Source organism: Borrelia tillae (assembly GCF_055693965.1).
The window spans coordinates 1-169,577 of the sequence record NZ_JBTGSB010000002.1; the positions used below are offsets into that span (position 1 = coordinate 1).

Below are 169,577 nucleotides of genomic sequence, written 5' to 3' on the forward strand. Positions count from 1 at the left end.
AAATTTATTCTCATATTTGCTAAAATAGGTATTTACTTTTAAGATAAATTGTATTATTAATTAAACTAAGATTTATAAATACTTATATTAGGAGTAAACAGTGGAAATCAAAAGTATAAACGGAAAGACCAATAGATATCAATACAATTTAATTGTATTGATATCTACACTTAATTTTATGAACTTAAAATTAAAACAATATACACAAAAAAATATTTTATATTTCTTCAATAGCAACCTAAAGAGAAACGATCAAAAAACTATCAAGATAAAAACCTTACAAAATTATTTATACGCACTTGAAAAAAAGTTTAGAATCACAATCAATTACTGTAAACATTTAGGAAAGCAATGTGGAAGTGAAGTTTATTATACTCTGCAATACTCAAAAAGGGAATGTCATTCAAGAATAAACTCATATTTCAGGAACATCAAAGAAGAGCAAACAAACAAATTTAAAGCAAGAGTTGAGGCATATAAAAAAGCTTATAGAAAAGAAAAGGGGAGTCTAAAATGGGAGTGTATTAATAGTATTAATAATAACAGAGAAGAGAAAGAAAAACAGATCTTGTCAAAATACATAGACAAATGCAAATTCAAGATTGATCTTCCCTTCGCATTATTAGATTCAAAGATAAATAGGGGAAAAAAAATAGAGCTAATAAAGGGAATAAAGCGATATGAAAGTCATCTACACACACTTTCAAGTAAAGACTTAAACTTAATCAAAGAAGGGCTCAAAAAGGACAAAATAGGATGTATCAAAAGCTTTTTAGAAAAACAAGGTTACTTAAATCAAAATCCAAACAAATATGAAAGTAAAAGGGAAAGCAAGGCAAGAAGACTCAAAGAAATACTTGATTTAAAGAAGTTAGAATTTGATACACAACATTACGATGAAAAAGCAGTAGGTTTGGAAATAAACAAAATATACGAAACTTACAAGAATAAGCCCCATTTCATCATAGAACAAAATAAATACGGAGATTTAAATCATCTGGTTAAAAGAATAAAAATAAACACAAAGATTCATAGAAAACAAGAAAGCACAAAGAATGATGTAAAAAACAATGTTTTTAGTATATTATTAGAACAGTTGAGGAATAAGGTAGATGTTGGCGTATTAATACCTGTTTTAAAGGAATTTATTAACGCTAAAGAAGAATTAAAGTATAGCAAAGCATTTGACAATACGTATTATTATGAATTGCTTAAAACAATAAGGTTAATAAACTAAAGTTATACTTAAGGAAAAGGAAGGATGGTGGCTTTACTAGAGTTATTGAAGCAAAAGAAAAAAGAAATAGATCCCAAAAATCAAAGAAAGGGAAAGAGTAATATTTTCTCGAAAATAGAAGATATTAATAACCGCAAGATATACCATACTAAGATATTTAATGATTTTTATACATTTGGAATAAGTAAAAATGAACCCACTAAATTTTTTATATCTCTTAGGGGAATTTTCAATATAGAGAATATAAGCATGTTTCATTTGTTTTCTATAAGAGATAATGATGAGTTTTTGGGTATTTATTATGGAATTAAAAAATTAGATAAAGCATTTTTAGTAAAGAATTTCAATAAAAGGGAGACCTATACTTTAAGAAAATGCGAGTATATAGAATTTAGATTTAAAAAAGGTGGTGTTTTTTGTTATTTAAGTGGATTACACAATTTATTAAAAAAAGATAAGATTGGAAGTTCCTATTATCAGACTTTACTCAGTATACTCCTAGAACTAGAAAGGGAACTTTATGCATTTTATGGAAAGAAATTACCGGAAGGGGGTATTATTCCAAGATGGGTAAACAGAAGACAAAAATAATTACAATTGCATCAATTAAGGGCGGGGTAGGCAAAAGCACTACTAGTTTAATATTTGCGACGCTTTTATCCCAGTCTTCTAAGGTATTAATTATTGATATAGATACACAAGCATCGACTACCAGTTATTATTTTAGAATAATAAAAGAAAAGGACATAGATTTGTTTAATTGCAACATATATGAAGTTTTAATATCAAATCTGCATATTGACAGTGCTATTGTAAATATTAATGATAACTTAGATTTAATACCAAGTTATTTAACTTTGCATAAATTTAATTCAGAAAGCATTCCATACAAAGAGTTTAGGTTAAAAGAACAGCTTAAGTTATTGGGTTTTGATTATGACTATATAATACTTGATACCAATCCTAGCTTAGATTTTACTCTGACTAATGCTTTGGTATGTAGTGATTATATTATAGTTCCAATTACAGCAGAGAAATGGGCAGTTGAGAGTTTGGATTTATTTAATTTCTTCATAGAAAAATTATTAATAAAAGCTCCTATTTACTTACTTAATACTAAATTTAAGCGAAATAATACACATAAGGAGTTATTAAATATTCTAAAGGAAAATGATAATTTCTTGGGTACAATTTCTGAGAGGGAAGATTTAAATAGAAAGATTGCCAGGAACGATGTTTTTGATTTAAGTAAAGATTATATAAAAGAATACCAAAACACGCTTTTAACTTTGATGAATAAGATTGAAGATATTATTGCTTAAGCTAGAATTATAATTTACGTACACTTAGTGTACGTAAAGAGAAAGGAGGGTTAAAATGGGAATCGAGGTTAATAAGAGAAATTTAACCAAAGAGCTTACACAAAAAGAACAGATATCTATTTATTATAATAAGCTTAAGGAGAGGTTAAAAATTAATTTCCAAAAAGAAATATTTTGTAAAATTGAGGCAATGAAAGTTTTAAAAGAGATTAAAGATAATGAGTATTATAAGCTTGATAATTATACCAGTTTTGATGATTTTGCTAAAGATTATAGACTTGCAAGAACTCAAACTTATAAGTATTTAAAAATAGCAACTGCTATTGAAGAAGGTATTGTGGAAGAGAAGTATGTCATTAATAATGGGATTAATGGTACTATGTTTTTGCTACGAAGTAAAGAAGGTGTTAATATAAAGCAATCTAAGCAGAATCCTTTAAGTCCTTTAAGATTTCAGCTTAAATGTCCTGAAGCTTATGCGTTTTATAAGCGAAATGCCAAACTTACAAGTTTTCTTTTGGAGAAGGTTTTTGCAGAGGAAAAAGAATTTTTAGCAAAAATAGTTTCACAGTTTGAGACTTTAAAGAAAAGAAAGAAATGAGATATCAAATATAAATATTTATAAGGTTGGATTCATTCTTAAAAATTTTGAACTTCCGTTCAAAATTTTTAAGAATAAACCTAGCATGGAAAGGATAAAGATTTTAACATTTTATGCAATTTTTTAAGTTTTGTCAAAAAATATTGCAAATACATTAAGATAAAAATAGTTTTTTGTTATCTTAATTAAAGATTGGATTTAAGTTTGGCTATAGAGCATAAAATCATGACCAAATTTTACATTTTTTGGTGTTTGCTATTATTTAATTTTTAATTTTTTCAAAAAAAAATTAAAAAAAATTTGCAAAATGTTTAATATTGTTGTATATTATATTTAGTACAGATTGACATGCAATGTGTCACTCTTAATATAAGGACCTGTTACCTTAAAGGGTTTATTAGGGATTTTGAGATCAGAGGCTCTAATAAACCCTTTAGTTATAATAGATAATAAATAGTATTTTTATTTTGTAAATTCATGGTATTTGAGTGCAAAATAATTATTTTTTTGTTGAAAATTAGGTTTTAAAACATAAATTTTGTTTATGTGTTGAAATTTTTATTTCATTTTGTTTATTTTTAATTTATATTTATGTTACTATTATAATAGTAACTTCAAGTAAAAATGTTACCAGATGTACTAATTGATAAAGAGGATTTGAAATAATTTTTTATTATCATATTTTAAATAATACTTTTCTCCTTTTTTAGATATTGGATCAACCAATATCTATTTTATAATTAACGATTAATTTGAACAAGCTAATATATTTTTTTGATTTGACTTTTTTAAAGTTAAATCAAAAGTTATGGTTTTTATAAATTTGAATTTGTTAAATCTTGTTTTTTTATAGGAACTTGTTTACAATTTATTTAAATGGTATTTAAAAATAGTAGAGACAAAGAATTAAAATATAGTATTTTATTTAAATCAAATTTGAGTACAGCTGATATTGCAAAGGTTTTGGATATTAGTGAGTCTATTGTTATAAAGTCTAGACTTAAGGTTTTAGATGGACTTTCAGGTAATCTGGATGAAGCTGTTGATACTGTTTCTTGTGATGATGTTGATTTAGATAAACTTGCAAAAAGTGCAACTTATGAGGCATATAAACTTGAAGAGGAGCGAGATCGATTTTATAATTCTTTTTATAAAATCGCAAATTCTTACATAAATTCTCATTTTAAATATAAAGACCTTACTCTACGATCTGTTTTAAAGAAATTAATAGATGTCGATGAAGAGATTTTAGATTTAGAGAGCAAGATCAATAATACTGATGATGAGAATTTATGTAAAAAACTTAAATTGGATTTAAAGTATAAGATCTATAAGAAAAATAAGATTTCTAGGGAGCTTACTTTAAGTGATATGAGGCAAGATTATGATTGTTTGATCAAGTTAAAGGATATTTTTAAGTCTAAAAGTTTTAAATTGGGGTAATTTTGAAATTAAATGGTTTGTCAGGTTTTATTAAACTGCAAAGAAGATTTAAACAAAAATTTAATATTGATATTGCTACATTTTTACAGAATAAAAATAATGAAATTGATTTTAATTTGTTTGAGAATAGATATTTAAATCCAAAGCAGAGAGAAGTATTGTCAAATATAGAGAACAATTTTTGTTCTAAAATAATTTTTAATGGTGGGATATCTAGCGGTAAAACTTTTTTGGCATCATATTTACTTATTAAGTTTTTAATTCGAAATAGATCTTATTATCATGAGGATACTAATAATTTTATTGTAGGCAGTTCAATTGGTGCATTGATTACCAATACATTAAAGCAGATAGAAAAAATATGTAATCTTTTAAATGTGGAATACCTTTTAAAGGTTTCCAGAACTGTTTCATGTACCATTGCAGGACTTAAACTTAATATTTATGGTGGAAAGAATAGTGATGCTTTTTTTAAGATTAGAGGTAGTAATTCTGCTCTTGTTTATGTAAATGAAGCAACTTTGATTCATAAAGAGACTTTGCTTGAAATAATGAAAAGACTTAGACAAAAACCAGCTATTATTATTTTTGATACAAATCCTGACCATCCTGAACATTTCTTTAAACGTGATTATATTGATAGGGATGATATATATAGGACATATAACTTTAGTATTTATGATAACCCTTTGAATTTACAAGATTTTGTTAAAACCCAAGAAATAATTTACAAAAATTTATCTGCCTACAAAGCACGAGTACTTTTGGGAGAGTGGACTGCTAGTGTTGATGCGTGTTTTAATGAGGTTATTTTAAATAACGAATATATATTTACAAGTCCAATAATGTATATTGATCCTGCTTTTTCTGTTGGTATGGATAATACCGCTATTTGTGTGTTAGAGAGAATGGGTGATAAATATTATTCATATATTTATCAAGAACAAAAGCCCATAAGTGATGAATCAATTCTTAATGCGATTAGTGTTTTAGCAGAAAATTTTAATATAAATACTCTTTATATTGAGGACCGAGACAATACTGATGGCCATGGATTTTTAACAAAAATTATGATTTCTCTTAGGTTAAATATTAATCATTATTTTAAAATATCAGCTGTTAAACCTTTAAGTAATAAATTTGTACGAATATGCACATTAATACCTTTATTTAATTCTCGTAGAATAGAGTTTTTAAAAATTACGGAAAGAAGTGTTATAGATGATATCTATAGTTATAGTGGTAATTATAAGGGCAGGGATGACTGTCTTGATGCCTTAAGTGCTTGTTATTTACTTTTAAGTCTTGAATACAAGGATAAATGTAAACATTTTGCTAGAAGTAGATATATTTAAAACTTTTTTAATGATCTAGATATAATCTGTTTAGATATTTAGATATGGTTTAAATGTGAAGCTACAGCGTAAGCTGCAGCTTATGTAATTCTTCAAGCCCACTTTTGCATGGACAATCATTATAAACATTGTTGATAAAAAGCATAGTGCAATTTTTTTTATATACAGGGATTTTTCTTAAAAAATCATTTAAAATTAAGCATTTATTTTTAAACATTCGATTTTGAAGAATAAATTTTTATTTTTTATTTTATAAGACAAGAAAATAAAATAAAATACGCCACATCCGTAGCGTATTTATTATATCTGAAGTCTATATGATAGTCTTTCTTTGTAGAGTTTATGAAAAACTTACAATATGTAAAGAATATTTAAGACGATAATTATGATGATAACGTATCAGTAAATGTTTTTAGTGCCTTTTGATAACTGCCATCAACCTTGTCGCCACCCGCTGCATACTTTAAGTATGATAAGAAGTTTGGAAATTCTTCTTCAATTTTAACTTTATTAGCATCTTTGTGTTCCATAGCCGAGTTTAATAGGGCTCTTGCCTTTAAAGCTTTTAAGAATTTAGTTTCCTCATCTTCGTTACCAAGAGCAGTAAATGCATCTGTAAGTTTATCAGATTTATATGACTTGCCTGCTTCTGCTGGAGGTAAAAGCTTTACAATTTCTTCGTAGTTTTTGGCAAACTTTTCTATTTTGGTGAAATCAAGAACACGTGTGTATTTGTCACCCTCTCCTGTACCAGGTTCTTGGTTACAGCTTAATAAAGCGAATAGTACTACCATAGCGCATGAAATAATTTTTTTCATTAAACATTCTCCTTCTACTGTGTGTAAATAACACAGTAATAAAATTTATTCTATGACTATGCTATCATTTTTGATTCAAAAGTACAAGACTATTATTTATTGATAAGTATTATTAACAAATAATTAATTCTAATAAGATTTTATCTTATATAGATTTCAATATATTTTTAAACTCTAATATGTATACATATATATAAGAGATATATGAGAGCTTAAATTATTTTTAAGTAATACTTGTGCTATTTAAATATTGACATATAATTGATTATTAATAACAAATAAGACTTGTGCAACAACTAAAAAATGTATAAATGTTAGTTTTGTTTAGCTTTGTTGCTACTTCCTTTTTTCATAAAATATGAAAAAAGACACTTAAGTACCCAAAAAGGTGATGGCTTGATTTGCAATAGTGGTGGTTTAAGCAGAATGCTTGGGCTGCCATTTAAATGTGCAAGTCTTGTTTTTTAATTTTAATATTTGTCAAACTAAAGCTGATAATTTTGTCAATATTTTAGTATTGATTCTAATACAAGCTTTTAATAAATATAACAGCAAAATTCTTTAAATATCATTTTACTGTTATGTTTATTATATATAAAGCACTTCAATAGCACTTTTGTTTAAGTCTTAAGCTTAAATTATGATTGATTACGATTGCTTTTTTTGTCTTTTTGGGATTTATATGTATGAAAACTAGGACAGATCTCTTTAAGTTCTGGATATTTGACAAGTGTCTCTTCTATTAATTGAGTCAAATAAGTAGTGTCAAGTAGGATGGTATGTGTAGTGGTGCCCCCCTTATGTTTACCATGCTGAACTTTTATTTCAGCTTCTATGTAGGTACTATGTGTAAGTGCAGGTATTGTTTTGGCATTTTCATATATTACCCAAAAAGAGGCTGCCAGCTTATATCCTTTTTCTTCTGAATTCTCAGGCGCTGTCATAGGATATCCCCAAACTTTTCTATAGTTGAAGTCTAAGTTATTAGGATTGTGTATTAATTTAAAGCTTGTAACTTCTATATCTCCAGCCTGATCGGTTGTTTCAAATAGTACAATAGGCATAACTTTTGCACTAAAAGCTTTTCCCTCTTTAATAGGGGATACTGAATAAGAATATCTGATTCTGTCTTTAAGTTCAGGTATAGGTTTGTTGTCTGTACCCCTAATAGGTATAGCTTTGATTTTTCTCCATCTTACCATTGCTTTATAAAACCAAGTTTTGTTAACTAATTTTACGTCTTCCAGTACCACATAAGGCTCTTTATCTTTAGTATTTATTGGAGGTATTTTTTTATGATCGGAAGATCGTGACTCTAAGCTCTTCTTACGTTGTATTGCACTTTGTCTGATTGCCGCACTTTGATCATCTAAATTTCCGTCTGCTCTACACTGTATACAGAACATAGCAGTAGACATGAATAATGATGATATTTTTATATTCATAAATATTTCTCCTTAAACTTATTTCTAAGTTACTTCATATCATCTATTTTTAATAGATTTATTATTCTTACATTTTTAATTGTTGTTTTGCATGAGCTTTTACCATTTCTCTTAGGTTTAAGATTGTATCATCTTAAATAAATAATTTCATACTAATTTTAATATTTTTAGTGATTAATTTCATTAATTTTGCTTTACTTGGTTTTAGTATTAGTGTATTGGCTTTTAAAGATTTATTTAATTAAATATTTTGATTCTTGTAAAACATTTAATAATCACTTATAATTTAACCCATAAGTATTATGACCTTTCAAGTTTTTTTTGTATCAGTAATAATGTTGATATCATTTTTAGGTTTTCATTTAAGCTTTACACAAGGCTTGTCAGAAGAAATTCAAGTTGCACATGATGTTAATAGGGGTACAATCCATGTGTCTTCGATTTTAAGACATCATTCAGATTTTATTCGTTTAACTTGTCATTATGGTGGTGGTAAGAGTACCAATAAGCAAATTATTCTTGATTTTAATATTAAAACTGAAAAACCCCTTACCCTTTTAAAGGTTTCTTTAAATGGTGTTCCAGTTGACCATAAATATTTGAATTTAAATGACAATAAGCAGTTGGGCTTGAATTGGACTCAATATCCTTTACCTTTTGATGATTCAATTTCTCTTACAGGGTTTAAGATTTGCTTGAATACTGATTTGGGTGAACATTTAGAATTGGTAAAATTTGCAAAAACTGAAGGTTTAAAGTTTGATATTGAGTGTGTTGAGAGAAGTATTTTTTTGGAGTTTAGTGTTGATGATACGAAGAAATTTTTTGATTTCTTTGATGAGCTTTAAACTCATTGTGCATAATATTTATTTGCTTAAAGCCGTGTTTGATTTGAATAAAATAATATATGTGGTAATGTGGTAAGAATATATGGGTAAGATTAGGCCTCTTGTATTTAAAGTATATGTTTTTTTGCTTATATGTTTTTTTATATTTTTAGTAGCTTCTTTTGCCTTTTTTTTAAAACAGTTCTTCTCATCAGTGGTATGATTCATATACACATACATATACATATTGTCACCCTCTAAAAAATGAGAGTTTTTACAAGGAGTATTTTGATAGCAGTAGTAACATAAGTTTTCTTTTTTTTAAGGTAGAGTATCTTGATTTTGATAAAATTATGTCAAATTGTAAAAACTTGAGTATAAAGGATAAAGAGTTTCTTGAAGCTAATAAACATCAACCTCCATCCTTTAGTTTATATCTCAAGGTGGTTGATGGTGGACGCATGATGGATTTTAAAAATATAATCTTTGGTGGAGTTGATGCTGTTCTTTATGATGGCGAAACCAGTCAAGCATTTATCTCATCCAACATACCATATTTTCAAATTTCTCGTGGTAATGATGTTTTAGATGAGAAATATTTAAGGAAGTATTCAGTTAGAGTTGTTAATGAGATGATAGTTATACTTAATGAGGCTTTATTTAGGATATTGCGCAAACAGAAAACATTTAAAATAACTTTAGTATCTCATGATGATAAAGTATATAGTGTTGAGATTGAAAATTTCTTATCTGCTGATGCTTTTAATATTCCAAGTCGAGATTAACGTCAGATAAGTTAAAATTGGTTTTAGGTCAAATTTAAATAATCTTCAAATGATTTTAAATATCAAATTAGATTATATATACATATATATATATGTATACGTATATATGAATTGTAAATTGAAATTTGTCAATTTTGAGATATTTAATTTTAAAATAGTCAATGATATTTAAATTTATAATAATTTAAGGAGGTAATATAAAACTTTTATGAAAAAATTTAGTTTTGTTTTTGTATCTTTAAGTATGTTGATGCTTATGAGTTGTGAACTCATATCTAGGCTTGAATCAGAGATGTTAGAGGTTTTGGATGAAGCTAAAAATCGAAGATCATCAGGTGACAGTCAATTAACAGAAGGTATTTTTGATTCAGGCATAGAAAATGTTGATTTGCCAATTGTGGATGGTCAGCCTATTTTAGATGTAGAAGGACATGTTCTTCCAGGAGCAAGAGGTGTTGAAAGTCAAGGTATTGGCAATCAAGGTGCAGAATCAATAGTTGTGTCTGAGCAACAAAATACAAAAGTATCTATAGAAGTATCTACAAATCAAGGTTCAGGAGAAGTTGTTGTTGAAAAGAGAACCACATCTTCTGGTGATTTGAAAAGAGATGAAGCTAAGACAATTGCTAAGGCGGTGACTACTACTGTAGCAGCAAAGCCAGCAGCAGCAGCAAAAAAGCCAGTAGCAACAAGGCCAGTAGCAACAAGGCCAGTAGCAACAAAGCCAACAAAGCCAGCAAAGCCAGCAAAGCCAGCATCACCAAAGCCAGCAACAACAAGAGAATCATGGTGGAATTTTTTGCTTGTTGATTGGAATCATGGGTGGTAATTCTTGAAAGTTAAGAGATCATTGGAATGCTGATGATATTTTAAACCAATCTATTTTTTATGATTAAGGATCATATTTAATATAATGTTAATTTAATATTAATGTGCCCTAGAGCTTTAAGTTCTAGGGCACATTTTTGTATGGTTGTAGACTTGACTTAACAGTTAGTAATTAGTAATTTAAGATTTGTTTTTAGGAACAATTCAAATGATTTTAAATATCAAATTAGATTATATATACATATATATATATGTATACGTATATATGAATTGTAAATTGAAATTTGTCAATTTTGAGATATTTAATTTTAAATAGTCAATCATATTTAAATTTATAATAATTTAAGGAGGGAATGTAAAACTTTTATGAGAAAATTTAGTTTTATTTTTGTATCTTTAAGTATGTTGATGCTTATGAGTTGTAAGTTTTTAGGTGCTTTTGATCCAGAAGCTTTAGAAAGTACTAAGGGGGCTGCTAATAAGCAAAATATCAGTGATCAAGCTCAAGAAGGATTATTGTCTGCGATTGATCAATTTGCGGGAAATGTTATTGGTGCAGTAGCAGAGGGTTTAAATGCTATTGATGGTGGTGACGAGCAAAATCCAGGATTGTTGTCTTCTATTGGTCAATTAATAGAAAATGCAGTAGTTGATGGCTTGGGTGGTATAGAATCAGGTAAGAATGTTGACTCAGAAAACGGAATAAATGAGGCTGTTTCAAAAAATGAGGCTGTTTCAAAGAATGAGGCTGTTTCAAACTTAAAAGTTCAGACTACCCCAGAAACAACTGTAAGAGGTGAGGACACTGATACAAAAGGTAATTCTATTTCAGGCATTGCTTCTGATTATGGCAAATCTCTTTCAGGTTTAGAAGGTGATTCTGTTTCAGGATTAAGAGGTGCTGGTGTTCAAGGCTTGAATAGTCAAATTGTGGAATCAAATTTAGTTGAACTTGAGATGCAAGGTGTTGACAATCAAGGCTTGAATAGTCAAATTGTGGAATCAAATTTAGTTGAATTTGGGATGCAAAGTGCAGAATCAACAGTTGTGTCTGGGCAACAAAATTCAGGAGTATCTATAAGCCAAGGTTCAGGAGAAGTTGTTATTGAAGAGAGAACCACATCTTCTGGTGATTTGAAAAGAGATGAAATTAAAGATAATAGTACTGAAGTTAAGACAACTGCTAAAGCGGTGACTACTACTGCAACAACAAAGCCAGCAGCGGTAAAGCCAGCAGCAGTAAAGCCAGCAACAAAGTCAGCACCAAAACCAAAAGCAGCAAAACCAAAAGTAGCAAAGCCAGCAGCAACAAAGCCATGGTGGAATTGTTTCTTTGTTAATTGGGATTATGGGTGGTAATTCTTGAAAGTTAAGAGATCGTTGATATAGTTGATTATATCTTGATCAAACCATTTTTTTAAGAATTAGAGCTGTGATTTAATTTATTTTAATTATTTGACATGTTTTAGAGCTTAATTTATGCTTTAGAGCATGTTTTTGCATATTTAAAATTAAGAAAATTAAGATAAGAATTATTTTCAAATATAAGGACGCTTAAGCGTTTTTCTGTAAATTAGACTTTATTGCTGTATAATTACCTAAGATTAAAATCTGATATTTTATATTTGTGGAGTTTGTAATAAGGAGGAAGGAAGGAGGGAAAAGGCTTATATGAAAGATTTTTCTTTTGGTATTTTTACTGTATTTGTAAGTATCTTTAGTGTCTTTATGCTGAGTTGCGAAATTTATAGCACTGCAAATACAGATCGTGCAATGTTAAAAAATGAAAATGAATTACTTCAAGATGCAAAAGATTTTCTCTCTGATAGTTTATTAAATCTCACAAGTGAATTAAAGGAACGAAATGATGGAGACTCGAGTGAGGGCGAGAATGGGGTAACAGGCGTTACGGGAAATAATTTGGTAAGTGTTGTTTCAAAATCTTCAAAATCAGGGGATGGGCAAGAAGTCTTAGCTGTGACCGATGTGGCTATAAGTGGAGTTGGAGATAAAGTTAATATTGTTGATGATAAGGATGATAAAGATAGAGCAGAAGTTGTAATTAAAGAAGAAGTTTTTTCATCTGATGAGGGGGGAGAAGTTGTTGTAAGAACAACGGCATCAGAAACTGTAGGTGCAACCTTAGCAGGTGATATTAGAGATGTGGAGTCAGTTGTAGCTCAAGGAGCAAACAGTGTTATTGTAGAGGTAGTAGCATTATCTGAGGATGCTAATGGTACTATCTCTGCTGATATTCATGTTAATTCTGATGATGCTATTGTTGCTAATAAGACTTCTATTAGAACTCGTGATACTGGAACTGTTGGTAATGAAACACAAATTTTTAAAAAGCAAATAACTAAGTCTGATGAGTCTAATGTTGGTAAGCAAAAATCAGTAGGCAAAACTGTGGGCAGGAGTAGGAATAATAATGGCAATGTTGTTAATAGCATTGATACTATTCAAGGTGCAGGCAGTTTAGAGGTGAATACTATTCAGGGAATTGGATCTGGTGTATTTGCTGGGAGTGAATTGGGGGTTGATTCTGCTGTTTTAAACTCAGAGACAAGTAAAAAGAATGACATGACTTTAAATTTAAGTTCTGATGATCTTCAGGCAATTGATCGCTTAGAAAGTCATCTTGCAAGTGCTATTAAGTCTAATAATAAAGAAAATGAGAAGCATATTAAACTAGAGAATGGACATAAGAAATTTTTTAAATGGTTAAAAACAAATGATACTGATGGTTCTAAGAGGCGAGAGTTAGCACAAGGTCTCAAAAAGGTGTATAAGTTAATAAGAGAAAAAGATTCTGTAGGGATTAAAATTTGGTTAGATCGTATTACTTTGGAAGAAAAAAGAGATGCTAAGACATCAGAAGAGGGTGGTGAGATTAGTACTGTTGAGTCGAAGTTGAATAGTGATAATGATGCGGGAATAGATTTGCTAATAGAGTCTACTCTTACCAAGGTTGAGCATAGTAATGCATTTATAAGTTTATTATTCCAAGCATTTGCAAATACTCTTTATGATATTGATAAGGATTCTGATAAGTCGTGTGATCAAATATTTTTAGATCTAAAAGAAGTCTTTTCTAATGATTTTAGGAAAGGAGATCAGTTTGGGGATTCTAAAATTAAAATTTAAATTTGTTTTTAGATTTTTTATCTAATTTTTTTAGATATAAGAGTTAAGAGTAATTCTTTGGTGAAATATTTAAAGCACTATTTCATATGTTTTGAATTGGCAGTTTAGGAATTTTTTTAAAGATTTTTGTTTGAAAGATATTAATGAATATTTCTTTTGAATATAGATTTTGTATGTTGGATTATGTATACTTATGTTAATATTTATTGATTATAATTTTTTGGTAGAGTGTTTGACTTATGATAGTAAATAAATTCTTTTTTAAATTATTATTTATAATCAATCTATTTATGTCTTATGATATATTTGCCAAAGGAGCGCAAGAACTTGTAATATATTATGAAGGTGATAAAAGTAATGCAGGACGTGTTTTGTTGAATTTGACTAGTAATAATGATAATTTTTTTTCGATTGGCTATGATAGTTATGCAGATCATATAAGTGCACACTTTAAATTCAAAAGTGATCGTTCAATTCAAGTAAAGGCTATAAAATTAAACGGAAATGATGTTTATCTTGATACAGAGAGTGGTATGGATATGCCACTTAGTATGTTTAATAGAGATAAAAAATGGGTTGGTAGTGTTGAGATTGACTTTAAGCGTGGCAAATCAGAATGGCAGAAGCTTATACGAGAAGTTAAGGGGGGTGACTTAGAATTTTGTGTTGTGTGTATTGAATCAGGAACTAAGGTTGAGAGAGAATATTTTTTTAAAGTTAGTTCGGCAAATTTAAACAGTTTAATTGATATTTTAGAGTTATTAGCGTAAAGCTTAATTTTTAGATTTCTTTGTGCGCGGTGCGAGAGGGAGTATGATAAATTCTAGATTTATTGTTATATTTTATTATTTATTTTCATTTTACGTGTTTGGAGTATTTTCTCTTATAGCAGCAGATGTTGGATCGTATTGTGAGTATGATTATTTTTGTTATAAAGAGTACACAGAAGAATTTAAATCTGGTAGTATAAGTCAAATTTCTTTCCAAGAACAGGATTTATCACCAGTTGCTAGGAAGCAAGTCAATGTAGATTCATATGAAGAAAAACATAGACAGTCAATTTTAGAAGGATATCCAGCTTATTTTTTAAAGTTTACAATACCAGGTGAGTATAGAGCAATTGATATTAGAAGTATAGTATTTGATGGTGTAGATGCTGATGTGTCAGTATTTAATCTTGATGAGCCTAGTGTGCAACTTGCAACAATTAAAGATTTTCAGATGGGAGCTCCTAAGAATAATGATAAATTTTTAAGAGTTATTTTTCCGATTCCTGTGTATAATACTTATACTATTAGTCTTAGACGTAAGTTTATTGATAGCCTTAAAAGGTTAGATAAGATTAAAGTTACGCTAACTTCTCATTATGGCAAAGAATTCGTTTTAGAGACCGATAATTTTATAAAAAAAAGAGGACTTTAATAATTTATGTTCATTATTTTAGATGAATCATCCAATTAGTCATTTTTGAATCATTTTAAATCATTTTAAATTTTTTTATTCAAGCAATTTATATTGTTCATATTTCATTTATGAGTTTTATTCAATTTATTTTAACTTTTTTATAAGGGTTAGTTTTTCTATTATGATTTTTTGCAAAAAGTATTTGTTATGTGGTGAGGGGTAATAAGAAAATCAATTGTTGGTGATGTTCATAAGAAGAGGAGACTTACACATAGATGGAGTAGATTTTAAAATAATCAGTATTATTAATTCATATTTAGTTTACTAATTTAAATATTGGTGATATAATAAATTTATGATATTTAAAAAAGGTACGAATGATTTTGAAAGCATATTATTTAAAAAATCAGTTGATCCATTAAAACTTTACAAATATTCATTATTTTTTAGGAATTACATAGAAAACTCGGCAGAGGATGCATTAAGACCTGGAATTAAATTAGAATTTTTAAATCCGTCTATATTTGACTTGGGTAATTTGCGAACCTTAAGTTTAGAGCTCAAAGAAGCACTTCTAGAAGCTATGATAAGTTACAGATTTAATGGTGCTGGATATATTTTGATCAAGCCTAAAGTTTTAGATGAGGACTTGAGTAAGAGCATCAATGATGAATTACCTGTTGGATTTAAGTATTTAGATTATAAGCGGATAAGAGATGATCGAAGTAGTGATTACTTAGAATATTGCCGAGATGATGGTAAGTCTATTGTTTTGCACAAGAGTCGAGTTATAATTCATGAAAATTTTGACTATATATTAGGAGAGCATATTCCAGTCTATACTCAGAGTTTGCTTTTAAGTATTTGTCTTTTAGAACAGATATATTCTGAGATTGAAAAGCGTATTGGTCAATATAATTTTTTATTCTACAAGGATGAACAATTGGCAGAGCTTGTAGAAGCTTTACAGGATGCTAAGAATCAGGTTAGTCATTTTAGTACTAGGGGTAAGGGATTATTTTCTACGTTTTTTAAAAGAGATGATAATTTAAATCAAAACTTAGGCACAATTAAATTTGAGCTTGATCGTGTTCTTGAGAGACTAAAGGGTGGTCTTTGTAATGATGGAATATTTTATAGTGCATGTGAGAGTGCAAGCTTGCAAGTTGTTAAGTATGATTTGTCCTTTTTAAAGGATGCATTTGAACTTGTAAGGGCAAAGATAGGAGCTGATAGCAAAGAGCCGTTAACTAGAAATTTTAATGAACAGGTAAAGGGTTTGGGAAATGATGGTAAGGGTGATCGGATGAATTATATAGATTTTTTATATACCGTTCAAGAATCAGCATTAGTTTCAGTTAATTTAAAACTTAATAAACACTACAGACTTAACATGCGTTTTAATGATCTTATAGTTTTAAGCGATGAACAAAAAATAGAAAGAGATATGAAATTACTTGACATGTATTCTAAATATCAGAAGGTTATAAGAGAAAATTCTTTAAATAATGATGAGATAGCTAGCTTAAATAGTAAGTTGCATTTTGATTTTAAATTTTGATTAATTTTTAAATTTTAAGCTTTAAGCAAAGGGAGTTTTTAATAATGAATAGTGAAGAGCGAACCAATAGTGCAAATATTTCAATTGAACTTCAAAATGATACCAATTCTGAACAGAATTTAAGTAGCAGTAATTCTAATAATAAAAATAATGATAATGTTAATGTTACTAATTCTGATTTTAACACTAATACTAATTTTAATTCTAATAGTAATACTATTGATAATGAGTTATTAACCAGAGCTGTTTGGGTTATCAGACTTGCTGATGATAATTTAAGTTCAAATTATAATACAAAAGATCTTTTAAGCTCTGGACATGGGTTAAGTGAAGTTTTAGACATTCAGGCATGTGAGCTTATAAAAAAGTACGTTGATGAGAGACAAATATTAGCAGTTGCGGGTAGTCTTGATATTAGAAATTTGAGTACTAGTGCTAAAGACATACTCTTAAGACTTGCAAGCGCAAATATCGATTCATCTAAGAATATGAATAATTCATATGGTTTAATGACTTTTAATAAGAATGGGGAGGAAGTTTTAAGTTTACGAAATAATGGTGGTCATTCAATAAAGAATTATAAAGACTTAAGACAAGCAATGTTTAATGAGTGGATGCAGCTTAAACAAGAATTTTATGATGCATGAGCTTTTAAGTTATTTATATTTTTATATTTAATATATATTTAAGTAATTTTAAATTTAAAAAATTTTTTTAAGGAGAGTATTTATGGCAGCAGACGATGGAAACAAGTCGGATCCACTTGTAGCTAATTTGATTCAAGAAAAAAGTGAACTTGAGAGAGAACTTATGGCTTTCAAGGCAGGTACGCAAGCAGCGGTTTTAGAACAACTTAAAAGTTATAGCATCAATCCATCTGTTTTTGATAAGAGCAGTAATTTTGGGATATCTGATATCTGTTTTGCTCACAGAGGGGGATTGCAATATTCAGTAGCAGATAAGCTTGAAAATTATCGGGCTATTGATTTTTGTTATAAGCGTGGTGTTAAGTTGATGACTGATGATAGTCTTTTGCCAAAGGTGGCACGTGGTGGTGGGAGTGAGCTTTATGGGGTTTGCATAGATTATGATGATTTTACCAAAACAGCTACGGTTATATCAATTGCTAGTAGTTTTAAGTGTATTTTACTTGCAGATTCTAATGTGAAGCTTGGGGATAAGTTAGTTTTTGATAATACGGGAGTGCTGACAAAGATTAAAGATGATACTACTTATATGCATGCAGTAGCCTTAAGTTATGCTTTAGAATTTAAAGATAAGCCTGGAACTTATGGCGTAAGGGCTATGCTTATTAGCAAGCTTGTTGCATAGGGCTGTTTAGATTTGTTCGGATTGTATCAAGATTATATAAAATCAGTTATTTATTTTGTTTATTTAAACAATATTACTTCAAAATTGAATTAAAAAAAATTAGTTAAAAATTTAAGGAGAGATCAACATTGAGTGAAAATCTATTTAATAACGAAGAATTTATAAATACTATCAGAGATTCTTTATCTCTTGATAAACCGATACCTGAATATTATCATTTTTTTGATAATGACCAAATAGAGAGTAGTGATATATCACTTGCCAGTGAAAAGATCATAAAATGGAATTCAAGTATAGTAGACCTGCCAACGCTTAGAGTTAATGATTTTAGTACTGTTGCGACCATAAAGTTTAAAAGGCAAGTGGTTCTTGTTAATTACTTACCATTTCAATATGCTTTTACGTATTATGCTCCTGATGGAAAGTTAGATATTCAGGCAGTTAATAATATTAATATGAGAGAAGGACTTAAGCATTCATTATCTGAGATACATAAGCTTATAAGTTCACATTATCTAAGGGGTGGCCTATCTTTTCCAAGTGAAACAAACAAAAGAACCCTTCTTGTTGATGGTGCTAATCGAGAGACCATGTACGGCTTGCTTAATCTTCCAGGACAAATAGATAGGACCGTAAAGGTTATAGGAGCTTCAGATTTAGTAAAGGCTTTAAATACCGAGATAGATAATATTAATTTAGAGGATGAGAGAAGTGTTCCTTTTAAGGTTTTAACAACTCCCAAGATCAAAGCAACCTTGCTTGAGAGATTACGTAATAATAACTATTCATATAAAGATATGTTATTTGATTATTTAAGAGCTATCAATAATGATGCTGATATTCAGCTGGAGACTACGAATTTACTCAATAATGAGATACTAATTTATCCACGAAGTTCTAAGCTTTTGGTATTAAAGGATGGTCATCCTCCAATTTTAAATGCATATACACAGATGTCAAGTAGTAATTTTAGGACTAGTTTTCTAGATTTTTCTATTGGAACCATTCTTGCCAGTGAAAAATCAATACTTAGATTTAAGGTAAGCTGGGCTTAAATTAATGGACAAGCAGTTAAATAATTTGGATAGTATAGATAATATTTATGCTAAGGTTCTAGATTTATTGATGTTAAGTTCAAGTGAGCTTAGTTTAAAGGAATTTAATATATATGTAGAATTACTTGAGAATATTTTACTTAGCAAAGGTTTAGGACTTGAGAGTTTAAGCGCAAGTAAGATATTTTTACTTACTTATTACTTTTTAGGGTGTGAACTTAAGAAGAGAGGTAAGCTTGTAAATTTTGATTTTAACAGAGTGAAATCAGAGAGATTTAATGAGATAGGAATAGAATACTCAGATTACGTCTTGAGAGAAGAGGCTAAGTTGAAAGATTTTTGTGTTGCTTTTAATGATCTTATAAAGAGAATTAAGAATGATAGACGTGTATTAGTAGGAGTTGTATGATGACTGGTTTTGATCTTGATCTAGGGTTGGGTTTAGATTTAGCTATAACTGATACCATCAATAGGTATTCTAAGGAAATGTTTATTGCTCAAAGGGATTTATCAAGACATAGGAATAATGCATCTTATGAAAAAAAGGTGGATAAGGCAAATACTACTGCGTTTAATGGAGTCTTTTTAGTAAAGAAAGAGGAAGATATTAATCTTTTTGATTCAAACGTAATTTCAAAAGTAATTTACTCTAAGGTATATACACTTTCATCTATTGATTTTCAATTAGCAGATCAGGTGCTTGTAAGTGAGGTGTGGCATGAAATTATTGGTACCAATGGTTATGTGCAAGGAAATATAAGGTATAGTGTGTTGATGTTAAGGTCATTGGATTAATATTAATGTTAATTAATTTAAATAGGGCACAAATTTTTCTAATAAAAATATTTCTTGAGTTTAAAAACTACTTAAAAGTACGAGAGATTAAGATAGAGATTATAAATTCTTATAATCAGATATATTTAGATGAACTTAAAAATATCCATGCGGATCTTGTGGTGATCAAACCATTAGAATTTGATTGTATTGAGCCTAGAAAGTATGTGAGTGGAAGTTTTTATGATAATGTGAATGAGTTTGGACTAAAGTTTATGGTTTATTTTTTGGGATTTGTGCGGGATGTAGGCAAATTTAGAGCATATAATAATGTGCATGAAATTTATAGATGTTTTCTTGAATTCTTGCATGAAAATTCTTATAAGTTTGAATTTATAAAGCGATTAAACGATGAATATAGACTTATTTTAAATTATTACATGAAACCTACAGGCGATTTGAAGAATAGAGGGTTTATTGATATTTCTTGTAAGAATAGAGTTTCAGTTTTAGGATTAAGTCAGGCTTACAGGATCAATATACAAGCTGTTGAGGTTCAAAATTAGTAAATTCAATAAAGATAAAAATAAAAGAAATTAATCAAGATAAAAAGTAAATTTAAAAATAGGAGACAATATGCCACAAGATACGATTAATGTCAATTTAATTGGAGATACAGTTAAATTTGAGAGCATAGGGTACTATAATCCTTTGCTTATTTATAGGAGCGATGTTTTAAAGGACAAACATTTGGTATTAAATGTTTCAAATTTTGATGATGACATAGGGAATCTTCAAATTAGAGATGAATTTTTAGCAGGTGTAGATAAATTACCAGATAAAGATAATATTGCAGAAGCATCTAGGCAACGTGCATTTTTAGTAAAGGCATGTAGTGATTTTTTTAATGAAGATGGCCTTAAGTCATGCAATATGTATATTTATGAAGATATAGATATGGTAGCTCAATATTTAAAGAAGAATATACATTCATTTATTGTGTTTACTGAGGTAGTGCGTGAGGTAGATAATATGGAATATCTTGCATTTAAAAAGCTTGTAAAGTTTATGATATTTTCAACTAAATTCGATAAGCTACCTGAATTTATGGAAGCTATGCCTTTAAGCCAGCGAGGTGGAATTATTTGTATGTACGATAGTGGTGATGATAATTTACATCTTAAGTTTACGGCTAAATATTTACATGAAGCCACTATTTTTCATGCTACCAATCCTTATGGCATGATATTAAGGGCGAAGCCACTTTATGATGCAACTTTAATTAATACACTTAGGAAATCTAATATTAATTTTTATACGCTTCTTAATGAGACTGGTAGAGATGGAATTTTAGCATTTAAGGAAGGGGTTGAGTGTTCAGGCGCTCCAATTGATGAAGAATTTACGTATTACCTTATAAAGAATGAGGCAACTCGAGAATTGATACGTATATGGAACAAGAATAATAGGCAAAATAGTAAGCTAAGTCAGTTAAAACTTGCAGATGGTAGACCTAATGCATATACAGCAGGTCTTGAATGTTTATTTAAGGAATTTAAGGAGAGAGGACTTATAGTGTCTTTTGGTGACATTAAGTTTATATTAAGGGCAGATAATGAGTTGGGTTTAAGTTTAAGCATAAGGATTAAATATAATGACAGTTTTAAGAGTGTTGTATTAAACATAAATAGTGATGATATTAATGATTATTTGAGACAGGAGGGTTAGTGATGGAGGATTACTATTCATTAGAGTTAGTATTTTTTAGTTTTGCAGATATTTTAATAGATAGAGGGAAATTGCAATATTCAACCTTTCCAAATACCATGGCAACTACCAGTGCTGAGGAAAGGAATATTCCAATTCCAAGTTTCAGAGATCCAAGGACGATTGTACATGTATTTAGTTTAGAGATTGTCAAAGGTGCATTTGATTATAAGATTTTAACTAAACTTAGTAATGAGCAATTTTATTTTTCTCAATCGAAGAGAGACAAGCTTAGATCATTAGTATTCAATGATCAGATGGGACTTAAGATTATTTCTAATCATGCATTCTTTTCAGAAATACCACGTCGTAATTATGCAAATAATAGTGATGGTGTGAATTTTGTAATACATGCAATTGATTGTGAAGTTGAGAGGCTTTAATTTATGAGGTATAAACTAAAAATTTTAACTAAGAATAATACATATGAATATGTATTACGGGATATTCCTATGTATGATTGGGATTTAATTTTAGGATTTGATGCAAGCCAAGAGGTTTTAAAAGAAAAACTTAATAGCATACCTGTTTTAAAACGAATAAGTGGATTAATGATATCTATGGCTTTTTTTGATGAATTTTATGACATTATTAGTAATAATAGAGAGCATTCATTTTTATATAAATATTCACTTCCTACTATTTTTTTTGCTGTTCAGTATTCGTTAGTAGAAAAAATAACGGGATTTAAGGAACCCAGTTTGGTTTATATTGAAAGTTTTCAGGATGCTGGTGGAACTTTTGTTAAGTATCCATATATTAATAATAGATGGAATTATGAGAAATTGATTGTTTAAGAGGATAATTTATGAATCGTAGTGTAGTTTTGAGTGAGTATTTAGAGTATTTGCAGTATTTAAGAAGCGAGGATTGTAAATATTATTTTCCCGTTTTAATGGGAGTTTGTACCTTTGATGAGGTTAAGCGACTTAAATATCGTGAGCTTTTAGAGATGAACAAAATAGCTAATTTTAAGCTTAAAAGGGAAGTATATGAAAACCTATTTGCATTAAAGGTATAGAGGGGATTTGTGTATGAGGTTAAATCCACATAGTGCAAGACAGGATTTATTATTTTCTGATCAAGTAAATTTTAATTTGGGTATCAATTCAGGTATTGATTTCGATAAATTAGATAGGTATTTAAAGTTTATGAATAGTAGTAATTTTCTAGAGGAACAGATGAAAACCGTTATTGATTCTGAGGTAGTTAATAATTTGTTGAATGGTACTTTAAATGATAGTTTAAATAATAATTTAATGAGTAATAAATTTTTAGTTGAGATGCCAAGTATTGATTTTGCTTTAGATGCAATACCAGTTTTTAAAAATTTGAGTCAAGTTTCAAACTTTAGAGAAAGTGGTATGAGCATAGAAGATGATTTAGATAAATCTATGTCTTCATTTATATCTTCGAATTTAATATCAAATTTATTTACAAGGCCTTCTGATGCATTGGCTTTATCTGTTAATAATTCAAATAATGATTTAGATACTAATATAGATAGTAATTTAAAATTGATTTCAAGTTTAAGATCAGAGTTGAATCCATATTTAGCACATTTAGGTTCACTTTTGAATTCAAATACCAATACTTTAAGTTCAGATGTTTTTAAGCAACCTTTAGGCAATTTGAGTTTAGATTCTTTTGAGCTTCCAAGAATTACTGATAATTGTAAATTTAAGAGTGAGGATGAAGTTAAAAGTAAAAGTAAAAGTAATGCTAATGGTGTTAATAATGGTATTGGTAGCAGAATTGATGAGGTGACTTATAATAATTTTGAACTTGGAGAAATTGAAAATATACTTGCAAGTACAGGTAAATTTGATACTCAAGTAGACATGAATGATTTTATTCGTCAAACTTGTGGATTTAAGTCTTTATTGAATACCCAAAAGTCTGATACTTCTGATGTGCTTTTTGATGCAGTTAAACTTGCAAGTCATTTAAAGGAAAGTGTGCCTTTGCAGGGTAATGATGATGCTGTATCTGTTATTTATAAATTGTTTGAAGGAGATAGTGAGAACTTATCTTTTCGTGCTGATGAATTTAAGCTTTTAAAAGAAAACCTTTCTGAGTTTTTAGGAAATACAGGTATGAATTTTGATTTAGGACTAAAGCAGCGTTTGAATGCCCTTGACTTGGATTTAAGTTCAGATCTGATTAATTCAAGTTCAAATTCAGATTCAAATTCAAGATTGACTTGGTTTAAAGGTGAAGATAAAGTTGGTAAGTTTAGTCCAGACAATACGAATTTATTGAGTGGTATTAATGATATACGTATTCTTTTAGAGAATGTTAAGGAGCTTTTAAGTTGGACTCATGGAATGGATTTAGAGAAGAGCATTATTCAGCCTCTTAGTACTTATTTTATCAGTATAGAGAGTGCTATTAATGCTTTAAGTGGTGTTTTGATGTTAGGTAGGCAAAGTTCTTCTTTAAAAAATAATATGAATGATTATAAGATGCGCAGTGAAATTTCGGGAATTCCTTAAAGATAGATTTGGAGACAGAGTTTAATATTTTGAAGTTAAGAGGATATTTAATATGGTAGAGGATATAACATTATTTATTCAGGGCATTGTAAATAGTATTTTGGGTTTTACAAGACCATTTAATTTTATTGCACTTTTTCCCCGGCCTGATCTTAAGGGTTTTGCATATTTACCACAAGTATTTTTTATATTTCCAAAATTGAAATCTATTGAAGAATCTTTAACTGTTTCTACTTCTCAACAAACTGTTGTTAATCCTAACACTAAAAACAGTGAATCTATAAATTATAATTCTACGGCTAATCCTGAGATAATTGAGTTACATGGCGCTATTTTATCTGTTGTTCATGATAAAGTTTTAATTGAAAGTTTCAGGATGACTCCTTTTGCAAATAGCGTTTTAGAGTTTAATACTAATTTTGTAAAGCTACAATTTAGAGAAAGGTTTAATAGTGGGACTTATTATACTATTTATGGCCCATCAATAGGATTTCACGAGATTGCTGTTATTGAGTCTTTAAGAATGAGCAATACTGTTTTTATTGATGAACTTGAAATTAGTTTAACAATTAAAATATTAAAAACTTTTAATTTTTTCACATATAAAGGTTAGAATATAATTAGGTATTATATTTTTTTAATTAGGAGAAGTGTATGGTTAAAATTAAATATATTATATTTTTGTTTTTATTTTTATTATTTAATAATCTTGGTGCGGCTCTAGGTAGGCCTTTTGATTTTGCAAGTTGGAATTTTGCTAAAGAGATTGAGGAGGCTTATGAGGCTAGTTATGATATTGTAGATGGTGTTTTGGTGAATGTTGATGATCCAAATAAGAATGAAAAAGCAAAAAGGATTTTACAAAGAATAGCCGAACTTGAAAGTTATTATAAATGTCTTGTCAGTATCATACAGGATGAAATTTTTTTGCAGGTAGAGGATGAGTTCTTAAGGGAATATGGTCAGTATTTTGATGATGATGTATTTACAGAGACTGACAATAGATTTCAACAATTAGTAGAGATTCCTATGGAACATTCATTTGGTATGGATAGACATAGGGTTTTAAGTTTTAGTAATAAGACTTGGATTAAAAATCCTGATTATACCAAGTTATTCATTAGGTTGCAGCTTAAAGAGATTGATTTTGTAGAAAATTATGTTGACCAAAAATTTGGTATTAAAGTAGCTATTACAGGTAAAAATAATGGTGATCAAAAACAGCCTTCAATGCAGCCTGCAAGACAATCTTCAAGACAGCCTGCAAGACAAATGAGTCGAAGGGGGCAAAGTTTAAGTAGTCGACCTTCTAAGAAAAGACCTAGTGTGAGGAATTATGATGAGAGAGGAGTACAGGAGCAGGAGCAACCGATGGAAAACGATGAGAGTGATATAGGCAGTTTGCAAAGATCCAAGATTAGACAACAAAGTAATGAGGGTGCAAGGAGGCCTAGGTTTAGAAGGCAAAGTGATGGTGGTGATTTGGAATTTAGACAAGAGAATGCAAAAGAGGTCATGCAAAGACAGGGGGGACAGAAAGGCTTAAAACCAAGTAGCCTCAAGAGAGGCAATTTAAGACCAAGTAGTACCAGACCAGGTCGCAAAAGACCAGGCAGTGACATAAGACCAACTTTTATAAGACCTGTTGTTAGACCACTTGGGGAAAAACCTGTTAATTTTAAATCATCATACACAAATGATGGTAGTGTTGATGGTAATTAATATTAATTTTTAAATTATTGATTCTAAGATTTATTATTGACCTAGATATTGACAAGATATTTAAGAGTGATATTTGTGAATATTGACTTCTATAGGGCAATTAAGGCTTATGAGGGATTTTATGTTATTATTTCAATATGATTTTAAAATAGAATTTTATGATGCGAGTAGCGATATTAAAAGTCACCCCCCTAAATTGGTAATAGAGACAAAAAATGGTGCACCTGAGGTTGAGATTAAAATTGAAAGTGAGCATTCTTTTGTAAGCACTGTTCAATATAAGAAAGCAAGTTTAAGGCTATACAATATGCCTTTGCATTTTAATAAATCTGTACATCGTGGGGATGTTGTTAGAATATACTATAAAAAATTTGCTGATGATGGTGATTTAGATTATAGATTTATTATTGCTGGGTATTTGGGTGCACCTATTGATATTGATTATGAGGTTGGAGACTTTGAGTGTAAGTATGATATTTATTTACTGTCTTATGATACTTTTTTTAATAAAAAACTTGATGTTAAGGATTACAGTGGTAAATCTTTACAGGATGCAATAAATCTGGCCTTGCCAGATCAAGCCATTATTTATATGAGTTATCAGGATCAAAATCGAATTATAAGTGAAAGTTTTTATGCGACTACTCTAAGGGAATTTTTAGAAAAACTTATTGAAAAATATGTTCATTTAATTTTTGTGGATATTGGTGATTTAGAATTTAAGGTTGATACTAAATTTGTTTTTATTAATTTTGATGGACTGTTTGGGCGAAAGGTTTATAAGAATTTAGAAGATTTTGCCCTTTTATTTGTACCGCAAAGAGAAGTGAGATTTGTGGATAAATCCACCATTCTTTTTTGGAATGTCACACTTCTCTTTACAGATAAAATTAAGTTGGGAGATAGTGTGCAATTCATAGATAGATATGGCGGCCTTGTTAAAGCTTTCGTGCAAGAGACAGGTGCTGATTTAAGCAATGTGAATGATTGTACATTAAAGTTAAGGCTTTATGATGAATCTAATGTTTTACAGGTAGGGTAAATTTATGAAGGATAAGGATAACTATGAAATCTCAAGGAGACTTGGGACTTTAAGTAATGATATTGTATTACAAGATGCTAAAAAGTATTTGCGTGATAACGTATTTATTTGTCGGATTGGAGTTATTAAGGAATTTAATATGAATACTCAAGAAGGAATTGTCTTAATTGAAGAGTATGAGGAGCTGGAGATTATTAGTCGCAATATTTCAAGTCTAAGGCTTGAACTGAAGGAAGGTGATAAGGTAGTTTTGCTTCAAAGTAGTATAAATATTTTTAATGAAAAAGATAATAATTATTTTGATAAACATTATTTCTACATTTTAAATGCGGTAGAGTTAGAGTCTGCAGGTATTGAGGTTAGTAAGTTTAGTTTTAGTTCAAAAGAGCTTGATATTACTAGTGATGATGTTACTTGTAGTACGAAGAATGTTATGTGCACGGGTGATGATACTAATATTTCTATGAAATCTTTGGTTATTGAGGCAGACAGCATTCAATTTAAAGGTAATGTATATATTAATGGTAAGTTATTTGAAAGTCATACTCATGGTGTTGGTAGTATAACTTATGTTAATTCTGCTGGTGTTCCTACTCTTGCTACGGGAAATACTTCTGGAGTTTTTTGAATATTTTTTTAATATTTTTTGAATTTAAATTTTGATTTGTATGTATTCTAACTTGATTTTGTTTTTGTAAGTTTGCTCAATTATTTTTTAATTATTAATTTTGTTTTTCATTTTATTCTTTTTATATTTCAAGTTTTATTTTAAAGTGTTTCTTGTTTAATCTGTTAGTTTGAAAGGTTTTTATTTCAGTCTGATAAGTTGTTATTTGATTGTGCTTTGATAACGAGAGTTATTGTTGCAATTTTTAATTAAATTAATGAGATATCTTTTTCATTAAAAGGAGATTTAAATTATGAGAGGTGCATTATTTTATAGAATATTAATTTTAACCATAATTCTATTTTGTTGTTGTAAAAATAAGGAAAATGCAAATACTTTTGATTTAAATGGTAATTTTGATGCTCTTATGAGTCTTAATGTTGATATTGGTCTTAATTTTGATCGTTCTTCTTTAGAAGATTTAATTTCGGATTTTAAATTTTTAAATGAAGAGAAGATAGCAGTTCGGTTTTTAAGAAGCTCATTAACAGATCCTACAATTGCAACAGATGTTTTGAATTTACGTACTTATAGCGATGATGAATTTTATGAATTTTTAGTTGTTCTTGGCGCTTTTAAAGTTAAAGAAGCAATTGCTGATGTGGTTGTGACTTTAAGAGTGCGAGATGAAATATTAGATATTATATATGAGCTTCCAAATGCACATCCTCAGAAAAATAAGTTTGAATTAAAGCTTAATGCTAAAGAGCGTGAATACTTAAGGGTTTTAAAAATTATTTGTGGTGTTTATGATAATTATAAGGAAACATATTTAGCACTTAAATCTTCAGATTGTTCACAAATTTTTATATCACTTAAAAAGCAAGTATATGATGCTTTACATAATTATTAAATTGGAATGTTAAATTAGAATATTAAATGGACATTAGATTGGTGACAATTATTAGAGCAATAATTGTATTTCTTTAGCTAATAGAGAGTTAATCAGATTAAAAGCTATTTTAAAAGCTACTTCTAAATTTTAGATTTTGGATTAGATTTTGGAGTTTAGAAGTAGCAATTTATTTAAATTAAAATTTACTTATTAATTACTTATTAATTGATTACTTAAATATTATTCAATAGGTGCTCTGAGTTGATAGTTTGTTGCTCCCTTGAGTTTTGGATGGATTTCTAGAACTTTTTTTATGAAGTCATTAAAAAATTGACTGTCTAAAAGTATTTTACGGGTATCAGATTTTTTAGTTATTGTGTTATAAGTAGTTATGTTAGCTACCAGAAATCCCCAACTATTATCGTCTTTTTTGTAAAGTTTTCTAAAGGCATCTGTTATTTTTCTCCCCCCATCTGGATTGTGTAGGTTTAGTGAAGCATAAGCGTATGCGGATGAGTACCCCCGTTTTCTAGCCTCTTCTGCTATTTTGTCACATATTTCTCCTCTAGTACCCCTTTCAATAATTGATCCTTCTCTGAGATTTAAATTTAGATCAGGATTACTTGCTAATTTAAAAGAAGTTACTTGAATGTAGTCGACTAAGCTTGAAAATATTATTAAAGGCATAGCAAATCTGCTGTATGCTAGATTATTTTTAATTGGAGCTACTGCATATGAGTATTGAAGTTTTCCTTGAAAAAATGATGATGGTTTCATGTTTGTTTCGATGATGTCTAGTTCTTTGCTTGATGCCCAACTAATTGTGCAGGTGGTATGTTTGGTAAAGTGACCCCATTCAGGATTAACACATACAATTAAGATTCCCTCAGATGGTTTAAGTGGTTCTGTGTAAAACACACCTTTTTCTGTATGCTCGCCTGGTACCAGCAGCGGTTTTGGCATAACATATCTTTTAATTTCTTCTTTTTTATTGTGTAATGTATCCTCTTGTACGACATTACATGTCATAAAAATGGGGAATAAAAGCATTATTTTCTTCATCTTTAACCTCCTAAGTTTCAGAAAATATTTGAAACTTGTTTTACAGACTAATATTATAATACAAATTATTTTTTTTAATAAATTAAAAACAATTTATATTCATTTATTTTTTTAAATTCAAATATTTCTTAAAAAATCTTTGAAAAATTAAAATGATTTGTGTGGTACAAAAAAAATATACACTTACTACTTAAGATTTTATGTAAGTGTATTTTTTTTATTGTTCTAAAGAACTTGATTTAGTCCTTAAGTAGCAAGTGTATTTAACTTAAGTGATTTGATTTTACACTTAAGTATTTAAATTTTATCTATCATTACTATCGTTAATTGGAACTCTAAATTTAGTATTTGCAGTTGTGGTTCCTTGATGTTTAGATATAACTTCTTTTATAAATTCGTTAAATAATTTACTACTTAGTAGTATCTTATGTGTTGTTTCTTGATTATTATTGTTTTTGTCTTTAACTATGATTTCTGCTTCCATAGGACTCCATTTGCCATTTGTGTAAAGAGCAGCAACAGCAGATATCAATTCTTCTCCACCAGTTGGGGTTACGTTGAGTATGCCATAAGGATATACGTTTTTATATCCCTCTTCAGATGACTTTTCAACTTTAGGTATGCCTGTTATCAGTCCACCTAAGAGATTTTTCTTATTGAAGTCTAAGTTTGGATGTTTTATGAGTTTAAATGAAGTTACTTCAATATTGTCATCTAAGCTTTCAAATAATATTAAAGGCATTACGTATTTATTATATTGATCATTATATTTGATAGGTGATACTGAATATGAGTATCTAAGTCTACCATTTAAAGCATCAAGTGGTTTTTTATTGTCTCCAATAATCTCTTTGGCTTTAATTTTCATCCAAGTAATTTGACATTTTGATCTGCCACATCCACACCACCATGTGCATAATGGGCACATACATTTTTCTGTCGTACCTTCAAGTACTTCAAATGCAACCTGCTCTTCTGTAGATATATCATTAGTTGGCTCATCATCTACTACTAATTTTTCTTCATCTTGATCTTGCGTTGGTTGTTTTTGTATTTTAAATTGATTATTGAAAATATCGTTAACATCTTTAACCAAATCACAACATATCACGAATAATGATAGTAACATAATAATTAGTTTGTGCAATTTGAACCTCCCTCTCCAAACAATAAAAGTTTATCACGAAAAACATATTTGTCATGTGTACATGTGTATTTTTTATATTTATTTTTTTTATTAAGTTGCAACTTTAGTATCTTTTAAGTTCACGGATTTGCAAAAAATGTCTGTTTAATATTGAATAGTTTTATGCTACTATTTACTTTAGTTCTAATTTTGGCTGTTATTAATTGTTAATGTGTGATTTTATGTGATTTTAAGTTTTAATAATTAATAAAATAAATGTTCAGTATAAAGATAAATTATTGATATAGTAAATATTTTTAGAACAAGGTAAAATGTTGGAACTATAATATTATAGATATTTTGATGGCATATATAACAATTCATATCTAGATTTATAATCTATGTAGTTATGAGGCTAGTATTTATAAAAATATCTATTTGAACAATTTTAAATAAATGGCAGGATAATTTTATGCATGAGCATATAGAGGCGGCAGAAGAAATATTAGATAAGGAATATAAAGTATTAGATAAAGGATTTATAAGGCTTGTTGATTATATGGGCAGTGATGATCGAATAGTTCAGGCCGCTAGGGTATCTTATAGGGATTTGAAGGCCAAAAGAGATAATGCTGGTCTTATTGATTATTTAATAAGGAATGAACATACAAGTCCTTTAGAGCAAGTAGTTTTTACATTTCATATTAAAGCACCAATATTTGTTGCAAGGCAATGGATGAGACATAGAACTGCAAGAATTAATGAGGTATCTGGTAGATATAGCCTAATGAGAGAAGAGTTTTATGTACCCTTAAAGGAAGATATTAAGACGCAAAGTGTTATTAATAAGCAGGGTAGGTCTGAAGTTGAGGTTGAACATGATGTTGCCCTATCATTTTTAGATGGACTGAATGAGAGTTATAAGAGTACTTATAAGATTTATGATGATATGATCAAGAATGATGTTTCACGTGAACTTGCAAGGATAACTTTACCTTTGAGTTTATATACTGAATGGTATTGGCAAATTGATTTAAATAATTTATTTCGTTTTATTAGACTCAGGGCATCAGAGCATGCACAAAAAGAGATCAGAGAATATGCTAATATACTATTAGACATTGTAAGTTTGGTGGTGCCTTTGGCAACTGTTAGCTTTAAGAATCATATTTTGGGGGGGGGGTTATGCTTTCAAGTGAGGAGGCACGTGAGATTTGCAAAGTATTGGATTTAACTAAAGTTAATTTATCAGGTAAAAATTTAGATCGTTTAAGAGAAAAACTTAATTTATAATTTTTGTAATTGGTTATAATAAAAAAGGGACAGGAGAGAGTTTGGTTGTATATGCTTCAAAGACAGGCAATATAAAACGTTTTATTGCTAAAACGGGACTTCAAGATATTTTTTGTATAGTTACTGGTTGTGAGATCGTGGATAGACCTTATGTATTGCTTACATATACGTTTGCATTCGGTAAGATTCCACCGGAGGTAGAAAAATTTTTGGAAAATAATTTCAAGCTTATGATAGGTGTTGCTGGGAGTGGTAATAGGAATTGGGGTGACACGTTTTGCAATGCTGTTAATTTAATAAGAAATAAATATAATGTTAAAGAAATATTAAAATTTGAACTATCAGGAACATCTCATGATGTTGATAAGTTCGTAGGAAGGATTAGGAATGAGACACTTAGAGTTAAATAATGAAATTATGGTTTTAAAAGATGGATTTTACAGATTAGAAAAAGATCTTGAAGCTTTAAGTGTTTTCTTAGAAGAGGTAGAAGGTAAGACTTTAAGATTTCGTGATCCAAATGAAAGGATGCATTATCTTATTGATAATAATTTTTATGATGATTTTTATAAACATTATTCTGAAGAGCAAATACTTGAAATATATAAACTTGTGAAGCATGAAAATTTTACGTTTAAGTCTTATATGAGTGCTTCTAAGTTTTATAAAGATTATGCGCTTAAGATGAATGATGGAAATATTTATTTAGAATCTTATGAGGATCGAATAATTGCAGTTAGTCTTTTTCTTGCAAGTGGACAGTTTGATTTTGCGAGGTCTCTTGCCTTGGAGATGATAAAACAAAGATATCAGCCTGCAACACCTACATTTTTAAATGCTGGTAAGCGGGTTAGAGGTGAACTTGTATCATGTTTTCTATTGGAAATAGGAGATTCACTAAATAGTATTACCTTTAATATTTCGTCTGCCATGCAACTTTCCAAAATTGGTGGAGGTGTGGCTTTAAATCTTTCAAATCTTAGAGCTCGGGGAGAAGAGATACGGGGAATTCATAATATTGCCAAAGGTATTATTCCTGTTATGAAGCTTTTAGAAGATGGATTTAGTTATGCAGATCAGATGGGACAGAGAAAGGGTGCTGGTGCTGTATATTTAAATATTTTTCATTATGATATAGAAGATTTTTTGGATACTAAGAAGATTAATGCTGATGAGAAGAGTCGTGTTCAAACATTATCATTGGGAGTAATAATTCCAAATAAATTTTTTGATATTGCAAAAATGGGACAAAATTATTATGCTTTTGCGCCTTATTCACTTTATAAGGCTATTGGAAGGATGATGAACGAGATTGATTTCGATAAGGAGTATGATATTCTTGCAAGTAATCCCAATATTATAAAAAAAGAAATCTCAGCTCGAGACATGTTGGTTCGTATTGCTAGACTTCAATTTGAATCCGGATATCCTTATATAATGTATCAAACCGCATCTAATTTACAAAATCCTTTAAAAGGGCTTGGTAAGATTAAAATGTCTAATCTTTGTACAGAGATTTTTCAAATTCAAACGCCATCAGTTATTGGCGATTATGGTGAGGAAGATTTAATTGGATATGATATCAGTTGTATTTTGGGATCTTTAAACATTGCAAATGTGGTTAATAGTGACTTAGAGTATACTATTGATATTGCAATGAGAGCCTTGACATCTGTCGTTGATAAGGCCAGCATTAAAAATGCCCCAAGTATCAAAAAGGCAAATGAGGATTATCATGCCATAGGTCTTGGTGTTATGAATTTGCATGGATTTTTAATTAAAAATAAGATTCCTTATGAAAGTGAAGAGGCTTTGGATTTTGTTCGTACCTTTTTTATGTTATTAAATTTTTATTCTTTAAAGAGTAGTATGAATATTGCAAAAACTAGGGGCATAACTTTTAAAGATTTTGAAAAGAGTGAGTATTGCAGTGGTAATTATTTTGATATGTATTTAAATGAGGATTTTTCCCCTAAGACATTAAAAGTAAAACAGATATTTAGTGACTTAAAACTACCAGATAAACTTGACTGGGAAAATCTTAAAGGTGATGTTAAAGTATATGGACTCTACCATTCTTATCGTTTAGCCGTAGCACCAACTCAAAGTATATCTTATATTCAAAATGCAACAACATCTATTATGCCTATTGTAGAGCCTGTTGAGGCTAGAGTTTATGGCAATTCGACAACTTATTATCCAATGCCATATCTTAGCAGAGAAAATATTACGCTTTTTAAGTCAGCATATTATATGGACATGAAAAAATTAATTGATCTTATAAGTGAGGCTCAGCGGCATGTTGATCAGGGAATTAGTACTTTGCTTTATGTTACAAATGAAACTAGTACTAGAGAACTTGTGAAACTTTATATTTATGCTAAAAATAAAGGACTTAAGAGTCTTTACTATACACGCAATAAAAATTTATCAGTTGATGAATGTATTCTTTGTGCCATATAGTGAATATATGGTAACTTATAGTAAGTGGGAGTCTTTAGATGAAAAATCGAGAAGCTATAAATTGGAATAGATTAAATAATGGTTACACTAAGATGTTTTGGGATCAAAATATAAGACAATTTTGGGTAGATGAGGAGATTCCAATCTCTGATGACAAGTTAGTCTGGCAAACCTTAGATGTTGAAGAGCGGGATGTTTATGAAAAGGTTTTGGGTGGTCTTACCCTGTTGGATACGGAGCAAGGGTCTGTTGGCATGCCACGTATAGCTTTAGCAATAGATAATTTAGATTATAAACCAGTTCTTGGATTTATGGGTGCTATGGAGCATATGCATGCTAAGAGTTATAGTAGCATATTTTCAAGTCTTTCAAACGTAGACAGGATAGATTATATATTTGATTGGGTTAAGACTTATAGCAATTTTCATGATAAATTAAATTTGATCTTAGGCAAGTATAATGGTATACATGATAGGATGAGTCTGTATAAGGCTTTATGTACTTCTGTATTTCTTGAAACTTTTTTGTTTTATTCTGGATTTTTTTATCCATTGTATCTTGCAGGTCAAGGTAAGATGATTAATAGTGGTGAGATCATTAACTTGATCTTAAGGGATGAATCCGTTCATGGAGTATTTGTTGGTCTTTTGGCTCAAGAAGAGTTTGGCAAGATGCCTTTTGAGGAACAAGTATTTGCTCAAAAAGAGACCAGGTTGATTTTAGAAAAACTTTATGATCTTGAAAGCCAGTATACTAAGGATTTATATTCATCTATTGGACTTAAAGATTCCGTTGATGTTTTTGTAAGATATAATGCTGATAAGGCCTTGATGAATTTAGGATTTGAGCCTATGTTTAACGTGCAAGATATTGAAGTTAATCCTTTGGTTTTAAATGGTCTTAGAACGAATACTAAGACTCATGATTTTTTTTCTACTAAGGGTAATGGTTATATCAAGCCTATGAAGGTTGAGCCTTTAAGAGATGATGACTTTGAGTAAATTATTAATTAATTATTAATTATTGCAAAATAAGACAAAATATTATTTTAAAATTTTTCTAAAATAGTATTGATTTATAAATGTAATTTTATTATAATAACAAATATGTAGCGTGTACTGCATCTTTATTTATATGGTGGTATGGTATGTCACTTTAAAGGAGAGTGTTGTTTGAAGAAGAGAATATTGATAATATTTTATATGTCATTTGTTGCATTTATTATGACCTTGGTGACTTATAATTTGAGATTGATACACGTAGACATTGAATCAAAAGATGTAAGAGAGTCTTATGATGTGCTTAATGAAACATCAGAATTACAAGAAAATGAACTTCAGCAGAAGGGTAATTATAAACTTAATATTTTTGTTAATGAATCTAAATCAATTTTGGGAAAAAATAAAACAATTAAAATTAAAAAAAATAAAACAATTAAAAAACCGGTTAATGAAATCCTAAGTGAACGCCATTTAAGTGATGTTAATCTGAGTAGTGTTGTTGATGGTATTATTAATATCATTGTTAACGGTATTCCTGATGATGAAAATTTAAATATTCGTTTAATAGAAAAAAGATCTAGGGGGATTTCAAAGTCAGTTAATAATGTTGATAGCAAGAGGGTTTATTACTCTTGAGTGTTTTATTAAGTTCTTTTAAACACAAACAAATGTGGTTTAAAGTACTTTGTCCTTTACTTTGTTGTTCTCCTTTAGTTTAGTATATGCCTAAAAGTATGCTAAGATTCGTATCTTTTAGGTATTTTTTATTAATTTTTTATAAAAGCGATGACAATTGGTTATTTTGGTAAATTTTATTAATCCGATTAAATATTATGGAAATTTGTATTAATGTAAATTAATTATAAATGTATAAGAGATTTGATTTTATGTATTGCTATAGCAACTAACGATAAGTAGTGTACGCACTATTTTAATTAAAGAGGGTAATATGCGAAATTTTAATAGCTTAATTTTTATTTTCAGTTTATTGTTGTTAGGTTTGGTTATTATGACTTGTAAGTCATCGGTAAATGGTTATGCGATAGATAGGGGATTTAATGGAGATGATCAAGATTTACAGATTGATAAAGGTGAGTTGTTTGAAGAATTGATTGATATGGAGAGTCAAAGAACTGTAATTGTTGAAAAGGGTTTGGATGATATTATCGTAAAAGATACTTTATTATTATGTTCAGGGGAAACAGTTACATCTATTTTAAGGGATTTATCAGGTGATGAACAGAGAGAGCGAGACAATGCTTACTTGCAACTTGAAAAAGATATAAAAACGTCTAAGGAACAACTTGTAAATGCTAATAAGCAATTTAATGCATATGTTGCTGAGATTAATAAAAAAATTCAAGAGGCTGGAAGCAAAGAAGTATTCGATATGCAAGGGAAGCTATTAGAAGGTCTGTTGCCACATAGTTGTTTTTTTGAACCAGATTATGAATTTGAAAATCCAGTTGTTGTTCAAAATATTTATGCTTCTCTTGGATATAATATAAAGGCTATTAACAAGTTAGAGAGAATAATTGGTGAATTAGATTTAAGTTATGTGCCAAATACATCTGATGATTTACTTAAAGAGAATTTAAAGAATATATTATTTTCTTTAAATGTTATTACAGATTTAGCCATTAAGCTTATAAATGAAGATTTGAGTGATGATAGTTTAGGGAAGCTTGCAAGCAGTAAATTTACACAAAGGCTTATAGGTCTAAATGCACATCTTAGTGAATTTATGCAAAGAAGGATTGAGTTTATATCTCAGATTGAAAATGAGATTTTAAAATTTGATATGGATAAAAAAAGTATGTCTGATGCTTTTAAGACAATGTTAGATACCGAAGGAGTTATTACTTTAGCATTGAAATTTATGAGATCAAAGAAAAAGTTAATGAAATGTGAGATTAATAATTTAATTAAGATAGTTTGATAATATAATTTAATTAAATTTGAATTTATAGTTAATTTTTAATAAAATTATATTTACCATATTTAAAAAATGTATTTTTTGTATAAACTAATGCACTAAAAAATAGATAAAAGTATAAATTAAATTATTATTACAATTTAAGCATTTGTTTACTTTTTGTTATTTTGACAATCTTTATTAAGATTAAATTTTATATAAATTAGTATTTTTAATTAAAAAAATTGATTAATTTGATTATTGTAATACATTTTTAATTATTAAAATTACTTTTATATTTAAATCAATTAGTTTAATTCTTAAATTTTCAACAAAGGAGATTATTTAATGAAAAAATTTCAGTTTAAATTGATGTATGTTATTTTGTTTATTGTAGCCATGATGGCTTGCAAACAGACAGGGGGATTGAAATCCAAGGGGGAGCAGTACGATGGATATGAAATGGATGGTTTCGTATCGATATCCTCGCTTCCCAGTATTGAGGGTCAACCTATTATTGATATAACGTCTGATGTAGTTTTAAATGGGAATTTCCCTCAAGTGTCTGATATATCATCTATGTTAGGAAACTTCAAAAATGAGATGAATAGCAGACGAAATGAGCTTAAAATAGCAGCTAGTCGGGAAAAGATAATAAATGTTTTTAGATTTTCTTTTAATAAACTAAGCAAAGATTTGGATCATATAGGGACATACTATAATTTTTTTAAATCGTTGCAATACCAAGCAGAGCCTTTGCATGCGGTGATAAAAATATTAAATGGATTAAACTTGGACGTTGGTGAAGATAGTCCTGGTTATCTTCGTTATGTAGGGCTTGCAAATAATTTTTTATCTCTTTTAGTTCAGATGTCAGAGCTGACCACAGAAATTTTGGAGAAAGATTTTAATGAAGTAATTTTGGAAGAAATTAGGCTTTATGGGGATCAAAATTTTGTTAAAGAAGTTTATGAAAACTTGCAGTCTTTTATACAGATGAGGAAATTTTTTGTAAGCTCAGTTACAGAGGAAGTTTTGAAGGTTACTAAAAATTTCAATGCATCTGCTGATTTGGCATCTAACTTGCAATTTTATGAAGGAGAAGTATTAGGCATGTTAGAGGGTGCTTGCAATACAGAAGGAAGGATTTATAGGTCTTTTGAATCTATGAAAATTAGTGCAAATCTTATTAAGACACTTTTAAGGCCTTATCTCCGTCTTTTGAAAAAGGATGAGCAATCTATTTGATTAGTGGGACATAAGATGGGGGAAGGAGTTTATGCCCTTGTCTTGATGCAGTCTTTATAAAATGTACGACTGTCTTCAGGCGGTCGTACAAAATTATTACTTAAGTTAAGAGTATTGATAAGAGCAGTTGAAATAAGGAGCATATATATAATGAGAAGTATTTTAAGTTGCGATTTAATAAATTTTAATATTTATATTTTAATGCAAAAGGTGAAGGAGGTGTTTATCTTATTAAATTGAGATTATATATATATGTTTTTTAATTTAAAAAATGATTATTAAGGAGTTTATTTATAATTTTAATTATTAAATATTAAAGGAGAGTGAGTGATATTGATATGCAATTCTTGATTTTTAAACAAAGGAGATAAACTTGAAAAGTTATGTATGTATTGTTTTATTGATTGTGACGATGATTGCCTGTAAGCAATCATCACAAGTCAAAACTAAAGGAGATTATAAACAACAGGGACAACAGGGTGAATCTAAAGTCAAGAGGGGTTTGTTTTTAGCGTCTGTTCCTGCAAATGTTCCTGTGAGTACTATGTCTAAGAGTTCTATTTCTGAACATTCCACTCTTTTAAGTTCTATTTCGTCGATTCCTGTTGCTGATTCTATACGCAGCTCTTTTAGTGCTCGCGCTGAAGATTTGCCTGAGATTTCTGGAATAATATCTATATTAGAGGATTATACAAGTGCTATTATAAATGACAGGGGAGCATTGCATAGAATATTTGGTATATCAAAAGATTCCCTTCGATTTCCTTTTTATAAACTGAGATTGGTAGTGGATAGTTTAGCTACATACGAGAATATTCTTGCATCACTGGAATATAAGGAAGGACCTTTGTATGGTCTGATGAGGATACTAAATAATTTAGACTTGGATAATTTTAATTCCCCGGACTTGAAGGTTGCAAGTGAATTTGTATCCTATTTAGACAGGATGTCAAATCTTACCACAAAGGTTGTGTATGAAGACTTTAGGAGATCGGTTTTAGAGAAAATTAAACACTCTAAAAATAAAGAGCTTCTTAGTAAAGTTTATTCGCACTTATCAAGTATTATGCAGGCAAGGAAATTATTTATAAGTTCAGCAACGGTTAATGTATATACCGCCGCAAAGGAGTTGGAACTATATAAATCACAATTAAAAGACAAAGATAGTGTACTAAATGCATTGGGGGCAGCTGTTAGTTTAGACGGGGCACTTCCTAGACTTTTAGGGGATATGGAGAGTGCTGCAGCAGTTTTAAGTACATTGCTCAAAGCTTTTTAAGCTTTTGAGCTTAATTACTTATTTAAATAAATGTTAATAAGGAGGTAAAGCCAAAAATCTTTACCTCTAATTTAAATGATTTTATATTTTATTTTTGGATTTTATAAGTTAAAACTTTAAACAAAGTTGATATAATAAACATTATTATTTAAATATAGTTACTTAAAAAGATAAATTATAATATATAATACATATATGTATCATATATTATATCATTATAGACTATTTATAAGTTGTGATTTTAAGTTTTTTGAAAATCCTGTAAAAGTCTAAATGAAAATATTGTATTGTGTAGTTATTTAACATAATACAATAAAAAGGGGAATGTGTGAAAGATTTTGGTATGATGTTATTATGTGCGGCATGCATATTATTGATGATAGTTGTAATATTTCCTTTTTTTTGGAATCAGGACAGAAAATATTACTCAAAACTGCAAGAAAGTGAAGCAGAAAAGGTTCAAACAATACGAAAACCTGGGAGGGTTGGAGGAGGATGGGACAAAAAAAAGATACCATTAGAAAATCAGACTACAGTTACAGCAAGTACTCAGTTGAATTTATCGGATGCGAGTGATAATAATTTTAATATAAAAGAGCTTGCAATAGATTTGCCAGAGGTAATTGATTCAAAAGAAAATGTTTATAGTGAACTTGAATCTTTGGTAAAAACAACTAAGAATAAATTTTTAGATGAAAGTTTACAATTTGCTCAAGGCAAGCATCAGTTTAATCTTCCTTTTTTTGAGCGATTTGCAAAATTTGAAGGTGATGATAAAAAGGATATAGTTTATGCATCTTTAGGGTATGATAATAGAGTTATTAAGAAATTAGAAGTCTTGATAAATAAAGTAGATCCCAACATCCCTTCTTATTTGAGTGGATTAGATAGGGGAATTGCGACTGGCATATTAAATATCTTATATAATGTTACTTATTATACAAGAGAAGTAGTGTTAAATAATTATCTAAATTTTTTTAATTTAGAGAAAATCAAGATTAATGATGCAATAACATCAGAAAAGATTGTTACTATTAAGATTTATCTAGAAGCATTACTTAATTTAAGGAAGGACTTGATATTGAAATTGCATAGACAGATAGTATTAGCTGAATCAAAAACTAATAAAACCGCTATGGAGAATGAACTTAAAAAAATTACCGATCAGGACGGGGAGATTAGTGTAGCAATTGGAAATATGTTATTTATAACAAGGACAATTGAAGATTTGATTAATGTAAGGTTGACAGCTTCTCATTAAAATAAATCTTTACTTTGTTTAAGCAAGAGCCCAAATAGCCTTTGTAGGTAGGTTATTTGGGTTTAATTTATATATCTATATATAATAAAAAGTATAAATTATATTATAATTAATTTAGTTATAATTTATAATAATTATAGAATTAATAACATTAAGAATCACATAATGTGTATTATTATGGTATGTTCCAAAGGAAGGAGAAATATATGACATGCAAAGAACGGGGTTTTGGGGAACTTAAGAAAACTTTAATTGAGTTTAGAGAAGAGCTTGAAGATGAACGCACTACGTTTATTGCCAGAGGCAATAAGTTAAATATTAGTTTTAAAGGGTCATTAGAAGATATTATTCATTATCAATCAGATCGAGATAAGATTTATACTATGTTAGGGTATGATTTGGAAGTTATTAGTAAGTTAGGCGTACTATTTGAAAAGTTGGAATTTAAACGTTTGGGTCATAGGGATACAAAAATTGTTACTAATGTATTAAACGGTTTAATACGAATTGCATGTCTAATTCAGACGATATTTAAGGATGTTTTCAATCAAACAAAATTAGAGATGCTTAAAGTTAGAGATGAGAATGCCCTTGAAAAAATCACTGTATATTTGATTCAATTTATAGATCTGGTAAGAGATATGATGTCTCATATTAAGGCTGTTGTTATATCTGCTGCATCAAAGTCTAATGAAAATGACATATTAAAGGAGATGAGTAGGATTGTCGCAGGTCCAGATGCAAAGCTCAATAGAAGTATGCGTGGTATTTATTATATTTTTATTGATATCATAGAAATGGTTGATCTTATGTAAGAAATTAATTAATTATAGATAACAAATTTAAATAATTATAATATTTAAATATATTTAATGTTTAATTAATGTTTAATTATGGTGGTAATGGTAATGTTTTTGCAGCTTAGGTGGTGCGAATAAATAAAAAAAGGAGAAAATCTGTGAATGAAACAAGCTCAGCTTTTGATGAGTTTAATAAAGTATTAAAGGGGTTTAAAAGGCAAGTTGAAGACGGTCGGATTGCATTTGCTCCCAAAGAGATACAACTTAATATTCGTTTTAGAGGGGTATTAGACGACATTTATTATCCATCAGATCTAGAAGAAGTCTATGAGATATTAGGGTATGATTTAGATGCCATTCGTAATTTGAGCAAGGTACTTAATAATTTGAATTTCAGGCATTTTGGTGATAGAGATACAAAAATTGTTACCAATATATTAAACGGTTTGATGCATATTTCCAATTTAATTCAATCTTTGTTTGAAGATATTTTCAGTAAGATAAAATTAGAAATGCTTGCACTGAAGGATACGGGTGATATTAAAAAGCTTACTGAATATTTAGTTCAGTTTATTAATATGATAAAAGATCTAATACCTCAGGTTAAGGCTGTTATTATGTCTGCTGCATCAAAGATTACTGAAGATGATATATTAAATGAACTGGGTAAGATTACCGCAGATTCAGATGCAAGGCTTAATATAGGCGTACGCAGTATTTATTATATTTTTGTTGATATTATAGAGATGGCCGATCTTATGTAAGAAATTAATTAATTAATTGTAGATAATTGATAATTAATTATAATATTTAATTAAGGTTTAATTATGATGGTAATGGTAATGTTTTTGCAGCTTAGGTAGTGTGAATAAATAATAAAAGGAGAAATATATGAATGAAATAAATTCAGCTTTTGATAAATTTAATAAAGTATTAATGGGATTTAAGAGAGAAATTGAAGATATGCGGGCTGTTTTTACTTCTAAAAATATACAGTTTAATATTCGTTTTAGGGGAGTATTGGATGATTTTTATGATTCATCAGACCTAGAAGAAATTTACGGGGCATTAGGGTATGATTTAGAAGTTATTCGTAATTTGAGCAAGGTACTTGATAATTTGAATTTCAGGCATTTTGGTGATAGAGATACGAAAATTGTTACCAATATATTAAACGGTTTGATGCATATTTCCAATTTAATTCAATCTTTGTTTGAAGATATTTTTAGAAGGATGAAGTTAGAGATGCTTAAATTGAGAAGTGAGAGCGATCTTAATAAGATTGCTGAGTATTTAGTTCAATTTATGAATGCAATAAAAGAACTGATGTCTCCTATTAAGGCTGTTATTATGTCTGCTGCATCAAAGACTACTGAAGATGACATATTAAATGAGTTGGGTAGAATTATTTCAGGTCCAGATGCAAAGCTTAATAGAGGTATGCGCAATATTAGTTATATAGCCTTTAATATCATGGAAATAGTTGATCTCCTATAAAGAATTTTTTAAGTTTTTTATTGTTTTTAGTGTATATCCTTATTTAAAAGATTCATACTCTTTTGATAAGTATTAGTGTTAAGCATTTTCAGTCATAGTATGAATATAGTGTAATCGTGTTAGTTGATTTAAACTTAAAAGTTTTTTATCTCAAAGATAATCGTGCATTATGTGTATAATGACTTATTATTATATAATATTTAATATTAAATAATAATAGTTATTGTGTGGTAGTAAATATATTAATGAAATGAAGTGATATATAGAAAAAATTATACGGAAAAGGAGAGGCGGTATGTTTAATCTTATTATAAGGTTGTGTAGATTAGGTCTCATGATAGGTGTAATGCTAGGGTGTGCTTTGAAAGTTCATCATGCAGACGCTGATGTGCCTTTGGATTCAGTACCGGTAACTATGCTGGTATCAGGATTACCAGATACTATAAGTGAGGCTTATAATGATTTTTTGTCAATAGTGAATTATTTTAAAGAGCAACTCACAAATGAACATAAAGTTGATGGCTCAAATTTAAGTCAAGTTCCCCTTTTAATTGATGATCATAATTATTTGATTGATCCAAAATTATCGCATTATAGTTACAAAGGTCTTATGAGGCAACGGTTATGGGTAATGCAGAAAGCTGAGGATGAGGAATATGATAAGTATGTTCAAGGTATCAAGGAAGACGTTAATGACGCTAGACATTATGTTTATGTGGCTTTAGGGCATGATAAGAATGCTATGACAAATCTGAGAACCATAATTTCTCAATTTGATCTTTATGATTTTGAATTTGATTTTTCTCAATTTGGTGCGCCAAGTTCTACTGTTGAGATGCAAGGTAAAAATGATGGCATAGGTAATTTAATTGACTTGATATTGTCAAGAATTGATCCTAAGCTAAAAACACTTGAGTTGAAGAAAATAGAAGATGATGTCAAAGCTGTTGCTGCATTGCTTTTTGCTTTAAGACTTATTGCACATGATATTTATTCTGTAGAGTGGCTCTTGAATGATGAAAATTTAGAGAAAATACAAGTAAGCTTTAGAGCTACGATTGATGATATTGTTCAGATGACCGCTTGTTTAGCGAAATTTATGCAGACAAGAGACGAGTTGAGAGATGATCTTAAACTTATTATAAATAAAACACTATTAGAAATGGCTACAAATAAATCAGTAGCAAACAATAAAAGACTCATAAAAGCTAGATTTGAACAAATTATTAGTAACGGGGAAATTAAGAGAAAAAGGGATGCGCTTAGTGAATTATCAAAAGACATGCAAGATTTAGTTATGCAAGCTATAAAGTAATGAATTTAGGTTTAGATTATAGGCAAAGATTTGTCATATAAGGAGAAGTTTATGAGCAAGATTAGTATGATATTATATGTACTTATCTTCCTTGCCTGTGGGCAAGAAAATTTGGAATCAGAAAAAACTACAAACTTAGAATCGGCAGAAAAGGCACTTTCATGTGTAACCCCATTCATAAAGGAACATCCAAGCCATTTTGATTCTCGGCATTTAGCTCTTTATAAACTTTCCAGACTCATAAAACGCTATAGAACCCTTTTTGATCGACAAGAGGCCAAATTATCTGCTGATGGGAAAAAAAATCTTATATTGACATTTCCTGTAGCACAAATATTTCCATCCTATAGTGAGGTAGACTTTATTTATGAAGCTTTAGAGTATAATTTGAATACCGTTAGGAGTTTAAATGATATATTAAATAAATTGAACTTAAGTCCTACTATTATAAATGAAGATTTAAATATAGTTTATGAACTTTTGGATCGTTTATTCGATATTGCAAAATTGAAAAGATTTATAATTGGGGAGTTTTCTGAGGCAGTTTTAAATCGACTTAAAGTTACTAAAACTGATAGACAGTGTACTTATATTTATTTTTATTTAGAATGTGCTATGCGGGCTTATGCGCTCTTAATAGAGCGACTAAAAGAGTCAATATCGACCATAAACTACAATAATGTCGAGCGTAAGGATGTCTTAATGGGAATTGTAATTAATATTATTGGGGTAAATCGTGGTCTTAGACGTGGTCGTTATCTGACTGGAAGTATTATTAAAATTCCTCCAGAAGTCCAAGATCGATATGAACACTTTAATACAGCTTATTTTTATATGAAAGAATCCATGGAAGCAATTAAGTGTTTGATAAAATGATTAAGTAATCCTTTTAAAAAACATCATTTGCTAAATATTCGTTATTATGTAATAATGAATATTATATTGTATTTAATATGAATTAAATATTGAATAATGATGAATTTAACGCTTAAGTTAAATTCAGATAATAGGAGAAGCATATGAAAATATTAGGTTTGATATTTTATCTATTATGTGTGTTTGGTATGGGTTCTTGTAAAAATTGGGCTTCAGAAGATGCTCGCAGAATGAGGGCAGACATACCAGATCAGATCCGTGGTTTAAAACATGTGATCGATGTGGTTCAGGGAGGAGTAAGAGAGTTGGCATTTCTTGGTGATGGCAATGGAATAAAAGATAGCAATGAAGAGCTGTTAGGGATAGATGATGAAGGTAAGCAAGATCAAGAAAATGGTAAAGGCCCAAACAAAGATTTAAATAAAGATGTAGATAAAGATAAGGCCATGGGGGTAGATGACAATAATGGAGAGCAATATAAGGATAGTGTGAATGGGGAGGATGGTAAAAAAATAGAATACGAGTTCAAAGGAGAAGGGAAAGACGATAAGAGAGATATTGATACTATGGATGGTATTGGTAACGAACTTGATTTTGTTCAAAGTGATAGTGAGAGAGTAAATGATGGTATTCAGCTAGGAGATACTCCTTATAATAGACTGTTAAATACATTACAGACTTACAGAGAAGGACTTGCAAGTCAACTTGATCGATCTGATTTAGCAAATTTATTATCTCATATTCCTTTTGATAAAATCTCACAAGAATTTAGTTCTGAGAATAAGCAGGTTGAAGTTTTTGCAGGTTTAGATTTTGATGCTAAGTTTATTGAGGTCTTAGGTGATGTGTTAAATAAATTGCCCTTAATTAAATCTTTTGATTCTAGTGGGACTAGTAAGACTAGTAAGGCTTTGGAAGTATCTAAGGGTGTATTATCAGCTATAAGTGAGTTATCGCATAATTTGCAAAATGTCATGAGTTATTTTAGCGAGGATGTTGTGGAGAAACTAAAGGATCAAAAAAGTGAGAGTGATACTAAGCACATTGCTGATCTTTTAGTGGATATCATATCTATTAAAAATGATTTGAGAGATAAGATTAAGAGTAGTATAAAAGCAGTAAGTTCAGTAACCGAGGAAGTGGCAATAATAGATATGTTAGACAAAGATTTTTGCAAGCCGGGGGATATTAAGCGTAAAATTAGTGCTTTAAAAGAACTTAATAGGGGACTTGTTAAGTTAATTAAGAAGTAATGCAACATTAAATAATGATCCACCAATAATTAAACTTTAAGATAGGCCTGTGGTGTATCTTAAAGTTTTTATAATATTTATATACATGTTATTATGTATTATCATGTAATGATATGTTAATTTTAAAATATTTTTTGATTATCATTTTTCGTTAAATTTGATTGAAAGCATATATATCAATATATATGCGATATGCCTGTCATATACATATTTATTAATTATAATAAATTATTAATTATTATTAATTATAATAAAATATTAACAATATAATAGGAGAATTTAAGTATATGAAAATATTTGGTTTGATTATGGGTATAATATCTTCTGATATAGAAGATATGTCAACTGATCAATCAGTGGATCAATCAGTTGAAAAGTTATTGAGAGCAGGAGAGTATTTAGGTAATGACATGTTATCTGAAAATTCATTTGGTATAACTGATAAGGAGAGAGTTTATTATGCATTAAAGATGCAAATAATGTCTTATAGAGAAGAATTTAAAGATTCGTGTCGTTGTTTTGGTATGGAAAAATTTTTATTTAATATTCCTTTCAAAGGAATATCACAAGAATTTACATCCCCAGAAAAACAGAATAAGGTTTATGCTTGTTTGGAGTATGATATTGAAGTTGTTAAGCAATTGGAAAGCGTGTTGTATAAATTAGAATTTGCTAGTTTTGATTTTTTTAACGTTGATGTAGAAGTTGCCGCTAATTTATTTGTGCTCCTAAGTAATATTACAGATTGTGCTACGATGCTTTTATATCATTATTTAAGTGATGCAAAATTAGTTCAAATCAAAGAGAGTAATGATGAGGCAAAGATTAATGAAATTTATTCTTATTTAAGAGAATTTATTGATATCAGAAAGGATTGTATATCTAAAATTAAATCAAAGATAGCATTATCAGATTCAAAGATTACTAGAGAATCTGTCTTGGCTGAGCTTAAGATCATTGTTGATTCTAAAGGCGAGGTTAGCCAGGCGGTTAAATTAATGAGTACGATTGCGGTTACAATTTGGAGTCTTGTTTAAAAGATATAAATAAAAATGTTTGCATCAAGAGTCAATATCTTAACCAATAAAATTAGAAATAATAGAAATATTATGTATGTATATTAAATAATTTAAGATAATATATTATTTTATTTGAAACAATCTATTAATTATTAAACATATTAACAAATATTCAAGACATAAAAATCAAATAATTAAAAATTTTTGTAATTTGACTAGTTAAATTTATGTATATATTTTATTATAATATTATATTATTCTTATAATAGAATATATATTATGTTATAATGATTCATGTATCTAAGTATAGATACAATTAAAGATGTAAATCTTAAATAAAAAAGGAGAGTATATGATAAGAATTAAGTTGATATTTATTTTATGTATAATGATTTTAGTGTCTTGTGAACAAGGTAGTTTGTCACGTTCACATCAGGGAGATGGAAGAGTCAATCGTTTCAAGCGTATGTTAAATTTTTCCTATCAGGAGCCTAAAGCGGAGTCTAAAGCTAATCAAGGCAAATTAACAAATGGAAAAGAAACAGAAGAAAAATCTTTAGAAGAACAAGAGAGTGGTCCTAGGGATATGATAAACAATCCCATAGCCAATCCCATAAACAATGTGGTAGATGGTAGTATGAAGGATGACAAGGTTGGTCAAGAAGGTGAGATACAAAGAGAGACTAGGGGTCTGGTAAATGGTAAAGTAGAAGTTGAAATAGGTGATAGTGGTGGCGGTACTAATGAACAGGCTTATGCTACGCTTGAGAACACTATGGCTAAGTATAGAGCAGAATTTTTTGAAGAGCGCAATGAATATGAGCTAGGCAAGCGTTCACTACGTGTATCTTTAGGGGATGTAGACTTAAGATATGGAGAGCTATCTATGGAAATGAATATTTACACTTCCTTAGGATATGATGTTGAGGGCATTAAAAAATTATCAGCGGTATTAGATAAGTTAAGTTTAAAACGGGATACCAATTTTAATAGTGATGATCAGAAATTAGCTGATAACTTATTGTATCTTTTAGAGCAAGCTGGTAGGTTTACTGATAAGGTTATAAATAATCATTTAAGTTCGGATGCTCTTAATCGAATTAAAGCTCATAAGGGTGTAAAAGATATTACAGAGATTCATGATCGTTTAAAGAGTTTTATTCAGGCAAGAAAAGATGCGATAAAGACAATAAAAGAACAGTTAACATTATTGGCATCAAAGAATAAAGAAGAGATGGTAATCTTATTAAGAAAAACTGTTGGATTAAATGGTGATGATGCTAAGATTCAGAAAACATCTTACAATATCGTAAACTTAGAGGATTTAATAAAAGTGTTGGTAGGTTAACTTAATTTGTTAATTTTATAATTATAATTATATTAAGTATTTTAGTTTAGGAGTTAATGTTTAACTCCTAATTTTTTGTATTACGGTGTATTATCGTAATTGAGATAATACATAAATTTATTAAATAAGTTCATATAATTTTTTAGTTTTTCTTGAATTGTATATATATTATTTTTTCACGTTATTTTCTCAAATTTTGGCTTGGAAATTTTTTGGAGATTTATTTAGATTTTTGTATTTATTGTTAAATTTTTTATACTTTTATATAAATATCTAGTAAGTTGCATTGTATTGAGTTATGTTTAATGTTAAGTAGCGATGGGTGTGATTTTTGAAGAAAAGAGGAATCTATGCGAAATTTGGTTATTATATTTTTATGTTTTCTTGTGTTGATGTCTTGCAAGCCAAGTAAATTACTCCCAGAATTGTTTATAGAGTCCCCAAGTATGCACCAGTTTAATGATCTTTTAAATAAAGATTTAAGTAATGCAAGTTTAGATAGTATAGAAAATATAGAAAACAGTTTTTTAAGTTTAAAAGATAAGCCAGTAAATTCAAAAAATTCAGTAAATTTGGTGGAAGTATTTGCAAATTTGGATAAGAAATTAGATGAATCTAATAATGAATTTTCTGTTGTAGATGGGTTAGAAGGTAATTCAAAGGGTAAGGATGTAAATAGAGATTTTAAAGGTGAGAAGAAGATTGAATATGAGGTAATTAAAAAGGAGACAGTTAAGGATAAGATAGTTAAGGTAGAAATTAAAAAAGAAATTAAAAAAGAGACAAATATTTTAAAGCCTAAAATTAAGGATAATAAGGCAGAGGATAAGGTACAAACACAGTTACCAGCTTTAAAAAAGACAGTGCAACAAGTTTGTGCTGAGCTTGAAAATAAGCTTATAAATTATAAATTGCGACTTGCAAATGAAAGTAGTGGGTTTAATCTAAAATTTTATTCCTCACATATTCCTTTCAATAAGGTATCACCAATCATGCATGATCCAACCTATCAGGTAGACGTTTATGCTGCTTTGGGTCATGATGTATCAACTATTTTAAAGTTGGGCAATATACTTGATAGACTAGATTTAAAAGAACCCGCTTTATATGCTTATGGTGATACTAAGGTTGCTGATCATTTGTTTGATCTGTTGATAAAGATTTCTGATTACACTAAGAGACTGATAAATGTTCATTTGAGTAGTGCTAATCTTGACAAAATTAAGACAAGTAAAAGAGTCGAGGATATTGTTGCAATTTATGAGTTGTTGGAAAAATTTATTAGTGAAAGGGATAATGCAGTGAAGACAATTCAAGATCAGATAACATTATTATCATCGAAAGACAAAAATGAGATGCTAGATGGACTTAAAAAGACTATTGGTATAAAGGGAGGTTCTTCCAGAGAGATTCAACATGCATCTTATTCTATTATAAAAATGGTAGCTAATATTGCGTATTTGGTTAATTAGTTTATTTAAGGGTCTTATTTGGCCTTATTTTTTATTATTTAGAAATATTAATTTAATGAATAATTAATATTTTATTTGGCATAATACTCAAAAATTTAAAATTTAAATATAATTAAAAAGGTTTGTTTTTGGATCTTAAAGACTAATATTATTATTTATCTGAAAATTTTAAAACTTAATAAAGTAATTTATTATCAATTTATTGTAAAGCCATAATTATGCAATATACTGGTTAATATTAAAAAATGTTAATTATTGTATGGTTTTGAGCATTATTGTAAGCTAAGAATTAGCATGATGTTATTTTCAATGAGTGTATTGTATATTTTGTTTGTGATAGGTTTTTTGCCTTGTAAAGGAAAAGCAATTAATCAATCAGATCAAATAGAATATATGAAGTGTTTGGGAATAATCAGTCAAAATGGGACACTGTTTACATCAGTTCAAAAATATGATGAATTATTGGGACCGTTTGTGTCTAATAGTGATTAACGATAAGAGTGCGAAAAAGTAGTTAATGATCAATTAAACAGAGCTTAATTTAAGTTCTGCTTTTTTATACTTCTGATAAGTTGCTTAATGGGCTATTAAGTGTAATATATGAAGCTTTTTAACTGTAAATAATAATTATTATATTATATAATAATTATTATTGATTAATAATACATCTAATAATGAATTTACATCTTTGTATTTTTATGTAATATTAAAGAGAATGTCTAGTTAAAATAGGCGTAGAAAAGGAGAATATTAATGGTTGATTTAATTAAAAGGATATTTATGCAAACATGTATGTTTGGTCTTTTAAGTATGGTAATTTTTGGCTGTAAGCCAGATAGAAATGTTCAAGCAAATCCTAGCAATACTAAAAAAGGTGACACAAGGAATGAGAGAAGTGTTGTTAGTCATGTTGATAATGGAAATGGTTTTGTTAGTGGTGGCAGCTTAGGAGGTAGTGGCATCAAAACAGTAGATCAAACACTACAATACCAAAAAAAAGAGCCAAAACCAGAAGAAGTACAAGCCCAGCAGGATTTTAACGAAGCTTATCAAGCGTTATTAAACAGTATGGTTGCGCTTAAAGAGTCATATAATTTTACAGACGATGATTTTAATTCAAAGAGGGTGAATTTTGATCTTCAGATTGATTTTGAAAAGAAAGAAGCACAAACTATCAAGGCTTCCGAAAACCATCAGTACCTTAAATCGGAGTCTGACAGAGACAATTTTTATAGAGGTCTTAAGCGTAATATTAATGCTGTTGAAAACTTTATAAAAATGGATAAGTATAGTCAAAGGGAGAACCCCCTGGGGGGTCAATTTTTAGGTAATAAGGCAAAAAGAGAGCATGGTATTTCGCTTATAATGGTGGCTATACGCAATATTGCAACTTATACTGATTATATTGTTGGAAATAAAGATTATTTGTGTGATTTTGAATTGAAAAAAATTCAGGAAAGTGGTGATTTGCAAGGCGTAAAAGATCTTAGAGAGCTGCTTGATCAGATGCTTACGCTTCGTGAAGCAGCATCAAGCCATGTTACTCAAGCGTTAGCAGAGATAGCAGAAGATATTAAGGAGCTTGAAGATAAGCATGAAGAGAATCTTGACAAGGTGAACCAAATTGAACAGAAAATTCATAAGCTAATAGAAAGAAATGAAGAATTAAGTATGAAAGTTTATGGAGCATCAGACAAGAGTTATAAAAACTTATCAGATTCTGAGCGTAAGAAGCACATGTCTTTTTTGCAAAAGACAATATATGAGAAAGCAAAAGAAGTGTCTGAAAAAAAACCAAAGGTTGCTCCGCCAGTACCGGATGTACCGGCGCCTTCGGTTAGTTCAGAGACAGGCAAATAAGATTTGCAATAAATATTGATTCATTTTGATTAAATGTTTATTCTTAAAACAGCTTGCAAAAGACTTGCAAGCTGTTTATGTTTAAATTTTAGAATATATATTGAATACAAATAAATGGTTTTTAAAAAGTTTTTATTTTAAGCACTTATGACTTGAACTTAGTAAAAATTAACCAATTATATTAATTGATCAATTTAATAATTAATAGTATAATTAATACTTTCAAATAAAAACTATATTGCATATTATATATTCATATTTAATGTGTTGTTTACGGTGCAATAGTGTACGGTAAGTTAAACAATAGGAGTTGATTTAATGAAAAGTATGTTTGTGGCAATGTATATTTTAGTTTTCTTAGGCTTGAGTTTGGGGTGTCAGCATAATTTGAGGGAAAGAGATGCTGATTTTGATAAAAAAAGGAGAAGCTATTATACTTCATCAAAAAAGATTAAAGAAAGGAGAGTAAAAGATGGGGAGCAAAAAAGTAAATCATTATCTGATGAGGTTTATCATGAATTGCTAGATAGCATTTCTAATCTTAGGAGTTCATTAGAGTTTACACTTGGGGAGTTTGATGAGTCTGAATTTAATGATATATTTCAGGTTTGGGTCAATCCTAAATTTAATCTTACGAGTGAGAATGAAAGTGTTCTTAAGAAAGATAAGGATAAAATTTATATTAGCTTAAAGGGAAACGTTACTAATTTGCGGCATTTAATGGATGTGATAAAGCTTTTAGCAAGCTTTGGGAAGTCTTCTGTGCATTGGCTTATTGCTGCTGATATATTGAATAATTTAAAGTACAGTGTGGAATATATAGTGGAAGTGGTAGATGGTGAAGATGGGCTTTTAAATAAGGATAATTTAGCTAAAATTAAAGCCAGCGAAGATGTAGAAGGGATTAATGAACTTAAAAGTATGTTAGATAATGTGTTGTTGAAACGTAATAATTTATTATTGAGAATTGGTGTGTTGTTACAAACTTCAGCGGGACTGGCGGCAATAGAGTCAAAACAAAATGCTAATGTTCAAATGTTGTTTTTGCATCTTGATAGGATACGTTTAAAGGATGCAAGTATTTACAAGATGATCTTTTCTACAACTGGAATCAGTTTAGGGTTGCAAGGTTGGAGAAATTTAATTAGGGGTCAAGTTAATAAATTAATCAATTAATATGTGAATTAATATGTGCAGTAAATTCAATTGCAGATTTGATGTTATTTAAGTATAATGAATGTTACAGGTTAAGCCACCACCTGAGCAGCTTGCGTGCTTTAAAACGTCAGTTAAAGACGTAAGCTGTCTTTTTTCTATAATAAAAACTAAAATTAGTAAGGGAGCTATTAATTGGAGTAATGTTGTTATATACTATACTTAGTATTTAAGATTTATGTCTGTATTTATACCGCTGTAGATTTTTGCATAGATTAATACAAAATTAATATTTGCCGTTTATTTTAAAAATGTGAGAGATAATATAAGGGTAAGGAGAATATTATGATAAGAATATGTGGGCTAATATTTATATTTAGTATTTTGGCATTGATAATTCTAGGCTGTGTAGCAGATAGACGATCTTTTGATAATGATGCCATTAATGTCAGATTAGCCAACAATGATCATATAACTAACTTAAATGCAGATAGCTTAGTTATATCTCACCAGCAGCAATTTGAGACAACATATCAAGATGATTTATCGACGCTACTTACACCTTATGAAGCATTACTTGAAAATTTAAAACTACTCAAGTCGTCTGTTGCCAAACCTGAAGGATTTAATCAGGGTGTATTTAATGATATGTTTTATGGTTTTAGGAAATGTTTTCCAAATAATGATTTTTATTCGAAGAATGCCGTTTATGCTGCTTTAGAGTATGATGTTATGTATATTGGTAACTTTAGGCAAGTTATAAAGAAATTAGAGGCCACTAACACGCATGATGATAAAGCAATTGCTGAAGACTTATTGGTAACATTAAGAGATAGTTGTATTTATATTGGTGATATTGTAGAAGAGGATGGTCAGATTTTAAGCAGTAATAATTTAGATAAGCTTAAGCGAAGTAATAACTTAAGAATAATTAGTTCTATTAAGTTTGAGTTAGATAAGTTCTTGAAGCAAAAGAAGCATATAATGGAACTAATTAAGAATCAAATAAGTGCTATTGTTCCTTTAGGAGAGATTACGAAAATTAGAGGTGCAGTAAGATCGATTGTTGATAAAGAAGGGATAATTTACAAGAAAATTGATAAGGATGGTGATAGTTTACAGGCCATTCAAGGTAAAATCAAAGGTTATATTGATGATTTTAATAGTGCTAATAGCAAATCAGGACAGCGAAAGAAATCTGATTCAAAATCAGTAATAGAAGATTTGGACGCGATTTGGGATCCTGAAAAAGAAATTCTAGAAAAAGGATCCCTTTGATCCAAAAATAAATGTTATTTATATATTAATTCCCTTAATTAACCCCTTGCTTAAATAATAATTTGTAGAAGTATGGTATAAGAAGTCAGGAGAAATCAAAGAGAGGGGTATTAATTAAAAATATATTAAAGCATTTTATATTAGACCGTTTAAATTAAATTATTAATTTAAAACTAATTTAATATTGATATTAATTACGATTCAGTTGCAAATCTTTTACTATTTAAGTATAATAAACATTACAGGTTAAGCCACCACCTGATTCAGTTTACGTATTTTAAAATTTCATTTAAAGGCGTAGGCTGGTTTTTATTATTCCTAAGTATTATGTTAAATATATATAACAAATATATAAAAGTTTTAATTATTATTCATATTAATTATGAATAATAATAATTCATATATTATAATAAATATAAAGATGTATTGTAAATTATATTGATAATCAATATTTTGAGTAATGCACATTTGTTAAATGTTTGTTTGTAAGATGTTGAGTAGTTGAGTGTAAGATGAAGGTTGTTAATGATAATATCGGTATCTTTTCTTATAAGATAATGGTCTGGATCAGGTGGTGGCTTAATTTTATAAGTTCAAATTTGTTTTCACTTAAGATATTAATGAAATGAGGAGTTTTTTTATGATAAAAGTATGTGTGTATGTATTTTTAGTACTTTTAGTGGGATTTTTAATAATGAAATGTCCATCATCAGGGTTTAATTCTTATAGCAATTCTTATAGTGATAATGCAACTTATCAAATTAAAGAAAGCGATAGGCAATACACGGAATAAAAAATAAAAAACGAGAAAATAAAAAATGAACCAAGATTTGTGATTTTGATTTCTTAAATCAAAGGAGTCTTTATTATGCAGATTAATTGTACATATCCAAGAGGTAATAAAAAATATATAAACATGTTGTGATAAAAATTTAGAAAAAGGTTAAGCCACCACCATCAGCTTAAGTAATTAAACTGATATTTAAATAATTTTTGTTGTAAATGGACGAAACAAAAATTTTAACCTTTTCAAGGTTATGTATTATACTATTATATATAATAAGTATTATAATGTATTATGTATTATATAAGATTAATTATTATTTGTATAGTAAAAAAACTTATAAATATTATTATTTTTATAAAAAAATTAACAGCAAATGTTAAATATAAGATATATATAATAATATATTGGTAATATCCAAGATTTAAGATAATTAAGCTTAATGATTATTATCATTAAAATATATATATAATATATAATGAGTTTATTAGTTTTTTTGATTTTAAAAAAAAAGGAGAAATATGGGTAAAAAAGTTTGTATAATATTTTGTGTTTTATTTTCTATAAGCGTGATGGCTTGTGAGAAAAAAGGAGATCGAGTATCAGTAGAAAAGGCTTACGATAAATTGGTAAGCAAAATAAATGTGTATAAAGGGGAACTTGAAAAATCAAAATTTGCATTTATAAAAAGTCAGCATTCATTTAAAATTCCTTTTCAAGACTTTTCATCATACTTTGGTAGTTCTTATGTACAGGAAAATGTATATGCAAGTTTGGGGTATAACTTAGAAGTTATTAAACAATTAGAAACAATAACAAATGAGTTAGATTTAGGTGTTCCTAATAAAAATGCAGATGTAAAAGATACGGAAGATATGAGTGCTATTAAATCCCTGATGTATTTTTTATATGATATTACAGATGCAGCTTATACAACCGTAGAACATCATTTGGATGATACAAATTTAGCTAAGCTTGAGGCTGGTGCTAGCCTTGAGACTATTAATGAAATTATTGCTCGTTTTGATGAGTTTATTCAAAAAAGAAAAGATGTTATGTCGATTGTGCAAGAACAGATAAAATTATTGGAATCAAAGATCTCAGATAAGCCAGATATGTTGAATATATTGAAAGAGTCTCTTGATGAAGATGGGGTTATTAAGGTTGCATTCGATTCTATGAAAAGGGTAGAATTCTTAATTGAAGACTTGGTTCAAATGTGACGAATGATTTATGTAATGGTTATATAGTTTGTTGCTGTTTGAGTTCATAGTCTTTGAATTATTTTTATTTTTATAAATAAATCTTAAGGGGAAAAGTTAGTCTGTCTCTCCTTAAGATTTAAGCTATCTTTGTGTAAGGTTTTTACCTTTTTAAAATATTGATAAAAAATTTTCTTAACTTTTAAATGATTGTCTACTCTTGGAATTTATGTTTTTTCATTTGCCTTACTTAAAATCATTGTATTCACACAAGAGTATTTATTATTAACTAATGCACAATATTGTATTATATAACATGTTGCATGAATTTGAAAACTCAATAGTGATATTAATTGTGGTATTTTTTATAAGCATTCCTTAGATTTTAGCACTTAAGTTAAAATTTATTTTGTATAGAATTGTGTAAAGATGTATAAAAAGGCAAAAAAGGAAGGAATATGTCAATACTCCTTCCTAAGGCTTGAATTTATCGTGTAAATTCTTGATTTTTAATTTTTATTTTAAAATTCTTATTTTAAAATGCCTGTAATTTTTTGAGATATTCCTGTAATTTCAAGAATATCAGTTCTAAATATTGTTCCATGTTGAAGGTTTACGTAACTTATCAATTCTTGAGCATTATTTTTTATATCCTTAGTATCGCCATCATATTCAGTAATGAGTTTAGTGATAGTATCATTCCACTTTTTTTGTAAGTTAGAAGTTGTATCAAGATTATTTTTAATTGTCTTTAATTCATCAAGCGTTAAGGATTTAAGATTGTCTTTTTTGTCATTGACTTTCTTAATTGTAGCTTCAAATTTATGTTGAAGAATTGTCCCTGCTGTTATGATTGTTGATGTCAATTTTGTTTTATTATGATCATTGTGTGATATCTGATTAAGAATTGTACCAAGTTTGTTGATTTTGCTTTCGTCCCATTTTAAAGATGAATATAGGTACTTTCTTGTTTGTGTATTAATGTCAGAATTTATTGTTTTGCCATTGCTTGAATTGATTGTAAATTTGAATGCTGTCCATTTCATTCCGTATTGCTCTCCATCTTCAACATTATTACTGTATTGATTGATTAAAGTCATACCATCTTGAGCTTTTTGTTTAATCTGAGCTATTAATTTTTCTTTTTCCTTATCTTCTTGTGCTGCTTCTTTTATGTTATCATTTGCTTTACCTTTGACAGGTTGTGCTTTCACGTTTTTTATTGCATCTTCTTTTGAGTCTTGAATAATGTAATCATAAAGAGCTGCATCATCTGCTGCATATTCTGCTGTGTTTTCAAATGTAGTTGGATTTGTTATTGTAGTTGGTGCATCACTTGCTTTTTCTGGGGTTTTGGCTGCGCGATTATTAAGATCACAGCTTGCAACTGTAAAAAGGCTTATTAAAGTAAAAGTAGTAAAAATCTTGTTTGGAATATTATGTCTCATAATTATTTTCTTTCCTTAAAATTAATTTATTATTGATTATTATCAAACAATGATATTAAACAATAATCATTCTTATATAGTATTATATATCATATAATTTAAAAACCAATATAATTTAAGAAAAATACAAAAAAAATATAATATTTTTTTATACTGAGACTTTAAAAAGCTTTAAGGAATGTAATGTGCCTTGAATACTGATTTTAGTTTTTTAAACCAAGTTTTGGTAATAGCAAAACAATAAGACAATAAACATAAAAAACACAAAAAAAGAAGAGAAGATAATCTTCTCTTCTAGGTTTAATAATTAAATTAGATTTTAGATTTATGTTTTTATTTTAGAGTATCCAAGGTTTTTGTAATAGCATCACTTGTATGCTTAATAACATCGTACTTAGGTTTAACCTCAGTATTATATTCTGTTTGTGTGTGTGTTATTAGCTTTCCAGCATTAGTTTTAATTTCACCTGTATCAGCACCATGAGCTGTAATAAGATTAGCTACGAAACTTGTCCAATTCTTTTTTGAGTCAATTAGTACTAAAACATTAGTGAGAAGTGTTTCTAAAGTCTCATTGCTTAAAGTATTAAGTTTATCTTTTTTTGCCTCTACTGCTGTTATTGCTTTATCAAGTGTTTCTTGAATTGTGTGACCTGTGTCTATTAAAGTTTTGGCTAGCGTACCTTTTGCTTTATTTTCTTCGTCGAATATTTGAGCAGCAATTCCCCCAAATTTTGTAATTGTTTCTTTACCCTCAGACAAGGAAGCATATAAATTTTTTCTTATAGATGATTTAGTGGCATCACTGTAAAATTTGGTATCTGTGTCTTTTATTTTGTCAAATAACTTAGTTTTTAAGTCATGTTGAGTACTCTTTTCATCTGTTTTGTTCTTTACTGAGTCTTTTTCTTTATTTATTTTGTCTTCAAGTTCTTTTGTTATATCTTCTGGCTTTCGTACTGCACCAGCATCTTCAGGAAGTTTTGCTAGAGCTTGATTGTCAACAGCTGGATCATCTGCTGCATATTCTGCTGTGTTTTCAAGTGTAGTTGGATTTGTTATTGTAGTTGGTGCATCACTTGCTTTTTCTGGGGTTTTGGCTGCGCGATGATTCAAATCACAGCTTGCAAGTGTAAAAACGCCTATTAAAGTAAAAGTAGTAAAAATTTTGTTTGGAATATTATATCTCATAATTATTCTCCTTTTTTAAAGTTAATTTATTATTGATTATTATCAAATAACGATACTAAATAATAATCATTCTTATATAATATTGTATATCATATAATTTAAAAACCAATATAATTTAAGAAAAAATACAAAAAATATGATATTTTTTTATACTGAGACTTTAAAAAGCTTTAAGGAATGTAATGTGCCTTGAATACTGATTTTAGTTTTTTAAACTAAATTTTGGTAATAGCAAAACAATAAGACAATAAACATAAAAAACACAAAAAAAGAAGAGAAGATAATCTTCTCTTCTAGGTTTAATAATTAAATTAGATTTTAGATTTATGTTTTTATTTTAGAGTATCCAAGGTTTTTGTAATAGCATCACTTGTATGCTTAATAACACCGTATTTAGGTTTAACCTCAGTATTATATTCTGTTTGTGTGTGTGTTATTAGCTTTACAGCATTAGTTTTAATTTCACCTGTATCAGCACCATGAGCTGTAATAAGATTAGCTACGAAACTTGTCCAATTCTTTTTTGAATCAATTAGTACTAAAACATTAGTGAGAAGTGTTTCTAAAGTCTCATTGCTTAAAGTATTAAGTTTATCTTTTTTTGCCTCTACTGCTGTTATTGCTTTATCAAGTGTTTCTTGAATTGTGTGACCTGTGTCTATTAAAGTTTTAGCTAGCGTACCTTTTGTTTTATCTTCTTCTTCGAATATTTGAGCAGCAATTCCCCCAAATTTTGTAATTGTTTCTTTACCCTCAGACAAGGAAGCATATAAATTTTTTCTTATAGATGATTTAGTGACATCACTGTAAAATTTGGTATCTGTGTCTTTTATTTTATCAAATAACTTAGTTTTTAAGTCATGTTGAGTACTCTTTTCATCTGTTTTGTTCTTTACTGAGTCTTTTTCTTTATTTATTTTGTCTTCAAGTTCTTTTGTTATATCTTCTGGTTTGCGTACAGCAGCATCTTCAGGAAGTTTTGCTAGAACTTGATTGTCAACAGCTGCATCATCTGCTGCATTTTCAAGTGTAGTTGGACTTGTTATTGTAGTTGGTGCATCACTTGCTGCTTTTGGGGTTTTGGCTGCGCGATGATTCAAATCACAGCTTGCAAGTGTAAAAACGCCTATTAAAGTAAAAATAGTAAAAATTTTGTTTGGAATATTATATCTCATAATTATTCTCCTTTTTTGAAGTTAATTTATTATTGATTATTATAAAGTAACGATACTAAATAATAATCATTCTTATATAATATTGTATAGCATATAATTTAAAAACCAATATAATTTAAGAAAAAATACAAAAAATATAATATTTTTTTATACTGAGACTTTAAAAAGCTTTAAGGAATGTAATGTGCCTTGAATATTGGTTTTAGTTTTTTAAACTAAATTTTGGTAATAGCAAAACAATAAGACAATAAACATAAAAAACACAAAAAAAGAAGAGAAGATAATCTTCTCTTCTAGGTTTAATAATTAAATTAGATTTTAGATTTATGTTTTTATTTTAGAGTATCCAAGGTTTTTGTAATAGCATCACTTGTATGCTCAATAACACCGTATTTAGGTTTAACCTCAGTATTATATTGTGTATTTACGTGTGTTATTAGCTTTAGAGCATTAGTTTTAATTTCACCTGTATCAGCACCATGAGCTGTAATAAGATTAGCTACGAAACTTGTCCAATTCTTTTTTGAATCAATTAGTACTAAAACATTAGTGAGAAGTGTTTCTAAAGTCTCATTGCTTAAAGTATTAAGTTTATCTTTTTTTGCCTCTACTGCTGTTATTGCTTTATCAAGTGTTTCTTGAATTGTGTGACCTGTGTCTATTAAAGTTTTGGCTAGCGTACCTTGTGTTTTATTTTCTTCGTCGAATATTTGAGCAGCAATTCCCCCAAATTTTGTAATTGTTTCTTTACCCTCAGACAAGGAAGCATATAAATTTTTTCTTATAGGTAATTTAGTGACATCACTGTAAAATTTGGTATCTGTGTCTTTTATTTTATCAAATAACTTAGTTTTTAAGTCATGTTGAGTACTCTTTTCATCTGTTTTGTTCTTTACTGAGTCTTTTTCTTTATTTATTTTGTCTTCAAGTTCTTTTGTTATATCTTCTGGTTTGCGTACAGCAGCATCTTCAGGAAGTTTTGCTAGAACTTGATTGTCAACAGCTGCATCATCTGCTGCATTTTCAAGTGTAGTTGGACTTGTTATTGTAGTTGGTGCATCACTTGCTTTTTTTGGGGTTTTGGCTGCGCGATGATTCAGATCACAGCTTGCAAGTGTAAAAACGCCTATTAAAGTAAAAGTAGTAAAAATTTTGTTTGGAATATTATATCTCATAATTATTCTCCTTTTTTGAAGTTAATTTATTATTGATTATTATAAAGTAACGATACTAAATAATAATCATTCTTATATAATATTGTATAGCATATAATTTAAAAACCAATATAATTTAAGAAAAAATACAAAAAATATAATATTTTTTTATACTGAGACTTTAAAAAGCTTTAAGGAATGTAATGTGCCTTGAATATTGGTTTTAGTTTTTTAAACTAAATTTTGGTAATAGCAAAACAATAAGACAATAAACATAAAAAACACAAAAAAAGAAGAGAAGATAATCTTCTCTTCTAGGTTTAATAATTAAATTAGATTTATGTTTTTATTTTACAGCATCTAATTTGGTTTTAAGAGCATCACTTGTAGCTTTAAGAGTAGTATATGTAGTTTTAATATTAGTGTCATATTCTGTTTGTGTGTGTGTTATTAGCTTTAGAGCATTAGTTTTAATTTCACCTGTATCAGCATCATGAGCTTTAATAAGATTAGCTATGAAAGTTGTCCAACTATTCTTTAATGTAAAGAGTTTATTCATATCATCATTAAGTTTTGTTAGAGCTTCAAGATTTAAATCTTTAAATTTATCTTTTTTTGCCTCTACTGCTGTTATTGCTTTATCAAGTGTTTCTTGAATTGTGTGACCTGTGTCTATTAAAGTTTTGGCTAGCGTACCTTGTGTTTTATTTTCTTCTTCGAATATTTGAGCAGCAATTCCCCCAAATTTTGTAATTGTTTCTTTACCCTCAGACAAGGAAGCATATAAATTTTTTCTTATAGATGATTTAGTGACATCACTGTAAAATTTGGCATCTGTGTCTTTTATTTTGTCAAATAACTTAGTTTTTAAGTCATGTTGAGTACTCTTTTCATCTGTTTTGTTCTTTACTGACTCTTTTTCTTTATTTATTTTGTCTTCAAGTTCTTTTGTTATATCTGCTGAATTTGGCACTACACCAGCACCCCCAGGAAGCTTTGCTAGAACTTGATTGTCAACAGCTGCATCATCTGCTGCATTTTCAAGTGTAGTTGGACTTGTTATTGTAGTTGGTGCATCACTTGCTGCTTTTGGGGTTTTGGCTGCGCGATGATTCAAATCACAGCTTGCAAGTGTAAAAACGCCTATTAAAGTAAAAATAGTAAAAATTTTGTTTGGAATATTATATCTCATAATTATTCTCCTTTTTTGAAGTTAATTTATTATTGATTATTATCAAATAATGATATTAAACAATAATCATTCTTAAATAAGAATATATCTATTTAGTTTAAATGTCAAGTTGATTCTGAGTAATGTATAAAAAACATTGAAAAATTCTAATTGTGCAAATTCTGATTGTTTTTTATTTTGTGTAGTTTATTATATTGTTTTACGTGTTGCTTTATATATGCCAAAAGGCTTTTTGGCCTTTTGGGAATATTTGAGCTTGTTCGAAGTAATTATTTTTGAATGAGATCTCAATTTTTTAAATTAGGAGAATCTTGTTAACTTAAAGTACGAAAGTACTTTAAGTTAAAATTTAATGAATATGCTTTTTAATATAAAATCTATATTTCATTGTCTTTAAAATTTTTTTAGTCCGCATGACCACATCTTTGAGACTATGAACTCCATCTTGTATTGTTTTGTATTGAGTATTTAGGTGTTCGATTAATTTTATTTTATTCATTCTAATATCTGTATTATTGTTGTAATCGTTGATTATCTTGTCTATAAATGTTATCCAAGTATTTCTTAAGTTTTTTATTGTATTTAGATTATTTAAGATATCTTCTAATTGTTTATGATTTAAAAGAAGTAATTTATCTTTTTCGTTATTTATTTTGTTTATTAGTTCTTTAAATGGCTTTTGAATGTATTCTATTCCTGCTTGTGTAATTGTTGTACATATTTCGTTGCCTTGTTTAGTATTTGTAGATTTGATTTGTTCAAGAATTGATATTATCCATTGTAGTCGTTTTGAATTATGGTTTAAAGATGCATTAAATAGCTTTATTTTGTTTGAATCTATGATGGTTGTTTGTGGTATTGCATTAGTCATGGCTTTTTGCTGTGTATTTGCTAAAATAAGGGTAGCTTCAGATTTATTTATTATTGTTTGTGCTAGTTTTTCTTTTGCGTTGGCAGTATTTATTGCCATTGTTAGTTCACGGATTATGGCCGCATCTTTTGAAGAAATATTTGGTTTATTATCAGAGTTTGTATTGCAAGTAATCAAGGCTAATAATGGCAAAATTAACTTAAGTGAGACACTAAAAACGTACTTCAAAATATTCTCCTTGTTTTTAGAAAGCAATTCCTAATTAACATTATATTAGTTTTACTCTAAAAAGCAAGATAAATATCTTTTTTAATAAAAGATATGACAATAATTATGGGTTTGTAGGGAAGATGTTTGTATTTTTATAAGGTTGTGCAATGAAGTTTTGTGACGCAATTTTGAATTAATTTGAATTTTGAAAAAAAGGAGCAAAAAATTATACCCCATGCTCCTTATAGAGTTATTAAAGTTGTTGAAAACGTATAGCGCTTTTACTTTAAAGGTTAAATTAGCAATATTGTAACTTTAAAAAATCAATAGGTCATAAAAAATAAAAATACAAAGATAAAAATTGGATTTAAAGATAATTTTAAACACTATTTTAAGTGTGATTTTATGCAGGTGGAGCATAGGTGTTAATTATTTATTTAGGGGTTTTTATCTAGATCTAAGATTTGTTTAATTTCATCAACTAGTCCTTTAGTAGCGCTAAATGCTCCCCGCAACGTCTCTTTGAAAATAGAGGTATTGAATAAATACGTCTCTAATTGTGCGATGTCACCGGTTCGGATTTTGTCCACATCATTATTAAAGTCTGTTTGAATTTTATCTATACGTTCTTTAATAGTTGTTCTTTCTCCTTTAAGCTTTATCAATTTTTTTTGAAGTTCCTCTAGTTTTTCAAGAGGTAAATTAAAAATATTGTTCTTTTGATTGAATAGAGTCTTAATTCCAACTTCAAAATAGAGCTCAGAGTGATTAATCATTGTGTTTACAACATCTGTCAGCCAGGCTTTATATTTGTCTTTTTTTGCTTGGTTGATTTTCTCTTGCTCTTTTTCTTGAGAGGTGATTATTGTGTTATCTATTAATGGCATAGGTTGGGTGGTAACTTTTGCTAATTTATTGAGAATGTATCCAAAATTTTTGATGTTGTTTGCTTTATATTCAAATGTTAAGTAGAATTTTCTTCTTAGATGCTTGTTATTATGGGCGCTGTATTGTTCATTGTTGCAAACTACATCAAATGTTTTGTTATGGTTAAGATTATCATGCATTTCAAATTGATTATGACTTTCTAACCAATTGGGATTAGAGTGGTTGTCTAGCAATGATTGTGTTGCGCTATTTATGAATTGTGACTTGAGTTCCTCTTTTATTTGAATGCTCATTTGAGCTTTTTCTATAGTCTTTAATTTTTGTTTCTTTTTTGCTATTAATTTTTCAAGAATTTGTTTATCTTTTGTTGTTTGTTTTATTATCAATTTTTTTATTCTTGTCGTTTTTTTTGCGTTTTTTAGTTCTGTTTTTGCTTTTTTTAGAAGTTTTTCTGTTTCTTTTAGTGCTTGTTCTAACATTGTATATTTTTTACTAGGAGCTATTTTGCAATTAAGGATTATGCAAATTATAATAATAAACAACTTGTATTTCAAAATATTCTCCTTAAACTTTATTAATAATGCTATTATCAATAGTACTAAATTATTTTGCGTTATTTTAATGTCAATTAATTAACTACCATTAACTAATCATATCAACTATCATCAATTGTCATCATTTATTGTTCATAAATTTATGGATTAAATTTTGAATACCTTTCAAATCTTTTTTTACTTGTTTTATTGTTTGCTCTGCTTTGAGTTTTTGTATTTCTGAAATTTCTGCTCTTCTTGTTATCTCTTCTGCTTCTCTTTTTGCATTTTCTGCTTCTTTTACTAGTCTTTCTGTTTCTTTTAGTGCTTGTTCTAACTCTTTAGTCTTACTAAGATCTGATTTACAGTTGATTGTTAAGGTTATTAAGGCGAATGTGATAGATATAGATAATGCACGATTCAAAATATTCTCCTGTCTTGAATATAACTAATAAATAACGGCTTATACTTATAAATTTAATTTTAGTTATTAAATTAAAATTTTATCTTGAAGAAGATTTTTTGTCAAGATAGAATATTAGTTTAAAGCTAAGCCTCAGTAGTATTATTTTTCCATGTTTTATTTACATCACTGGCACTAACTGATTCATTATTATATGTTGCTTGAAGTTTGGAAAATTCGGTTCTAATAGTAGCTTTTAGGTCTTTTACGTTTGATATATTCATAATTTTTGAAGGTCATTTAACAGGTTTTGATTATATTCAAAGGCTAAATATACTTCACGTCTGGCTGTCTTTGCAGTATCGTTGATGTCGTTGTAAAATATAGCATTTGTATCGCCATTAACAGTAGCATCAGCAGAAATATGATTGGTTACATGACTAGTTACATCAAATATTAAAAAAAAATATAGGAAACAAGATAGAAAAAATATAGGAGAAGAAAAAAATGTTCTTCTCCTGTTTAAAAATATTATCCAATATTTATTAAGATTAGTATTTTTTTATTTTGTTAAATCTTGGTTAAGATGTTTTGAATATTGCTCAAGGTTTGAATATTAGTATTTGCATTGTCTTTTATTAGCTGATCAATTGGCTCTAGTTTAGTTTTTAGGTAGTCTGATACCTCATCAACTGTGACAGTATCATCTTTCCAGTTTTTACCTGTTGTGCCAAGTGGACCATTACTGTCATATTCGTTTTTAAGATCTTTCGCTACTTGTAAAAGTGTTTCTTTTTTAGCTTGAATAGCTTTTAACTCGGTTTGTAAAATTTTTAGATCTTCTATTGACAAGCTTGCAAGATTATTTTGTTTTGTCTGAAGCTCATTAAACACGGTGTAGTAATTTGAAGCAATAGTTCTCATTGTAGTTAGCGCTACTTCTAGTTTTCCCCGAAGGCGGTTCATCTTCCCATGTTCATCTGCTTTTGATGCTGAATTAGCTTTTGTTACTCGTATAAACTCTGTAATTTTGCTTACAATGTTTTGAAAAGCAGTTATCAATGCTGGATCATATTCAAGCGCTAAGTATACGTTTTTTCGAGCCATTGTTGCATCAGCAGCAGCAGCTCTGTAAAGCACTATAGTAGAAGCCTCTGCTTTAAAATTAGCCACATCAAACACTTTGTTCTTAGTATCATTAGCAGCATTATCGGGGCTCATCAGGATAGCATCAAGAGCAGAATCGTCTCGAGCAGTATCATTTAATTTGGCTAATACCGGTGCTTCTGCTTGAAGATATCCAGTTATTGTGTCTATTAGTTGTTCTGCTTCGGTTGAAGGTGTTGAAGGCTCATCAGGTTTTGTGTCACTTTTTTGGTCACAAGAAACCAAGATAATATTTACCATACTTATTAAAATAATAGTTATAACAAAAATTTTTTGTTTCAAAATATTCTCCTTATCAATATAAATTAAGTATCATTTAATATTGTTTACTTAATCGTATTATATCCTTATTTAGATATTTTTATCAAGTTTTTTATCAAGATATTAAATTTTTATTGATTGAGAATGGTTTTTAATTAATATTTATATTAATGTTTATTATTTTATTTTTTGATTCATTTGTAATTGTATATAAATATGTGTAATTGTAGCAATTATGTAAAGTCATTATCTAATTTATTATTTGATTGGAGTTATGTACTCATATTTAATATAGTTAATGTAGATTTTATATATTTTTTATACATTTTATTGAATCTTCCCTAAGATTTCTTTAATCTTAATGGCTTTATTTGTTAATATTCTTTTTTGTAGCGTATATTCTAATGCTTTTTTTCTTAAATAACTGTGTATGTCCTGGGCGTCAGTAGTATCGCTCTTCCATGTCTTAGTTGTGTCCTGATTGATTGGTTTGTCATTATCATAATCTTTTTTGAGATTTAAAAGTTCAATTTTCAATAATTGCTTTATATTTTGTATATCTTTTAAGTTGATTTGTAAAGTTTTTAGTTCCGATATTGGTAAATGCGTAAGCTTATCTTGTTTTGTCTGAAGATTCTTAAATATTTCTTTGTAGTAAGTTACAGCATACTGCCTTATTTCAGTTAACATTTGCTCTATGTTTTGCTGCATTAATTCCAATGCTTGCGTTGCATTAGAAGTTTTTTTAGATACATCTATAAAAGTTATTATTTTGCTCATGATTGTTTGAAGAGCCTTTAACAGATCTGCATCATATTCAAATGCTAGATATACTTCATTTCGAGCATTTCTTGCCCTATCATTGCTAGTATCTCTGTAGAGTATGGCAGGAGTAGTAGACGAGTCAAAATTAGCTACATCAAATAGTTTTCTCCTATTGGCAATAGGACTCATCAAAATATCATCAAGTCCAGACTCGTTCCAAGAGTTAGGATCATTTAACTTGTTTAGTACAGGCTCCTCTGCTTTAAGATATTCTTTTATTGTGCTTATGAGTTGTTCTTTTTGTTGTTGTTCATTTTGAGAGGGCTCTGTAGTAGCATCCCCCTGATTATTTTTATTATTGTGGCTACAGGAAATTAAAGCAATGCTAATCATGCTGACTAAAATAAAAAAATATATAATAAGAATTTTTTGTTTCAACATACTTTCCTACCTTTTTATAAATCAATAATTAATATCATTTAATACTAATTATTCGTTTATATTGTATCCTTATTTAGATATTTTTATCAAGATATTGAATTTTATTGAATCTTTATTAAATCTTGTTTAAGATTGCTTGAGTAGCATTGACTTTGCTACCTATTGTTCCTATTCGACTTAAAAAATATCCTGCTTGATTGCTTAGGTAATTGTATATGTCATTGAGTTCAGTAGTATTACTTTTCCATGTTTTATTTGCATCATTGGTACTAACCGATTCATCCTTATCGTATGATTCTTTAAGATCCAAAAATTTGTTTTTAATGCTTATCTTTGTATTTTGTGCGTTTTTTAAGATGGTTCTTAGAATTGTTAGATCTGCTACTGAGAGATTTTTAAGGTTATTATTTTTGGTTTGTAGAGCGTTAAATATCTTTATGTAATAATTTTGAGCATATCTTCTTATTGCACTTAACACCTTGTTTAGATTATTTCGCATTGTATTCATAGTTGATATCTCGGGTTGTGTTGTTGTTCCTTGTGGCTGTTGAGCTTGAGATGGAATATTTTGTTTATTTTTTATTTCTGATATGAACTCTGTAATTTTACTCATCATGTTTTGAAGAGCATTTAGCAGATCTGCATCATATTCAAATGCTAGGTATACTTCACTTCGAGCATTTTTTGCAGCATCAGTGTCATCGTTGTAGAGTGTAATAGATTTGTTATTGAAAGTAGTTACATCAAATAGTTTATTCTTAATACCATTGGCAGCACGATCAGGGCTCATCAGGAGATTATCTAATGGAGCATCGTTCCGGTTGTTATTATTTAGTTTAGTTAATATCTCTTCTTCTGCTTTAAGATATTCTTTTATTGTGCTTATGAGTTGTTCTTTTTGTTGTTGTTCATTTTGAGGGGGCTCTGTAGTAGCGTCCCCCTGATTATTTTTATTATTTTGGTCACAAGAAATCAAAAAGGTGCCTATTATGTTTATGAGAATGAGAGACATAATAAAGATTTTTTGTTTCAAAATATTCTCCTTATCAATACAACTTAAGTATTATTTAATATTGTTTACTTATTTATATTGTATCTTTATTTAAATCACTTTCTCAAGGCGTTAGATTTCTTTTTTAAGAATTATTTTTTATTTTATTTAATCTTATTTAAGATATTAATAATAGTTCCCGAGCTTGCTAAATAAGTGAGATATTTTGTATTTATTTTTTCTCGAGTTGGTGCAAGTTTGGCTGTCAAATATTCTTTTATGTCACTAGCTGTGATATTGTTACTTTTCCAAGTCTTATTCCCAATTCCAAGTGATTTGTCACTATCATATTCATCCTTAAGATCTGTAAATACTTTTCGAAATTCAGCTTTTGTATTTCGTATATTTTGTAAATTAGTTTGTAGAGTTTTTAGATCTCCTGTTGATAAGCTTTTAAGTTTATTTTGTTTTGTCTGAAGATCCTTAAATATTCCTTTATAGTAAACTTTAGCATACTCCGCTAGTATTTTTAATGTCTTCTGGAGTTCTCCCTGAAAAAGATTTTTATCTTCATCATAGATGCTAGTATCATTTTTTATAAAGTATGTAAGTTTGCCCACAATATTTTGAAAAGCAGCCAACATCTCTGCATCATATTCAAATGCTAGGTATATGTCTTTTCTAGCTTCTTGTACAGGAGTAGTATTAGAGCTGTATTTTGCAAGAGGAGAAAACCCAATTACATCAAATAGTTTATCTTTAGTATTATCGGCAGCATTGTCAGGACTTATAAAGATAGCATCAAATGCAGACTCGTCCCAAGAGTTGGGATTATTTAACTTGTCTAGTACAGGCTCCTCTGCTTTAAGATACTCTTTTATTGTGCCTATGAGTTGTTGTGATGAATTAGCATCCTCTTCATTGTTATTATTTTGGCTACAAGAAATTAAAGCACTACTTATTAAAATAAAAAATATAAAAAATTTTTTTTGTTTCAAAATATCCTCCTTATTTTAAAAATCTTATTTAATAATTTTTATTGTGTTACATTATATCTTTATTTAAATATTTTTATCAATATGTTATGCTTCTTTTTTAATAATTATTTTATATTTCTATTCGATATTATTTAATATTATTTTAAAAATGGTAATTTTTTATTTTTTAGTATTTTAGAATATGGCTTAAATATGTTTTTAAATGATGATTAAAAATCATCCCAAGATGCTTTTAAAGGTATTTTTAGAGTGATTTTAGAATTTTTGAAATATTGCCAGTTTTTATCCTGCTTCTTCGAATCCCAATTTCAAATATATTTTTATAGTTGCGTGTTATATAAGATGCTAATTTAGTCTTGTTGGTTTGAATATCATTTTTATTATTCATATAATCATTAATAATATTCTTGATAGTTAATTTCCAATTGTCGTATATCATGTCAAGCTGATCAAAATTGTCTTTAAGGAATTTTAGATTATTGAAACTTAAAGATCCCAGTTGTTCTTTCTTATTGATGAGTAGGGTATATGCAATTTTAAAGTAATACTCAGCATGTGTTGTTGCTGCACGTGCTATTGTTCTAAGCATATTTTTGCCTTTTGAAGGATTTTCTGTTATTTTATTAAGAATTGTGGCGAAAGCTTTGATTATTTGTTCATTATATTCTAATGATAAGTAAAATTTTCTTCTGATAGGTTTATTGATATCATGACTGATCTTTTGACTACCTTCTGCGGATACAAGCTCATTAAAAACCTTACCATTTCCTTTCATTCCGAATTGATCAATATCTTCATTCCAAGCACTATTGTTGTGTAGCTCTAATAAAGGTTTAATATTAAGGACTTTTTTCTCAAGTTCATTTATTAAGGATTTTCTTATTGATTCTATTGCTTTTGGCTCTAAACCGTCAAGAAATCCACGCAAACCTACTATCCCTGTGTCTGGAAATAAACTAAGATCTGAATTGCAACTAGTTAGTACCAATATTATTATAAAAATAGCGGATTTCAAAATATTCTCCTCAAGTTTAAAAGTTTAATAAATTATTATTGATTATTATTTGCTTTTAAAGCTTATGTTCCATTATACATATATATTTGTAAAATATTGCCATTATAATAATATTTAAAAATATTATTATTGTATTGTTTGTTGTATTTTTAAGTATTGGAATGAGATTTAAATGAGTTTTTGGGGTTTTAATTGTACTTAATTGTATTTTAGTGATTTAAGCGAGAAGAGATTTTTAGTAGAGATGCAAAATAACAATTAATATTAATTAATATTAATTGTTATTTGATGAGTGTTTTTAAAGCTTTGTTAATATCACTGGCAATGATTCCGATTTTGGGGATTTTATGTTGAATTATTTTACCGTATTTTTCTTTTAGATGTTCAATTAATTTTTTGCTATCAGTTTTAATTCCGTATTTATCATCATCATAATCTTTAATGATATTATCTACAGTAGTATTCCATAGTAGTTTTAGTTTAATGATTGCATCAAGTTTAATCTTAATTATTCTTAAGTCTTTAAGAGGTAAAGAATCCAATTTGTCTTGAATTTCTTTTATTTTGTTTATTACTCTTTCAAATAAAAATTGAGAATAAGCTCTTCCTGCATTTGCGATATCTATGTGCAATTGTCCTCTGTACACACTATCAGCTGCTATTTGATTGAAAATAATACCAAATTGTCTAATTTTATCTTCATTGTAATTTAAAGATGAATAAAATTGCCTTCTATTACTTTGACTGTCAGGATCATTATAAACTTTCTTACTAGGATTACCTGTAATGATTTTAAATACTCCGTTTTTCATGCCAAATTGATCAGCAGGTTCATTTTTTTCAATATTTTCTTTATCTCTTTCTATTAAAGTTATGGTGTTTTGGACTTGTTCTTTTAAAGAATCTATCAGTATTTGTTTTTCTTTTTTTCAATTTTTTCTTTGCATTCTTCTCGATTATTTTTGCATCTGCTCTGTATTTGTATGAAAGTCATATCATCGCTTTGTATTGATTGTGGTCGTTCTGTTTGTTCTATGCTATTAAATCTGTTTGTTCTTTGTTCGCTAAGGTCTGATTTGCAAGCGGTTATGGTAAAAATTATTAGGAAAGATGGGATCAAACAATAGTTTTTCAAAACATTCTCCTTGCCTGAAAATTTCACAAATATTAATTCATTTTTAAATTATATTGTGTATAATTTGATATTATATATCATTTCATTTAAATATCAAGATAGTAAAAGCAATAAATAAGGCAATAGTTATAATTGATAGGCGTTTAACTAAGGCTACCAAGACCAATATAATAAAAAAATTATATTTCGTCAATCTTATTTTTCCTTTTATTAGACGATTTTTAATGTTTTAAGTATAATATAAACACTGTATTGGATATATATTTGGCGTATAGTTGCAATAGTAATAACTTTAATATTAATGTTTATTTAAATTATTTAATTCATAAACTTTTATATAAATCTTTTTTTAAATTGAAATAGATAAATTTTGAAGTAATAATTAATTATCGAATACTTTGATTTTTCAAAAAGAAAATTGTTTGCTCACAATGTTTTATACATTTTTTTAAAGTCCCCTTTGCAGAGGGGTTTTTTACATATTTAAAGACATAGATGTTAATATTGTAACTTAATATTTATTTATAATATAATAATCAAATATATTATAAATAAAGTGCTTCATTAATGATCAATTTACATAATTGTTCATGGTTTTTATAAAAAATAATATCAAAAAATTAGTACAAACAGTAAATCTAGCAGTAGACTTAATAAGTTAAAAAAATTATCAAGGTATTATCTTATTTATATGTAAGATAATGAAATGAGAAGTAAAAAAGGAATTTGGGTATGAAGGTAGATAGGGCTAAGTTATTATTGTTACTGTTGTTAAATAGTTGTGTATTGTTTACAGATAGTTCTATGAAAAATGATGAGGAGCGTTATTCAATTCTTTATAAAAATTTCGAGCTAACGATTAAAGAAAGATCGGCTATAAAGTTTTTAAAGGAGATCTTCATACACTTCAGTCCTTGTATACTAAGTGTATATAGCAATAATTACAAAATGTATACTAGTGACGAATTTTTTGAGTTGTTAAATAGCTTTGGCAAAGCAGGTACTAGGAATATTGCTGAAAGCATTTTATTAGTTATAAAGGCACACGATGAGGCTTATGAAGTTATTGGCAAGATACAAGATGTAGCTGAACGGGAGTTTTTTGAAGAGTTTGAGGTAGATCTTGATTGGTATAGAAGAGTGTTAAAATTTTCTTGTAGTAATTCTTTCAATATATATAACAAAATTATAGAACAGAATGTGAAGGTAAAGGATGTATTTGAAAAAGGACTTAAAAGAAGTGCAAAGTGGGCCGCTACAATATATGATACTTTTAATTTAGATCGCTATGAAAAAAGAGCTGTTAGATCTCTTTTGATCTTTTCACTTCGTATTAATAACTATGATGATACTGCACTAATAGTAAATCCGTATACTAAATATGTTCTTTATGAACTACTAGTTTCTCCTACTTTTGGTGTTGTTAATATTAAAAATGTTTTAAGAGTGATGAAAGGTGTTATGAAGCAATTATATCGTGCTAAAGATGCTATTGATAGAATAAAAAATGAAATTGATAAAGAGCTCTTGGAAAAGCAATTTAATTTTCAAAAGGATTTGTATGATCAGTATTTGAAATCCGCAGTAGAAGACCTTGGACAATTATATGTTAAGCTTACCAGTAATGAATTTGCCGTTTTAAATCGTAATTCTGAAATTAAGTTCATCAAAATTAGTAAAGAGGCAAATGCTAAGTACACAGTTATATAATTAAGTAACATACTTTAATTATTATGTTATCTTTTGTAAGCTTTTATTTATATATTTTTTATATATAATTTGTATTATACATAAAAAAAAGTAAAATGTAGATGTAATCTCCCCTGAGAAGGAGAATTAGTATAAGGATTAAATAATTATTATTTTTGTAGTAGAGTTGTGGTTTGGCTACGGACAAAGGTTAAAGAAAATTGTTCAACTATTTATGAGAATTTAAGTCAACAAACAAGGAAAAGAGTTTTATAAGTTACTATAATATTACAAAGATATATTGGTGGATTTTAAGTAATTTATATCTGTTATTTAAAGATTCTGTCTAAGTCTATGGCAAGAACTTTACTGACAAATGATAGTACGGCTTTTGAAACATGTTTAGAGAAATTGAGCCATAAACAAACAGTTAAGTTATCAAAAGAGGATAAATTTTAATAAAGCTTAAATATAAGTAATAACTTTGAGGTTATTGCTAGTGTTTATTATACTTTTGTATTTTAATTAAGAGGAGAATATTCATGCAGTTCAATGGGAGTAAAATATTACTAGTAGTATTATTAATTAGTTGTAGTGCCGATGAAAGGGGCACTATATTGGGTTCAATAAGTGGAAATGGGATTAATTCAAGAAGTGACAGTGCATACAATAATATTGTTGAACATAATAATGTTATATTAAATGACTTATTTGCTAAGTTTGGCCTAACTAATGATCAGATAAATGCTATTTTGTATTTGAGAAGTGCCTTAACAGATGATAAGATCGTTGTACGTGATTCGGATGGGATAAAGATTGCGGCTTATAGCGAGAGTGAGTTTTATAAGTTGCTATCTGATACTTTTGGTGCTATTCGCACGAAGGCGGTTTCTGAGAATATTGTGGCCGCTTTGTATGAAAAATCCAAAATTGAAAAGACTATTGCTGAGTTACAAGATAAAACTTTAAAAGGTGAATTGAATTCGCAGATTGTGAATACCAATGATGACTATAAAAAATCGTTAAAGATTGTATGTAATACCCCTAAAAATTTTATTAGTGATCAATTAATTCAATTGAGTGCAAATATAAAGGTTAAGTTTAAAGCAATTGAAGTTGTAATGGAAACTAAAGGAATATTTAAAAAATTGGATCTAAGCACTGACGAGATAAATATTCTTTATTATCTAAGAGATGTTATAAATAGTTCTAAGCTTGCTGTGATTGATGCTAAATCTGAGGAAGGGAAAGAATTGTTTGGCGTTAGGGTTTCAGAAGATAAAACTGATCGTAAGTATAAATCTAAGAATGCTTTTGTTTATTTAATGTCTGTATTGGTGAATTCTCATAGACTGAAAAAAGTTATTAAAAATATTGCAGAAACTCTTAATGCGAAGTCTAAAGCTAAGGAGGCTCTTGATGCAAAATCTAAGGTTGATGTGTCTATGAATATCGTACCCGATAAATTGGGATTGTATGTATTAAGTATGCGGTATTTAGAAGTTGATAGTGAATATCAAGAAAAGTTAAGACTTGCATGTTATGAAATTGAATACGCATTTAATAGATTGATCAAATTAAATTATGCAGATAAGTTTAAAGCAATTACTAGAGAAGTAAAAGTATTGTAATTTGTAACTTTAATAGTGAAATATAAAAACAATACATAAATTAAAGCCTTCAATAACTAAAGTCTTTAATTTATGTTTATGTATTAAGTGATCTTAAGATTTAGTAGATTGTTAAACTTTCGATTATCATTGCAAAAAATTGGTCTGCATTGAAAACCCCATTGGTATAAAGATAATAGTGCGCATATAATTCACCTTTGATGAATTTTATTGCTCTTTCTTGCTTTTGCTCTTTGGTTGTAAGATCATTGAAGTTTGTTGAGTTTTCAAAAATGCTAAGAGAATACTCTTTAATAGCTTTATGCATTAAATGTAATTTTTGAAGAAATTGTTTAATCTTGTCTTTTCCAAGATCATTTAATAATTTGTTTAATTGACTTTCATCATACTTAAAGTATGACTCTTTTGTTCTAGAACTTTCTTTTTTTCCTATTTCAGATATTAAATCTTCTTGTTGGTTTTTTCCCAAAATATCCAAGTGCTTTTTATCTTTAATTGTGTCTTTAAAGAAAGCAAGTGCTTGTTTTTGATTAGAATCAAGAGTAAGATTTGTATTATCTAGTAAATTATTTACACCTTCTATTTTATTTAATAAACCACAATTCATAAGATTTAATAAAAAAATTGAAAGTAAACATTTTTGAATTAATTTCATTTTTTGCTCCTTTAAAGCAAATATAGCGCAATTCTCTTAATAAAAGATTAATGTCTATTGATTAACAGAATCGATCAGCTTTTTTAAATGGCCCCTTTGCTTCTTGTAGCATTTGATCTAAATCTGATATTGACAAGCCTGGTAGTTTTTTGTTCTTTGCTAAATTTATTTAGTTTTTCTTTTACAGCTTGTTTGAGTTCTTGATCAAAACGACCATCTACTATAAATCTACTATAATAGTATATTAAGTTGTCATATCAGTAGCATCTTTTTTGAATTTTTAGTTATCTTAAGAACACAGAATCGACACTCCATTTTCTATTTTTTCTAGATGATAAAAAAATAATTTAAGCTTATACTGCAAAAATAAAGATAGGCTTTAAGCCTATCTTACATATTTAAAACCAATTATATTTATTTATATTAGTTGTTTATTGTTAATTATTCCTATTTAAGTCTTGTACCAGTGCTTGCTTTGCATCTTCTAAAGCTTTTTTTAAATCTGTTATTGAGTTGGATCCTGATAACTGTGAGTAAAGAGAAGAGAGCGTACGTGAATTTGAATCTGAATTGGTAGTCTCAAATATTGCACCTTTTAATTTCCAATCTTCTGCTCTTTGTAACTTACTGCGAGCATCCATTAATCTTTTTTTGCCTCACTTACATAGTTAGAATACTCCAAAGAGCGCTCTAGAGCATCTAGAGTAGCATCTATGCTGCTTAAAAGATTTTCAAGATTGTCTTTTAACTGTTCACGTGTATATTCTTTTAACTTTTCTTTGGATATAGCTTTATCGGCATTATCATGTCGAGTAGAATATGCCATAGTACTGTGATAGTCAACTTGATTTTTGTCTTCAATGATTTGTTCAGCTAACTTTAAAGCCGCTTCAACATTATTCTTAGCATTTTGTGTTGCAAAGGGAGTGAATGAATCAAAAGTGAAATCTGGAATATCACTAGAATAAACGTAAGATTCATCGCTTTCACCACTTAAACCACTAAGACTATGTTTGTTAGTTCCCCCGATACTATTATAACTGTCATAACTGTGCCCAGATGTGTGAGAAGTGAAAGTTTGAGCAGATGTGTTAACATCTTTGCTTATTGAATAAGGACTTTCAATAACGAAATCATCAAAATCATAATTTGAAGTATGACCATTGCCTGTGCTAATAGATGATTGTGGTATTAAAACTTCTATGTCGTCCATGTCAGTGTCAGTGTCGCCAATTTCGCTTAAATTATTTAAATTATTAGTAGGAACTGTATTGGTAGAAAGGGCACTGCCATCAATATTATCAGAAGTAGGACTTTGTGGTAATTCATTATTTACATTATCTATGCTTCTTTCATTTTTTTTACGTCGTCTTCTAATTTTGTTTTTAGTTTTTTTAACTTTCATTTTTTCTTGTTTGTATTTATGGAATTCCTCATTGTCTAATAGAGGGTTAACCATTTTATCAAACAACTGAACAGACTGTTCTTGCATCTCTTTGTCAAAGAATAATTCACAACTAATAAAACCTATGAACATAAATATAAATAAAGATTGTTTTATTAATTTCATTCATACCTCCTAAATTAACTAAACATATAGCAACAAATATATAGCAATAGTATAAAAAGTACAAAGTAGTGAAAAAAGTATTGTAAATTATTGATATTAAAATTTTAACTGACTTGCGAAGAAAGTATTAAATTTTTATGAAAATCTAATAAAGGATATAATAAGTCTTCATGTTCAGATACAACTTCACTTAAAATTCTAAATATAGGCTCTGTTTTTGAACCTCGCATCCATAAACTTGCAATTATATCTTGTTTATTATTTTTAAATAAAACTTTAAATCCCCCTGAGGAACTGCCGGTTCTAATACTGGTTTGTGTAATACCTTCATAGTTGACAATCTCATAGTTATGTATTGGTAATTTATGTAATATGTTATTTTGATTACCAAATTCTTTTTCTAATAATTTTTCATAATTAGTTTTAAGCATTTCTTGATTTTGTAAACTTAGTTTAAGCATAGCTTTTTCTGATGATACATCTACATTACTATAGAAATTAATTGTTTTTAATATATCATCAAGAGTATAGTGTTCACTATATAAGTTATTTGATAATTTACACCATATTTGATAAAGATTTGTGATCTTAAGAAGTTTTATGATACTAAAAAGGGTTGACAGGGGGTCTCTTACTTTTGAAGGGTATGTAATATTGCCTCCATTTGAACCTTCACCAAGAATTTTAACAGTTAATCCTTTAGCTCTTAAGATATCAGCCATTTCTGTTAAATTAGCTTCACCAACTTCAACTCTGTAAACTTTTGTGTTAAAAAACTTGGCTATCTTTTCTATATTGAGTGATGTTGCATCGTTAACTACGACAGCCAAATTGTTCTTTATACCTGTATGATGAAGATAACTAAGCTCTGAAAGTACTGAAAGTGCAAATATTTTTTGAGGAGCAATAATTGTAACAAGTCCTTGTTTTTGAACTGCAACTAAGTTGCCCCTATCCCCGTCACAATCAGGTACATACCCTAATTGAAATGAGGGATCCTGTTTAAATTTTTGTTCTAGTATGTGTTTACACATATTTAAGGCATTCCCTTCTGGAGTCATATCATGCTTAAATACACCAATTTCAGTATTATATAATTCTAACTTAATGTTTAAAGATTCAATTATATCTCTATCAATAGAATTGATCCGAGCGCTACCATTCATTTCACCTATAATTCCCAAAGGTTTTTCCTTAATATTTTCTTTTAAGATGTTAATATTGGCTTTGTAGTCTGTATCTGATGCATCCGAGAAAATTATCTGCTGCATTAAAGATTTATATGAGTTATAAGCTTGTAATTTATATTTATTTTTTGTGCTCACAATTGATTTGTATGTATTTAAATATGAAGAATTGGAATTAAAATTTTGTAATTCTTTTAATAAATTATGTACTAAAGTTTCATTTTCAATGTTTAAGTTTATTTGGGTTATTATTGCTTTTATCTGATGTGCATTTAATACACCCCCATCGTCTAGACCAGTTTTAATACCATTATATCCTTCTGGATTATGACTTGCAGAGATGTATATAAAACCTTTTGAATTTTTATTTAGACGCGTATAAGCTAAAATTTCTGGTATTGGAAGTATTCCAAGAAAATTGACATTGTCATTTTGTAGTATAAGAGTTTTAAGCACTATTTCTGATAGGATGTCACCCGTTGCTCTTGAATCTAGGCCCACGTTTATATAATCTTTAGGTTTGTCTTTAAAGTAATGTGATAGCGTTAGAGTTATAATTGCAACGAGTACTTTATCATCGTCATTTATATCTCTATCATTTGAGTTTTCATTCTTTGATTTTGCAAATATTTTTCTAAACCCAGAAGGGGAGAGTATCATATCATTAATAGCATGCTTTAAATTAATCATGTTTAGAATATATTGTTTTAACATAGTGACCTTTTCATTAATATTACTATATTACTATAATTATAGTAATATAGTAATATATAAATATATTGAATTATTATTAAATAGCATTAATCATATAATGAGATTTTAAGTGTGTGAAGTGGTAGATAAGATCTTTTCTAAAGCGATACTGGATATGCTTAATCAGCATAAACTTAAAACTTTAAATGTGTCTTTTAAAGAATTTCCCAGTGTAAATCATAATAATATCTTAAATCTTACAAATGATTTTTTTAAATTAAAGTTAAAAAAAAAACTTGTTGAGAATAATTTAAAAAATTATATAAATAATTTTGCAAAATTCAAATTTTCATCAGAAGATGATCTTTATGTTTTTAATTGCAATGAACTTGAGGAGATAGGTCTAGCGATTTATCCTTATGTTTCATTTGGTATTTTTAATGGGGGCTCTGCAACTAGTTACTTTGATATATTAAAAAATAGTGATTTTAATGAAAAATTGTATCTTTTATATGAAAGTAAAATACTAGAAGCTAAAGAATCTTTTAAAGATTTGCCTAAAGGAATAACCCCCGCATATGTTAATAGAGATGGTAGCTATGGGCATTCATTTTTATCACTTAAAATAAGACATCTTTTAATGCTTTCTAGAAAATATTATGAAATCTATGGTGAACATATTAAACCTTCCATTTTTCAAATGACAAGTTGCAAGACTTATAAATTAATTTATAATTTTTTAGGTAATATTTTTGATGATGATTTGATTAAGACTGTCAATTACTGTGATCTGCAAAGATCAGATATTTTAACAGCTATCCAATCATTAGTGTATTGCTATAAAAAAGCAAATAATGAAGAGTATGAGTATTTCAATTATGATGATTGTGGCAATCGAACTCTTTTAGCGTTGCCCGCAGGCCATGGAGAAAATTTTAAAGTATTAAAAGATATCTATGTAAAACTTTATAATTCTGGAAAAAGGTATGTGTATATAGGAAATGTTGATAATATTGCATACACAGTTAACTTAAAGACGTTAGGAATAATGGCAATAACAAATAATGCTGCAGGATTTGAATTTAGTGTTAAAGAATCGTTAGATACAAAGGGGGGGGGGGGTTTTAATCTTAGATAATGACAATCATTTAACGTGTGTTGATATAGGTAGTGCTATTTCTAAAGAAAATGTACTTAAAGCGGAGCGTAGAGGAGAAAAGATTTTGTTCAATTGTGCCACAGGTCTCTTTAATTTAAAGTATTTAATAGAGAATATAGATAGAATAATAATGGATATGCCTATTAGGATCGTTGAACAGGAGAAAGAATTTGGCAAGTATACAGCAGTTGAACAAATAACTTGGGAAGTTATAAGATTGATAGATAATCCATTAATTTTTAATGTTAATAGAGAAGAAAGGTTTTTGCCCGCAAAACTATTTATTAATACACTTATTATGAGTGATTATATGAGAGAAAGGCTAGAAGATAATTGTGATACTGATATATTGAAATCTTTAAAAGAAGCGCTTCATCATTTATTGATAAATAAATATGATTTATTAATAAAAGGAGATAGATGGGATGTTTAGAATTGTGTTATTAATATTTTTGTGTTGTGTGGGCTTAGTTAAAGCTGAAGTTATTCCTGAGATAGAGTATGATTATTTTGAGAATGATAAATCTGATCTTGTGGACATTGATGAGTTTTTAGGGAAAACCAATTATCAAAATATATTAAATGGACGACGTATATTTATAGGTATTAGGAATGTTAGAGCACCTAGAGAGGTACAAACACTTAAAGAGGGTGTAATTGAAAAATTAAAAGAGACAAATCCAATAGGGGTTATTTTATTTAAAGAAAATTTTAAGGACGCAAAACAAACGAAAGAGTTAATAATGGAATTAAGGAAGCATCTTGGATCTGATATTTTTATAGCAGTTGACGAGGAAGGGGGTATAGTTAGTAGAACAGGAGAGAATAAAGAATTAGGGGTTTATCATTTTCCTGAAATGGAGTTAATAGGTAAAAGTGGAGATGAACATCTCGCCTATAAAATAGGTGAAATGTTGGGCAAACAACTTAGACGACTTGGCATTAATGTAAATATGGCACCAGTAGCAGATACTAAGTTTGCACCTGACAGCCCTTTGGGTAGTAGGACTTTTGGATATTCAACATATGATATCGGCCTTATGGTGGAGGCGTTTATTGACGGTATACAAAGGGAAGGTGTTTATGCTGTAGTTAAACATTTCCCCGGACTTGGAGGAACAAAAACAGATACGCATAAAGACTTGGCTATATTGCCATACAGTAGAAATTTTTTAATGGTAAATAATTTTATACCATTTCTTTTTGGCAAAGAAGCTAGGTTTATTATGCTTGGACATGTACTTGCACCCAAGATATCCAGTGATGTAAGTAGTATGTCAAGGGATGTTGTGGATATTATAAGACATGATTTGAATATTTTGAGTTTGATTATTACAGATGCGTATGATATGGGAGCAATTATTAATAATTTTAGTTTGGATAGTGCTGTTAAGAAAGCATTGGATTCGGGAGTTGATATTGTGCTTATTCCCAACAACTTTAAGTAGTGGTGTTAATTCTAGTATGACTTTTAGTATGACTTTAAATGAAGAATTTTTACTTCAAACAGCCAGGACAATAGAATCTGAGAAATAAATTAAGATTGCATTAACTTTGCAAAGTTAAAACATAAATCCACAAAACAAATTTAAGCTTCCAAGGACTAATCTTTGAAAGCTTAATTATTTAAATATCTAAAATATTGTTTATTATTACAATAAATTCAAAGCTCGTTTTCTAATCTTATTAAGGGTATTCTCAATATCAAGAAAACTAGCAACACTTGCATTTGCATACACCTGTTTAGGATCTGCAAAATTGAATATCAGGTGTAATCTATTTTTATATTCATCTTCTTGCTTACGCACATCTTTTCTCAATTCTTCTTTTAAAGCAACATCTTTAACAGTTTCAATAGCATTTAAAGTATCCCTTTTTAATATCAAAACACCCGAAACTCGAGCTATAACTTCCTCAAGCTTATCTAGACTCAATAGATACAACATACCTATTATAGAATTAAAACTATAATCGGTCTTAATGTCATAAATTTTATGATAAGCCTCATCAGGCTCACTAACCTCATCAATATCAGCATCGGTGATCAAAAAACTTCGTATATCATCAACAATTCTCCTCTGATATTCAAAAAGCTTTGAGTATGCATCTTGAAAATTACTAAAACCTAAGACAACATTCTTTAGAAGGAGAAAATAACTTTCATACTTATCTATCATAATTGCACTATAAAACCTACTGATATCCCCTCTAACATAGCTATTAGATAAATTTTGCTTTAAATGAAATGGATAGTCATTTTCATACTTATTAAATAAAATTTTCAAGTTTTTTTTAAAATTTTCATTATCAACATTGTTAATACCTCGTAAAGCTTCAGCTTTAGAATTAAACACTAATTCCACACGTTTTGCAAAATCTTCAATTTTATTCTCACCTAAGTCCTCAAGTAAACGTACAAACTCATCTTCAGTATAAGTGAATTCAATTTGACTATTAACAATCTTGGAATCAGTTAATACATTTTTTGCATAAATAATATATTGCCTTTGCTGCTCAGGTAATTTAAATTTATTAAACAGTTTATGAAACTTGCCATCTACATTATCTTCTTGATTTAGAAGCATTGCATTTGGATTTATCCTTTCAGGATTCATTTCACTCAAACTCATATTATTAAAGTCACTAGAATGTCTACCCTGCAACGTAGAAGTTGTTGAAGGTTTTACACTACAATGCATTACCACTAATGATAATATCAATAATAAGCTATAAATCTTTGTTTTTGCCATTAAATATCTCCTTTTTCAGATCTGGACTTTTGAAGTTCAACTTCCTCAAAATTAAGATTACATTATCAAAGTATTTACTAAACTATTATGATTATTTGTTAATGGACGTTTATACAATAAGTATAAATAATAAATATATACATTTTTATATTTAGAATTTAATATATATCTTATCATCTATAATGATAGCTTATTTGGTAAATAAATTCAATTTCTAAATTGATCCTAATGGTTATTTGGGATATACCATATTGTAAAATTTTAAACGAATAGCAGCATAATTACTCTTATATAATCTAGAACGAATTTCATGAGGTTCTGTAGTACTAAATATATATTTCAATGATTCTACATACATCCTATCTATTTCATCAAATTTAAATACAAGACTTGTATCTTTTTCAATCATGTTAATTGCCTTTTCTCGTATGTCATACATAGCAAAACAAACTCGTAATAATTCCTTAAAATGCTTATCACTCAACTTCTTATACCGACCCAACATACATTTAAAACTATCTGAAGTCTTAAAGCTATTAATTATATCAAAAGCAGCAGCATAATCATGAACTTCATCAAAATCAAAACCAGTTACTACCATAGACTTTATCCCATTGAGTGTTCGTCGTTCCTTCTCTGACAATGCCTTATATATTTCATCAAATTCATTAATTCCCAAAGCTTGGTCTGAATAAAACCTGAAAAAATATTGATCATCAAAATAATTGTGAATAATATCATAAACCAAAACTTGAATATCCTGACTTTTACTTTTATAGTCACTAGTAAAAAGCTCTTTTATACGAGATGGATTTTGCTGTTTGTAGTCGTCAAAGCAAATCTTTAAACTTTTTTTAAAATTTTCACTCCTAACATTTTCAATATCACTTAAAGTTTTTTTATCTTCTTGATGATATGAATTTATCTCCCTTATAAGGGCATTAACGCTAGTACTAATTTTATTCAAAATAATATAAAAATGATTATCATCATCTACACTATAATTTCCATTTTTACTTGGAAATGTTAAATTTCGTATACCGTCAATTACGTCCTTATCATCCTTTTCAAGATTATCGTATACATATTTACCTCTTTCAATTTCAATTTTCAAATCATCACTTAAAAATACACCTTGTTGTATCTCTATTCCACCACTACCTTCTATCTTTGAAATTTGAACTTCTGGTATATAAATTTTTAAAGCCTGATCATCTTCTCTATTAAATAATCGATTCGTGAATGCTCTTTTGCTCCTTAAATCCCTAAATTGATTTTCTTTGGCATGAAAAGCTTTTCCAAACGTGTCTTTAAGTCTTAAATCACACCCCGCCACTACTACTATTACTAATAGTAATAACATTAATAAAAAATAATTCTTTTTTAATTTTATCATTAAATACTCTCCCTCACTCGCTACAGTATATACCCTAATTCAATCATTAAGCAAGTTAAGTTTTCTTTTACCTCCTTTAACTTTACCAAAAGCTCAAAATACTACGATCTATTACAACGCTAAAACTATGTCTTTAAGTTCCATAATATCAATAAAAGCTGATGTATTTATATATGATTTATCAGAATCCATGATCATCTCATATATCTTCTGAAAATTTACTGAATCAAAAGAATTAAACAAATTAAACAAATCATCATTGACACTAAATGATTCTTTTAGATATATTGAATAATCATTCTTAAGTTCATTATACCTAACAGTCAAATCTTGTTTGATTGTCTCATCTTGAACCTTATCAATAGCTACCTTAATTTCATCTATAACTCTAAGTTTATCTAAGACATTGCGAAGACTTGCCGCACCCAAACCCCTAAGCAAGAAATGAAACTCCTCGTTACTATAAGTACGATAACCTTGATCTCGAGCAATACTCGAATCAGTTGCTACACTTAACATATAATCAATCACTTTTAAATCATCATTTGATAAACTTGAGTACATCCTTTCAAACTCCACAATATGTTGAGCATTGTCTCTAATCTTAGTAAAAAAACCCTTAAAACTACTATCATTATCAAAATGGCCAAGATGTACAACCAAATAATCAATGGGCACATTGGGATTATGATTGCAGAAAACCTCTTTTAATTTTAATTTGTATTCATCAGATCTTTGATTTAAAACAGTTTGGAAGTCTTTCTTAATACTTTCATCTTCAATATCATTAACAAAACTTTCAGCATCTCTTTGTTTGGCAAGAACAGACATAATATGATCTGCAATTTTATTAATAGTATCGGATTTGTTGCTTAAACGAATATGAACATCATCTGGCTCTCTAAGTAAATCATAAAAATCCTTAAAAGAATATACCTTACAGATATCATCACTACTAAGACTAACATTAGTTAATACATCTTTTAAATAATTTATACTATCTCTTCTTATATTGGTTAAATTAAATTCACTTAATAGATTTTGAATCTTAAAATTCATACTATCAGTCCCTTCATCCAAATCATCTGAGTCTACCACATTTTTAGAATCAAAATCGCTTCCTAAAAATCCTGTACGTCCTTGCAAATCATTATCATTTTTTTCTACCAGTCCTTTTTTTCAACATCGATGATTTCAACTGGCTTTACAAGATCCTTTCCTCCATTTAAATCTTTGCTCCCAAGCTTTCCAACAAATAACGTTTCAGTTGGACCATTACTACTTCTGGTAAAATTAGTAGCTGAGAAATCTTGAGTTCCAGAAGGTATTTGGGATTCAGAATTACAACTAATTAATAACAATAAAAATAATAAGCTATGATTTTTTATTTCTACCATTTAATATCTCCTTTTATGGTTTATGTTTAAACTTTAAAAGTCCAAACTTTGATTAAAATCAGAATTAAAATCGAGATTAAATTATCAAGCTTAAATGAATTTGCTAAATTATTGATTATAAATTTTTTTTAAAAATTTAATTACATCTTTAATATACATATTATTGTTATTATTTGTCTACATGATTATATAATTATATAATCATTACTAATTTATAATATTTTGTGTACACAACATTCTATCTTAATAGATCGCTAACTGCCTTACTTCTACTTTATCAACCTCTAGGCATCATTTTCTATTCTTCTAAAACCAGATTCAGAAAGCCTTTCGCATACTCCCATCTTTTTCTAAAAGAAGTAAAACATTATTTTTAAGATCTACAATTTGCTTAAAATAAGAAGACTCATAAAACTTGCCTGAATCAAAATAAGACTCTAAAATCAAATCATAAAGTTTATTAACACTATTATATGTATAATCAAAAGTGTTAAATATATTTTTTAAATAAACTTCATTCTCCTCACTATAAAATTTTAAATCTTTATGCAAGGTACTTATCATTTTTTTATCTCTAAGCTGATAAATAATAAAGCTAGTTTGATCTATTACTTTCAGCCTATCCACAATTGTCTGAAGTCTAGAGGTATCTAAAATTTTCAATGCGTCTACAAATTTATTTATGTCATAATTACCTACATTATTAACAGGATCAATTAGCAAATTTTTTAAATAAATAATAACCTTAACATCATCAGCAGAAAATTCTGATTTTATCCATTCTTCAAAATTTGCAATATAAAAAGCAGAGTCTCTAATCTCAAGAAACCAACCTTTAAATGAATTATAACCAGTAAGATTACTAATTATAAAAAACAAATCACCAACCCTCATATTAACACTATATAAGCTAAATGCTCTCTTTATCTCCAACTTCAATTCTCGAGACTTAAGCTCTAACCTAGTTTTTAATTCCTGTTTTTTATCTAAATCTTTAATAGAATCAACCAATATTTGAGCTTTGATTTGTTCTTCTAAAGTAGATATAATATCTTTTGTAATTCTATCAACAATAGAGGCTTTAAAGGCTAAAGTAGCATGGGGCTTGTCTGATTGATTCAAAAAATCATATAAGTCTTCAAGCGAATATGTCCTATAACCCTTATCACTACCAATCGAAAAATCAGTTAAAATTTCACTTAAATAAAACAAGACGCATTGTTTTTGTCTTGCTGATAAATTAAATTTATTTAAAAGACCCCGAATTTTATGCACTACACCTATCTCAAGAGTATCAAAACTATCTTGCTTGATTGTTTCTATTACTTCTAAATGCTTTCCTTTAAATTCTTGACTTTCTAACTTAAACAGCTCTTTTACAAATAAATTCTCATCAAAGATAGTCTTTCCAAGCAGATTATCTTTAAATAAATCTCTTTTAATAAGATTTTTAGATAAGAACGCTCGCAATATAAACTCTGGGGATTTTAAACTACAATTCATTATTACTACCAGTAATAACAATAATAAGATACAACTATTTGCTTTCAATTAAATATCTCCCTTGTTAAAATCTTAAAACCTTTCAAATTAATCAAATTAATTTACTAAAACCTACTAAGATGCCTTAAAACGCTTAAGATAAGTGATGTATGTTACCACTATTGTACGCAATTTATCTATACTTTCATTTAGATACGTAACAAATACTCCACATACATAAATTTTTTGATAACAACACTACTTTAACACTTATATAACATAAATTTATGTCTAATAAATATTAAAGAATTCAAAATCATGATTGTCCTTTTATATCAAAATCCTTTGCTTTTGCTCTAATAATTTGATTCCTAATACCAAATTTAATACCCTTTTCTTTAATTTTGTCAAAATCCTCTTTAAAAACCTCTAAACGAATAAAAGCTGTTTTGTTTATCGCCTCTTGGTATGCTAAATCAGAAGATGATTCATTAAATATGCGATACAAATAATCATGATATTTATTGTCTTGAATCGCAAACTCACGCATCAAATCTTCTTTCAGCATCTCCTTAATAGCCTCATAAGCTTCCTTTCGTGCTCTTAAAACACCTAAATTAAAATTTATAATTTTTCTTAAAATTTCAGTATCTTTTAAGTTACCAAACAAAATACCTATTTTAGAATCAAAACCATCAACACTCCGAATAGAATAAGCTTCAAAATAAGCTTTTTGAAATTCTCTTTCATAAATATCATTATAATCACTATCATAAAAAAAATGGGGCACAGAACCTCTTAAAACTTTTCTTATATAATCAAGTGCTTCTCTTTCATATTTCAAAAGTCTTCCATATACTACCCTGTATTCATTTATACCTACAGCTCTTTTTGCAATATCACCAAAAACCTTTTCATAATAATCGTATTCAATAAATGAATTATAAATTTCATCTAAGTTGTGAAGCTCATGCCCATTAGAAAAATGATTCTTTAAGTGAAATGGGTATTCATTTTGTTCATATTCATACCATACACGTTTTAAGTTTTTCCTAAAATTTTCTCTACCCGCAATACCAACCATGCTGAATAAAGCTTTAATTTTTGCGTCAATCGCTAATCCTATATGCTCTCCAATGCCCCTTACTCTATCAGCACCAAATGCCTCAAGTAAATTTACAAATTCATCTTCAGTATAAGTATAAGGACGATAGCCTTTATCATTACCAAGATTATGATCAGACAATATAAAATTCATATGACGAATAGCCCCAAATTGATCCTCCGATAATTTAAATTGATCCATCCAACTTAGCAACTTTTCCAAACTTTCTACTTCTATATCAGAAAAAATACCAACAACATCAAATTCATACTCACCATTACTATCAAGACCATCAACTTCAAGATTATCAATAATACTATTATTATCTAATACCACACCACCTCTTATTAACATTACTCTTGCAATTTGATTAAGTCCCAAATTATTATAAGTCATCACCATAACTGCTAATATCATTAATATTAATAGCAATACACCTATAATGAATTTACCTACTAATTTATGTATTATGCTTATCATTAAACACCTCCTCTTAAAAATTTAAGTCTTTAAATCTTTCCTTAGATTTTAGTTAAACTAAAAAATTTAATTAAATTAAGAAAATTAAAATTGTTAAACCTGTGGAATCAGAAATTAAATTAATTAATTATAGATTATTATTGATGATTAAGCTATAATTTACTATAAATTTATATACAAAACTACTAATATAATTAACTAAAAATCAAATTCTTAAAGCTAAAAGAATTTCAACACTTTTAATATTCCTCTACCCCTTCTCTGTTGTGGCCTGGGCTTTAATTCTGCTAAATTCATCCCCTATGATCTTTAAATAAACAATTGTTGTCTTATCTGTTATAAACTCGTATACCTTACTAGCAGATGTCTTATCCAATATGAAGCGCAAATAAGATGTCAAAACCTTATCTTGGTGTTCAAGTGCATGTTGCAAACTTGTCTTTAATGCATTGTCTTCCATATTTTCAACAACATCAAAAGCCTCTCTTTGTAATTTCAAAACATCTAAATTAAGATTTATAAATTTTTTTAAAATTTTAACATCTTTTAAAGCGCCAAACAAAACACCTATTTTAGAATCAAAATTATCAACGGTCGTAAAATCATCAGTATAATACGAATCATTAAAAAGATATTTCACTATCAAATATTTTATATAATCAAGGGATTCCTTTTCATCATTTGAAAGCCTTGCATATATTTGTTCATAATTATTAATACCTATTACTTTATCTGAAATAGCGTTCAATGCATCTACAGTATAATAATCAACAACTGAAGGAAATGTGCTATATGCATGATCAAGATCTCGTGAGAGCAGCCCATCTTTACCAGAAAAAGCAAATCTTATCCTAACTAAACTACCTCTATTGTATTGATCAAACCTACGTTTTAAGTATTTTTTAAAATCTTCCTTATCACCCTTAAGACTATTAATAGCTGATAAAGCTCGGTCGCTTCTGTTAAGTACTATGCCCACAATATCTGCAACAACCTGTGTTCTTTTGGCACCAAGTTCTTCAAGAAACTGTAAAAATCTAACACTATAAGTATAAAGACGATGGTTGTCATACTTAAGATCAGGATGAGTCAATATAAACCTTAAATACAGAATGCTTCTAATCTGCTTACCAGATAATTTAAATTTGCTCAAAAGATCCTCAAGCTTTGCTTTACTTCTAGATTCTATTTCACCAAATTCACTAAAATCAACAGCAATATTATCCGTCTTTGCTACCCCTATATCATTATTTAGCTCTACTTCTGCATTTTGTTTAATTCCAAAGCTATACATTGCTATTAGTACTATTAACACTAATAGCAATATACCTACAACAAATTTATGTCTTACACCCATAACAAATATCTCCTCTTATAATTTAAACTTTTAAGTATTCATTTCAAAATATTCTTGCTAACCTTGCCTGCTACAGCCTGTGCTTTAATCTTGCCAAACTCATCTTCAAGAATATTTCGTTTAAAAATAGCATTTTCTTTAGTTACTTCTTCATATACCTCATCAGCAGATGACTTATAAAATAAATCCCTGAAATACCGTTCATATCTCCAACCTTGTCCACTAAGCTCAGTTTGTAAATTTTTCTTTAATGTAGTGTCACTAACTTCCTTAACAGCATCCAAAGCTTCTCTTCGTGCATTTAAAAGATCTGAACTGAGACTAAGAACCTTTCTTAAAAGTTCAGTATCATGCTCTTTACGAAATAATCTACCTATTCTAGCATCAAAACTATCGGCACTCCGCATAATATCTTCACAGTGAGCTCCCATAAGATTAATTTTATTTTCATCATCAAAGTTACTATTATCAGTTACTAAAGAACTTTTAATATAATCAAGTGTCTCCTTTTCGTCCTTTGAAAGCCTTGCATATACTTTGTTATAGCTATTAAAACCTAAGACTTGCTCTGAAATAGAACTAAAATCTAGCTTTACAACATAATGCTCATACTTAGTAAAGAAATTATAGGCTATACCAACCTTTTGCGGATCTTGTCCACTAGATAAAAGGCCCTTTAAATCAGATAGATAAAGCCTATTGTACCTATCAAAAAGACATCTTAATCTTTTCTTTAAATGCGCCGCCTTATCAATTGGAATACTATTAATATCTTCTAAAGCTTTATCGCGAACCTTAAACACTAAATTTGCAGTATTCACAACAATTCGTGTCCTCTCAGAACCAAGTGCCTCAAATAATCTTAAAAATTTATCTTCATCATAAGCATGTGGGATGCCATTTCTAGCACCTCCAAAATCAAGACTGGTGAATACATACCTTAAATAAAGAATATTCCTAATCTGCTCACTAGATAACTTAAATTTACTAATCAAATCTTGAAGCTTTGTTTTACTTTTAGGTTCTATTTCACCAAATTCATTAAAATCAACAGCAACCGTCTCCATGACCGCATTAACCTTATCTAAGCCTAATTTTAATACTCTCCTACCAATTACTGCTATTACTACCACTATTAACACTAACGACACACTAATAAAATACTTACTCTTTATGTTCATTAATACCTCCTTCAAAAATATCGTTATTCAACTTTATTACTAAACTTCTCTCTTTAAGGCTTGAGTTTTGATTTCGATAAATTCATCTTCTGCTGTCTTTAAATAAACAAGATTCGACTGTTTTGTTACTACCTCATATGGCGATTCAAAATACAACCTATGAAATACACGATTCAAATAATTTCTATATTTACCATTTTGGGCATAAAATTTAAACTTTAAGTCCTTATTTAACGTATCTCCGGCCCCCTCAATAACATCATAAGATTCCCTTTGTGCTTCTAAAACACCTAAGTTAAGATTTATAATTTGTCTTAAAACTTCAGTATCATCAGGCTGAATGAAATCAAAACCTATTGTAGAATCAAAACCATCAACAGTCTGAATAGAATAAGCTTCAAAATGAGCTTTATGAAAATCAGACTCACCTCCATAAGGAATGTCACCGTACTTCATCGTTACCAAATGTTTTATATAGTCAAGTGCCTCTTTTTCTTTATCTGTAAGCCTTACATATACGTCGTTATAATTATTAATACCTAAAACTCTTCTTGAAATAGAGCCAAAACCCCTCTCAGCATCAAAATGCTCATATTTATAAAATGAATTATAAACTGCATCAACTTTTTGCGAATCATGTCCATTAGAAAGATAATCCCTCAACTCAGATAAATACTTATCATTATTAAATACATCAAACACAAATTTTAAGTTCTTCTTAAATTCCTTCCTACTATCACCCTTAATACTATTAATAGCTGATAAAGCTTTATCACGAGCCTTAAGAACTACACTTACACTATCTACAATAACCTTAGTTCTCTTAGCACCAAGTGCCTCAAGGAAGTTTAAAAATTCATTTTCAGTATAAGTGTAAGGTTTGTAAACAATTCCAATATCAGGACTAGTCAAAACAGACATTAAATATCGGGTACTTTTAATTTGCAGATCAGATAATTTAAACTTATCCATCAGGTCTTCAAATTTTACTATTCCCTCAGTATCCACTATTTCTTCTGGTGCTATTCTTTCAACATCACCAGCAATATCAACGCCACTAAGAATAGCATTTTTAACAGTAAAATCATCAGCAGCCGCGTCTGATTTTACTGTTAAAGTATCAGTAACACTATTATCCAAGTCCGTGCTATTCTTCTCTAGATGTAGTCTCGCAATTTGCTTAGGTTTTGAATTATACGTGACGATTACTATTATTAAGAGTATTATTAATACTAATAACAATACAACAATAACATACTTATTCTGTGTCTTCATTAAATATCTCCTCTTCAAATTCAAGCCTTTACTCTAAACTTAAATTAAAAATTAAACTTAAACTTATTAAAGCTAAATCAAGTTTTTTATAAATATCTAAATTATAGCTTTAGTTTTAATGTCACTAAACCCATCTTCAATAGTCTTTAAACGAGCAATAATTGCTTTATCCGTTGCCAGAGTATATGTTGCATAAGCAGATGGCCTATCTAATATGTAGCGTAAATAAATTATGTATTCATTATCGTGGTCTTTGACCTTAAGTCCTAAAGATTCTTTTAATGCAGTGTCCCCAATCTCCTCTATAGCATCAGAGACTTCTCTTCGCATCTTTATAACACCTAAATTGAGATTTATGATCTTTTTTAAAATTAAAGTATCATTAAGGTTGCTAAAATTACGGCCTATTATAGCATCAAAGCCATCACTAGTCTGAATAGAATAAATTTCAAAATAAGCTTTCTGAAAATCAGGATCATCTTCATCAGGAGTGTCGATGTAGTCAACTGTTACCAAATGTTTTATGCAGTCAAGCGCTTTCCTTTCTTCACTTGAAAGCCTTGCGTATAATTTTTTGTAACTATTAAAATCTGCAACTCTTCTTGAAATAGAACTAAAACCGCTCTTAGCATCAAAATGCTCATATTCAAAAAACAATTCACAAACTTTATCAATCTTGTGCGGATCATATCCATCAGAAAGATGGCTCTTTAACTCAGATAGATATACATCATTATTGTATCTATTAAACATACATTGCAAATTTTTCTTAAAGCGCTCCCTATCAATTGGAATACTATTAATATCTGTTAAAGCTTCATCTCTCTTGTCAAACACTACACTTACACGATCTCCAATCACCCGCATTCTATCAGAACCAAGTCTCTCAATCAACATTAAAAATTCATCATCAGTATAAGTATGTGGACAATAATCTTTATCATTGCCAATATCAGGATTAGTTAAGACATATCTTAAATACAAAATACTTCTAATCTGCTCACCTGATAATTTAAATTTATTAAGTAACTCATAAAGCTTTATAAAACTTATTGGGTCTATTTCACCAACATCACCAATAACATCAACGGCAATGTCACCAGCAACAATTCTTAAATTATCAATAACACTATTATTTCTGTCCTTATCTAAATTGTCTCTTGCAATGTGCTTAAGCTTTAAATTGTACACTACTATTAGTATTACCATTAATATTACGATTACTAGCAATACACCTATAATAAATTTATGATCTATTCTCAATTAAATATCTCCTCTTAAAATTCAAACCTTTGATTTAAACTTAAATTAAAACTTGCAAACTTACTGAAAGTTATTAAATTTAAATTTGAAGTTTAGATTAATTTAATAATTAAATTAATGCATATTATTATTACATGTTAATTATATATTGATATACAGTTTATGCTTACATTAACGATTTGTCTATATGATGAATATATTTATGACTCAATTTTTAATATCTTGCTCTGAAAAAAGTTAAAGACTATTATCAGATTATTGTAGCCAATTTTTATATCCCAAAGCCTGCTCTTTAATTCTTCTAAGTTCATTTGCAATGGACTTTAAATGCGCAATAGTTAACTGATATTTCGCTCCCTTTAAACCAATAGATAACTGATCTAATATGTAGCGCAAATAAGTTACACATTTCTTATCTTGCCCCTTAAGCTTTAGTATCAATTCTTCTTTTAAGATATAATCTTTAGTCCTTATCACAGCATCAAAAGCTTCTTTTCTTACCTTAAAAAAAACATCTAAATTAAAATGCAAAATTTTTTTAAAACTTGAACAGCATCAGGTTTGCGAAATAACTTACCCAGCGTGGCATCAAAACCATTGCTAGTACGAATAGAATAAGTTTCAAAATAAGCTTTCTGAAAGTCAGATTCACCACCATGAAAAACATCACCATACCCAACTGTTATCAAATGTTTAATACAGTCAAGCAACTCTTTCTCTTCACCTGAAAGCTTTGCATATACTTCTTTGTAACTTTTAAATCCTAAAACCCTTTCTGAAAGCGACTTAAAAACCTTAACATAATAATTATGTCCAGAATCACGTAAAAAAAATGAATTATAAAGTTTATCAATCTTTTTAAGATCATATTCCTTAAAGATATGATTCTTTAAATGAAACGGATATTCATCATTATTGTATTTATAAAATATACATTTCAAATTTCTCTTAAAACTGTCTACATCTACACTATTAATATCAACTAAAGCTTTATCTCGTGTCTTCAGTACTAGATTTATATGGGACCCAATCACCCGAGTTCTTTTAGCACCAAGCCTCTCAAGTAAATTTACAAATTCATCTTTACTATAAGTATGAAAACTTTGGCCTTTACAATTACCAATATTAGGATTAGTTAAAACATATCTTAAATATTGGGCACCTTTAAATTGTACACGTGATAATTTAAACTTATCCAACAGATCGTCAAGACTTACCTTTGTCTCTAAATCTCTTTTACCAATATCATTAGTGCCCTCTCCAGATATTTTTAAATGACTAATATTATTTGCACTATTATTTTTACTCTTTTTTAAAATGCCTCTTGCAATTTGATCAAATCCAACAAATCTGTAAACCATTATTGCCATTACTACTATTAACACCAGCAGCACTACACCAATAACATGTTTATTCTTCACCCTCAATTAAATATCTCCTCTTCAAATTTAAGATTTTAAGCATAAATTAAATAATTATAGGTATTAATTATAAAACTACTATAATCATTTAATATAACTATTATAAGCTTAAATCTCCAATCCAGAGATATTCTAAAATATTATTAATAAACATAGTTACTAAAATTTAACCTTTAATTTGTCTTCTCATGTACCTGTAAATCAATCTGTAAGGCATTTGCATTTAAAGCTAGAGTCTTGATTTTGCTAAATTCATCTTCAAGGGTCTTTAAACGAGAAATATTTGACTCCTTAATTGCTTTATTATATATCCCAGCAATAGAGCAATTATTAGTAAATACGTGATGCAACTGGATGATCAATTTTTCATATGGTACCTTAAACTCAGATCTTAAGTTTTCTTTTAATGTAGTGTCTTTGACTTTATCAACAGCATCAAAAGCTTCCTTGTAAACTTTCAGAACACCTAAATTATAATTTAGAATTTTTTTTAAAATTTCAATATCATCAAGCTTGTAAAATAACTCACCTATTGTAGCCTTAAAACCATTGTTAGTCTGCGTAGAATCAATTTTAAAAGAAGCTCTACGAAACTCTGTCTCCTCATCATCACCATAATAATAGTAATTTATAAGCAAATATTTTATATAATCAAGTGTTTCCCTTTCTTCACTTGAAAGCCTCTCATATATTTGATCATAACTTTTAAATCCTAAAGCCTTCAATGAAATAAATCCAAAAATTATAGCATAATCAAAGGGTGCAGACTCTCCATTACGAAACACAACATCTTTCAAAAGATCACATTCTTTAAATAAATATAACTTCAAATCAGATGGATGCCTTTTGTCATTATGCTCATCAAACACACGTTTTAAGTTCTTCTTAAAATTATCAATATCAAGACTATTAATATCTGCTAAAGCCTTATCTCGAGCATTAAGCGCTAAACTTACACGATTTATACTATACCAAACTCTACCATAATCACTAAGCTTCTTAAGAAACCTTAAAAATTCATCTTCAGTATAAGTATAAAGTTGATAGCCATTATAATGCTCAATATTAAAATCCATTAATACGAGCTTCATATACAGTATACTTCTAAGCTGATCATCTGATAATTTGATTCCGCCCAAAAGCTTCTCAAGCTTTACCCTGTCTTGTGGATCTATTTTTTCAACATCACTAAAATTATCAACAGAAACTCTCTTAAATCCTACTAAACCATATAGTGCTGCTAATATTAGCATCAACAACACTACGCCTATAATGAATTTATTATCTACTTTCATTCAAATATCCTCTTAGAAATATCGTTTTAAATATCATTAAGTACCATCCAATCTTTAATTTGTCTTCTCATTTACATGTAAATCAATTTGTAAGTCATTTGCCTTTAAGGCTAGAGTCTTAATTTTGCTAAATTCATCTTCAAGGGTCTTTAAACGAGCAATATTCCATTTCGCTGTCATTCTCTCGTATATGATGTTAGCAGGGTTCCTATTGTAAAATAGATGAAAAAAATAAGACCTCGATTTCTTATATTGCTCCTTAAGCTTTAGTATTAAAGCTTCTTTTGATGTAGTGTCTTTGATTTTATCAACAGCATCAAAAGCTTCCTTGTAAACTTTCAGAACACCTAAAGTGAAATTTAGAATTTTTTTTAAAATTTCAGTATCATCAGGAAGGTAAAATTCAATACCTATTGTAGCCTTAAAACCATTGCTAGGCAATGTAGGACCAATCCTTAAATCAGCTAAATCATCCTGATTAAACTCCTTGCTATCATAATAAATTTCCAAAACACGTTTTATAGAATCAAGTGTTTCTCTTTCTTCACTTGAAAGCCTCTCATATATTTGATCATAACTCTTAAATCCTAAAACCTTATCTGAAATAAACCCAAAAATTTTCGAATAATCAAAGAGTGCGGACTCTCCATCAATAAACACAACATCTTTCAAAAGATCACATTCTTTAAATAAATATAACTTCAAATCAGCTGAGTACCTTTTATTATCCTCATCAAGTTCGTGTTTTAAATCCTGCTTAAAACTGTCCACATCAAGACTATTAATATCTGCTAAAGCCTTATCGCGAGCATTAAGAGCTAAACTTACACGATTTATAATACCCCAAACCTTACCATCATCACTAAGCTTCTTAAGAAACCTTAAAAATTCATCTTCAGTATAAGTATAAAGTTGATAACCATAATAATGCTCAATATTAAAATCCGTTAATATGCGCTTTATATACAGTATACTTCTAAGCTGATCATCTGATAATTTGATTCCGCCCAAAAGCTTCTCAAGCTTTACCCTGTCTTGTGGATCTACTTTTCCAACATCACTAAAATTATCAACAAAATTATCAACAGAAACTCTCTTAAATCCTACTAAACCATATAGTGCTGCTAATATTAGCATCAACAACACTACGCCTATAATGAATTTATTATCTACTTTCATTCAAATATCCTCTTAGAAATATCGCTATTAAATATCATTAAGTACCATCCAAGCTTTAATTTGTCTTCTCATTTACATGTAAATCAATCTGTAAGTCATTTGTATTTAAAGCTAGAGTCTTGATTTTGATAAATTCATCTTCAAGGGTCTTTAAACGAGAAATATTCCATTTCTCTGTCATGTCCTCGTATGTGATGTTAGCAGGGCTCCTATTGTAAAATAGATCAAAAAAATAAGACCTCAATTTCTTATATTGCTCCTTAAGCTTTAGTATTAATTCTTCTTTTGATGTAGTGTCTTTGACTTTATCAACAGCATCAAAAGCTTCCTTGTAAACTTTCAGAACACCTAAAGTGAAATTTAGAATTTTTTTTAAAATTTCAATATCATCAGGCTTGTAAAATAACTCACCTATTGTAGCCTTAAAACCATTGCTAGGCAATGTAGGACCAACCCCCAAATCAGCTAAATCATCCTGACTAAACTCATCCTCATCATAATAAATTTCCAAAACACGTTTTATAGAATCAAGTGTTTCCCTTTCTTCACTTGAAAGCCTCTCATATATTTGATCATAACTCTTAAATCCTAAAGCCTTCTCTGAAATAAACCCAAAAATTCTAGCATAATCAAAGGGTGCGGACTCTCCATCAATAAACACAACATCTTTCAAAAGATCACATTCTTTAAATAAATAAAACTTCAAATCAGCTGAGTACCTTTTATTATCCTCATCAAGTTCGTGTTTTAAATCCTGCTTAAAACTGTCCACATCAAGACTATTAATATCTGCTAAAGCCTTATCGCGAGCATTAAGAGCTAAACTTACACGATTTATAATATCCCAAACCTTACCATCATCACTAAGTTTCTTAAGAAACCTTAAAAATTCATCTTCAGTATAAGTATAAAGTTGATAACCATTATAATGCCCAATATTAAAATCCGTTAATGCACGCTTTATATACAGTATACTTCTAAGCTGCTCATCTGATAATTCAATTCCATCAAAAAGTTTCTTAAACTTTACCCTGTCTTGTGGATCTACTTTTCCAACATCACTAAAATTATCAACAAAATTATCAACAGAAACTCTCTTAAATCCTACTAAACCATATAGTGCTGCTAATATTAGCATCAACAACACTACGCCTATAATGAATTTATTATCTACTTTCATTCAAATATCCTCTTAGAAATATCGTTTTAAATATCATTAAGTACCATCCAATCTTTAATTTGTCTTCTCATTTACATGTAAGTCAACTTGTAAGGCATTTACCTTTAAGGCTAGAGTCTTGATTTTGATAAATTCATCTTCAAGGGTCTTTAAACGAGCAATATTCCATTTCTCTGTCATTCTCTCGTATATGATGTTAGCAGAGCTCCTATTGTAAAATAGATGAAAGAAATAAGGCCTCAATTTCTTATATTGCTCCTTAAGCTTTAGTATTAATTCTTCTTTTGATGTAGTGTCTTTGACTTTATCAACAGCATCAAAAGCTTCCTTGTAAACTTTCAGAATACCTAAATTATAATTTAGAATTTTTTTTAAAATTTCAGTATCATCAGGAAGGTAAAATTCAATACCTATTGTAGCCTTAAAACCACTGCTAGGCAGTGTAGGACCAACCCCCAAATCAGCTAAATCATCCTGATTAAACTCCTTGCTATCATAATAAATTTCCAAAACACGTTTTATAGAATCAAGTGTTTCTCTTTCTTCACTTGAAAGCCTTTCATATATTTGATCATAACTCTTAAATCCTAAAACCTTATCTGAAATAAACCCAAAAATTATAGCATAATCAGGACTCTCTGTATGCCACCCATCAATAAACACAACATTTTTCAAAAGATCATATTCTTTAAATAAATATAACTTTAAATCAGCTGGATATCTTTTATCATTATTCTCATCAAGAGCATATTTTAAACTTTTCTTAAAATTGTAAACATCAAGACTATTAATATCTGCTAAAGCCTTATCTCGAGCACTAAGCGCTAAACTTACACGATTTATAATATCCCAAACCTTACCATCATCACTAAGCTTCTTAAGAAACCTTAAAAATTCATCTTCAGTATAAGTATAAAGTTGATAACCATTATAATGCCCAATATTAAAATCCGTTAATATACGCTTTATATACAGTATACTTTTAAGCTGCTCATCTGATAATTCAATTCCATCAAAAAGTTTCTTAAACCTTACCCTGTCTTGTGGTTCTATTTTTTCAATAAAAATTTCAAAATTACCAGTAATATTACTGTCTTTGTCTTTCTCTAAATTTAAGTTAGAATCCTTAAAACCTAAAATGTAAACTATTACTGCTATTACTACTACTAACACCAACAGCAATACACCTATAACGTACTTACTCTGTGTCTTCATTAAACATCTCCTCTTTAAATTTAAACTAATTAATTTTTAAAAAAATTATCATTAAACGTTACCCTGTAAGGCTATGGTCTTAATTCTTCTAAATTCATTAGCAATGGCTTTTATATAAGACGAGATTTCTTTGTTTGAAAATGTCCACTCCATCTTCTTATCGTCATAAGAAAACTGAGATAATACGTAATTTAAATAAACTATATATTCCCCATCTTGAGCACGAAACACAACCTCTAAATTCTTTTTTAATGTATTGTCTTTGACTCTATCAATAGCATCAAAAGCTTCCTTGTGTTCTTTTAAAATATCTAAATTAAAATTTATGATCTTTTTTAAAATTTTAGTATCTTCAGGGTTAATAAAATTATTACCAATTGTAGAGTCAAAACCATTACTAGTCTGCGTAGAATAAACTTTTAAATTAGCTCTCGGCAAATTTCGCTCCTCAGCAGGACCATAATCATCACCAAAGTAAAAGTAGTTTACTATTAAATGTTTTATATAATCAAATGCTCCCTTTTCACTCTCTGAAAGTTTTGCATATACTTCTTTGTAATTTTTAATACCTAAAGCCCTACTTGAAAGAGAATTAAAATCTCTAACATAATCAACAACAACCTGAAAACCTTGACACTCGCTATGTACCTTTTTAGGGGGATCATATTCATTCAAGATATAATTCTTTAAATAAGATGGGTACCCATTATTATTATACTCATCAAACAAACGTTTTAAATTCTTTTTGTAATTGACAACATCAACACTATTAATGTCAACTAAAGTTTTGTCTCGAGTTTTAAGTACCAAGCCCACACTATTTATAATTTCCAAAGATTTATCAGTCCCAAGCTTTTCAAGCAAGTGTAAAAATTTATCATCAGTATAAATATGCGAATTATGGGTTTTTGCACCATCAAAATCAGGATTATTGAGCACGTACCTCATATACATGATACTTCTAATTTGTTCATTAGATAACTTAATTTCACCCAAAATTTTCTCAATTTTTGTCTTTTCTCCTGAGTCCATTTTTTCATTAAAAACTTTTAAATCACTAATAGTACTACCACTAATAGTATTATTATTTTTACCCTTCTCTAAATTTATGTCTGAATCTTTAAAACCTACAATATAAACTGTTACTGGTATTACTACGAATAACAATACGCCAATAAAAAACTTATTCTTTATGTTCATCACTAAATATCTCCCTTTCAAATTTAAGTCTTTAGGCCTAAACTAAATGTTTATAGATATTAATTATAAGAATACCATAATTATTAAAGACAACTATCATTTAACAAATTTTTAAGGGCTTAGACATCCTTAAAAATATTGTTATTAAACTTTGCCTTTTAAGGCTAGAGTCTTGATTTTGATAAATTCATCTTCAAGGGTCTTTAAATGAGAAATATTCCACTTATCTGTCATTCTCTCGTATATGATATTAGCAGGGCTCCTATTGTAAAATAGATCAAAAAAATAAGACCTCAATCCTCCCTTATATTGCTCCTTGAGATTTAGTCTTAATTTTTCTTTTAATGCAGTGTCTTTAACTTTACCAACAGCATCAAAAGCTTCCTTGTAAGCTTTCAGAACACCTAAATTGTAATTTAGAATTTTTTTTAAAATTTCAGTATTATCAGGAAGGTAAAATTCAATACCTATTGTAGCCTTAAAACCATTGCTAGGCAGTGTAGGACCAACCCTTAAATCAACTAAATCATCCTGACTAAACTCCTTGCTATTATAATAAATTTCCAAAGCATGTCTTATGCAATCAAGTGCTTCTCTCTCGCTTTCTGAAAGCCTTTCATATATTTGATCATAACTCTTAAATCCTAAAACCTTCTCTGAAATAAACCCAAAAATTCTAGCATAATCAGCAAATGCAAAATACTCTTCGGAATAAATCGTAACATTTTTTAAAAGATTATAAAGATTATATTCATTAAATAAATATAATTTTAAATCAGCTGAGTACCTTTTATTATCCTCATCAAGAGAATATTTTAAACTTTTCTTAAAACTGTCCACATCAAGACTATTAATATCTGCTAAAGCCTTATCGAAAGCATTAAGCGCTAAACTTATATGATTTATAATACCCCAAACCCTACCATCATCACTAAGCCTTTTAAGAAATTTTAAAAATTCATCTTCAGTATAAGTATAAAGCTGATAACCACTATTATTATCAATCTTAAAAACATTCTTATGCGCATACATATAAACACTATAATCACTATAATGTTCAATATTAAAATCCGTTAATACGCGCTTCATATACAGTATACTTCTAAGCTGCTCATCTGATAATTCAATCCCATCCAAAAGTTTCTTAAACTTTACCCTGTCTTGTGGCTCTATTTTTTCAACATCACTAAAATTATCAACAAAATTATCAACAGAAACTCTCTTAAATCCTATTAAACCATGTATTACTGCTAATATTAAGATTAATAGCAATACACTTATAGTAAATTTATATTTTTTCATAAAAAAAATCTCTCTTAAACTTAAATTCATCTTACTATATATTTAGCTTATTTCTTAGTGTCCAAACTTAATGTTATAGTTTTAAATTAAAATTTTTAAATCTTAAAACCTAAAACTATTGTTTTTTACTGCCACGTATACCTTCGGCTTCACTTTGAATATTATTAAATGCGCTAGCAATACTATTTAAAGCACTCGTTGAACTTATTGCCCTATCATATATCCCATTAATAAGATATGACTCATTAAATATATCGTGCAAAATTTTCCTATATGTCTCTTCCTGCATGCTAAATCTTGTGCGTAAATTTCCCACATTTATTGATGCGGCTTTCAGTGCAGCAATTGCAGAGGCTCTTGATTCAAAAACAGCTATATTTGGTTTTAAAACTTCATTAAGTTTATTCTTACCCAACATATTTAAACTACCTATTACAGAATCAAAGCTATCATTATTCTTAATAAGATTGATTCTACTATTAGCAACAAGATATCTCATAGTATCACTATCATCAGACTTAGAGACTCTTACACTTCGCATATAATCAATGACGCCTCGTTCTTTTAAAGGTAAGTCTTTATATATCTTATCAAACTCAATAATACCTAAAGCGGCCTCTCTGACTCTAATAAACTTCCAATTATAACGACTTTTATGCTTTAAAACATCATCATATATCTGATCAATTGACCAACGATGATCCTTGTAAGCTGCAATTGTAACTATAGTAATTAAAAATCCTTTCTTAAAAGGCCTTAATGCAAGATCCAATAAATTTTTAAAGTTTACTCGTTGAACCATTGAAACAATGTTTTCAGTGTTATTCAATTCTTTAATATCAGAATCTAATATATCCACTAAACCCTTAATCTTAAGCTCACCAAAATCTCTAATCAAGTCTTCAAATTTGTCTTCAGTAATAACGGGATAACCAGTAATGCTACTAACATTGGGATCCATTAATGTTTTTTTAAAGAGCACAACCCCTTCCTTTTGTGCATCAGACAAATTAAATTCGTCTAAAAGACTCTGAAATCTCTCACTCTCTACAGCCCATGTTTTAACAGCATCATCAAAACTATTTTTAGAATCAATACTCATATCTGCTAGATCAACACCATTTCCATCTGATATTGGAGGCGAAGTCTTAATAACAGTTGGATTAAGACCATCCTTACCTGACACCTTAAGAGAAATTTTAAGCTTATTATCAGCTGATTTATTATTACTCTTAGCAAACATTGAAGACGATCCTCTAAACCTAGTAGCAGAACTCCCACTACCCGTTCCCCCCGCATCACAGGCAAATACCAATACTAATAAAACTAATAGAGACAAGAGTCTACACAAATTTAAAATAATTTTTTTTTCTGTCATAACTAAATATCTCCTTATGTTTAATTTAAGCCTTAAATTAAACATTAAATTAAAATCAAACCAAATGAAAACATAAATCTATCTGTTATTCTTTATTAAACTATTTGTTATGAATTGGCTATTATGGGCTGTTTATTATAAATATTTGTTATAGAGATTTGTTATAAACATTTATGTAATTAACATTTATTAATATTAATTTGATAATAAACACTACAACATAATAACTATATGTCATAAATTTTATATACCTATTTTAAATTATTTGTAATCTGAATTAATTTAAAACCTTAAATTATCGTGCTTGACCTTGTGTTTGCTTTGGCGATTGACTGTTAAGCAGATTTTCTGCTTTACTTTTAATGTTCTCAAATGCAGTAACAATTGCACCTAAATCAAAAGACATCTTTGTATCTATCGTTTTATTATATATCGCCTCAATAGGGTATGCTTGTCTAAATATCACTCTCAATTGAGCTTCATAAGCCTCCTCTTGATCTCTAATCTGTGCCTGTAAGGATTGTATTTGTGTACTTGCTTGTGGAAGACTTAGAATTGCCTTTGCAGCTGCTTCACGTGCATTAAAAATCTTTATATGATTCTCTAAAAAATGTCCATCAAGCTTTCCTAACAAATTTAAGCTACCTACTACGGCATTAAAAGCATCATAAGTCCTAATAGAATTAATGTTGTCAAGAGCAATATTAAAATTGCTAACATCACTATCCACAGCAGCACCAGTCACAGCACTAGTCACAACATCAGTCACAGCACCAACCAAAGAGTCAATCACAGACATAACCCCAGCACTATTCTCATTGCTAATCTTTGTATTAATCTCATTATTAATCGCGTCACTATTCTCCTCAGCATTTATTCTTAAACGTCGCATATAATCTATTACTTTCTTCTGCAATGAAGATGAATTTGTTGCAAATTTCTTATCAAATTCATTCATACCTTCAGATAAAGTTTTCAGTCTCTCAAAAATATGATCATTCTTAGCCCCATTATCTAAAAACCTATCATATACAGCTTTAATTGCTAACGCAGATGACTTACGAAAAGCTTCAGCATTACTGCCACCAGTATTAGCTAATAGATCAGAAGCCCGTTGCCTGAAAAAAGTAGATGTTCTTGTAACTACCATTGCAGCTGTTTCACGATCAAATCTAAGATCATCATAAGCTGCAAGAGAAACTATATTAGTTAAACTTTCTCCCCTAGGCTCTCCAAGGGCAGACTCCAAAGACCTTTTAAAACTTGCTCGACTAACCTTTGCAACAGCATGTTCGGCTCCCTCTAGTTTGTCCAAAGTGGGTTTTACAATATTTATTATGCTTTTAATCCTAGCCTCACCAAAATCTTTAAGCACAGTCTTAACCGCTTCTTCACTACGAACGGGAAAACTAGTAATAGCACTAATATTGGGATTCATTAATGCATTTTTAAAAATTTCAACTTCGTCCTTTTCTGTATCCGATAAATTAAATTCATCTAAAAACTGCCTAAAAGGAGAAGGGCTTTCTTGGAAGTCAGAACTCTGAGTCAAACTATCAGTAGAACTATCAGAATCCGACATCCCGCCTGAATTACAAGATAATGTTATTAATACTACTAATGGCAACAAAAATATATATATACTTACAATATAAATTTTTCCCCTTATCATTAAATATCTCCTTATATTCATATTTATATTGACCTTAAGGTTTAAATCAAAAATCAAATTAAAATCAAACAAAATTAACACACAAATTTATCCACCACTATTAAATTTATTAAACTTATTTGTCATAAATTGTTTGTTATAGATTAGCTGTTATAGACTGTTTATTATAGAAATTTTTAATAAACATTAAGATGATATGTTAATTATACATTATATTTGTTCTCTTTATATATACCTATTTTTAATTTATTTTAATAAACTTCAATTACTATCAATACCCTATTCCCCCCATAATTGACTTATGGACCTGCTATATCTCTAATCCTTTCAAAATTAAGCTTAACGACATCTAAATCAACAAGTAGGTTATTAGATGTTTTAATATCATACACTAGCTGACTTATTGCATTATCATATACCCTAAAAGGATTATTGTCCTTAAATATAGTAAACAATTTATTTCTATATAAGATCTCTTGCTCCTTAAACGCCCTCTTTACGCCTTCGCTTGCTGCACCCCTTTTAATAGCAGATTGAGCTTTCACTAATGCGTCAAAAACAGGTAAAGTGATTTCCATAACCCTATTAAACTTACCACGATCCATTCTAATTAGCTTGCCTAATAAGCAATCAAAACTGTCCTTATTCCTAAGCTCCTTGATTCTATCCATAGCAAACCAATAATCAAATGTTTTGCTCTCATCAGAATTAGGAACTCTTACGCTTCTCATATAATCGATTAATTCTTTTTCTTGTGCAGATAAACTATTATATATCTTCACAAACTCATTAATTCCTAAAGCCTCTTCTGAAAGCCAAAAAAAATAATCATTAAATTTATGATAATTTCCTATAATCTCATGGGCTATACTTTCTCCACTAGCTACACGCTCACCATGATTGGTTGAAACGAATTTTAGATGAATTAAATATTCATTAATGCGATACTGCAAGATCAAACGCAAAAGTTTTTTAAAATTTGGTCTTTTGATCTTTTTAATCTCTGCTTCTGCCAATTTCCTTCTCTCCAATACCTCGCTTATAGCATCTGCCAAGGCTTTAAGCTCTTCTCCGCTAAAAGACCTTATCAAATCTAAAAACTCCTCTTCAGTATAAGTACGACAATTTGCATCAACACCAATATTTGCATCCATTAGTGTCTCTTTATAACAACTAATACCCTTCTTTTGCTTCTTTGATAAATTAAATTTATTTATAAAGGTTTTAAAGGCTGTTTGTGCTATTATAACCTTCGTTTGCTCATTATCACCAGTACTAAGAGCACTGCTGGTAACAGTACTCCCTTTAACCCTTCCTAACCCCTTTGACTTAACACCTGTTTGAGTAAGTTCTCTTTTATTTGAAACTTCATACACATTACTCTCAAGACTCTCCCCCCTGTTTCCCAAATTACAACCCAATAATATTGGTATCAATAATATTAAAAGATGGGGTTTCTCTTCTAGCATCAAATATCTCCTCTTTTAATTTAAACTTTAACGTCCAAATTAAACTTACCTAAATAAAATTAAAATCATGTATATTACCAATCCTCAATGCATTTATTAAATAATTGTTATTAATAATAATTATTCACTAATGATAATAGTCATAATGCACTAATTATAAATTATATACCTAAAGTCTTAAAATATTATATTTAATTTATTTTTTTAATTTATATTTTTTAATAGCTGATCATAAACTAAATTTAAAAAAATAAAAACTTTAATCCTTGCAATTTATATCTTGAAACTTTCTATTTAACTTACATCTACTTTTAGATTCATTGTTTAGATTTACTATTCAAGTATTTACTTAAGGTCAAACTTTAGCTTCCAATGACAATTGTATAACCAAGTTGCATTTCAGCATCTCTCTTGATATCACTAAGTTTAGTAGCAATAAATTTTAAAGATTCAAGAAGTATCGGACTTGTTCCATTCAAGTATATCATAGACGAAGATGGACTCTTAAAGATATAAACTAAACTTGCCTGATATATAAGATCTTGCGGTCTAAACTTTGTCTGCAAAAATTCTAAATCTACTGACGCTAGTTTCAAAGCATCAAATGCTAATAAAACTTCCCGTCTTAAATTAAAAACCTCTAAAAGGGGTTCTATAACACCTTTAAACAAAGTATCGTCTAACATATATAATTTACCTATAGCAGCATCAAAAATATCTTTATTCCAAATCCGACCTATACCATTATTAATAAGAAAGACATAAGTCATACTATGATCAAATTCTCCTATTACCACACTACGTATAAAATCAATTAATTTCTTTTCTTGTAAAGATAGATTCTCATCATATATCTTATCAAACTCATTAATACCTAAAGCTTCTTCTGTAAACCAAACAAAATTATATCTATTTAAATCACTTCCTTTAATAGCACTATATACATCAATAGGCTTTTTAATCTTTTTAGTATCAGTTGAAAGAACTCTTAATTCATCCAACACTTTATATTTATCAGAATTAAAAATATCTATTAAAAATTTTTTAAAACTCTCTCTCTCAGCATTAATATTAAGAATCATTTCTAATGCTTGTTTTCTTTCTAGCAACACGGATTCCATATGATCTATCAAATCTGTAAATCTAGTTTTACTTAAATTCTTAAGCAATTTTAAAAAATCATCCAAAGTATAAGTGTAACAACCCGAACCGATCTGGGGATCCATTAATGCTTCTTCATAAAGAAAAACAACTAATTTTTGCTCATCTGACAAATCAAATTTATTTAACAACTCTTCAAGCTCTTCATTTATTTTTGCAGCACGAGGAATCTTAAAAAAATCATATTTTAGCTTGTTAAAACCAGAAATAACACCGCGTTTAACCCCACCAGTACCATTATAATCAGTTTTTTTGTGCCCCCCCCTGACCCATAGTACCACTCTTTAATGCCCCAGCCCCTGAATTACAACTCACCATAATTAGTAATAATAAACCATAAATTCTTAAAATATGATTTCCCCCTTTCATCATTAAATGTCTCCTTTTTTATTTTTATTATTATTTTAACTTTTATTTTTAAAGTCTGAAATTCAAATTAAGCTAAAACTGCATTACCATTTCAAATTATACTTAATATCACCAAATTAAAGTTGGTTTATTAGATTAATTAATTAATAATTAGAATATATTAAATATACTAATATATATTTATATATATATCAAAGTCATAAAGATGATTAACCTATATGATTTGTATTTATATATAATTAAGACTTAATCTATCTTAATGTTTAACAGGATCAATTTGATCAAAAATCTCACTCTTAATTTTCAAAATTCAGTCTCAACAATATTAAACCATCAATCGCTTTCCCCCGCTGCTCTATTATACACAGTAGAGGAATCTGAAATATAAGATATATATCGTAACTTTTCTTTATATCTTGATTCCTGCAGTTTATCTGTATTTAATTGACGCGTCTTTTAAGATGATTAATATCTGATTCAGCTCCTTTCATCGCATTAAAATGCCTTTAAAAGAAAAACCATAATTTCTTGAAATCTCATCTGATCCCATCTACTCTAAGAACACCTATTAAATAATCAAAACTATCATTATTCTTTATATTCTGAATGATACTACGCACAATATATACATATCACATGTACCTGAAATATACGATTTTATTCTCACCATTAAGTATCTACTCTCAAAATTTAAACTTTAAAATTTAAATTAAACTTAAAGCCATAAAAGTTATATTTATGGCTTATTTTAAGGGGATATATATCAGTATATTACTGATACCTTAATTCTAGATATAAAATAAATCAAAATAAAGAAACTTTAACGCCTCCCTGTGCCTTACTTGCAATCCTAGAAAATTCTATGTTAATGTCATTTAAAATATCTCTTACAGCTATTGATCTATCATATATATCATCAGGACTAAACACATCAAATATATTTACTAATTTTTCTTCATAGAGTACTTCTTGGGTTTCAAACTCTTCAGTTAAATTTGCATCTTGAACACTTGTAAGTGCCTCCTCAGCCCTTATCTTTGACTCAAAAATCTGGAAAATAGGATCCATAATTTTGCGAGCCTTAATCTGTCCTATCCTATTCAATCTACCTATCAAGGCATCAAAACTATCTCCAGTCTTAATATATTTAAAGTCAACATCAATATTGATCCCACCCTGGACAGGCTCATATACAACAACACTGCGCAAATAATCAATAAATTCTCTACTCTGATGCGGGATCTTACTCCGTATTGATGAATACCTATTAATACCTAAAGCTATTTCTTTAAGTTCAGTAAATTTATCTTTGTAAAGATCGCTTGCCATAACATTATTGTAAAGAACACCTACCTCTTGAAGCTTATCGCCCATAACTGCAAGAGAGTCTAACCAATCCGGGAATTTTTTACTGTTAGCATTCAAAAGAACTGTCAATGTATTTTTAAATTCTGGCCTTGCAGAATCATCAATAGAACCAATAGCCTTATTTGCTGCATTCATCTCTTTAAGTACAGAGTTTATATGATCTCCTAAGCGTTGAACCTCAGATTCATCCAAATCATTTAATAGTGCAGAAAACTCATCTTCAGTATAAATGCGAGACGAACTCAAACCAAGATCAGTTAATACTTCTCTTAAATACAAAAGACCCTGTTTTTGCTCACTTGAAAGCTGAAGTTCTTCAAGAGGATTCGGTGATAAATCTCCTTTTCCTATAGATTTCATACCAAAATCAAGCTCTAATGCCACATCCGTGGAATTTTGCTCTACGATTACTCCATTATCACCAACCATGCTGTCTTGATCTTTCTTCTTAGCCTCTGTACTACAACTTAGCAGTATCAATGCCAATAAAAGCAATATACTACTATATATGGTATTTATATTAAAAATATAAACTCTAAAATCTGTCATCAAATATCTCCTTTTTTGTCTAAACTTTTAACCGCATGTTATACAAATTAAATTAACTAAACATAAGTTGAAAAATTGAAATTAACTAAAATTAACCTATTATTCTTATAAATATCTGTTATAGACATTGATTAATATGGATTTATTAATGTGCTTATTAATAAACGTTACTGTACATATTAATTATATATTACCGTACATACTATATATACCATTTTATAAGTCTTGTTATTAACAATATGCAAAACTCCTTTAAGACACCCTTAATTTAAAATAAATTAAAATAAATAAACTTTATAAATCAATCTAAAGTTTAATTTCAGCATCTTTTTTAATATTAATTAACTTATTTTTAATATTAATTAACTTATTTTTAATGTCATCTAAAGTATTTTTTGCTGAAGCGGTTTTGCTTTTTATATCTTTAAGGTCAAAGATACTAAATATCTTCCTTAATTGTTCTTTATAGCGTTTTTCTTGAACTTCAAACTGAGCATTTAAGTCTTTAGATTGTTCTACCCTTTTAATTTCTGCCTCTGCATTTACCTTTTCAGTGAAAACATCAAAAATAGGATCCATAATTTCATGTACCTCAGACATATTCATTCTAAATATTCTACCTATTAAGGCCTTAAAACTACTATTAGTTTTGAACTCGTCAAATTTATTAAAAAGAATGCTGGCAGTAAAACCACGTGTATCAGACCCATCGATCAAAACACTACGTAAATACTCAATGAATGTTACATTCCTTATAGGTAAAAGTTTGTTCTCTTTATTTGAATAACTAATAATATCTAAAGCTACCTCTTTAAGTTTATTAAAATTATCTCTATAAGATGCATTCGATATAACACTATTATACAAAGCATCAATCACCTGAGCCTGAAGCTTATCACCCACAACTGAAAGAGACTGTAACCATTTTACAAACTCTTTATCCTGAGCATTCAAAATATCCGTCAAGGTAAAATTCAAGAATGCGTTTTCCAAAAGATCTATCCTCTTAATAGCCGCCTTTGCTTCATCTATCTCTTCAAGTATAGCGTTTATATGATCTCCTAAGCGTAGAACTTTAAATTCATCCAAATTGCTTAACAACTGCAAAAACTCAGCTTCAGTATAACTGCGAAATGGCTTTGAACCGGACCCAGTTAATGCTTTTTTTAAATACAAAATGCCCCGTTTTTGCTTAAGTGAAGGCTCAGAAGGCTGAACAGCGGTATCTGGAGGTGTGGGCGTAGTAATAATATTCTTATTATCAAAATTCTTTGTAGCAAAACTTTCAATAGTGCTAGTACTACCCATGCTACTGCTCTGGGAATCTTCTTTTCCAACTCCTGCATTACAGCCTATTAAAATTAATGCCAATAAAAGCAATATACTACAATACACACATCTTATATTAAAAGTTACATTAAAAATACAAATTCTTTCCCCTGTCATTAAATATCTCCTTTTTTCCCAGACTTTTAACCACATGCCATATAAGTTAAATTAACTTAAATTTAACTAAAATTTATTAAAACTTGTTTATTGTGTTTATAAGTATCTGTTATAGACATTGATTAATTTGTATACATAATACATTTATTAATAAACATTACTGTATATATTAATTATATATTACCGTATATACCTATATATACCATTTTATAAATCTTGTTATTAACAATAATTAATAATTAATAGTATGAGTACAAATTAATTTAAATTAAAGCCACAAATTTAATATTTATGGCTTACCGTAAAGGATATATCAATATAGTATTTACTGGTTTTTTAATTAAAGTTAAATCAAAATAAATAAACTTTAAGACTTAATTTTAGCACTATCTGCAATTTCAACAAACCCTATATTAATCTTCTCTAAAGTTTTTTCTGCTGAAGCAGCTTTACTTTTTATATTCTGAAGATTCAATGTACTAAATATACTCCTTATTTGTTCGCTATAATGTTTTTCTTGAGTGTTAAACTGAGCTTGAAGTTCTTTCGATCTTTCAACACCTAGTTTATTTAGTGCAAGAGCTGACCTTGCCATACCCATTGCAATATAAGCATCTGACATAGGTTTCATAATTTTATTTGACTCCTTAACACTCAGCCTCAATATTCTACCTATAATAGAATCAAAAGCATCGTTATTCTTAACCTTTCCAAATTCATTCAAAAAAGCGTCAGCATCAATCTCACGATTATCATCTACCACAACACTACGTAAATAAAAATTAAATGATTCGCCATTTATTGTTATTGATTGCATGCGTGTTAAATACTTAGCAATATTCAAAGCTATTTCTCTAAGATGAATAAAATTATCCTTGTAAGATGAATCCGACATAATACTACTATACAGATCATCAGCTTCCTGAAGCTTGCCACCCATAATTGAGTGAGACTTTAACCATTCTTTAAACTTTTGCTCCTGTTCATTCAAGACAACTGCCATAGTATTTTTAAGTCTTGTTTTTTCACTTAATTTTTCAAAATTACTAATACTCTCTATATCCCTCTTTGCTTCATCTCTTACTTCAAGTATAGATTCTATATGTTCCCCCAAAGTTTGAACTTCAAAATCGCCCAAATTGTTTAACAACTGCAAAAATTCAGCTTCAGTATAGCTGCGAGATACATTAGAATCAGAATCAGTTAATGCTTTTTTTAAATACTCAATACCTAGTTTTTGATTTTCTGAAGGCTGAAATTCATCAATCGAATTTTGCAACTCTCCTCCCCACACAAATTCCTGTTTATCAGAAGCATCTGCTGTTAGTGGACGGATGGAATGTTGGGTCATTCTCTCTTTACTATCACTAACCATTCTATCCCGATTATCCACCTCACTTGCATTACAAGCTAACAGTAGTGATACCAATAACAATAATACACTACTATATATACGACTTATACTCAAATTTATATTGAAAACACAAACTCTTTTCTCTGTCATTAAATATCTCCTTTTTTAGTCTTAGACTTCTAAACACACGTTAACACGTTAATTAACCTGTTAAGATCTTGCACCCCTAAATCTTGCTTCCGCATCATTTTTAATCCCAATAAATCCAGTATTCAAGCCATTTAAAATCATTGCTTTAGCATCTAGTCTACTTTCCACATCCTGAAAGCTAAATGTGCTAAATATCTCTTTTAATTGATCTTTATAAAGTTTTTCTTGAACTTCAAACCTAGCACTTAAATCTATAGGTTGTCTTAACCTTGCAATCATTGCTGCTGCCACATCCTTTGCATGAAAAACACGGTATATAGGCTTCATCAAGCGAGCTAACTGATCACTATCCAAACTAAGCATCTCACCCATTAAAACATCAAAATTATCATTAGTTTTAAGCTCGTCAAACTCATTAAAAATAACCTCAGCATCAACTTCACGTTTGTAAGACTCATCTACCACAACACTGCGCAAATAATCAGTAAATTCCTGAGATTTTTTTACCATTCTTGAATATCGTGTTAAATAGTTAATAATCCCCAGAGCTATTTCTTTAAGTTTACTAAACTTATCTCTGTAAGACACATCTGATATAACACCACTATACAAATCATCAACCTCCTGAAGCTTGGCGCCTATAACTGAACGGGATCTTAGCCATTCTTTAAACTCTTGATCCTGCTCATTCAAGATAACTGTTAATGTATTTTTAAATTCTGGTCTTGCAGCAGAATCAATACCATCAATAGCCTCCCTTGCTTCATCCATCTCTTTAAGTGCAAAGTTTATATGATCTCCTAAAATCTGAACCTTAGCCTTACCCAAATGATTTAAAAAATCAGCAAACTCTTCTTCAGTATAACTACGAGATACACTAGTATTAGAATCGAGACTAGTTAATGCTTCGTCTAAATAAAAGGTTCCCCGTTTTTGCCCGATTGAAAGTTGTGATATATCAACCGGAGTTTCATCAATTGAGCTTCGTACTACCTGACCACTATCAGGCCCTGCAAGTTCACGAATAGGATCTGGAGATGGAAATACAACAATACTCCTACTACCCAAGCCCCTTGTAGCAAACTTTCCAGTAGTGCTAGTACTACCCATGCTACTGCTCTGGGAATCTTCTTCTCCGACTCCTGCATTACAGCCTATTAAAATTAATGCCAATAACAGCAATATACTACTATACACATGACTTATATCAAAATTTATATTGAAAACATAAATTCGTTCTTCTGTCATTAAATATCTCCTTTTTTTCTAGACTTTTAACCACATACTATATAAGTTAAATTAGCCTAAATTTAATTCAATCTAACCAAACATAAGTTGAAAAATTGAAATCAAAATTAACTAAAATTTATTAAAACTTGTTTATTGTGCTTATAGTTATCTGTTATAGACATTGATTAATTTGTATTTATAATATATTTATTAATAAAAATTACTGTATATGTTAATTATATATTATACACATCTCATATATACCATTTTTATAAATCTTATTATTAACTAATTAACTACATTATTAACTATGTGCAAAACCTCTTTTAAGAGACTTTAACTCAAGGCTTACCTTCAGCCTCGCTTTTAATCCTAATAAACCCAATATCGATGGCTGACAACTCATTTTTTGCTGAAGCTGCTCTACTTTGCACATCCTTAAAATTAAATGTACTAAATATCTCTTTTAGCTGCCCTTCATAAAGTTCCTCTTGAGCTTTAAACCATCTATCTAATTCGTCATCAGATCTACTTGCAAGTACTTTTGCAGTACTTATCTTTGACTCAAAGACATTCAAAACAGATTCCATAACTTGATTAAATTTAAATCCACCCATCCTCAATAATCTACCTATTAAAGCATCAAAAGTATCATTAGTTTTCATTTCTTGCAATTTATCAAAAGAAATATTATTAATAGTAATGTTACTATCACCAAAGCTCTCTACCACAACACTACGTAAATAAGAAATGAATTCTTGATTCCTGAAAAGGAACCCTCGATTTTCCTCTAAAGACCTACTAATACCCAAAGCTAATTCTCTAAGTTCAATAAAACTATTTTTATAAAATTCATCCGATATAATACCATTATACAAATCATCAGCCTGTGCAGTCTTGTCATCCACAATTGAAAGTGCCCTTAACCAATCTCTAAACTTTTTATCCTGATCATGCAAAACAACTGTCAAAAAACCTTTAAATTCTGATTTTGCAACATCATCAATACACTCAATATGATTTAATGCCACATCTTTATCTATAAGCACAGAGTTTATATGATCCCCTAAATTTTGAACTTCAAATTCATCCAGGTTATTTAACAAAGTCAAAAACTCATCCTCAGTATAACTGCGGGATAAATCAAAGCCAGGAGCAGTTAATATTATTTTTAAATTCAGGATACCGCCTCTTTGTCCATCTGAAAGTTGAAGTTCTTCAATCGGTTTTTGCAAAGCTCTTATCTTTACAGATTCCACACTAAACTCAGCTTCTGGACGTGTAATAACGAAATTTCCATCCACAACCCTTACATCATCATATATATTCGCACTATCATGCTCCTTTTTTCCAACTTCTGAATTACAACCTATTAAAATTAATGCTAATAGCAATAATATACTAATATACACATGTCTTATATTAAAATATACACTAAAAACATAAATTCGCTCTTTTGTCATTAAATATCTCCTTTTCTATATCTAGACCCCTAACCACATGCAATATAAGTTAAATTAACCTAAATTGAAATAAACCAAACCAAACATAAGTTGAATCTAAAATTAGCTAAAATTTATTTATTGTGTTTATAAGTACTATTATAGACATTAATTAATTTGTATTTATAATATATTTATTAATAAACATTGTTACATGCATCAATTATACATTATGCGAACTGATTTTTATCATAAAAAATTTATAATAATTATTATTAAATAATTACTTCATTATAAGATTTATTTTAATTAAGTTTATTTTAATTTTAAAGATTAATGCTAAAAACAAGAATACTAAACATATAAAATATAGACAAAATTAAAAAATAAGCCTTAAAGAATTTCTTGTTCCTTTAAGGCTTATAATATTATTATCTAGTAAAATTTTAAGTACCTACCTCCTGGAATTGAGGGTCAGGTATGGCAATGATAATCGAATATGTGGCAATAGACCTTGATTAGGCTGACCAGGCTGATATGGAAATCGAATATGTGGCAATGGACCTTGACCAGGCTGATATGAGAGTGGGGCCTGCAAACTTGGCACTACAGTTTGGGATTCAACATTTGAGCCTGGGGAAGTAATAGATAAGCCTTCCACAAGAATTTCATTAATAACTTCATTTTCTTTCAAGTTTTCAACCTTTTCTAATTTTGTCTTCCCATCTATAACTTGCAAAGTATTACCCTCTTGTGAGATTAAAAATTGATTATCTGGAACTGAATCCAGACGTTGACTACTTGAAACACCAAGTATAACAACATCTAAATCTGGATTTGCTTTCATTTCGGGCTCTTTTGTAATTACATCTGAAGTATTACCTGTACCCTCAAATTTTTGCTCCAAACGTGCACCTCTGGCAACAAAAGACAACTGAGAACCGTTTCTAACACTTTTGCCAATAACAGAACTATCGGCACTTTCCTCCTGAGGGTCTAGCTTACACATTACTAACAACAGCAATAATAAATAAAAACTTATCTTGATCATTAAATATCTCCTCTTTCGCGTTCTTGATTTTTCATTCTTTTATGCTTTTATTTCTACGATCAAATTTTTAATCAAACTTAAATTATAAATCCCAAATTATTTACTATTGATTATTGAAGTATGATTTATTTAATTATCAATTCTTAGAATGCTTTATTAGAATGCTTTATTTTATATATTTATATGATGTCATGACATATTAAATATATATTAATATTGATTATTATACACTACCATTAAAACAGTATATGCCTATTATTATTAAATAAGTCTTAAATTATTGCACCTATCTATTTACACAAACTCTATCTCTAATCCCACCAGACTCAACTTCAAATTTATAAACACCAAATCGATATCAATCTTAATGTTGATACTATGGTTTAAAAATCTTAAGGTTTTGAAAATTATTCTTAATGGAATCTAAGGTATTCTTTGCAGCCATTGCCCTACCCTGTAAATCACTCATAGGATATGCATACCTTAATATCCTTTCTATCTGATATTTATAGCGCTCTTCTTGAATATCAAATTGCCCCTTTAATTCTGGTCCTAACTTACCTCTTTTTATTGCATCTGCTGCGACCACCTTTGCCTTAAAAACGCTAAGAAGTGGGAACATAATTAGATAATAGTTATTATCCCTGCCCAGTTCACCCATTAAAGAGTCAAAACTATCTTTACTCGCAACATTCTGAATTATATAAAAAACAAACAAAGATTTATCACTTAAACTATCATTAGAAGAAGGTAATATTATATCTTGAATATACTTAATTAATTCCCGAGTTGCAGAGGGAAGGTGTTCATATACCGTATCAAACGCATCAATTCCTACAGCCGCATTTTTAATCACAGTAAAATAAAATTTAGGTAGCTCTTTATTTACAATATCATTATATACAAGATCAGAATCTCTTAAAACAGATGTCTCTTTATCATATGAATAACTCTTAAGACCCGTTAGAGGCGATAGAGCAGGATCATCAAAAACAACTTGCAAAAGTTTTTTAAAATTTTGTCTCTTAGAAATAAGCTTATCAATAATTTTCTTTGTCTTTTCTATCATTGCAAATACAGATTGTACACTTTCTCCAAGGAGTCTAACCTCATTAGGCTCTAAATCCCTAAATAAATCTATCAATTCTTCTTCGCTGCAAACAAGACCCACTGGCTCAATATTAGAACTCATTAATATCTCTTTGTAACGTACAATACCATACCTTTGTTCATCTGATAGTCCAATTCCATCCAAAAATTCCTTAAATTCCAGACTAACAGCAGAATCATCAGGAGAATTCCCAATCAAACCCCTAGCCAAATTCCCAAGAAAAGATTTTAAACAAACTGAAGTCACAACTTTTCCATCAGTAGCAACATTCCCTTGTTTACAAGAATTTATCATTGATACTAATAAAAATAATAGTCCACATAATTTACATATGTTTAAAATACGTTTTATCTTTAGTATCATTAAATATCTCCTTAATTTTATAGTAAAATTTCGATACTAAATTCACCTAATATCACTTATTAAGGCCATACCATATATTATGGATATTTATTATACGTATTTAACTGATAATTAATTTTGATTAATAAATAATAGTTTTATGTATTTATTATACAATAAGTATTTTCATCTTTTTTATTAATTTCCTTTATTTTTTTAGTTTAATTGTAAGTATATATGCTACTCTTCCTTCTTTTAATCCTTTCAAAACAAACACAATAAGCCATAAAAGTTAATATTTTTATGGCTTATATTTTTTATTTTACTTCTTATACTTATAAATTTATTCTTTGAAAGAACTTATTATCTAATATCCTTTAAATTTATCCTTAATCTCCTTAAACTTATTTTGAATAGCATTTAAAGTGCTACTTGCAGCTAATATTCTCTCCAACACACTTTCAATAGGATGATATGCTTCCTTAAATATCTGTATTATCTGAGACTGATAAAGATCCTCTTGTAGCTTAAACTGCCTTTTTGCGTCATCTGCACTGTTTTTAATGAAAAATGCTGTTGCTATCTTTACTTGAAAAACATCAAAAAGAGGCTTCATAATTTGATAAAATCGATCCTTGCCACCCAGCCTACCTAAAATACCTATTAAGGCATCAAAACTATCATTAATCTGAATAAGATTTATTTTATTAAGGGGTTGAGCACCTATATCAGTATGAACATCCCCCTTAAAAGCAGGCAATACTCTGACATTTCGCATATAATTAATAAAATCCTTTGCCCTTGGGGAAAGGATTTTGTATATTTGATTAAACGAATTAATACCTAAGGCTGCATTTCCAACTAAAGAAAAAGCATAATTTGATAAATCGTGCTTTGAAAGACTCAAATATACAAGACCAGGGTCCCTTAAAACAAGGGTATCCTTATCATACGAAAAACTTTTTAAACTAGCAAAAAAATCTACTCTGGCAACATCCAAAATAAATTGCAAAAGAGCTTTAAACTCCTGTCGTTTTTCATCAACAATAGCATCAATAGCCATCTGTGCTCTATCATGCTGCTCAAATGAAAAGTCTATACGACTTATCAAGGTTATAATCTTATCTCTACTCAAAGATTTATTCAAAGTCCAACCATTAAACCAATTAGTAAATTCTTCTTCACTGCAGACAACACCCACTGGTTTAATATCAGGTTTCATTAATATTTCTTTGTAGCGTACAATACCTTCCTTTGCCTCATTTTCTACTAACTGAATTTTATCCAAAAATTGATGAAACTCTACAGTCTCGCTGGGTAATTTGTGGATCTTAACAAAATTATCTCTAAATTCAGGAAAAGCAGTCAAATCTAAATATTCTAGATCTGCAGACATGTGAACCACTTCAGGCATAATTTTTTCGACCGACTTCTTCCTCATTAAGTCTTCCTCAGTTTTCCCACTAGTAATGCCTAACTGCTTACAAGCAAATATCATTAACACTAATAAGAATAATAAGCCATATAATCCATATATATTTAAAATATATTTCCTTATCCTTGCCACTAAAACATCTCCTTTATTTTCTAAACTTTATTTAATGCCAAATTACATCTAACCAAATCAAAGCATAACCTGATTTAATATCACTAACTTATTACTACAAACTATCTGTTACGGATATTTACTATTGACATTAACTAATAATCGATTTTAATAAATAAACATTATAATAATGTATTAATTATACTACACATAGTTATCCATTTTTATCAATTCTTATTTATTTTTTACCTTAATTTTTTAACATTTAATTTCTAAGTCTAATTTCCCAGTGCCATATTTCTATATACAATCCATTACTGTTAATCAACTTTTTTAATTAACTCCCAGATCCTATCAGGAGAAATTGCAAATAGTGCCTCAAATGAAGGCATCTCTAAAGCTTGTTTTATGCCATATTTAGATATATCATCACAAAATATGATCCCACAATATGCAAACTCAGAATCACCCCAACTACCGTTATATGCAAACATTTTTATTAAAGACGCAGGGTCAATCCTGCTTCTACGAAAGATAGTTTTCAATTTCTCTTTCAAATTTTGCTTTATAATAAAAATATTATCAAAAGATTCTCCAGGGCCAAGTCCAACTGTCATTATAGAATACAAACAATATCCAGCATACCGAACCCTAATATTACCCCATCTTTCAAGCAAATCTATAAATTCTTCTTCCTTGTGGATAACATATGAATTCATTAATATCTCTTTGTAGCGCATAATGCCTAGTTTCTCAGCAATTGATAAGTTAAATTCATGCAATAAATCTTCAAGCTTTGAATTTATTTTCTCCTCAGCATAAAGTTCATAAATCGGGACCTTGGGCTTAGACTCCAAACGGTCAAGCATAGTTTTCCCCATTCTACTCATAGCTAGAATACCAAAATCAATATTAAAGTCAGTATTAAAGGCAACTACATCACAAACTACAATTAATATTAATAGTACAGACAATAATCCTCTTATATTTAAAATATATTTCCTTATCCTTATCACTAAAACACCCCCTTTATTTTTTAAACTTTATTTAATGTCAAATTACATCTAACCAAATTGAAACATAAATTGATTTAATATCACTAACTTATTGCTACAAACTATCTGTTACAGACATTCACTATGAATACTAATTAATAGTGAATCTTAATAAATAATAATTATTATATAATATATAAATTATATATTATAATTAATACTTATTTGTTTTTTTATTTTAATTTTTTAACATTTACTATACCTTACTTCCTTTTAAAACACAAAAAAGCCATAAAAATTGACTTTCTTTATGGCTCATATTTTTTGTCACTTCGCATAAGTATAAATTTATTATTTATTATTTATTATTTATTATTTATTATTTAAACTAAAATTAAACCACATCCTCAACCTCTTCAAAACCAATTCCTTCAAAATTAGCCTTAATGACATCTAAAGCATTACTTAAAGATATTGCCTTATCAAAAAATACTTCAATAGACTGTATATCCTTAAATATCTCTCTTATATGCTCTTTATAGCGTTCTTCACAAGCTTTAAACTGTTCTTCTAATTCTCTTGAGTTCTTAATTAAAGCAGATGCATTCTTAGACTCAAAGACATCATAAAAAGGTCCCATAACTTGCAAAAATTTATCTTTACCCAATATGACCAAGCTGCCTATTATAAAATCAACACCATCACTAATACTTATATTCCTGATCCTATATATGACTTCCTCATGATTACCACCATGATCACGCTCATCAAAATCAAATACTACTACACTTCGAATATAATCAATTAATTCCTTTACCCTTGGAGAAAAAAATGCATATATTTTATCAAACGCAATAATGCCTAAAGCTATATTTTTAATCATGATAAAATCAGACTTCTCACAAGAATGTTGCATAATATTATTATATATAATATTAGATTCCTCTTTCTGGATATTATGCTCAGAACCATATGGAAAACCTTTTAAAGTAGATAAAAAATTTAGTCTGACAATATCAAAAGCAAATCTTAAAAATCCTTTCAAGTTTTGTCGACTCTCAATAATAGCCTGAATAGACATTTCTACTTTTTCCAACTCCTCAAGTACAAAGTTTATATGATCCCCAACCGCTTGAACCTTATCACGACCCCAATCTTTAAGCAAATTTATAAATTCTTCTTCACTATAAACACCGAGTTGATTGGGTTTAACTTCCACAAACATCTCTCTGCAGAATAGAATGCCCCATCTTTGCTGAATTGAAAGATTAAAGCTATCCAATAAATTCCTAAGAGCAGGGCTCTCTTTAGGCCATTGATAAGTTTTAATAAATTCAAAAGTCAATACAGGAAAATTAACAAGCTCTAAATATTGTAAGTCTTTCCCCCTTCCTTGTCTACCTACCGTAGATGAACTCCTTCCGTTTAGCTGCCCCACCATCATATCCTCACCACTAGCTTCACTTCCTGAATGCTTACAAGCAGTTATTATTAACACCAATAAAAATAATAATCTATATATATATCTATATATATTGAATATATCTAAAACATAAACTCTTACTCTTATCATTAAATATCTCCTATGATCATATTGCAATTCATTTTAAGTCTTGATGTTAAATTAAGCTCCAATTTTAACTTAAACTAAATTGAAGTATAAATTGATTTAACATCATTTATTACTACTAAACTATATGTTATGGATATTTGTTATAGAACTTATGTTATGAGCATCTAATAATATTTATTTGCTAATAAATATTATTATGATGACATACTAATTATATCACCATATATGTTACATATACTTGTTTATATATTATCTTAAATTCTTTTTAATTTTTTCAAAGGTCAAAATATTAAAAACATCATTAAAATTATTTATACATTTATAATTTATTTTATAATATTTTACTTTACAATCTACCACAAAATTCAATTGCAGAATTTATACGAGCTCCAACTCCCCTAACCTTATCACGACCCCAGCTCTTAAGCAAATCCATAAATTCTCTTTCACTATAAGCAGATCTAAATGGACAAATACTAGGATCCATTAATATCTCTTTGTATAACACAATCCCTTGTCTTTCTTCATCTGATAATCCAAATTCACACAATAAATTTTTAAGTTCTAAACCGACTACTTTATCATCAACTTCATCAAGTGGGGTCTTAGACTTCAAATGACCGGGCACAACTCCCCTAACCAACTTATTAAAGGCTTCTATATAACAAGCTATTACTAACACCAATAAAGACAATAACTTACTAATACTTAAAATACATCTTTTTAACTTTTTCATTTAAACCCCCTTACACAAAATTTTGATTTAAACTAATCTCAAATTAAAGCACAAATTCAATCAATTAATTAATTAAATTATATTTTGTCGATATTCGTTGCAAATATTACTATTTTCATAATTAATATAATATATTATTTCATTATACAATAAATATACCTTTTTTTATTAAAATCTTATTAATTGGATTAATTTTTTTTATTTAATTTGATCCACTTATTTTATCATTTAAATTTTTTCAAAAAATATAAAAGTCATAAAATTTATTATCTTTATGGCTCTATATTTATCTTATAATTTAATTCTTAAACTTGTTTACTATTTATGCTTAAATCTTATCCTTAAGCTTATCTTTAATCTCTTTAAACTTTAATTTAATTACCTCTAAAGCACCCTCTCTCTCTTCTACTCTTGTCAATAATTCACTTATAGGACCTTCTTTGCTGAAGATATATCTCAACTGCTCTTTATAAAACTTCTCTTGTCCTTCAAACTGCTTCACCAACTCTGTCGGAAGTGGCCTAATTATTGACATAATACGGAATGCTCGTATTTTCTCATTAAATACCCCAAAAATAGGATCAAAAACTTGCAAAAATTTATCCTTGCCCAATCTACCCAAACGACCCACTACAGCAGCAAAAACATCGCTAGTCTTAATATACTTAATCCTATCAAAAGCGTCCCTAGAATAAACAACCTCACTCTCATCAGACTGAGGCACTATTACACCTTGAATATAATTAATTAACTCTTGTGCTATTAAGGGCAGACTTGTATATATTTCCTCAAACACACTAATACCTAAAGCTGCATCTTTAAGCATAATATAAACAGGCTTATACAATTCACTCTTCATAATCTTTGTATATATAAAATCAGGTCTTATAGTCAAATCACCAAGATTTTGATTATATCCATACGATAAAAATCTTAGATTGTTTGGAATCACTAGGTCTAAATGCTCAAAAGCAAATCTTAAGAGTTTTTTAAAATTTTGTCGTCTTTCAGGAACAGCATCAATGGCTGCATTTGCACTATCTTTTTCTTTAAACGAAGAGTCTATATGGTCTCCAACTTGCCTAACCCGATCATGGCCCCAATTTTTAAGTAAACTTATAATATTCTCTTCACTGCAAACAACACGAAAAGGACCAAGACCAGGTGTCATTAATGCTTCGCTAAAAGACAAAATACCCTGAATCTGCTCAGTTGATAATGCAAAAAAGTCGTCCAATAAATCTTGGAGCTCAATACTATACCCAAAAAGTCCCTTCCATGACCTGGCAAAACCATGCGAAAATCTGTCGGGAAAATCATCAAGCCTTAAATGCTCAAAATCTTCATTATTCTCGTCAGCAGGTGTAGCAAATGAATCAACCTCTCTAAAATCTCCACCGGTTAAACCTTCTCTTCGTAACTCATAATCCCCATGTCTCTTAATTGGCACTCTGAGTGGTTCAATTATACTGCTCTTTTCACTCAAAGTCTTACTCAAATCTCTTTTATCCAGTCTTTTAGAAGCCCCCATGTCACAAGCAGCTACTAGTAATGCTGACAAAAACAATAACCTATATACCAATCTATATATAATATTTAAAATACAACCTCTTACCCTTATCATTAAATATCTCCTTTTTTATAGTACAATCTTGATTTAAATCAAATTAACATCTATCTGAAAGAACAAATCATTTATCATTATTTATTACTTAAATTATTAACTTGTGAAAGTATCCTTATAGATATTACTTGGTTAAAGTTTAATATTGTTTTTCACTAAATTTTATTAAAAATATATATATAATATATACCTTTAATTATTAAATCCCATCATATTTATAATTTTTTTAAATTATTAAATTTAACTATTTTCCTAACCAATTTTATCATTTAAAATTAAAAATTTAAAAAATATAAAAAGCCATAAAGATAATTATCCTCATGGCTTATACTTATAAATTACTTGTAAATTAATAGTACATCGATCTTATTTACAAATCACTTGCCTTATGGTTTACTCTCAAGACTACTCTTAATCTTTTCAAACTCCAACATAATTGTATTTAAAGTACCCTCGCTCCGCGCTAGTTTCAGGCCTATCTCATCCAGAAACAAAAACTCAAAATAAATATGCTTTAACTGATCTTGATAAAGCTTTTCCTGAGCTTCAAACTGATCTTTCAAGTTTGACGTCAAAACACCTGCACTTTCTGCTGCTACTTTGGCCTTGAAAACACCAAAAACAAGATCCATCATTGTTGAAAATTCAAATTTACCCAATCTGCCAAAGTAGCCTATTAAAGCATCAAAAACATCAGGATTTTGAATACCTTCAATGATATAATAAGCTTCTAAAGAGTCATTAGTTCTACTTTTATAAGGCTTAGGCACAATTACATCCCGCATATAATTGATTAACTCTTGAACTTCAAGTGGAAGATTCGAATATACTGCATCAAACGCACTAATACCTAAAGCCACATCTCTTAACATAACAAAATAATCCTTATGCAATGTCCTTATAATCTCATTATATACAGAAGCAGCCACCTGTTCCGACCGGTTGCTATCAGCACTAAAATCAATCTTGTGATACTCAAAAGAGTCGCTTCTTAAAATAGCGATAAAACGCGCTTTCCAATAATTAAAGGTAAGATCCAATAATGATCTCAAATTTCTATTAGCCAAACTCCCCCGAATAGCTCGCTCTGCATTTTCTATCTCTTCAAACTCATCCTCTAGATGATCTGCTATCTTCAAAGTTTTATCTTTCCCCCAAGTCCTAAGTAATTTTCTAAAATAGGATGCCTGAAATACACCGAATGTATCACGACCACCAAACCAACTACCTAATGAATCTGGATACAAAACACCAGGACTCATTAATCTATTCGGCTCCATTAATACATTTTTGTAAGATATAATACCGTTTATTTGCCTGTCTGATAACCCAAACTCTTCCTCTAATAAGCTACGATAAGCCGTCAATGACATCTTTACCCTGCTACGCAACGAAAAAGTAAATTTAGGAAAATCGTCAAGCTCTAAATATTTAAAGGCTTTTTTGCTCACAGGCTCTACTATAACAGGTGTCAGTGCTTCCTTAGGGTCTTTAACTTTATCAGAGTCTCCATCTTCAATTGGATCAGAAGGCACAACTTCTAATGACAGTGGGTCCTTAGGGTCTTTATCATGCACAATTGCACCTGGTTTTTGCAAACCTCCATCCACTTTTCTTCCTATCACATTAAAGCCTCTATTCTTGCCTGTTCCAATTTGACTCCTCCTACTTAAATTCCTAGCACCACCACCCTTGTTACCAACACTTCCAGAGTCACAAGCACCTATTAATACTATTAAAAATAGTATTCCAAATAACCTATATACATTGAAAATATGAATTTTGATTCTTGTCATTAAATATCTCCTTTTTGATTCTTAAATATCAATATAAATTGTATTTATTTAATATAAACTTAACCTACACTCCTGTTACTTATTAAGTTTTATTTTGTAAATCTTATTTTAACACTTATTTCTTAATATTCATCTTAATCTCTTCAAATTTAATTTTAATAGTATCCAAAATGTCTTTTGACATTGCTGCTCTCTCCAATAATTCACTTATTGGACCTGTCTTGCTAAATATATGCTTCAACTGCTTGTTATAAAGGCTCTGCTGTTCTTTAAATTGACTCCTTAATCTGATATTGACAAACTGGCTTCTTGAATTGCTATTGCTGCTGCCACTTCAGCATTTAAAACACCAAAAAGAGGATCCATAACTTGTAAAAATTGCTCCTTGCCCAATACACCTAACATGCCTATTACAGCACTCAATCCATCATTAGTCTTAATCTCTATGTCTTATTTACAGCATCCACAGAATCACGTGCACTGTAATCATTAGCTTCAGACAAGTTAGGTAATACTAAATCTCGAATATACTTAATTAACCACTTTGCTTTACCAGGAAGTGCCCCATATATCCGATCATATGCATTAATACCTAAAACTTGTTCTTTGATAATAACAGACTCAGTTTTCCATAGATCGCTCCGTACAACCTGCATATATATCTCATCAGGTATGCTTTCCGTATTACTAATACCTTGCTGGCCATATGTCAAAAATCTTATATCACGTATCAATCCTGCTTTTAAATGCCCCAAAGCAGATTTTAAAAGTTCTCTAAAATTTGATGTACCTCCAGCAATTTCCCGAACAGCTTTCTTTGCCACATACAACTCCCCAACCGCAGAGTCTATATGATCTCCAAATGCCTGAACCTTTTTATTGCCCCAAATATTCATCAAATTCAAAATATTCTCATCAGTGCAGACAATAGGAGACTCCTCTTCATTGACAATATCAATAAGAACGTCAGACTCAAGGTTCATTAACGCCTTTCTAAAGGATAACATACCGCACTTCTGTCCTACACTTAAAGTAAAATTTACAAATCACTTGCCTTATGGTTTACTCTCAAGACTACTCTTAATCTTTTCAAACTCCAACCTAATTGCATTTAAAGTATCCTCTTTCTGCGCTAGTCTCAAGCCTGTCTCATCCAGAAACAAAAACGCACAATAAATATACTTTAACTGCTCTTGATAAAGCTTTTCCTGAGCTTCAAACTGATCTTTCAAGTTTGACGTCAAAACACCTGCACTTTCTGCTGCTATTTTGGCCTTGAAAACACCAAAAATAAGATCCATCATTGTTGAAAATTCAAATTTACCCAATCTGCCAAAGCAGCCTATTAAAGCATTAAAAACATCAGGATTTTCAATACCTTGAATGATAGAAAAAGCTTCTGAAGAGTTATTAGTTCTACTTTTATAAGACTTAGGCACAATTACATCCCGCATATAATTGATTAACCCTTGAACTTCAAGTGGAAGATTCGAATATACTGCATCAAACGCATTAATACCTAAAGCCACATCTCTTAACATAACAAAATAATGCTTATGCAATGTCCTTATAATCTCATTATATACAGAAGCAGCCACCTGTTCCGACCGGTTGCTATCAGCACTAAAATCAATCTTGTGATACTCAAAAGAGTCTTTTCTTAAAATAGCGATAAGACGCGCTTTACAATAATTAAAGGTACGTTTCAATAATGATCTCAAATTTCTATTAGCCACACTCCCCCGAATAGCTCGCTCTGCATTTTCTATCTCTTCAAACTCATCCTCTAGATGATCTGCTATCTTCAAAGTTTTATCTTTCCCCCAAGTCCTAAGTAATTTTCTAAAATAGGATGCCTGAAATACACCAAATGTATCACGACCATTAAACCAATCACCTAATGAATCTGGATACAAAGCACCAGGACTCATTAATCTATTCGGCTCCATTAATACATTTTTGTAAGACATAATACCGTTTATTTGCCTGTCTGATAACCCAAACTCTTCCTCTAATAAGCTACGATAATCCATAAATGACATCTTTACCCTGCTACGCAACGAAAAAGTAAATTTGGGAAAATCATCAAGCTCTAAATATTTAAAGGCTTTTTTGCTCACAGGCTCTACTATAACAGGTGTCAGTGCTTCCTTAGGGTCTTTAACTTTATCAGAGTCTCCATCTTCAATTGGATCAGAAGGCACAACTTCTAATGACAGTGGGTCCTTAAGGTCTTTATCATGCACAATTGCACCTGGTTTTTGCAAACCTCCATCCACTTTTTTTCCTATCACATTAAAGCCCCTATTCTTGCCTGTTCCAATTTGACTCCTCCTACTTAAATTCCTAGCACCACCACCCTTGTTGCCAACACTTCCAGAGTCACAAGCACCTATTAATGCTATTAAAAATAGTATTCCAAATAACCTATATACATTGAAAATATGAATTTTGATTCTTGTCATTAAATATCTCCTTTTTGATTCTTAAATATCAATATAAATTGTATTTATTTAATATAAACTTAATTCATTAAGTCCTCTTAAACTTATATCATGAATTACCCTCATTGTCGGCCTTAAACCCTTAACTTATATTTATAAGAGACTACTAATTATATAGATTTATATTCTATCATCATAATATGTATCTCTATTTGCATTGAAACTTATTTAAAAAAATAAAGAAGCCATAAAATAAACATTTATGGCTTATATGTTTATATGCTCAAATATTACAAATTTATTATCTAAACTTAACCTACACTCCTGTTACTTATTAAGTTTTATTTTGTAAATCTTATTTTAACACTTATTTCTTAATATTCATCTTAATCTCTTCAAATTTAATTTTAATAGTATCCAAAATGTCTTTTGAAGTTGCTGCTCTCTCCAATAATCCACTTATTGGACCTGTCTTGCTAAATATATGCTTCAACTGCTTGTTATAAAGGCTCTGCTGTTTTTTAAATTGACTTCTTAAATCTGATATTGACAAACTGGCTTCTTGAATTGCTATTGCTGCTGCCACTTCAGCATTTAAAACACCAAAAAGAGGATCCATAACTTGTAAAAATTGCTCCTTGCCCAATACACCTAACATGCCTATTACAGCACTCAATCCATCATTAGTCTTAATCTCTATGATCTTATTTACAGCATCCATAGAATCACGTGCACTGTAATCATTAGCTTCAGACAAGTTAGGTAATACTAAATCTCGAATATACTTAATTAACCACTTTGCTTTACCAGGAAGTGCCCCATATATCCGATCATATGCATTAATACCTAAAACTTGTTCTTTGATAATAACAGACTCAGTTTTCCATAGATCGCTCCGTACAACCTGCATATATATCTCATCAGGCATGCTTTCCATATTACTAATACCTTGCTGGCCATATGTCAAAAATCTTATATCACGTATCAATCCTGCTTTTAAATGCTCCAAGGCAGATTTTAAAAGTTCTCTAAAATTTGATGTACCTCCAGCAATTTCCCGAACAGCTTTCTTTGCCACATACAACTCCCCAACTGCAGAGTCTATATGATCTCCAAATGCCTGAACCTTTTTATTGCCCCAAATATTCATCAAATTCAAAATATTCTCATCAGTGCAGACAATAGGAGACTCCTCTTCATTGACAATATCAATAAGAACGTCAGACTCAAGGTTCATTAACGCCTTTCTAAAGGATAACATACCGCACTTCTGTCCTATACTTAAAGTAAAATTATCTTCTAAAAAATAATAAAAACTGTGATTCTGCGTACCCAAAGTCCATAATCTGGAAAAAACATCTCTTGAAAACTTAGGAAAATCATTAAGTTTTAAATGTGCCAAGTCTTCATCACCTTCCAAGGATATATAAGGTAATAGGTATATTCTTTTTAAATCTTCGTCATCCTTTTCCAAACCTGCTCTAGATAATGGAAATTTTGCATTCAAATCTTCATATGTATTAAAGCCTCTATTTTCTCCTCTACTACCTACAAGTGGGCTTTTTTTATTTAAATTGCTAGACATAACTTTACCTTTACCGCCCTTAGCAGCACCTGTATCACAATCTAGGATTAATAACATTGATACTATCAATACTATTGAAGACAATAACTTATGTAATCTATATATACTTATATATAGTTTTGAAACATATTTTTTATTTTGAATCATTAAATATTCTCCTTTCCACCTTAAAATTTAAATTAAAAATTAACTTCAAAATGAATTAATAAACTAAAGTGAAACATAAGTTCATTTATCATTCTTATCATTAAACTATCTGTTATCGAAATTTGTCATTTATTAAAGTTAATAAATAAATTAATTTAATAAATATATTTAATGAAGATCATTATATTGCATTAATTATATATTACACAGGCATAGATTTTAATTATTGGTTAAATCACTATTTTAAAATAAATAAGCCATAAAAAATCATTATCTTTATGGCTACTTACAAAATTATTATCTACAAGAATAACTTAACTTATACTAAGATTTTCATTTGAAATTCTCAATTCCAGTAAACTTAAACTTACCCAAACCTAAAGTTCTCTATTAAGACTTAGCAGTTGAAGATTGCAACAGAGCATTAGTTTTAATTTCTTTAAGAGCTTCCTTAATCCTAGCTAAATCCCCCATTCTAGATTCTGCTGCTCTATAAATTTCATTATCAGGTTTGGGCTTTCTAGACATAACACTACCTGTCCTTTGCTCTCTAAAGATATCCAGCAACAAATTCTTAAATTGAGTCTCGCAAGCATTAAAGTCTGCATTCACGCTGCCTGAAAACACACTCGCTGTTAAATTTTGAAAATTAAAGACACCTAAAATATTATCTAATATCCAGTTAAACCTACTTGGATCTAAGTTAAGAAGCCTACCTATTAAGGAATCAAAACTATCATTACTTTTAACATCATAAAAAAGACTAAGAGTCAGATCTTTACCTGCAATAACAGGATCAGGCACCACTGCTTTTCGCATATATGTAATTAAGTTTTGCATCTCTTTTGACCAATCTTGAAAAACCTTGTCATATTTATTGACACCTAAGACTAACTCTTTAACACGACGCAAAGTGTTACGATACATAACATCAGTCATAACACTGTCATATATAGAATCAATATCCCTGAACTTCTTAATAACTACAGTATTAGATTTTAAAGATTTCAAAAAGTCTTTACTAAAAAGATTAACAAAATAGTTAAAATAGTTTTTTAAATTTACCCTTTTGGTGTCATCAATATCATTAACAGCCTTTACAACATCTTTTTTCAATTGCACTATAGAACCTATATGATCTATCATACTTATCAAACGATTTGTCTTCTGTAAAGACTGTAATAAGGTCAAAAACTCTGCTTCAGTACAAGAATGTAGTATGTCCCCCCCATCAACATCAGGATCCATCAATACACTTTTGTAAAAAATAACAGCTAGTACTTGATCAGGTGATAACTTAAATTCACTTAAATACTGCATGTTAAACGCTCTATCTTCATCTGATAAGTTACCCAAAGGATCTGGGGGAAGAGATGGAGCAACAACAATACTACCAACAGTTCCACTTTTATTTTCTGCTTTATCAACATCTCCTGAATTCTTACAACCCAACATCAGAATCAATAAAAACAATAATACGTACAATAAATATGTACTTATATTTACACTTGTATTTGTATTTATTTTTGAAATATGTTTACAACATACCATACTTAAATATCTCCTTATAACTTTATTTTTGTTTTTATTTTAATTTTTTATTTTTAAACATTTATTTTTATTATTTTCTTTAAGTTTTAAATTCTCTATTAACTCCTATTAACTCTTTTTTATTATATAAATAATATTATCAGCTCTTAAAACTTAAAAATTTAAGATTTAAGGCTTAGCATTAGCTGCAATTGCTTTAAACGCCTCTATCATCTCGTCTAATTTTTCCTTTTCAGATTCTGCTAAATCATAAATCGCATCAATAGGTCTTGATGTTCTATGTGCCTTTGTTCCTCTGTAAATGCCCTTAACGATCAAATGCAACAGATCCTTAAAGCTAGTCTCTTGAGTATTAAATTGAGTCTTTAAGTCTGCATTATCACTGTTTGCAATTGCCAATTCTGCTGCTTTTTTAGCCTGAAAAACATCAAAGAAACTTTTTAATATTTTATTAAATCTAACACTATCTAAATTATGAAGCCTACCTATTACGCTATCAAAGGCATCATAAGTGTTAATCAATTTGATATTCTTCTTAACCTCACCAAAATTACTATTGCTAAATGTATCAGATTTCGGTGCTACTACAACACGTATATACTTAATTAATTCTTGTTCCAACTGTGATAAACCTTTATAAATCTCATCAAATTTCCTTATACCCAAAGCTACATTTTGAATCCAAAGAAGCATGTCACGATCATAATCCCTCCTAATAACATCATTATATATCTTACTAGCATCCTTAAGTTTATCATCAGATGTAATTGAAAATACTCCTAATCTATCAAGAAAAATCTTAGTACCATACTCACTAAAAACAAGTTGTAAGCCTTTTTTAAACTCTGCTCTACTTGCAAGCTTAATCGTATTAATAGCTTTTCTAGTATCCTCTCCAACTTTAAATCTAGAACTTATATGCTCCATCATATTTTTAAGAAGGTCTTGCTTAGCCAAAGCATTTATTAAATTTATAAATGTTTCTAAAGGATAAGCAGAATAATTGTCAGTAAGTTTAGGCTCCGTCAATGCCCTTTTATACAATAAAACAGCTAGTACTTGATCAGGTGATAACTTAAATTCACTTAAATACTGCTTGTTAAACGCTTTATCTTCATCTGATAAGTTACCCAAAGGATCTGGGGGAAGAGATGGAGCAACAACCATACTACCAACAGTTCCACTTTTATTTTCTGCTTTATCAACATCTCCTGAATTCTTACAACCCAACATCAGAATCAATAAAAACAATAATACGTACAATAAATATGTACTTATATTTACACTTGTATTTGTATTTATTTTTGAAATATGTTTACGACATACCATACTTAAATATCTCCTTATAACTTTATTTTTGTTTTTATTTTAATTTTTTATTTTTAAACATTTATTTTTATTATTTTCTTTAAGTTTTAAATTCTCTATTAACTCCTATTAACTCTTTTTTATTATATAAATTAATTATCACATTTAATTGTAATAACTACCTACAACCAACTGTAATAATTGCAAGTAGTTTGAATTTAATTTTAATCAAGCTATTTAAAGCTAATTAAGATATTATTTAAGGCTATAAAATTTAAGACCCTAATTAGGAACCGCTGTCAATTTTCGTTGCAATAGCTGCAAACTCATCCCTAATGGCACTTAGCTCACTAAGTGTCTTGCTATCTATCGCCTTAAGATAAATTATTTTCACACTTTCCTTTACCTTTCTAGACATAACATCACCAGTCCCTTCCTCTCTAAAGATATTATTCAACAAAGCATCAAAACGGGTCGTGCATTTTCCAAATTGACTCTTTAAGTCTGCATTACTACTGTTAGCAAGTGCCTCTTCTGTGATAAATCTTGCATCACAGACCTCAAAACACATTCCAAAACTTCTGTTAAAATTATCTTTACTGAAATTATAAAGCCTACCTATTGCAGCATCAAAATTATCAGTGGTTTTAATATAACTAACTTTTTCAATAGCAACAGTAAAGTTAGAAGCTATCTCATTAACAGGAACAGGTACCACTGCATTACGCATATATTCAATTGATTTTTTCTTACTCTCATCCTTAGACCATAAACTTTCATAAACCTCATCAAACTGATTTACACCCACGGCCCAATCTTTAACAGCAGCAAAATTGTCATAGGAAACAGAAGCAGAAGCAATGTTTTTATATATATCATCAATATCTTTGAGCCCACTAGAATGCACAGAACCTTCTTTTACAGTTAACTGAAAACCTTCTTTAGTACTATGATAATCCAAGATAAGATTCAATTCTTTTTTGAAATCTGCCCTACTAGCATCAGTAATAGCATCAATAGCTTCTTTAGCCTCTTCTCGTCTTCCAAGTACAAAATCTATATACTCCATCATACTTATAAAACGGTCTTTACTATGTAAAGATCCTATTAAACTTTGAAACTCTTCTTGAGTACAAGTGTATAAGTTATGTCCAGCACCAATCTCGGGATTCGTTAATACATTTTCATAAAACTGATAGCCTCGCCTTTGGACAGGTGATAAATCTACAATTATTTCACTAAACGTTTTCTTCTCTTTTTCCTGTCTCAACTTCTTCTCTTTTTCCTGTTTCAATTTATCTTTCTCTAAAGCAAGAGGGGGAATGTGAGGAGGCGGAGGGATAAGGGATTTCAAAGGAACAACAGTTCTACCAACAGTTCTACCAGGTCTATCTTTATTTCCTGATTTACTAACATCTCCTGAATTCTTACAACCCAACATTAACATCAATAAAAACAATAATGCAGATAATATATATGCATTTGTAATTATTTTTAAAATATGTTTATAACATACCATATTTAAATATCTCCTATATTTTTACTTTGATTTTCTATTTTTAAATCCGACTCTTAAAATTTTTCTTAAATCTTTTTTTTAAATTATATACTTTATATACTCTTAAATCATGTATTCAATATCAAGATTCTAAATCTTCAAAATTGCAGAGCTAAGGGTTAGATCTAGACTTAGCATCAGTTGCAATTGTGTCAAATTCAGTCTTAAGCTCAGCTAATTCCTCCTTTGCATTTGCACCTTGCACCTTAAAACAAAGCCCGTTAAAAAAGCCTTCAGACACTTCATACGATTTAAAGATGCCTTTTAATCTCTTCTCAAAGTTAGTCTCACAAGTCTCAAACCTAGTCTTTAATCCTTCATCTAAGCTACCCTTAAGAGCCTCAGCTGCTTCTTGCTTAGCTTTAAAAATATCTAGCAAATCCTTTAAAACTTGCTCAAACTTAATCTTGCCTATTGAACTATAAAATCCACCTATAAACGAGTTAAAGCTATCCTCAGTTGTCATAGGATAGATTTTGTCATAAACAAAAGCACTTGTCGTCGATGTAGCCTGAGCAATCTTTACTTTTCGTACATACGCAATTAATTCTTTATCATCCTCAGATAAATCTTTAAATATTGCATCATATTTCTTGATACCTAAGGCATAAGTTTTAATACGAAACAACTCATTATAATAGAAGTAATTACCAGTAACAGACTTATATATATCATCACTACTCTTAAACTTGTTAGGGGGAGCCAATAAAGAATCACCCTTTAAGCCAAAGCTTAAGCCACGAGTATATTCATCAAAAAGAAAATTCAAATCTTTTTTAAAATCTGCCCTACTAGCATCAGTAATAGCATCAATAGCAACTCTAGCATCTTTCTTTTCTCTTAATGCAGACCCTATATGATCTATCATGCTTACAAAACGATTTTCTTTCCCGCTAGACCCATGTAAAGACTTTAGTAGCTCTTCAAACTCTGCTTCAGTAGAAGTGTACAAATGATTAGCAACCACAGGATCCATTAATACATTTTTGTAAAAAATAACGGCTTCTTTTTGATCAGATGATAACTTTTGCACTATCTCATCATACGTTAGTTCCTTTCCTAGCCTCTGCTCACCAGCAACACTGCCAGCACCAGTTTCAACACCAGCACCAGCAACACTGCCAGCACCAGCTCCAGTTTTACCGCCAACACCAGCACCAGCTCCAACGCCAGCAACAATTCTAGCAGAAGCAAGGGAAATGTGAGAGGGAGTTGGGGGGATAGGGGAAGAAGGGGGCTCAACAGTTATACCAGGTCTATCTTTATTTCCTGATTTACTAACATCTCCTGAATTCTTACAACCCAACATTAGCATCACTAAAAACAATAATATATATACATTTGTAATTATTTTTAAAATATGTTTACAACATACCATACTTAAATATCTCCTTATAACTTTATTTTTGTTTCTATTTTAATTTTTTATTTTTAAATCATGTATTTAATTCTTTAAGCTTTAAAAACTAAGGTTAAGATCTAGGCTTAGCATCAGTTGCAATTGTGTCAAATTCAGTCTTAATATTACCTAATTCCTTCTTTGAAGCTTGCACCCAATCATAAAGACTGTTAAAAAAGATTGCAGACACTGAATACGCTGTAAAGATGTTCTTCAACTTCTCCTCAAAGTTAGTCTCACAAGTCTCAAACCTAGTCTTTAATCCCTCATCTGAACTACCCTTAAGCGCCTCAGCTGCTTCTTGCTTAGCTTTAAAAATAGGTAGCAACTCTTTTAAAGTCTGCGTAAACTTAATCTTGCCTATTGAACTATAAAATCCACCTATAAACGAGTTAAAGCTATCCTCAGTTCTAAGATTATAGATTTTGTAATAAGCAGAATCACTTGTTGTTGATGTAGCCTGAGATACCTTTACTTTTCCTATATACGCAATTAATTCTTTATCATCCTTAGATAAATCTTTAAATATTTCATCATATTTCTTGATACCTAAAGCCCAAGTTTTAATACGAAAAAACTCACTATAATATAAGCTATCATTAACAACATACTTATATATATCATCAATACTCCTAAACTTGTTAGGGGATTCCAATACAGAATAACGCTTTAAGTTAAAGGATAAGTCATTATAAGTATCAAAAATAAGATTCAAGTCTTTTTTAAAATCTGTCCTACTAGCATCAGTGATAGCATCAATAGCAGCTCTAGCATCTCTCCTTTCTCTCAATGCAGACCCTATATGATCTATCATGCTTATAAAACGATTTTCTTTCCCGCTAGATCCATGCAAAGACCTTAGTAGCTCTTTAAACTCTGCTTCAGTACAAGTGAACCAATTATTACCAGCCGCAGGATCCATTAGTGCATTTTTGTAAAAAATAACGGCTTCTTTTTGATCAGATGATAACTTTTGCACTATCTCATCATACGTTAGTTCCTTTCCTAGCCTCTGCTCACCAGCACCACTGCCAGCAACAGTTCTACCAATTCTACTAGTTCTATCTTTATTTCCTGATTTACTAACATCTCCTGAATTCTTACAACCCAACATTAGCATCAATAAAAACAATAATGCAGATAATATATATACATTTGTAATTATTTTTAAAATATGTTTACGACATACCATACTTAAATATCTCCTTATAACTTTATTTTTTATTCTTAAATAAAAAGTTTTTAAATACTTATTTTTAAGTCATGTATTTAATTCTTTAAACTTTAAAAACTAAGGTTAAGATCTAGGCTTAGCATCAGTTGCAATTGTGTCAAATTCAGTCTTAATATTAGCTAATTCCCTCTTTGTATTTATACCTTGTACCTGATCATAAAGCCTGTTAAAAAAGCCTTCAGACACTTCATACGATTTAAAGATGCCCTTCAGCTTCTCCTCAAAGTTAGTCTCACAAGTCTTAAACCTAGTCTTTAATCCCTCATCTGAACTACCCTTAAGAGCCTCAGCTGCTTCTTTCTTAGCTTTAAAAATAGGTAACAAATCTTTTAAAACTTGCTTAAACTTAATCTCACCTGCTGAATTATAAAATCCTCCTATAAACGAGTTAAAGCTATCCTCAGTGGCCACATAATAGATTTTGTAATAATCATAATAATTTGTAGTCTTAGGTACCTTTACTTTTCGTATATACGCAATTAATTCTTTATTATCCTTAGATAAACCTTCAAATATTTCATCATATTTCTTGATACCTAAAGCCCAAGTTTTAATACGAAAAAACTCACTATAATATAAGTTAGCATTAACAAAATACTTATATATATCATCAATACTCTTAAACTTGTTAGGGGGTCCCAATACAGAATAATTCTTTAAGTTAGAGAGTAAATAGCCATTATATTCATCAAAAATAATATTCAAGTTTTCTTTGAAATCTGACCTACTAGCATCAGTAATAGCATCAATAGCAGCTCTAGCATCTCTCCTTTCTCTCAATGTAGATCCTATATGATCTATCATGCTTATAAAACGATTTTCTTTCCCACTAGATCCATGCAAAGACTTTAGTAGCTCCAAAAACTCTGCTTCAGTACAAGTGTACCAATTATTACCAACCGCAGGATCCATTAATACATTTTTGTAAAAAATAACGACTTCTTTTTGATCAGATGATAACTTAAATTCACTTAAATGCTTCACGTTAAACACTTTATCTTCATCTGATAACTTGCCAAAAGGATCTGGAGGGATAAGGGGAGTAGGAAGCTCAACAGTTATACCAGGTCTATCTTTATTTCCTGATTTACTAACATCTCCTGAATTCTTACAACCCAACATTAGCATCAATAAAAACAATAATGCAGATAATATATATACATTTGTAATTATTTTTAAAATATGTTTACGACATACCATACTTAAATATCTCCTTATAACTTTATTTTTTATTCTTAAATAAAAAGTTTTTAAATACTTATTTTTAAGTCATGTATTTAATTCTTTAAGCTTTAAAAGCTAAGGTTAAGATCTAGACTTAGCATCAGTTGCAATTGTGTCAAATTCAGTCTTAATATTAGCTAATTCCCTCTTTGAAGCTTGCACCCGATCATAACAACTGTTCAAATAGCGTTCAGACACTTCATACAATTCAAAGATGCCCTTCAACTTCTCCTCAAAGTTAGTCTCACAAGTCTTAAACCTATTCTTTAATCCTTCATCTAAGCTGCCCTTAAGCGCCTCAGATGCTACTTTCTTAGCTTTAAAAATAGGTAGCAAATCTTTTAAAGTCTGCTTAAATTTAATCTCACCTATTGCACTATAAAATCCTCCTATAAACGAGTTAAAGCTATCCTCAGTTCTAAGATTATAAATTTTGGCAAAAGCAGAACCACTTGTAGTCTTAGAATTCTTTACTTTTCGTATATACGCAATTAATTCTTTATCATCCTTAGATAAATCTTTAAATATTTCATCATATTTCTTGATACCTAAAGCCCAAGTTTTAATACGAAAAAAACTACTAGAATAGAAGTCATTATTAGCAACAGACTTATATATATCATCACTACTCTTAAACTTGTTAGGGGGTTCCAATACAGAATAATTCTTTAAGTTAGAGAGTAAATAGCCATTATACTGATCAAAAATAAGATTCAAGTCTTTTTTAAAATCTGTCCTACTAGCATCAGTGATAGCATCAATAGCAGCTCTAGCATCTCTATTTTCTCTCAATGCAGACCCTATATGATCTATCATGCTTATAAAACGATTTTCTTTCCCACTAGATCCATGCAAAGACCTTAGTAGCTCTTTAAACTCTGCTTCAGTAGAAGTGTACAAATTATTACCAACCGCAGGATCCATTAATACATTTTTGTAAAATATAACGGCTTCTTTTTGATCAGGTGATAACTTTTGCACTATCTCATCATACGTTAGTTCCTTTCCTAGCCTCTGCTCACCAGCAACAGCTCCAGCAAAAACAAGAGGAGGAATGTGGGGAGGGATTGGAGGGATAGGGGGTTTCAAAGGAACAACAGTTCTACTAGTTCTACCTTTATTCCCTGCTTTACTAACATCTCCTGAATTCTTACAACCCAACATTAGCATCAATAAAAACAATAATATATATACATTTGTAATTATTTTTAAAATATGTTTACAACATACCATACTTAAATATCTCCTTATAACTTTATTTTTTATTCTTAAATAAAAAATTTTTAAATACTTATTTTTAAATCATGTATTTAATTCTTTAAGCTTTAAAAGCTAAGGTTAAGATCTAGACTTAGCATCAGTTGCAATTGTTTCAAATTCAGTCTTAATATTAGCTAATGCCCTCTTTGAAGCTTGCACCCAATTATAAAGACTGTTCAAATAGCGTTCAGACACTGAATACACTTCAAAGATGCCCTTAAACTTCTCCTCAAAGTTAGTCTCACAAGTCTTAAACCTAGTCTTTAATCCCTTATCTAAGCTACCCTTAAGAGCCTCAGCTGCTACTTTTTTAGCTTTAAAAATAGCTAGCAAATCTTTTAAAACTTGCGTAAACTTAATCTCACCTATTGCACTATAAAATCCTCCTATAAACGAGTTAAAGCTATCCTCAGTTCTAATATTATAGATTTTGGTAAAAGCAGAATCACTTGTCGTCGATGTAGCCTGAGGAATCTTTACTTTTCGTATATACGCAATTAATTCTTTATCATCCTTAGATAAACCTGCAAATATTTCATCATATTTCTTGATACCTAAAGCCCAAATTTTAATACAAAAAAACTCTCTATAATATAAGTTATCATTAACAACAGACTTATATATATCATCAATACTCTTAAACTTGTTAGGGGGAGCCAATAAAGAATCACTCTTTAAGTTAAAGCTTAAGCCACGATTATATTCATCAAAAAGAAGATTCAAGTCTGTTTTAAAATCTGCCCTACTAGCATCAGTAATAGCATCAATAGCAGCTCTAGCATCTCTCCTTTCTCTCAATGTAGATCCTATATGATCTATCATGCTTATAAAACGATTTTCTTTCCCGCTAGACCCATGTAAAGACTTTAGTAGCTCTTCAAACTCTGCTTCAGTAGAAGTGTACAAATGATTAGCAACCACAGGATCCATTAATACATTTTTGTAAAAAATAACGGCTTCTTTTTGATCAGATGATAACTTTTGCACTATCTCATCATACGTTAGTTCCTTTTTTTGCCTCTGCTCACCAGCACCACCAGCTCCATCGCCAGCACCAGTTTTACCGCCAACACCAGCTCCAGTTTTATCGCCAGCAACAGCTCCAGCAGAAGCAAGAGGGGGAATGTGGGGAGGGATTGGAGGGATAGGGGGTTTCAAAGAAACAACAGTTCTACCAATTCTACTAGTCTTACCTTTTTTCCCTGCTTTACTAACATCTCCTGAATTATCGCAGCCCAACATTAGCATCACTAAAAACAATAATATATATACATTTGTAATTATTTTTAAAATATTTTTACGACATCCCATAATTAAATATCTCCTTATAACTTTATTTTTTATTCTTAAATAAAAAATTTTTAAATACTTATTTTTAAATCATGTATTTAATTCTTTAAGCTTTAAAAGCTAAGGTTAAGATCTAGACTTAGCATCAGTTGCAATTGTTTCAAATTCAGTCTTCATATTAGCTAATTCCTCCTTTGTATTTATACCATAACAACTGTTAAAAAAGACTGCAGACACTTCATACACTGTAAAGATGACCTTCAACTTCTCCTCAAAGTTAGTCTCACAAGTCTTAAACCTAGTCTTTAATCCTTCATTTAAGCTACCCTTAAGCGCCTCAGCTGCTTCTTGCTTAGCTTTAAAAACATCTAGCAAATCTTTTAAAGTCTGCGTAAACTTAATCTCACCTATTGCACTATAAAATCCACCTATAAACGAGTTAAAGCTATCCTCAGTTGTAAAATTATAGATTTTGTCAAAAGCAGAACCACTTGTCGTCGATGTAGCCTGAGAAATCTTTACTTTTCGTATATACGCAATTAATTCTTTATCCTCCTCAGATAAATCTTTAAATATTGCATCATATTGCTTGATACCTAAAGCCCAAGTTTTAATACGAAAAAACCAACCATAATATAAGTTATCATCAGCAACAGACTTATATATTCATCAATACTCTTAAACTTGTTAGGGGGATCCAATACAGAATCACTCTTTAAGCTAGAGGGTAAATAGCCATTATACTGATCAAAAATAAGATTCAAGTCTTTTTTAAAATCTGTCCTACTAGCATCAGTAATAGCATCAATAGCAGCTCTAGCATCTCTATTTTCTCTAAATGCAGATCCTATATGATCTATCATGCTTATAAAACGATTTTCTTTCCCACTAGACCCATGTAAAGACCTTAGTAGCTCTTTAAACTCTGCTTCAGTACAAGTCAACCAACTATTAGGATTAGTCAATGCATTTTTGTAAAAAATAACGGCTTCTTTTTGCTCAGGTGATAACTTTTGCACTATCTCATCATACGTTAGTTCCTTTTTTTGCCTCTGCTCACCAGCAACAGCTCCACCAGCTCCATCGCCAGCACCAGTTTTACCGCCAACAACAGCTCCAGTTTTATCGCCAGCAACAGCTCCAGCAGAAGCAAGAGGGGGAATGTGAGGAGGCGGGGGAATAAGGGGAATGCGAGAAGAAGCTGGGGAGACACGGGGTTTCAAAGAAACAACAGTTCTACCAATTCTACTAGTCTTACCTTTTTTCCCTGCTTTACTAACATCTCCTGAATTATCGCAGCCCAACATTAGCATCACTAAAAACAATAATATATATACATTTGTAATTATTTTTAAAATATGTTTACGACATACCATAATTAAATATCTCCTTATAACTTTATTTTTTATTCTTAAATAAAAAATTTTAAATACTTATTTTTAAGTCATGTATTTAATTCTTTAAGCTTTAAAAGCTAAGGTTAAGATCCAAGCTTAGCATCAGTTGCAATTGTTTCAAATTCAGTCTTCATATTAGCTAATTTCTTCTTTTCATATTCTATCGAATAAGAATAACTGCTCAAATAGACTGCAGACACTTCATATAATGAAAAGAAGCCATTCAACTCCTCCTCAAAGTTAGTCTCACAAGTCTTAAACCTAGTCTTTAATCCCTCATCTGAACTACCCTTAAGCGCCTCAGCTGCTACTTTCTTAGCTTTAAAAACAGGTAGCAACTCTTTTAAAGTCTGTTGAAACTCAACCTTGCCTGCTGCATTATAAAATCCACCTATAAACGAGTTAAAGCTATTCTCAGTTGTCATATAAAGGATTTTGTCAAAAGTAAAATCACTTGCCGCCGATGTAGCCTTAGATACCTTTACTTTTCCTATATACGCAATTAATTCTTTATTATCCTTAGATAAACCTTCAAATATTTCATCATATTTCTTGATACCTAAAGCCCAAATTTTAATATAAAAAAACCTATCATAATAGAATTTATCCTTAACAATAGACTTATATATATCATCAATACTCTTAAACTTGTTAGGGGGAATCAATACAGAATAATACTTTAAGTTCTTTAAGCTAGAGAGTAAGTGGCCATCATTAAAAAGAAGATTCAAGTCTTCTTTGAAATCTGCCCTACTAGCATTAGTAATAGCATCAATAGCAGCTCTAGCATCTTTACTTTCTCTCAATGCAGACCCTATATGATCTATCATGCTTATAAAACGATTTGTCTTCTGTAAAGACTTTAATAGCTCTTCAAACTCTGCTTCAGTACAAGTGTACAAATAATCAGAAACTGCAGGATTAGTCAATGCATTTTTGTAAAAAATAACGGCTTCTTTTTGCTCAGGTGATAACTTTTGCACTATCTCATCATACGTTAGTTCCTTTCCTAGCCTCTTCTCACCAGCAACAGCTCCACCAGCTCCATCGCCAGCACCAGTTTCAACACCAGCTCCACCAGCTACAGCTCCAGCAACAGCTCCAGCAACAGCTCCAGTTTTACCGCCAGCACCAGCCCCATCGCCAGCACCAGTTTCAACACCAACTCCACCAGCTACATCGCCAGCAACAGCTCCAGCAACAGCTCCAGTTTTACCGCCAGCACCAGCCCCATCGCCAGCACCAGTTTCAACACCAGCTCCACCAGTTCCATCGTCAGCTACATCGCCAGCACCAGCTCCAGCAACAGTTCTACCGCCAACACCAGCTCCAGCAAAAGCAAGAGGGGGAATGTGGGGAGGTGGGGGGACACGGGGTTTCAAAGGAACAACAGTTCTACCAATTCTACTAGTCTTACCTTTTTTCCCTGCTTTACTAACATCTCCTGAATTATCGCAGCCCAACATTAGCATCAATAAAAACAATAATACACATAATATACATGTACCCACACTTATTGTTAAAATATTTTTACGACATACCATACTTAAATATCTCCTATATTTTTATTTTGATTTTCTATTTTTAAATCCGACTTTCAAAATTTTTCTTAAATCTTTTCTTTAAATTATATACTTTATATACTTTTAAATCTTAAGATTTTAAATCTTCAAAATTGCAGAGCTAAGGTTAAGATCCAAGCTTAGCATCAGTTGCAATTGTGTCAAATTCAGTCTTCATATTAGCTAATTCCTTCTTTTCATCTTGCACCAAATAAGAAAGACTGTTCAAATAGCTTGCAGCCACTCCATACGATTCAAAAATGCCATTTAATCTCTTCTCAAAGTTAGTCTCACAAGTCTTAAACCTAGTCTTTAATCCCTCATCTGAACTACCCTTAAGAGCCTCAGTTGCTTCTTGCTTAGCTTTAAAAATATCTAGCAAATCTTTTAAAGTCTGCGTAAACTTAATCTTGCCTATTGAACTATAAAATCCACCTATAAACGAATTAAAGCTATGCTCAGTTGTAAGATTATAGATTTTGTCATAAACAGGATCACTTGTCGGTGATGCAGCCTGAGAAATCTTTACTTTTCGTATATAGGCAATTAATTCTTTATTATCCTCAGATAAACCTTTAAATATTGCATCATATTGCTTGATACCTAAAGCCCAAGTTTTAATAGAAACAAAACTACTATAACATAAGCTATCATTAACAACAGACTGATATATATCATCAATACTCTTAAACTTGTTAGGAAGTTGAAATACAGAATTATCCTTTAATCTAGGGGATAAGATACTATTATAAGTATCAAAAATAAGATTCAAGTTTTCTTTGAAATCTGCCCTACTAGCATCAGTAATAGCATCAATAGCAGCTCTAGCATCTCTCCTTTCTCTTAATGCAGATCCTATATGATCTATCATGCTTATAAAACGATTTTCTTTCACACTAGACCCATGTAAAGACCTTAGTAGCTCTTCAAACTCTGCTTCAGTACAAATGTACCAATTATTACCAGCCGCAGGATCCATTAACACATTTTTGTAAAATATAACGGCTTCTTTTTGCTCAGATGATAACTTTTGCACTATCTCATCATACGTTAGTTCCTTTCCTAGCCTCTGCTCACCATGTCCAGTTTTACCGCCAGCAACAATTCTACTAGTTCTACCTTTATTTCCTGATTTACTAACATCTCCTGAATTATCGCAGCCCAACATTAGCATCACTAAAAACAATAATGCAGATAATATATATACATTTGTAATTATTGTTAAAATATTTTTACGACATACCATATTTAAATATCTCCTATATTTTTATTTTTTATTTTTAAATAAAAAATTTTTAAATACTTATTTTTAAATCATGTATTTAATTCTTTAAACTTTAAAAACTAAGGGTTAGATCCAAGCTTAGCATCAGTTGCAATTGTGTCAAATTCAGTCTTAATATTAGCTAATTTCTCCTTTGAATCTTGCACCTGATCATAAAGCCTGTTAAAAAAGCCTTCAAACACTTCATACACTTCAAATATGTCCTTCAACTTCTTCTCAAAGTTAGTCTCACAAGTCTCAAACCTAGTCTCTAATCCCTCATCTAAGCTACCCTTAAGAGCCTCAGCTGCTTCTTGCTTAGCTTTAAAAACATCTAGCAAATCTTTTAAAGTCTGCGTAAACTTAATCTTGCCTATTGAACTATAAAATCCACCTATAAACGAGTTAAAGCTATCCTCAGTTATAAGATTATAGATTTTGTAATAATCAGGGTCAATTGTCGGTAATACAGCCTTAGATACCTTTACTTTTCCTATATACGCAATTAATTCTTTATTATCCTTAGATAAACCTGCAAATATTTCATCATATTTCTTGATACCTAAAGCCCAAGTTTTAATACGAAAAAAACTACTATGGAATAAGTTATCATCAGCAACATAATTATATATATCATCAATACTCCTAAACTTGTTAGGGGGTTCCAATACAGAATCATCCTTTAAGATAAAGGATAAGCCATCATTATACTGATCAAAAATAAGATTCAAGTCTTTTTTAAAATCTGCCCTACTAGCATCAGTAATAGCATCAATAGCAGCTCTAGCATCTCTCCTTTCTCTTAATGCAGACCCTATATGATCTATCATGCTTATAAAACGATTTTCTTTCCCACTAGACCCATATAAAGACTTTAGTAGCTCCAAAAACTCTGCTTCAGTACAAGTGTACCAATTATTACCAGCCGCAGGATTCATTAATGCATTTTTGTAAAATATAACGGCTTCTTTTTGATCAGATGATAGCTTAAATTCACTTAAATGCTTCACGTTAAACGCTTTATCTTCATCTGATAACTTGCTAAGAGGAGCTGGAGGGATAGGGGGAGGGATTGGAGGGATAGGGGGTTTCAAAGGAACAACAGTTCTACCAATTCTACTAGTCTTACCTTTATTTTCTGCTTTACTAACATCTCCTGAATTATCGCAGCCCAACATTAGCATCACTAAAAACAATAATGCAGATAATATATATACATTTGTAATTATTGTTAAAATATTTTTATGACATACCATATTTAAATATCTCCTATATTTTTATTTTTTATTTTTAAATACTTATTTTTAAATCATGTATTTAATTCTTTAAACTTTAAAAACTAAGGTTAAGATCCAAGCTTAGCATCAGTTGCAATTGTTTCAAATTCAGTCTTAAGCTTAGCTAATTTCTCCTTTGAACCTTGCACCCAATCATAAAAAATGTTCAAATAGTTTTCAGACACTTCATAAAATACAAAGATGTCCTTCAACTTCTTCTTAAAGTTAGTCTCACAAGTCTTAAACCTAGTCTTTAATCCCTCATCTGAACTACCCTTAAGAGCCTTAGCTGCTTCTTGCTTAGCTTTAAAAATAGGTAGCAAATCTTTTAAAACTTGCTCAAACTTAATCTTGCCTGATAAATTATAAAATCTACCCATAAACGAATTAAAGCTATCCTCAGTTGTCATATAATAGATTTTGTCATAAACAGGATCACTTGTCGGTAATAAAGTCTGAGAAATCTTTATTTTTCGTATATACGCAATTAATTCTTTATTATCCTTAGATAAACCTTTAAATATTGCATCATATTGCTTGATACCTAAAGCCCAAATTTTAATACGAAAAAAACTACTATGGAATAAGTCATCATCAGCAACAGACTGATATATATAATCAATACTCTTAAACTTGTTAGGAAGTTGAAATACAGAATGATCCTTTAATCTAAAGGATAAGTTACCATTACACTGATCAAAAAGAATATTCAAATCTTTTTTAAAATCTGCCTTACTAGCATCAGTAATAGCATCAATAGCAGCTCTAGCATCCTTTCTTTCTCTTAATGCAGACCCTATATGATCTATCATGCTTATAAAACGATTTTCTTTACCACTAGACCCATGTAAAGACTTTAGTAGCTCCAAAAACTCTGCTTCAGTACAAGTGTACCAATTATTACCAGCCGCAGGATCCATTAGTGCATTTTTGTAAAATATAACGGCTTCTTTTTGATCAGATGATAACTTAAATCCACTTAAATGCTTCACCTTAAACGCTTTATCTTCATCTGATAACTTGCTAAGAGGATCTGGAGGGATAGGGGGAGGGGGGATCTCAACAATTCTACCAATTCTACCTTTATTTCCTGCTTTACTAACATCTCCTGAATTATCGCAGCCCAACATTAGCATCACTAAAAACAATAATACACATAATATACATGTACCCACACTCATTGTTAAAATATTTTTATGACATACCATATTTAAATATCTCCTATATTTTTATTTTGATTTTTTATTCTTAAATAAAAAATTTTTAAATACTTATTTTTAAACCATGTATTTAATTCTTTAAACTTTAAAAACTAAGGTTAAGATCCAAGCTTAGCATCAGTTGCAATTGTTTCAAATTCAGTCTTAAGCTCAGCTAATTCCTTCTTTGAACCTTGCACCCAATTATAACTACTGTTAAAATAGAATGCAAACACTTCATACGATTTAAAGATGCCATTTAATCTCTTCTCAAAGTTAGTCTCACAAGTCTCAAACCTAGTCTTTAATCCCTTATCTAAGATACCCTTAAGCGCCTCAGATGCTTCTTGCTTAGCTTTAAAAACATCTAGCAACTCTTTTAAAGTTTGTTTAAACTTAATCTTGCCTATTGAATTATAAAATCTACCTATAAACGAATTAAAGCTACCCTCAGTTTCCATATGATAGATTTTGTAATAAGCAGAATCACTTGTAGTCTTAGAATTCTTTACTTTTCGTATATACGCAATTAATTCTTTATCATCCTTAGATAAACCTTCAAATATTTCATCATATTGCTTGATACCTAAAGCCCAAATTTTAATACGAACAAACTCACTATAACATAAGTCATCCCTAGCAACAGACTGATATATATCATCAATACTCTTAAACTTCTTATTAGGAGGTTGCAATACAGAATAACTCTTTAATCTAAAGAATAAGTAGCCATTATACTGATCAAAAAGAAGAGTCAAATCTTTTTTAAAATCTGCCTTACTAGCATCAGTAATAACATCAATAGCAGCTCTAGCATCTCTATTTTCTCTCAATGTAGATCCTATATGATCTATCATGCTTATAAAACGATTTTTTTTCCCGCTAGATCCATGCAAAGACCTTAGTAGCTCTTTAAACTCTGCTTCAGTACAAGTGTACCAATTATTAGCAACCTCAGGACTAGTCAATGCATTTTTGTAAAATATAACGGCTTCTTTTTGATCAGATGATAACTTTTGCACTATCTCATCATACGTTAGTTCCTTTTTTGGCCTCTGCTCACCAGCACCACTGCCAGCAACAGTTCTACCAATTCTACTAGTTCTACCTTTATTTTCTGCTTTACTAACATCTCCTGAATTATCGCAGCCCAACATTAGCATCACTAAAAACAATAATACATATAATATACATGTACCCACACTCATTGTTAAAATATTTTTATGACATACCATATTTAAATATCTCCTATATTTTTATTTTGATTTTCTATTTTTAAATAGACTTTTTTAAAAATTTAAATTTAAAAAATTCATTTTAATTTTTTTTAATTATATAATAATCTTAAGTATCATTTGAATTAAGCTAAAATACTTAAACAATACCCTAAGACTTATATTAATAATAGTTATTTTCTATTTCAATTGCCCCTAACCCTAATTTTGGACCTAATTTCCTTAACTTCAGACAAAATGCTATTTAAAATTTTACTTGAAAATATAACATGATCATATGTTTTTAAAAAATCTAAAGTAGTAAACATATTACTCAATTTCCTTTCATACGCAAGTTCCCATTTCTCAAAAAGAACATCTAATGTTGAATCGGGTATGCCTCTTTGCATCTCTTCAGAAGTCTCCTTCTTTTCTTTAAAAATAGCAAAGATATTCTTTATAAAATGAACAAATGCATCTTCATTTAAAGAAATCAAATTACCAATTAAACAGTTAAAACTGTCCTCAGTTTCAACAAGATAAAGCCTGCTGATAGGAATATTAATACCACTGCCTGCATTTTTTTCAACATCCTTTAATCTTGCTTTACGAATATATTCAATTAATTCCTTATAATGAGGAGCTAAATGATCATAATTCTCTTGGTATGAATTCATACCTAAAGCCGCTTCTTTAAGCGTAATAAAACCAGCATCACTAAAATTTTTAAGTTTCGTAATATCATTATATATACTTTGAGCCTCCTTAATCTGCTTTCCATTACTTGCAAGAGATTTGAAAAGCAAGTCCAAACCATTACTTTGTTCATCAAATATAAATTGCAAATGATTCTTAAATTTTTCCGATTTAACGTTTGCAATCTCAGCTGCTGCTAAAGCTCGATTTATCATAGAAGGCCTTATATAATCGATCGTACTTTTAACACCAGATATACCCAAATTTTTTACTAAAACAATAAACTCATCCTCAGAATAAGTGTGAAAATCCTTGCCAATCTCAGAATTGGTTAATGCCTTCCTGAAAAGCAAAATATCATTATTATAATCATCAGACAGATTTAATCCATTTAAAAATTTCTGAAATTTTGTATCTTTTTCAGCCTGTGTTAACTTATCTTCAGGCTTCAGAGTATGTTCTAAATCCTCATTATCCCTACCCTTAGCTGCAGTCTTATTGTAGCTAGGATCAAAAATATTACTGAATGTTTTCTTAAAATTTGCCAGATCACAAGCAGTTACTATCAAAAATAATAAAAACAATAATATATATGTTAATATATGTGTATTCAAATCATAAATTTTTATTTTTAGCATTAAGCACCCCCTTTTCTGTTTTTAAATCTTTAAATGCATGCTAAACTAAATATCATAAATTCATTTATTATATATTTGTTACTATGTATTAAATTACTTGTTATAAATTATTAATAATTATTATTAATTTAATATAATTGAATAATTGACAATGTCATAATTTATTTAAATAATTGCATATATACTTTATCAACACTCCTTATCTCATCTTTTACTAAATTTAGTCTTATTTTTTTAAGTGGTAGTCTTTTAAGACTTGTCTAAGTTTTAGCCTTATCCTTAATCTTTCTAAACTTAAGTTTAATAACGTTGAAAGCACTCTTTATATCTAATACCATCTCGTAGACAAAATTAAGATCCAACATGCCAAATATATTGCTTAATTCAAGTCTATATTCCTTCTCTTGAACATCAAATTCCCGTTTTAAAGCTGACTTATCTTTGACCATATTTTTTATTGCATCCTCAGCTTCTAGTTTTGCCTGAAAAACAGAATAAATAAAGTTTATCATCTCATCAAATTTATTACTGTCTAAACGAACTAAACCTCCCATTAAAGCATGAAAACCCTCAATGGTCTCAACACTCCTAAGCCTGCCAAACGCTGTCATAAAATCAACAGATTCCTTATCATTAAAATTTTTTACCCTTATATTATGTATATAATTAATCAATACCTGCTTATCTGCTGACAATGATTTATACATACTATCAAATGCATTAATACTTAAAGCCACATTTTGAATAATAACAAACGCATCTCTATAAGGACTATCCCACTCCAAAAATTCACTATATAATCCATTAACAGGATCTGGTTGCTTCTTAGATCCAACAGATGCAAGATGCTTTATAAACACTTCAAAATAATGATTAAATCCATCAAAGATAAATTGCAAATGAGGTTTAGCATCTGCCCTCTTAATATCACGTATAGCTAATTGTGCCCCAAATCGTCCCCCAAGAATAGGTTCTATATGTTCTATCAGTTCTTTTGCCTTAACCTCACCTAAGGTTTCAAATAAATGCATAAACTCATCTTCACTGTAAGTACGATAACCTAGATTACTACCAAGCTTAGGATTCATTAATATCCCTTTGTAAGACACAGCCCTTTCCTTTTGAATATCTGATAACTTAAGTTTTCTCAAAAGATTTTGAAATTTTATACTCTCTCTCTCCCATGTTTTTTCAACAACAGAAGTTCCATTAAAAAATAAAGTATTATTATATTTATTCCCTTTTCCACTTACTCTGGAAGGATTTTGTCTATTCAGATCCTCTCCATTCTTCTTCACTCCTGGATTACAACCCGATAACATTAACGTTAATACTAGTGCTAATGTTAATATTAGTAAAAATAATAAGCCATATATATTGAAAATATATTTTTTATTTTCTATTTTATTCTTTCTCACTAAATATCTCCTCTTGTCTTTAAACCTCTACTGCTACTACTTAAATACACAAAATTTTAAATGATAAATTAGATATATTAAATTTTTTAATAAATTTAATATAATAAATTAAATTATATGTCAGTTATATTAACTCTCAATGATTATGATTATTTATTTGAGTGTTTATTTGATTATTTCGTTTCGTTTCATGTTTAATTTGAATTTAATGGTTTAAACCCAATTTCATTTAAATTCTTAAAACCATAATATATAGATAGACATTAATATATGGCCATAAAAATTATTATCCTTATGGCTCATATTTGCATTATCTCACTTATTTAACTTACTTGACTCAAAAATTTAAGCTCTTCTTAAGATCTTACTTTGCTTAAAATAATACTCTCAGATGCACTTTTATTTTTTTTAAAAATAGGTATAAGATTTTGTATATCCACAGCTAAAAGGTTTTTTAAATTATACACATTTTCAACATCAAGCTTACCAAATATACGACCTAAAAGTTTCTTTTGCTCCATATCTTGAAAAAGAAATTCATTTTTGCAAAGACCTAAATCCATTAAAAAGCCCATATTTATCCCCTTTGTTATCATATTCTCAGCTTCTAACTTTGCATGCAAAATAGAACCAACAAAATTCTGCATAAGCGATTCAAACTCACGAGTATCCTCGTAAACCAAAGAACCTATTAAGGCATCAAAACTATCAGATGTCTCAACATTCTTAATTCTTTCAAACGCTGTCATAAAGTCAACTTCTTCTTTATCATCAAAGTTTTTTGTCTTTATACTACGCAAATACTCAACTGATGTCTTATGTGTGGCTTCTATCTCTTCCTCATCATAGAAAGCATCATATGAATTAACACCTAAAGCCGCACTTTGAATAATGCTAAACGCATCTTTATAAGGATTGTCCCACTGCATAATCCCACTATGTACTGCACCAGCAGGATCCAATATATCAGACTTGAATACTGAATATTTTTTTAAAAGATCATCAAAATAACTGGTAAATTCATCAAAGATAAATTGCAAGTGTCCTCTAAAAGCTTTTCTAGTAACTCCCCACACATCATTTTTCACTGCAGACCGCTCACTAAGAACAGGTTTTATGTGCCCTACTAATTCTTTTACCCTTATCCCACCTAAAGATTCAACTAATCTGGTAAATTCTTCTGCAGTATAAGTATGATAACCAATCTTACTACCAGCATTAGGATCCATTAATATCTCTTTGTAAGAGAGAACGTTTTGTCTCTCCTCATTTGATAAATTAAGTTTAGCTAAAAGATTTTGAAAGTTTTCTTCTACCTGTTCCAAATTAAAACCTGAATCTAATGGATCCTCTGGATCTAGTGGATCAATGAGTTCTAGGGATTTCTTCCCTTCAAAAATGGGCACTGGGGGTGCAAGTGGGGGCCTAGCGGTATTACCAGGTAAATTAAAATTTATGTCTCTCTTTTTACCTCCATGCAAACCCTTTTTATTCAAATTCCCAAGCTGTGTCTGTTGACCCTTCTTAGTAGCGCCCTCTGGATTACAACTCGACAATATTAATGAAAATATTAATACCAATAAAAATGATAAATCATATAAACTATATGTATTAAAAATACATTCTTTATTATCTATTTTATTTTTTCTCACTAAATATCTCCTTTTTTACCTTAAAAACTTATAATTTTGCTCTACTTAATACTTGCACAAGCCTATTTTTAAAATCTTTCAACTTAGCTGCAATGCTAAATGTAACATGATTTGCAGAATCTGCGGCCATATACACTTGTTTAACGTCAAACTTACCAAATACATTATCTAAACACTCCTTATATTGCTTCTCATGAGCATAAAACTCCTGCTTGAAACTTGAGTTAACACCCTCTTTCTCTAGTATAAATAAAATTGGTATCATTTCATGGAAAACAAACTCGATTGCATCTATCAATTGGTCAAACTTCTTCCTATCCTTGGAAACCAAAGAACCTATTAAAGCATTAAAACTATCAGATGTCTCAACATCCTTAATCCTTCCAAACGCTATCATAAAGTCAACCTCTCCCTTATCACCAAAGTTCTTTACCCGTATCTCACGTATATGCTCAACTACTGTATGCTTATTTATGACTCCTTTTTGCCTATACACATCATCATATGCATTAATACCTAAAGCCACATTTTTAAGAATACTAAACGCATCTTTATAAAGACTATTCCAATGCATAATTGCACCATATAACTCACTAACAAATTTTTCTGGAGTAGTATCAAAAGTTGAGAATCCTTTTAAAAAATCGTCAAAATAAGTGATAAACCCATCAAAGATAAATTGTAAGTGCTTTTTAACATCTATTCTCTTAACGCTATCTATAGCTGTCTGTGCTTCATGTCGCTCTATAAGAATAGGGGCTATATGATCTATTAATTTTCCTACCCTTGTCTCACCTAAAGATGCAACTAATCTAGTAAATTCTTCTGCAGTATAAGTATGATAACCAATCTTATTACCAGCATTAGGATTCATTAATATCTCTTTGTAAAAAATAATGTTTTGTCTTTGCTTATTTGATAACCACCTAAATGTAGCTAAAAGATTTTGCAAGTTTTCTTCTGTCTGTTCCAAATTAAAACCTGGATCTAATGGATCCTCTGGAACTGGTGGATCCTCTGGATCTAATGGATCCTCTGGATCTGGTGGATCAACGAATTTTGGAAGTTTATTCTTTTCAAAAATGGGCACTGGGGGTGCAAGTGGGGGTCTAGCGGTATTACCAGGTAAATTAAAATTCAAGTCCCTCTTTTGACCTCCATACAAACCCTTTTTATTCAAATTCCCAAGCTGTGCCTGTTGACCCTTCCTCTTAGTAGCCCCCTCTGGATCACAACTCAATAATATTAATGAAAATATTAATATCAACAAAAATGATAAATTATATAAAATATATGTATTAAAAATACATTCTTTATCATCTATTTTATTTTTTCTCACTAAATATCTCCTTTTTTACCTTAAAATTTATAATTTTGCTCTACCTAAAAACTACACCTCTACTGAACCTATCACTTCTAAGCACTTATTCTTAAATCTTTCTAAAGAGAATTTCATATTGTCTGCTGCCCAATACAAATGTTCAACCTCAAACTTAACACCAAATATACCTTTTAAAATCATTTTGTATCGATCTTCTTGGTCCGCCACTGTTACTTTGATAACTAAATCTGCATTCCCTCTTTCTACCACAAACAAAACTCGATTTCTTAAATAACAAACAGGTGCGATTATATCGCCTATAAATTTAAAAAATCTATCGCTGTCCTCGTAAACTGAAGCGCCTATTAAAGCATCGAAACTGTCAGATGTCTCAACATTATTAATCCTTTCAAACGCTGTAATAAAATCAACTTCTTCTTTATCATCAAAGTTCTTTATCCGTATTTCACGTACATTCTCAACTACTTTATGCTTACTTATAACTGCTTTTTTCCTATACACATCATCATATGCATTAACACCTAAAGCCACATTTTTAAGAATACTAAACGCATCTTTATAAAGACTATTCCACTGCATAATCTCACCATGTACTACACTAGCAGGATCCGCTATATCAGACCTAAGTACTGAATATTTTTTTAAAAGATCATCAAAATAACTGGTAAATCCATCAAAGATAAATTGCAAGTGTCTTCTAAAAAATTTTCTAGTAACCCCCTGCACAGTATTCTCCACTTCAGACCGCGCACTAAGAACAGGTTTTATGTGCTCTACTAATTCTTTTACCCTTATCTCACCTAAAGATTCAACTAATCTGGTAAATTCTTCTGCAGTATACGTATAATCAATCTTATTGCCAGCATTAGACTTCATTAATATTTCTTTGTACAAGATAACGTTTTGTCTCTCCTCATCTGATAAATTAAGTTTAGCTAAAAGATTTTGAAAGTTTTCTTCTACCTGTTCCAAATTAAAACCTGAATCTAATGGATCCTCTGGATCTGGTGGATCAACGAATTTTGGAAGTTTATTCTTTTCAAAAATGGGCACTGGGGGTGCAAGTGGGGGCCTAGCGGTATTACCAGGTAAATTAAAATTTAAGTCTCTCTTTTTACCTCCATACAAGCCTTTTTTATTCAAATTCTCAAGCTGTGCCTGTTGAGCCTTCCTCTTAGTAGCCCCCTCTGGATCACAACTCAATAATATTAATGAAAATATTAATACCAACAAAAATGATAATTTATATAAAATATATATATTAAAAATACATTTTTTATTATCTATTTTATTTTTTCTCACTAAATATCTCCTTTTTTACCTTAAAAACTTATAATTACAACTCGACAAAGTTAAATTCTAAATTTATTGATCAATTATTAAATCCTTTACTTCATATATATTGATTAATGAGTTTTAATAAATTTAACAGAATAAACTAAATTATATGTCAGTTATATTAACTCTCAATGATTATGATTATTTATTTAGATTTTTATTTAGATTTTTATTTAAATTGCCATTCAAATATTATTAATATCAGTTTAAAATAAAATAAGCCACAAGATTTAAATCTCATGGCTTTGCATACTTATAACATATTTTAAAGTTAAACTTTTTAAAAGTTAATTTAAACTTAAACTTTTTAAAATTAAACTTTTTTAATCTTCTTCTAACATCTATTCATCATCTCCACCCCATAGTCTAGTCTTCATTCTCATCTTCAACTTAATTCATCAATTCCAGCTGTCTGTGAAAGTTTCTAAAACAGTCTTAAACCCATTCTTAACATCAACCAAAGAAAATTGATCTAACTTATGAAACGTATCACCTAAATATAGAATATCAAATATTTCTAACAACGTATCTTGATACGAGCTATTCTCGGAACTAAAAGAAGCAAGTTCAACCTGTTTAAAATCAGGTTTATCCGCTGGAATTTTCTCAATAGCCTTTAAATATTGATTTTTAACATCAAAAATATCCACAATACGTTTTAAAAACAATTTCTTAAATCTAGTCTCATCTGTAATAGCTAAATTGCCCAGTACAGAGTCAAAAATACGTTTAACATCAACAGCATTATTAAACTTAAGAAAAGCAGGATCATAACTACTAACCGCACTAATGTCATCCTCGTTGGTAAAAGGTCTTATTAAAGATCGGGCATCTTCAATTGCATTTTGTGATTTAAGGGAAAGCTTTGCATATACATCTTTAAACCTAACTATACCTAAAGCTTTGAATTTAAGATTAATAAATCTTGCAAAATATAAATCACTTTTAATATCAACATTGAACTGATCAATATTTTTATCAGTGTATGATTTTATTAAACGTTTTTTTAAATAAGCCGGATAGTTATCTTTTACTTTATTGAATACAAATTCTAAGCTACTCTTAAAGTCTGCTGCCTTAGCATCTTGAATATCATTAATAACCTTTAAAGCTTCATCTCTTTCACCAAATACAACATTGATGCATCTTATAAGACCCTTAAGTCTAAGCTTGCCAAGCATTTCAAGTACAATATAAAAATGATTATCATCATCTGTACTATAGCTTCCATGTTTCTCAGGAAATAATGCTGTCCTTACATAATCAACTGTATCCCTTTGGGCTTCATTAAGTTTTTTGTATAAAACTTTACCATTCTCAGTGGGCAACGCCTTGTCTTTAATACTCTTAATAGAGCCAAAATCAACATCTTCCTCATTAAAATTTAAGACACTCCTGTATACAACATCAACATCAGCTTCCGATATATTATTTAATTCTACCAAAAAACTAAATGACTTCTTTATGCTAAGTAAACATTTATCTCTAGGGTCATTAAAGTCAGACTCAAATTTTGACTTAACCTGTTCATCGCGAATGCTAGAAATAATATCACCGGTCTCTTTTATTATCCCAACAATATTGTAAATTGTAGAAAGCTTTGAAGAACCAAGCTTTTCAAAAACATGCAAAACCTTACCATCAGTATAATGCTTATAACCATCTTTAGCCTCACCAATACCAGTATTAGTTAAGATTCCTGCTAAAAATAGACATTTTTTTATATCTTGCTCACCTTTTAACTGAAATTCGTTTAACAATCCTTGCAAACCAGGTTTACTTTGTAGTGCTTGCACTAGCTCAAAGTTAATATAAGTAGGTTGCTGAATCAAATCTGTATGCAAATGACTACCCACTGTAGTAGTGTCTCCCCCACTACCCACTGTAGTAGTGTCTCCCCCTTTCCTAAAATCAGGTGCAACTACCCTTTTCGCAGTTAAATCGGTCTTTCCAACCTCTGGTCTACAGCTTATTACCACTACTACCAATAAAAATAATAAATTATTATCAATTTTTCGCCTCAATATTAAATATCCTCCCATTAAAATTAAAATTCAAACCTTTAAATAAAATTTAAATTAAATTACTAAATCACTTATCATAATAAACTCATTATGTATTAATATACATTTTATTATTATGTTTATAATTTGTCTATATCGGTATCATTTTAAATCAATCAAATATTGATTGATTTAAACATAAGAATCATAAGTATAATTTACTTAAAATATAACTACATCTTAATTACAAACTACTTCACTACTCTAATCTACTCCTGAATCTACTCTTTAATATCCTTAAAATCTTTTGCAAGAGAATGTAATAAATCTGCCTCTTCTAATGACTTATTATACACCCCACTAGGCTCTATAGAATTAAATATCCTGTTTAAAACATTTGCATAAGACCAATCTATATCTTCCAAATCACCTTTTAATTCTTCTCTCAAGTCATCATCTTTAATGTTATTAAGAAATCTTAAAGCTTCACTTCTTGCCTCATAAACTTCTAAATTCAAATTCAAAAACCCATTAAACTTATTCTTATCAACCATATATAAACTACCTATTACACACTCAAAAGCATCAAGAGTATTAACACGATTTACCGCAAGAGCATCCCTAAAATCACGTGCTTGAGTTACAGCCTTATCAATTACGATTAAACGTTGCATATAATCAATTACATCCTTTTCTTTAGGGGAAAGTCCCTTATATATATCTTTAAACTTAACTAAACCTAAAGCTTGTATCTTAAGCATGTCAAGATATGTCTTCGATTTATCCGATGCAGATTTATAAGACTTAAGGATATCTTGCGAGTTATCCTCATAACTATTAACACTCATTAAATATTCTCTTAAATCAGACATATAATCCTCATTGCTCTTATCAAATATAAGCATCAAGTTGTACTTAAAGTTTGCCAGCATAATATCATCAATATCCTTAATAGTCCTTAAAGTCTCATCCCTCTTACTAAACACAAAACTTATATCTTCTAATATGTGGCCAAGGCTAAGTTCCCCAAGCTTACCAAGTACACTGTAAAAATAATTATTGTCATCTGTACTATAACTTTCATCATAATTTCCATGTCTCTTAGAAAATAACGACGTCCTTATATAATCAATCTCTTTTTGCTTAAAAGCAGAAAACCTTTTGTATAGACGCTCACCTTCTTCAGGATAAAAGATCGCTAAAGCCTTGGTCTTAAGATCTACCATAGAAGCAAAATTTTGGTCCTTTTCACTAAACTCTAAAATCATTTTATGTATATTATCAGTATCAGGCAAATTATCAGAGTCTCTAGATAGACCAAATATCTTCTTTAGACTTAATAAATACTTAAGTTTAGGATCGTCAAAATCAGATTTTAACTTTGATTTAACACTCCCATCTTGCAGATGAGAAATAATACGACTTCCCACCTCCATTACCTCAACAAAGTCTAAAATCTCAGAAAGTCTAAAGGTCCCAAAATCTTTTAAAAGAAAATAAAACTCATCATCAGTATAATTACGATAACCTTGAGTATTACCAATATCGGTATCAGCTAGTATTTTTTTAAAAAAGAAAATACTTCTTTGTTTATCAGATAATTGAAATTCAGCAAGCAAATTTTGAATCTTAGTATCGGTATCTAGTACTTTTGGAAAATCTGCTCGATAATGACCTCCTTCAGGCTCTGCCTTGTAAATACTCTTTTTAAAGCCTTTAGACTGTGCACCACTTTTATGAACAGAATTTTCCTTAGGAGCCAACTCACAACTCACTACTATTAATACAAATAATGATAATACGCCACGTCTGCGTCTTTTTGTTCTTACCATTAAATATCTCCTCTTTTAGCTTAAAAGCTTAAATCAAAATAATATTAAATAAAATCTTAAATTAATTTACCAAATTACATTGCCATATCAAGCAATATAAAAACTGCCATAAATAAAATGTTAACGCAAAACAAAATAAAAAACAAAATAAAAAAACCATGAAAAAAACTATGAAAGTTTAAACTTCATGGCACTCTTTCTTAAACTTCTTTTGCTAACTACCAACCACATCAACAAAATCAATATTTTTAGTTTTCTCTAAGACTCCTTTTTTAATCTCTTCAAATCGATTTAAAAAATCCTGTAAATCTATCGATCCTTTTAATTCATTATACACCCTTTCAGGATCGCTGAACTTAAATGCAAACTTTACAGCACCTTGATAGAACCATTTCTTGCTATCATAAAAACTTTTTAATCTTATACCCTCAAAATTATTTTTAATCTTTTCAATAACTGATAAGATTTCCTTTTCTGCTTCCATAAACTTGTTATTAAGAGACAAAATCTCGTCAAACTTATCTCTATATGACATATACAAGTCACTCATTACACTCTTAAATCTATCACGAATATCATCACGATCTATCAATGAATCTTTCATATACCCAATTACATCTCTTTCTTTAGAAGAAAGGCCTGCATAGATATCCTTAAATTTAGTTATCCCTGAAACTTTATTTTTAAGTACAATAAAACGATTCTTATCTTCATCATTTACTATACTCTTATAAAAGTCATCAATACCTCTCAAAGTATAACGATTAGATAAACTAGTTCTTAGATAAAATACATAATTACTCTTCGTTCTATCAAATTCAAGTTTTAAATCTGCCTTGGATCTTTCACTTTCAACATTTGCAATCAATCTTTCAATTTCATCCCTTTCACTAATCACAGAGTTTACATGTTCTATAATATTCTGAAGCTTAAACTTCCCGAGTACGCCTAAGATACGATAAAAATGATAATTATCATCTACACTATAATTTCCATTGCTTTCAGGAAATAATGCTTCTCTCCTTATATAATCAACAGTAATTTTTTCAGGATCAGAAAGTTTTTCGTATAAATTTTCACCCTTTTCAAAGTAACAAGTATTTAAAGCGTCAGTCTTAATATTGACCATAGAAGAAAAACCAGAATCCCTTCTTTTAGAACCTAAGACCTCTGCGTATATGGAATTAATATCGGGCAAATTATCAGAAGTTATAGATAAATTAAATGTCTCCTTTAAGAATAATGAATACTTAAATTCAGACTCATTAAAATCAGAGCTAAACTTTGATTTAGCATTCTCATCTTGAATATCGGAAATAATATCCTGGATTCCTTCAATCTCACCAAGAAGATCTAATACTTCAGAAAGTCTATCAGCCCCAAAATCTTTTAAAAGAAGACAAAACTCATCATCAGTATAATTACGATAACCTTGAGTATTACCAACATCAGCATCAGTTAATATTTTTTTTAAAAATAAAACGCTTTTTTGCTTATTAGATAACTGAAATTCAGTCAGTAGATTTTGAATCTTAGTATCGGTATCTAGTACTTTCGGCAAATCTGCTCGATAATGACCTCCTTCAGGATCTGCTTTGTAAACACCCTTTTTAAAGCCTTTAGACTGCATATTACCCTTCAGAGCAGCATTTCTCTCAGATTCTAAATTACAACCCACTACTATCAATACCAACAATGACAGCAAGTTATGTACTTTTGTTTCCACTATTAAACATCTCCTCTTATCAAAATTTATGCTCTAACGATCAAGCTAAAGCTCAAATTACTTTATTCATCAATACCATGACGTCACATACATTATATACTAATTTCTAAATTATTATCATATTAAAACAATTACAATTTTAAACCTGTTTACCTCAAATTCTTAAACCAAATCTTAAATTTTAAGATAAAACCAGTCAAACAAAATTCTAGACTTTAATAATATAATTTGCTAAAATTATATTATATCAAGTATTAAATTATACATGATATAATTTCAAGATAAAGGATAAAAGATGAAAAAATGCATAATATTTCTATTATTATTTATGATGCTTTCATGCAAGTCAATGGATGCAGACTCTAATGATATGTATTATGATAATCAAGATGATGAAGCCCAAAATGAACAACAATGGTAATTATTGCATTTGAAAGTCAATAAATTATTTTTTTACAAGCTTGAATAACTTTTTTCAAAGGATTTTCATAAAATTCTTGTCAAAAAGGTGTACCTTTTAAAGGTTACATACTGCTCTTACCACTAGATTTACTCTAGTGGTAAATATATTACAAATTATAATATTGAACATATACAAATACAAGCAAATGAAATGTACAAACTATTCTGTTAAAGATTAACATTTACTATTAATTTATTAATATTTTAAAATTTAAATTATTTAATAAAAAATTAAAATTATAAAAAACTATATATTTTTTATATCTTTATTATTGCAGATCAATAATGAAAAATGTATAATAGGAACATAATAATAGAACACGTTTATAAGGTTAAAGTGTCATAAAGTGTATAAAGCAATATTATCTTCATTTATTCTCTTAAGATTTTCCCATGGTGTTTTTATTAAAAGAAAAAATCATGGGGAATTTAAATTTAAAAACATGCAAAAAACTAAAGTTAAGTTCATATCAAATAAAAGGGAATGGCTTTATATTGAAGCATAACCAAATCTCAATTAACAAATTAAGGTAATAAGAAACTATATTTAAAAAACCAACGAATCTCATTTTTATATTCTTCTCACCTTGGAGACTCTTTAAATTAAAAGAGTCTCTTTTTTACAAAAATCAACTTCAAACAACTATAAATACTTTTCTAAATACTGTTTTTAGCTAAACAATTAAGTGCTAATCAAATTTATATCATACAAAATGAATCTTCAAACTGACATATTATAATGTAAATCTATATTAGCTATAATTAGCTTTAAATAAAAATATCAAAACATAATAAATTTAATATTGTTATAAATTTTTGTTAAAAACATATACTATTTTTGTCAAAAATAGTATACTTATACTTTAAGGCAGTTAAAAATGGATATTAAAATAGATAATGAATTTAATATAGTTTTTGATAATGATTTAAAAATAGTAGATGGCCTTGATGAACAAAAGCAAAGATTATTTTTGTATCTCAAAACACCAGTTGGTAGCCTTTATAACAAAGGCTACGGGCTTGATTTTAATTTTCTCATCAAATTATTAAAGACTAAAAGAGAAGATGATATTAAAATCTTTTTTGCGAATACCTTAAGAACCCTTAACATTGACATATTAAATATCAAAACCAGACATGAAAATCAAAAAATAATATTACAGTTTTTTCTAGCAGGAAATACTTTAAATATGGAATATAAATTATGAAGATATTATTTGACAAAGAAATTGGTATTCTTACAAAATCAATAGAAGAGATACAAAATGCAAAAAAAGAAATACTTAAAAAAGAATATAATATTTCAATAAAAGATAATTCAATATTTGACATAATAAACTACCCAAGTTCTGCAATCGATATGGAAATAATAAAAGCTTTAAATGAATTATTTGAAACACTAAAGGAAGGGGAAGGATACTTTAAAAGATTACAAAATGTACTAAGCGTGCCCAAAAGTTCAACTTATGATGCAATAAAACAAGCATTATTAACGATTTCGGATATTGAATATGCAAATATAATAACTACAGCAGGAACAATTGCAATTTACATCATATTTACAGAAAAGTACAGAACAACCAACAGTGTCATTGACAATGAAACGATTAAGCAAATTTGGCAAATGATATACCATACCGTTCCAAGTGGTACACAACTTAAAGGAAATATAAAAATTGAACTTTTAAACGAAAATGGGCAAAAAAAAACATATCACTTTAGCTTAGGAACAATTAAATATACATATTTAAAAGTACTATATAAAACCGAAACAGAAACAGTATACAAAGAAATAGACGAACAGATAAGAACAATTTACACAAAAATTATTCAAAATAAATACAAAGATATGGGTATTTTATTTAAACACCAAGATTTCTTAAGTCCTGTAAGTCTAATTCAGGGAATTAAAAACATGAGAATTGGTATTAATGTACAAGAAGATTCTCAAATTAAAATAACACAAATTAAAGAATCTGAATTCAAATTCAATACAGATGTAGAGATCAACGAAAACGAACTTCTATGCTTTGATCCAAACTTAAGACTGATAATTGAGAGAGAGTAGAGTTAATGAAAAAACTACCTCAATTTTTACAAAATACACAACTTGAAAAAATTATCAAAAGTGAACTTATCTTCAAAAAACAACTATTAGACGAATTAAATAGACTTGTGCAAAATTTTGCCTCTATTAATATAGAAGAAAGCATAAATTCAAGATATATTGCACTGATGCTGCTATCATTATTTAACGCAGCTCACTTAAAGACAGGGCTTACAAAGGATCTAGTTAATTCTCTTAAAGCATTAATATTTGCAATAAAATCAATTGGAACAGATAGAAGTTTGGATCTACTATTTAAAGCATTTTTGCACGCAAGAGTTGAAATAACCGTTAACCCGGACATACCCGGAGAGATTATTATTAAATTACTTGATCACATCAGATCACCAATTAGATTTAAAATAGCTGCCAAAACTAAAAAAAAATTAAAAAGCATTATGGTCAAACATAAAGGTAAAATTAAAAAACTCGTATCTAATTATATACCAAAAGATTTTAAAAGTTCAAATTACAGATTTATTAAATCCTTAATTCCTGTTGGAAGAACTATCAAAATTTTTGATACATATAACAAAGAAATAAAATAAATTTATATCTTATCAAACAAATAGGAAGGTTATATGGACCCCGCTAACAAAGAAACAAACAAAGAACCGAACAAAGAAATAGAAGACAATGTACAGATAAAAGATCTTAACAGAAAAGTTAATATCAATGAGAATGACTTGATTCCCATTGATGATATTGTTGAAGAAACTTACGCAATCACATACAAAAACTTAATTGAACAGATCAAAAAAGATACCTTTTATGAAGGACTTGATTACTTTAAAAAAGTCATAAGAGAAATAATAGCTACAGAACTACTTGAATATGAATCATACATAGAAAAAATGTATACAAAAATAATATCCAAGTTAATAGATTTAAAGACACCATCTACCAGTATTGACTTTAACGTCCTATTTAAAAAAATAAAAGAAGAATTAATTGAAAATCTAAATCAATCCGAATACGATGTTCAATCAGACAAAATATGTACCTACGATCCAATCAGAAAAGAATTTGAATTAATTGCTTTTCAAACCATAATAGACAATCTAAAAGAAATATTTGCCAAAAATAATGATCTAGAAAAAGCCAAAAAATATGCAGAGAATAACTTTGTTAAAACAGATGATTTGCAAACCCTAAAATCTTCTCTAGTTCAAACTTATATCACAAAAGGTAGACTTAAAGAAGACTTAACCTCAGTAACAAATTTATTAACCTCATATCCTACACAAGATATAGACACAGAAAGCTTAGATTTCATTACATTTGACACAGATATAAGAATACTACAAAGAGTTAAAGCAGATACTTACTTAAAAGGAATACCTAAAAATTTTGCAAATTGGGGACGTAGGATCACTAATGATACTTATTACTCCTACCATGAATTTAGTAATACAACATTAAGAATAAATCTTGTAGGAGACGTAATAATATTAAAATTTCCAAGATACCTTAAAAACAAATATATCTACCTGCGCATAGTAATTCATGCTACAGATAATAGAAATTTCAATATAGAGAATCAATCACATATCATAATCAAATTCTCAGAAAATAAGAATACAAGCAATCATACATCTCTTTATTTTTACAAAGGAAAACAACACAACATGACAATAACACTTCTTGAAGGGTGGTATAAACTAATATACGCCACATATAACAACGACATAAACCAAGATGTGCCAGATCTTCTTAAAGTGTAGGTTTTTTATTTATTTTATATATTTAATTTTTGTTAAAAACATGTTAATATTTAAATATAACAAAAATTAGTTTATACCTTTACATATAAGACATCTAACACATTTAAAATGGAGGACACCATGAACATCATATTTGACTTTTTATCAAATATTGCTGAGCTAAAACTTATAATTATTGGAGGAATCGCATTACTTATATTAATTCCCCTGACAATAATATTAAAACCCATTATTAGTGAGGTAATTAAAATAATTAAGAACCTACTTGACAAAGAAAACAAAAAATAAAATTTAATTAATAATTTAATTAATAAGATTTAAGGAAAAAATTATGATAAACAAAAAAAATATAGACCTGGGAATAATCTTTCTTCAAAATCTAATGGAATTTTTTGGCTATAGTGATGACACAGATGATGAAATTTTTAAAGTAGGAATCAAAAAGGCCATAGATATTTACAAATACATGAATACCCTTTACATAACTTCATTACAAAAAATGGAAATTAAAGAGTGTAAGCAAATTATTCTTGAACTTGAAACCATACTCAATAAGATTACAAACCTCATTGATGCAATTAACACTGATTCTGAGCTCGCTTTAATTGAAGAATTACGACTTGAACGTAACAATCTTATAAAAACAAAAACCAAATTCCTCAAAGATGAACTAGAAACAAATGCCAAAAAAGGGGTCAAAAAATGAACAAAAATTCGATTTTTAAACTAATCATCTTATTACAAATATTCATAATTAGTTGTACATCTATAGCAGCGCTACCAAGAGAGCCTATAATGCCTGTGATGCCAACACTTAAAAATTTAAGTGTATATGAAGCAAAACTTACAAGTTATGCATTGTATCTAGAAACCTTTTTAGTTAGAGTCAAACAAAAATTTAAAGACGACAATTTTCCACCCTTTACACTGCTAGATTCTAGTCCTTTAAAAAAAGAACAAACACTAGACGCAATTAAAGACAATATCATGCATCTAAAACATTACATAAACACTACAAAACCTACAGCTATCATAGTATACAAAAAATACAGTAAATTAAAAAAGTAAATTAAAAACTAGATTTAAAAGTATAAATTAAAAAAGTAAATTAAAAATTAGATTTAAAAATGTAAATTAAAAAAGTAAGTTAAAATAAACGTCTTTCCCCTTATTACAAGAAGCTCCCAATAGGGACTTCTTTCATATTAGATGCCCTTTTAATAGGAAAACATATTTTAAAAAATTTTCAATAAAGTCTATCGTTCATGAAGGAAAATATAAGAATAATTATAAACTTAAGATTTAACATGACTTGCCTTAACAAGGCTCGTCCATTTCTAATGAAATTTTAAATAAATTATTAGTACTTATTTTCTCTTAAATATAAGTATTTACTCTTATCATATAGCAAAAACATAAGTTTGTAAAGCATTTTTTAAATAAATCAACCTTAAAGAAAAAATAGAAATAATATTTAATCTTATAAAAAATAAAT

Annotated in this window: 152 protein-coding genes and 3 pseudogenes; 67 read left to right on the top strand and 88 right to left on the bottom strand. The window is 29.3% G+C overall.

Going from position 1 to position 169,577, the window contains the following annotated elements; all coding sequences use genetic code 11:
- Window positions 1–100 precede the first annotated feature (100 nt).
- The 6 genes from ACWUD1_RS04410 to ACWUD1_RS04435 all read left to right on the top strand — a co-directional run bounded on the left by ACWUD1_RS04410 (window position 101) and on the right by ACWUD1_RS04435 (window position 5,958).
- Complete coding sequence (locus ACWUD1_RS04410; protein ID WP_472757011.1) at window positions 101–1,237, top strand: plasmid maintenance protein; 1,137 nt, start codon at window positions 101–103, stop codon at window positions 1,235–1,237.
- Window positions 1,238–1,261: 24 nt separating this feature from the next.
- Window positions 1,262–1,828 carry a DUF226 domain-containing protein gene (locus tag ACWUD1_RS04415; RefSeq protein ID WP_472757012.1) on the top strand — a complete coding sequence of 189 codons (567 nt, stop codon included), beginning with the start codon at window positions 1,262–1,264 and terminating at the stop codon, window positions 1,826–1,828.
- On the top strand, window positions 1,804–2,559 hold the full coding sequence (locus ACWUD1_RS04420) for a ParA family protein (protein WP_472757013.1): 756 nt from the start codon (window positions 1,804–1,806) through the stop codon (window positions 2,557–2,559). Before ACWUD1_RS04415 ends, ACWUD1_RS04420 begins: the two co-directional genes overlap by 25 nt.
- Before the next feature lie 55 nt (window positions 2,560–2,614).
- Window positions 2,615–3,160: a chromosome replication/partitioning protein gene (locus ACWUD1_RS04425; protein WP_472757014.1), complete on the top strand. Its 546-nt coding sequence runs from the start codon at window positions 2,615–2,617 to the stop codon at window positions 3,158–3,160.
- Between the two features lie 876 nt (window positions 3,161–4,036).
- A complete protein-coding gene (locus ACWUD1_RS04430) occupies window positions 4,037–4,603 on the top strand; it encodes a hypothetical protein (protein WP_472757015.1) in 567 nt (188 codons plus the stop codon).
- Window positions 4,604–4,605: 2 nt separating this feature from the next.
- Complete coding sequence (locus ACWUD1_RS04435) at window positions 4,606–5,958, top strand: PBSX family phage terminase large subunit (RefSeq protein WP_472757016.1); 1,353 nt, start codon at window positions 4,606–4,608, stop codon at window positions 5,956–5,958.
- A gap of 383 nt (window positions 5,959–6,341) precedes the next feature.
- Here the strand turns inward: ACWUD1_RS04435 and ACWUD1_RS04440 are convergent, their stop codons facing one another.
- Window positions 6,342–6,776 (bottom strand): hypothetical protein, encoded by a 435-nt coding sequence (locus ACWUD1_RS04440; RefSeq protein WP_472757017.1) that lies wholly within the window; start codon window positions 6,774–6,776, stop codon window positions 6,342–6,344.
- Between the two features lie 638 nt (window positions 6,777–7,414).
- Entirely contained in the window at window positions 7,415–8,221 is an 807-nt protein-coding gene (locus ACWUD1_RS04445) for a BB0158 famile outer surface lipoprotein (RefSeq protein ID WP_472757018.1), read from the bottom strand.
- A 335-nt stretch (window positions 8,222–8,556) separates the two neighbouring features.
- On the opposite strand from ACWUD1_RS04445, the gene ACWUD1_RS04450 reads away from it, so the two are divergent.
- From ACWUD1_RS04450 to ACWUD1_RS04565, 24 genes and pseudogenes are all read left to right on the top strand, one after another.
- Window positions 8,557–9,069, top strand: a complete 513-nt coding sequence (locus ACWUD1_RS04450; RefSeq protein ID WP_472757019.1) for a hypothetical protein — start codon at window positions 8,557–8,559, stop codon at window positions 9,067–9,069.
- Between the two features lie 260 nt (window positions 9,070–9,329).
- Window positions 9,330–9,833, top strand: a pseudogene (locus ACWUD1_RS04455) (hypothetical protein); the annotation flags it as partial.
- A gap of 208 nt (window positions 9,834–10,041) precedes the next feature.
- Window positions 10,042–10,662, top strand: a complete 621-nt coding sequence (locus ACWUD1_RS04460; protein ID WP_472757020.1) for a hypothetical protein — start codon at window positions 10,042–10,044, stop codon at window positions 10,660–10,662.
- A 365-nt stretch (window positions 10,663–11,027) separates the two neighbouring features.
- On the top strand, window positions 11,028–12,020 hold the full coding sequence (locus ACWUD1_RS04465; RefSeq protein ID WP_472757021.1) for a hypothetical protein: 993 nt from the start codon (window positions 11,028–11,030) through the stop codon (window positions 12,018–12,020).
- Window positions 12,021–12,332: 312 nt separating this feature from the next.
- Entirely contained in the window at window positions 12,333–13,808 is a 1,476-nt protein-coding gene (locus tag ACWUD1_RS04470; RefSeq protein ID WP_472757022.1) for a hypothetical protein, read from the top strand.
- A 239-nt stretch (window positions 13,809–14,047) separates the two neighbouring features.
- On the top strand, window positions 14,048–14,578 hold the full coding sequence (locus ACWUD1_RS04475) for a hypothetical protein (protein ID WP_472757023.1): 531 nt from the start codon (window positions 14,048–14,050) through the stop codon (window positions 14,576–14,578).
- 43 nt (window positions 14,579–14,621) lie between these two features.
- Window positions 14,622–15,230, top strand: coding sequence for a hypothetical protein (locus ACWUD1_RS04480; protein WP_472757024.1), 609 nt, complete (start codon window positions 14,622–14,624; stop codon window positions 15,228–15,230).
- A gap of 337 nt (window positions 15,231–15,567) precedes the next feature.
- Entirely contained in the window at window positions 15,568–16,773 is a 1,206-nt protein-coding gene (locus tag ACWUD1_RS04485) for an anti-CBASS protein Acb1 family protein (RefSeq protein WP_472757025.1), read from the top strand.
- Between the two features lie 44 nt (window positions 16,774–16,817).
- Complete coding sequence (locus ACWUD1_RS04490; RefSeq protein ID WP_472757026.1) at window positions 16,818–17,420, top strand: DUF1357 family protein; 603 nt, start codon at window positions 16,818–16,820, stop codon at window positions 17,418–17,420.
- An 82-nt stretch (window positions 17,421–17,502) separates the two neighbouring features.
- Window positions 17,503–18,105, top strand: coding sequence for a DUF228 domain-containing protein (locus ACWUD1_RS04495; protein WP_472757027.1), 603 nt, complete (start codon window positions 17,503–17,505; stop codon window positions 18,103–18,105).
- A gap of 128 nt (window positions 18,106–18,233) precedes the next feature.
- Window positions 18,234–19,160 (top strand): hypothetical protein, encoded by a 927-nt coding sequence (locus ACWUD1_RS04500; RefSeq protein ID WP_472757028.1) that lies wholly within the window; start codon window positions 18,234–18,236, stop codon window positions 19,158–19,160.
- Window positions 19,161–19,164: 4 nt separating this feature from the next.
- Window positions 19,165–19,569: a DUF3890 domain-containing protein gene (locus tag ACWUD1_RS04505; protein ID WP_472757029.1), complete on the top strand. Its 405-nt coding sequence runs from the start codon at window positions 19,165–19,167 to the stop codon at window positions 19,567–19,569.
- Entirely contained in the window at window positions 19,569–19,955 is a 387-nt protein-coding gene (locus ACWUD1_RS04510; RefSeq protein WP_472757030.1) for a DUF1506 family protein, read from the top strand. The genes ACWUD1_RS04505 and ACWUD1_RS04510 overlap by 1 nt, the downstream gene beginning before the upstream one ends.
- A 5-nt stretch (window positions 19,956–19,960) precedes the next feature.
- Window positions 19,961–20,500: a DUF764 family protein gene (locus ACWUD1_RS04515; protein WP_472757031.1), complete on the top strand. Its 540-nt coding sequence runs from the start codon at window positions 19,961–19,963 to the stop codon at window positions 20,498–20,500.
- 70 nt (window positions 20,501–20,570) lie between these two features.
- Window positions 20,571–21,662 (top strand): DUF787 family protein, encoded by a 1,092-nt coding sequence (locus ACWUD1_RS04520; protein ID WP_472757032.1) that lies wholly within the window; start codon window positions 20,571–20,573, stop codon window positions 21,660–21,662.
- 2 nt (window positions 21,663–21,664) lie between these two features.
- The gene (locus tag ACWUD1_RS04525) at window positions 21,665–22,084 is read left to right on the top strand and encodes a DUF1463 family protein (protein ID WP_472757033.1); all 420 of its coding nucleotides are present in this window, start codon (window positions 21,665–21,667) and stop codon (window positions 22,082–22,084) included.
- A gap of 3 nt (window positions 22,085–22,087) precedes the next feature.
- Entirely contained in the window at window positions 22,088–22,498 is a 411-nt protein-coding gene (locus ACWUD1_RS04530; RefSeq protein WP_472757034.1) for a DUF1473 family protein, read from the top strand.
- Window positions 22,499–22,509: 11 nt separating this feature from the next.
- Window positions 22,510–22,722: a DUF1322 family protein gene (locus ACWUD1_RS04535; protein WP_472757035.1), complete on the top strand. Its 213-nt coding sequence runs from the start codon at window positions 22,510–22,512 to the stop codon at window positions 22,720–22,722.
- A gap of 13 nt (window positions 22,723–22,735) precedes the next feature.
- Complete coding sequence (locus ACWUD1_RS04540) at window positions 22,736–24,196, top strand: hypothetical protein (protein WP_472757036.1); 1,461 nt, start codon at window positions 22,736–22,738, stop codon at window positions 24,194–24,196.
- Between the two features lie 52 nt (window positions 24,197–24,248).
- Window positions 24,249–24,809 carry a DUF792 family protein gene (locus ACWUD1_RS04545; protein ID WP_472757037.1) on the top strand — a complete coding sequence of 187 codons (561 nt, stop codon included), beginning with the start codon at window positions 24,249–24,251 and terminating at the stop codon, window positions 24,807–24,809.
- 41 nt (window positions 24,810–24,850) lie between these two features.
- Window positions 24,851–25,918, top strand: coding sequence for a hypothetical protein (locus ACWUD1_RS04550; protein WP_472757038.1), 1,068 nt, complete (start codon window positions 24,851–24,853; stop codon window positions 25,916–25,918).
- A gap of 121 nt (window positions 25,919–26,039) precedes the next feature.
- A complete protein-coding gene (locus tag ACWUD1_RS04555) occupies window positions 26,040–26,960 on the top strand; it encodes a DUF693 family protein (RefSeq protein ID WP_472757039.1) in 921 nt (306 codons plus the stop codon).
- Window positions 26,961–26,964: 4 nt separating this feature from the next.
- Window positions 26,965–27,588 carry a DUF777 family protein gene (locus tag ACWUD1_RS04560; RefSeq protein ID WP_472757040.1) on the top strand — a complete coding sequence of 208 codons (624 nt, stop codon included), beginning with the start codon at window positions 26,965–26,967 and terminating at the stop codon, window positions 27,586–27,588.
- Between the two features lie 292 nt (window positions 27,589–27,880).
- The gene (locus ACWUD1_RS04565) at window positions 27,881–28,480 is read left to right on the top strand and encodes a BTA121 domain-containing protein surface lipoprotein (RefSeq protein WP_472757041.1); all 600 of its coding nucleotides are present in this window, start codon (window positions 27,881–27,883) and stop codon (window positions 28,478–28,480) included.
- Between the two features lie 222 nt (window positions 28,481–28,702).
- Here ACWUD1_RS04565 and ACWUD1_RS04570 read toward each other — a convergent pair whose 3' ends face one another.
- Together ACWUD1_RS04570 and ACWUD1_RS04575 are read right to left on the bottom strand one after the other, a co-directional pair.
- Complete coding sequence (locus ACWUD1_RS04570) at window positions 28,703–29,524, bottom strand: BB0158 famile outer surface lipoprotein (protein ID WP_472757042.1); 822 nt, start codon at window positions 29,522–29,524, stop codon at window positions 28,703–28,705.
- A gap of 304 nt (window positions 29,525–29,828) precedes the next feature.
- Entirely contained in the window at window positions 29,829–30,671 is an 843-nt protein-coding gene (locus tag ACWUD1_RS04575; RefSeq protein WP_472757043.1) for a S2/P23 family protein, read from the bottom strand.
- 451 nt (window positions 30,672–31,122) lie between these two features.
- Here ACWUD1_RS04575 and thyX point away from each other — a divergent pair.
- The 25 genes and pseudogenes from thyX to ACWUD1_RS04700 all read left to right on the top strand — a co-directional run bounded on the left by thyX (window position 31,123) and on the right by ACWUD1_RS04700 (window position 56,990).
- Window positions 31,123–31,943: pseudogene (thyX, locus tag ACWUD1_RS04580) on the top strand (FAD-dependent thymidylate synthase).
- A gap of 41 nt (window positions 31,944–31,984) precedes the next feature.
- The gene (gene nrdI, locus ACWUD1_RS04585; RefSeq protein WP_472757044.1) at window positions 31,985–32,353 is read left to right on the top strand and encodes a class Ib ribonucleoside-diphosphate reductase assembly flavoprotein NrdI; all 369 of its coding nucleotides are present in this window, start codon (window positions 31,985–31,987) and stop codon (window positions 32,351–32,353) included.
- Window positions 32,331–34,406, top strand: a complete 2,076-nt coding sequence (nrdE, locus tag ACWUD1_RS04590) for a class 1b ribonucleoside-diphosphate reductase subunit alpha (RefSeq protein ID WP_472757045.1) — start codon at window positions 32,331–32,333, stop codon at window positions 34,404–34,406. Before nrdI ends, nrdE begins: the two co-directional genes overlap by 23 nt.
- Before the next feature lie 38 nt (window positions 34,407–34,444).
- Window positions 34,445–35,407 carry a class 1b ribonucleoside-diphosphate reductase subunit beta gene (gene nrdF / locus ACWUD1_RS04595; RefSeq protein WP_472757046.1) on the top strand — a complete coding sequence of 321 codons (963 nt, stop codon included), beginning with the start codon at window positions 34,445–34,447 and terminating at the stop codon, window positions 35,405–35,407.
- A gap of 171 nt (window positions 35,408–35,578) precedes the next feature.
- Window positions 35,579–36,043, top strand: coding sequence for a hypothetical protein (locus tag ACWUD1_RS04600; protein WP_472757047.1), 465 nt, complete (start codon window positions 35,579–35,581; stop codon window positions 36,041–36,043).
- A 313-nt stretch (window positions 36,044–36,356) separates the two neighbouring features.
- A complete protein-coding gene (locus ACWUD1_RS04605) occupies window positions 36,357–37,346 on the top strand; it encodes a hypothetical protein (RefSeq protein WP_472757048.1) in 990 nt (329 codons plus the stop codon).
- A 324-nt stretch (window positions 37,347–37,670) separates the two neighbouring features.
- Window positions 37,671–38,570: a hypothetical protein gene (locus tag ACWUD1_RS04610; RefSeq protein ID WP_472757049.1), complete on the top strand. Its 900-nt coding sequence runs from the start codon at window positions 37,671–37,673 to the stop codon at window positions 38,568–38,570.
- A gap of 373 nt (window positions 38,571–38,943) precedes the next feature.
- Complete coding sequence (locus ACWUD1_RS04615; protein ID WP_472757050.1) at window positions 38,944–39,849, top strand: hypothetical protein; 906 nt, start codon at window positions 38,944–38,946, stop codon at window positions 39,847–39,849.
- Between the two features lie 328 nt (window positions 39,850–40,177).
- On the top strand, window positions 40,178–41,110 hold the full coding sequence (locus ACWUD1_RS04620; RefSeq protein WP_472757051.1) for a hypothetical protein: 933 nt from the start codon (window positions 40,178–40,180) through the stop codon (window positions 41,108–41,110).
- Between the two features lie 206 nt (window positions 41,111–41,316).
- Window positions 41,317–41,925 (top strand): hypothetical protein, encoded by a 609-nt coding sequence (locus ACWUD1_RS04625; RefSeq protein WP_472757052.1) that lies wholly within the window; start codon window positions 41,317–41,319, stop codon window positions 41,923–41,925.
- Between the two features lie 143 nt (window positions 41,926–42,068).
- Complete coding sequence (locus tag ACWUD1_RS04630) at window positions 42,069–42,674, top strand: hypothetical protein (RefSeq protein ID WP_472757053.1); 606 nt, start codon at window positions 42,069–42,071, stop codon at window positions 42,672–42,674.
- A gap of 127 nt (window positions 42,675–42,801) precedes the next feature.
- Complete coding sequence (locus ACWUD1_RS04635; protein ID WP_472757054.1) at window positions 42,802–43,407, top strand: hypothetical protein; 606 nt, start codon at window positions 42,802–42,804, stop codon at window positions 43,405–43,407.
- A gap of 295 nt (window positions 43,408–43,702) precedes the next feature.
- A complete protein-coding gene (locus tag ACWUD1_RS04640) occupies window positions 43,703–44,722 on the top strand; it encodes a hypothetical protein (RefSeq protein ID WP_472757055.1) in 1,020 nt (339 codons plus the stop codon).
- Between the two features lie 51 nt (window positions 44,723–44,773).
- Window positions 44,774–45,598: a hypothetical protein gene (locus ACWUD1_RS04645; RefSeq protein WP_472757056.1), complete on the top strand. Its 825-nt coding sequence runs from the start codon at window positions 44,774–44,776 to the stop codon at window positions 45,596–45,598.
- A 143-nt stretch (window positions 45,599–45,741) separates the two neighbouring features.
- Window positions 45,742–46,851, top strand: a complete 1,110-nt coding sequence (locus tag ACWUD1_RS04650) for a hypothetical protein (RefSeq protein ID WP_472757057.1) — start codon at window positions 45,742–45,744, stop codon at window positions 46,849–46,851.
- A 287-nt stretch (window positions 46,852–47,138) separates the two neighbouring features.
- Window positions 47,139–47,888, top strand: coding sequence for a hypothetical protein (locus ACWUD1_RS04655; protein ID WP_472757058.1), 750 nt, complete (start codon window positions 47,139–47,141; stop codon window positions 47,886–47,888).
- Window positions 47,889–48,222: 334 nt separating this feature from the next.
- Window positions 48,223–49,218, top strand: a complete 996-nt coding sequence (locus tag ACWUD1_RS04660; protein WP_472757059.1) for a hypothetical protein — start codon at window positions 48,223–48,225, stop codon at window positions 49,216–49,218.
- A gap of 446 nt (window positions 49,219–49,664) precedes the next feature.
- Window positions 49,665–50,690, top strand: a complete 1,026-nt coding sequence (locus tag ACWUD1_RS04665) for a hypothetical protein (RefSeq protein WP_472757060.1) — start codon at window positions 49,665–49,667, stop codon at window positions 50,688–50,690.
- A gap of 309 nt (window positions 50,691–50,999) precedes the next feature.
- Window positions 51,000–51,182, top strand: coding sequence for a hypothetical protein (locus tag ACWUD1_RS04670; RefSeq protein WP_472757061.1), 183 nt, complete (start codon window positions 51,000–51,002; stop codon window positions 51,180–51,182).
- Window positions 51,183–51,443: 261 nt separating this feature from the next.
- Window positions 51,444–52,550, top strand: a complete 1,107-nt coding sequence (locus ACWUD1_RS04675) for a hypothetical protein (protein WP_472757062.1) — start codon at window positions 51,444–51,446, stop codon at window positions 52,548–52,550.
- A 318-nt stretch (window positions 52,551–52,868) separates the two neighbouring features.
- A complete protein-coding gene (locus ACWUD1_RS04680) occupies window positions 52,869–53,726 on the top strand; it encodes a hypothetical protein (RefSeq protein WP_472757063.1) in 858 nt (285 codons plus the stop codon).
- 61 nt (window positions 53,727–53,787) lie between these two features.
- Window positions 53,788–53,931 carry a hypothetical protein gene (locus ACWUD1_RS04685; protein WP_472757064.1) on the top strand — a complete coding sequence of 48 codons (144 nt, stop codon included), beginning with the start codon at window positions 53,788–53,790 and terminating at the stop codon, window positions 53,929–53,931.
- Between the two features lie 119 nt (window positions 53,932–54,050).
- Window positions 54,051–54,983, top strand: coding sequence for a CRASP family complement regulator-acquiring lipoprotein (locus tag ACWUD1_RS04690; RefSeq protein WP_472757065.1), 933 nt, complete (start codon window positions 54,051–54,053; stop codon window positions 54,981–54,983).
- Between the two features lie 640 nt (window positions 54,984–55,623).
- Window positions 55,624–55,776 (top strand): hypothetical protein, encoded by a 153-nt coding sequence (locus ACWUD1_RS04695; protein ID WP_472757066.1) that lies wholly within the window; start codon window positions 55,624–55,626, stop codon window positions 55,774–55,776.
- A 512-nt stretch (window positions 55,777–56,288) separates the two neighbouring features.
- Entirely contained in the window at window positions 56,289–56,990 is a 702-nt protein-coding gene (locus tag ACWUD1_RS04700) for a CRASP family complement regulator-acquiring lipoprotein (protein ID WP_472757067.1), read from the top strand.
- A 509-nt stretch (window positions 56,991–57,499) separates the two neighbouring features.
- Here ACWUD1_RS04700 and ACWUD1_RS04705 read toward each other — a convergent pair.
- The 16 genes from ACWUD1_RS04705 to ACWUD1_RS04780 form a co-directional block, all read right to left on the bottom strand.
- Window positions 57,500–58,417: a complement regulator-acquiring protein gene (locus ACWUD1_RS04705; protein WP_472757068.1), complete on the bottom strand. Its 918-nt coding sequence runs from the start codon at window positions 58,415–58,417 to the stop codon at window positions 57,500–57,502.
- A gap of 333 nt (window positions 58,418–58,750) precedes the next feature.
- Entirely contained in the window at window positions 58,751–59,608 is an 858-nt protein-coding gene (locus ACWUD1_RS04710; RefSeq protein WP_472757069.1) for a complement regulator-acquiring protein, read from the bottom strand.
- 332 nt (window positions 59,609–59,940) lie between these two features.
- Entirely contained in the window at window positions 59,941–60,783 is an 843-nt protein-coding gene (locus ACWUD1_RS04715; RefSeq protein WP_472757070.1) for a complement regulator-acquiring protein, read from the bottom strand.
- A gap of 332 nt (window positions 60,784–61,115) precedes the next feature.
- The gene (locus ACWUD1_RS04720) at window positions 61,116–61,958 is read right to left on the bottom strand and encodes a complement regulator-acquiring protein (protein WP_472757071.1); all 843 of its coding nucleotides are present in this window, start codon (window positions 61,956–61,958) and stop codon (window positions 61,116–61,118) included.
- 325 nt (window positions 61,959–62,283) lie between these two features.
- Window positions 62,284–63,129, bottom strand: coding sequence for a complement regulator-acquiring protein (locus ACWUD1_RS04725; RefSeq protein WP_472757072.1), 846 nt, complete (start codon window positions 63,127–63,129; stop codon window positions 62,284–62,286).
- Window positions 63,130–63,478: 349 nt separating this feature from the next.
- A complete protein-coding gene (locus ACWUD1_RS04730; RefSeq protein WP_472757073.1) occupies window positions 63,479–64,228 on the bottom strand; it encodes a complement regulator-acquiring protein in 750 nt (249 codons plus the stop codon).
- A gap of 419 nt (window positions 64,229–64,647) precedes the next feature.
- Window positions 64,648–65,577: a CRASP family complement regulator-acquiring lipoprotein gene (locus ACWUD1_RS04735; RefSeq protein ID WP_472757074.1), complete on the bottom strand. Its 930-nt coding sequence runs from the start codon at window positions 65,575–65,577 to the stop codon at window positions 64,648–64,650.
- 196 nt (window positions 65,578–65,773) lie between these two features.
- On the bottom strand, window positions 65,774–66,055 hold the full coding sequence (locus ACWUD1_RS04740) for a hypothetical protein (RefSeq protein ID WP_472757075.1): 282 nt from the start codon (window positions 66,053–66,055) through the stop codon (window positions 65,774–65,776).
- A gap of 125 nt (window positions 66,056–66,180) precedes the next feature.
- Complete coding sequence (locus ACWUD1_RS04745; RefSeq protein WP_472757076.1) at window positions 66,181–66,318, bottom strand: hypothetical protein; 138 nt, start codon at window positions 66,316–66,318, stop codon at window positions 66,181–66,183.
- Window positions 66,319–66,604: 286 nt separating this feature from the next.
- On the bottom strand, window positions 66,605–67,483 hold the full coding sequence (locus ACWUD1_RS04750) for a CRASP family complement regulator-acquiring lipoprotein (RefSeq protein ID WP_472757077.1): 879 nt from the start codon (window positions 67,481–67,483) through the stop codon (window positions 66,605–66,607).
- Window positions 67,484–67,789: 306 nt separating this feature from the next.
- On the bottom strand, window positions 67,790–68,668 hold the full coding sequence (locus ACWUD1_RS04755) for a CRASP family complement regulator-acquiring lipoprotein (RefSeq protein WP_472757078.1): 879 nt from the start codon (window positions 68,666–68,668) through the stop codon (window positions 67,790–67,792).
- Window positions 68,669–68,783: 115 nt separating this feature from the next.
- Window positions 68,784–69,701 (bottom strand): CRASP family complement regulator-acquiring lipoprotein, encoded by a 918-nt coding sequence (locus tag ACWUD1_RS04760; protein WP_472757079.1) that lies wholly within the window; start codon window positions 69,699–69,701, stop codon window positions 68,784–68,786.
- A gap of 122 nt (window positions 69,702–69,823) precedes the next feature.
- Window positions 69,824–70,657, bottom strand: coding sequence for a CRASP family complement regulator-acquiring lipoprotein (locus ACWUD1_RS04765; protein WP_472757080.1), 834 nt, complete (start codon window positions 70,655–70,657; stop codon window positions 69,824–69,826).
- Between the two features lie 244 nt (window positions 70,658–70,901).
- Window positions 70,902–71,672, bottom strand: a complete 771-nt coding sequence (locus tag ACWUD1_RS04770; RefSeq protein WP_472757081.1) for a complement regulator-acquiring protein — start codon at window positions 71,670–71,672, stop codon at window positions 70,902–70,904.
- 281 nt (window positions 71,673–71,953) lie between these two features.
- The gene (locus ACWUD1_RS04775; RefSeq protein ID WP_472757092.1) at window positions 71,954–72,586 is read right to left on the bottom strand and encodes a complement regulator-acquiring protein; all 633 of its coding nucleotides are present in this window, start codon (window positions 72,584–72,586) and stop codon (window positions 71,954–71,956) included.
- Window positions 72,580–72,807, bottom strand: coding sequence for a hypothetical protein (locus ACWUD1_RS04780; protein ID WP_472757082.1), 228 nt, complete (start codon window positions 72,805–72,807; stop codon window positions 72,580–72,582). The genes ACWUD1_RS04775 and ACWUD1_RS04780 overlap by 7 nt, the downstream gene beginning before the upstream one ends.
- 732 nt (window positions 72,808–73,539) lie before the next feature.
- On the opposite strand from ACWUD1_RS04780, the gene ACWUD1_RS04785 reads away from it, so the two are divergent.
- Both ACWUD1_RS04785 and ACWUD1_RS04790 read left to right on the top strand, forming a co-directional pair.
- On the top strand, window positions 73,540–74,517 hold the full coding sequence (locus ACWUD1_RS04785; RefSeq protein WP_472757083.1) for a BTA121 domain-containing protein surface lipoprotein: 978 nt from the start codon (window positions 73,540–73,542) through the stop codon (window positions 74,515–74,517).
- Between the two features lie 521 nt (window positions 74,518–75,038).
- Window positions 75,039–76,127 (top strand): BTA121 domain-containing protein surface lipoprotein, encoded by a 1,089-nt coding sequence (locus ACWUD1_RS04790; RefSeq protein WP_472757084.1) that lies wholly within the window; start codon window positions 75,039–75,041, stop codon window positions 76,125–76,127.
- Window positions 76,128–76,227: 100 nt separating this feature from the next.
- Here ACWUD1_RS04790 and ACWUD1_RS04795 read toward each other — a convergent pair whose 3' ends face one another.
- The 4 genes from ACWUD1_RS04795 to ACWUD1_RS04810 form a co-directional block, all read right to left on the bottom strand.
- A complete protein-coding gene (locus ACWUD1_RS04795; protein WP_472757085.1) occupies window positions 76,228–76,782 on the bottom strand; it encodes a hypothetical protein in 555 nt (184 codons plus the stop codon).
- A 437-nt stretch (window positions 76,783–77,219) separates the two neighbouring features.
- On the bottom strand, window positions 77,220–77,423 hold the full coding sequence (locus ACWUD1_RS04800) for a hypothetical protein (protein ID WP_472757086.1): 204 nt from the start codon (window positions 77,421–77,423) through the stop codon (window positions 77,220–77,222).
- Window positions 77,423–78,352 carry a hypothetical protein gene (locus ACWUD1_RS04805; protein ID WP_472757087.1) on the bottom strand — a complete coding sequence of 310 codons (930 nt, stop codon included), beginning with the start codon at window positions 78,350–78,352 and terminating at the stop codon, window positions 77,423–77,425. Before ACWUD1_RS04805 ends, ACWUD1_RS04800 begins: the two co-directional genes overlap by 1 nt.
- A 104-nt stretch (window positions 78,353–78,456) precedes the next feature.
- The gene (locus tag ACWUD1_RS04810) at window positions 78,457–80,253 is read right to left on the bottom strand and encodes a phosphoglucomutase (protein WP_472757088.1); all 1,797 of its coding nucleotides are present in this window, start codon (window positions 80,251–80,253) and stop codon (window positions 78,457–78,459) included.
- 154 nt (window positions 80,254–80,407) lie between these two features.
- On the opposite strand from ACWUD1_RS04810, the pseudogene ACWUD1_RS04815 reads away from it, so the two are divergent.
- Both ACWUD1_RS04815 and ACWUD1_RS04820 read left to right on the top strand, forming a co-directional pair.
- Window positions 80,408–81,824, top strand: a pseudogene (locus ACWUD1_RS04815) (UTP--glucose-1-phosphate uridylyltransferase).
- Window positions 81,817–82,839, top strand: coding sequence for a glycoside hydrolase family 3 N-terminal domain-containing protein (locus tag ACWUD1_RS04820; RefSeq protein WP_472757089.1), 1,023 nt, complete (start codon window positions 81,817–81,819; stop codon window positions 82,837–82,839). The pseudogene ACWUD1_RS04815 and the gene ACWUD1_RS04820 overlap by 8 nt, the downstream one beginning before the upstream one ends.
- Before the next feature lie 204 nt (window positions 82,840–83,043).
- On the opposite strand, the gene ACWUD1_RS04825 is transcribed toward ACWUD1_RS04820, so the two are convergent.
- The 64 genes from ACWUD1_RS04825 to ACWUD1_RS05140 form a co-directional block, all read right to left on the bottom strand.
- Window positions 83,044–84,141, bottom strand: a complete 1,098-nt coding sequence (locus ACWUD1_RS04825) for a BTA121 domain-containing protein surface lipoprotein (RefSeq protein ID WP_472757090.1) — start codon at window positions 84,139–84,141, stop codon at window positions 83,044–83,046.
- 232 nt (window positions 84,142–84,373) lie between these two features.
- On the bottom strand, window positions 84,374–85,537 hold the full coding sequence (locus tag ACWUD1_RS04830; protein ID WP_472757091.1) for a BTA121 domain-containing protein surface lipoprotein: 1,164 nt from the start codon (window positions 85,535–85,537) through the stop codon (window positions 84,374–84,376).
- A gap of 111 nt (window positions 85,538–85,648) precedes the next feature.
- Window positions 85,649–86,683: a BTA121 domain-containing protein surface lipoprotein gene (locus ACWUD1_RS04835; RefSeq protein ID WP_472756941.1), complete on the bottom strand. Its 1,035-nt coding sequence runs from the start codon at window positions 86,681–86,683 to the stop codon at window positions 85,649–85,651.
- Between the two features lie 17 nt (window positions 86,684–86,700).
- A complete protein-coding gene (locus ACWUD1_RS04840) occupies window positions 86,701–86,934 on the bottom strand; it encodes a hypothetical protein (RefSeq protein ID WP_472756942.1) in 234 nt (77 codons plus the stop codon).
- Between the two features lie 318 nt (window positions 86,935–87,252).
- A complete protein-coding gene (locus ACWUD1_RS04845) occupies window positions 87,253–88,437 on the bottom strand; it encodes a BTA121 domain-containing protein surface lipoprotein (RefSeq protein ID WP_472756943.1) in 1,185 nt (394 codons plus the stop codon).
- 295 nt (window positions 88,438–88,732) lie between these two features.
- A complete protein-coding gene (locus tag ACWUD1_RS04850; protein ID WP_472756944.1) occupies window positions 88,733–90,001 on the bottom strand; it encodes a BTA121 domain-containing protein surface lipoprotein in 1,269 nt (422 codons plus the stop codon).
- 250 nt (window positions 90,002–90,251) lie between these two features.
- Window positions 90,252–91,358: a BTA121 domain-containing protein surface lipoprotein gene (locus ACWUD1_RS04855; RefSeq protein WP_472756945.1), complete on the bottom strand. Its 1,107-nt coding sequence runs from the start codon at window positions 91,356–91,358 to the stop codon at window positions 90,252–90,254.
- A gap of 38 nt (window positions 91,359–91,396) precedes the next feature.
- Window positions 91,397–92,539: a BTA121 domain-containing protein surface lipoprotein gene (locus ACWUD1_RS04860; protein ID WP_472756946.1), complete on the bottom strand. Its 1,143-nt coding sequence runs from the start codon at window positions 92,537–92,539 to the stop codon at window positions 91,397–91,399.
- Window positions 92,540–92,578: 39 nt separating this feature from the next.
- Window positions 92,579–93,814, bottom strand: coding sequence for a BTA121 domain-containing protein surface lipoprotein (locus tag ACWUD1_RS04865; protein ID WP_472756947.1), 1,236 nt, complete (start codon window positions 93,812–93,814; stop codon window positions 92,579–92,581).
- Window positions 93,815–93,910: 96 nt separating this feature from the next.
- On the bottom strand, window positions 93,911–95,077 hold the full coding sequence (locus ACWUD1_RS04870; RefSeq protein ID WP_472756948.1) for a BTA121 domain-containing protein surface lipoprotein: 1,167 nt from the start codon (window positions 95,075–95,077) through the stop codon (window positions 93,911–93,913).
- A 255-nt stretch (window positions 95,078–95,332) separates the two neighbouring features.
- Window positions 95,333–95,608, bottom strand: coding sequence for a hypothetical protein (locus ACWUD1_RS04875; protein WP_472756949.1), 276 nt, complete (start codon window positions 95,606–95,608; stop codon window positions 95,333–95,335).
- Window positions 95,593–96,498, bottom strand: coding sequence for a BTA121 domain-containing protein surface lipoprotein (locus ACWUD1_RS04880; RefSeq protein ID WP_472756950.1), 906 nt, complete (start codon window positions 96,496–96,498; stop codon window positions 95,593–95,595). The genes ACWUD1_RS04875 and ACWUD1_RS04880 overlap by 16 nt, the downstream gene beginning before the upstream one ends.
- Before the next feature lie 173 nt (window positions 96,499–96,671).
- Window positions 96,672–97,793, bottom strand: coding sequence for a BTA121 domain-containing protein surface lipoprotein (locus ACWUD1_RS04885; protein WP_472756951.1), 1,122 nt, complete (start codon window positions 97,791–97,793; stop codon window positions 96,672–96,674).
- A gap of 54 nt (window positions 97,794–97,847) precedes the next feature.
- On the bottom strand, window positions 97,848–98,972 hold the full coding sequence (locus ACWUD1_RS04890) for a BTA121 domain-containing protein surface lipoprotein (RefSeq protein ID WP_472756952.1): 1,125 nt from the start codon (window positions 98,970–98,972) through the stop codon (window positions 97,848–97,850).
- A 55-nt stretch (window positions 98,973–99,027) separates the two neighbouring features.
- Entirely contained in the window at window positions 99,028–100,152 is a 1,125-nt protein-coding gene (locus ACWUD1_RS04895; RefSeq protein WP_472756953.1) for a BTA121 domain-containing protein surface lipoprotein, read from the bottom strand.
- A 54-nt stretch (window positions 100,153–100,206) separates the two neighbouring features.
- Entirely contained in the window at window positions 100,207–101,367 is a 1,161-nt protein-coding gene (locus tag ACWUD1_RS04900; protein WP_472756954.1) for a BTA121 domain-containing protein surface lipoprotein, read from the bottom strand.
- 51 nt (window positions 101,368–101,418) lie between these two features.
- Entirely contained in the window at window positions 101,419–102,567 is a 1,149-nt protein-coding gene (locus ACWUD1_RS04905) for a BTA121 domain-containing protein surface lipoprotein (RefSeq protein WP_472756955.1), read from the bottom strand.
- A gap of 144 nt (window positions 102,568–102,711) precedes the next feature.
- Complete coding sequence (locus tag ACWUD1_RS04910; RefSeq protein WP_472756956.1) at window positions 102,712–103,869, bottom strand: BTA121 domain-containing protein surface lipoprotein; 1,158 nt, start codon at window positions 103,867–103,869, stop codon at window positions 102,712–102,714.
- A 115-nt stretch (window positions 103,870–103,984) separates the two neighbouring features.
- The gene (locus ACWUD1_RS04915; protein WP_472756957.1) at window positions 103,985–105,247 is read right to left on the bottom strand and encodes a BTA121 domain-containing protein surface lipoprotein; all 1,263 of its coding nucleotides are present in this window, start codon (window positions 105,245–105,247) and stop codon (window positions 103,985–103,987) included.
- 295 nt (window positions 105,248–105,542) lie between these two features.
- Window positions 105,543–106,919 carry a BTA121 domain-containing protein surface lipoprotein gene (locus tag ACWUD1_RS04920; RefSeq protein ID WP_472756958.1) on the bottom strand — a complete coding sequence of 459 codons (1,377 nt, stop codon included), beginning with the start codon at window positions 106,917–106,919 and terminating at the stop codon, window positions 105,543–105,545.
- A 299-nt stretch (window positions 106,920–107,218) separates the two neighbouring features.
- Window positions 107,219–108,388, bottom strand: coding sequence for a BTA121 domain-containing protein surface lipoprotein (locus tag ACWUD1_RS04925; RefSeq protein WP_472756959.1), 1,170 nt, complete (start codon window positions 108,386–108,388; stop codon window positions 107,219–107,221).
- Window positions 108,389–108,750: 362 nt separating this feature from the next.
- On the bottom strand, window positions 108,751–109,830 hold the full coding sequence (locus ACWUD1_RS04930; protein ID WP_472756960.1) for a BTA121 domain-containing protein surface lipoprotein: 1,080 nt from the start codon (window positions 109,828–109,830) through the stop codon (window positions 108,751–108,753).
- Window positions 109,793–109,918, bottom strand: coding sequence for a hypothetical protein (locus tag ACWUD1_RS04935; RefSeq protein WP_472756961.1), 126 nt, complete (start codon window positions 109,916–109,918; stop codon window positions 109,793–109,795). The genes ACWUD1_RS04930 and ACWUD1_RS04935 overlap by 38 nt, the downstream gene beginning before the upstream one ends.
- An 804-nt stretch (window positions 109,919–110,722) precedes the next feature.
- Window positions 110,723–111,835 (bottom strand): BTA121 domain-containing protein surface lipoprotein, encoded by a 1,113-nt coding sequence (locus ACWUD1_RS04940; protein ID WP_472756962.1) that lies wholly within the window; start codon window positions 111,833–111,835, stop codon window positions 110,723–110,725.
- A gap of 306 nt (window positions 111,836–112,141) precedes the next feature.
- Entirely contained in the window at window positions 112,142–113,281 is a 1,140-nt protein-coding gene (locus ACWUD1_RS04945; protein WP_472756963.1) for a BTA121 domain-containing protein surface lipoprotein, read from the bottom strand.
- Between the two features lie 367 nt (window positions 113,282–113,648).
- On the bottom strand, window positions 113,649–114,785 hold the full coding sequence (locus ACWUD1_RS04950; protein ID WP_472756964.1) for a BTA121 domain-containing protein surface lipoprotein: 1,137 nt from the start codon (window positions 114,783–114,785) through the stop codon (window positions 113,649–113,651).
- A 60-nt stretch (window positions 114,786–114,845) separates the two neighbouring features.
- Window positions 114,846–116,033: a BTA121 domain-containing protein surface lipoprotein gene (locus tag ACWUD1_RS04955; RefSeq protein WP_472756965.1), complete on the bottom strand. Its 1,188-nt coding sequence runs from the start codon at window positions 116,031–116,033 to the stop codon at window positions 114,846–114,848.
- A gap of 323 nt (window positions 116,034–116,356) precedes the next feature.
- The gene (locus ACWUD1_RS04960) at window positions 116,357–117,478 is read right to left on the bottom strand and encodes a BTA121 domain-containing protein surface lipoprotein (protein ID WP_472756966.1); all 1,122 of its coding nucleotides are present in this window, start codon (window positions 117,476–117,478) and stop codon (window positions 116,357–116,359) included.
- A gap of 433 nt (window positions 117,479–117,911) precedes the next feature.
- Window positions 117,912–118,508 carry a hypothetical protein gene (locus ACWUD1_RS04965; protein ID WP_472756967.1) on the bottom strand — a complete coding sequence of 199 codons (597 nt, stop codon included), beginning with the start codon at window positions 118,506–118,508 and terminating at the stop codon, window positions 117,912–117,914.
- A gap of 376 nt (window positions 118,509–118,884) precedes the next feature.
- Window positions 118,885–119,982 (bottom strand): hypothetical protein, encoded by a 1,098-nt coding sequence (locus ACWUD1_RS04970; protein WP_472756968.1) that lies wholly within the window; start codon window positions 119,980–119,982, stop codon window positions 118,885–118,887.
- 346 nt (window positions 119,983–120,328) lie between these two features.
- A complete protein-coding gene (locus tag ACWUD1_RS04975) occupies window positions 120,329–121,528 on the bottom strand; it encodes a hypothetical protein (RefSeq protein ID WP_472756969.1) in 1,200 nt (399 codons plus the stop codon).
- Window positions 121,529–121,827: 299 nt separating this feature from the next.
- A complete protein-coding gene (locus ACWUD1_RS04980) occupies window positions 121,828–122,523 on the bottom strand; it encodes a hypothetical protein (RefSeq protein ID WP_472756970.1) in 696 nt (231 codons plus the stop codon).
- Window positions 122,524–122,896: 373 nt separating this feature from the next.
- Window positions 122,897–124,075 (bottom strand): BTA121 domain-containing protein surface lipoprotein, encoded by a 1,179-nt coding sequence (locus ACWUD1_RS04985; RefSeq protein WP_472756971.1) that lies wholly within the window; start codon window positions 124,073–124,075, stop codon window positions 122,897–122,899.
- Window positions 124,076–124,421: 346 nt separating this feature from the next.
- Window positions 124,422–124,811: a hypothetical protein gene (locus ACWUD1_RS04990; RefSeq protein ID WP_472756972.1), complete on the bottom strand. Its 390-nt coding sequence runs from the start codon at window positions 124,809–124,811 to the stop codon at window positions 124,422–124,424.
- A 328-nt stretch (window positions 124,812–125,139) separates the two neighbouring features.
- A complete protein-coding gene (locus ACWUD1_RS04995) occupies window positions 125,140–126,435 on the bottom strand; it encodes a hypothetical protein (RefSeq protein ID WP_472756973.1) in 1,296 nt (431 codons plus the stop codon).
- Window positions 126,436–126,821: 386 nt separating this feature from the next.
- Window positions 126,822–128,231 (bottom strand): hypothetical protein, encoded by a 1,410-nt coding sequence (locus ACWUD1_RS05000; protein ID WP_472756974.1) that lies wholly within the window; start codon window positions 128,229–128,231, stop codon window positions 126,822–126,824.
- A gap of 115 nt (window positions 128,232–128,346) precedes the next feature.
- Window positions 128,347–128,472 (bottom strand): hypothetical protein, encoded by a 126-nt coding sequence (locus tag ACWUD1_RS05005; RefSeq protein ID WP_472756975.1) that lies wholly within the window; start codon window positions 128,470–128,472, stop codon window positions 128,347–128,349.
- A gap of 41 nt (window positions 128,473–128,513) precedes the next feature.
- Window positions 128,514–128,636, bottom strand: coding sequence for a hypothetical protein (locus ACWUD1_RS05010; RefSeq protein WP_472756976.1), 123 nt, complete (start codon window positions 128,634–128,636; stop codon window positions 128,514–128,516).
- 38 nt (window positions 128,637–128,674) lie between these two features.
- On the bottom strand, window positions 128,675–129,238 hold the full coding sequence (locus ACWUD1_RS05015) for a hypothetical protein (protein ID WP_472756977.1): 564 nt from the start codon (window positions 129,236–129,238) through the stop codon (window positions 128,675–128,677).
- A 48-nt stretch (window positions 129,239–129,286) separates the two neighbouring features.
- Window positions 129,287–130,696 carry a hypothetical protein gene (locus ACWUD1_RS05020; RefSeq protein ID WP_472756978.1) on the bottom strand — a complete coding sequence of 470 codons (1,410 nt, stop codon included), beginning with the start codon at window positions 130,694–130,696 and terminating at the stop codon, window positions 129,287–129,289.
- 346 nt (window positions 130,697–131,042) lie between these two features.
- The gene (locus ACWUD1_RS05025; protein ID WP_472756979.1) at window positions 131,043–132,407 is read right to left on the bottom strand and encodes a hypothetical protein; all 1,365 of its coding nucleotides are present in this window, start codon (window positions 132,405–132,407) and stop codon (window positions 131,043–131,045) included.
- A gap of 390 nt (window positions 132,408–132,797) precedes the next feature.
- Window positions 132,798–133,958, bottom strand: coding sequence for a BTA121 domain-containing protein surface lipoprotein (locus ACWUD1_RS05030; RefSeq protein WP_472756980.1), 1,161 nt, complete (start codon window positions 133,956–133,958; stop codon window positions 132,798–132,800).
- Between the two features lie 168 nt (window positions 133,959–134,126).
- A complete protein-coding gene (locus ACWUD1_RS05035) occupies window positions 134,127–135,287 on the bottom strand; it encodes a BTA121 domain-containing protein surface lipoprotein (RefSeq protein WP_472756981.1) in 1,161 nt (386 codons plus the stop codon).
- 265 nt (window positions 135,288–135,552) lie between these two features.
- Window positions 135,553–136,785, bottom strand: coding sequence for a hypothetical protein (locus ACWUD1_RS05040; RefSeq protein WP_472756982.1), 1,233 nt, complete (start codon window positions 136,783–136,785; stop codon window positions 135,553–135,555).
- Window positions 136,786–136,936: 151 nt separating this feature from the next.
- Window positions 136,937–138,202 (bottom strand): BTA121 domain-containing protein surface lipoprotein, encoded by a 1,266-nt coding sequence (locus ACWUD1_RS05045; RefSeq protein ID WP_472756983.1) that lies wholly within the window; start codon window positions 138,200–138,202, stop codon window positions 136,937–136,939.
- Window positions 138,203–138,296: 94 nt separating this feature from the next.
- Window positions 138,297–139,415: a BTA121 domain-containing protein surface lipoprotein gene (locus ACWUD1_RS05050; protein ID WP_472756984.1), complete on the bottom strand. Its 1,119-nt coding sequence runs from the start codon at window positions 139,413–139,415 to the stop codon at window positions 138,297–138,299.
- 105 nt (window positions 139,416–139,520) lie between these two features.
- Window positions 139,521–140,657, bottom strand: a complete 1,137-nt coding sequence (locus ACWUD1_RS05055; protein ID WP_472756985.1) for a BTA121 domain-containing protein surface lipoprotein — start codon at window positions 140,655–140,657, stop codon at window positions 139,521–139,523.
- A gap of 105 nt (window positions 140,658–140,762) precedes the next feature.
- Window positions 140,763–141,914, bottom strand: coding sequence for a BTA121 domain-containing protein surface lipoprotein (locus ACWUD1_RS05060; protein WP_472756986.1), 1,152 nt, complete (start codon window positions 141,912–141,914; stop codon window positions 140,763–140,765).
- A gap of 105 nt (window positions 141,915–142,019) precedes the next feature.
- Window positions 142,020–143,252 carry a BTA121 domain-containing protein surface lipoprotein gene (locus ACWUD1_RS05065; RefSeq protein ID WP_472756987.1) on the bottom strand — a complete coding sequence of 411 codons (1,233 nt, stop codon included), beginning with the start codon at window positions 143,250–143,252 and terminating at the stop codon, window positions 142,020–142,022.
- A 105-nt stretch (window positions 143,253–143,357) separates the two neighbouring features.
- A complete protein-coding gene (locus tag ACWUD1_RS05070) occupies window positions 143,358–143,606 on the bottom strand; it encodes a hypothetical protein (RefSeq protein ID WP_472756988.1) in 249 nt (82 codons plus the stop codon).
- A 221-nt stretch (window positions 143,607–143,827) separates the two neighbouring features.
- The gene (locus tag ACWUD1_RS05075; protein ID WP_472756989.1) at window positions 143,828–144,607 is read right to left on the bottom strand and encodes a hypothetical protein; all 780 of its coding nucleotides are present in this window, start codon (window positions 144,605–144,607) and stop codon (window positions 143,828–143,830) included.
- A 104-nt stretch (window positions 144,608–144,711) separates the two neighbouring features.
- Window positions 144,712–146,172 (bottom strand): BTA121 domain-containing protein surface lipoprotein, encoded by a 1,461-nt coding sequence (locus ACWUD1_RS05080; protein ID WP_472756990.1) that lies wholly within the window; start codon window positions 146,170–146,172, stop codon window positions 144,712–144,714.
- 145 nt (window positions 146,173–146,317) lie between these two features.
- The gene (locus tag ACWUD1_RS05085) at window positions 146,318–147,436 is read right to left on the bottom strand and encodes a BTA121 domain-containing protein surface lipoprotein (RefSeq protein WP_472756991.1); all 1,119 of its coding nucleotides are present in this window, start codon (window positions 147,434–147,436) and stop codon (window positions 146,318–146,320) included.
- A gap of 98 nt (window positions 147,437–147,534) precedes the next feature.
- The gene (locus ACWUD1_RS05090; protein ID WP_472756992.1) at window positions 147,535–148,710 is read right to left on the bottom strand and encodes a BTA121 domain-containing protein surface lipoprotein; all 1,176 of its coding nucleotides are present in this window, start codon (window positions 148,708–148,710) and stop codon (window positions 147,535–147,537) included.
- Between the two features lie 89 nt (window positions 148,711–148,799).
- Window positions 148,800–149,939 carry a BTA121 domain-containing protein surface lipoprotein gene (locus ACWUD1_RS05095; protein ID WP_472756993.1) on the bottom strand — a complete coding sequence of 380 codons (1,140 nt, stop codon included), beginning with the start codon at window positions 149,937–149,939 and terminating at the stop codon, window positions 148,800–148,802.
- Window positions 149,940–150,049: 110 nt separating this feature from the next.
- Complete coding sequence (locus ACWUD1_RS05100) at window positions 150,050–151,165, bottom strand: BTA121 domain-containing protein surface lipoprotein (protein WP_472756994.1); 1,116 nt, start codon at window positions 151,163–151,165, stop codon at window positions 150,050–150,052.
- 185 nt (window positions 151,166–151,350) lie between these two features.
- A complete protein-coding gene (locus ACWUD1_RS05105; RefSeq protein ID WP_472756995.1) occupies window positions 151,351–152,478 on the bottom strand; it encodes a BTA121 domain-containing protein surface lipoprotein in 1,128 nt (375 codons plus the stop codon).
- A 260-nt stretch (window positions 152,479–152,738) separates the two neighbouring features.
- A complete protein-coding gene (locus ACWUD1_RS05110) occupies window positions 152,739–153,896 on the bottom strand; it encodes a BTA121 domain-containing protein surface lipoprotein (RefSeq protein ID WP_472756996.1) in 1,158 nt (385 codons plus the stop codon).
- Between the two features lie 356 nt (window positions 153,897–154,252).
- The gene (locus ACWUD1_RS05115) at window positions 154,253–155,548 is read right to left on the bottom strand and encodes a BTA121 domain-containing protein surface lipoprotein (RefSeq protein WP_472756997.1); all 1,296 of its coding nucleotides are present in this window, start codon (window positions 155,546–155,548) and stop codon (window positions 154,253–154,255) included.
- A 28-nt stretch (window positions 155,549–155,576) separates the two neighbouring features.
- Complete coding sequence (locus ACWUD1_RS05120) at window positions 155,577–156,887, bottom strand: BTA121 domain-containing protein surface lipoprotein (RefSeq protein WP_472756998.1); 1,311 nt, start codon at window positions 156,885–156,887, stop codon at window positions 155,577–155,579.
- Between the two features lie 51 nt (window positions 156,888–156,938).
- Window positions 156,939–158,192, bottom strand: a complete 1,254-nt coding sequence (locus ACWUD1_RS05125; RefSeq protein WP_472756999.1) for a BTA121 domain-containing protein surface lipoprotein — start codon at window positions 158,190–158,192, stop codon at window positions 156,939–156,941.
- Between the two features lie 434 nt (window positions 158,193–158,626).
- Window positions 158,627–160,252 (bottom strand): BTA121 domain-containing protein surface lipoprotein, encoded by a 1,626-nt coding sequence (locus ACWUD1_RS05130; protein WP_472757000.1) that lies wholly within the window; start codon window positions 160,250–160,252, stop codon window positions 158,627–158,629.
- 260 nt (window positions 160,253–160,512) lie between these two features.
- Window positions 160,513–162,063, bottom strand: a complete 1,551-nt coding sequence (locus ACWUD1_RS05135) for a BTA121 domain-containing protein surface lipoprotein (RefSeq protein ID WP_472757001.1) — start codon at window positions 162,061–162,063, stop codon at window positions 160,513–160,515.
- Between the two features lie 214 nt (window positions 162,064–162,277).
- Window positions 162,278–163,789, bottom strand: a complete 1,512-nt coding sequence (locus ACWUD1_RS05140) for a BTA121 domain-containing protein surface lipoprotein (RefSeq protein WP_472757002.1) — start codon at window positions 163,787–163,789, stop codon at window positions 162,278–162,280.
- A gap of 295 nt (window positions 163,790–164,084) precedes the next feature.
- Between ACWUD1_RS05140 and ACWUD1_RS05145 the strand changes: the two genes are divergently transcribed.
- From ACWUD1_RS05145 to ACWUD1_RS05180, 8 genes are all read left to right on the top strand, one after another.
- Window positions 164,085–164,210 (top strand): hypothetical protein, encoded by a 126-nt coding sequence (locus tag ACWUD1_RS05145; RefSeq protein ID WP_472757003.1) that lies wholly within the window; start codon window positions 164,085–164,087, stop codon window positions 164,208–164,210.
- A 919-nt stretch (window positions 164,211–165,129) separates the two neighbouring features.
- Complete coding sequence (locus tag ACWUD1_RS05150) at window positions 165,130–165,459, top strand: contractile injection system sheath initiator (protein ID WP_472757004.1); 330 nt, start codon at window positions 165,130–165,132, stop codon at window positions 165,457–165,459.
- Window positions 165,456–166,319, top strand: a complete 864-nt coding sequence (locus ACWUD1_RS05155) for a DUF276 domain-containing protein (RefSeq protein WP_472757005.1) — start codon at window positions 165,456–165,458, stop codon at window positions 166,317–166,319. Before ACWUD1_RS05150 ends, ACWUD1_RS05155 begins: the two co-directional genes overlap by 4 nt.
- A gap of 5 nt (window positions 166,320–166,324) precedes the next feature.
- Window positions 166,325–166,906 (top strand): DUF735 family protein, encoded by a 582-nt coding sequence (locus tag ACWUD1_RS05160; RefSeq protein ID WP_472757006.1) that lies wholly within the window; start codon window positions 166,325–166,327, stop codon window positions 166,904–166,906.
- A 33-nt stretch (window positions 166,907–166,939) separates the two neighbouring features.
- The gene (locus tag ACWUD1_RS05165) at window positions 166,940–168,082 is read left to right on the top strand and encodes a DUF685 domain-containing protein (protein ID WP_472757007.1); all 1,143 of its coding nucleotides are present in this window, start codon (window positions 166,940–166,942) and stop codon (window positions 168,080–168,082) included.
- A gap of 120 nt (window positions 168,083–168,202) precedes the next feature.
- Entirely contained in the window at window positions 168,203–168,370 is a 168-nt protein-coding gene (locus ACWUD1_RS05170; protein ID WP_472757008.1) for a BlyA family holin, read from the top strand.
- A 43-nt stretch (window positions 168,371–168,413) separates the two neighbouring features.
- Window positions 168,414–168,788 (top strand): BlyB family putative holin accessory protein, encoded by a 375-nt coding sequence (locus ACWUD1_RS05175; protein ID WP_472757009.1) that lies wholly within the window; start codon window positions 168,414–168,416, stop codon window positions 168,786–168,788.
- The gene (locus ACWUD1_RS05180) at window positions 168,785–169,150 is read left to right on the top strand and encodes a BBA14 family lipoprotein (RefSeq protein ID WP_472757010.1); all 366 of its coding nucleotides are present in this window, start codon (window positions 168,785–168,787) and stop codon (window positions 169,148–169,150) included. The genes ACWUD1_RS05175 and ACWUD1_RS05180 overlap by 4 nt, the downstream gene beginning before the upstream one ends.
- The last annotated feature ends 427 nt before the right edge of the window (window positions 169,151–169,577 follow it).

Excerpts from the sequence above, each read along its gene's own strand:
- ACWUD1_RS04415 (WP_472757012.1), top strand. The coding sequence starts at position 1,262 with ATGGTGGCTTTACTAGAGTTATTGAAGCAAAAGAAAAAAGAAATAGAT.
- ACWUD1_RS04420 (WP_472757013.1), top strand. The coding sequence starts at position 1,804 with ATGGGTAAACAGAAGACAAAAATAATTACAATTGCATCAATTAAGGGC.
- ACWUD1_RS04425 (WP_472757014.1), top strand. The coding sequence starts at position 2,615 with ATGGGAATCGAGGTTAATAAGAGAAATTTAACCAAAGAGCTTACACAA.
- ACWUD1_RS04430 (WP_472757015.1), top strand. The coding sequence starts at position 4,037 with ATGGTATTTAAAAATAGTAGAGACAAAGAATTAAAATATAGTATTTTA.
- ACWUD1_RS04440 (WP_472757017.1), bottom strand. The coding sequence starts at position 6,776 with ATGAAAAAAATTATTTCATGCGCTATGGTAGTACTATTCGCTTTATTA.
- ACWUD1_RS04445 (WP_472757018.1), bottom strand. The coding sequence starts at position 8,221 with ATGAATATAAAAATATCATCATTATTCATGTCTACTGCTATGTTCTGT.
- ACWUD1_RS04450 (WP_472757019.1), top strand. The coding sequence starts at position 8,557 with ATGTTGATATCATTTTTAGGTTTTCATTTAAGCTTTACACAAGGCTTG.
- ACWUD1_RS04460 (WP_472757020.1), top strand. The coding sequence starts at position 10,042 with ATGAAAAAATTTAGTTTTGTTTTTGTATCTTTAAGTATGTTGATGCTT.
- ACWUD1_RS04465 (WP_472757021.1), top strand. The coding sequence starts at position 11,028 with ATGAGAAAATTTAGTTTTATTTTTGTATCTTTAAGTATGTTGATGCTT.
- ACWUD1_RS04470 (WP_472757022.1), top strand. The coding sequence starts at position 12,333 with ATGAAAGATTTTTCTTTTGGTATTTTTACTGTATTTGTAAGTATCTTT.
- ACWUD1_RS04475 (WP_472757023.1), top strand. The coding sequence starts at position 14,048 with ATGATAGTAAATAAATTCTTTTTTAAATTATTATTTATAATCAATCTA.
- ACWUD1_RS04480 (WP_472757024.1), top strand. The coding sequence starts at position 14,622 with ATGATAAATTCTAGATTTATTGTTATATTTTATTATTTATTTTCATTT.
- ACWUD1_RS04485 (WP_472757025.1), top strand. The coding sequence starts at position 15,568 with ATGATATTTAAAAAAGGTACGAATGATTTTGAAAGCATATTATTTAAA.
- ACWUD1_RS04490 (WP_472757026.1), top strand. The coding sequence starts at position 16,818 with ATGAATAGTGAAGAGCGAACCAATAGTGCAAATATTTCAATTGAACTT.
- ACWUD1_RS04495 (WP_472757027.1), top strand. The coding sequence starts at position 17,503 with ATGGCAGCAGACGATGGAAACAAGTCGGATCCACTTGTAGCTAATTTG.
- ACWUD1_RS04505 (WP_472757029.1), top strand. The coding sequence starts at position 19,165 with ATGGACAAGCAGTTAAATAATTTGGATAGTATAGATAATATTTATGCT.
- ACWUD1_RS04510 (WP_472757030.1), top strand. The coding sequence starts at position 19,569 with ATGACTGGTTTTGATCTTGATCTAGGGTTGGGTTTAGATTTAGCTATA.
- ACWUD1_RS04515 (WP_472757031.1), top strand. The coding sequence starts at position 19,961 with ATGTTAATTAATTTAAATAGGGCACAAATTTTTCTAATAAAAATATTT.
- ACWUD1_RS04520 (WP_472757032.1), top strand. The coding sequence starts at position 20,571 with ATGCCACAAGATACGATTAATGTCAATTTAATTGGAGATACAGTTAAA.
- ACWUD1_RS04525 (WP_472757033.1), top strand. The coding sequence starts at position 21,665 with ATGGAGGATTACTATTCATTAGAGTTAGTATTTTTTAGTTTTGCAGAT.
- ACWUD1_RS04530 (WP_472757034.1), top strand. The coding sequence starts at position 22,088 with ATGAGGTATAAACTAAAAATTTTAACTAAGAATAATACATATGAATAT.
- ACWUD1_RS04535 (WP_472757035.1), top strand. The coding sequence starts at position 22,510 with ATGAATCGTAGTGTAGTTTTGAGTGAGTATTTAGAGTATTTGCAGTAT.
- ACWUD1_RS04540 (WP_472757036.1), top strand. The coding sequence starts at position 22,736 with ATGAGGTTAAATCCACATAGTGCAAGACAGGATTTATTATTTTCTGAT.
- ACWUD1_RS04545 (WP_472757037.1), top strand. The coding sequence starts at position 24,249 with ATGGTAGAGGATATAACATTATTTATTCAGGGCATTGTAAATAGTATT.
- ACWUD1_RS04550 (WP_472757038.1), top strand. The coding sequence starts at position 24,851 with ATGGTTAAAATTAAATATATTATATTTTTGTTTTTATTTTTATTATTT.
- ACWUD1_RS04555 (WP_472757039.1), top strand. The coding sequence starts at position 26,040 with ATGTTATTATTTCAATATGATTTTAAAATAGAATTTTATGATGCGAGT.
- ACWUD1_RS04560 (WP_472757040.1), top strand. The coding sequence starts at position 26,965 with ATGAAGGATAAGGATAACTATGAAATCTCAAGGAGACTTGGGACTTTA.
- ACWUD1_RS04565 (WP_472757041.1), top strand. The coding sequence starts at position 27,881 with ATGAGAGGTGCATTATTTTATAGAATATTAATTTTAACCATAATTCTA.
- ACWUD1_RS04570 (WP_472757042.1), bottom strand. The coding sequence starts at position 29,524 with ATGAAGAAAATAATGCTTTTATTCCCCATTTTTATGACATGTAATGTC.
- nrdE (WP_472757045.1), top strand. The coding sequence starts at position 32,331 with ATGAGACACTTAGAGTTAAATAATGAAATTATGGTTTTAAAAGATGGA.
- nrdF (WP_472757046.1), top strand. The coding sequence starts at position 34,445 with ATGAAAAATCGAGAAGCTATAAATTGGAATAGATTAAATAATGGTTAC.
- ACWUD1_RS04605 (WP_472757048.1), top strand. The coding sequence starts at position 36,357 with ATGCGAAATTTTAATAGCTTAATTTTTATTTTCAGTTTATTGTTGTTA.
- ACWUD1_RS04610 (WP_472757049.1), top strand. The coding sequence starts at position 37,671 with ATGAAAAAATTTCAGTTTAAATTGATGTATGTTATTTTGTTTATTGTA.
- ACWUD1_RS04625 (WP_472757052.1), top strand. The coding sequence starts at position 41,317 with ATGACATGCAAAGAACGGGGTTTTGGGGAACTTAAGAAAACTTTAATT.
- ACWUD1_RS04635 (WP_472757054.1), top strand. The coding sequence starts at position 42,802 with ATGAATGAAATAAATTCAGCTTTTGATAAATTTAATAAAGTATTAATG.
- ACWUD1_RS04640 (WP_472757055.1), top strand. The coding sequence starts at position 43,703 with ATGTTTAATCTTATTATAAGGTTGTGTAGATTAGGTCTCATGATAGGT.
- ACWUD1_RS04645 (WP_472757056.1), top strand. The coding sequence starts at position 44,774 with ATGAGCAAGATTAGTATGATATTATATGTACTTATCTTCCTTGCCTGT.
- ACWUD1_RS04650 (WP_472757057.1), top strand. The coding sequence starts at position 45,742 with ATGAAAATATTAGGTTTGATATTTTATCTATTATGTGTGTTTGGTATG.
- ACWUD1_RS04655 (WP_472757058.1), top strand. The coding sequence starts at position 47,139 with ATGAAAATATTTGGTTTGATTATGGGTATAATATCTTCTGATATAGAA.
- ACWUD1_RS04660 (WP_472757059.1), top strand. The coding sequence starts at position 48,223 with ATGATAAGAATTAAGTTGATATTTATTTTATGTATAATGATTTTAGTG.
- ACWUD1_RS04665 (WP_472757060.1), top strand. The coding sequence starts at position 49,665 with ATGCACCAGTTTAATGATCTTTTAAATAAAGATTTAAGTAATGCAAGT.
- ACWUD1_RS04670 (WP_472757061.1), top strand. The coding sequence starts at position 51,000 with ATGAGTGTATTGTATATTTTGTTTGTGATAGGTTTTTTGCCTTGTAAA.
- ACWUD1_RS04675 (WP_472757062.1), top strand. The coding sequence starts at position 51,444 with ATGGTTGATTTAATTAAAAGGATATTTATGCAAACATGTATGTTTGGT.
- ACWUD1_RS04680 (WP_472757063.1), top strand. The coding sequence starts at position 52,869 with ATGAAAAGTATGTTTGTGGCAATGTATATTTTAGTTTTCTTAGGCTTG.
- ACWUD1_RS04685 (WP_472757064.1), top strand. The coding sequence starts at position 53,788 with ATGTTACAGGTTAAGCCACCACCTGAGCAGCTTGCGTGCTTTAAAACG.
- ACWUD1_RS04690 (WP_472757065.1), top strand. The coding sequence starts at position 54,051 with ATGATAAGAATATGTGGGCTAATATTTATATTTAGTATTTTGGCATTG.
- ACWUD1_RS04695 (WP_472757066.1), top strand. The coding sequence starts at position 55,624 with ATGATAAAAGTATGTGTGTATGTATTTTTAGTACTTTTAGTGGGATTT.
- ACWUD1_RS04700 (WP_472757067.1), top strand. The coding sequence starts at position 56,289 with ATGGGTAAAAAAGTTTGTATAATATTTTGTGTTTTATTTTCTATAAGC.
- ACWUD1_RS04705 (WP_472757068.1), bottom strand. The coding sequence starts at position 58,417 with ATGAGACATAATATTCCAAACAAGATTTTTACTACTTTTACTTTAATA.
- ACWUD1_RS04710 (WP_472757069.1), bottom strand. The coding sequence starts at position 59,608 with ATGAGATATAATATTCCAAACAAAATTTTTACTACTTTTACTTTAATA.
- ACWUD1_RS04715 (WP_472757070.1), bottom strand. The coding sequence starts at position 60,783 with ATGAGATATAATATTCCAAACAAAATTTTTACTATTTTTACTTTAATA.
- ACWUD1_RS04720 (WP_472757071.1), bottom strand. The coding sequence starts at position 61,958 with ATGAGATATAATATTCCAAACAAAATTTTTACTACTTTTACTTTAATA.
- ACWUD1_RS04725 (WP_472757072.1), bottom strand. The coding sequence starts at position 63,129 with ATGAGATATAATATTCCAAACAAAATTTTTACTATTTTTACTTTAATA.
- ACWUD1_RS04735 (WP_472757074.1), bottom strand. The coding sequence starts at position 65,577 with ATGTTAGAACAAGCACTAAAAGAAACAGAAAAACTTCTAAAAAAAGCA.
- ACWUD1_RS04745 (WP_472757076.1), bottom strand. The coding sequence starts at position 66,318 with ATGAATATATCAAACGTAAAAGACCTAAAAGCTACTATTAGAACCGAA.
- ACWUD1_RS04755 (WP_472757078.1), bottom strand. The coding sequence starts at position 68,668 with ATGTTGAAACAAAAAATTCTTATTATATATTTTTTTATTTTAGTCAGC.
- ACWUD1_RS04785 (WP_472757083.1), top strand. The coding sequence starts at position 73,540 with ATGAAGGTAGATAGGGCTAAGTTATTATTGTTACTGTTGTTAAATAGT.
- ACWUD1_RS04790 (WP_472757084.1), top strand. The coding sequence starts at position 75,039 with ATGCAGTTCAATGGGAGTAAAATATTACTAGTAGTATTATTAATTAGT.
- ACWUD1_RS04795 (WP_472757085.1), bottom strand. The coding sequence starts at position 76,782 with ATGAAATTAATTCAAAAATGTTTACTTTCAATTTTTTTATTAAATCTT.
- ACWUD1_RS04800 (WP_472757086.1), bottom strand. The coding sequence starts at position 77,423 with ATGGATGCTCGCAGTAAGTTACAAAGAGCAGAAGATTGGAAATTAAAA.
- ACWUD1_RS04805 (WP_472757087.1), bottom strand. The coding sequence starts at position 78,352 with ATGAAATTAATAAAACAATCTTTATTTATATTTATGTTCATAGGTTTT.
- ACWUD1_RS04810 (WP_472757088.1), bottom strand. The coding sequence starts at position 80,253 with ATGTTAAAACAATATATTCTAAACATGATTAATTTAAAGCATGCTATT.
- ACWUD1_RS04820 (WP_472757089.1), top strand. The coding sequence starts at position 81,817 with ATGTTTAGAATTGTGTTATTAATATTTTTGTGTTGTGTGGGCTTAGTT.
- ACWUD1_RS04825 (WP_472757090.1), bottom strand. The coding sequence starts at position 84,141 with ATGGCAAAAACAAAGATTTATAGCTTATTATTGATATTATCATTAGTG.
- ACWUD1_RS04830 (WP_472757091.1), bottom strand. The coding sequence starts at position 85,537 with ATGATAAAATTAAAAAAGAATTATTTTTTATTAATGTTATTACTATTA.
- ACWUD1_RS04840 (WP_472756942.1), bottom strand. The coding sequence starts at position 86,934 with ATGGTAGAAATAAAAAATCATAGCTTATTATTTTTATTGTTATTAATT.
- ACWUD1_RS04845 (WP_472756943.1), bottom strand. The coding sequence starts at position 88,437 with ATGAATTGTAGTTTAAAATCCCCAGAGTTTATATTGCGAGCGTTCTTA.
- ACWUD1_RS04850 (WP_472756944.1), bottom strand. The coding sequence starts at position 90,001 with ATGATAAGCATAATACATAAATTAGTAGGTAAATTCATTATAGGTGTA.
- ACWUD1_RS04855 (WP_472756945.1), bottom strand. The coding sequence starts at position 91,358 with ATGGGTGTAAGACATAAATTTGTTGTAGGTATATTGCTATTAGTGTTA.
- ACWUD1_RS04860 (WP_472756946.1), bottom strand. The coding sequence starts at position 92,539 with ATGAACATAAAGAGTAAGTATTTTATTAGTGTGTCGTTAGTGTTAATA.
- ACWUD1_RS04865 (WP_472756947.1), bottom strand. The coding sequence starts at position 93,814 with ATGAAGACACAGAATAAGTATGTTATTGTTGTATTGTTATTAGTATTA.
- ACWUD1_RS04885 (WP_472756951.1), bottom strand. The coding sequence starts at position 97,793 with ATGAAAGTAGATAATAAATTCATTATAGGCGTAGTGTTGTTGATGCTA.
- ACWUD1_RS04890 (WP_472756952.1), bottom strand. The coding sequence starts at position 98,972 with ATGAAAGTAGATAATAAATTCATTATAGGCGTAGTGTTGTTGATGCTA.
- ACWUD1_RS04895 (WP_472756953.1), bottom strand. The coding sequence starts at position 100,152 with ATGAAAGTAGATAATAAATTCATTATAGGCGTAGTGTTGTTGATGCTA.
- ACWUD1_RS04900 (WP_472756954.1), bottom strand. The coding sequence starts at position 101,367 with ATGAAGACACAGAGTAAGTACGTTATAGGTGTATTGCTGTTGGTGTTA.
- ACWUD1_RS04905 (WP_472756955.1), bottom strand. The coding sequence starts at position 102,567 with ATGAACATAAAGAATAAGTTTTTTATTGGCGTATTGTTATTCGTAGTA.
- ACWUD1_RS04910 (WP_472756956.1), bottom strand. The coding sequence starts at position 103,869 with ATGAAAAAATATAAATTTACTATAAGTGTATTGCTATTAATCTTAATA.
- ACWUD1_RS04915 (WP_472756957.1), bottom strand. The coding sequence starts at position 105,247 with ATGACAGAAAAAAAAATTATTTTAAATTTGTGTAGACTCTTGTCTCTA.
- ACWUD1_RS04920 (WP_472756958.1), bottom strand. The coding sequence starts at position 106,919 with ATGATAAGGGGAAAAATTTATATTGTAAGTATATATATATTTTTGTTG.
- ACWUD1_RS04925 (WP_472756959.1), bottom strand. The coding sequence starts at position 108,388 with ATGCTAGAAGAGAAACCCCATCTTTTAATATTATTGATACCAATATTA.
- ACWUD1_RS04935 (WP_472756961.1), bottom strand. The coding sequence starts at position 109,918 with ATGAAAGGGGGAAATCATATTTTAAGAATTTATGGTTTATTATTACTA.
- ACWUD1_RS04940 (WP_472756962.1), bottom strand. The coding sequence starts at position 111,835 with ATGACAGATTTTAGAGTTTATATTTTTAATATAAATACCATATATAGT.
- ACWUD1_RS04945 (WP_472756963.1), bottom strand. The coding sequence starts at position 113,281 with ATGACAGGGGAAAGAATTTGTATTTTTAATGTAACTTTTAATATAAGA.
- ACWUD1_RS04950 (WP_472756964.1), bottom strand. The coding sequence starts at position 114,785 with ATGACAGAGAAAAGAGTTTGTGTTTTCAATATAAATTTGAGTATAAGT.
- ACWUD1_RS04955 (WP_472756965.1), bottom strand. The coding sequence starts at position 116,033 with ATGACAGAAGAACGAATTTATGTTTTCAATATAAATTTTGATATAAGT.
- ACWUD1_RS04960 (WP_472756966.1), bottom strand. The coding sequence starts at position 117,478 with ATGACAAAAGAGCGAATTTATGTTTTTAGTGTATATTTTAATATAAGA.
- ACWUD1_RS04965 (WP_472756967.1), bottom strand. The coding sequence starts at position 118,508 with ATGATCAAGATAAGTTTTTATTTATTATTGCTGTTGTTAGTAATGTGT.
- ACWUD1_RS04970 (WP_472756968.1), bottom strand. The coding sequence starts at position 119,982 with ATGATACTAAAGATAAAACGTATTTTAAACATATGTAAATTATGTGGA.
- ACWUD1_RS04985 (WP_472756971.1), bottom strand. The coding sequence starts at position 124,075 with ATGATAAGAGTAAGAGTTTATGTTTTAGATATATTCAATATATATAGA.
- ACWUD1_RS04990 (WP_472756972.1), bottom strand. The coding sequence starts at position 124,811 with ATGAAAAAGTTAAAAAGATGTATTTTAAGTATTAGTAAGTTATTGTCT.
- ACWUD1_RS04995 (WP_472756973.1), bottom strand. The coding sequence starts at position 126,435 with ATGATAAGGGTAAGAGGTTGTATTTTAAATATTATATATAGATTGGTA.
- ACWUD1_RS05000 (WP_472756974.1), bottom strand. The coding sequence starts at position 128,231 with ATGACAAGAATCAAAATTCATATTTTCAATGTATATAGGTTATTTGGA.
- ACWUD1_RS05010 (WP_472756976.1), bottom strand. The coding sequence starts at position 128,636 with ATGTTAGGTGTATTGGGCAAGGAGCAATTTTTACAAGTTATGGATCCT.
- ACWUD1_RS05015 (WP_472756977.1), bottom strand. The coding sequence starts at position 129,238 with ATGTTATCCTTTAGAAAGGCGTTAATGAACCTTGAGTCTGACGTTCTT.
- ACWUD1_RS05020 (WP_472756978.1), bottom strand. The coding sequence starts at position 130,696 with ATGACAAGAATCAAAATTCATATTTTCAATGTATATAGGTTATTTGGA.
- ACWUD1_RS05025 (WP_472756979.1), bottom strand. The coding sequence starts at position 132,407 with ATGATTCAAAATAAAAAATATGTTTCAAAACTATATATAAGTATATAT.
- ACWUD1_RS05030 (WP_472756980.1), bottom strand. The coding sequence starts at position 133,958 with ATGGTATGTTGTAAACATATTTCAAAAATAAATACAAATACAAGTGTA.
- ACWUD1_RS05035 (WP_472756981.1), bottom strand. The coding sequence starts at position 135,287 with ATGGTATGTCGTAAACATATTTCAAAAATAAATACAAATACAAGTGTA.
- ACWUD1_RS05040 (WP_472756982.1), bottom strand. The coding sequence starts at position 136,785 with ATGGTATGTTATAAACATATTTTAAAAATAATTACAAATGCATATATA.
- ACWUD1_RS05045 (WP_472756983.1), bottom strand. The coding sequence starts at position 138,202 with ATGGTATGTTGTAAACATATTTTAAAAATAATTACAAATGTATATATA.
- ACWUD1_RS05050 (WP_472756984.1), bottom strand. The coding sequence starts at position 139,415 with ATGGTATGTCGTAAACATATTTTAAAAATAATTACAAATGTATATATA.
- ACWUD1_RS05055 (WP_472756985.1), bottom strand. The coding sequence starts at position 140,657 with ATGGTATGTCGTAAACATATTTTAAAAATAATTACAAATGTATATATA.
- ACWUD1_RS05060 (WP_472756986.1), bottom strand. The coding sequence starts at position 141,914 with ATGGTATGTTGTAAACATATTTTAAAAATAATTACAAATGTATATATA.
- ACWUD1_RS05065 (WP_472756987.1), bottom strand. The coding sequence starts at position 143,252 with ATGGGATGTCGTAAAAATATTTTAAAAATAATTACAAATGTATATATA.
- ACWUD1_RS05075 (WP_472756989.1), bottom strand. The coding sequence starts at position 144,607 with ATGGTATGTCGTAAACATATTTTAAAAATAATTACAAATGTATATATA.
- ACWUD1_RS05080 (WP_472756990.1), bottom strand. The coding sequence starts at position 146,172 with ATGGTATGTCGTAAAAATATTTTAACAATAAGTGTGGGTACATGTATA.
- ACWUD1_RS05085 (WP_472756991.1), bottom strand. The coding sequence starts at position 147,436 with ATGGTATGTCGTAAAAATATTTTAACAATAATTACAAATGTATATATA.
- ACWUD1_RS05090 (WP_472756992.1), bottom strand. The coding sequence starts at position 148,710 with ATGGTATGTCATAAAAATATTTTAACAATAATTACAAATGTATATATA.
- ACWUD1_RS05095 (WP_472756993.1), bottom strand. The coding sequence starts at position 149,939 with ATGGTATGTCATAAAAATATTTTAACAATGAGTGTGGGTACATGTATA.
- ACWUD1_RS05100 (WP_472756994.1), bottom strand. The coding sequence starts at position 151,165 with ATGGTATGTCATAAAAATATTTTAACAATGAGTGTGGGTACATGTATA.
- ACWUD1_RS05105 (WP_472756995.1), bottom strand. The coding sequence starts at position 152,478 with ATGCTAAAAATAAAAATTTATGATTTGAATACACATATATTAACATAT.
- ACWUD1_RS05135 (WP_472757001.1), bottom strand. The coding sequence starts at position 162,063 with ATGGTAAGAACAAAAAGACGCAGACGTGGCGTATTATCATTATTTGTA.
- ACWUD1_RS05145 (WP_472757003.1), top strand. The coding sequence starts at position 164,085 with ATGAAAAAATGCATAATATTTCTATTATTATTTATGATGCTTTCATGC.
- ACWUD1_RS05150 (WP_472757004.1), top strand. The coding sequence starts at position 165,130 with ATGGATATTAAAATAGATAATGAATTTAATATAGTTTTTGATAATGAT.
- ACWUD1_RS05155 (WP_472757005.1), top strand. The coding sequence starts at position 165,456 with ATGAAGATATTATTTGACAAAGAAATTGGTATTCTTACAAAATCAATA.
- ACWUD1_RS05160 (WP_472757006.1), top strand. The coding sequence starts at position 166,325 with ATGAAAAAACTACCTCAATTTTTACAAAATACACAACTTGAAAAAATT.
- ACWUD1_RS05165 (WP_472757007.1), top strand. The coding sequence starts at position 166,940 with ATGGACCCCGCTAACAAAGAAACAAACAAAGAACCGAACAAAGAAATA.
- ACWUD1_RS05170 (WP_472757008.1), top strand. The coding sequence starts at position 168,203 with ATGAACATCATATTTGACTTTTTATCAAATATTGCTGAGCTAAAACTT.
- ACWUD1_RS05175 (WP_472757009.1), top strand. The coding sequence starts at position 168,414 with ATGATAAACAAAAAAAATATAGACCTGGGAATAATCTTTCTTCAAAAT.
- ACWUD1_RS05180 (WP_472757010.1), top strand. The coding sequence starts at position 168,785 with ATGAACAAAAATTCGATTTTTAAACTAATCATCTTATTACAAATATTC.